This window comes from Thermotoga sp. 2812B, from assembly GCF_000789335.1.
In the GTDB taxonomy this organism is placed as follows: domain Bacteria; phylum Thermotogota; class Thermotogae; order Thermotogales; family Thermotogaceae; genus Thermotoga; species Thermotoga maritima.
Genome location: NZ_CP003408.1, coordinates 804,026 through 1,034,711, shown reverse-complemented (window position 1 = coordinate 1,034,711; position 230,686 = coordinate 804,026). Strand labels below are relative to the sequence as shown.

Genomic DNA, 230,686 nt, shown 5'->3' with positions numbered 1-230,686 from the left:
CATCTGAATGAGAAGAAGAGCCATGATTCCGTACTGCCTTCCCCAGAATCTCATTCTGCTGAACGGATAGGCCGCCAGGGCACAAACAGCCGTGGTGATGAGTGAAACAAGGCCTGCAACGATCACCGAGTTCATGACCCATCTGAGGAAGTAATGCTTTGTCTTCTGCTCCCATATCTGCGCGAGCCTGTAGAGATCTCCATCGATCTTTTTGAGATCGGACTTCAATTCCTTCAAAGGAATGGTGTCTATCAGAGTTCCCGCCTTTCTCGAAGCCACTGCTGTGTTCGTGAGAACTTCTTGAACGAAGTTCATCTTCACAAGGTCGTACAGCATTTCAAGGTGCTCAGAGGAGACATAAAGTCCTTTGAAGGAAAGATCAACAAGATTCGAATAACTTCCTTTGAAGTCATCGAGGATATTTTGAGCGTTTTCAACGATTTCCACAGCGTTTTTGTAGCCCGTTTCTACCCTTTTGTTCAGATCTCTGTAGTCTTCTATCCAGGAGAGCTTCGCTGCCAGTTTTCTTATCTTTCCGATGAAATCGTCTCCTCCGTATTCCGACACATAGCTACTCACAAAGTCCTTGAGAGTCTTGTATATCGAGAGAAGCTTTATCTGCGCAGCGCTGTTGAAAGATTTCATATCTTCGAGAGAATCAATTCTGCTTTGGATCTGATAGCTGAAGATCTTGAGATCCAGATACATCTTCGCCGAAGAAATTTCTTTCTCTTTCTCAGAGAGGGAGGATTTCACTCTGTTCATACTATTCTCCAGACCATCGAGTTTTGCTGTTAGTACCACGATTTCGTTTTCTATACTTTTCAAATCCTTTATCTTCTGAACGAAATCGTCAATTCCGTCGCTCACTTTCTCTACGATTCCTTCAACAATAGGAACCGTTTCTTCAAAGGATTGAACGAAGCTTCCATAGAGGGCTTTTTTGGAAATGTCACCATCTTCGCTTACCACATTCTCTATCTCTTCTAAAGAACTCTTCATGGCAAATATCTTTTCTGAGAGATCCGAAAGATCAGAAAAAGCAGAGATCTTGTCGTAGAGAGTGTTGAGTTCAGACAGAAGTTTTTCGAGTGAAGATTTCAATCTTGAGTCTTCATAAGGAAATGTAGCTTCCACTTTGCTGCTCCTGATACTGTGCACCATTTCCTTGAGTTTGAGGAGAACCTCGCTCACGGGATCGATATCGGGCTTCAAAACCTCGAGTACTTTTTGTTTTTCCAGGATTTCTTTCTCAAGGATTTCCTTCTGTTTCTCAAGAGTAGCTATTTCTCTCTGAAGAGTTTCAATTTCATCGTTAAGTTTTTCGATCTCTTTCACGAACGTTCCTACTTCTCTCTCATAAACCAGTCCAAGTTTGGAAAGGGCATCATTCAGAACATCCTGATTCTCAACGCTGTAACCCACTACTTTTTCTATTTCGGCCTTCATAGCCTGAAATTCAGCACTTCTAAAGTTTTTGCCTTTCAATTTTTCATAGAGTGCAACAGCGATCCTCTGTGAATCAGGCAATGGGATTTTCTCCATCTGTTCTTGAGTCAATTTCTTTGCCTCTTCCAGAACATCTTTCGTGTAAGACAAAACATCGGAAAAATTCTGAGAAAGAGTCTTTTCTATTTTCGAATTTCTCGCATTGACATCTTCCAAAAGTTTCTTCGTTTCGGCGAGGTAATTTTCGAATCTTCTAATTCGATCTTCAACGAGACGATCCGTTTTCTCTCTGGAAACGTTATCAAAAGGTTCTACCCTGGAAACAAGACTCTGCATCTCCTGTATGAGAACGGGAAGGTTTTTCTCAGGTGCCACCAGATCTTTGTAGTGCTGAAGGGTGAGACGAGACGAGAAGAGTTTCGGGGAGAAAGCCGCCTCATCCCTTCTGAAAGAAGTAGAAACAACCCAAACGATGGGAAAGAGAACCACAACAACGAGAAGTGTTAGAAGAACATATGTGAGCCATCTATTCTTTTTCCTCACCATCATTCGCTCACCTCTTCAAACGCCCCAGAGAGTTTGAAGTTCACAAAGCTGATTCCTCCAACGAGGAAGAATATGATGATGGATATAGCGCTGGCAAAACCGAAGTCCTGTCCTCTTCCTCCTTCGAACGCAAGTTTGTAAACGTAGGAGATCAGAATGTCTGTATGACCAACGGGAGTCGTGGTTCCGGCCATCGCAGGACCTCCACCGGTGAGCAGATATATGTTCACGAAGTTGTTGAAGTTGAAAGCGAAACTTCCGACCAATAATGGAGCCACAGTGGTCATCAGAAGCGGAAACGTGATAGTCCAGAACCTTCTCCACCTTCCAGCTCCATCGATCGCAGCGGCTTCGTAGAGCTCCTCTGGAATGCTCTGCAAAGCTCCGAGTGAGACGGCCATCATGTACGGAAATCCCAGCCACGTGTTGACGGTGAGAACTGCGACCTTCGCCCAGAACGGATCGTTGAACCACTTCACCGGATCCAATCCCAAGAACGGAAGAACAAATCGGTTGAGAATTCCATAAGTCTCGTTGAACATCCCGTTTCTCCAGACGAGAACGGAAATGAAAGCTGGCACAGCCCATGGAATAATGAGTAACGTCCTGTACACGTTCTTTCCCTTCAGTGTTTTATCGTTCAGAACAAGAGCGAGGGAAAGACCTATCGCGAACGTTAAAAGAACACTGAGAGCAGCCCAGGTGAACGTCCAGGTGAAAACCTTGAAAAAGGGACCTGTGATCTTCGGATCAGTAAATATCCTGGAGAAGTTCTTGAAACCAATGTATTCCATGTATCCAATCACGAAAAATTCTCTTCCATTTTCGTCGTAATCGTAGAAAGCACCTTCCCTTTCAACGAGATGCCTTCCAGTGAGATTGTTCTTCACCACAAGTTTCATTTTTATCTTTCCGTTTTCGATGGACTCTTCGAAAGCCAGAGAATAAAGCCTCTTCACCGGATAAAAATTCCACTCACCGTTTTCACCTATTCTGAACATGTAACTCTGATCCTCGAGCCAAAACTCTGCCCTGTTGAGATACTTCTGAACCACATTTACCTTGAAGAAAGGTTCGTACCTCTTCAGGGAAACCTCTTCAGGTGAGTAAAGCGGTTTGTAAATTTTACCGTCTGAATAGACGGCGTTCACCTCTTTTATGGAAGCGGGCCAGGGGACTATCTCATAAACCTTCCCATTCACTTCGGCGGTTCCATCCTTCACGGGAAAGAGAGTTGACTCTCTCAAAAGGACCTCTTTCCCACTCCTCTTTGTGACAACGGGGCGCTCCGCAATGTAGATGTTCCCATCTTTCTCGAAGAGAACAACAAAATCCTCGGTAGGATTCAAACCGTTGAACACGGAGAAAACCATGTATTCAACAGGTTCAGCGCTCTCTGGAACATAAGTGTAATTCGGGTCGAAAAGAATTCTCTCGATGGCCTCTTGTTTCGTCATGAGGTGTCCTGTTCCATAATTGGTGAACGCAACTTTCACCGTGAAGTATATGGGATAGAGAACGAGCACAAAAAGTAATATCAAAGCGGGAATGGTGTATCTGTAAGGATAAGCCTTCGGGTTGAAGATGAAGTAATCTATGAGTACGAGAAGCGTGAGAAGAACGATTCCAAGTTCATAATAAGAATTTTGAAGCAGGAAAATTCCTGCCCAGACCATTCCTGCGTTGAATACGGCAAGAAACAATATCAGAAAGATTTTGAGAAGCCCTTTCACAGCGATCAGACCTCCCTGAATTTTTAAAAGAGGGGGAAAAGTCCCCCTCTTCTTTGACTAATGATAGCACTTCGAATTATTTTTCTATCTGTGCCTTGATTTTTTCCACAGCCTCTTTGAGAGCATCTTCGACACTGGCCTGTCCGTTGATAATGATGCTGAGAGCGTCTCCCATGGCAGACCAGACAGGAGCCATTTCCGGCACGTTTGGCATCGGTGTTCCCATGGAAGCACTCTGGGTGAACGCAACAACATCGGGATTGTCTTTGACGAGTTCAAGAACATCTTTTCTCGCAGGAAGCCTTGGATCTGCGAGGTATATCTTGTACATGGTTTCTTTTCTCGCAATGAAGTTCGTGAGAAATTCCATAGCGATCACTTTGTTTGGAGACTTGGCATTGATCATGAATCCCTGAACACCAACAAACGGTTTGGCAGGAACACCCGGCTCGAGCTCAGGAATAGGAGCGACTCCGTAGTTTATACCTGCATCTTTGTAGGATTTTATAGCCCACGGTCCGTTGATGATCATAGCTGCGAGACCTTCTTTAAACATGGAATCCATAGTTCCGTAGTTGTCACCCGGGGTGAGAACACCTTCATCGATCATTCTCTTTATGAGTTTCGCACCTTTGACTGCTCCTTCGTTCGCGAGTCCAATGTCTGTCACGTCGAGTCCCTGGGGTGTTTCCTTGAAGACGTATCCTCCGTAACCCAGGATGAACGGCGCAGAGAAGTAGAAGTTAGCAACATCGTAGATGAAACCTCTGACTTCTCCTCCGTACTCCTCATCTATCTGTTTTGCTTTTTCTATGAGCTCGTCCATGGTCTTAGGAACAGAATCAACGTAGTCCTTGTTGTAGATGAGAGCAACCGCTTCCATGGCGTACGGTACTCCGTAGAGTTTCCCTCCGTAAGAGAAAGCCTTGAGAGCTGTGTCGTAGAAATTCTTTAAGTCAGAGAAGTTGGGGATGGGTTCGATCAAACCGTTAACGGCGAGTTCTCCTATCCAGTCGTGCGCTCCAACAATGATGTCTGCGCCCTGTCCCTGCGGAGCCGCCGTTAGGAATTTGGATTTGATGCTTCCAAAATCGACGTACTGAACTTCGACGGGAATTCCGTACTTAGCCTTGAATTCTTCCCCGAGTTTCTGGAGAATGTCAACCTGCTTTTCAGAACACCAGATAGTGAGCTTTGTCTGAGCTAACATTAGAGCAGAAACCACAACAAGCATTAAAACGAGCAGTCTCTTCACCATGGACACCTCCTTTAGATTACAAAGAGTTTCAAAGAGTTTACTGTCAGAAAATTCACAAAATGTTTCACTAAGGATTTTAACACCGATTTTTCGTGGTGTCAATCTGGATTCGAACTGGAGATTTTCAATTACTCATCAAATATTCCATTCAGAGATGTCGAAGTTCCGTTAACCATATTGACACGTTATGAATTGAGTGTTAATATAAACAGACGGATTTGTGTTAATTTATTGATCATGGAATGTTTTGAAAAGAGGAGGAAAGGTTGTGAAAAAGTCCTTTTTATTGATTGTTCTAGCTTTTTTATTCTTTGTCACCTCCTGCTTTCAAACGTCCGTGAGTCAATCTTCAGTTTCGAGTGATCCACATTCAAATAGCACAAACACAGGTGATTCAACTTCCGTTTCTAGTAACGTTGAAGAAGCAAAATACCCCGTTGTCTACGAAATATTCATTCGCTCTTTTTACGACAGCGGATGATTTTGCGGTCAGTGACAACTCAGGTGATGAATGGAGTGACTCTGATACATTCACTAGTCTCTATGTTCTCAACGTGAACTGAGGGGGTGAGTATCTTGAAGAAGTTGATCCTTTCTCTTTTGTTGATCATGATTCTCTCTGGATGTATGACGCTGCTCAACATAAAACTACCGGATGGTGTTTATGTGGTTGGAAATTTCTCAAATGGTGTGCCGAATCCAGAGTACAAAATGGCGCTTCAGGGTGACTTCTACACCCTGGAGCTCCCTTCTTCTGCTTTGAACTTTGAAAACGACATTGCCTGGTATCAGGTTGTGGTTGTTGAAAACGGAAAACCGGTGAAGAACACTTCCGGGATTCCTCTTTGGAAGCAGCTCGTTGGAACCACCGTCACTGTTTATGCAACACCGAACCTGATGGAAAACGACACAGCAAAAGGAGTGGGAGACTCTGAAAAAGAAACGCCTCCCTGGTACTGTGCGGGAGATTTCAATAACTGGCAGCACGAAGAGATGACCTATCAGGATGGAAAATTCGTTTTGAACACAGGCTACTCCGTCTCCTACGGTGAAACGATAAAATACAAAATCGCAAGAAACACCGACTGGACTCCTTACGAGGAGCAGTTCGATGGAACCAGCTACAACGCTAGAGAAAATCAGGACGCTGTCTTCACCGCGGACAAAGACGGAACTCTCGTCATAGAATTCGATCCGAAAACAAGCACACTTCAAGCCTATGTGGAGTGAGGTGAGGAATATGAAAAAACTCGCTGTTTTGATAATGTGTCTTCTTGCGTTTTCTTACGTGTTCTCCTTTTCGCCAACGGGTTCTTTCAAGGTGGGTTACTCCTACGATCTGGAAAACCAGAGCGGATCCAGCTACACTGAGCTGTACCTCTCGGGGAACAGTCTTTCCGGTGAGTTCACAACCAAAGATTTGAGACTCGACTCCGGATACATCGCCCTCGATACAGATCTGGTGGACCTCAAGGCTTACTACAACAGAATCTTTGGATCTACAGGTGACTGGCTCGGAATCTACAGCTTCGACGATTCCAGAAACGGACTTGAAATCGAGCTTTTCGGTTTCAGAGGTGTGACCACAGGAGATGTTTCTTATCTCCAGTACCGAGGAAATCTTTCGAACTTCTACTTCAGTGCGATGCTCGGGAAACGCTCCACAGTAAACGACATGTACTTCGATTTCAACTGGGAACCAGACCTCAGGTATTTTGGAGAATTCGGTGTGAGTTATGAGAACGAGGAAAAGATAGGATCAAACAATTTCTTCTACATGTTTGGAATTTCAACCACGGACTGGAAACACGGAGTGAAACTCACCGGAGTAGGTTCAGAAACACACCTTGACTACTGTGACTACGTGAACGACAACGATCTCGAAGGTGAGATACTCGCGAACCTCTGGACGACATTCGGCGACTTCAAGCTTTGGTTTGATTACAAGTTCACATCGAAGATTCCCAAATACGGTGTCGAGTACTCTTCCGGTGATGTCTGGTTCAAGGCCTGGAAAGAAGGAACGAAATTCGATTCTGACATTCTCAACTGGGATGACTTCGGAATGGAAGTTGGAAAGAACTTCAGCTTCATCGGCTTCAATGGAAAGATCTCTTACAAGTTCGGCAAACCAGCCCACGATTCCACAAGCGCGATGGGTGAGGTATTCTACGCGGAACTGTGGAGAAACTTCGGCAGTGTCAACTTCTTCGCGAAGTGGCAGTATCTGAACACTCTCTACACAGAGGCGTACACAGCCTACTACGAGCTGAAGTTCACGGATGAAAAGTCCGAGTTCAAACTCTCTCTTGGCGATGGCGATTTCTCCAGCCAGATAAACTTCGTCAAGAAAATCTCTCTTGAATATTCGACGTGGTGGTAAGGAGGTGTCTAAGGTATGAAAAAACTTCTCATTCTCTCTGTGCTTTTGCTGAGTGTTTTCGTATTTTCTGATGTCTTTGTAGAAAACGGAAAAGTGGTTTTCACCTTCGAGTGGAAAGGAGCCAAGGTGGTGTACCTCGCGGGAACCTTCAACAACTGGAGTCCAACAGCGCTTCCAATGGAAGAGGTGGAACCCGGTCTTTGGAGAGCGGAACTTGAACTCAAACCAGGAACGTATCAATACAAATACGTGATAGATGGAACTACGTGGAAAGAAGACCCCAACGCACCCGGATACGTGGACGATGGTTTCGGAGGCTACAACGGAATATTCACACTGGTAGAAAAAGACGGACAGCTCTTCATCGTTGGTCCTCAGAAGAAAGAAAAATCAAAGAAATACGAGCCCAACCCCGACAGGGAAGACACCATTTTCATCGAAGATGGTGTAGTAGTTTTCAGGTACTACAATCCCGAAGCAGAATTTTTAACCATAGCTGGAAGTTTCAACAACTGGAACGCAGAAGAAATAGAGATGTACCCACTTGGAGACGGATGGTGGGAAGGAGTACTGGAACTTGGTCCCGGAGTGTATGAATACAAGTTCGTTGTGAACGGTGAAGAGTGGGTAACCGACCCCAACGCCTTCGCCTTCGTCGATGACGGTTTTGGAGGAAAGAACGGTGTTTTCGAAGTTTACGAAGAAAACGGAGAACTGAAGGTAAAATCTCCCATCGAGGAAACTGTCCAAGAAGAGACTTCAGAAGAAGCACCCGAAGTCGCTCAGCAAGAAACCGCAGAAGCCGAACTAGAAGAAGCTGAAAAATCCGAGCTGAAAGAAGGACTCAGCGTGGAAGACGGTTTTGTCGTCTTCGTTGTTAGAAAGCCAGAAGCTTCCGAGGCTTACGTTGCGGGAAGCTTCAACAACTGGAGCACCACAGCGAATCCAATGGAAAGAGAAGGAGACCTCTGGGTGGCAAGAATCAAGCTCAATCCCGGCACTTATCAGTACAAATACGTCTTCACAATAGTGGGAAGTCAGGTCTGGCAGGAAGATCCCAACGCACCTTCCTACGTCCCGGATGGATTCGGCGGAAAAAACGGCGCTTTCATGCTCTCTGAAGAGGATGGAAAACTCGTCATAAAACCTCTGGAGCAGAGTTCCGAGAGTGAGACTCCGTTCTTCGGGAAATACTCCATCGATCTGACTTACAAATACGCAACGGATACCTTCCTCAAATCTCTCGAAAGCTCCCATGAACTCACTCTCGGTGTAAAAACCGACTTCTTGAAAGCAACCTTGAATTTCAAACCGGAAGGCTCTTTCTTGGACAGCGCGAACATAAAAGTGGAAAAGGACGGTTTCGAGGTTTTCGGACACTACAACGTGGCATCTCTGGTGGAAGGGAAGCCTTACGAAGAATGGTTCGCCGAAACAGGTTTTGGTCTCGGTATTTCTTTCCTTTCCTACAAGTTCACAGCTGATGTCGCTTTTGACACAAACGCGGAAAAGGAAAGATTTTTGATAGGAGTTTCGGGAGAAAGTTTCGGTACTTACTTTGGAAGTAATTACTTGCTTGGGGTAGAAAAAATAGACCTCGCAGGCTTCTTATCGTTTGACTTTCTTGGAGCAAAAACAACCGTCTGGACTGGCCTGATCTTCGCCAAGCCCGTTCTTTACTTTGTGAACCTCGAAGTCGATTCGGACAACTTCGATGTCAACTACCTGTACTATGAAAAAACATCTTCAGAAGACAAAGGATTCCTCAAAGCAAGTGTTGAACTCTTCAACCTGGAACTCTACGGAGACTACAACTTCAACAATAAAACGTATACGGTAAGCGCAGGGTACGTTTTCGATGATACTTACGTCCTCGGAGTGGCCTACAGATACGGAGACTACAACAACTTCGAAAACGACCCCGACAAAATAACCGTCTTTGGGGAGCTCAGAAACGAATTCGCAAGCGCAAAACTTGGAGTAACTTACGACGCATACAAGAACATCTATCTGGATTTCCAAGGTGAAGTCAACTTCTGATTGCGAGGTGATCCAAGGTGAAAACTAAACTTTGGTTGTTACTTGTTCTCCTCCTTTCCGCTTTGATATTCTCAGAAACCACCATCGTAGTCCACTATCACAGATACGACGGAAAGTACGATGGCTGGAATCTCTGGATATGGCCCGTGGAGCCTGTGTCTCAGGAAGGGAAAGCTTACCAGTTCACAGATGAGGACGATTTTGGTAAAGTAGCAGTAGTGAAATTACCAATGGATCTTACAAAGGTGGGGATCATAGTGAGGCTGAACGAGTGGCAGGCAAAAGACGTGGTCAAAGACAGATTCATAGAGATAAAAGACGGAAAGGCTGAAGTGTGGATACTCCAGGGAGTGGAAGAGATTTTCTACGAAAAACCAGACACATCTCCCAGAGTCTTCTTCACACAGGCAAGGTCGAACAAGGTGATCGAAGCGTTCTTGACCAATCCCGTGGATACGAAAAAGAAAGAACTCTTCAAAGTCACCGTTGACGGAAAAGAGATTCCCGTTTCAAAGGTGGAAAAGGCCGATCCCACGGATATAGACGTGACGAACTACGTGAGAATCGTCCTTTCTGAATCCCTGAAAGAAGAAGACCTCAGAAAAGACGTGGAACTGATCATAGAAGGCTACAAACCGGCAAGGGTCATCATGATGGAGATTCTGGACAACTACTATTACGATGGAGAGCTCGGAGCCATATATTCTCCAGAGAAAACAATATTCAGAGTCTGGTCTCCCGTTTCTAAGTGGGTAAAGGTGCTTCTCTTCAAGAATGGAGAAGACACAGAACCGTACCAGGTTGTGAACATGGAATACAAGGGAAACGGGGTCTGGGAAGCGGTTGTTGAAGGCGATCTCGACGGAGTGTTCTACCTCTATCAGCTGGAAAACTACGGAAAGATCAGAACAACCGTCGATCCTTATTCGAAAGCGGTTTACGCAAACAGCAAAAAGAGCGCCGTTGTGAATCTTGCCAGGACAAACCCAGAAGGATGGGAAAACGACAGGGGACCGAAAATCGAAGGATACGAAGACGCGATAATCTATGAAATACACATAGCGGACATCACAGGGCTCGAAAACTCCGGAGTCAAAAACAAAGGCCTCTACCTCGGACTCACCGAAGAAAACACAAAGGGACCAGGCGGTGTGACAACAGGCCTTTCACACCTCATAGAACTCGGTGTCACACACGTTCACATACTTCCTTTCTTTGATTTCTACACAGGCGACGAACTCGATAAAGATTTTGAAAAATACTACAACTGGGGTTACGATCCTTACCTGTTCATGGTTCCAGAGGGCAGATACTCAACCGATCCCAAAAATCCACACACGAGAATCAGAGAAGTCAAAGAAATGGTCAAAGCACTTCACAAACACGGTATAGGTGTGATCATGGACATGGTGTTCCCGCACACCTACGGTATAGGTGAACTCTCTGCGTTCGATCAGACGGTGCCATACTACTTCTACAGAATCGACAAGACAGGTGCCTATTTGAACGAAAGCGGATGTGGTAACGTCATTGCAAGCGAAAGACCCATGATGAGAAAATTCATAGTCGATACCGTCACCTACTGGGTAAAGGAGTATCACATAGACGGCTTCAGATTCGATCAAATGTGCCTCATCGACAAAAAGACAATGCTCGAAGTCGAAAGAGCTCTTCATAAAATCGATCCAACAATCATTCTCTACGGCGAACCGTGGGGTGGATGGGGAGCACCGATCAGGTTTGGAAAGAGCGATGTCGCCGGCACACACGTGGCAGCTTTCAACGATGAGTTCAGAGACGCAATAAGGGGTTCCGTGTTCAACCCGAGCGTCAAGGGATTCGTCATGGGAGGATACGGAAAGGAAACCAAGATCAAAAGTGGTGTTGTTGGAAGCATAAACTACGACGGAAAACTCATCAAAAGTTTCGCCCTTGATCCAGAAGAAACTATAAACTACGCAGCGTGTCACGACAACCACACACTGTGGGACAAGAACTACCTTGCCGCCAAAGCTGATAAGAAAAAGGAATGGACCGAAGAAGAACTGAAAAACGCCCAGAAACTGGCTGGTGCGATACTTCTCACTTCTCAAGGTGTTCCTTTCCTCCACGGAGGGCAGGACTTCTGCAGGACGAAGAATTTCAACGACAACTCCTACAACGCCCCTATCTCGATAAACGGCTTCGATTACGAAAGAAAACTTCAGTTCATAGACGTGTTCAATTACCACAAGGGTCTCATAAAACTCAGAAAAGAACACCCTGCTTTCAGGCTGAAAAACGCTGAAGAGATCAAAAAACACCTGGAATTTCTCCCGGGCGGGAGAAGAATAGTTGCGTTCATGCTTAAAGACCACGCAGGTGGTGATCCCTGGAAAGACATCGTGGTGATTTACAATGGAAACTTAGAGAAGACAACATACAAACTGCCAGAAGGAAAATGGAATGTGGTTGTGAACAGCCAGAAAGCCGGAACAGAAGTGATAGAAACCGTCGAAGGAACAATAGAACTCGATCCGCTTTCCGCGTACGTTCTGTACAGAGAGTGAAAAGTTGTAAAATCTCAATGGTCAAGCCCCAGCGTGAGCTGGGGCTTTGAAACCTAATTTCAGGAGGGTGAGCCGATGAAAAAATCACTGACACTGGTTTTAGTCGTTGTATCGATCCTGATTTTCTCTCAAACATTCAAACTCGAGAAGGTGCTGGGATTCAGCGACATTTCATCTTTAGCATTCAAAGATGGTTATCTCTTACTTGGAACGGGAAACGGTGAAATCATCGTTTACAAAGACGGATCCTATTACAGAGCTTTCAAAGTCCACGACAACAGAGTAAACGAAGTAACCTTTGAAAACGGGTTTATCGTGAGCGCTTCGGACGACAAAACAGTTGGTGTGACGAATCTGGAAACAGGTGAAATAAAACTCCTCAAAGGTCACATGAAAGGTGTTTCTTCCGTCGCAGTGGCGGGCAGTAAAATCCTGAGCGCCTCCTTTGATGGAACCGTGAGAGTATGGTCTTTCCCAGATGGAGGGGAAATCTCTTCTCAAAAGCTTGGACCATCGGTTGTTCAAATCGCCGCCCATGAGAACAGATACGTCGTGGGACTGGCCAACGGACTTGCTGTGATCAGGGATCTCTCGAATCAATCATTTTCCATTCCCCTCAAGGCCTATCCTGAAGGAATTAAAAAGATCGTGTTCTCAGAGAATGGACAGTTGATCGCAACCTGTGGGGGAAACACCGTAAAGGTATGGAACGCCTCGAATGGAAATCTCGTCCTCCAGTACGACCACGTCATAACGGTGAACGATGTGGCTTTTCTTGAAAATGACAGTCTCATTTTTGTAGCCGACGACTACAAAGCTGTGGTTTTGAACATTCAGAAAAACGAAGTGGTGAAATCAATCGACGCTCATAACAACTTTGTTCTTTTCGTCTCTTCAGATGACGGCAGCATAGCAACCTACGGAATGGACAAAACTGTCAAAGTGTGGAACGCCAACTTAGAGCTTCAATACTCTCTCTACGGTCACCAACTCTCGGTGAACACAGTAGCTTTATCAAGCGACAGGAAATTCATTGTGAGCGGCAGTGACGACAGAGAAATTCTGATATGGAACACTGAGAAGGGGATTGCTGAACACAGGATAAAGGCTTTATCAGGAGTCAGAAAGCTTTTGACAGTAGAAAACAACATCATTTCCTGTCTGGATAGCAATCAACTCAAGATTTATAACCTGGAAAATGGAAAGCTCGTGAAGAGAATCAAAGTTGGCACGACGAGCACAATGGACATCGCTCTTCAAAACGATAGAATGGCAATAGGATTCTACGATGGAAGTGTCGCTCTGTTCAGCTATCCATCCTTCGAAGAGATATGGAGAAAAGACACAGAACACGAAATGGTTCAGACGATTGATATGAACAATAAATTCGTCGCATTTGGAGTTTCTTATTCTGATCCAAAAGACAAGATGGGCTACGTAGAAGTTCTCTCCGCAGATACCGGAGAAAGAGTACTTCTGCTGGAAGGTCACAGAGGAAACGTGAATGCTGTGAAATTCGCTGGAGAATTTCTTGTCTCAGGCGGGGAAGATGGAAAGGTCATTCTCTGGAGTTTGGATACGGGTTCAAAAGTCAAAGAGATCTACCTGAACGAACCAGTGTCTTCTCTGTTCGTCGATGAAAAAGAACTCTTTGTTGGAACCTGGAATGGAAGTATCAAAATTTTTGCTTTTCCAGATCTGACTTTGAAGACTTCTTTGAAAGTCTCCGACCAAAAGATAGGACATTTCGTGAAAGTGGACAATCAAATCCTGATTCCATGCGGTGATGGAAAGATAAGAATCCTCGTAGAAAAGTGAGGGGGAGCCCCCCTCATTTTACACCAGTCTTTCACTTATCATCATGGAAGAAAGTATCGAAGTTCCCTCCAGAACCACCTCTTTGTTGGAGAGACTACCTTTTTCCACGGAAACTTCTTTATCCATCGGATGAACTTGTCTTCTCGTTTCTGACACGATCACCTCAAACACACTCTCAGGTAGAAACACACCTTCTCCGCCAACAATCACGATCTCCGGACTTAGAATGTTCACAAGATTTACGATACCATCTATGAGGATACCTGTGAACTCATCCAGTACTTCTTTAGCCAGTGGGTCTTCTTCATACATTCTGCAGAGCATTTCAAATTTTTCGTACATAGTGTTTCCTGGAAGAGTTTTTTTCTTTTCATACTGATGGACGCAGTGGGAAATGGAAGTGTTGGCCTCCCAGCATCCAACCCTTCCACAAAAGCACGGTCCCCTGTCGTACATTTTCATGTGACCGATCTCTCCAGCTGCGTTGAAAGAACCTTTGTAGAGTTTCCCTTCGATGATAATGCCTCCACCTATTCCTTCTCTGACGAGTATGTACACGATGTTCTTTCTATCTCCGAAATGCTTGTTCCTCATCATTTCTGCGAGAGCCGCAAGATTAGCGTCGTTCTCCAAATACACCTCAAACACTTTGAAGTACTTATCTACATCTATGTCACGCCATCTGTTGAGATTTGGAGCGAATGCCAATTTCTTGTGACTCTTGTCAACAGATCCTGGAACCCCTATCACAATCAATGGGAAGACACCTGGAAACTTGGAAACTTTTTCTGTCAAAACCCTGAAACATTCTTCAGGTGTGTCGGGCGTGTCAAATTCGTCAACCACTTCAACAGACCCATCGAAAAACGATATTCCAACGATGGAATGTGTTACCCCAAGGTCAACCACTATTGCCTTTGAAAAATCTTTGTTCACGTAAAGTCGCTTGGAGTGTCTCCCCAGCTTCGATGGGAGTATACCCCTTTCATAAATCATCTTTTTCTTCTTCATTTCGTTCACAAGCTTTGTAACGGTACTTGGATCGAGCCCGGTTTTTTCTGATATCATGTTTCGAGTAACTCCAGGCTCAAATCTTATCGTGTTTAGAACTCTCAATTTGTTGATGGTTCTTGCCTGTTTTAAGGAATAGATTTCCACAATTTTTCAGACCTCCCGGAAAGTTTCTTTTCACTTTCAAAGATTATATCCGAATTGTGGTTACAAAAACTTTACCAACATTAACCTTTCACAGCCCCAGCGCTCAAACCGGCTATGATTCTGTTCTGGAAAATCAAAACGAGTATCACAAGTGGAAGTGTGACAATAACAGCTGCGGCCATGAGCTGACCCCATGGTATCTCGTACTGAGACGCTCCTTTGAAGAGAGCGACTGCGACAGGAACCGTGTACAGGCTCGGCTTTTGCATGAACGTGAGAGCGAAGAGAAACTCGTTCCACGCGGCGATGAACGTCAAAAGCCCTGTTGCCACAAGACCAGGAGCAGACATGGGAAGCACGATAGACCAGAGAGTTCTGAGTTTAGAGGCTCCGTCGATGAACGCCGATTCCTCCACTTCTTTTGGAAGTTCCCTGAAGAAACTCTGGAGCACCCAGACAGTGAGAGGCAGATTCATAGCAGTGTAGGGTATGATGAGACCAGTGTAGGTGTTTATCAACTTCAATCCCCTCAAGATCAAAAATAGAGATCCCAAAATAGAAACCTGTGGAAACATGCTCACCGCAAGGATCAAAGACATTACAATAACTTTCCCTTTGAATTTGAGCCTCGCTATGGCGTAACCAGAAAGCGAGCCTATAGCGAGTGCAAGAAAAGTGGTGACTCCGGCTACTATAATGCTGTTTTTGATGTTTATATGAAACGGCCTTTCCTTGAAGACCTTCACATAGTTTTCAAAAGTCACCCTTTTTGGGAAAAGAGAAGGATTCTTTTCAAAAAGATCTCGATCAGGCTTTATTGACGAAATAAAAGCCCAATAAAGGGGAAAAACACACCATACAAGAATGAGGACAACAGCTATATAAAGAAGGATTCTCTGCGTTATCGATCTGCTCATCGGGTTCCCTCCTCAATCGAGTTTCAGTCTCAAGGACTTTATGTAAAGTATGGCAAAGATCGATATGAGAACGAATATGAAAACAGATATGGCTGAACCGTATCCGAACCACGCACCGGTGAAAGCCCTATCCATCAAAACGTGTCGGTTATAAACGGCCAGAGTTTCTGTGTTCACAGCGCCCCTCGTCATGATATAAACAACATCGAACACGCGCAGTGCGTCGAGTGTCCTGAAAATCAGTGCCACTCCTATCGTTGGCGTTATCAATGGGAGAGTGATTCTGAAGAATCTTTGAATTGTATTTGCTCCGTCGATTCTCGCCGCTTCGTAGATATCCTCCGGTATCACCTGAAGGCCTGCGAGAATCAAAAGAGCCATGAACGGAGTCGTTTTCCACACATCGACGAATATGATCGCCCACATGGCGAGCCCCGGTGTTCCGAGAATGGGGGTCCCCGGTTCTATTATTCCAAGTTTTTCCCAGAGTCTCGACATTATTCCAAATTGATCGTGGAACATCCATCGCCACATTTGAGAAGAAATGGCCGTTGGAATCGCCCATGGAACAAGCATAGCAGCCCTCACAACGCCTCTCAACGCGAATCTCTGATGAACAACTATGGCGATGAGAACACCAAGCACCGTCTCCAGAGAAACCGAAATCACTGTGAAAAAGACGGTGTTTTTCAAGGCCATTACGAAGCGGGTGTCTTCAAAGAGTCTGAAATAGTTCTGAAGCCCAACGAATCTTCTCTCTATACCGGGCCTCAAACCGAAACTGTAGAAACTGTCGTAGAACGTTTTGAACAGAGGAAAAAAGGCCACTATAGATATGACGAGAATAGTAGGAAGTATCATCCAGAACGCCGTCCAGCCACTTCTTTTTTCCATCTTTCTGTATCCTCCTTCAACAGAGTAAAAGAGGCGGGGGAGAACCCCTCGCCTCTGTTACTGTCCAAGCAGGAATTTGAGCTCTTTTGCGATGTTCTTTATTGCGTCTTCCGGTGTTGTCTGTCTTGTCAGAGCAGCGTGCACGTACCTCTGAATGACATCGGAAACTTCTGTGTAGTTAGCAACTCTCGGTCTTGGAAGAGCGTTGATGAAAACTCCGAGAAGTTCAACCATGAATGGAGCAGCTTCTTTGAGTTTTGGATCTTTGTAAACGGCTTTCCTCGTTGGATTCTGTCCGGCGTTGATCGCTTTGTAGAGCTGCTGGTCGTAACTTGTGAGGAATTTAATGAGCTTTTTCGCGGCTTCCTTTTCCTCAGGAGGAGAGAATTTGTTTATACCGAGGACCCATCCACCGAGTGTGGCAGCTCTTCTTCCACCAGGACCCATTGGAAGAGGAGCAACTCCGACTTTTCCTTTGATTGGAGATTCATCGCTGTTCACGAGGGACCAAGCGTACGGCCAGTTTCTCATGAAGACAGCTTCTCCGTTCTGGAAGATTCTTCTTGCGTCTTCTTCCATGTAGGTGGTAACTCCCTCAGGGGTGACTTTGTGCTTGTAGATGAGATCGACCATGAACTGAAGAGCCGCTACAGCTTCTGGAGAATCGATCACAACTTTTCCGCTCTCATCGAGCACATCCCCACCGAAAGACCAGAGGTATTCAAGGAAATCACAGACAAGGCCTTCGTATCTTGCACCCTGCCAGACGAATCCGTGGATGCCTTCAGCCTGAGAAATCTTCTTTGCCATTTCGACGAGTTCATCCCACGTTCTTGGAGCGTGATCGTAACCGTACTTTTCGAGGAGGTCCTTTCTGTAGTAAAGGAGACCCGCATCCGTGAACCATGGAACAGCAACGATTCTTCCATTGACCGTGACAGACATCACCGTTCCGGGAAGGAACTCACCGAGTTCGAAGTAGTCTTTGTCTGCTGTCAGATCTTCAAGGAATGGGGCAAACTCAGCAGGCCATATCACATCGAGCATGAGAACGTCTGGATCCGTCTCTCCAGCGGCAAAGTACGTGACATAGAGATCGTGTCTTTCAGTTGAACTGTCCGGCATCGGAATGATTTCCACTTCGATATCTGGGTACTGCTGGTGGAACATCTCCAGCTGCTTTTTCAGTACCTCGAGTTCCTTTCCAACCCCTCCGGATGTCATGGTGATTTTCACAGCGAAGAGTCCACCAACTAGAAGAACTGCTAGCAACAGGACAAAGTACTTCTTCATGGCAAAAGCACCTCCTTAAGTATCAGTTAAATGACGTTGTAATCAAATTAACCTATTTGATATTTTGCCAGACTTTTAAATTCTTTGCAAGTGAGTTATCAGGAGAAAACGGGAGATTTTTTTCGTTAAATGAAAATAATCGAGGATATTCACTCGAAATGAACAAATAGGAGGGAAAATAGTACATCAAAAAGAAAGGGCGGCCAGGCCGCCCTTTTCAATCTTCCAGACTGTTGTTTTTGACCACGTTCGAGTACCAGTAACCACTGTCTTTTATGATGCGTTTTTGAGTGCTGTAGTCCACGTACACAATACCAAATCTCTTAGAGTATCCCTCTGCCCATTCGAAATTGTCGAGGAGCGACCAGACGAAGTAACCTTTAAGCGGCACTCCCTCCTGTATGGCCTTCCATGCCTGACCAATGTGGGCCTTCAAATAATCGATTCTGTTTTGATCGTGAACTCTTCCATCTTCACTAACTACGTCGTCAAAAGCAGCCCCATTCTCTGTGATGTAAACCTCTGGTGGGTTGTATTCTTCTTTCACCTTCTTCAGGATCCAGTAGATTCCTTCTGGAACGATCTCCCATCCCATGGCTGTTTTTGGAAGATCCCTTTCAACGAAAGAGACCTTAGCTGGTGCATCTGGATCGAACTTCACCAAATGACCGGAGTAATAGTTCAATCCAACAAAGTCGATCTTTTCCTGTATCTCGGACATGTCATCTTTGTAATTCTCCGGTAGATACTCTCTGGCAAATTCCAGAACGAGCTCCGGATAATCTCCTCTGTAGATCGGATTGAGAAAGAGAGGATAGTTGTTGAACTGATGCATGAATCTCGCCGCTCTGATGTCCTCCTCTTTTTCACTCGCAGGTTCGAAATATCCATTGTTGAAAACTATTCCGATCTTTCCATCTTTCACAGTTTCCCTGAACACTTTCACCGCTTTGGCGTGTGCCCTCAAGAGATTGTGAACAGCTCGGAAAGCCACGTAAATATCTCTCATTCCAGGAGCGTGGACTCCGTACAGATGCCCCACTATGGCAACAACCCACGGTTCGTTCAAGGTGATCCAGTTCTTCACACGGTCGCCGAAATTTTCAAAGAGAACCCTTGAGTATTCTGCGAACCAATCCGCTATTTCTCTGTTCGCCCATCCTCCTTTCAACTGAAGAGCGAAGGGAAGATCCCAGTGATAGATGGTCACAAAGGGTGTGATACCTTTTTCCAGCAGGGTGTCTATGATCCTGTTGTAAAAATCCAGTCCTTTCTGATTCACCCTTCCTGTTCCTTCCGGAAGTATTCTTGGCCAGCTGATCGAAAATCTGTAGGCCTTCACTCCGAGTTTCTCTATGATTTCAATGTCCTCTTTCCACCTGTTGTAGTGATCGCAGGCCACGTCTCCCGTGTCACCGTTCTTTACATTTCCAGGGGTATGAGAGAAGGTGTGCCAGATAGACATACCCGCTCCGTCTGCAAGGGGAGAACCCTCGATCTGGTAGGAGGCTGTTGCAACGCCCCAGATAAAATCTTCAGGGAACTTTTTCATGTTCATCACCTCTCCTGTTATTTTGATTCGTGTGCCTAACTATTCTATCAAAACTCCCCACACAAAAAAAGAGGGGAATACCCCCTCGTCTGTACTATATCATCGGAGAACAAAAGGTCAGCCCATCACAACTTCAACCTTGTGCACCTTCCCATCCTCGAAAACCGGAAGTACTTGTCCTTCTATCTTTTTTCCATCAACAATGATCTCTTTGACTCCTTTGGAAACATGAGAGAGATTCTTCACCGTTATATCGTAGATGCTTCCTCTGAACTTTCTTGTGATCCTGAATCCTTCCCATTCTTTCGGGATGCAGGGATCCACCACCAGGCCGTCGTAAGTAGGCCTTATCCCGAGTATATGCTGAGTGATCGCTACAAAGCTCCAAGCAGCAGTCCCCGTGAGCCAGGAATTCTTTGCCTCTCCATGCCTCGGTGCATCTTTTCCGGCAACCATCTGAGCGTAGACGTACGGCTCAGTCCTGTGTATTTCGCTGATGTCTTCGAGATAAGCCGGTGTGATTTTTCTGTAGATCTCAAAGGCTCTGTCTCCCCTACCTATAACAGTCTCGGCTATCGCTACCCATGGGTTGTTGTGACAGAAGATCCCCGCGTTTTCTTTGTAGCCCGGTGGGTAACTCGAGATCTCACCAAGCTCGATGTAATATCTGCTGTACGCCGGCTGCTGAAGAACGAGTCCGTAGGGTGTGTCGAGATATTTTTTGACAGAATCGAGAGCTTTTTCCGCGTATCCGTTGTCCACACCGATACTTGCCATAACACACATTCCCTGTGGTTCTATGAAGATCTTACCTTCTTCACACTCTTTGCTTCCCACCTTTCTCCCAAAGGCATCGTACGCCCTGAGGAACCATTCACCATCCCAGCCGTATTTCAGAGTGGTCTCGATCATTTTGTTCACATGTTTTTCTGCTTCTCTCGCTTCTTCTTCAAGTCCTCGTCTTTTGCAGATCTCCACGAATTCTTTTCCAGCAAGAACGAAGAGCCCCGCTATGAAGACGGACTCCGCTACCCTTCCGTCGAGAGCGTTGACGGTTGTTTGGAAAGACTCATCGGGATCTTTCGAGAAACAATTGAGGTTGAGACAATCGTTCCAATCGGCCCTTCCTATCAAAGGAAGACCGTGGGGACCGAGGTTGTTCACAGTGAAGTAGAAAGATCTCTTCAGATGCTCGAAGAGTGATGCCTTTTTGTTCGGATCGTTGTCGAAGGGAACCTCTTCGTCCAGTATGCTCCAGTCACCTGTCTCTTTGATGTAAGCGCTCGTTGAGAAAATGAGCCAGAGCGGGTCGTCGTTGAAGCCTCCTCCTATTTCGTTGTTGCCCTTCTTGGTGAGCGGCTGGAACTGGTGGTAAGTGCTTCCATCCTCGAATTGGATAGAGGCCAAATCGAGTATTCTCTGCCTTGCCTTCTCCGGGATCATGTGAACAAAACCTAAGATATCCTGGTTCGAGTCCCTGAAACCTATTCCTCTACTGATACCAGACTCGAAGTACGAAGCGCTTCGAGAGATGTTGAATGTGACCATACACTGGTACTGATTCCAGATGTTCACCATTCTGTTGAGTTTTTCGTCATGGGTTTCTACCTGTATTCTTCCAAGAAGGTCGTCCCAGTATTCTTTGAGTTCCTTCAGGGCGTGCTCAACATCTTCACCTGTTTTGAATTTTTCTATCATCTCTTTTGCTCGCTTTTTGTTTATCACACCGGGTTTTTCCCATTTTTCTTCCTCTGGATTCTCTACGTACCCGAGAATGAAGATAAGTTCTTTCTTTTCGGATGGAGCGAGTTCTATCTCCAGGTAATGTGAAGCAATCGGTGCCCACCCGCTCGCGACGGAATTTCTGGGTTTTCCTTCTACCACCGCTTGAGGAGCTTCAAAACCGTTGTAGAGACCTATGAAGGATTCTCTGTCTGTGTCAAAACCATCAATTGGTTGATTAACAGAATAGAACGCGTAGTGGTTTCTTCTTTCTCTGTATTCCGTCTTGTGGTAAATCACGGAACCTTCTATTTCCACTTCACCCGTACTGTAGTTTCTCTGGAAGTTGGTCATATCATCGAGAGCGTTCCAGAGGCAGAACTCTATGAAGGAGAAGAGCTTTATTTTCCTTGGCTTCTCTGCTTTGTTCTCCAGAACGAGGTAATGAACTTCCCCTGTGAAATGTCTTGGCACAAAGTAGGTGATGGTGGCTCTCAGGCCGTTCCTTTCACCCGTGATCTTTGTGTACCCAAGACCATGGCGCGCTTCAAAGAAGGAAAGATCTTTTCTCACAGGCATCCACGTGGGTGTCCAGAAATCTCCGTTTTCTTCTCTGATGTAAAAGTACCTTCCTCCAGCATCCGTTGGAACGTTGTTGTATCTGAACCTCGTTATTCTTCTGAGTCTCGCGTCTTTGTAAAAACAGTAACCTCCTGCCATGTGAGATATGATGGAAAAGAAGTCCTCCGTTCCCAGATAATTTATCCATGGATACGGAGTTTGAGGAGTTGTGATCACGTATTCACGGTTGACGTCATCAAAATAACCGAATTTCACGTTATCACCCTCTCTTCACTTTTTCTGTCTCTGGTATTTTATTCTGAAAATGTTTTCATTCAAAATCTGAAGAGAAGGATGCAGAAACAAGTATCAGCGAATATTTTTCAAAAGAAACCATTTTCTTCCAAATTCATGTTTCTGTTTGCTGGTATTTGTTAGATGCGATCAAAAAAGATGATTTATTTGTGGACAAAAATCTCAGTTTTTAAGAATAATAACAGTCAGGATATCAATAGATAATTCGTTCACATATTTGCTATTGTTATGATAGTGAGTTGAGGTGAGAACATGAAATACGTGCTCTGAGCAGTTCTGATTCTGAGTTTGCTGACCGGATGTGTGCTTTTCACAACCGGAACCAACACCGTAAAAGTTCCTGTGTATCTCACGGACAACCCAACTTTCAACATCGAAAAATTACTGGTGAAAATTTCAAACGCCGAATACCACTACTCATTAGATGGAGAAGAGTACACTGCTACCGCTGCTCTGCTGGAGAATGAGTTCGATCTCCTCTCACTTGCTGGAACTAAAGTTCAGTTCTTCGAGATGGAATTGCCCGAGGGCGCTAATCTCGAGTGGATCAGACTCTACATCGATGCCGCCACTGCTGTTACAAACGGTTCAACAGAGACTGTTAGGGTTTCTTCCAGAAAGATCAAAATCATAAAGCCTGTTATAGTGCAGAACGGCGACTCGATCGTTCTCGACTTCGATGTGGCAAGATCTCTCAAAATCGCAACCACAGGAAATGGTGAATATCTGCTCAGGCCTGTTATAGTTCCCTATCACCATAGGGAAAGGAACGAGTACGGTCCTGGTGAGGGAGAAGAACACAGGTACGAAGTGGAAGGGAAACTCGGAGAAACACTCGAAGGAACACCATGCCTTGTGGCACTCTTTGAAGGAGAAACCTGCCCCGGTACACTCGTGAATCTTGAAATCACAGACGATGATTTTAATTTCGAAGAGCTGAAAAAAGCCACTTACACCGTTTGTGTGTACACCGATTTTGAACTTCCAGAGGAAAATGAAGTCGCTAACACTGATGAAGAATTGGAGATAGACGAAGACGATATGGAAAACGCAAATAATGAGATTTCAACCATACTGGCAGATCTCTCTCCATTCGCATCAGAAACGTTCTATCTCAACGACTCGACGATCACCTACATTTTCGATTCAAATCTGATAGAACTTGCACTCGGTGATTAAAAGTAGGGGAGGGATGCCTGGAAGACTCGAAGAAGGATATCTGGGAAGGCAGATCGTTAAAGATGGCGGGTAAATAATCTTTACACTTCGACTGTTTCTTTCTCTCTTCTCCTCCTTCTGGAGGAGACTTTCTTTTCTTCTTTCACTACCTTTTCAAGGAGTTCTTTTTTGAGTTCGATGGCTTTGAGATTTTCGAGAGCTTTCTTTACCCTCTCTTCGTGGATCTCTCTAACAACTTCCGGCGGCAAGAACATCATCATAGTTTCACCTCCTTTTTGTTGTCATGCCTTTTTATCATTTATTTCTTCTGTCCTGTTATTTTTATAACATAACAGTGATACAAATCAAGAACACATTTTAGAAGAATCGTTTAAGGCTTTATTTATGGGTGTTTACACAGGAAAAATTAGGTTGATCAAAGAGCGGGGTGCCATCCCCGCTCTCGAGTGACAAGTTTGAACCTTCAACCTTCTACAACAAAAGTGTAGATCTTGAACGGATGGTAAACCACTGGGAAGGTGACTTTCTGTTTTTTCTCTTCCAGAACGTTCGTCTGGTAGATTTCACCGTTCCACGGGGTCTTAATGGAAAGTTTTCCTGATGTTCCGAAGATCTCAACAAGCCTCAGAACAATTTTGCCATTCACCCTTCTCAGTGAAGTGAGACGGAAATTCTGGGGAGAGATCTCCAGTAAAGGAGAGGGGAGGTTCAACACCCCGCGATGAACGATGAAAGATCTGTTGAGATCTTCTGATTCTTTTACAACATCTCTCAAGCTGTCCCCAGGGTGCACGTAGACAGAATAGGTGAAACTGTGTTTACCCTCGTCACAGAGAAAATCGGGGAAAATACCCGCTTTTATCAGTGAAAGCGCCATAGTACCCTGATGAACACTGCCACCGTATTTTCCGTCGTTCATAATAGACACACCGAAGTCTGTCTGGGAGAGATCCATCCACCTGTGAAACGGCACCTCGAAACGTGCCTGTTCGAAACTGGTGTTTCTGTGTGTGGGCCTTTCGATGAAACCACCGGAGATATCGAACCTTGCCTTTCTCGACAGAACAGTTGTTGGGAAGTAAGCTCTGAGAAGAGCTCGTCTTGTGTGCCAGTCTACCTTCGTTTCTATATCGAGCCTTCTGGTCTTTTTGTAGAGAGTGTAGTGTTGTATAATCTTGCTTCCTTCCGCCTCGTATTCGACACGGATCACTTCTCGAACAGGGCCAGACTCTATTTTTTCTATGTTTTTCGCCCTCAGGGTATATCCTGTCTTTTCCACGTTTTCTGCGATATCCCAGTTGTCCCAGTAGGCAGGGATGTTTTTATGAAGTTTCAAGATGTTTCCCTTCTCTTCGAAAACGTACCTGTCCAGTTCTTTGTCGTAGATTTGAATTGTTCCGTCATCGTTGACGTGCACCCTGAGAAATTCGTTCTCCATGATGTTTGTTTCTCTCAACTCACTTGGAGTTTCCTCAAACGTGGCTTTGCGAAATTTCAGTTCTACTTTCGTGAACGGAGGAATCTCCCTGTCTATGAAGTACACATACCTTCCATCGTGAGTTCTCTGTTTCAAGAGCGCTTCTCCTTCAAAGGAAATCGCGAGATCTTCGTTGAGGAAGAAAAGACACTTCTTTGGAAAAGAGGAAACGTTCAAAAGGGTTAAAACCTCTTCGTTCTCAGAAGAAAAAACTTTGAGAGATTCGATAACGATGTCTTTTGATTTTTCTATCACATGTCTGAGCTCTTTTTCTGTATCTTTATAGACTTCCTTTATAGAAGAACCAGGTAGAATATCGTGAAATTCGTTTCTCAACAGAATCTTCCAGAGTTCGTCTATTTCGTCAGAAAAATCTTTATCCGTGAAAGCAGAAATCAATTCCGCAAGGTAAAGACTGTCTTCCGCTTCTTTGTGAAGTTTCTTTGTCCTGGACTGTGAAGTGTAGGTTCCCCTGTGAAGTTCAAGGTAAAGCTCTCCGTCCCACACAGGAAGTTCTCCGTCGATATCCATTTTTTTGAAGAATTCTTCCACAGTTCCCATCTCAAGGCGCGGCAGTCCAGGAAAATCCTTCAGAACTTCGTAATTTTCCAGCATCTCTTCGGTTGGACCGCCACCGCCATCACCGTGGCCGAACGAAAGAAGGACTCTGTTTGTGAAATCCTTCTGCCTGAAATTCTTCCAGGTTTTGTAGATCGTATCGGGATCTATCTTCCCGTTGTACCCCTCGTTGGGATTTTTGAAACTGAAATAGATCACTTCGGATCCATCTATTCCCCTCCAGCGGCACAGATCGTACGGAAACTCGTTCGTGTCGTTCCAGTTGAGTTTCGTGGTGACGAAGTATTTTATCCCGGCTTCTTTCAGAATTTGGGGAAGCACCCAGGAAAACCCAAACACGTCTGGAAGCCAGCACACCTTGCTCTTTTTCCCGAATTCTCTTTCGAAGAATTTTTGCCCATAGTAGAACTGTCTCACAAGCGACTCTATCGATGGAACGTTGCAGTCCGACTCCACCCACATGCCACCAACGGGTTCCCATCTTCCTTCCTTTACAAGTTTTCTGACTTCCTCGAAAAGTTCTGGTGAATTTTGCTTGAGATCCTCGTACATCTGAGCGGAAGACTGAGTGTAAACGAACTCTGAATAGAGTTTAGAAAGCAACACAGAGTTCGAAAAAGTGCGTAGGATCTTTCTCTTCGTCTCCTCAACTGGCCAGAGCCAGGCGTAGTCTATGTGCGCGTGCCCCACAAGGTGAATCGTTCCAAAACTCGGATGGTCTTTTCTTATTCTATCCAGCTTTTCTTTGAATTTTTCGAACTCTTCCAGAATCTGATTTCTCAACTCTTCAGAAAGCTTCACACCTGTGAACTCTTTGAACTCCGGTGTGTTCCAGGTGTTTTTGATCTCATCTTTTATTCCCGGATCTTCCGGTGCTGTCATCAGATAGGTATCTGTGTCTCTTGGGATCCACACTTTCGAGAGAAACTTCTCGGAGATGTCCAGCAGTTTCTTAGAAAGTGACTCATCTTCTATTACTTCTGCCGTTTTTATGGTGAGTTCGAGAGTTTTCACCACCTTCATCAGTGCTTCATCAACGACGATGAAGAAAGCTTCTGTAAACACCGGCTTTTCTGGTTTTCCAAAAAGACCTCTTGGCATCACCTGAGCTTCTATCGTGTGTGGTTTATCATCGGCAAGTGGAGTGATGTTCAGCATCCTGTGATACTCGTTGATCTCACCGTAAGGCTTCCCATCCACAAGAACAAGGGTCTCCCCACCGAACCAGAGTTTCAGGTAGGCCCTCTGCCCTCCAGCGACGGAGAAAGGCTCTATCTCTTTCCTGAACAAGACAGGGGCGGAGCTGAAGTCCCATTCAAAGGGAGGATCCACGATTCTCTCAACAGCACCATCGGAGAAAATCCAGCCTTCTATTTTTTCTCTTCTCAGAACAGTATACGGAACAATCTCTGAGAGCATCCTCCACAATCGGCCTTTCACAACTTTTTCCTCCTGTTATTCTCTACACCATTTCATAACCTTTTCCACGGGAATTGTGGCAAGAGCAATGCAGTTGTCCGCTGCTCCGTAATAGACGTAGTAGTAACCGTTGTACTCTATCATCGCGTCGCTGAAGACCACGTTCGGTACCCCTCCGAACTTTTCCCAGTCCTCTTCCGGTTCCAGAATGGGTTCCTGTGATCTCTTTATCACCTTCGTGGGATCTTCCAGATCGAGCAACATGAAACCGAGCCGGTATATAGGTCTGGAAGTACCCGTGTTCTGCACTCCGTGGTAGAGGACGAGCCAGCCGTACTCAGTCTTTATAGGAGGGGCACCCACACCGATCTTCAGGTCATCCCACATTCCAGGCCTTGGAGAAGCGATCTTTACAAAGTTGTCCCAGTGTATCAGATCGTCGGAGAAGGCGAGCCACATGTCGGGCGGTATTCTGTGGAACATAACGTACTTTCCATTTATCTTTTCGGGAAATAGAGCCGCGTCTTTGTTGTCCACTTCTGGTATCACAACACCATACCTCTTCCAGGTGATGAAATTCTTCGTGGAGGCCATAGCGATTCTGACACCACGTGGAGAATAGGCGGTGTAAACCATGTAGTACTCTTCTCCTATCTTCGTGATCCTGGGATCTTCCACTCCATAGAGTTCATCATCACTCTTGGGAGCAAAGACGGGCTTTTCAAATTTGTTGAAGTGGATACCGTCGGTGCTCACGGCGTATCCGATCCTTGAAACCATGTCCTCTCCCTGAGCTCTGTAGAGCATGTGAAAGAGCTCTCCGTCGTAGACCACAGCCGGGTTGAAAACAAACCTGCTCTCCCAGAGAAAGTACGGAGAAGGTTCCAGAATGGGATTTGCCGGATGTCTTTCGAGTTTAAGCTCCATGCTCTCCCTCCTCTACTTGAAAGACATAGAAATTCCCTGAAGGAATTGCTTTCTGAAAATCAAAAAGATGAGAACCATCGGAAGAGTTTGTATCACAGACCCTGCCATCAATGGCCCCACATAGGCTGCGTATTCGTGGTTAAAAGTGGCGAGCAAAACGGAGAGTGGCATCTTGTTGTAGTCCTTCACCACCATCAGAGGCCAGAGAAAATTGTCCCAGATTCCTATGAACGTGAAAAGACCTACAATAGAGAGTGTGCTTCTGGAGAGGGGTACCATCACCCTAAATATTATCCACAAAGTACTGGCTCCGTCAATTTTAGCGGCTTCTATGTAATCTTGAGGAATCGTTTTGTAGGATTGTGTTAACATAAAAAGGCTCCATGCACTCATGAGAAATGGAACGATCATGGCAGAGTAAGTGTTGTAGAGGCCGAGTTTTCTTATGAGAACGAACAACGGGATTATGAACATGAACCCAGGAAAGAGCATCTGGAAAATTATGAAGTTGAAGACAGCGTTGCTTCCCCTGAATTTCAACTTTGAAAGTCCATAGGCAATGATGGAAGAAGTGAAAACCACAGAGAAAGTAACTGTGAGAGTTATAAATAGGCTGTTAAAAAAAGCTCTCACAAACGGTCTTTCCATTTTCTCTGCCATTGTGAAGATGTACTTGTAGTGCTCCAGAGTGATTCTGGAGGGGAAAAATCGAGTGAATATCTCTTCAGGAGGCTTTATAGACGAAAGGGAAAGCCATACGTATGGGTATATCCAGATCAAGGCAAGAAGAATCATCACCCCGTGAAGTATGAACTCACCCAATTTTCTTCTCATACGATGGTCACCTCTTTTTCAATGACCTTTCTGATGAAGATCACAATGGAAAAGTTTATCAATGCTGTCATAATCGCTATTGTTGTCGCATAGCTTGGATTTATTCTCTGAAAGGCGGTGTTGTACATATAAAGCATGAAAGTGAGAGTTCTGTTCATCGGCCCGCCACCGGTGATCATGTATGGCTCCGTGAATATACCAAAGGAGAGATTCACAGCGAGTATCAAAACCGTCACAATTGCCGGGTTCAATAGAGGAAGTGTGATCTTCCAGAACTTCACCCAGGAAGTTGCACCATCCAGCTCCGCCGCTTCGAAGATGGATTTGGGAATAGCCTGAAGTCCTGAGTAGAGAATGAGACCGTAGTACCCGACGAATTTCCAAGTGACCATTATCGCTATAGTTAACATTGCAAGCTGTGGATCTGTGAACCACGGTATCGTGATTCCAAACGCGTTGTAAAGAAATCTGTTTATAGGGCCTGTTTCTGAGAATATTCTCTGGAACATGATTGAGTACGCAACACCAGATGATACGTAGGCAACCAAAAAACTCAGAGTCACAAACGTCTTGAAGTACTTCATACGGTTCAGAGCAATTGCAAACAGAATCGACGCGATGAAAACCATTGGTATGAAATAGGAAAGAAAGTTCATTGTGTTCAGAAAGACCCTCCAGAACATCCGGTCTTCGAAAATTCTAAAGAAATTCTGAAGTCCAACGAATCTAGGAGATCCCACGAATTTCCATCGCGAAAAGGCGAGTATCAGCATCCAGACAAACGGATATCCCCAGAAAATAGCGGTATATAGAAGATAAATAGAAACTAGACCCCACCCGAGCCTTGCTTCTCTTCTTTTGAGGCTCATTCTATCCCTCCTGAAAAATGAAGGTGAGGGGAACCCCCCTCACCACAGGAGTGCGTTGATTTCTTTAACAGCCTGTTTTAGAGCCTCTTCGGGTGTAGCTTTCAGATACATGAGAGGTTCTATCAGATACGTGGTCATGGCGTTCTGGACGTCTATCGTGTTCGTGATCAGCGCAGGTGGTACAGCGTAAGCCACAGCTTCCGCGATCTTTGCAAAGTAAGGATCCTTCATGTACTCGGCGAACACCGGATTCGTTCCAAGATCTTCTCTTGCGGGCGGCATTCTTGTGAGCTCGATCCAGCGTGCGTCGTTTTGTGCGTTGGAGAAGACCCATTTGATGAATTCAAAGGCTTCCTTCTTGTATTTGCAATGTTCGAACATAACGAGTCCTTTGGTATCCGCAAAGGTGTAGATAGGTTTGTCTTCAGGGTAATTATCTGGAACGGGAGGAGGTGTCATCACTATGTGCGGGTACACTTCGGGATAGTGTTCTTTTGTGTAGCTCAGGTGCCATGGTCCCATGAGCTGACCAAGGATCGTACCGTTTTCGAAAGGATCCTGGCCCAGATCCACAGCGGTCCATCCGTTCTTGAAGAGTGTGTAGATGAATTCAGCGACGGCTTTTCCGTACTCGTTATCGAAAACGGCTTTACCATTTTCGATGTAGGGTTTTCCACCGCTCGCCGCGTAGTAGAACGTGATGAAGTCGAACCATCTGTCCCACCAGTTTCTCCCAGCAACTGCTCTTATAACGTACTTTTCTTTCGGAACAACCCATTTCTTTGCCAGTTCGTAGATCTCAGAGTAAGTTCTTGGAGGTTTGTCGTATCCGAGTTCTTTCAGAAGATCTCCTCTCCACCAGAAGAGCATTGGATTGGAATAGATGGGTATGACGTAGTAATGTCCGTTGAGCTTCCAGCCCTCGAGTATCCCTCTCATTTTCCTTGCATCCACGAGTTTCCAGAACTCTTCTCCAAACTCCTCATCGAAAGCAACGAGAACGTCCAGTTCTTCTGCGAGCTGGGCAGCAAAGCCACTGAATATGTTGGTACAGATATCTGGTGCGTTCCCAGCTGCAATAGCGTTCAAAATGGCTTCTTCAGAACTTCCAGCAGCTGGGATAACCGACCACTCGATCTGAACATCCGGATGTTCTGCGTTCCACTTTTCAACGAGTTCTTTCCAGAAAGTTTCCTGATTAGGGTTTGGTGCTGTCCAGAACACTATTTTCTTGACCTCGGCGAATGCAAAGACAGAAAGAACAACAAGTGCAACAAGAAGTACTCTCTTCCACATACGTATCCCTCCTTTATGAAAGGTTGGTGTTATTTTGTGCTTTTTCTCTTTACGAACTGTGTGAAAACAAGAATGCGAACAGGGTGTGGATTAATTCCAGTCAGCAATTCATGTAAGCGCTTACACGCAAGACAACCCATTTCGTACTTGAAGACTCTCAGTGTCGTCAAAGGAGGATCGAAGTTTTCAGCATCAACAATATCGTCAAATCCTATTACAGAAACATCATCTGGCACTTTGATGTTATGCTCCTTGAGGCGTTTTATCGACCAGAATGCAATGCTGTCGTTGGAAGTGAAAATAGCTTCCGGTATACCATAAGAGTTCAACATGATGTCGATAACTTTTCTGGTTCCCTCTTCCGTGTCATCACATTCATAAAATCGAGGCATCAATCCCGCTTTTTCCATCGCGTCTTTGTAACCGTCGTATCTCATCTTGAAACCGTATGGATGCAGTGGACCGTGAACGTGGACGATCCGCTTAAAACCTTTAGAAATAAGATAATTTGTTGCATAAACCGCACCATCGTATCCGTCACTTATCACACAATCCACACGCTCTCCAGGAATGTAATGGTCCACCAGAACAAAGGGCTTCTTCCTCGATTTGATTTCCTTCAAAGTCTTTTCCGAGAGATCTCCCCCTATGAGTATGTAACCATCGGCTCCATTCGACTCAGAAAAGTTCTCGAGCATTTTCAGTTCTACATTCATTCCAAGTCTTCCACAACTTTCCTCAATGGCTTTTATTATCACTCCGTAGAACTCTCCCAAAATGCCATTGTTTTGAAGAGGCGACAGTATTCTTTTACTGGCAAACACGTGGATATTGAACAGTTTTCCTTTCGAAGCAAGGAGCTTCGCTGAAATCTCTGGTTTGTAACCCAATTTTTCAATAGCTTTCCAGACTTTGTATCTTGTCTTTTCCGAAACATAGCCCGAACCGTTTATCACTCTTGAAACAGTTGCGATGGAAACCCCGGCGAGTTTTGCGACATCTTCTATTGTTGGCACAGTTTGCACCTCCTGTAAGCGCTTACATATCGTTTATACAAAAAATTTCCGTGTTAAATCAAGATCTATTTCAAGCGAATACCTTCAACTATTTCCGATTAAGAGAAATTATTCAGGATTATGACGCAAAATCTCAATTTTAATCAAAACTCACAAAAAATAAAAGCCCCCTGATGGGGGCTTGAAGGTTTTCCATATCAAAACTCTTACTTCGCGTAAGCGACACTTCTTTTCTCTCTTATCACCACAACTTTCAGAACACCGGGATATTCGAGCTCTTCTTCTATCTTTTTAGAAATATCGTAGGCGAGTTTTTCAGCGAGAGCGTCATCCACTTTGTCGGGTTCCACGATTACCCTGATTTCTCTTCCAGCCTGAATGGCGTAGGCTTTTTCAACGTATTTGAAACTTTTTGCTATTTCCTCCAGCTTCATAAGACGCTTGATGTAGTTTTCCAGACTCTCTCTTCTCGCACCTGGTCTTGCCGCGGAGAGAGCATCAGCAGCTGCCACGAGTACTGCTTCAGGTGTCATGGGTTCTTCTTCTCCGTGATGGCTGAGAATCATGTTTATGATGTCTTCTTTTTCTCCGTATCTTCGGGCAAGCTCTGCACCTATGGTCGTGTGTGAACCTTCCAGCTCCTGATCAACAGCTTTTCCTATATCGTGGAGGAGTCCTCCTCTTCTCGCTTTGTCCGCGTTTAGCCCAAGTTCAGAAGCCATGTAACCGGCGAGCAGAGCCACTTCTATCGAATGGTTCAGAACGTTTTGGCCATAGCTCGTTCTGTATTTCAATTTTCCAAGGAGTTTCACAAGCTCCGGATGGAGCCCCATAACACCCGCTTTGAACGTCGCCTCCTGTCCAGCTTCTTTTATGGCTTTCTCCACTTCCTGCTTTGCTTTTTCGTACATTTCTTCGATCCTTGCAGGATGTATTCTTCCATCCGCCACCAGTTTTTCCAGTGTGATACGGGCTATCTCTCTTCTCAGAGGGTTAAAGCAGGAAAGAACCACCACTTCCGGGGTGTCGTCTATTATCAAGTCTACACCCGTGATCTTTTCAAATGTCCTGATGTTTCTTCCTTCTCTACCTATGATTCTTCCCTTCATGTCATCCGACGGTAGAGAAACGGTAGAAACGGTGATTTCTCCTACATAATCTGGTGCGTATCTCTGAACAGCGAATGCTATGACTTTCTTGGCTTCCTTCTCAGCTTCTTCTTCAACCTGTTCTTTCATCTCTTTGTAGAGTTTCGCAAGGTCGTGTTCGTACCTCTGCCTGGCTTCATCGAGGATGAGTTCTCTTGCCTCTTCTACAGTCATACCGGCAAGGCGTTTCAATTCTTCGTCGATTCTTTTTTCCTTTTCTTCGACCTCTCTCATTTTTTCTTCCAGATTTGCTTTGAGTTCTTCAACCTGCTGTTCCCTTTTCTCAAGGTTCTCTTCTTTTCTTGTCAGGAGCTCTTCTCTTTTCAAGAGTCTTTCTTCTAATGCTCTCAATTCCTCTTCTCTTCTGGATCGCTCTTTTTCAAATTCCTCTCTGAGCCTGTGAACTTCCTCTCTTCCTTCTATTATCGCTTTCTTTTTTATCTCGTTTGCTTCTTTTTCTGCTTTCTCGATGATGGTTTGAGCGTCTTCTTTCGCTTTTCTGAGCTTTTGATTTATCTGATAGTTTGCTATTAAATATCCAATCAGAAGACCACCGGCTCCTGCTACTATGTACCACAGCATCATTCTTCACCTCCATCTATTTTATTGAGAATTTCTTCGATGAGAGAAGAATCGAACCCTCTTCTGTAGAGATAATCTCTTAGCTCCCATCGATCTTTGAATCGCCCTTTCAATCTCTTCAATTCCTCGTGAAAATCGATCTCCTCCAGAGCCTTTTCGATTGCTCTTTCTATGATCTCTTCATCCACTCCAAGTGATTTGAGTTTCATTTTCACGACTCTCGGCCCAAAGAGCTTCAATCGCATCTCATCGAGTGCAAAGAGATAAGCCGCTTTTTCGTCGTCCAGATATCCCTGCTTCTTCAAGGTAGTAATGGTACTTTCCACTTCCTCATCTGCGAAGCCCTGTTTCTTCAATCGTTCGCGAAGCTCTCTTTCAAACCTTACCCGATATCTGAGGAGTCTAAGCGCGTACTTAAGAGGATTTTTCACTGGATGATTTCTTTTCTTTTTCCTGTTGTTTTTTCGCCGGTAATAATCCATACTTTTCTCTTATTCTCCTTTCGATTTCTTCTGCTATTTCCGGGTTATCTTTGAGAAACTGAACGGCGTTCGAGCCTCCCTGTCCAAGGGAAACTTCCTCACCTTTGAGAGTGGTATAGTAATACCAGCTACCTTTTCTGTCTACTATCCCTTCATTTACAGCGATATTGAACAGCTCGTACTCTCTATCGATTCCTTTTCCGTATATGATGTACGTCTGAGCGGTTTTGAATGGAGGAGCGACCTTGTTCTTCACGATCTTCACGTTTATCACGTTGCCTATCACGTCTTTTCCTTCCTTTATGGGTTCACCCCTTCTGACTTCCATCCTCATGGTTGCGTAGAACTTCAGGGCGAGTCCACCGGTCGTGGTTTCCGGGCTTCCAAACATAACGCCTATTTTCATTCTGATCTGGTTCGTGAATATCACTACCGCCTTTGATTTGTTCACACTTCCCGCGATCTTTCTCAGTGCCTGAGACATGAGACGTGCCTGAAGGCCCACCTGCATATCTCCCATGGCACCTTCTATTTCCGCTCTGGGAACGAGAGCCGCGACAGAATCAACGACGATGAGATCGACCACACCACTTCTTACGAGTTCATCCACTATTTCGAGTGCTTGCTCTCCATGATCAGGCTGAGAGATGAGAAGACTTTTCAGATCCACTCCAAGGTTTTTCGCGTAAACAGGATCCAGTGCGTGCTCTGCGTCTATGAAAGCAGCCACTCCTCCCATCTTCTGGGCCTCTGCTATGGCGTGGAGTGCAAGGGTAGTTTTTCCACTCGATTCCTGACCAAAGATTTCCACGATCCTTCCTCTCGGGTATCCTCCAACACCCGTTGCGATATCGATGGCGAGGGACCCTGTTGGTATCACCTCTACAGGCTGAACCTGGGTTTCATCACCCAGGATCATTATGGAACCCTTTCCAAAGTTTTCTTCTATTCTCTTCAACGCTTTCTCCAGGACACTCTTTTTCTGTTTTTCATCAGACATACCTGATCAATCCTCCTTCAAACTGGCATTCGTAAAGAACTTTGTAGATGGGACCTGTCGGTGTTAACGTGGACGAGTAAATCTTGAATCTGTCCACCGCAACTTCGATGGGCGGAAAATCGATATCTTCGATCAGTTTTTCCCACTTGTCCGGGTAGTACTTCACCCTTCCAATTGTAATGTGAGGAACGAACTTCTCTTCAAACGAGAAACCGTGGTGAGACAGCTCGTTTCTGAGCTCTTCGTAGAGTTTCATCAAGCGATCAGTGTTCTCCACTCCGAGCCAGAAGACGCGCGGAGACATCTTCCTTTTGAAGTACCCAAAACCCTTCACGGTGAACGAAAAAGAAGGAAAACCTCTCACTCTTCTACAGAGGTGTTCGGCTATTTCGGAGATTTTCTGCTCGTCAACCTCTCCCAGGAAAAAAAGCGTGAGGTGTATGTTTTCTTCAGAAACCCACGTTGCACCAAAGCCTCTTCTCATGAGTTTTTCTATGATTTCAGAAGCTTGCTTCTTGACTTCTTCGTTGACATCGATAGCAATGAAGGTTCTCATGAACTATCCCTCCAATTTTGTGATTCTTGCGATATCGATCGTGTACGTGATCCAGGAGATCACCGTTACTGCGAATGAGAGCACCACAAAGAACATAAGAAGTGCGCTACTCAAAAAGCCCATCTTGAAGAGATACACACCGATCAGCACCACAAATTGAGAAACAGTCTTCGCCTTCCCTATCCACCTCGCTGGCACGACGTTTCCTTTGCTGGCTGCGAGTATCCTGAGGCCGTTTATAAAGGTGTCCCTTGCAAAGACAACCAGAACGTACCACAGCGGAAGAACATCCAACATGGCCACTGCCGTGGATATCACGAGGATTTTGTCGGAAACCTGATCGAAGACCTTTCCAAAATCTGTTACCTGGTTTTTCTTCCTCGCAAAAAAACCATCGAGATAATCTGTGAAAGCCGCAAATACAAAAATCAGGAACGACAAAGAGATCCAACCTTCCATGTAAAACCAGACAACAGGAATTACCAGCGCCGCTCTCAACAAAGAAAAAAAGTTCGCAAGATTCATGTCACTGACCCCCACATGTCGTACTCGTCGTGCTCTTTTATCACCACTTCAAGAAAGTCTCCTATCTTCCCTTTTCCCCTTACAAAAACCACTCCGTCCACTTCAGGTGCTTCCGTCCAGGTCCTTCCCACAAGAAACTTCCCTTCTTTTCCCTCAACCAGGAACTTCAATTTTCTTCCAACAAATCTATCAAGCCTGCTGTTTGAGATCTCCGCCTGGAGAAGGAGCAGTTCTTCCTGTCTTCTTTTTGCCACTTCCGGGTCAACCTTCTCTTTGAGGTTGAAAGCAACCGTTCCCTCCTCATCCGAATAAACAAAAGCTCCAAGTTTGTCAAACTGGATTTCTTCCACGAAACGCTTGAGTTCTTCGAAGTCTTCTTCAGTTTCGCCCGGAAATCCCACGATTATACTCGTTCTGAGGACCGCGTCCGGAAACTTTTCTCTGATGCTCGAAAGCATTTTTTTCAACTCTTCTGAACTCTTCGTTCGTCCCATTAGTTTCAGTATTTTATCGCTTCCATGCTGCACCGGAACATCGAAATACTTCACAACCTTATCCAGTTCCAGCATTGCGCTTATTATTTCCTCTGTCATATGATCCGGATGAAGGTACATAACCCTGATCCAGAACTCTCCGTTTAGACTGTTCAGTCTCCTCAAAAGATCAGGCAGCGCTTGCTTTCTATAGAGATCGATGCCATAGGACGTTGTGTCCTGAGCGACGAGAATTATTTCTTTCTTTCCTTCTTTCAAAAGTTCTTCCACCTCGTGCGTTATGTCTTCTATGCTCCTGCTTCTCAGACTTCCCTTGAACGAAGGTATGGAACAGAAAGTGCATCCCCTGTCACATCCGTCGGATATCTTCACGTAAGCGCAGGGTCTCTCCTCCAGATCGATTCTTTTTCTGTATCTGTACACGGTCTCCGGTTGATCTGGAACAAGATCTGTACCATTTTCAAGGGCATTCGCTATCTCTTCAGGATCTGCAACACCTATCCACTGATCCACCTCGGGAATTTCTTTTTTCAGCTCTTCGTAATAACGCTGAACAAGACAACCTTTCACAACCAGTTTGTAACCGTACTGATCCTTTGCATCTACAAAAGAGAAGATTTCATCTATTGATTCCCTCTTTGCGTCCTCTATGAAAGCACAGGTGTCCAGCACAACCACATCCGCATCCTTCACATCGAAAACTATCTCGTGACCTCTTTCTCTCAACACACCTGCTAGAATCTCACAATCTGCCTCGTTTTTCGGACATCCCAGAACCTTTATACCAACCCTCACTTCATCATTTTCCTCCTCTTTTTGAGGTACAGCTCCCTGATCTTTTCAAGATGCTTTTTGTACTCTTCTTCTCTGTAATTTGGATAGGTGAACTCCATGTGCCTGAATTCTCCTCGCACGTAAACCAGTGTTACCTCTGCGTAGATCCCTTTGCCTATGTAGATGCGGTTTCCCCAGTGTTTGGTCGAAGCAAGAACAAATTGTGTGTGATGAATGTATCCCGGATCTATGTTGACTTTTCTCTTTCCTTCTATCGAGAACATCTTCTCTATCTCGTTGGTTTCGCGCTTTATATCCGCCAGCTGGAAAGGATGGACGAGTCTTTCAAAACTCACGAGTCTTCCCTTCAAACCCTGTCCCATCTCTTCCGAATAGTAAAGAGTGTACTTCTCAAAATCGAGAACATCCGAAACGTAATCCATGGGCCCAAAACGTTCTTCGAGAACGGGCCTCACTTCGTTGAACCAGTAATCTATGTGCGATGCGAATACGAACATCACAAGATTCACCATGTCAGGTACCTTCACTTCTCCCATGAAACACTCACCTCGAACTTTCTGATCTCCACTGTCCATTCCTCGGAAGCCGTTTTCAAAACCACATCGCTTCTGGATTCGACAATGTACTCTCCTTCTTGAAGAGGAATCTCTCCACTCACACTTTTACCGTTCACGATCGTTCCTTCTGGTGCAACAAGGTAAGCAGGTGGTGTCTGCCGCAGCTTCAAATTCTCCACCGCTGAAAACAGAAGAAGAACCAGTCCTGCTATCAGAAAAAAGAACATCACCAGGTCCCTTGTTTTCTCTTTCTCCTTCTTTTTTCTCGGCTTCTTCTCTTCAACTTCTTCAGCTGCTTCTTCCTTGCCTTCTTCGTACAGTTTGAGCATCTCATCTGGGGAGAGTTCGAGAAACTCCGAATATCGTTTTATGTAGCTTTTTATATAGACTTCTGCGTCAAGTCCCTTCAGATCCCCTTCCTCGATCCGCTTTAATTTCGACGGATTTATGTTCGTGAACAGAGAAGCGTCGAGAAGGGTTATTCTTCTTTCCTCCCTCTTTTTTCTGAAAGTCTCACCGAGTTCCTTCCATTTTTCGCTCAAAACAATCTCCTCCAGACCCCCGTGTCTGGTATCCTGAGGCTGAATTTATTTTATCACAGAAATTGTCTGCAAAAGCCCATCCCCTTCAAGGGATCGGGAGGAAGCAGACATGTGTACCTCCTCCAGATTCAATAGTGTTAATGTATGGACGAGGTGATTAAACAAATGACTGTGACTCTAACCTGTAGATTCAAACTCGAACTCAGCACGGCTTACACAAACGCTGTCAACTATGTGCTCGAACAAAACCTCAAGGACAAATCAACGAACGTCAAAAAACTCCACAAGCTTTACTACGACACAATTCGTGAGAAATTTTGCCTTCCCGCTCAAATAGCCATCAATGCCTACAGAGACGTTTCCGCAACATACAAGACTCTGTGGGCTCAGTTCAAAGAACTCAAGCGTCGAAAACCCGATTCAAAAGCAGTCAAGAAATTCTGGGATAAACCACCGAAGCGAAAGAGCCTGATCGTCAAATACACCTGCAACCGAACTGCAAGCTTCAAAAAGATCAACGGAGAGTGGCACGCTTCTTTGTCCACACTTCAAGGTCGAATCAAATGGATCCCGATGAAGGGCTGGTCCAGACACTTCAAGTACCTCGAGTCTTGCAAGATCGGCGATCCGATACTGACTTACGACAAATCCTCCAAAACCTTCTTCTTGCTTGTTCCTGTGACTCTTGAAGTTCAGGAACATCAACCAAAAGAAATCGTCGGTGTTGACATTGGAGAAAGACACATTGCAGCTGTTGCTTCAACCAGAGGCACCAGGTATCTGATAGACCTTCCTGAAGAGTTTCGACGACGCAAACAACACTATCAGCGTCTGCGCTCTGAGCTCATGTCAAAAGGCACTCGCTCTGCTAAGAGAAAACTTGCCAGGATCAGCAGGCGAGAGAAACGGTTCACTGAGAACGTACTGCACATCATTGCAAAAAAGCTCATCACAAGCCACCCTGGTGCCAGGTTTGTTCTCGAAGACCTGACTCAGATCAGAGCTAACAGAATCACCTACCGCGGCGAAGACAAAGAAGCAAGAAGACAGTCAGAACAATGGCCGTTTGCAAGTCTTCAATGTAGCCCTGAGAGTTCTTGTCAAAGACCAGCAGGTCAATCTTGAAAAGCTTTTAGGGGCCGATGTCAGCCGGCCTGATGCTCCCCGTTTGGGTTGAGCAAGCCCTCCTCCTTCAGGGGGGAGGGTAGCTGACAGCCGAAAAATCTTTCAGAAAAGGCCTTTTTTGAGCCGTTGTGTGTAGATGTGTGCCAGTCTGGTGGGTTCCGGTATCCTTCTCCCGGGTAAGGTAAAAGCCTTGATCAGCCTTTTCGAGCTTTCAACGTCCATGAGATGGCCCGGAGACACAAAGATAGGAGCACTTCCTTCCTTTGTTCTGATCACACAGCCTATTATCTCCTCGTCGTCGTAGAGATAACTCCAGGAACACCTTTTATCTTCAGGCATTTTGAACGTTCCATACAGTCTGGATTTTGCCACACCAATGGTCGGGATCTCTATGAAGAGTCCCATGTGGGAGGCTATCCCAAGTTTTCTGGGATGTGCCAGCCCCTGACCATCGAAGACCACAACATCGGGTTTCGTTCTCAGCTTTTCCCAGGCCTTCAAGAACAGAGGCCCTTCTCTGAAAGCAAGGAGCCCTGGGATGTAGGGAAAAGTTATTTCTCCCCTTTCAGAAACAATCTCCACTATTCTGAAAGAAGGATATTCGAGTACCACTATCACCGCGAGTCCTTCTTCTTTTCCCGGAAACGAAAGGTCTACTCCCGCCACGTACTCTGGATCTCCTTCGTATGGTACAAGCTTTATCTTCTTTCTGAGTTCGTTCTGCACTTTTATCGCTTCCTCCGGAGGAAGATCCCATCTGTGAAGCTGTCTGTAATCCATCGAATCACTCCTTGAAATCGTCTATCAGAATCAAAGCAGATACCGGAAAATCGGGATATATTCTGTTCTTTGCGAGACTTTCCAGTATCGTGTAGTACATCGTGTAATCTTCCGGTCTGTCGAACCTGTGCACCGTAAAATGCCTGGAAGGATGTGCTTTCTTCAGAATGCCCAAGATATAGTCCTCCTTTTCCGGTTCCCCTATGAAGACATGGTCTCCCTCGAATTTCTGCGATATTCCCACGTCTTCCCAGACAACACGGTCCGGTTCGAATCCAACCCTGTCCTTCCACACTCCCCTCAGGTTGGCTTCGAATACCCTCGAAACAAGCGATGAGATGTTCACAACGAGGAAATTCACGCGATACTTCTCCTGAACGCTGCTTCCAGTGAGATTCTCTTTGAAAGAACCGAGTCTTCTTTCATCCACAAAGATGCTTCCGTCGCTATCCACCTCGTACGGAAGGGTCGAAAAACTCACCCTGACACCGTTTTTCAGTTTAGAAAAGAGTGTTAGAATCTCTGGAAGACCGATATCCGTTTCGATGTAAGGACTTATCTTTTTGTAAAGTACGGAAATTTCGAGAGGATTTCTTGAAAGGGCCTTGCTGAGGAGTTTCTTCAGTACATCCTTCTGTCTTTCTATTCGGGCAAGATCTCCCATGGAGTCTTTCCTGTATCTTATGTATGCAAGAAGCTGTTCTCCATTCAATTTGTAAGGAACCCCAGGTTTGAAATCTATGACGAGATTCTGCGACAGATCTTCATAAAACATGACCTCGTTCGGTATCACCTCTATTGGTCCCAGTTCATCCCCGAGTATTTTGAAAGCCTCGTAGTTGAATATCACGTAAGAATCCGGCTTCAGTCTCAGAAGTGATTCGATGATCTGAAATAGTTTTTCCATCCCATAAGTGTTGTAAATCGCGTTGATCTTCTTTCCTTCTATCATCAAATCCCTGGGTATCGATACAAAAGAGAGATTTCCTTTTTCCCAGTCCAGCACACCAACGACTATCACATCGGTTCGAACGGTGTGTTCGATCTCTTTATCTTTTCCCAGAACGAGAAACACGTAAGGGTTTTTCACTTCACCCTTGAAGAGATAAGATACCATCTTATCCAGTAAAAAAAAGGATGATATAATTAAAAAGAAGGCTAAACTAATTGAAAGTGACAGAAAGATCTTCTTCAACACGGTATCACCCTGACTGTATTCTATCACCGGGGAGGTGATTCTGATGAAAATAGGTATCGTAGGACTCGGAAGGGTCGGTTCCAGTACGGCCTTTGCACTCCTGATGAAAGGTTTTGCAAGGGAAATGGTTCTGATAGACGTCGATAAGAAAAGAGCAGAAGGAGACGCTCTCGATCTCATTCACGGAACGCCTTTCACGAGAAGAGCGAACATCTACGCCGGAGATTACGTGGATCTGAAAGGATCAGACGTGGTGATCGTCGCTGCGGGAGTACCTCAGAAACCAGGAGAGACGAGGCTTCAGCTTCTTGGGAGAAACGCAAGAGTGATGAAAGAAATAGCGCGAAACGTCTCCAAATACGCTCCCGATTCGATTGTCATCGTGGTCACGAATCCCGTCGATGTCCTCACGTATTTCTTCCTCAAGGAGTCCGGAATGGATCCCAGGAAGGTGTTCGGTTCCGGAACGGTTCTCGACACAGCAAGGCTCAGAAGTTTGATAGCGCAACACTGCGGATTTTCTCCAAGAAGTGTGCACGTGTACGTGATAGGAGAACATGGAGATTCAGAGGTTCCTGTGTGGAGCGGTGCCATGATAGGAGGCATACCTATCCGAAACATGTGTCAGATCTGTCAGAAGTGCGATTCGAAGATACTGGAAAACTTCGCTGAAAAAACCAAAAGAGCCGCGTACGAGATCATAGAGAGAAAGGGAGCCACCCATTACGCCATAGCTCTCGCCGTGGCCGACATAGTGGAGAGCATCTTCTTCGACGAAAAGAGAGTGCTGACGCTTTCCGTTTACCTCGAAGATTACCTCGGTGTAAAAGATCTCTGTATCAGTGTTCCTGTGACCCTCGGAAAACACGGAGTGGAAAGAATCCTCGAACTGAACCTGAACGAAGAAGAGCTGGAGGCCTTCAGAAAGTCAGCCTCCATATTGAAAAACGCCATCAACGAAATAACGGCCGAAGAGAACAAGCACCAGAACACCGGCGGTTGAGAGGACGTAGAGTGTGTCCATCGGTTTCCACTTTATGTCTTTGAACCGTGTTTTTGGAGGCTCGCCCGTGTAGAGACGAGCCTCCATGGCCACAGCCAGCTCCTCAGCTTTTCTGAGGGCCGATATGAGAAGGGGCACTATTATCACCACAAGCGCTCTTATTCTGTCGAAAAATTTTCCTCTTTCGAAGTTTGCTCCCCTGGCAATCTGGGCCTTCAAGATTCTGTCCGCTTCGAGCGCCAGAATAGGAACGAATCTCATCGCAATGGTCATCACCATTCCTATTTCATGGCCGATTTTTCTGGCACCGAACGTCGAGAAAATACTTTCTATGGCCCTGGCAGAAAGCAAAGGAGGAGTGGTGGCAGAGAAATTCTCAGCAAGGAGGATTATGAGCACCAGCCTGAACATGATGTAAACGGCAGACCATATAGCTCTGTCGGTGATTATCCAGAAGATTTTTTCACCCTCTGATGAGGAAAGGAACTGAACCAGAACCGCAAACACAAGGAAAAACCAGAGACTCCTGAGTCCCGCAAGGTAAACCTTGAATCCTGTTCTGCTCAGAAACATCAAAAGGAAGACAGCCAGACCTGGCACAAGGTAAAGCAAAAGATCGGGTACGATCAGCACAGCGGAAATGAGAAGGATCATACCCAGGAGTTTCGCTCTTGGGTCGAGTCTGTGAACAATCGAATCAACCGGAATGTATCTTCCTATCAGAACCGTCGGCAATCTCATTTTTTACCCTTTTTCTTCTTTTTCTTTCCTTCTTCCGAGACCCCATCGAGGAGTTTTTTCATCTTCTTCAATTCTCGGTAAACCAGGTAATTCACGCTGTTCCTTTCGAATTTTCCGGTCTTTGTAACCTTTCCGGCCTTCATTCCCATGACGATCTCAATCGCGTCATCTATGGTTTCCACGGTCCATATATGGAAAAGGCCTTTCTTCATGGCCTGGACGATTTCATCCTTCAGCACCAGATTCTTCGCGTTGGCTTTGGGTATGATCACGCCCTGTTCCCCATCGAAACCGCGAGTTTTACAGGCTCTGTAGAAACCCTCCACTTTCTCCACGATTCCTCCAACGGGCTGCACCTCACCGTGCTGATTTATGGAACCCGTTACGGCTATTCCCTGCTTTATGGGCACCTTAGAAATGGCAGAAAGGAGAGCCAATGCCTCTGCAAGTGAAGCACTGTCCCCCTCCACTTCACTGTAAACCTGCTCGAAGCTGATAGACGCGCTGACGGAAAGTGGAAAGTCCTGAGCGTATCTGCTCCCCAGAAATCCTTCCAGTATGAGAACAGCCTTGCTGTGGATTTTCCCACTCAGATCCGCTTCGCGCTGAATGTCAACAACACCCGGTCTTCCAAGATAGACCTTCGCGGTGATTTTCACAGGAACACCAAAAGAATGATCTCCAAGATCGAGAACTGTAAGACCGTTTATCTGTCCCACTCTGGATCCGGTTACTTCGATCATGAGATCGAATGTTTTTATCATTTCGTCGTATTTCTCTTCGAGGAGATTCCTTCTGTTCTCCATTGCTTGATATGCCTTGAGAACGTGGTCAGAAGTGGTAACTTCTGCTCCTTCCAATCTTGCGAGTTCCCCCGATTCAACTATGAGATTCACTATGTCTCCAAAAACAGCGGAAAGTTTCGTACTGTTTCTGGCGTTTCTCATCGCGTACCATATGACTCTCTTCACAGCGCCTCTGTCGAAGTGAGGAAGATTCTTTTCTCGACAGACAGACGAGATAAAAGAAACGTACTTCTGGACGTTCAATTCGTTTCTGGGTATCTCCCAGTCGAACTCCGCTTTTATCCTGAACAGCTTTCTGAAGTCTGGATCGAGTTCGTAAAGAAGTTCGTACAAATAGGGTGTACCAATGATGACGACTTTCAAATCGAGGGGTATTTTTTCTGGCTTCAGAGTGATCGTGTTTGAAACTCCCAAGGTGTGCTCGAGATTTTCAACGGAAATCTGACTTTCCATGAGAATTCTTTTCAGGTTGTACCACGCGTAAGGCTGACTCAAAAGCCGCTCGGCCTCGACGATCAAAAAACCACCGTTCGCTTTGTGAACACTGCCCGGCCTTATCATACTGAAATCCGTGTGGAGGAAACCGCCTCTCACGTAGTACTCGATCTTTCCGAACAGATTGGAATAAGTGGGATTCGTTTCATAAATGACGGGGGCGCCTGTGAGATCCGAGTTGTCCACGATCAGATTCAGAGAGTACTTCCTCATGTATATCTCTTTTCTCTCCCGAGCGTCCATTCTCAAAAAGTCCAGGAGATTCTCCACAATATCCTTCTTTACAGACTCAAGGAATTCTTTCACACCTTCGTTTTCGAATTCACTCTCCACTTCAACAAAGAGTGGATCAATGGCGAAGAGTGCCGTTCTTTTGTGGAACTCTTCGAGGGATTTTCTGAACTCGATATCCAGCTTCCTGATTCTGTAGAGTGTCCCATCCACTAGATGCTTCAACTTCATCTGCCTTTCTTCGATTTCCCTTTTGGCCTGGTCTGGTAGGACATTCACCGCTTCTGGTGGAAGCGGTTTTCCATCTACCACAGGCAGCATAACGACACCGGCTGGAGTCAGCTGAACCACGAAACCGAGTTCCTTCGCCTTCGCCTCCAGACTCTCCCAGATCTGCTTTCTCATGAGAGCGTATTTTTCTTCCATTTCGGAAATCTTTCTTGCGAACTCCTCGCTCTCGAAGGATTTGTTCAAAGCTTCAACCACTTCGTTGATCAAATCTTCGAGCCTCTTTTTAAACCTCCTTCCCTGTCCCGCTTTGAAAGAAATGGCCTTTGGTTCATACGGATTCTCGAAATTGTAAACATACCCCCAGTCGTTCGGTGCGGGAAGTTTCTTCGCGACATCCTGGAGCATCATCTGAACGAAGGTCCTTCTTCCCGTTCCCGTCACTCCCGTGACGAAGATGTTGTAACCCTTTTCTTTGATTCTTATTCCCGTTTCGATAGCCTCTTTCGCCCTCTTTTGACCTATGAAACCTTCGTTTGGAGGGACCTCCTCCGTGGTCTGGAAATTCAAAAAATCAAGGTCGAAATTGTTTATCTCATCGGGCCTCAACTTTCTGATCATAATATCACTCCTTTTTTTTGTATGATCACATTTTATTGTACAATATTTTGGGAAGAAAACTGTTCAGGTGAACGAGAAAGGGTGGGATTGATGGGAAATGTCATAGTAGTGACTTCCGGAAAAGGAGGGGTGGGTAAAACCACCATAACGGCCAATCTCGGATGCGCCCTGGCCAAACTCGGGGAGAAGGTGTGTCTCATCGATGCCGACATAGGATTGAAAAATCTGGACATAGTTCTTGGGCTGGAAAACAGAATCGTTTACACCATGATCGATGTAGTGAACGGTAAGGTCTCTCCCCAAGAGGCTCTTGTCAAACACAAAATGTTGAAGAATCTGTATCTTCTTCCTGCTTCGCAGATAGCCACGAAAGAAATGATCTCGCCGAACGACATGAAGGCCATTGTGAAAGAACTGATACCACACTTCGACTACATCATAATCGATTCTCCGGCCGGTATCGAAAGGGGATTCAGAAACGCTGTTGCCCCTGCTGAGAGGGTGCTTGTTGTCACAACTCCAGAACTTCCTGCGATCTCTGATGCGGATCGTGTGATCGGTCTTCTGGAAAACTTCGGATTTTCCGATGAGAAGATAAACGTGATCATAAACAGATTCAAACCGCACATGGTGAAAAAGGGAGAGATGCTCACCACTGATGATATCAAACACACGCTGTCACTGGAGATCATAGCCGTTATACCGGACTCAGAAGATATCATAGTTGCTTCAAACACTGGAATCCCGGTTTCACTGAACGGAAATTCGAGGATTTCCAAAAACTTTGAAAACCTCGCAAGAAGAATTCGGGGAGAGGGTGTTCCTCTAGAGAACGATTTCGTCACCGTTTCAAAGGGTTTCCTCGACACGTTGAAAGACTTCTTCTCAAAACTCAAGAGGGGATGATATTATGAAGTTCCTGTTCTGGGAATTCGGAAAGAAAAAGAAAAGCAGAGAAACCGCTAAAAAAAGGCTGGAACAGATAGTTGGGACAACAAAAAGAAAACAGATGAACATAACAGAGATCATTCCAAAAGAAATGCTCGATAAAAATTCGGATAAGATAAAAGAAAGAATCGCCAGCTGGCTTTCTGAGACCTTTAACGTTGAAAAAGAAAAGATAAAGATAGATCTCGAAGAAAGAGAAGGCCACGTGGTGATAATCACAAACGTGTTTTTCAAATGAAGAGGGGGGGAAGTAGATGTTTAAGAGACTCACAGTTCGAACTTCTTCTCGAACACAGTTCGTGGATATCACTTCGGAGGTTGTGAAGGTCATAGAAGAATCTAAAGTGAGAAACGGTATCTGCGTGGTTTTCGTTCCGCACACCACCGCGGGTGTCACAATAAACGAAAACGCAGACCCGAGTGTGAGACAGGACATAATGAACACGTTGAACAAGCTGGTTCCACCGTCGGCTGGTTACACACATCTGGAAGGAAACGCCGATTCTCATATAAAAGCGTCTCTGGTGGGATCTTCTGTCACTCTCATAATAGAAAACGGACGCCCCCTCCTTGGAACCTGGCAGGGAATATATTTCTGCGAATTCGACGGCCCGAGGACAAGGAGCGTCTATGTAAAAGTCGTTGAGGGATGATTCAATCCAGCACCCGTGTTCTGATTTTCTCCTCTATTGAGATCTCCGTGAGCTCTTCGATGAAAACCATTTTCGGTGGTTCTATTCCGTTGAAACGGGTGTTGTACTCAACCGTGTAAGCTCCCGCGTTTATGAAGCACACAAGGTCGTTCAGGGTGATGCTCTTTGGAAGAAAGATCCTGTCGTATATCACATCGACGCTGTCGCAGGTGGGACCAGCCAGATGGTACTCTTCGAGCTCTTCTCTTTCTTTTCCGAGAACTCTGACTTCGTACTCGAAGTTCTGAATGGTTTCCGCGAGCCCATGAAACACTCCCGCGTCAATGTAGACCCATTTTTCACCGGATCTTTCGCTCTTCAAAAGCACCTTCGTGACAAGCCAGCCTGCTTCTCCAACCATGTACCTTCCAGGCTCGGCTATCACCTTCAAATTGTGGACAAACCAGAGGTTTTCGTCTATCGCCTCTTCGATTGCCTTTCCTATTTCTTCCATACTCGGAATTGGCTTTGTGTGCTGAACAGGAAAGCCTCCACCAACGTTCAAGAGGAAAAGATTCAAACCGGATCTCATGGCTTTTTTGAACACTCTTCCCGCGATCTCTATCGCCTTTTTCCAGCTTTCAGTATTAAGATTTTGAGATCCCACGTGAAAACTCAATCCTGCAGGTATCAGTTTCATCTTTGAGGCATAGAAGAGAAGCTGAAGAGCGTGTTCTGGATTGGTTCCGAATTTTCTGGAAAGAGGCCAGTCTGCGTCTGCACCATCCGTTTCCACTCTCACAAAAACGAAGCTTCCAGGAGCATTCATAGCAACTTTTTCCACTTCCATCTCACTATCTACCGCGAAAAGCCTTATACCATTCTTGTACGCGAACGCGATGTCTTCCTCTCTTTTTATGGTGTTACCAAAACTCATTCTCTTCCCATCTACACCGAGTGCGAGGAGCTTTTCTATCTCCCCCTTGGAAGCCACATCGAAATTACTTCCCAGCCTGGCAAGAAGGGAAATGATACGCGGGTGGGAGTTTGCCTTCACCGCGTAGTAAATATCTGCGTTTTTGAGAGCAGCTTTCATCTCCAGATACTTCTTTTCCACGATCGAAAGATCGAAAAGAAGAAAAGGTGTTTTCACCACTTCAAGGGCCCTTCTAACCCAGTATTCCATCATGGACTCCTCCTCAAGGGATATAGTTGTGCATATAAAGAATAGGAAAAAACTCTTTCATATAAAGACCCATTAAGTTAAATTAATATGTCTTTAGGATAACACTAAAATTTCGAAACACCGTAAATCCCTTCTGATGAAGAATACAGAGATTTTGACAAAGCCGTATTCGAGGTGTACACTTAAGAAGTGCCGCCTTGAGCGGAAAGATTTTTAAGAAGGAGTGATTTTTTCATGAGAGGTACGGTTAAGTGGTTCGACTCTAAGAAAGGCTACGGTTTCATCACCATGGAGAACGGAGAAGACATCTTCGTTCACTGGTCAGCGATCCAGATGGACGGTTTCAAGACCCTCAGGGAGAACGAATCAGTTGAGTTCGAAGTCCAGCAGGGTACCAAAGGACCTCAGGCTGTCAATGTGAGACCTGTTAGATAATAGAGGTCGAAACCGAATCCAGGCCCCGGTGTTCATCACCGGGGCTTTTTTTGATATATTAGAAGTCGGATCAAAAAAATCAGGAGGTGCTTTGAATTGGTGAGAGTCAGGTTCGCCCCGAGTCCAACGGGTCATCTCCACGTTGGTGGAGCGAGAACTGCTCTTTTCAACTGGATGTTCGCAAGAAAAGAGGGTGGAAAGTTCATCCTTCGAATAGAAGACACCGATACTGAGAGAAGCTCAAGAGAATACGAACAGCAGATTCTGGAATCTCTGAAGTGGTGCGGTCTCGATTGGGACGAGGGACCTGACATAGGGGGAGATTTCGGTCCCTATCGACAGAGTGAAAGACTCGAGATCTACCGAGAATACGCCGAGAAGCTGGTGGAAGATAAAAGGGCCTATTACGTGGTTTACGATAAGGAAGATCCCTCTAAAGAACTCTTCACAACTTACGACTATCCCCACGAATACAAGGAGAAAGGTCATCCCGTTACCATAAAATTCAAAGTTCTTCCCGGAAAGACCTCTTTCGAAGATCTTTTGAAAGGCTATATGGAATTCGACAACTCCACCTTGGAAGATTTCATCATCATGAAATCGAACGGATTTCCCACCTACAACTTCGCGGTCGTGGTGGACGATCATCTCATGAGAATCTCCCATGTGTTCCGCGGTGAAGATCACCTTTCTAACACCCCAAAACAGCTCATGATATACGAGGCCTTCGGATGGGAAGCACCTGTGTTCATGCACATTCCACTCATCCTTGGACCGGACAGAACACCTCTGAGCAAAAGACACGGCGCCACTTCCGTTGAACACTTCAGAAGGGAGGGCATTTTGAGCAGGGCATTGATGAACTATCTTGCGCTTCTCGGCTGGAGAGTGGAAGGAGACGAGATTTTCACCATAGAAGAGAAACTCCAGTCATTCGATCCAAGAGATATTTCAAACAAGGGAGTCATCTTCGACTACCAGAAACTCGAGTGGGTGAACGGAAAGCACATGAGAAGAATCGATCTCGAAGACCTGAAGAGGGAATTCATCGAATGGGCAAAGTACGTGGGAAGAGAAATTCCCTCCCTGAATGAAAGCTACTTCACGGAGGCCCTCCGCATATGTCGGGAGAAGGTGAACACACTCTCTCAGCTGTACGACATTATGTATCCGTTCATGAGTGACGATTACGAATACGAAAAGGACTATGTAGAGAAATTTTTGAAGAGAGAAGAAGCCGAAAGGGTGCTTGAAGAAGCAAAAAAAGCCTTTGAAGATCTCAACAGCTGGAACATGGAAGAGATAGAAAAAACATTGAGGGATCTGGCTGGAAGGGGTTTGGCATCGAAAAAGGTGGTCTTTCAGCTCATAAGAGGAGCGGTTACTGGAAAGTTGGTAACACCCGGTCTTTTTGAAACCATAGAGGTGCTGGGAAAAGAAAGAACACTGAAAAGACTTGAAAGAACTTTACAGTTCTTAAAGAAGACTTAAAAAATCGCGCTTTATAATAGCTAAGGGTGATAAAATGAGGCTTGCCTTCTTCGGAGATGTTCATGGAAATCTCGAAGCGCTGAAGGCCGTTCTGGAGGACATGGAGAACAAGGGTGTCGACGAAGCGTTCTGCCTTGGAGATCTGGTCGGATATGGACCCGATCCTGAAGCCGTTGTACAGACGATCATGGAAAAAAACATCAAAACGATTATGGGAAACTACGACGATGCCGTTGGCTATTCCAAAGAGAGCTGTGGCTGTTCCTACGCACCCGGAAGGGAAACAGAGGTTGGAGACATCTCCCTCAAGTGGTCGATCGAAAACACTTCTGAGAAAACCAGAGAATTTTTGAGAAATCTTCCCAAAAAGCTTAGCTTCGAAGTTGAAGGTGTCAGATTCTTGCTCGTTCATGGAAGTCCTCTAAACGAACTCCTCGAGTACGTGAAGCCCAACACTCCTCCAGACAGGTTGAAGAAGATCGTGGAATCGGTCGAAGAGGATGTTGTTGTGAACGGACACACTCACCTTCCCATGGTGAAATGGGTTATGGGAAAGCTCGTTCTGAACCCAGGAAGCGCCGGAAGACCGAAAGACGGTGATCCGAGAGCGTCTTACATGATCGTCGACGTTGAAAACGGTACGATCAGCTTTGAAATAGTGCGTGTCAAGTACGATGTGAAGACAACCGTAGAAAAGATCGCAAGAAACGGCCTCCCAGTTGAACTTGCGACCGTTCTGGCACTCGGACAAACGTTCGACATGGGACCAGGGAAAGTCACTTTCACCCTCGGCCGATGAAGGCACAGCATCCCTTGTACTCACCCGTCCCACCAACGGGCTTTGTGACGACATCCACGAGATCTTTCAACTCGTTTTGAAGCTTCTTTCTGTATTCCCCCCTCGGTTGCATACAGCCGAGGATTACTCTTTTGAACATTTTTCTTGCCTTCTCGAAGAGTTTCACAACCTCCTGGAGATCCGGTGGGGAAGATTTTCCGAATTTCGTTCCGGGAGTTGGAATGAACACGTTCAAAACAACGGTGTCTGTCTCCCGAGACAGGATCCCGAGCGCTTTTTCTTCGTGGGTGATCTTTCCACCCATTATTCCCACCGTGATGTGAAACACCACGTTCTCATAAAAGTGAGCGATATCTAAAATTTCCTGTGGAGTCAATGTGAGTCCGTATATGCTTTTCAAAACGGTTTTTTCACCGAAGAAATCCATGGAAACAACATCAGCCAGCTCCTTTGCAACCTTGGACTTTTGAAACCCCACGTGAAAGTTGTAAAGAAGACCGTGGGCTTCTTTCAGCTCCTTCAAACGTTCGTAATACTTTTCAAACGGAATGGAACCATCTGGAAGCATTCCGCCACTTATCAGAAAGCTTCTGTATCCTTTCTTCACAAAGGCTGGAATTTCATTCACAGAGATCATGTGTTTCAAATAGTGCGCTCCACAGTGAGGGCAGTTGAGCGAACAAAACGTCTCGGTCACGCTCACGGGAATCGTGTGAGATGGATCCACCGTCACGAGTGAAACCTCCTTAACAGAATCTCACAATATGTTAGCACATTAGAGTTAAAATCTTTAAAGGGGTGATATCATGAGAAAGTTCCTGGTGATCCTTCTGGCTTTATTGATAACCGCTCTGCTTCTTGGTGTGAGGCTCACCATTCTTCATGTCAACGACACACACGGTCACGCTTGGGCATTCGATGAGTATCGTAATCCCGGAATTGGGGGCCTTGCAGCCATCGCAACGATCGTAGAAGAGGTGAAAAGGGAAGTCGAGAGTCAGGGTGGGTACGTGATCTTTCTCCATGCGGGAGACCTGAACACCGGTGTTCCAGAGTCCGATCTTCAAGATGCCATACCAGACATCGTTGGATTCAACATGATAGGACTCAAAGCCATGGCCGTTGGAAACCACGAGTTCGACAATCCAAGGGAAGTTCTCGAAAAACAGATGAAATTCGCAGATTTTCCGTTCCTTTCAGCGAACATAGTGAAAGAAGATGGTGAACCGTTCTTCAATCCATACATCGTCGAAGATCTCGGTGAGCTGAAAGTCGCCATCATCGGCTTCACCACAGAAGAAACGGAGATCCTGGAACCCCTCTACCTCGAAGGTCTGAAGTTCGAAAACGCCCTGAAAGTGGCCCAGGAAATGGCACCCGAACTGAAAAAACAGGCAGATGTTGTGATCGCTCTTGCGCACCTTGACTGGGGAGAGCCAAAGAAGGAAGACATCACCACGACACACCAGCTGGCAGGAGTTGAGGGAATAGACGTTGTGATAGCGGGGCACAGCCACGTGCTTGGATCTGACGTTGTGGACGGAAAGATAATAGCCTCGGCCGGAGAATATGGAAAGTACGTCGGAAGACTCGATCTGGACATCGAAGACGGAAAGATCGTGGCGTGGCACTGGGAAGCGATACCCGTTAATTTGAAGGTGTACGAAAACGAAAAGTACAGGTACCTCGGGAAGCCGTACCTTGAAAACAGATACGTCGCAAAGGCTCTTGAATACTTCAAAAAAGTGGGAAATGAAAAACTCGATACCGTTATAGGAGAGACGAAGATCTACCTCGATGGTGAAAGAGAACACGTCAGATCGAGAAGCACGAATCTTGCCAACCTCATAGCGGACGCCATGAGATGGAAAGTGGGAGCGGATATCGCTTTCACAAACGGTGGAGGTATCAGAGCCTCTATAAAACCTGGAAAGATCACTGTGAGAGATATACTGACGGTTCTTCCGTTTGGAAACACTCTCTACGTACTGGAACTCACCGGTGAACAGATCATGAAAGTGCTCGAGTACGCCGCTACCATTCCGGAAGGTAAAGGTGCGTTCCTCCAGGTTTCCGGCCTCACTTGGAAGAGCAAAGACGGAAAAGTCGTGGAAGTCTTCGTGAACGGAGAGCCGCTCGATCCAGAGAAAAAGTACAAAGTGGTCACAAACAACTACATGGCAGGTGGTGGAGACGGTTATGTCATGTTCAAAGAGTGGGACGGATACGACACGGGATACCTCATGTCAGACGCCGTCATTGAGTACATCCAGAATGTTCTGAAGGGGAAAATAGAAGGGTACGACGATTCGCAGAGGTACGTGAGAGAGTAACTGGAACAGTTCGAAGAGTTCAGATTGAGGCGGGGCAATCCCGCCTCTTTAATTTTTTGATCTGAAAGTTTCAAAGTGAATAAGATGTTTGGCTATGATAATGATATTGTTATATACTTTACAAAAATGAACATGAAGATTTCAAGGGGGTGGCTTTATGAAGAAAGTGCTGGCTTATTTTGTAATACCTGTTTTTATTTTTATCTTCATAACTGCCTGTGGAATAAAGATCAACTCAAGCAATGCACCAGGATCAGCAGTACCCGCAGCCGGAGGAGAAGTGCTTCTCAAAGCCGATCTTTCTAACATTATTGGAAGTAAAAGCCTGTCTAAAGCCAATTCTGGAACAGGCTACCACGTCGCATATGTGAATTTAACAAGAAGTAGTAACAATTGGGATTTCTATCTAAGAGGTGAAACTAAAATAATGGAACATTTCGAACTTGAAGGAACTTCGCTTGAACTGAGTTTAGAGAAGGATTGCGTTTACGTGATAGGAATCTTCAAAGAGACTGACCAGGGAATAGAACTGGTGGGTTTGATTGGAGACCCGACATCCGATCTCAGCAGTCTTCCTATAAGCGGTGACGCGGTAGACGTTATAGATCTTGGAACTTTGCGTTTGGAAAACGGAATATTAGCTCCTGAGATATCGTTCAGTGATTTCGTTGAAAAGCTTGGTTTCGTTGACGAAGAAGCTATAAAACAGTTCGGAGAATACGATATAACTTTAAAAAACTTTTTAAACCCGGACATAAACAGAAACGGAATCTTCGATGATGAGGAAGGGATATACTGGAAAGAAGAAACATGGTATAGCTTTCTCATTCAAGATCCTTCAGACCTTGAAGACCCCAAACCACCAATTCATTATCATAACAACAGCACTGAAGGAGATTCGATAATAATCTGGATAAACTACAAAGGGCACGAGCTTGATTATGAACTTTACACATTAACACCATGTGCTACTCTGATATCCCCTGATGGGGAGCCTATATCCCCTCACAATAGTGGTGAGATAGTCGAGATAAGTAAAAGGATCTACCAATATTATTTCAATCCTCGACGTGTTGAAAAAAATACACCCATCGAATCAGGAGAATACACACTGATCCTACACGACAAAACTGAAAACAAAGACATCACTTTGAAATTCAACTGGGGATTCCTGGAACCAACAAATCAGTTAGGAGGGATGGTATATCCAATACCGGTTTTTGAAGCCTACTCAGATGGAACAATGAAAGATGTTAAGATCAAATGGTGCTTCTACTCATCACAAGACGAAAAAGTAGAACCCGCCTCAGATGAAATTGTCGATCTTATTTACAAATTGTTCTATGCGTATTTAGCGTGGGACATCGAAGGTGCGGTATGGTACGACATAGATCCGGAACCAATGGAAAAAGGAGACTACTATACTTATAGTTTCCCTTATACCTGTAAACAGCTAAGAACCCCTTATTATTTTGAATCCGGAAGAATGAACCTTTATTCCATAGGGAACAATGTTGTTTCAGTCGAAGGGCCTATTACACATACCGAATTACCATACGGTTATGAGACACTAACCGAATGGCATCCTATAACCTCCCCCGCTTCGCTCGTTGGCATCTGGTATAATCACGGATTTATAAGAGAAGAGGGTGAATACACTGTTTTAGTTTTTCAGCCGGATGGAACCCTAGAAGCTTTTGAAAATTGGAGAGGAATGATGTGGAATGTACCACTCAACCCAACGGTTACTTATGGTTGGAAACTAGAAGGTAATAATCTTTACATTAGCAAAGATGGAGAAAGCTGGTATGAAGGAACAGTTGAAGTGGCCTTCGCAGATGATGGAAGAGAGTTTATCAGACTAAACAAAGATGGAACAGAACTGGTGTACACCAATTTCTACAGTTACATAAGATCTGCTGGAAATGACCTGGAGGAGAGAGGTGTTCCATTTTTAAGGCTAAAAAAAGTTGTGATAGATAGTGTAACCGATGGAGAAGTTAAATGGCACATAGAATGGGACGGGAATTACAAATGGGGACTGGTGAATTTTGATGTGTACATCGGAACATCGCCTGATAATATGAGATTGGTTGCCTTCCTTTATGAGGATTATGAAAGTATGAAGGAAGGTATATTTTCAATTCAATCAAATTTGAGAGAATATCTAGAACCAGGAACATACTTTATAAAAATAGTTGCAAACACATGGAAGGAAATTGTGGAGAGCAATGTATATGAGTTCTCTATTTCGTACTAACAACTGGTCGGAGATTCCTTGTAGAAATAACACTTAACTTATTTAATGATTTTCACAAAGAGGCCGGTTCTGGCCTCTTTTTTGTTGAACGATGAAACAATGTGTGTTAGAATGGTTTATGGAAAAAGAGAATATGGAAGTTCAAAAAACATCTTGCTTCCAGAGTGTGTTTGTGGTATAATTTCTCTTGAACTCAACGGGTTTCAATACTTCCTTAGAGGTATGGAAACTATCTTCGGAGTAGGGTATCCTGCGTTCCTCTGCGAGTTTCAATACTTCCTTAGATGTACGAAAAAAATAACCCCCACATGAGTGGGGGAATGTTTTTGTTATAGACTCTCAGATCAAAAGATCACGTAAGTTCCCTTCTTTTTCACAAACTCTACAAATCTTCTGTAAGTTGGATGGACAGAGAGCGTGCTCGAATCTCCCGTTGCTATCAGTTTTCTTTTCGCCCGTGTGAGTGAGACGTTGAGTCTTCTCAGATCTTCGAGGAACCCTATTTCACCGTTTTTGTTCGAACGCACAAATGAGATGATGATGACCTCTTTTTCCCTTCCCTGAAAACCATCCACACTGTGTACTTCTACTTTCGCTTCGATCAACTCCCTTATGAGATTCACCTGATCATCGTAGGGAGTGATGATCCCGATCCAATCCTCCTTCACCCCCATAGAGAGAAGCTTTTCCACAACCTCTTTTACGATTTGTGCTTCTAATGGATTCTCTCTCGAGGGAGAGTCTTTCCTTTGCCTTTCAAATCTGTCAGGTCTGTTCTTTGTGTCTATGAAGACCAGAACGTTTTTTGGGGAGAGAACAACATCCCAGAACTTTCCAAAGTTCGGTATCTCCACTCCAAGGTCGAAGAGCGTTATGTTTTTGACTTCCTCGGCCGCTTTCAGTTTTCCGTCGTAAAATTCCTCACTCGGAAACTCCATCAAAAGTTCGTTCATTCTGTACTGGGTATCGAGAAGAGAAGACTTCTCGGGATATCGATTTATGAGTTCTTCAAACAGTGTTCTCGAAAGGTCCTTCGCGTCTTCCGAGAGTATCGTGGGTGGAAGCTGTTTGTGATCCCCAGCGAGGACGAACTTTTTGCCTTTCGATATGGGAATGAGGATGCTTGGGATAGTTGCCTGAGAAGCCTCGTCAACAACTACCACATCGAAGACTATTCCCGATATTATTTCCAGAGCTGCGGACGAATTGGTCGAAAGCACAACCTGCGCTTCCCGTACTATCCTGTTCGCTATTATTTCCTCTTTGCGTTCTATGAGTTCCCTGATATCTTGAATCTGATTGTTCAACTTTATCCACTCTGCCATCTCCTTTATCTTTTCCTTGGAAACTCCCCTGGCACTCCAGTTCTTCTCCGCGTACTCCAGGATCTTCTTATCGCTGAGCCCCCTTCTCCACTGCGGTGAAGGTTTTGTGAAACTGTCCCTTTTTTCGATCAACTTTGCGAGTTCTTCCTTCATCTTTTTTACTTTCTCGTACTCACTGCTTGTTTCGATTTGATGTGCGAGTGTGGACTCCTTCAGGTGAGAGGACACGCGCGAAGGATGGCCAATCCTCACCAGAGACACTTTCCCCCAGAGCCTCTCCACGAGGTTGTCCACAGCAAGGTTACTCTCCGCTGTGACCAGAATCTTCCTTCCACGTGCCGCTTCCTGTCTTACGTATTCCACGAGTGTTCTGGTCTTTCCCGTGCCGAAGGGGCCGTGTATGAGAAAGAAATCAGAACTTCCGAGGGCAAGGGAAACCGCTTCCCTCTGACTCTCGTTCAATCCTTCATCGAAGGGAGTGAACTCTTCTTCAAACGACTCTTCTGGCTTTCTCCTTCCAAGGAGAAATTCAAGGGCCTTTTTCCCTTCTGGAGAAAGCGTCATCAAGTTCTCTATCTGTCTTCTGAACGTGATGTCGCTCGCAAAGAGGTCTATCCTCACATTTTTGAGTTTCCACGATGGAAGCCTATCGACCGCTACCGTGATGAAACGCTCTCCTTTCTCCACAACCGTTCCCGTGTAATCACTCTTGAGGGGGTTTCCTTTGCTTATGAGAACAAGATCACCCACACCGATTTCCGTGTCTATCTTTTTTCTTCTTCCAAACCTCACAAGGAAATATCCAAGTTCTTCTCCTATAAATTTTCCTGTGAGACCCAGAACGGCACGACCCTTCTTCTCTCTTTCCTCCCCCGAGAGCCGCTTCATCTCATCGAACATTGCGTTTATTTCCGCATTCCTTTCAAGCTCTACGAGCCTCACAAGCTTCTTTATGAACTGCTGAACCGTCATTGATCTTTCACCCTCATTCTCGGACCATCCTGGATGAATTTTCCTCTGAAAACTTCTTCCTTCAGCATCAGGTGACTGTCGAGGTCATGAAACTCAAAAGCTCCCGTTCCAAGCGCAAAATGAACACTCTGATTTATTCCGAGCGAGGACTCTCCCATGCATCCGATCATGAGCTTCAAACCTGACGATTCTGCTATTTTCACTATGGCAAGAGCGTCGGAAATTCCCGACTTCATGAGTTTTATGTTCACGTAATCAACCGCTTCTTCCTTCACAAGCCTCATCACATCGAACTTCGTCCTCGCGGATTCGTCCGCCGCGACGGAAAACGGAGAGTGGAACCTCACGAACTTCAAGCCTTCTATGTCTTCCCTCCTCACAGGCTGTTCGTACACAGCGATGTCTATTCCTTTTTGATATACTGCTCTCGCGAACTCCACCGCCTCCTTCGGGGTGTATCCCATGTTCGCGTCAACTATGTACTTCGCTCCGCGGGTGACTTTCGCTATCTCTTCCACGGCTTCGATGTCTTCCTTCAAATTCTCTCCAACTTTGATCTTGATCACTCTGAAACCCTCTTCGAATATCTTCTTTGCCTCCTTCACACGGTTTTCGACGGTGTCTATCCCAACTGTTTTGTCCGTTTCTATCTCATCTCTTTTTCCTCCAAGGAGATAACAGACCTGTGTTCCAAGTTCTTGAGAGAGAGCGTCCAGTGTGGCAAATTGAACGGCTGCTTTCAAACTCGGAAACCCGAAGAGCCTGTCCGTGATCTCGAAGATCCTGGCATAGTTTCGCGCATCGATGCCTGTGATCATCTCCCTCACAGCGTTTTCTATTGCAAGAAGCGCTTCCACCCTTTCACCGTTCACTCTGAAGGAGGGAGATGCTTCTCCGTACCCTTTGACACCACTTTCCAAAACGATTTCAACCTCGACATTTCTGCTTTCGGAAGATATGCTTCCAGTTATGTGAAACGGCTTTTCGTATTCGTATCTCTTGAGAGAAAGCTTCACGTTCACGATCCTCGACATCTCTCACACCTCCTCGAAACTAATAACTTCTATGGTACTTTCGAACGGCAGACGTTTCTCTTCGCTTTCCGCCTCTCCAACCTGATTGTCTGTGGGATCGCTTCTCACAAAACGAGTTTTCGGATCGAAGTCTTTCATGAAGCCGTCGTTTGCCACCATTCTGAAGCCGTCCAGGTTTCCAAAGTAGAAGCTTCTGAAAGATTCATTATCTCTCCTCGCACCGCCAAAGGAAAGATCCGCAGGAAGCCACCCATAGGGCTCCACGTAGAAAAGTGCCCAGTCGTGAGGAGAACCGAAGATCGAATTTATGTACCATCCAGACTGCCATCTTGCAGGAACACCCGCGATCCTGCACATCGTGATGAAGAGAAGAGCCTGAAAACCACAGTCGCCTTTCAGGTTGTTCGCCACAAAATCCGCTATGTTCTCGTACAGGGCATACGGTTTCACGTAGGAGTACCTCACGTTGAGTGTGATCCAGTCGTATATCCTTTTCGCTTTGAGGTACGGGTTTACCTCGCTACCCACCACCGTTTGTGTTAACCACCTGAGTTTCGGAGTAAAAACGATGTGTGGAGGCTCTTCTTTCAGGAACTCTTCAAATCCCGCAACTTTCTCTGAAACTCTTTCAGGATCGACGTGGTTCACCCACTCTCTAACAATGTACTCGAATTCCACGAAAAAAGTGCTGTCTTCGCCTTCGAAGTAGATGGTCCTCTGTGGAACACCGTTCGGAGAAATGTAGTAACTTTCGTGACTTGTTCTCAGAAGTTTCACACTTTCGATCTGAAGGCCTTCCTTGGGAAACGGAAGCCATACGCGGTGCTTGGAGGATGTTTCCTTCAGTTTCAAAGTTATTTTCGCTCTTATTCTGTATCTTTTCGGATCCTCACCCTTTATGAGACGCTCCAGCCGTTCGTGGAGAATTTTTCGGGCTTTTTCAATTCTTTCATCTTTTCTGAGTCTTTCTCTGTACTCTGATCTGACGAAGGCGAGGTTGTGGAAGAAACGCCTTTCGAATCGTTTCTCACCCTCCACGACGATGTAGTCGAGTACTCCTTCGTTCATGAGATGTTGGAACTCTTCCTCTGAGAAACCCTCAAACATCTCCCTCATCTTTTCCATCGCTTCTTTTTCGGTGAAAGGATAATCCTCAAGGAGTCTTTCGATCCTCTCTTTTTCGTAGATGAGTCTTTCACGCTGAAGCAAAGGGAGGTCCTTTTTCAGAAAGTCATCGATCAGCTTCAAAGCTACAGAAAAGTTCCCCAGCATTTCTTCTCTGAGAACTTCCTCTGGTAAACTGTAGATGAGAAACTCCATGTTGATACCTCCTTCAGAAAGGGAGTGACAGACGTGTTCATAGAATTATCTTACCCTATAGAAGAGAAAATGCTGACCTACCCGGACAATCCACCGGACTATTTTGAACCGATGAGCAGAATAGAACAGGGAGACGCCGCCAACACGACGATGATTCATCATTTCTCGCACACGGGTACACACGTGGACGCCCCCTACCATTTTTGTGAAGAGGGCTGGACATTGGATCAGATACCTCTTGAATACTTCATTTTTGAAAAACCCCTGCTCGTGGACAGGGAGAAGAAACCAATGGAACTCTTCACCATCGAAGATATCGAAGAACTGGATCTGAATGGTGTGGATCTTCTCATGTTCAGATCGGGTTTTGCGAAGTTGAGAAGAACAGATCCTGTAACCTACAGGTACATGTTCCCCGGCATTTCAAAAGAGCTGGCTCGTTTTCTGAGGGAATCTGTCCCCTCTCTCAAAGCGGTCATGCTCGACTTTCTCAGCGCCGATCCCATCGTGCTGGGTGAAAAAGAGAACTACCCCGCACACAGATGGCTTTTGTCGAAGAAATTCAGCAGCAAAAGACCCATCATCATATTCGAAGATGTGAATTTAGAACTTGTCGCTGGAAAGAAGATAAAACGTGTGATCGCTCTTCCTTTGAGATTCAAGGGGCTGGACGGTGGACCCGTCAGCGTTCTGGCAGAGGTGGAATGATTTGAACAAAAACCCCGCCGTCCGGCGGGGTATCTTCACACTTCCAGTCTCAGAAGGTCCCTCAGATGCTTTTTCTCCTCATCGATGATCGCCTGAACGGGTTCTTTCTCCGGTACGTAGCTCAATATTTCGCTGTAAAAGACTATGGAATCTTTTTCCACTTCGATGGCCCTTCTCACGGCTTCTCTCAGATCATCAGGGGGAATTTCTTCGAGTTTGGGAAAGATAGAGATCTCTGCGAGAGCTTCGAGATAGCCGAGCACCTCATCGGATGGGTTAAGATCCTGCTCGTATTTTTCTAGGATCTCCTTGAACTTTCTGGAGTGGTCCCTCTCTTGTTCCGCCAGCCGTTCAAAGAGTGCCTTCGTTTCCCCCTCCGTTTTCTCCGCGAGATTCTTGTAATAAGAGTAACCGGTTGATTCGATCCTCAAAGCTATATTCAGAAGATCCCTTGGGCCTATCATTCTACCGCCTCCTCCACCGGCAGGGCTGGAGTAACCTTACTTATAGCTCCAAACCTACAGACTTCGATACAGCTACCACACCTGACACACTCCGCCTGATCTATCACGTGAGGCTGCCTCACCTGACCGCTTATACACTGAACAGGACAGACTCTCGCACACGCGGTACATCCAACACATTTTTCAGGATCAATCACATAGCTGATCAACGCTTTACACTTCTTGGATGGACACTTCTTCTCTCTGACATGCGCCAGATACTCGTCTCTGAAGTATCTGAGTGTGGAAAGAACAGGATTCGGTGCGGTTTGACCAAGTCCACAGAGGGAAGTGTCCTTTACCACATGCGCCAGCTTTTCGAGCTCTTCTATGTCCTCCTCTGTTCCCTCGCCGGAAGTGATCTTCTCCAGGATTTCGAGCATCTTCTTCGTTCCTTCTCTACAGGGCGTACATTTTCCACAGGATTCTTCCACGGTGAACTCGAGGAAGAACCTTGCGACGTCAACCATACAGTCGTCTTCGTCCATCACTATCATTCCACCAGAACCCATGATTGCACCGAGTTTCTGGAGGGATTCGAAATCAACAGGAGTGTTCACATACTCAGCGGGGATACATCCTCCACTCGGTCCCCCAGTCTGGATGGCTTTCAGCTTTTTGTCTCCGGCTATTCCTCCTCCAATCTCGTATATGAGCTCTCTGAGTGTGATTCCCATGGGAACTTCCACAAGACCTGTGTTCTTCACTTTACCAGCGAGAGCGAACACTTTCGTCCCCGGAGAGTTCTCCGTCCCGTATTTTCTGAACTCTTTCGCACCGTTTCTGATGATCCAGGGTACGTTCGCAAGTGTTTCAACGTTGTTGATCACTGTGGGGTATCCCCAGAGTCCCTTCTCAACGGGATAGGGAGGCTTCACCCTCGGCTGGCCTCTCTCACCCTCTATGGAGGCCATCAACGCGGTTTCCTCACCACAAACGAACGCACCCGCACCGATTCTGATCTCTATATCGAAGGAAAAATCCGTTCCCATTATGTTTTCTCCAAGAAAACCGTACTCTCTTGCCTGATTCAGTGCGATGTTGAGCCTTTCGATGGCGAGAGGATACTCCGCCCTGACATAAACGAACCCCTTCTGAGCACCTATCGCGTAGGCGGCTATTGCCATTCCCTCTATGACGGCGTGTGGATCTCCTTCAAGAACCGATCTGTCCATGAAAGCACCCGGATCTCCTTCGTCCGCGTTACAGACAACGAATTTCTTCTCGGCCTTTTGCTTTGCCGCGAGTTCCCACTTGAGCCCTGTTGGAAAACCCGCTCCTCCTCTTCCTCTGAGTCCGCTGTCCTTTATCTCCCTTATCACGTCTTCCGGTTTCATCTGAAGAGCCTTTGCAAGGGCAAAGTATCCGTCTCTTGCGATGTACTCCTCTATCTTCGTGGGATCTATGACACCGAGATTCCTTGTGACGATCCTGACCTGTTTCTTGAAGAAAGGCACTTCCTCATGGACCCTTGGAACAGGTTTTCCTTCGGGAGCTTTGTAAAGGTACTTCTCCACGATCCTTCCCTTCAAAATGTGTTCTTCAACGATCTCTCTTGCCGCATCTGGCGTGAGCTTCTGGTAAAACACACCTTCCGGGTAGATCACGGCGATCGGCCCCAGAGTACACGCTCCCATACAACCGGTCTCTATCACCCTGACAACTTCATCGAGGCCGTACTTTCTCAATTCTTCTTCGAAGGCATCTTTGACACTCTTTTCGCCGGCGGAAATACACGCTCCACCTGCACAGATAAGGATCGTGTTCGTTGTGAGCGGCACTTTCCTTCACCTCCAGAGTCAGGCTTCTCCTCTTTTGACCACCAGATCTTCGACGACCCTTCCTTCGAGTATGTGCATCTTCACGATTCTCTTTGCGTTTTCCGGAGTGACCCTTCCGTATATGACTGGCTCCTGACCTTCGAGCCTCACTTCAACGGTGGGTTCCACCTCGCAGAGTCCCATGCAACCCGACTGAACAACCGCTATATCGTTTATGTTGTATTCATTGAGGGCTTCAACGATCGCCTTCAGAGTCTCTTTGGCACCCGCCGCTATTCCACACGTACCCATCGCAACAGTTATCTTCCCTCTTTTACCTGTTTCGCCCCTCAGCTGGAGATCCTTCAGCGCCTGCTCCTTTATCTTCATGAGTTCTTCCAGACTCTTCACCTTGGCCATCCTCATCCCTCCCGCTTGTACTTACTGATGATCTGAGGCACCATATCGGGAGTTACTCTGCCGTAAAAATCGTCTTCATCCACCATGACAACCGGTGCCATACTGCACGCCCCGAGGCATCTCACACCGTGAACGGAGAACATACCATCGCTGGTGGGTTCATCCGGATTCACCTTGAGTTCTTCGAGGAATCTTTCGAAGATTCTGTCCGCACCCTTCACGTAACACGCGGTACCGAGACAAACCTTGATCTGATGTTTTCCCTTTGGCTTTGTGGAGAAGAAGTTGTAGAAGGTGACCACTCCATAAACTTTCGAGAGAGGAACGTCGAGTTTGTCTGAGATGTACTCGAGAACATCTGCGGGAAGATATCCGAAGAGTTCCTGTGCCTTGTGAAGCACCTGTATGAGTGCATCCTTCTTTCCCTCGTACCCATTTTCTTCTATGAAATTCTCCAGCTCTTTGAAGAGTTCTTCTTTCGACTTGACCAAAACCGCCACCTCCTGATCGGAATTTATCGGGAATTTTTTCACAATTTTTATCTGATATTTTTTTCACATTCACCATAGTCGATTATAACACCTCTCACTGTCATATGATGAAAAGAAAAGAAACAGTCACAAAGCGTTGTATGTAGTGATAAAATCAAATGGGGATTAATTCTTGAAATCTTTTGAATTAAGGAGGGAACAACATGTTTGAAAACGAAATCCTCTTCGACAACGGTCAGCACAAATTCCTGTTTCTGGGATGGGAAGAGAAAGAAGAAGAGATCGTTCAGACGAACCAGTATCTGATCCTCGATGGAAACGAAGGGATTCTCCTGGACCCGGGTGGAGCACACGTCTTTCCCAGGGTGATGTCGAATGTAGCGGAAGTGGTTGATCTTTCCAGCATAAAACACATATTCTACACGCATCAGGATCCCGATGTCACATCCGGAATTCTGCTCTGGCTTTCGATATGTGAGAACGCGAAGATATACATATCCTCTCTCTGGGTGAGGTTTCTCCCACACTTTGGAATCTACGATCAGAAAAGGATCGTTCCGATCCCTGACAAAGGAACAAAGATAAAACTCCTGAGCGGTAACGAACTCGAGATACTCCCGGCGCATTTCCTTCATTCTACTGGGAATTTCGTTCTCTACGATCCGGTGGCAAAGATCCTTTTCTCAGGAGATATAGGCGCCGCGGTGTTTGAAAAAGGAAAGAGGTACAGGTACGTCGATGATTTCGAAAGACATCTTCCGCTCATGGAGGCCTTCCACAAAAGGTACATGTCTTCCAATGCGGCCTGCAAGAAATGGGTGGATATGGTTTCAAAGAAGAAGATAGATATGATCGCACCTCAGCACGGCGCTGTGTTCAGAGGAGAGTCTGTGAAGAAATTCCTCGAGTGGTTCAGAAATCTCAAATGCGGTGTTGATCTGATAGACAATCTCTATTCTTTGTGAGGTGATTCTATGAGAGAAAAAGAAATCGTGGATAAACTCACTTCTGCGTTCTTTGCAGAGAACACGATCATATCCTTCACAAGCCAGCTGGACGAAGCACTGACCAGAAAGCTGAGAAGAATGCAGCGCAGAATAGAAGAAGTTAAAGAAAGGTTTGTGAATCTCAACAGACTGTTTCAGGAACTGGTGGGAGATTTTCAAGCGAAAAGTGATCAGCTCGTCTCTGTCATCCAAGACATGGAGAAGATCAGCGAAAACATCATGGAGGAGTTGAAAAAATCTGGAACAAATGTAGATCAGATCGTCGAAAGGGTGAAAGAAGCTTCATCCCAGATAGGAGAGACCCTTGAAAACATAAGATCGATCGAAAAGTTGATTCAGAACATTATGAGAATCGCCAGGGAAACCAACATCCTCGCCTTAAACGCCACCATAGAGGCTGCGAGGGCGGGAGAAGCGGGAAAAGGCTTCATGATCGTGGCAAACGAGGTTCAGAATCTGTCAAACGAAACAAATGAAGTGACAAAGCAGATCGTTGAGAAGACCAGAGAAATTCTCGGATCTTCACAAAGATCCCTCGAAAACCTCGAGTTCATGGCGAATCTGTTTGAAACAGTTGGAAAAACCCTCCAGAACATGATTCGTTTCATGGAAAACAACGTAAAGCTCCTTCAGGAGGTCAGAAACTCCCTCGATACATCGAAAGAGTCACTCTCAGAAAAGAGCGCGGAAATCGACAGTGCAACGAAGGTTCTGGAAGAGACTGCAGGAGGATTCACGACCATAAACAGAGTTATCAACTCAGTGATCACCGCTCAGAGAAAACTGAAGGATCTGAAGATTTAATTTATTGTTTAAGTATACCATTATGAAATGCATTATGTATCTGATACAATAACGTGGGTTAAATCCATGTTGTCGAGGAGGTGCAATCGGATGCCCGTTGCGAAGAAATACTTTGAAATACGATGGCACGGTAGAGCCGGGCAAGGTGCGAAGAGTGCTTCCCAGATGCTGGCAGAAGCCGCTCTGGAAGCCGGGAAATACGTTCAGGCTTTTCCAGAATACGGTGCAGAAAGAACAGGCGCTCCCATGAGGGCCTTCAACAGGATTGGTGATGAGTACATCAGAGTGAGATCCGCGGTGGAAAACCCGGACGTCGTTGTGGTGATCGATGAAACACTACTTTCTCCCGCCATTGTAGAAGGCCTGTCAGAAGATGGAATCCTCCTTGTGAACACCGTTAAGGATTTCGAATTCGTCAGAAAAAAGACAGGATTCAACGGGAAGATATGCGTGGTGGATGCTACAGACATCGCTCTCCAGGAGATAAAGAGAGGAATACCGAACACACCGATGCTTGGGGCGCTGGTCAGAGTGACTGGCATTGTGCCTCTTGAGGTGATAGAGAAGAGAATCGAGAAGATGTTCGGAAAGAAATTTCCCCAGGAAGTGGTTGAGGCGAACAAGAGAGCTTTGAGACGTGGATATGAGGAAGTAAAGTGCTCAGAGTGAGGAGGTGTGAGAATGTCTCTTAAAAGCTGGAAGGAAATTCCCATTGGAGGAGTCATCGACAAACCGGGGACAGCAAGAGAATACAAAACAGGTGCCTGGCGTGTGATGAGACCTATTCTCCACAAAGAGAAATGTATAGACTGTATGTTCTGCTGGCTCTACTGTCCGGATCAGGCGATCATTCAGGAAGGCGGAATAATGAAAGGTTTCAACTACGACTACTGTAAAGGATGCGGACTCTGTGCGAACGTATGTCCAAAGCAGGCCATAGAGATGAGACCTGAGACTGAGTTTCTGAGCGAGGAGGGATGAGGATGGAAAGGGTCGTCGAGAGAGTGGCCGTTACCGGTGCTGAGGCCGTTGCCAATGCGATGAGACAGATAGAACCCGATGTCGTTGCGGCGTACCCGATCACTCCACAGACACCTATTGTGGAGTACTTTGCCAGGTTCGTCGCAGACGGCGTTGTCAGGACAGAAATGATTCCCGTCGAAAGTGAACACAGTGCGATGAGTGCTGTTGTTGGAGCCGCTGCCGCGGGAGCAAGAGCGATGACGGCAACCAGTGCAAATGGACTCGCACTGATGCACGAAATAGTTTACATCGCTGCCTCCTACAGACTTCCTATCGTGATGCCCGTTGTGAACAGAGCGCTCAGTGGTCCTATAAACATTCACTGTGACCACAGCGACGCGATGGCAGAAAGGGATTCCGGGTGGATTCAGCTCTTTGCGGAAACCAATCAGGAGGCTTACGATTTCACCATTCTCGCTGTGAGACTGGCAGAACACGAAGATGTGAGACTTCCCGTCATGGTGAACCTCGATGGGTTCATCCTTTCTCACGGAGTGGAACCCGTTGAGTTCTATCCCGATGAACTCGTGAAAAAGTTCGTCGGAGAGCTCAAACCCATGTATCCTCTTCTGGATACCGAACACCCCGTAACCTGGGGTCCACTCGATCTTTACGATTACTACTTCGAACACAAAAGACAGCAGATTGAAGCCATGGAAAACGTAAAGAAGGTGTTCCCGGAAATCGCAAAAGAATTCGAAGAAACGTTTGGAAGGAAATACTGGTTCGTCGAACCGTACAGAATGGAAGACGCAGAGCACGTGATGGTAGCACTGGGCTCTACAAACAGCACGATAAAGTACGTGGTTGATGAACTGAGAGAAGAGGGCTACAAAGTCGGCTCTTTGAAGATCTGGATGTTCAGGCCGTTCCCGAAGGAACAGCTTCAGGAACTCCTCAATGGAAGAAAGAGTGTGGTTGTGCTCGACAGAGCGGTTTCCTTCGGAGCGGAAGCACCTCTCTACGAAGCAGTGAAATCTGCGCTCTACGAAGTAGCAGCGAGGCCGATGCTTGGATCCTATGTCTACGGTCTCGGTGGAAGGGACATCAAACCAGAGCACATCAGAAAAGCGTTCGAAGATGCCATAAACGGAAACCTCATAGCAGACGAACAGAGATACCTCGGGCTCAGAGAGTGAAGGAGGTGTGAAGAATGCCTGTTAACATAAAACAGCTGGCACAGGAGTTCGATAAGAAAGAAATCGGTATCACACAGGGTCACAGGCTCTGTCCAGGTTGTGGAGCACCCATCACAGTGAAGTTCGTGATGATGATCGCAAGACACCTCGGATACGAACCCGTTGTTGGACTCGCAACAGGCTGTCTGGAGGTTTCTACCTCCATCTATCCGTACACCGCCTGGAGCGTACCTTACATTCACAACGCCTTTGAAAATGTGGCAGCGACGATGAGCGGTGTAGAAACGGCCTACAAAGCACTGAAAAACAAAGGAAAAATCCCAGAAGATAAGAAATACGCCTTCATTGCCTTTGGTGGAGACGGTGGAACGTACGATATCGGTCTTCAGTCACTGTCCGGGATGCTCGAAAGAGGTCATAAGGTGCTCTACGTCCTCTACGACAACGAGGGATACATGAACACAGGAAACCAGAGATCCGGATCCACACCTCCGGGTTCGGATACCACGACAGCTCCAGTTGGAAAGAAGCTCCCCGGAAAGGTCCAGCTGAAAAAGAACATCGTCGAAATCGTAGCAGCCCACGAAAACGTCTACGCGGCAACTGCATCGCTCTCTGAACCCATGGACTTCTTTGCCAAGGTGGAAAAAGCGCTGAACTTCGATGGACCTTCTTTCCTTGCGGTCTTCTCTCCTTGCGTCAGGTTCTGGAGAGTGAACGACGACAAGACAGTCGAGATCTCGAAACTCGCCGTAGAAACGAAGTACTGGCCTTTGTACGAAGTGGAAAGAGGAGTTTACAGAGTCACAAGAAAACCGAGACAGTTCAAACCTGTGGAGGAATTCCTGAAGGTTCAGGGTAGGTTCAGAAAACTTCTTTCAAGACCGGATGCAAAAGAAATCATAGACGAACTCCAGGAATACGTCGACAGAAGATGGGAAAGACTACTCACACTGGAAGAGGTTACAAAGGACAAACCGATTAGATAAAACGGGCGGGGGTTACCCCGCCTTTTCTGTGGGGTGTTAGCATGCTCGAAGGCAAAGTGGCAGTCGTTACAGGTGGAGGTCAGGGAATCGGAGCCGCGATCGCTCAGCTTTTTGCGGAAAACGGCATGAAGGTAGTCATAGCAGAGATAGACGAAGAAGCGGGCGTTGAAAGAGAAGAGCTGTTGAGAGAAAGGGGACTGGATGTCGCATTTGTAAAAACGGACGTTGCAGATGAAAACTCCGTGAAGAACATGGTGAGAAAAACCGTCGAAATATACGGTGGGATAGACGTTCTGGTGAACAACGCAGCCATCATGTCCGTGAAAAGCATCTTCGAAAGACCTCTCGAAGAGTGGGAGAGAGTGATCAGGGTGAACCTCACGGGGCCTTACATCTGTTCTCGATACTGCGCGGAAGAAATGGTAAAACGCGGTGGCGGAGTGATCATAAACATAGCAAGCACAAGGGCATTTCAGTCAGAACCAGACACGGAACCCTACTCGGCTTCAAAGGGAGGCCTTGTAGCACTCACACATTCCTTGGCCGTGAGTCTTTCCAGATATCACATAAGAGTGGTGAGCATAAGCCCCGGCTGGATAGAAACATCGGAATGGAAGAAGAAGTCCCTGAGAAAAAAACCTGATCTGAGACCCATTGATCACGAACAGCACCCGGCTGGAAGAGTTGGAAATCCCTTAGATATTGCCCATCTCTGCGTCTTTCTCGCGGACGACGAAAAAGCTGGTTTCATAACAGGCACGAACTTCATCGTCGATGGTGGTATGACAGTGAAGATGATATACGAGGAGTGATCGCGCTGGATTACTTGACAATTGCATTCGGAGGAGCGATTGGAGCCGTTCTCAGATACCTTGTTTCCCGTACGATCAATTCACTCCTGCCGTTCTCTTACATACCACTTGGCACGATCATCGTGAACTCTGTGGGTTCTTTTTTTCTTTCGTTTTTGATGTTCGCCGCTATCGAGAAAGTTCCTCTCTCTGAGGAAGCCATCCTTTTCTTCGGAACGGGGCTCCTGGGAGCCTTCACCACTTTTTCCACATTTACTTACGAAACGCTCTCGCTCATCGAAGAGAGTCCCGCAAGGGGAGTCGCTTATGCGCTTGCCAATCTTCTCTTTGCTTTTACATGCGCCTACTTTGGAATGATTCTGGGGAGGGGGGAAGGTATGAAGCTTCTCAAGATCTACCTCGGAGAAAAGGACAGACACGGCGGAAAGCCTCTTTTCGAGTATCTTGTGAAGCGCGCTTACGAACTCGGTATGAAAGGAGTCACCGTCTACAGAGGTATCATGGGTTTCGGTCACAAGAGACACATGCACAGAGGTGATTTTTTCAGTCTTTCACCGGATCTTCCCATTGTTCTTGAGATCGTCGATGAAGAGGAGAGAATAAACCTTTTTTTGAAGGAAATCGACAACATAGACTTCGATGGCCTGGTTTTCATCGCTGACGTCAACGTGGTGAAAATGGGTTAACGCTCGAAAAATCGGTCCATGTCCTCATAGCTGATCTTGAAAGAAATCGGCCTTCCGTGAGGACATCTTTCAAACCGCTTCTTGAAAAAGACATCCAGCAGTTTCGATGCGATCTCTTCGTCGAATTCTCCGGATTTAGTGGCAAGTTTACAAGCGGCAAGGGCTATTCTTTCCTTCAGTTTTTCATCAACCGGGAAGTCCCTGAAAAATTCCTCCACAACGTCTTCTGTGAGAAACTCCGGGATTTCAATGACTTTCAAAGCTTTTTCTCCTTGAAAAGAGAATCCGTATTCTTCCAGTCTCTGTTTTTCTTCCTTTGATAGCACAACTGTTATGTTCCTTTTCACCCGTCTCTTCCCCCAGCTTTTTTTCGAAAGGATTTCTTCGTAAATCGTTCGTTCGTGGAGAGCGTGAAGATCCACAAAGAGCAAACCATCTTCCACTTCAACGACAGCGTACTTACCCTTGACCAGAAACCATCTGTAGGATGGTGCTTCTGCCACGCTCAGCGCACGGGAGGATATCTCTTCGTACGTAACCGACCTGTACCACTTCCGTGCCAGATTTCTTTTGAGGGTTTCTTCCAAACTCTTTTTCACCTTTTTTTCGTTGAGAAATTTCACCACGATTTTCGAAGGGTGTATGTTCACGTCGAGTTCTTCCGGATTTACCTCTATGAAAAGAACCGCGACGGGATAGCTTCTCTTTGGAAGATCGTAAACTTTCATGAGTACTTCGTGGAGTTCTTCGGAAACCACAAAACGACCGTTCACGTAGAAATACTCTCCCGTTCTGCTGGATCTTGTCACCTCACGGGATGAAACGATTCCCTTTATCCTCAGTCCGGATAATTCCTCTTCGAACGTGATGTAACCTTTTCTCAGATCTTCAAGGATCAGGAGAGCTCTTTCAAAGATGTTCTGTGTTCTTGGAAAGGAATGGACTATCTTTCCATCTGAGGCGAATACGAAATCAACGTCGTTTCGTACAAGGACGAATCTTTCAAACATCTCACGGCACATTCTCAACTCGATGGCAGAGGACTTCAGAGATTTTCTCCGGACGGGCAGATTGAAGAAGAGATCTCTCACCTCAACGGTGGTACCGGTATCCCTGTGGGTTTCCGAGATTTCTTCCACTTTCCCCCCAGCAATCACCAACTGCGTTGCGAGTGTATCTTTTTCCGTTTTCGTCACAATCCTGGTTCTGCTGACCTGCACAATCGAAGCGAGCGCTTCCCCTCTGAAACCGTAAGTTCTGATCCTGTGCAGATCTTCCTCGCTCTCTATCTTGCTCGTCGTGTAAGGTTCTATTGCCAGAAGTACCTCTTCTCTGGTCATCCCGATTCCATTGTCGGATACTCTTACCATGTTTTTTCCACCGTTTTCTATCTCAACAACTATCCTGGTGGCCTGCGCGTCCAGGCTGTTTTCCACAAGCTCTTTCAGAACGAAAGATGGATTGTGGATCACCTCACCCGCAGCAATTTTTCTGACGAGGCTCTCGGGAAGTCTTTTTATTCTCAAAACAGAACACCTCTCCACTCGATTTCCCTGAAAATTTTAACATCCAGAAAAAAAGGCGGGATAACCCCGCCTGGTTTTTCTGTCGATTTTCCTTCTCACACCTTGAACTTCTGAACGAGCGTTGAGAGCTGTTCAGAAAGCTCAGACAGTCTTTCAGCGGCCTCAGAGACCTTGGCAGCAGACTCGGTCTGGTTTTCTATGAGAGACTCCATTCTGTTTAGACTTTCCACAACTCCTTCGACGATCTTTGTAACGTTGTCCATAGCACTTGCCATTTCTTCAGCAGCCGCACCCTGTTCCTGCGCAGTGGCAGCCGTGTGTTCTCTATGCATGCTGTTGATCTCTTCTATCCTTCTAAGGATCTCTCTGAATCTCTTTGTGACTTCTTCTCCCATCACCGCTATCTCGTCCACTCCTTCGAACATCTCTTTCGAACCGTTCTCCACGTGTTCTATCGTTGTTCTCAGGCTGCTCAGCATCTTTGCTATGTCTTCTGTCGCCCTCTGGCTCTCTTCTGCGAGTTTCCTTATCTCGTCTGCCACCACCGCAAAGCCTCTTCCCGCTTCCCCAGCTCGAGCTGCTTCTATCGCTGCATTCAAGGCAAGTAGATTCGTCTGCTCTGCTATCGAGCTGATCGTGTCCACTATCTCTCCTATCGTCTTGGCCGAGTCAACGAGTTCTCTCAGGTAGTCCCTCTGTCTTTCTGCTGACCCTTTGAGTTTGTTTATGACTCCTCCCACCGCTTCTACTCTCTCTGTCCCTTCTCTTGCCGCTTTCGTCACCGCTTCTGACCTTTCTGTCAGCTCCTGGGTGATCTTTGAGATGTTCTGAGCGCTCGCTGCCACTTCTTCTACGCCGCTCGTCACTTCTGTCAGCGCACTGCTCATGTTGTTCGCCTCGTCCAGTATCTTCTTGGCTTCTTCGTGCAGGTTCTCTGACATCTTGTGGCTCTCTTCTGAGAGAACTTTTATCTCTTCCGATGCTCCGCTCAGCTCTCTTGCCGCTTCTATGATGCTCACTATCATCTCTTTGAGTGAGAGTGCCGCTTCTTTCAGGCTCTCTTCTATCTGGGTCAGCTCGTCTCTTCCTTTCGCTTCGAACTCTACTGTCAGATCCCCTTCTCCGAATCTCTTCACTTTCTCTACCTGCTGCCTCATTCTCTTCACTACCGGCATCATCGAGACAAACAGCACTGCAAAGATCACTCCGCCAAACACTACATACGTCACTATCGTCCCAAGGGTCGCTTTCCTTCCTTCTGCAAGAAGTTCATTCAGGTACCCCGTTGAGAAGATGTAGAAGTCGTATCCGGGCACTTTCTCCCATACGGTGTATTTCTTCTCTCCGTTGTATTCGTATTCTACGTATTTCTCTCCACCTTTCTTTGCTTCCTCGAATGCTTTCTCAAAGCTACCCAGCTCTTTCACGTCTTTCATGAAGTTTCCCATGTCTTTGTGGATCAGTACTTTCCCGTCGCCTGTGACAAGAAGCCCGTAGCCGTTCTTGCTCGCTTTCCCTTCTTCTACAACTGCCTTCCAGAGATCGGAGTTCTCAGAGAGGGATATGCCTAATGCTATCAGTCCAGATGGTTCTGAACCGAACGTTGTAACTCCCTCCACAAAAAGCAAAACAGGCTTTCCATCGATGGATTCGGCAAGGACAAGCGAAGTTTTGTTCTTTTCCTTCATAAGGCTGAGATACTTTTCGTACTCTGAATAGTTCTTCTCTTCTATTTTTTCTGGTAAAACCAAATAAGCGGATTCGCTCATCTCATCGACAACAACACCAACGGAGACTGTATCCGTAGCCCCCTGAAGAACAGACTGAAGGTTCGAAGCGATCGTGTACCCTCCTATGAGAGAGCTGCCAAGGAGGGTTTTTAGATTTCTCTGAACCTCGTTCAGCTTCTGGGAGATGTACTTTGAAAGAGAAGACACCGACTTCTCCATGTAATCTTTTGCGTTGCTGATGAGAAGAGACGAGGTACTTCTCTGAACCAGATAAGCACTGAGAACAAAAGAAACAAGAATCACAACCATTATGAATATGATTCTGAATCTTATGTTCATCTCGCATCTCTCCTTTTATGGTTCTGAAACATCCCCGGCGCAGAGCACCGGGGATGTGTCTCATTGAGGGCTCACCGTGACATCATCGAAATAGATCGTAGTTGCCGCTTCTTTTCCAAGTTCGAAGCTGATCTGAACGACTTCATCCGCATCGTCTGGATGCGTATAGGTGAACGTGAACGTCTGCCAGTCGGTTGTGAGATTCACCGTTTGAGCAAAATAGTTGGTCCAGGGATCGTGATTCTGCAGAATTTTCACATTTATAGGTCTTGGTGTATCCGCTTTTGCTTTGAAAGAAATGGTGTAGGTTTTTCCTCTGTAAAGACCTATCCACTGGTTGAACTGTATGTGCCAGGTGTCGGTTCCAGGATCGGCCACAACAATGTAAACATAGCCATCTCTGACACCGTAATCGGATACTCTCGCACCGCTGATTCCATAGTCACCAGCTTGCCATATGAACCACTCATCTGGATTGTTGGCCTGATCGTTCACTATCGGTTCATCGAATGTGCCGTTGTTTATCTGTTCATAGGTCACCTCGGGACCTGCCTGCTGCTGTGCTTGTTCATATTCGCAGTCATCCACTTCCCCGGTGATTGTTTCCGGATTCATATCTTTATAGACTCTGATGTAGTCGATGTACATTCTCTGCGGAAACTGGGTGGTTTCGTCGGGATAACCCGGCCAGTAGCCTCCCACGGCAACGTTCAGAATGAGGAAGAACGGATGGTCGAAAACCCATTCAAGACCGAGTTCGGCCAGTTCATCCTTGCTGAGAACGTGGTAGAGCTGTCCGTCCACGTACCACTCCACTTCGTCTTCGTCCCATTCGATGGAGAAGATGTGGAAGTCTTCGGAAAAGTCCGGTACTCCTTCTGGAAGATGATAGGCAATACCTTTACTCGCACTACCGGAATATCCCGGACCGTGTGCTGTTCCATAAACGGTTCTGGTGTCGTGGCCAAGCATCTCCATGATGTCGATCTCACCACAGTCGGGCCATCCGACCTCTCCTATGTTGTTTCCGAGCATCCAGAGAGCGGGCCAGATACCTTTTCCTTTTGGAAGTTTTGCCCTTATTTCGATTTTTCCGTACTTTATTTCGAATTTACCTTCTGTAGTCATCCTGGCTGAGGTGTAGTCGTAGGTTCCGTACTCATCAGAAACCTGCTCTTTTCTCGCTTCAATCACAAGACAGCCGTTTTCAACGAACGCGTTTCTGTCTGTGTAGTACTCGAGTTCTCCGTTACCCCAGCCTGGAATTCCTTTTGCATGACCGTTTCCTATCTCGAAGTTCCAGATGTTCGGATCGATAACACCGTCATCGAACTCCTGGCTCCAGACGAGCTGCCAGTCTTCCACCTTGTCTTCATCCTCCTCGGTGTAGATTTCGTTTTCCTCACCGCTCACCTCGAGAACACCGATGTCCTCCATCACCACGTCGTCTATCCAGACTGTACCAGTGTACTTTCCAAGCTGAAACTCGAAACGGGCATTTTCATCGGTCTCCTGTCTCATAACGAATTCGAACTCGTACGTCTGCCAGTCCGTTCCGAGCTCGAAGACCATGCCGCCGGATTCATCGGTACCGGGGTTGTACGCAGCCCAGCCCCTTCCGGCCGTTCCTCCTATTTTCACCCCGATGTTCCTCTGAGAGGAAGCCTTGGCTCGGAAAGAAACTCTGTACTTGTGGAGTTTCTCAACACGAACGGGAGCCTGTATGACCTGGATAGACCAGGTGTGATCTCCTCCGTTTGTTATCTCAACCACAAGAGCACCGTCTTCAACTCGAGCTGTTCCCTCGCCGTTTGAATTGGTGAAGAACACCCAGTTGCTCTGTGTGTCTATAGAACCATCTGCCGTAGGTGGTTCTACATCTACACCTGCGATGAGAATTGGTTCATCGAAAGAAGCGTTGCCAAGAATGTTTTGAGCCAAAATGAAAACAGGAAAGAGAAGAAGAGCGAAAATCAGTTTGCGCATCATATCCCCCCTTTCATGGTTCGAATCTCTTCTCTTTTTCAACCAAGAAAACACCTTTCAATCTTATATCCCTCGAAGATGCACCGACCCTGACCTCGTATTCTCCTGACTCGACAACCCATTCTTTCCCATCGAAACTCGCAAGATCTCTGAGAGGAATTTCCAAGGAGATTTCTTCTGATTCACCCGGGTTCAAAAGTTTTGTTTTGTGAAACGCTTTCAGCTCCTGGAAGGGTTTGTCTATTTTTCCTTTTGGAGCTTTGATGTAGACCTGTGAGACTTCCTTTCCAGCTCTGTCCCCAGTGTTTGTGATCGTGTACGACACTCTGAGCGTCTCACCGTCGATAGCGATTTTTAAATCTTTGTATTCAAACTTTGTGTAAGAGAGGCCGTAGCCGAATTCGTAGGCAGGTTCCACACCGAAGGTGTCGTAGTACCTGTATCCCACGTAGATGTCTTCCTCGTACACCACTCTTTGCGGATTGTCCTTTGGCTCTCCTGGGAACGTCCAGGATGGAACGTCCGAGTAATCCTTCGGGAAGGTCGTTGGAAGTTTTCCGGAGGGATTAATCTTTCCCACAAGAACATCGGCCACTATTCTTCCCATCTCCTGTCCCGCCTGCCAGACGAGAAGAATTCCATCCACAAGGTCTCTCCAGCTTGCGACTTCGATGGGACTTCCGATGTTCAGAAGAACCACAACTTTCTTACCCTGATCGTGGAATTCTTTCGAGACGGTTTTTATGAGTTCCAGCTCGTCATCGGAGAGGTAGAAGTCACCTTTCACCGGCTTTCTGTCGTATCCCTCACCGGAGATCCTACTGATCACAACAACTGCAACATCGTTTTTCTTTGCAGCTTTCTTTATCTCTTTTTCTGAGAGGAAATTCTCTGGGAGTTTCGGTTTTATGACCGTTCCCCAAGAGTCGGTTCTGGGTTTATATTCCTCTGTTTCTCTCATCTTTTTTATGTACTCCTCATAAGTGGAAGCGAGTTCTTCGTCGAACTTCATGTTTCTTTCTTTTATGCCTTCAAGGATAGAGATCGTGTATCTCGGATGGGTGTCTCCACTTCCCGTTCCTCCCTTTATTGTTTCGATTTGACCGGTGCCAAAGACGGCGACATGGGTATTTTCATCGAACGGAAGAACACCGTTGTTCTCAAGAAGGACAACACCCTCCGCACCTGCTTCGTAGGCGACTTCCGCGTGAGATTCGAGATCCGGCTTGTTTGAGTACCTGTACCCTTTGAAGGAAGGCGCGTTCACAAGAACTTTGAGAATGTTTCTCACACACTCATCGAGAACCTCCTCACTCAATTTTCCCTCCTTCAACGCCTCCATGATTTCTTCTATTTCATCTCTTCTTTCTGTGTTCACCTGATACGCTTTCCCAGGCATGATCATATCGTTTCCGGCCTTGAGCTGTTCTACAGGGTTGTCTCCCGCGTACCAGTCGCTCATCACGAAACCGTCAAATCCCCATTCTTCCCTGAGAACCTTCTTCAAAAGCCATTCGTTCTGTGAACAGTATTTTCCATTCAGTTTGTTGTAAGCGCTCATCACGGTCCAGGGTCTTGCTTTCTTGACAGCAATTTCAAAACCTTTCAGATATATTTCTCTGAGGGCTCGCTCGGACACGATCGTGTCCACTACCATCCTGTTCGTTTCCTGGTTGTTCGCGACAAAGTGTTTTATGCAGGCTCCCACCCCTTGAGATTGAACTCCCTTGACAAAGGCTGAAGCCATTTCACCGGAAAGGACAGGATCTTCTGAGTAGTACTCGAAATTCCTTCCACAAAGAGGGTTTCTGTGAATGTTCATCGCAGGTGCAAGAAGCACATCGACACCGTATTCCCTAACTTCTTCTCCCATGGCTTTTCCCACTTCTTCCAGAAGGTCTCTGTTCCAGGTAGAAGCGAGCATGATTTCAACGGGAAATGCCGTCGTGTAGTAAGTGTTTTCATCGTTTTCCCTTGTGGGATTTATTCTGAGTCCTGCGGGACCATCTGCCAGGACAAACGCAGGAATTCCAAGTCTTGGAACGGGATGTGTTTCTCCAGCCGCACCCGCCACTCTGGAATGTGGGTTCCCAAAAAGTCCTGGAAGACCAACCCCCACAACGAGCTTCACCTTTTCCTCTGTAGTTAACTGAGAGAGAATTTCATCGATCCTTTCCATCGTCTTCTTCCCTCCTCTTTTTCTTTTCTCTGACGACAAGAAACACAAGGAAAGGTACTGTGAGTCCGAGGAGTCCTAAATTTAGGTAGAACTCCACTGGCCTCAAGCCACGCCACAGGTAATAAAACAGAACTATCAATTCAAGAACCAGAGCCCAAGAAAAAATGGAGAGAACCGCTTTTGTAAACATCACAGATCCTCCAGTTTCCTGTAAAGCTTCGGGATGCTACCGACGAGGAGCTTGGTGTATTCGTGGGTCGGCTCGAGAACCACTTTGTCTGGGTGTCCCCTTTCCACGATTTCACCGTTCTTCATAACGAAAATGTTGTCGGAAACGTAATAGGCAAGCCCCAGATCGTGTGTGATGAATATGATGGACGTTCCTTGTTCCTCTCTGAGCTCTTCGAGGAGTTTTATGATACCTCCTCTGGAGGAAGCGTCTATCATGGATGTGGGTTCGTCCGCTACGATCAAAAGAGGCCTCAAGATCCAGCATCTTGCTATCATGATTCTTTGTTTCTGTCCACCAGAAATCTGGTGCGGGTACTTTCCAAGTACATCCTTTGGATCTATTCCCACTCTGAAAAGTGACTCCTTTATGAGTTCGAGCGCTTCTTTCTTGTTTGAAGGCTTGTTCTCGAGAAGACTTATGGCCTGCCAGAGAGTTCTCTCGACTGGATAGAAGGGATTGTAACTCGCAAAAGGATCCTGGAAAACCGCGTGGACCTTCCTTCTGAATTCAACCAGAGATTCCCTGTCCTTTATATCTTTCCAGATATCTTTACCTTCAAAGTAGATTTCACCGGAGGTAGGGGGAAGGAGCCTCAGTATCATCTTTGCGGTGGTTGTTTTTCCGGAACCGCTTTCTCCAACGAGTGAAACGATTTCTTTCTCCTTCACCTCAAAAGAAACATTCTTCACCGCCTCTATACGACGCTTGGAGAAGAATCCAAGTGAGAAGATCTTTGTAAGGTTCTTCACGACGAGCCTGCTCATGCTCTCTCCTCCATGTAAAGCCAGCATGCAACTCTTCTTCCTGGTTCTATCTCCGTTAGCGGTGGTTCTTTTTCTTTACAGACATCCATCGCGTGAGGGCATCTAGGATGGAATCTGCAGCCAGATGGAGGATTTATGAGATTGGGTGGAGCTCCAGGAATGGTGGTGATTCCTCTCTTTTTCACCTCTGGTTCTGGAGTGAGAACCGAATTGAAAAGCCCCTGGGTGTAAGGATGAAGCGGTTTTTCCAGGAGACTTTCCACAGGTGCGAACTCAACTATCTTTCCAGCGTACATGATGATCATTCTGTCTGCGATCTGCCTTACAGTCGCTATGTCATGGGTGATGAAGATTATGCTCTTCACGATTCCTTGGCGTTTCATCTGCATCAGGACTTTCAAAAGAACCTTTTGATTCACAACATCCAGAGCGGAAGTTGGCTCATCAGCTATGAGAAGGCTCGGATTCAATATAGTTGCGATCGCTATCACGGCTCTTTGTCTCATTCCACCACTTAGTTCAAAAGGATACCTTTTAATCCAAAGTGGATCGAGCCCTACCTCTTCAAATCTTCTTCTGGCTTTATCCAAAAGTTCCTCTTCGTCTATTCCGTGCGATTCCGCAAGATGCCTCACATACTTTTCCATCCTGATGGTGGGCATCAGTGCGTTCATCGCTGCCTGGGGTATTATCGTTATCTCTTTTCCCCAGAATTTTCTTTTCACTTCGTCTCTTGTCATGGACGACAGCTCCACAAACTCTCCGTTAACTCTCAGAAATATCTTTCCATCAACGAGTGTCAACGGCTTTACCATGTTCATGAAAATCACGTTCGAGAGAGTTGTCTTTCCACAACCAGATTCACCGACAACCCCTATAACTTCGTCTTCCAGTATTTCAAAAGACAAACCATCCACAGCTTTGACAGAAGCCTTTTCCAGTTTATAGTAGGCCCTCACATTTTCTGCTTTCAAAAGTATTTCTTTCATTCTTCACTCCTCCCTCAAGCGTGGATTGAAGACTTCATCCATTGCAGTACTGATGACCAGCAGAGAAGCAGTGACAGCCACAATGGCGAGTCCTGGTGGCACGAACCACCACCACAGACCTCTTCTCACTGCCTCCATGAGAACTGCCCACTGGAGCATGATTCCAAGGGAGATTCCCTGGGTGGGACCGAGCCCTATCAAGCTCAGACCTGCTTCTCCCATGATTCCTCCGTTTATGAAAAGAACAAAGGACATGAAGGCGTAAGTTGCGATCGTTGGGATGAGGTCTTCTATCACCAGCCTGAGATCGGAATAGCCGGCCATAACAGAAAGGTACACGTACTCCCTCGACATCACACTCATGAGCTGTGCTCTTATCGCTCTTGCGAACCAGGGCCACTGGAATAGACCCAAGATGACTGCGACCATTTCAACACTTCGTACCTTCAAATAACTCGCTATCAGAATAGCTATGAGTATCGAAGGAGTTGTAAGGACGATGTTTGTTATTCCCATCAATACATCATCCACAATACCCCTTTTCACGGCGGAGAAACTTCCTATGATCGTACCTATCACAAGCGAGATGATTGCAGCCAGAAAACCGATGTAAAGCGAAGAACGAATTCCATGAAGCAGTTGTGCAAGAACGTCTCTACCGTACGTATCCGTTCCGAGAGGATGCGCACTGGAAGGAGGTTGCTCGTAATCCCAGGTCATTTCAGTAGGATCCACTTTATAGAACACTGGCCCAAAAATTCCCAGGAAGAGAAAGAAGAGAAAAATCGAAAAGCCTATTATGAATTTTTTGTTTTTGAAAAGTGGTCTTATCATCGTTCGAAACATATTTTATGCCTCCTGTCCCAGTCTTATTCTTGGATCTATCAGAGCGTAAAGGAAATCCACAATGAAGTTAGCGAGATAGATAGAGGCAATAAGAATCACAAAGATTCCCTGAATCAATGGATAATCGAGTGTAGTCAAAGCCCTGAAGAGTAGATATCCCGTTCCAGGGTAATTGAACACGATCTCAGTGATGAGGGCTCCTCCCAGAACCCCTCCCAAGCTCAAAGCGAGTCCCGTAATTTGTGGAAGGAGGGAGTTTCTGAAGACATACTTGAAAATTCTCTTGTCTTTCATACCAAGATATTCAGAAAACATTGCGTAATCGCTTCCAAGCTCGTATATCACCATGAGTCTCATTCCTATCGCCCATCCACCCATCGCAGAAACGACGATGGATGCGAAGGGCATTATGTAGTGCTTCAAAACATCGACGAAGAACGACCAGCTCAGGTTCGGTATCGTTCCCTGAGAATAAGCCCCTTGAACAGGAAGCCAGCCGAGTTTAACTCCAAAAAGAAAGATGAATATCATTCCAAGCCAGTAATACGGGATCTGAGAAACTATCAGGGAAGTTGTAAGAACTCCCTTGTCAATCCATGTGTTTCTTTTGTAAGCTGCCAGAGCACCGAGGCTGTTACCTAGAATCCAGGCAACTATAGTTGCTGGAAGAAGAAGAATCAGTGTCCACGGAATGACTGGAATGATCAAGTCAATGACTTTCCTGGGGTAGAAAGTAATGGATGTTCCAAGATCTCCTCGAAGTGCCTTGGTGATGAATTCGAAATACTGAACGTACCAGGGTTTCCCGAGACCAAATTCTTCCATCAAAGTTCTTTCTGCAGCTCTTATAGCTTCTGGATTAGCCTGGGCGACTCTGGAAAGACCAGAGAGAATCTGAGATAAAGGATTCCCGGGAATCGCTCTTGGAAGTATAAACACAATAGTGGTTGCCACTATGTAGGTAACAAGCAGGAAGATGAAACGTCTCAAAAGGTACTTGAACATCGATTTCGATCCCATTCAATTCTCACTCCCCACTCTGTTTTTGTGGAACCCGGCCCCGAAGAGGGGCCAGGGAAAAATCACATGGCTGCCTTATGAAGGTCTTCGAAGATCTTCGCAGTGGGTATTTCGATACCTCCTTCATCGACCGTTCCAAGCCAGGATGGAATAGGTTGTGGATTGCTCTTCTTGGAGATAATGAAGAGAGTCGGCCAGGCGTCCGCGTGCCATGGAGAAGGTCTGAACCAGGCTGGATTGTCCTCGCTCGGCCAGTTGATCCAGTACTTCGTCGAGTATTCGTACCAGTGAGCCGTGTAGAACGCGGGTATGCTCGGCATGTCTCTGTAGATGATCTGCTGGATTCTGAAGTACGCCTGTTTCCTCACCTCAGGATCGAGTGTAGAAACTGCTTTGTCGAGGAGTTCGACTACTTCATCGTTGTCGTACCTTTCCCAGTCTCCGGCCCACGTGACTTCACCGACTGGTTTGGAAAGTCTCTTATCAAGAACGAATCTGTAGATGTTGAACGGATGATCGAAGCTTGGTCCAACACTCCAGGATATGATGAGGTCGAACGTTCCCTTCGTCATCCTGTCCGCCCACACGGAGAAGTCCGGAAATTCTGTTTTCACATCGATACCTATGCTTCTCAGATTCTTTGCGATCATTTCACACATCATCATCCAGTCGGTCCAGCCGTACGGAACAGATATCGTGTACGGACCAAGTTTTGTGCCATCGGGTCCCACTCTCACACCGTCAGGTCCTTTCTTGTATCCTGCCTCGTCCAAGATCTTGTTTGCCATATCGAGATCGAATGGGATTCTTCCATCTTCAGTTCCAAAGGTCTTCTTCGCAAGCTCGTAGTCGATATACTGTTTGTACGGTTCGAAGAGATCAATCACCATGGACGGATGAGCCTGGCTTCCATAACCGAAGTAAGCCTTTTTGAGCATTTCGTTGTACGGAATAGCGTAAGCAATCGCTTTTCTCACAGCTGGGTCGCTCAAACCAGGTTTGGTATTGTTTACGTACACGAATCCCACACCGTCGGGAATGAAGTAAGGTTCCTTTTTGTACCACGTTCCAACCGGAAGGCCTTTCTTCTCCCACAGTTCCCAGACACTCGGAATGAAGAGTCCGTTCCAGTCAATGTCGCCTCTTTCGAACGCGAGACTGGCACTCGGGTTGTCCTTGTAAATGACGTGAGCCAGATACTTGGGTCTTGGGAGTCCAAAGATGTCCTTGCCCCACCAGTCGTCAACTCTCTGATACACAACGATGTTCGGGTCGTAGTAGTAGAGTTTGTAAGGACCAGAAACAACCTGTTCTTCAGGTTTGTCGTTGATCCAGTCTTTTATGTTCATCTGTGCTCTGATCCTTTCGTAGACGTGTTTGGGCATCGGTTGTGCACCGAGGGAGTAGGAAAGGAACTGGAAGTAATTGAGATTCTCTTCTTTCGCCTTGAATTCAACCACTTTTGTGTCAACAGCTTTCACGTACTCGATGTAGGTATCCCATCCACCGCCGGGACCTATTCCGAGTTCTTTGGTGAGCTCCAGAGCGTAGACAAAATCATCTGCGGTGATAGGCACCCCATCGCTCCATCTTGCTTCAGGTCTGATGTAGATCCTCAGAGTTTTGTCGTCCACGAATTCGTATCTTTCTGCGATGACAGGAATCCAAGCGTCTCTTCCAAGGTCGTACTGGAACGCCGGGAGGTACATGAACTGATCAGTACCCCATGTGGACTGCGGTGCATAGAGATTCCAGGTGGTTGCAGGACCCCAGAGGGCTCCTCCGATGTAGACTGTGTCTTCACGTGGCAGAGACACCTGCGCCATCAAACTGGAAAGAACCAGAAGAGCCAGTAACAGTACAAGTGACTTTCTCATACCCACACCTCCTTTGTATATGGATAAAGGTTAAGTTATTTGTCTCAGAAACTCTTCTATCGCCAGAACATTTCCTCCAACAAGGGACGGTGAAATTTCCTTGAAAATGGTATCTCTTATGAGAACATTGGCAATTTCTCTGTCTGTTATCTTTTCAAGTTCTCTTTTTATAAAAGAACCAAATGTGTCCCAGAGATCGTTGACAACACCGCCGAGTACTATCACGCCGGGATTCAGAAAGTAGATGATGTTCTTCAAAACAACTGCTACATGCCGGAGGAATTCTTCCATTGTTTCTTTCACATTCTTTTCCCCTGAAAACCATAACCTTTTGATGTGTCGGAACTTTTCGTTTAAGGATTCTCCTTGAAGTTCTACAAATTTTTCTATCTTTTCTACGAGTTTTGATATGGAAAGAAACTCCTCCACTTCTTTTCCGTTTTTTACATCAAGGACAACATGACCTATTTCCCCAGCAGCGAAATTTTCTCCTCTAACAATTTTTCCGTTCACCGAAATCGCTCCACCGATTCCTTCGCCGAAATAGAGAAAGAAAGCAACATCACTTTCCTTCACATCTTGAGAAAAGAACTCTTCAGCTAACAGCGAAAGGTTGGAATCATTTTCCACCAGAACTTCCAGATCCAGATTTCCAAACTCTCTTCGAAAATCAATGTTTCTCCATCCAAGGTTCGGCGCGTGGATCAAAAACTTAATTTCCGTGTTCACAATACCCGGAAGAGAGAACACCACTTTCGATGCATTTTCATTCAAAACATGACTTTTGAGAATATTTTCATAAGAAGAGACAACCCTTTGCTTGAATTCATCGAAATTCTTTGGAGTAGGAAACCTTTCAATCACCCTCCATGCACCATCCAGAAAGCCAACTGCGACCAGCGTCTCAAGTACCTCCACGTTGTATATGATGGATGTGATGAAAGATCTTGTTGGACCATAAGTTACGGCTTTTCTGCGGCGACCTGTTGCTGTTCCTTTTTCTTCCACCAATCCCTCATTCACCAGCTCTTCAATGATTCTCCAAATTGCACTCTGGGCGAGTCCTGTTTTTCTGGCGATTTCCACCCTGCTGTGTGGCCCGCTCTCTATCAGATACCTCAGTATCATTTTTTTGTTCTCTCTTTTCATGGATTTCGGGTTCAGCTTTTTATGCACTCCATATTCCTCCTACTTTTTATCTATCTTCCTCAGAAAGAAATTATAATGATATGACTCAAAAAATACAAACATAAGTAATGCTTATTTTTCACGATTATGAATGAATAACAGGAATTATTTTAAATTATAGTTCAAATTCTAATATTTTCTTTGAGTTACAACTGATTTTATTCCCGATGCTTTTTCCAAAGAGTTCAAGGTTATCATTCTCAAAAATGTACGTAGTAAAAACTCCGTCGAAATCATAAGTTATTGACTCCATGCGATGATCGGTTACCGTTATTTTTTATGTTATTCACAATATATCATCCTGAGTGAATTCTGCATCAAAGAAGGTATGGAGGTATCGCACAGGAGGATGTTACCGTGAACAGTGTAACTCTTAATTACAAAAGTCTTCCCAGAGGGCGAAAAAGTCTGCACGGTCGTCATCAAATACTCCGTTGAAGTCGTTGGATGGAGACTCTCACCAGATCAGTTCTCGGTAAAGGTAAAATCGGGTGATACCTACTCTTCAAAAATGATCACAAGAGTTTACACAAACAACAGCGGAGATCTCTCTTTCAGTATTTTCAGCAATCGGGGAAGATTTGTGATTCTGGAACTCTCATCCGGAGATCCAAATACAGGTACTCTGGTGTTCAATCCAAAAATATTCCTCAACACCCGCGTGAAACTGGACTACATCGTTTCACAGCTTGTTCCCATCTTTGACGGGAACGAAGTGGAACCTTTTACTTCAAAGCAGACGAGTGAAAAACATCTTATTATCAATGACTTCCTTGCATTCACTTTCAAAGACCTAGAAACAGGTGTTGAGATACCCTACAGACTGTTCGTTCTGAAAGATTTGAATCCTGACGGAAAATACCCGTTGGTTGTCTTCCTGCATGGTGCGGGAGAAAGGGGAACAGACAACTATCTGCAAGTTGCTGGAAATCGTGGAGCGGTTGTCTGGGCCCAGCCGAGATACCAGGTGGTTCATCAATGTTCCGTTCTCGCACCGCAGTGTCCACTAAACAGCAGCTGGTTCACCTTGTTCACAGACAAGGCAAATCCTTTCAACCCGGAAAAACTTCTTCTTGCCGTTATAAAGATCATCAGGAAACTCCTCGATGAATACAACATAGATGAGAATCGAATCTACATCACGGGCCTTTCTATGGGAGGATACGGTACCTGGGGTACCATCATGAATTTTCCTGATCTCCTTGCAGCCGCGATACCGATATGTGGTGGAGGAGATGTCAGCAAAGTCGAGAGGATAAAGGACATACCCATCTGGGTCTTCCACGCAGAAGACGACCCCGTTGTCCCGGTGGAGAATTCACAAGTTCTTGTGAAAAAATTGGCAGAGATTGGAGGAAAAGTCAGATACACCGAGTACGAAAAAGGTTTCATGGAGAAACACGGGTGGGATCCACACGGATTATGGACACCTAAGCCAGGAAGTTGTAGAACAGCTCTTTAAACAAAGTAGATAGTTGTGGTAGAATTTAAGTGAAAAATCATACACCTCAAGAGAGCCCTGCTGGGCTCTCTTTTTAATTCTCAAAAAAGGAGGGATTCACATGCCAGCGAAGGTTTATTTCACAGACATGACAACCAACCCAAACATGAACATGCTTCAAAAGTTAGAACTTCTTTTGAAGAAAGTGGAACTGGAGAAAATCATCGAAAAAGACAAGTTCGTGGCTGTAAAACTCCATTTCGGTGAATACGGAAACCTCGCATTCATAAGACCCCAGTACGTGAAAATCATTGTGGACCAGATCAAGAAACTGGGTGGAAAACCTTTCCTCACCGACGCGAACACGCTCTACACCGGCCACAGATCGAACGCTGTGGATCATCTGATAAACGCCTACCTGAACGGCTTCACCTACGAGGTGACGGGAGCTCCTGTGATCATCGCGGATGGTCTCAGAGGTTCAGATGAGATAAAGGTGAAAATAGATGGAAACTACGTAAAAGAAGCGAAAATAGGTGCCGCAATAGCTCTTGCAGATGCGATAGTCGCTGTAACACATTTCAAAGGGCACGAAGCGACAGGTTTTGGTGGAACGATAAAAAACGTCGGAATGGGAAGTGCATCCAGAGCAGGAAAGATGGAACAACACTCCGAATCCAAACCGTACGTTGTGGAAGAAAAGTGTGTCGCCTGTGGAACATGTGCGAAGTTCTGCCCGGTTGGTGCGATTACTGTCACAAAAGTGGCAAAGATCGATTACGAGAAATGTATCGGTTGTGGACAGTGTATCGCCATGTGTTCCTACGGTGCCATGTCTCCAAAATGGGACAGCTCGACTGACTCTTTGAGTAAAAAGATGGCTGAATACGCAAAAGCGGTTCTCAAAGACAAGAAAGCGGTCTTCATTTCGTTCATCATGAACATCTCTCCAGACTGCGACTGCTGGAACATGAACAAACCTCCCGTGGCTCCCGATATCGGAATCGCGGTCAGTACAGATCCAGTTGCTCTGGATCAGGCCTGTATAGATCTCGTCCTTCAAAAAACGGGCAAAGACCCGTTCCTTGAGGTTCACCCAGATGTAACCTGGAAGACACAGCTCGAATACGCTGAGGAGATCGGTCTTGGAACGAGAGAATACGAACTCGTGAAGGTGGCTTGTGATTTGAAGTGAAAAGTGGTTTAATAGAAGTGGCAAACCTTATGAGGAGGTCTTATTGTGAAAAAACTTATTTTGATCAGTTTGGTTCTTTTAGCGGTCCTTGGAATCTCCCAGGAATGGGTCTCCCGATCTTTCGGTCCCATTAGCTGGCAGCAACCGTCAGACTGGCAGGAAACACCCCCACTGGCTTTCAATTCGACCGGAGTCTTCAAGGGAGTGGGTGATGGCCAGACACTCAATCAGGGAATCGGTGTGTTTTTCATCTACGACGCAGGTGTCGAAGAAGCGCTCGTCTATGGACTATCTCAAGATGCATCTCTCGTCGACCAGGGTGAGACAGAGTGGAAAGGATTCAAAGGAAGATACTACAAGTTTGAAGGAAACAACCTTTCTTTCAACGTTCAGGTCTTTCCACTCGGAATGAGAGATCTCGCTTTCTGGAATTTTGTGGCCGGAGAACCTGCAGACGAGGATTTAAAAACTCTGGAGAAAATCCTCTCAAGCATCGATCTGAACGATCGATTCAAATTCAGCAGATGGAACTCACAGGATGGAACGCTGAAAATATACCAGAACGGCAACCACTTCGAAGGATCTTTTGGAGAGAAAACCTTGGAAGGAATAGTGATCGAAAACAGTATCTTTGGATGGTGGAAAAAATCAGACTCGACCGGTAGCGTGGGACCATCTCGGTTCTGGGATGGTGCTTTCAGCGGAAAGTTCGTAGAAGGGAAACTGCAACTGTTATTCTCCAGCTCGGAAGATCCGTTCTACTCGCTGGAAGGAACCACCGTGACCTTTGAAAACGTTTCTGGAAAATTCGAAAGCTCTACGGTAGAAGAAGTGTCCGTTACAGAATCACTCCTTTGCAGAAGTGTTTACGAAAACACACCTTTCGCCACGGACACTGCGTTCACACCTTTTGACAAAAGAATCGTCATGTGGAGCGCGACAAAGCCATTTGAAAACTCTCATATATTCAAATGGGAATGGTACGATCCAGATGGAAATCTGAAGGAAACCGTTTATTACATCGTTGCTCCAACGATAGAAACGGGTTACGACTATTACGACAGCGTGTGGGGCTGGATGGCAACCGACAGATTCGGAAAAGATGCACTCGGCGAGTGGAAAGTAGTGGTTTACGCGGACGGAAAGAAACTCGATGAAAGTTCTTTTAAACTGGTTCAGGAACCAGAGATGAAAACCATCGAAACAGAAACCTTCAAATTGAACGTTCCCGCTTACACCTATTACCAGCTTTCTGAAGGAGTGCATTACTTCATATTGGACATTGCAAATCTGATCTTCGCAGAAGCACATTACGAGACAGAACCACTCAACGGTGAGGTTTACAAAACCCCGAATTACGAGGTTAACTTCATAGAAACATCCATGCCGGATTACCAGACGGGACAGAACTTCATTTACTGGGTCGTTCAATTTCCGGAGAAAGATGGACAGTACCTCTACATGAGCTTCTACGCTCCAGAAGATGACTTCAAGAGACTGGAAAGCCTGTTTGAAAGGATTTTGAACAGCGTTGAGTTAAAATGAAAATCCTTATCACCGGAAGGCCAGGTGTTGGGAAAACCACTTTAATCAAGAAACTATCACGCCTCCTGCAGAACGCAGGGGGCTTTTACACTGAAGAGATGAGAGAGGGCGAAAAAAGAATCGGTTTCAAGATCATCACCTTAGATGGTGAGGAAGGAATACTAGCAAGAACAGATCTCCCTTCTCCATACAGAGTGGGTAAATACTACGTGAATCTAAAAGACCTGGAAGAAATCGGTGTAAGATCGCTCGAAAGAGCCTTTCAGGAGAAAGATCTGATCATCGTAGACGAGATAGGGAAGATGGAACTCCTATCCAGGAAATTCCGGGAAGTAGTCGAAAAAATCTTCGACAGCGAGAAAGATGTGATAGCCACAATCAAAAAATCGAGCGATCCATTCGTAGAAAAGATCAAAAACAGAAATGATGTCGTCATCTTTGAGCTGAACGAGAAAAATCGTAACTCTCTGTTGAACGAAATTCTGTCTGTTTTAAAATTCAATCGAGGTGAAAAACAATGATACAGATGTTTATCAATTTACTGGAAACGATCCCTTCACTGGGAAGACACTCATTTCAGGTCGCTTTTCTTTCCGCTCAGATCGCAGAAAAAATGAATCTTGATCCCAACGTTTCATTCTTATCTGGATTGATCCACGATCTGGGACTGATTCTGCCATACGAAGGGAAAACGCTGCTGGATGAAATAGACGACACTTTCGTTATCGTGCGGGACACCCCGGGCAAACCCCTCCATCTTCACAGCATCCTTGGGAGTTTCATCACCGATTACGTCGAGAAACTGAAGCCCATATCCCCCATCGTTTTGAAACATCATTTCCCCGCCTCGTACCTGGACAAAACAGAAGAGAATCTGATCTCCAACATCGTCTTCATCTCGGACCAGGTTTCAAGATATACAATGATCAATTTAGACGTTTCACCCAGAGATATCCTCATAGCTCTTGAAGATATGAAGAGCTTCTTCTTTCCGGAGGTGTTCGAAGCATGCAGAGAGGTTCTGAACACGGAGTTTGTCCAGTGGCAACTTGAGAATATTCTTGCAGGATACGATGTTACAGACTTGCTGGATCACCACGTAAGAAATTGTCCGGACTGTGACAAGAAAGACCTGATTCAAATTGGGAAAATCGTATCGTTCATCGTGGATACCAAAAGTGAATTCACCACCAGTCACACCTGGAGAGTCGCTGTTTTCTCAGAGAAAATGGCAAAAAAAGCCGGCAGAAACAGTGAGGATCTCTTCATCGCTGGTCTGTACCACGATATTGGAAAAATTAGCGTGAGTTACAAAATTCTCGAAAAACCAGCAAAACTCAGCGATGAAGAATACGCTATTATGAAAAGGCACATCTATTTCTCCTATCTCATCCTTCTCCCCAAAAAAGGTGAAAACTGGTTTTTACCCGCGGTAAGGCACCATGAGAGACTCGACGGTTCCGGCTATCCTTTTAGGCTGAAAGAGGAAGAAATGACACTTGAGGATAAAATAATCCAGGTTGCCGACGTGTTCAGCGCGCTTTTAGAGGAAAGACCTTACAGACCTGCGAACACTGTGGAAAAAGCCCTGAGTATGGTACATGAAGAAGTGAAGAAAAAGAAGTTATCTCAAGAAGCCTTCGATTTACTTGAATCATCTCTGAAAGATTTCGATCTCAGCAGTATAGAGGTGGGAAGAGAGATTAGAAAAGAGATCAGAACGTTTGTAGATAAAGTGGTTGAAAGGTTCGGAGATTACGTTCTTTAGAGGTGAGAGTTATGATTCTGGTGAAGAAATTTTCTTTCGAAGCCGCGCACAACTTGACCAAATACCATGGAAAATGTGAGAGGCTCCACGGTCACACCTACAGACTCGTCGTTAAGATAGAAGGTCCTTTGAACGAAGAAGAGATGGTTATGGATTTTGCTGAGTTGAAAAAAATTGTCGAAGAGCTGGTTGTTTCTAAACTCGATCACTCGTATCTCAACGACATGTTCGACCAGCCCACCACGGAAAGAATAGCAATATGGATATGGGATCAACTCTCAAAAGAGATGGAAAAACGAGGTGTCAGACTCCACGAGATAGAACTGTGGGAGACAGAAACGAGCGGTGTTGTGTACAGGGGTGAGAGGGTTTGAAGGACGTTCAGAGCGAAAAAGACCCAAGGATGGTCCCTCTGAAAAAGGTAGGAATAAAGGATCTGCATTGGCCTCTCAAGGTGATTCTCAAGGAAGATGGATACCAGTCCACCGTTGCTCAGATAAGCTGTTCAGTGGATCTTCACCGTGAAAAAAGAGGAATACACATGAGCAGATTCATAGAAGTTTTAAACAAACTGGAAGTGATAACTCCTCAAATCTTCGAAGAGATCCTGGATGATCTCATAGAAATCATGGAAGCAAAGAGATCACACCTGGAGATCCACTTTCCTTACTTCATATGGAAGGAGTCTCCTGTTTCCAGAAAAAAATCGCCGTTGAAAGTGGACTGCTTCGTTGAAGCAGAAAAGGAGAAGAATTTTTCTTTCAAAATTGGAGTCAGAACACCCGTTCACACACTCTGCCCGTGTTCAAAAGAGATCAGCGATTACGGTGCTCACAACCAGAGGGCTTTCGTTGAAATAACGGTGAAAACCAGAAAGTTCATCTGGTTCGAAGATCTGGTAGAAATAGCGGAGAGAAACGCAAGCTCTCCCCTTTACACCCTGCTGAAGAGGCCGGACGAAAAGTTCGTCACGGAAAAGGCTTATGAGAATCCCAGGTTCGTGGAGGATGTGGCAAGAGACGTGGCACTGGAACTGGAGAAAGAGCCAAGGATCACCTGGTACAGAGTCTACGTGGAAAGTATGGAAAGCATACACAACCACAACGCGTTCGCTTGTGTAGAAAAAGGAGATTTCGTTCTGGAGGGATGAAACGTGGTTTACACAACTCCATGGAACAGAAAGATAGAATTTGGAAGAACGATGGTTATGGGAATAATAAACGTCACACCGGACTCCTTCTTCGCCGGTTCCAGAAAACAGAGCGTACTCGAAGCGGTGGAAACCGCAAAGAAGATGATAGAAGAGGGTGTTGACATAATAGACGTGGGAGGAATGTCCACCCGTCCCGGATCAGATCCCGTCGACGAGGAAGAAGAATTGAACAGAGTGATTCCCGTGATAAGAGCGATCAGATCGATAACCGACGTTCCGATTTCCGTAGATACGTACAGGTGGAGAGTGGCTTTGAAAGCTCTCGAAGTCGGAGCGGACATCGTAAACGATATCAGCGGCTATCAATTCGAACCGGATATTGTCAAAGTAGTTTCTGAAAACAACTCCCCTTACGTTCTCATGCACATAAAGGGAACACCGAAGACGATGCAGGAAAATCCTTATTACGAGGATGTGGTGGAAGAGATAAAAGAGTACTTCTCAGAAAAAATAGAACATTTAAAAGAAAAAGGTGTGAACCAGATCGTTCTGGACCCGGGTATCGGGTTTGGAAAAAGATACGAAGACAACCTCGAAATTCTTCGAAGGATCGACGAGTTCAAAGAGTTCAAACTACCTATCCTCATAGGTGCTTCAAGGAAATCTTTCATAGGAATCACCTTGGGAAACGTGCCTCCTGAAGAACGACTCGAAGGTACTCTTGCGGTCACCGCGTACTGCACGATGAAAGGAGTAGATATAATTCGGGTACACGATGTCCTCCCTAACAAGAGGGTGATAAGAATGATGGAGGCGATACTCTGGCAAAGGTTGTAATAGCGCTTGGAAGCAACCTCGGTGACAGGCAGAGAAACATAGAAAAAGCCCTTGAGGAAATGAACAAGAGAAATATAAAGGTGGAAAAAGTATCCTCCATAATCGAAACAGAACCATACGGCTACGAAGATCAACCGGGGTTCCTGAACGCGGTCTGTATTGCACAAACACTCCTTTCTCCTCGCGAACTGCTGAATACACTCCTTCAAATAGAGAAAAACATGGGAAGAGTGAGAACGATACGGTGGGGACCCAGAATCATCGATCTCGACATCGTATTCTATGAAGATCTTGTTCTCAGCGAAGAAGACCTCATAATACCTCACCCTGACGCTCACAACAGAACGTTTGTCCTGGAACCACTGTGCGAGATAGCTCCAGATTTAATCCATCCTGTGATGGGAAAGACAGTGAGAGAACTACTGGAAGATCTCAGACGACGAAGATAGATCTCGGCAGAGTAGTGAGTATTTCACAGCCCTGCTCTCTCAAGACCACGTCTTCTTCTATCCTTATGCCGAACTTTCCCTCAAGATAAATTCCGGGTTCCACGGTGAAAACAACGTTTTCTGGAAGTGGGGAATCGTTTCTGAAGCTGATAGCTGGTCCTTCGTGTACTTCGAGGCCTATCCCGTGTCCCAAACTGTGTCCGAAGAACTCACCGTAACCTTTCTCCCGTATAAAATTCCTGGCAACCGAATCGAGTAGTTTTCCCGTCACACCTGCCTTTGCAATTTTGAGAGCCCTTTCCTGTGCTTCGAGAACTATACTGTGAACTTCCTTTACTTCGTCGGATGGTTCTCCTATGGAAACAACACGGGTGATATCAGCACAGTAATTCTCATATGTGGCCCCGAAGTCTATCACAATCACGTCCCCTCTCTCGACTACTTTGTCTGAGGCTTTACCGTGTGGAAGTGCGGATCTACAGCCTGAGGCCACTATGGTGTCAAAAGCCACACCCTCCGCTCCTTCTTTTCTCATCGTGTATTCGAGAAAGGCGGCGATCTCTTTTTCTGTCATTCCCGCTCTGATCTGCTGTACCGTTTCGAGAAAAGCCCTTTCAGAGATCTCTATTGCCCGTTTTATCTTCTCGATCTCTTCTTCGTCTTTCACCATCCTCATCTGCTTGACTTCATCATCTATTCCTATGAACTTTCTATCTCCAAAGGCACTCGAAATCCTCCGGAAAAGTGAAAGAGAAATCCTCTCTTCTTCCAAAGCAATCGTTTTTATTTTCAGATCATTCACCGTTTTTTTGAGAACATCAATGAAATCTCCACCTTTTACTTCTCTTACCTCGAAATCCGTTTCCTGCTTGGCCTGAACGGTGTATCTGGAATCGGTTATGAGAAGCCTTGTGCTTTCGGAGATGAGAATGATGGAAAAAGATCCGGTGAATCCGGAAAAGTAAACTGAAGATGCCCTGGCAGAGTTTTCTATGTTCATTATCAGAAAAGCGTCTGCTTCTTTTTCGGAGATGAGTTGAATCAATCTTTCTGATCTGTCCATTGTTTTCCCTCCCTACGCATTTTCGAACTGTATCTTGTAAAGGTTGTAGTAAAATCCTCTCTTCTCTAACAGTTCATAGTGATTGCCTTTCTCTACAATCCTACCATTGTGGACTACCACTATCTCATCGACGTCTTTCACAGTAGAGAGTCTGTGTGCGATCATTATCACTGTCCTGTCTTTCGAAAGCTCTTCTAAAGCTTCCTGAATCTTTGTCTCTGTTATAACATCCACGTTGCTCGTCGCTTCATCAAGAATGAAGATCTTCGCGTCAAACAAAACGGCTCTTGCGAGCGCTATGAGTTGTCTTTCGCCTGCTGAGAGAGTGGTCCCTCTTTCGACTATTTCGTAATAAACACCTCCGGGTAACCTCTCTATTATATCCAGAGCATGAACTCTTTTCAGTGCTTCGAGAACCCGTTCTTCTGGTATGCTCTCATCGAAAAGCCTGATATTATCGAGGATCGTACCGCTAAACAGCAGCACATCTTGCGGGACAGCTGCTATCTGTTTTCTCACGAGTTTTAAATTGTACTCCAGAAGCGGAATCTCATCGATGAATATATTTCCTTTCTGCGGTATATAAAGACCGTTTATCAGGCTCATGAGAGTGGATTTCCCACCACCTGTTTCTCCCACTATCGCGTACAGTTTCCCTGGTTGAAAATCCAGGTTTATGTCCTTCAGCACCCAGTTCTTTCCGTCGTACGAAAACCACACGTTCTCAAAACGAACACGACCTTTTGAAATCTTATTCGGTCCATTTGGATTTCCTATGACCTCTGGTTCTTCTTTTAAGAGGTTCAAAATTTTCTCGGAGGATGCCATGGAGTTCTGGATTATATCGTACTTCTCAGAAAGGTCTCTGAGAGGCCTGAAGAACATATCGAGGTAAGATACAAAAGCGTACAGAGAACCGAATCCAAGGGTTTTATTCGCGATATACCTGGCACCGTACCACAAAACAAGACTCACTCCCAGAAAGTAAAGAAAATCCATGAGAGGACGAAAGACTGCGAAAACGTAGAGTTGTTCCATCAGAGATCTGTAATACTCTGTGGCCACTGTGGAAAACTCCTTTTCTTTGTGTTTTTCCAGATTCAAGATTTTTATCACGTTGATACCTGCTATGTGCTCTGCCAGGAAGGCGTTGAGGCGGGCGAGGTTGGTTCTGACCTTGCGATAAGCCCTCCTGTCGAAGTATCTGAACAGGAGGATCGAAATGACGATCAAAGGCAAAAGGTAATAGACGTGGCCAAAAAGCTCTCGACTGAGCTGAACGAGAGAAACAACGACCGTTCCCAAAAGGAGAACATCCATAATCACACTGGTCACAACAGAAGAGAAGAACTCCTGGATATTCTGTGTGTCGTTAACGATCCTGGTGGTAACTACTCCGGAAGGTATTCCTGTGAAAAAAGAATACGGAAGTGAAATAACATGGGAAAACACATCTTTTCTCATCAGAAGGACTATCCTTGAGCCTGCGTATCCTGTTACATAAGAACTCGCAAACCCCACCAGAAAGGAAAGGACGCGAATTCCTAAAATTATAAAAGCCGTTATTACAATACCGTTCAAACGCTCAAACGAAGATAAAGTACTTTCCACAAGAAACCTATCTATCGCCGTTTTCATCAAACGGGGTGGGAGGATTTCCATCACTGTGAGAATCAGAGATAGCACAGTTCCTGCAAGAAAAAGATACCAGTATTTTTTAGCGTACCTTAGCAGAAACTTCTCCGGACTCAAAATCACCACCTCTGCCTTGATATTTTACCACTTCTGTGTGTTATAATTGAACACGGAAAATTTCATTACAGGGAGGGAGTTTTCATGAAAAAGCTTCTTGTGATTCTTCTCGCGGTAGTGGCAGTGGGAGCTTTCGCTTTCTCGCTGGAGGATCTGAAAGTCAGCGTTTTTGGGAATTATAATTTTGTTGTTTCTGCGACATCTACAACTTCCGATGCTACGGCCGCTAATTACTTGGATTTTGGTCTCGATCTCACATATCCGGTAGCAGAAAATGTGGAGCTGGGTCTTGGGCTTGGTTTTGCTTATCTTCTTGGTACTGATGCTACTCCTCTTTTCTCTGTTGATGCTACTCCGAGTCAGAACGCACTCGATCTGTTTGCTGTTTTCAAATACTCCATTGAACTCGACAGAGAATCCAGAGTTGTCATAAGGGGATTCGGTGGACCCAGCTGGCCTATGGCCAAGTTCGATTTTGGTAAATTCGGTTGGGTCTTTGGTGTTGGTGCCAGCTACACAAGAGACTTTGAAGGACTCGTAGTTGGACTCGGTGCAGGTGTTGAAATGAGAATCTACGAGAAAAACAACGTGATCGCAATCCCCGTTGGAGGAAACTTTGAGATCAACTTCTGATGAAATCCATAGAAACAAAGGGGGCATATGCCCCCTTTTTGTTTTGAGGTGATGTGGATGGACAAGGAAAAATACGTGAAAGGAATAGAAAAAGCACTTCAGAAAATAGCGGTCCGTGAGTTAAAGACCGTAGACATTTCCGAAATATGGATCGAAACGGCTCTCCCAAAAGATCTCATAATCGAAATACTCAAAGAAGGAAAGCTCAATATCCCATCCGGTATCGAGACCATAAAAGACGGGAGGGATATCATCTGGAAAAGGTCTGGTTCCTGAAAGCCTCCAACTACGAGGAAGCCAGCACAAGACTCAGAGAACTCCTTGAACAGAACTTTTCTCACTTGTTTTCACCATCCGATAAGGTTCTTGTCAAACCCAACCTCATATCCGCTCGAAAACCAGAGGAGGCTGTTACCACTCATCCTGCCATTTTAAGAACTGTTCTCGAATTTCTGCTCGATCTCGGCACAAAACCTTTTGTGGCGGACAGTCCGGCTTTCAGCAGTTTCAAAAGGGTAGCGAAAGTCACAGGTGTTGAAGATGTTTGTGAAAGATTGGGCGTTCCGTGTGTTCCTTTGGACGATCCTGTGGAAGTCAATGGAGAGGTGTTTCAGAAGATAAAAATTTCCAGGAAGGTTCTTGAAGCGGACAAGGTGGTTAATTTTCCAAAGTTGAAGACCCACTCCCAAATGGTTATGACCCTCGGAGTGAAAAACACCTTCGGATGTGTGGTGGGTCTCGAAAAATCTTCCTGGCATATGAGAGCAAAGAATTACGACGATTTCGCGAATCTGTTGATAGACATTCATCGAATCGTGTCTCCAGTTCTCACGATTCTCGACGGTGTGGAGGGTATGGAAGGAAACGGACCCACAAACGGTAAAAAGAAACACTTTGGCCTTGTGGCTGTTTCAAAAAATGCTTTTGCTCTCGACGACGCTGTCTGCAAAGCTTTAGGAATAGATCATGTTGTTTACACGGTTCAGCATGCTCGAAAAAGAATGGTAGTTCCTGATTATGAAACTGTGGGAACGTTCCACGCTTCTATACAACTTCCTTCCACCGTCTCCACCCTCGATAGACTATCCAGAACCTTTTCAAGGCTCTTTGTGAAGTATCCAAAGATCGACACCAGAAAGTGCGTGAAGTGTCGACTCTGCGAGGAACGATGCCCCGCCTCGGCCATAGATATCTCCTCCCAGAAAATTGACTACCAGAAGTGCATAAGATGCTACGTCTGCCACGAGGTTTGCCCTCAGGATGCCATAAAGCTTGTCAGAAGACTCGTATAGACAATATATTAGAAATGTATATATTGAAAGCATCCACGTAATGATGATAGAATTAATCTGGAGTTTTTGAGAATCATTCTCAAAAAAGGAGGCAGGGCTGTGAAACTTTCAAGACTCGTACCAGGAGTTCGCGCAAGAATAAAAAGACTCGAAGTTTCCGGAGAACTGCATGAAAAACTTGTGGGAATGGGATTCGTTCCAGGTGAAGAAATAGAAATCGTTCAAGTCGCTCCCCTGGGAGATCCTTTCGTCTGCAAGATTGGGAATAGGAACATCACATTGAGAAGAAGAGAAGCGGATCTCATAGAAGTGGAAGTCGTGGGAGGAGAATTGCCTTTGATCCTTGCAGACGATGGAACTTACGAGATAACCAGAATAAATGGTGGTAGAAGATTTCTTTTCAGAATGAAGAACCTTGGAATCGAATCAGGTAAGAGAATACAGGTTTCAGGAAGGAGATACTACATAGAAGGAAGGGAAATAGATTTAGGATACGGCGAAGCAGCCAAGATATGGGTGAGGAGGGTCAGCGATGCCGGTGAAGAGTCTCACCCGCAGAAGTGAGATTTCTCAAAAAATCGTGAAAGTCGCTCTTGTGGGATGCCCAAACGTTGGAAAGACCAGTCTTTTCAATGCCCTGACCGGCACGAAACAGTACGTCGCCAACTGGCCCGGCGTGACGGTTGAGAAAAAGGAAGGTGTCTTCACATACAAAGGGTACACCATCAATCTGATAGACCTTCCTGGAACTTACTCGCTCGGATATTCCTCAATAGACGAAAAGATAGCCCGTGACTATCTATTGAAAGGTGACGCCGATCTTGTAATAGTCGTTGCAGACTCGGTCAATCCGGAGCAGAGTCTGTATCTCCTTCTTGAAATACTCGAAATGGAGAAAAAAGTTATCCTCGCCATGACAGCCATAGACGAAGCGAAAAAGATAGGAATAAAAATCGATCGTTATGAACTTCAGAAACATCTGGGAATCCCCGTGGTTTTCACCTCGTCCGTCACAGGAGAAGGTCTGGAGGAACTCAGGGAAAAAATCGTGGAGTACGCACAGAAAAACACGATTCTTCACAGAATGATACTGGATTACGGAGAAAAAGTAGAATCTGAGATAAAGAAGGTAGAAAATTTTCTCAGAGATAAAAAGTTGAGAATCAACCCGAGGTATTTCGCTTTGAAATACCTCTCGGGGGACCCGGAATTTTACTCAGAGGGCGTGAAACTTGGTCTTCCAGAGCTGAGCGAAGAAGAAAGGATCGGTTATCGCCTTCTCATAGCGAAAAGAAAGAGAGAATACGTTGAAAACGTTGTTAAAGAAGCCTTTGCGGATGCAGGGTCAAAATCTCTCTCTCTATCCGAAGCCATAGATCATGTCCTGACCCACAAGTTTCTTTCGTTTCCACTGTTCTTTGCCCTCATGTATCTCGTTTTCAAGTTCACATTCGACATCGCGCAGGTCTTTTCGGATTTGCTGGATCTGCTTTTCTCCCAGTTGGGATCCGCTGTTGTTAACACTTTCGGAGAGAACGCTTTCACATCGCTGATATCCGATGGAATCATTGGTGGAGTGGGAAGTGTTCTGGTGTTCACACCAAACATCTTCGCCATGTTCCTCGCACTCGGTTTTCTGGAAGAAAGCGGTTATCTCCCCAGAGCCGCGTTTGTGATGGACAGAATCATGGAAAAATTCAAGCTGAGCGGCAGGGCGTTCATGTCTCTCATACTCGGATTCGGATGTAATGTACCTTCTATCATGGCCACCCGTGCCATAGATGACCCGAGAGAAAGGCTCGTGACCGTTCTCATCACTCCCTTTATCAGTTGTAGCGCAAGACTTCCAGTGTACCTTCTCATTCTGAGAATTTTCTTCCCTGAGTCCTCTGCTGCTATGCTCTTTATGATCTACTCTCTCAGTATTCTGATAACCCTCCTTTCATCGGTTGTCATAAACTGGCTGTTCTACAGGGGAAGGACTTCACCACTCATTCTGGAACTGCCGAGGTACAGAATGCCCACATTCAAGAATCTGTACATCTACACCTGGAACAGGGGAAAGCACTTTCTGAAAAAAGCCGGAACGATCATATTCGTTTCTGCCATTCTTATCTGGGTTTTGAGTTATTTCCCATCAGGCGGAGACATTGAGAACAGCTTCTCCGCGATGATAGGAAAATCCTTGGAGTGGATCTTCAAGCCCTTCGGATACTCCTGGAAGATAGTGACATCGCTCTTCTACGGGGCTGTAGCGAAGGAAGTGGTCGTCTCGACTATGTCGATGCTCTATGGATTCGAGGAAGAAACATTCTTGGGTGCAAAGGAAGCTCTGTCTGCGGAAATGGACCCTGTGTCAGCCATAGCGTTTCTCATCTTCGTCATGGCGTACATACCGTGTTTCGCAACTATCGCAACCATATATTCTGAAACGGGAAGTTTGAAGTGGACCCTTTTCTCAATTGGATATTCCCTTTCAATTGCGTATGTGCTATCCCTGATCGTATTCTATGTTGGAAAACTGGTGGTGATGCTCATATGAACGTTTTGATGTTCATATTAACCCTGATTTCTGGTATCCTTTACATGAAGATCGATCTTCTGTTCGGCATCTTCCTGGGAGTCGTCTCGCTTGTTTTTCTTGCTGGACAATTCGAGATCTCTAAAGAAAAGTACCATGCGCACCTGTTCGTTGGAAGTATCATCGTTTTGTTCTTCGCTGGAATGAGTTTTCTTGAGTACCTGACAGGGTTTTTGAGACCCATTCTTGAAGAAGAAAGAATCACCTTGTCAGCGGGACATTACACCCTCTTTCTAACGGGATTGGTGGCACTTTTCATGATATTCAAGAAAAGGATGAGATCAGAATGAGGTTCTTTCTGGTTGCGATCGTTCTTCTTGGTGTATCAATGTTTGGCTTCAACATCATTCTGGAATCCACACCCACACTCTACGATGTGGTGGAGTACTACGCTGGAGACTGGTGTATATTCAGGATGGTGTACGACGGAACCGTTGATCCGTACAATCCTCCTCTCCTTGAAACCAACGCCACCGTTATTGGAAAAGTAATAAAATGGCAAAAACCAGAGGAAAAACTCGTTGAAATACACAAAGAAGGTTCTTCTCTCAATCTCGTAGTGATACACGGAATGGATCCGAGGGAATACACAGGCGAGATGACCGAGTACAAGAAAGAGATTGAGAAGGTGTTCGAGGAAATAGGAGAAAGACTGAGAGTAAACGTCTATCTGTTCATTTACCCAACTCTTCTTGCAGATCCGGAAAAGTCAGCCGAAAGATTCATCGATCTCACAAAAGACATGGAAAACATCATCATATTCGCACACAGCATGGGAGGAATAATAGCAGAGCATATCGCTGCTGAGCACCCTGGAAACTTGAAAGGGATAATCTTTTCGGGAACGCCCCACCTAGGAAGTCCGCTTGCCAACGTTCTGTTCACCGATCCAGATCGATACGAAGAGGAGTTTCTCATAGACAAAAAGACCGCAGAAAATCTCAGAGCGGCTCTTCTGATATCCTACGCGGGTTTCAGTGCAACGTACGCTCCAGGATACAGATATCTTCTCTGGCAAAGAAAACCACTGGATTTTTCAAATGTTCCGTTTGTGAACCTGGTCGGAACTATTTTCCTCAATAGCGTAGAAAGTATTCCAAGAATTCTGCTGAACATCATGACAACATCTGCGTGGGACACCCTGGGATTGATCGGCCTGAAACTTCTCGCAAGTAGTGTTTCCACAATGAAAGACGATTTTGAAGAAACAGACGGAATGGTACCGTACAAAAGTGCCTCTTACGGTGGAAATGTGCTCGTTTTCGACGCCGATCACGAAGATCTTTACAAAAGAAAAGATATAATCCTCGAGGGGCTTTCATATATTCTCTTTAGGGTACTGGAAAACAAGGTGATTTTAAAGAAGGGGGGATCGTAATGAAAGTTCTTTTGATTTCTGCTATTCTGTTCAGTTTCATTCTCGCGGGATGCATGTTGACCACGACTTTCCAAACACCACCAGGTACTGGAGAGATTTCAGAGGAGACATTAGTAAGTAGTATTGTCGAGGGTCAATCTCCAGAATCAACAATTACCACTGTAGTGGACAACAGTTTACCCGAATCCGATCAACACGGAACGGTTCTCTACGTTTCTCCAGCTTCAACAGATGTCACTGGTTTCATCAGCGTGTGGTTCGACCTCAAGGAGCTTTTGAAAGGGGAAGTCTTCAAAGGAGGCACCGTCAAGTTTTATATCGACATACTTCAAACCAGAGAAGACCAGGCGACTGTCACTATGAACATCTATGAAGAAACCAGCGACAGCACCTCACTCACACCGATAGCCACGGTTCCTTTGGAGGAAAACGAATGGAGAACTGCGGAAGGCACCACGACCGTCCCTGATCTTGACAATGTCGAAAAATACCTACTCGGTGTGCGTGCCTCGGAACCCGCCACACTCGACTTCTACATAGACAATTTCGAATGGGAGGTCATATATCAAGAAGAGGGAGGAGCAATCTGATCACGGATATATCTTTCTTCCCTTCTCATCAGGGATACCCGTTCTCCTGTAAAAGTATGTGTTGATTACATCACGCCACTCCTTCGCGTGCTCGAGTTGCATATGAAGACGCTCTTTCACTCTCTCAAAAATATCTGGTGATACCCTGTCTTTCAGCTCCTCCCATTTCTTTATGAATTCTTCTACTTCCTCCACCCCTTCAAAGTGGAGATCGTACATCGTCTGGAGGAGTGTCTTTCCGGATTTCAAACGATGATCGTATCGTACCCTGTGGAAGAAAAGAAGAAGATCCTCGGGACACGTGTTGATATCATCGTATATCTCTTTCCACGGTGAATGGTATTGAAGGGTGTAACCAGTGCCTCTGGAAGTTCTATCGACACCGATCGCTTCCCAGTTGGCTCTGTGGTAAGTGCCCCATTTCGAATATTCGTATCCCTCCGGATTTGGACCGTAGTGGTGACCAGGGTTCACCATCCATCCCAGCCCGAACGGAGTGGTGTATTTCTCATACGTTCTGTGGGATTTCATCAACATGTATGAAACATTTTCCAGAACCTTCTCGTCATCACCGAAAGTGAGTTTTATCCATTCTTCAACTATCCTTTCGATTTCTTCATCGGGATTCCACGCAAGTCTTCCGAACGCGTATAAATTCGCCTGAGCGAGATCGTGACCCGTCCAGTTCACACTGTCACCAACGTTTGATACTCCGGCAAAACCGTTGTTTTCACGGTCAAAGAGAGTTCCATCCACGATTCTCTTCACGTAAGAACCCTCACCCTTCGCAAACGTGTCGAATTCCAGTATCTCCTTCCAGAGGGTTCCTAAAAAACACAGATGAATCTGCTGACCTGTGTATTCCTGCGTGATTTGAAGCTCAAGAATTTGATTTGTCTTCTCCATTCCTCCGAAAAGCGGATTGACGGGTTCTCTCACCTGAAAATCCATAGGACCATACTTTATTTGAATGATCACGTTGTCGTCGAACTGCCCATCAAGAGGCTTGAAATTGTCATAAGCCGCCTTTGCTCTGTCCGTCTTGTAATCTCTCCAGTCCTGGAGGCAGTTGTAAACAAAAGCTCTCCATATTACTACTCCACCGAACGGTGCCAGAGCCCTTGCAAGCATGTTTGCCCCTTCTGCATGCGTTCTTCCAAACATGTGCGGTCCAGGATTGAACTCAGAATCGGCTTTGACAAGAAATCCTCCAAAATCTGGAATATAATCGTATATTTCCCTCGCTTTTTCTCTCCACCAGCGCGCCACTCTTTCGTCGAGGGGATCGGCCGTATCCAGCCCTCCCAGATAAACAGGAGAAGCGAAGTTTATACTTAGATAGATCTTAATTCCATACTCTCTGAAGATATCAGCCAACTTTTTCAATTTTTTAAGGTAGATAGAGTCTATCAAGTAAACTTCTCGCTTTTTGACGTTCACGTTGTTTATAACAACACCGTTTATACCTATTGAGGCTAAAAGTCTGGCGTAGTCTTTCGTTCTCTGATTTATGATAATTCTGTTGTCTTTGAAAAAAATGGAGTTCCCTGCGTATCCTCTCTCGATCGTTCCATCGAGGTTGTCCCAGTGGTTAAGCATACGAAATTTCGCTTTCGGCTTCGCCAGGACGTTCATCTTCTCGATATCTTCACCAAGTCTTATTCTCTTCATCAAATCAAAAATCCCGTAAACAAGCGCCTTCTTTGTTTCGCCAGTTACAAGCAGAATTTTCGAACCATTCCACTCAATCGTTCTCAGCATGAAACCTTCCTCACCAAGATTCACATCAAGCTTGATGGGAAGGGATTCCAAACGTCCCACCATGATGTATTTTTCTTTCTTCAAGGGTCTGGAATAAAATCTGGGAGTGATGCCAATCGATCTTTCAGAAAATCTTCTGATCTCGTCTTTCAAAACTGAAGAACCGGGTTCCAGAATGGAAACACTTGAAAACCAGTCTTTGAGTTTTCCGGCGACATCAGCTGGTAAACCTCTGTACTCCAGCCAGCACATCCTGTAGTCCACAGCATTTCCCTCCCTGAAAGTTCTGAAAACCCCCGGCGATTGCCGGGGGCTTAGATTCATTTCTGTTCGATGAAGAACTGCATCGGCATGGCATTCAGAGGAGTTCTCAACACATCGTCCGTTACGAGGAATTCCGGTACGTTTCTGAAGTTGTTCTTCGCTATGGCAGGCGAAAGGTCTTCTCCGACGGTTCCTATCATCCAGAGATTTTCTCTATGGATCTTCGTCGCTTCTGCCATGAGCTCTTTGATCTTATCAGGATCCGGCGTGGAGGCTATCTGGTAGTACAGATCGACAAGTCTGTAGACGACCTCTGGTGGTTCAGGCCCTTCGGGTACTTCTTCGGGCTCCACACCTCTTATGTTCTTGTCGATGTAGTATGAGATCCAGCCACTCCATCCGATGTACCAGAAGTCTGCTATGTTCTCGGAACCCGGGAAGATGACCATCGGTGAAGAGAGTGGTTGGGCAGCCCTATCCATGTTCCACACCATCGCGTCGAAGTCACCGGCATCGGCTCTTTCGTAGAAGAGAGATCTTTCAAGGTTCTCAATCTCCACCCAGACACCTATCTGTTTCCAGTATTCTTTTACCATCGTCCAGACGTCAACATGAAACTGCCCAGTCACAGTGATGGTGAATCGGAGTGGTCTGCCATCTGGTAAGAGTCTGTATTCGTGCTTGTCATCCCACTTCAATCCCATTTCATCGAGAAGCTTGTTCGCTCTGTCTGGATCGTACTCTGCATAAGCTTTTTCCCATTCGGGATCGAAGTATGGGGATCCACTCACGAGAGACGCCTGCCTTGGCTCAGCGAGACCGTTGAAGAGAATCTCGTTGATTTCTTCCCTGTTGATAGCGAGTGAGAGAGCCTGCCTGAACCTTACATCGTTGAAGACCTTCCTCAGCACCTCGTCGGAGTGAGCGTAGTTTAGTGAGATTCTGCTGGCAGAACCGTTCGCAGCGATCCATTTTAGCACTCTGTATCCTCCACTCTGGCTGTTCTCCATGAGCAGTGTGAAGTTTCCTGCTCCCGCTCCCAGTCCTCCGATATGTCTCCACTGCATATCGATTTCACCGGAGATCGCTTTCAGGAGTATGACTTCGTCGTTCTTGACGTATTCGTGCCTCACGTAATCGATGTATGGAAGCTGATTACCTTCGATATCAACCGCCCAGAAGTACGGGTTTCTCTCGAGTATGTAGAACTGTTCTGTTGGATCGGTGATAGGCTTCCACGGTGATAGTGTTGGAAGCTCGGTGTTTTCAAGGAAGTCGTTTTTATCGTTGAAGAGGTCCACCCAGGTGTTGTGCACACCTTCCACCATCTTCTTCTCTATTTCTTCCATCGGTGTGTACTTTGGATGGAACTGTTTCAGATAGTGTGCTGGTGCTCCGGTAAATCCACCGTATGGAACTTTCAGAAGGAACAATCCATAAGGCTTGCTGAATTCGAACTTCACCGTGTAATCGTCGAGCGCTTCGACTTTCACACCAATGTTGTACCAGTCAGGTTTCGAAGGTGTGATATCGTCGTTTCCTACGATGTCGTTAACCCAGAACACGATATCGTGGGCCGTGTACGGTGCTCCATCGGACCACTTCACACCCTTTCTCAGATGGAAGATGTAGACCCTTCCGTTCTCCAGAACCTCCCAGCTCTTCGCGAGCCCCGGAACGAGTTTTCCACCCTCTTTGTCCCAGAACGCGAGTTTCACTTCGATGAGCTTGGAAATACCCCACCTGTCAGAAGGCCCTTTCCAGACTCTTCTCCAGGTACCACCGAACTGTCCAACTTTTTCAACAGGCTGAACCACGAGCGGTTCCTCCGGGAGTCTCTGTTCGACGGGTGGAAGCTTTCCTTCTTCGACGAGCTTGGTCAGCATCGGCGATTCATGGTACTCGGTAATCTTCTTTCCTGTAGCCTTGTAGTACTCTTCCGGTGTTGCGTAGAAGACCCATGTGTCGTTGGCAGCAAGAGCTAAAACAACCATGAACACAAGCGACAGCAAAACAAACAACCTTCTCACAACTAACACCCCCTCACAAAGTGATTTTCACACCTCTCAATTTCAAACTTTCGGCGAAATGACAGGCCACGTAATGTGGATTGTCTTCCGTTCCAAGATTTCTGAACTCAGGATACTCTTCCTTACAGATACTTTTTGCATAAGGACATCTTGGATGGAAGTAGCATCCTGATGGTGGGTTTGCCGGGTTTGGAACCTCTCCTTCTATTGGAACGAGTTCTTCCCTCAGATCCGGATCAGGCTTTGGAACGGACCTCAAAAGCGTCTCCGTGTATGGATGCTTTGGATTTTCGAATATCTCCTCGGTGCTGGAAAGTTCCACAATCTTTCCTAAGTACATCACCGCAACTCTATCGGATATGTGTTCCACAACGCTCAGGTCGTGTGTGATAAAGAGATAGGTGAGGGCAAATTCTTCCTGAAGATCCATTAAAAGGTTGAGTATCTGTGCCCTTATGGAAACATCCAGTGCAGATGTCGGTTCATCACACACCACCAGTTTCGGTCTCAGGGCGATTGCCCTTGCTATAACGATTCTCTGTCTCTGACCACCTGAGAAGGCATGCGGATACCTTATCATGTACTCTGGTCTCAATCCGACCGCCTTCAAAAGTTCTGCCACTCGATCTTCCAGTTCTTTTCCCTTCGCTATACCGTTCACCAGAAGTGGTTCACCAACGATCTCCTTGACCTTCATTCTTGGGTTGAGAGAGGTATAAGGATTCTGAAAGATCATCTGCATATACCTTCTGTAGGGTTTCAGTTCATCTCTGGAGAGCTTTGCTATGTTCACGTCTTTTCCATCCAGATGAAGAATAACATCTCCATCTGTGGGATCTATCGCTCTGAGGATACTCTTGGCTGTTGTTGTTTTTCCACATCCACTCTCTCCCACCAATGCGAGAGTTTCACCCTGTTTTATATCGAAACTGACATCATCCACTGCTCTGACGTAACCTACTACCTTCTTGAAAAAACCCTTTGTCAGCGGGAAGTACTTTTTCAGTCCCTTCACTTCGAGTAGTTTCATTCTTTTTCCCCTCCATAAAGGAAGCACTTTACTTTGTGGCCGGGTTTTACCTCTACCTCGGGAGGCTCTTTCACATCACACAATCCTTTCATGAATTTCTCACATCTGTTGTGGAACCTGCAACCCGTTGGAAGATTGTACGGATCCGGTACCATGCCCTTTATGGTCTCGAGTCTCGTTTTCCTTATTCCAATCTTCGGAATGGATCTCAGCAGAGCCTGTGTGTAAGGATGGAGCGGATTCTTGAAGAGTTCGAAGACCTCCGCTGTCTCCACAATGTTTCCGAGGTACATCACAGCTACTCTGTCTGCCATCTGGGCTACAACTCCCATATCGTGCGTGATCAGAAGGATCGAAGAATGGTACTCCTTTTGAAGTTCCTTCATTAGATAAAGAATTTGTGCCTGTATAGTCACATCCAGAGCAGTTGTGGGTTCATCCGCTAAAAGCAACGTGGGATTCAGAGACATAGCCATTGCGATCATACATCTTTGAAGCATTCCACCGGAGAGTTCAAAAGGATACATATCCACTACCTTCTCGGCATTCGGAATCTTCACCTTTTTGAGCATTTCTACAACGCGCTTTCGTGCTTCTTCCTTGGAAACGTTCTCGTGAAGTAATATCGCTTCTATCATCTGCGCGCCAACTGTGTACACAGGAGAAAAAGAGGCCATCGGTTCCTGAAAAATCATCGATATATCCTTCCCTCTTATATCTCTTATTTCTTCACCTTCAGGATCGAGTCTCGTGAGATCTAACGTTTTCCCATTTCTGTGAAACACAATCTCTCCATTAACTATTCGAGCACTTTTTGGAAGGATCCTCAGTATGGACTGTGCCGTGACACTTTTGCCACAACCACTTTCACCAACGAGACCCAGTATTTCTCCCCTTCGAATATCGAACGAAACTCCATCAACCGCTTTTACTGTTCCTTCAGTGAGATCAAAATAAACTTTTAAATCTCTTATTTCGAGAACCTTTTCCATGACTCTCCTCCCTTCATGTCTTGTATGGGTCGGCGGCGTCTCTCAGACCATCACCGACGAAGTTGAAGCAAAGGACAGTGATGATCACAAAGAGACCAGGTATCAGAAGCCATGGATAGAGAGCGACAGTTCTTATGTTCTGTGCTTCCTGTAGAAGAACACCCCAGCTGATCGCAGGTGGTCTGAGTCCCAGTCCCAGAAAGCTGAGCCCAGTCTCACCGAGTATCATCCCGGGTATCGAAAGTGTGGCAGAAGCTATAAGGTGACTCGTCAGAGATGGAAGCATGTGTTTGAAAATGATCCTCCATTCCGAAGCTCCAGCAAGCCTTGCAGCTACAACGAAGTCTTCATCTTTGAGCGAGAGAAATTTACTTCTCACGACTCTCGCAAGCCCTGTCCAGCCTATCAATGAAAGGATCACGGTGATGGCAAAGTACACCTTTATCTGTGACCAGTACCTTGGAAGCGCCGCAGCCAGTGCCATCCAGAGAGGAATGGTTGGAATACTAATCAGAAACTCTATAGTTCTCTGAATGAAGTTATCGATCTTTCCTCCGTAGTATCCGGATATGCCCCCTATGATGATCCCAAGAACCATGCTGAGAAAGACTCCCACCAACCCTATTGTGGTGGAGATCCTGGCACCGTAAAGAATTCTGGAAAAGACATCTCTTCCGAGCCTGTCAGTTCCAAAAAGGAAGATAGTACCTTCTTCTACCCCAAAGAAATGAACGTCGGATTCCCACGTGTTCCAGAGTTTGTATTTGTCACCGTGAACAAAGAGCCTTATTTTATATATCTTCGTCTTGTCTTCCTTGTAGATTCTTCTGAACGTCTCCGGATCTCTTTCCATCTTGTATCCATAAACAAAGGGACCTATGAATTTTCCTTCGTGGAAGAAGTGAATCTTCTGTGGAGGAGCGTATACGTACCTTGCAAAGATCCTGTTTGGATCGTACGGTGAGAAGAATTCGCAGAAAATACCAAGAACGTAGAGTATTCCGAGAATCACCATTCCAATAACTGCGAGTTTGTTTTTCTTGAACCTCCACCACATCAACTTCCATTCTGAAGCAAGATACAGTTCTTCTGTTTTGTCCATCTTCTTCCTCTTCCACACACCTATCACCTCATTCGAATCTTATTCTGGGATCGAGCCAGGCAAGTAAGATGTCGGATATGAGAGTTCCTATGATCGTGAAGACACTCAGTATCAAAACGAGACTCCCTGCGAGGTACATATCCTGGGAAGTGAGTGCGTCAAGAAGAAGCGTACCAACCGTGGGAAGGTTCAAAACGATACCCGTCACAACTGCACCTGAGACTATCTGAGGAAGTGCCCACCCAGCAGTGGAAGCAAAAGGAATGACGGCAACTCTCAACGGGTACTTCCAGACGAGTTCTCTCTCAGGTACTCCTCTTGCTCTCGCTGCAACCACATAAGGCTTGTTTATTTCATCGAGGAGATTCGCTCTCAAAACCCTTATGAGACCGGCCATGCTTCCCGTTCCCAGGACAACTACTGGAATCCAGATGTGCTTCAAGAGATCAACAAATTTGGCCCACGACCAGGGAGCACCGGCATATTCCGGAGAAAATAGTCCACCTAAACTAACACCGGTCGTTACAAACATGAACCACAAAAGAATCAGTGCGAGGAGGAAGTTAGGTGTAGCGAGTCCTATATAACCAAGCACGGTAAAAACATAATCACCGATAGAATACTGATGCGTTCCAGAATAAACACCTATTAAAAATCCGAAAACCCACGCGAAAGCCGTTGAAAGAACGGATATCAGTATTGTCCACCAGACCCTCTGATTCAACAAATCACTGACAGGTTTTTCCCACATGAAAGAGTATCCGAAGTCACCTTTCGTAATGATGTTGCCGATCCAGTAAAAGTATCGGACTATCACTGGTTTGTCCAGACCATACCTTTTCTTCAGAACTTCCAGAGCCGCCTGATCGATGGTCTCTCCACTTTGCCTGAGCGTCATAACATATGTGGTGAGATAGTCTCCTGGAGGAAGTTCGATGATGATGAAAGAAACAATAGAGATAACGAACAACAAAGGAATGGCGTAGAGAACTCGTTTTGCTATATAAGCGAGCACCCAGTACACCTCCTCGAAAATTGTTTTCGAAATCAGAAGTTACAATCGCGGGTTACATCGTTCCTTCTTGGAATGAATTCTACACTATCACATCAAAAGAAATCAAGCACCATTAACGGCGATTACACCACATTAACTTCGAATAGCAGAAATTATTGCAGAATATCTTCGTTTTTCTAATTTGAAAGTTCCTTTCACAATAATGGTATAATTTCTTATCGAAGAAGCTCAATTTTTTCTTTACAAAAAATAACTTTAGGGTGATATAATTTCCCAAAAGAAGGTTGGTTAATTTTATGCAGGGAGGTGTGTGAATCTATGCAAGTCAGGAAGAGACGGGGTCTTCTGGATGTTTCAACCGCCGTACTGGTGGGGATTTTAGCGGGTTTTCTCGGTGTCGTACTGGCAGCATCGGGTGTTCTAAGTTTCGGGAAAGAAGCCTTCTCTAAGGGAGATTCTTCTCTCGAAACAGTTCTCGCTTTGAATTTTGAAGGAACGACGGAAGGTGTGGTCCCATTTGGAAAAGACGTTGTTCTCACAGCTTCTCAGGATGTAGCAGCAGATGGTGCGTACTCTCTAAAGGTCGAGAACAGAACCTCCCCATGGGATGGGGTAGAAATCGACCTGACCGAAAAGGTAAAATCCGGAGTAGATTACCTTCTTTCCTTCCAGGTCTATCAGTCTTCTGATGCCCCACAGCTGTTCAACGTAGTTGTGAGAACAGAAGACGAGAAAGGAGAGAGGTACGACGTCATACTCGACAAGGTTGTCGTATCAGATCACTGGAAAGAGATTTCAGTGCCGTTCTCACCTACGTTCGAAGGCACACCCGCAGAATACTCTCTCATCATCGTAGCGTCTAAAAACACGAATTTCACTTTCTACCTTGACAAGGTTCAGGTATTCGCTCCAAAAGAATCGGGTCCGAAGGCCATTTATGAAACATCCTTTGAAAATGGTGTTGGAGACTGGCAGCCCAGAGGAGACGTGAACATCGAAGTCTCATCTGAAATGGCACATTCTGGTGAGAGTTCGCTCTTTATCTCCAACCGGCAGAAAGGCTGGCAGGGCGCCCAGATCAACCTGAAAGGAATCCTGAAAACAGGAAAAACCTACGCCTTTGAAGCCTGGGTTTATCAAAACTCCGGTCAAGATCAGACGATCATCATGACGATGCAGAGAAAGTACTCATCCGACACGAGCACACAGTACGAATGGATAAAATCAGCCGCTGTACCATCTGGCCAGTGGGTCCAGCTTTCCGGAACGTACACAATCCCGGCCGGAGTTACCGTGGAAGATCTCACGCTTTACTTCGAATCTCAAAATCCAACTCTCGAGTTCTACGTAGACGACGTGAAGATAGTGGATACAACTTCCGCAGAGATAAAGATTGAAATGGAACCTGAAAAAGAGATACCTGCTCTGAAAGAAGTACTAAAAGACTACTTCAAAGTCGGAGTTGCACTGCCGTCCAAGGTCTTCCTCAACCCGAAGGACATAGAACTCATCACGAAACACTTCAACAGCATCACCGCAGAAAACGAGATGAAACCAGAGAGCCTGCTCGCGGGCATCGAAAACGGTAAGCTGAAGTTCAGGTTTGAAACAGCAGACAAATACATTCAGTTCGTCGAGGAAAACGGCATGGTTATAAGAGGTCACACACTGGTGTGGCACAACCAGACACCCGACTGGTTCTTCAAAGACGAAAACGGAAACCTCCTCTCCAAAGAAGCGATGACGGAAAGACTCAAAGAGTACATCCACACCGTTGTCGGACACTTCAAAGGAAAAGTCTACGCATGGGACGTGGTGAACGAAGCGGTCGATCCGAACCAGCCGGATGGACTGAGAAGATCCACCTGGTACCAGATCATGGGGCCTGACTACATAGAACTCGCCTTCAAGTTCGCAAGAGAAGCAGATCCAGATGCAAAACTCTTCTACAACGACTACAACACATTCGAGCCCAGAAAGAGAGATATCATCTACAACCTCGTGAAGGATCTCAAGGAGAAGGGACTCATCGATGGGATAGGCATGCAGTGTCACATCAGTCTTGCAACAGACATCAAACAGATCGAAGAGGCCATCAAAAAGTTCAGCACCATACCCGGTATAGAAATTCACATCACAGAACTCGATATGAGTGTCTACAGAGATTCCAGTTCCAACTACCCAGAGGCACCGAGGACGGCACTCATCGAACAGGCTCACAAAATGATGCAGCTCTTTGAGATTTTCAAGAAGTACAGCAACGTGATCACGAACGTCACATTCTGGGGTCTCAAAGACGATTACTCCTGGAGAGCAACAAGAAGAAACGACTGGCCGCTCATCTTCGACAAAGATCACCAGGCGAAACTCGCTTACTGGGCGATAGTGGCACCTGAGGTCCTTCCACCACTTCCAAAAGAAAGCAGGATCTCCGAAGGCGAGGCTGTGGTAGTGGGGATGATGGATGACTCGTACCTGATGTCGAAGCCGATAGAGATCCTTGACGAAGAAGGGAACGTGAAGGCAACGATCAGGGCGGTGTGGAAAGACAGCACGATCTACATCTACGGAGAGGTACAGGACAAGACGAAAAAACCAGCAGAAGACGGAGTGGCCATATTCATCAACCCGAACAACGAAAGAACACCCTATCTGCAGCCTGATGACACCTACGCTGTGCTGTGGACAAACTGGAAGACGGAGGTCAACAGAGAAGACGTACAGGTGAAGAAATTCGTTGGGCCTGGCTTTAGAAGATACAGCTTCGAGATGTCGATCACGATACCGGGTGTGGAGTTCAAGAAAGACAGCTACATAGGATTCGACGCTGCGGTGATAGACGACGGGAAGTGGTACAGCTGGAGCGACACGACGAACAGCCAGAAGACGAACACGATGAACTACGGAACGCTGAAACTCGAAGGAATAATGGTAGCGACAGCAAAATACGGAACACCGGTCATCGATGGAGAGATAGACGAGATCTGGAACACGACAGAGGAGATAGAGACGAAAGCGGTGGCCATGGGATCGCTTGACAAGAACGCGACAGCGAAAGTGAGGGTGCTGTGGGACGAGAACTACCTGTACGTACTTGCAATCGTGAAAGACCCCGTTCTGAACAAAGACAACAGCAACCCGTGGGAACAGGATTCCGTGGAGATCTTCATCGACGAGAACAACCACAAGACAGGATACTACGAAGACGACGACGCACAGTTCAGGGTGAACTACATGAACGAGCAGACGTTTGGAACGGGAGGAAGTCCAGCGAGGTTCAAGACAGCGGTGAAACTGATCGAAGGAGGATACATAGTTGAGGCAGCGATCAAGTGGAAGACGATCAAACCCACACCGAACACGGTGATAGGATTCAACATCCAGGTGAACGATGCGAACGAGAAAGGGCAGAGGGTCGGTATCATCTCCTGGAGCGATCCCACAAACAACAGCTGGAGAGATCCTTCAAAGTTCGGTAACCTCAGGCTCATCAAGTGAGGGGGGAGATTTCCCCCTCCTTATTTGATCATAATCTTAAGGGGGTAGATAGATCATGAAGAAATGGTTTTTGATGAGCGTGCTGGGAGTTTTCGCTTTTCTGATCATCCTTTCAGGATGTGTCTCTGCACCTGGTACGGGAGGAGCATTGAACAAGGTTCTAAAGGTAGAAACGGGTGATCAAGGCTGGAAAACGGCATGGTTCTATGGTATTGGGAACTACATCAACGCAGATGCAACCTACACCTACAGCGTCAGAATCTACCACGAAGAAGCCACATCTGTGAAGTTCAACCTCACGTTGAAGACAACAACAAATCAGTACAAATCCATATTCTGGGGAAGAGAAGTGCTACCCGCAACATGGGTGACGATCGAGGCAACCTACACGTTGAACTCCTCTGATGGAAATCCCTCGGACATCTACATCGAACCTCAGACCCCCGGTATCACCTTCTACCTCGACGACTTCGTGATCAAAGATGAGAGTGGCAAAGTTGTTTTGAAAACTGATTTCGAAGACGGTACAGAACAGGGCTGGTCAGGTAACAACGCCACTGTTTCGGTTGTGTACGATCCTGCTCAATCTCAATGAGCTGAGACATCAAAAAACAACCCCCGCTCGTGCGGGGGGTTATTCTTCATACACTGTGTAGATACTCATTTTTCAAATATCTGGAGGAAACGAAAATAAGAAGAGATCCACCGATGAGCTTCAGGAGGTAGATGATGATTTCCGGTAATCCCAACTTATAACCGACCGAGAAGAAAAATGGAGCCTGAAACCCTGCCCAAACAAACATGAGGATTCCTGAAACTGTGAGAACCGCCCTTAGAAGATCCTTCATACTGTTTTCTGCCATTTTTTTGAAGTAACTCTCACTGAATATGAAAAATCCAAGGAACGCGATGCCCAAAACTATCACAACGAATTTGTCCACAGCGTTTATGGTTTGTAAACGAGCACTTGTGAGTCCAAGCAAGGTGAAGAAGAATCTTCTACCTTCCATGAATATCACGTAAAATCCAAGAACACTCGTCACTGCAAGAAAGAGATAGGCCAAAACGTAATTGAAAATTTTTTTCATAATTTCCCCCTCATCCAAAGAAGAGAGCTTTCGGGCCATCGTAACTAACGTGCTTCACGAGTTCTCTTGCTTCCTTAATAGGAATCTGCCCCTTTTCAACCATCTCTCCCACCACATTCGAAAGAACCCTCCTGAACATCTCTGTTCTGGAACCGAAGGAGAGAAGTTTTCTGGAATCTGTGACCATTCCCGCAAGGTTGTACAGAAGATCGACTGAAGCGAGGTATTTCAGGTGCATCTCCATGCCAAATGGACTGTCGTTGAACCACCATGGAGCACCGACATAAACATTCGGAAAAGCACGTGCAATGGTGGATATCGTTGGAAGATGCGTGGGATCGAGTACATAGAGAACGATCTTGAGCTTTCCGTCGAACTCGTTCAGAAAGTACCTCAGCCCTTCTGCGATTCTCAGAAAGTTCGTCGAAATATCTCCTCCTGAGTCCGGTCCGAGCGTTTTGAAAAGGCTGTCTCTATAATCTCTCAAAGCACCGATGTGAAGCTGTGTCACCCAGTTCGTTTCCTGGTTCATTTTCCCAAACTGAACCATCATAAAGGCCTTGTAATCGTTTATTTCATCCTGAGTGAGTTTCTCCCCACTGAAGGCTTTTTCATGAACTGCCCTTGCTCTGTTTTCGTCCACATAGTATACCGATGGCTCCAGGAGAGCATGGTCACTCGCCACACAACCATGCTCTTTGAAATGTTCGTGTGACTTCCAGAGCGCGTTCAGAAAACCATCGAGTGTAGAGGTGTCTTCACCGTAACGCTCCCCCATCTTCTCCACGTACTCTCTCCATCCCTCTTTGTCTACGTTCATTGCTCTGTCTGGTCTCCAGGTGGGAAGGATGGTAACACCTTCCACCGCTTCTTTTGCCTTCCTGTGATGTTCCAGAGTGGAAACAGGATCATCTGTTGTGCAAAGGATCTCCACCTTCATGTCTCTGAGAAGTTTCTGAGGTGTCATCTCAGGAAGCTTCTTTTTCGTTTCTTCCCATATCTCTTCTGCCGTCTCTTCTGAAATTACCTTCTTTATGTTGAACCTTCTCCAGAGATCAAGGTGTATCCACTCGTAGGTTGGATTTCCCACAAATCTTGGAAACACCTTTGCGAGGGCAAGCCATTTTTCTTTGTTACTTCTCGATCCAGTTATGTACTCTTCCGAAACACCACAGCGTCTCATGAGTTCCCACACATAATGATCTGTCGCACCCTCTACTTCCCAGATATCGTTCCAGGGTTTGTTCTCAACGATGTCTTTCGCATCCAGATGGTTGTGTGGATCCACAATGGGAAGATCCTTGACCTCATTGAACAATCGCACAGCTGCTCTGTTTGTCAGAAGGTAATCCTCTCCAAGAAACATACATCCACCTCCATTTGAAAATGGTTTTCTCAAAAAGAAAATCTTCATGGTATTATTATAATTGATTGTAGACAAAGAAGAAAATCAGGGAGGCAGAGAATTTGAATACCCTCAAAAAAGCCTTCGAAATACTGGATTTCATCGTAAAGAATCCTGGCGATGTAAGCGTTTCTGAAATAGCCGAAAAGTTCAATATGAGCGTTTCAAACGCATACAAATACATGGTTGTTCTCGAAGAGAAAGGGTTTGTTCTCAGAAAAAAAGACAAGAGATACGTACCGGGGTACAAATTGATAGAGTACGGTTCATTCGTTCTGAGGCGCTTCAACATTAGGGATATAGCTCACGACCATCTCGTGGATATCATGAAAAGAACGGGGGAAACAGTACACCTGATTTTGAAAGATGGCTTCGAGGGAGTTTACATAGACAAGGTGGAGGGTGAGCAGAGCATTCCTATGGTCTCAAGACTTGGTATGAAAGTCGACCTTTACTCCACAGCCTCTGGTAAATCCATTCTCGCCTTCGTTCCCGAAAAAGAATTGAAGGAATACCTGAAAATTGTGGAACTAAAACCAAAAACCCCAAACACCATCACGAATCCCAGAGTACTGAAGAGAGAGCTTGAAAAAATTAGAAAGCGAGGATACGCCGTAGACAACGAAGAAAACGAAATAGGTATCATGTGTGTGGGAGTTCCTATATTTGATCACAACGGATATCCGGTGGCTGGAGTGAGTATTTCCGGGGTTGCACGAAAGTTCACAGAGGAAAAAATAGAAGAATACTCCGATGTACTCAAAGAAAAGGCAGAAGAAATATCCAGAAAACTTGGATATTGAAACCCGCAGATTTATGGTTTTTGTTTTTTTGAAATATGATTAAATATCACATATCAGGAGGGATGAAGATGGAAGAGCTCTTCAAAAAACACAAGATTGTAGCCGTGCTGAGGGCAAACAGTGTGGAAGAAGCGAAAGAAAAGGCGTTGGCTGTTTTTGAAGGAGGAGTTCACCTCATCGAAATCACCTTCACTGTTCCAGACGCTGACACAGTCATCAAAGAACTCTCGTTCCTCAAGGAAAAAGGTGCCATAATAGGTGCAGGTACAGTGACGAGTGTCGAACAGTGCAGAAAAGCTGTAGAAAGTGGAGCAGAGTTCATCGTCAGTCCACACCTTGACGAGGAAATCTCTCAATTCTGCAAAGAAAAAGGTGTCTTCTACATGCCCGGTGTGATGACACCCACCGAACTTGTAAAAGCCATGAAACTCGGTCACACGATTTTGAAACTCTTCCCTGGAGAAGTGGTGGGACCTCAGTTTGTAAAAGCGATGAAAGGACCGTTCCCCAATGTGAAATTCGTGCCCACTGGAGGCGTGAATCTGGACAACGTGTGTGAGTGGTTCAAAGCCGGAGTCCTCGCTGTTGGTGTTGGAAGTGCGCTTGTGAAAGGAACACCAGACGAGGTGAGAGAAAAAGCAAAAGCGTTCGTAGAAAAGATCAGGGGGTGCACAGAATGAAGGTGGTAACTTTTGGAGAGATCATGTTGAGACTCTCACCACCAGATCATAAGAGGATCTTCCAGACAGACAGCTTCGACGTCACCTACGGCGGAGCAGAAGCGAACGTAGCGGCTTTTCTTGCTCAGATGGGACTCGATGCGTACTTTGTGACAAAACTACCAAACAACCCGCTGGGGGACGCTGCAGCAGGACATCTCAGAAAGTTCGGTGTGAAGACAGACTACATAGCAAGAGGTGGAAATCGAATAGGTATTTACTTCCTTGAGATAGGGGCTTCTCAGAGACCGAGTAAAGTTGTCTACGACAGAGCACACTCTGCCATTTCTGAGGCAAAAAGGGAAGACTTCGACTGGGAGAAAATTTTGGATGGTGCGAGATGGTTCCACTTCTCAGGAATTACTCCTCCTCTTGGAAAAGAACTTCCTCTCATCCTTGAAGACGCTTTGAAAGTCGCTAATGAAAAAGGTGTGACGGTGAGCTGTGATCTAAATTACAGAGCAAGACTCTGGACAAAAGAAGAGGCACAGAAGGTGATGATTCCATTCATGGAATACGTGGATGTTCTGATCGCAAACGAAGAAGACATAGAAAAAGTTCTTGGCATCTCGGTTGAAGGTCTCGATCTTAAGACAGGAAAACTGAACAGAGAAGCGTACGCGAAGATAGCAGAAGAAGTCACTAGGAAATACAACTTCAAGACGGTTGGTATCACTCTCAGAGAAAGCATATCCGCAACTGTGAATTACTGGTCCGTCATGGTTTTTGAAAATGGTCAGCCCCATTTCTCGAACAGATATGAAATACATATCGTGGACAGAGTGGGAGCCGGAGACAGCTTTGCAGGAGCTCTCATCTACGGAAGTTTGATGGGATTTGACTCGCAGAAAAAGGCCGAATTCGCGGCAGCCGCTTCCTGTCTCAAGCACACAATACCCGGGGATTTTGTGGTGCTCAGCATAGAAGAGATAGAGAAACTCGCGTCCGGTGCTACCTCCGGTCGAGTGGAAAGATAAGGAGGTGAAAACGTGCGTCTCAACAGGGAAACGATAAAAGATAGAGCGGCTTGGGAAAAGATAGGTGTCAGGCCTCCGTATTTCGATCTCGACGAAGTAGAGAAAAATACAAAAGAACAACCGAAATGGGTTCATTTCGGTGGTGGAAACATATTCAGGGGATTCGTTGCGGCAGTGCTTCAGAATCTCCTCGAAGAGGGAAAGGAAGACACTGGTATAAATGTGATAGAACTCTTCGACTACGAAGTCATAGACAAAGTTTACAAACCGTACGACAATTTATCGATAGCGGTCACAATAAAACCCGACGGAGATTTTGAAAAGAGAATCATAGCGAGCGTGATGGAAGCTCTCAAGGGAGATCCTTCGCATCCAGACTGGGAAAGAGCAAAAGAAATCTTCAGAAATCCTTCTCTTCAGCTCGCTTCTCTCACCATCACAGAAAAAGGCTACAACATAGAAGATCAGGCCGGGAACCTCTTTCCTCAGGTGATGGAGGACATGAAAAACGGTCCTGTCTCACCCCAAACATCGATGGGAAAAGTGGCTGCACTTCTTTACGAAAGATTCAAAGCGGGAAGACTTCCTATCGCTCTTCTCAGCCTCGATAATTTCTCAAGAAATGGCGAAAAACTCTACAGCTCTGTGAAAAGAATTTCCGAGGAGTGGGTTAAAAGCGGTCTGGTGGAAAAAGATTTCATTGATTATCTGGAAAAAGACGTTGCTTTCCCATGGAGTATGATAGATAAGATTGTACCGGGTCCTTCAGAATTCATAAAAGAGCACTTAGAAAAACTTGGAATAGAGGGAATGGAAATCTTTGTGACATCCAAGAGGACCCACATCGCTCCTTTCGTAAACATGGAATGGGCTCAGTATCTGGTGATAGAAGACAGCTTTCCGAACGGCCGGCCAAAACTCGAAGGAGCAGATAGGAACGTTTTTCTGACAGACAGAGAAACTGTTGAGAAGGCAGAAAGAATGAAGGTGACAACCTGTCTCAATCCTCTTCACACAGCGCTGGCCATCTTCGGTTGCCTTCTGGGATACAAAAAGATCGCAGACGAAATGAAAGACCCCCTCCTGAAAAAACTTGTAGAAGGTGTGGGAGAAGAGGGAATAAAAGTTGTGGTAGATCCTGGTATCATAAATCCAAGAGAATTCTTGAACGAAGTGATAAACATCAGACTTCCCAATCCGTATCTGCCAGACACACCGCAGAGAATAGCAACGGATACCTCTCAAAAGATGCCTATCAGGTTCGGCGAAACTATAAAGGCATACCACGAAAGACCAGATCTGGATCCAAGGAATCTGAAATACATACCACTTGTGATAGCGGGATGGTGCAGATACCTCATGGGAATAGACGATGAAGGAAGAGAAATGCAGCTCAGTCCAGATCCCCTTCTTGAGAACCTGAGGTCTTACGTTTCAAAGATAAAATTCGGCGATCCCGAATCCACGGATGATCATCTGAAACCGATCCTTTCCAGCCAGCAGCTTTTCAGAGTGAACCTGTACGAAGTAGGACTTGGAGAAAAAATAGAAGAACTGTTCAAGAAGATGATCACAGGGCCACGAGCTGTGAGGAAAACACTCGAAGAAGTCGTTGGGAGGGAAGATGGATGAAGCTTGTCTTCAGATGGTATGGTGAAAAACACGATACCGTGACACTGGAACAAATACGTCAGATCCCAGGAGTAGAAGGAGTCGTAGGGGCTTTGTTTGACATACCTGTGGGAGAAGTCTGGCCATTTGAGGAAATAATGAAGCTGAAAGAAACCGTTGAAAAAGCGGGATTGAAACTCGAAGTTATCGAGAGTGTGAACGTCCACGAAGACATAAAACTGGGTCTTCCCACAAGGGACAGATATATAGAGAACTACAAGAAAACGATCAGAAATCTGGCAAAGGCCGGTGTGAAGGTAGTCTGCTACAACTTCATGCCCGTATTCGACTGGATGAGAACGGATCTACACAAAAAACTCCCGGATGGCTCTGAAACGATGGAGTACGATCACCGTCTCATCGAAGGAGTAACACCAGACGAACTCATAAAACGAGTGAAAGAGGGCTCTCAGGGTTTCGTCCTTCCAGGATGGGAATGGGACAGGTTGGAGAAACTGAGAGAAACCTTCGAACTCTACAAGAACGTAGATGAAGAAAAACTCTTCGAAAACCTGGTTTATTTTCTCGAAAGAGTCATTCCCGTTTGTGAAGAGTGCGATGTGAAACTCGCAATACACCCGGATGATCCACCATGGAGTATTTTTGGCCTGCCAAGGATTATAACAAACAAGGAAAACATAGAGAGAATGTTGAAAGCTGTTGACAGCCCCTACAACGGAATAACGTTCTGCATGGGATCACTTGGAGCAAATCCTGAGAATAACATACCTGAGATGATAAGATACTTCGGAAAGATGGGCAGGATCCACTTTGCACACGTGAGAAACCTGAAGTTCACCGGTGAGAAGAGTTTCTACGAAACTGCACATCCTTCCTTCTGCGGTTCTCACGATCTCTTTGAAGTGATGAAAGCGTTTCATGACATAGGCTACGAAGGGTACATACGTCCTGATCATGGAAGACTGATCTGGGGTGAAAAGGCACGACCTGGCTATGGACTCTACGACAGGGCACTCGGTGCAACCTACATTCTTGGCCTCTGGGAAGCCATCGACAAAATGAAAAAGAGATACTGCTGAAAATAAGGGGGCATCGCCCCCTCATTTTCTTTCTTCTATCTTTTTCTCCAGCACCTCTTTTATCGCGTAATAACAAGGCTTGGGGTTGTAATTCTCATCGAAGAGCAACGCTTTCCCGTACCCTTTGAAAAAGCCGGGAACCCAGGAGTATTTGTCTGTGAATCCCCAAAACTGGATCGCTTTAACTGCAGGGTTGTCCAAGCATATATCGAAGATCTTCGCACAAACTTCAGCCTGTTTTTTCAAATAATACTCCTCCGAACCACTGAGAGGAATTCTCACATCCATCTCTGTGATGTATATTTGAAGACCGAGTTTCGCAAATCTCTCCAAATTCCTTCTGAAACTGTCATAATTGAGCCCTCTGTAGTCTATGTGCATCTGAAATCCTATTCCATCTACAGGCACTCCCTTTTCTTTCAACTCTTTTATCATGTTGTAGACGAAGTTCGATTTTGCGTTGATTTCTTCTATGCTGTAGTCGTTGTAGATGAGAATCGCATCTGGATCGGCTTCTTTTGCCCATCTGAACGCTTTTTCAATGTATTCAGGACCGATCGTCTTGTACCACACGCTTTCCCTGTAGGTTCCAGAATCGCTCACCGCTTCGTTCACCACATCCCAGATCTTCACTCTACCTTTGAAATGAGACACCACCGTTTTTATGTGGTCTTCAAGAACGTTCAAAAGTTCTTCCTTTGTCCATTCTCTACCAGTGATCCATCCAGGAAGCTGGTTGTGCCAGACAAGAGTGTGTCCATGCACGATCATGTCGTTTTCTTCTGCAAACTCAACGTGTTTTTCAGCGGGAGTGAAATTGTATCTGTCTCTTTCTGGATGAATCGTATCCCACTTCATCTGGTTCTCAGGGGTCAGGATGTTGAATTCTCTTCTTGCAACTTCTATGTACTTTTCTGTGTCGGGAAGAGACCAGAAATTGTTGATTGCGGCAAAACCAATATAGATGTTCAGCTTTTCTGCGAGTTCTCTCAGAGATACATTCTGAGAGCTGAAAACTGGAACACATCCCAACAAAAGGATCAACACAGAAGGTAATATTTTCATAACATGAAACCTCCTTCTCTATGATTTAACGAAAATATGATACCAGAAAGGAAAAAAGAGAAAAAAGAAGAAAAACGACAATATTTTGAAATAATCTTTTACAAACGCAGATAACCTCCATTATCCCAGAAAAGCGCACCTTGATTTTCTCGGAGATTTACATTAAAATATTTCCCGAAAGGAAAAAATATAACATACAATCAAGGGAGGTGAGTTTTCATGAAGAAGTTTCTTGTAGTTTTGTTCGTCGTTTCCATGTTCAGTCTGTTCTTTGCACAGCAGTTGCCACCAGGTATTCCCAGAAACGAAACACTCATAGCTCAATATCTTACGGGAAGGGCAGCAAACGCTGGAAACTTCAACATCTGGGCCACTTGGGTTTGGAACGACAGGGGTATTCAAAACCTGCTCCTTGAACCTCTGTGGTGTGTTGAGTACGCTACAGGAGAAATTATCAATGCACTCGCCGCAGAACCTCCGAAGTACAACTCTGACTTCACAGAAGTTACCATCAAACTCAGGAAAGGTGTTTACTGGAGCGATGGTGTACCGTTCACAGCGGACGACCTCATCTACACTATTGAACTTGCAAAGAACACCGAAGGATTTGGTTACCATGCCCAAATGCAGCAAGTAAAAGAAATAGTGAAGGTTGATGACTACACAGTCCTGATAAAACTCGAAGAACCAAACTCCAGGTTCCACACTTATTTCCTCGACAGATGGGGCGCTCTGAGACCGCTTCCAAAGCACGTGTTTGAAAAGGTGGAAGATCCTCTCACATTCGATTTCAATCCACCTGTTGGAACAGGGCCCTACGTTCTTCACAGTTACGATCCAGGAGGATACTGGACGCTCTGGCAGAGAAGAGAAGACTGGGATAGAACACCAACTGGTATGCTTTACGGAATGCCGCAGCCAAAATATGTATTGATGATTTTCCATAGTGCTCCAGAAAAGAGAGTTCTTGCGATGGCACAGCATCAGCTTGACATTTCAGATATGTCACTTGAAGCTCTCAAAGCGGTTCTCAACAGGGTTAAGACAGCCAGAGCCTGGAGGAAAAACTTTCCGTGGACTGTCAACATCGACCCGTGTGTGACAGGTCTCCACTTCAACACTGCCAAAGAACCCTTCAACAATCCTGAAGTGAGATGGGCTCTTGTTCTTGCAATTGATATCGTTGAATACGCTGCTAACGCATTTGACGGAGCAGTAACGTTGAGCCCAATTCACATTCCTCTCACAACCGCATACTACAACTGGTACTTCACAAAACTTGAAGACTGGCTGAAGAACTTCGAGCTTGATCTTGGAAACGGCGAAAAGTTCAAGCCATACGATCCCGAGGCTGGATTCAGGCTGGCAGAGTACGCAAGAAAGAGAGGATACCCTGTCCCAGATAATCCCGAGCTGATCAAGAGGATCTTCGGACCTGGTTGGTGGAAGTATGCCCCCGATGTTGCAGAAAAGCTTCTGGAAAAGAACGGATTCTATAGAGACAAAGACGGAAAATGGCATCTACCAAATGGTGAACTCTGGAAGATCACTATCAATACAGGTATGAATCCTGCTGGACCTGCCGAAAGGAACGCTTTTGCAGCTTCTCAAGCCTGGAAAAAGTTTGGTATAGACGTAGTTGTTCAGCCGACAGAACTAGGTGGTACTCTCCATCCACAAGGAGAATTTGAAGTATCTACAGATTGGCCAGCAGCAGAGCCATGGGGAGGACATCCTGATCTGTTCAGAACGCTTGAGCCGTTCCATTCCAAATACCTTGTTCCTCTAGGTGAAGATGCGCCGTGGGGTAACTACGCAAGATGGACCAATCCCGAAATGGACAAGATCATAGACGAAATACAGAAGACGGCCTGGGGAGACACAAAGAAACTCATTGAACTCGGAGTGGAGGGCTTGAAACTTCTTGTCAAAGAAATGCCAACAATCCCGACGTTTAACTATCCTGGTGTGGTAGTATACGATGAATATTATTGGACAAATTATCCAACAGCGGAGAACATGTACGCACAACCGTATACACATTGGCCGAACTTCAAGTACATGCTTCCGTTCCTGAAACCAACCGGTAGAAAATGATGTAAAATACTTTCAAACAGGGGGCCGGGGGGACACCCCCCCGGTCCTTTAAAGAGAAAAGGAGGGCAGATACCTTGAGTTTTGTAAGAAGATACCTGCTTCCGAGATTGATAACTTATTTTCTTGTCATCTGGGTAGGAATTACTATGATTTTCTTCATTCCGAGATTCCTACCAACAGATCCAGTTCAACAGTTCATAAGTCGTCTTGTGACACAAGGAACGTACATGGATCCAAAGGCGATAGAAGAGATGACAGAAACCTTGAAAGAACTTTATGGGCTGAAAGGAAGCCTGTGGGATCAGTACGTCAACTTCTGGAAAAGACTTTTAAAAGGCGATTTTGGTCCTTCATACTTTCAGTTTCCAACTCCTGTGATGAAATTAATAAGACAATCACTGCCCTGGACTGCCTGGCTCTTGTTTGTAACGACTGTCATTTCCTGGATCATAGGAAACATTCTTGGAGGACTCGCAGGGTATTTTTCCAATAGAAAATGGGTGAAGATTCTCGATGGTATTGCGATGGTGATAAGACCGATGCCGTACTACATCCTCGCACTCGGACTTTTGATCCTCCTTGCGTATATACTTCCCATCTTTCCAATCGGCGGAGGTTTTGCAATAGGAATGAAATTCACCTTCAGCTGGGAAAACCTGCTGATACTCCTAAAACACGCTTTTCTTCCCGCGCTTTCTTTACTTTTAATAGGAATATTTGTTTGGTTCCAAGCCATGAAACTCGTGGTTCAGAGTGTGAAATCAGAGGACTATGTGAAATACGCAAAGATGGGAGGAATAGAAGAAAGAAGAATCGTTCGAAGATATGTCATAAGAAACGCTATGTTACCACAGATAACGGGTCTTGCTCTCTCTCTGGGACAGATCTTTGGAGGTGCTTTGATCACGGAGATCGTGTTCTCCTATCCTGGTATTGGAACACTTCTCTACAACGCCATTTTTACAGGTGACTACAACCTTTTGATGGGAGTGAGTACACTCTCCATTCTTTTGATCACAACCAGTATTCTTTTGATAGATCTTCTCTACCCACTATTCGATCCAAGGGTGAGATACAGATGAAAAAGGAGTGGAAAAAATGCAGGTGTTGAAAGATCTGTTGAGAGATACACGTTTCAGATTCGGCTTCATAGTTCTTCTGGTACTTTTGACACTCTCTATCCTGTCTTTCTTTTCACCGTACAACCCGTACCTGTGGAATCAGGTCCCGAGGGATCTTCCACCCCATTGGCCTCACATATTGGGAACCAATTCGATGGGACAGGACATTTTCTGGAAACTCACTTTCGCTGTGAGAAACTCACTTGTCATGTCACTGATCGCGGGGCTTGTATCGAGAGTTATAGCCATGATCGTCGGCATGATAGCCGGATACAAAGGAGGAGCCGCAGATAGAGTTTTGACATTTCTCAGCGACTCCTTCTTGGTTATACCACTTTTTATCATCATTGTTCTTATTGCTACAATAGTAAAAGGACGTTTAAATTTACCCACACTTGGGCTTCTCCTTGGAGTCTTTGGTTGGGCATGGGATGCGAGAGTGATCAGGTCTCAGGTTTTGAGTTTGAGGGAAAGAGATTTCACCTACACCGCTCTTCTCTCTGGATCAAAAGCCCTTTCGATCGTTTTCAAAGAGTATTTACCGTTTCTGATACCGCTCATATTCGCCACTCTCATAGGTAACATGTCCTGGGCAATTGGAATGGAGATCACACTCGCGATACTGGGTGTGTCGAACCTGGACATACCCACACTCGGTACCATGCTTCAGTGGTCGATAAACTACCAGGCCCTTCTACTGGGATACTGGTGGTGGGTGCTGACTCCTGTTGTAACGTCTATCTTTTTGTTCATAGCGCTGTATCTGATCTCAATCAGCATCAGTGAATACCTTGATCCGAGGATGAGGATACAGAGAATAGGACAGGCATGAGGTGATAGCGGTGGAAGTGTTGAGAACAGAAAATCTCAAGTCTTATTACATTCTGGACATATTCGGAAAAAAGCGAGTAGTGAAAGCGGTGGACGACGTGAACATTTCGATCATGGAGAACGAGATATACGGTATCGCAGGAGAGAGCGGTTGCGGAAAGAGCACTCTTTTGAGAGCTCTCTTTGCTGCAATAGAACCACCACAGAGAATAGTGGGAGGAAAAGTGCTCTACAGAGAAAACGGAAAAGAAGTGGATGTTTATTCCCTGAGTGATGAAGAGAGAAGAAGGCTCAGATGGAGTTTCATTTCTTACGTTCCACAGGGATCGATGAGCGTTCTCAATCCCGTGGTGAAGATAAAAGAGACCTTCAAGGATTTCATAGAAAGCCACACGACTGGAAAGACGAAAGAAGAAGCGTACGAGATGGCAAAAGAACACATAAGAGAGCTGGGGCTTCCAATAGAGATTCTGAACGCCTATCCACACCAGCTATCTGGTGGAATGAGACAGAGGGTGACGATCGCCCTTGCAACCGTTCTGTCACCGAAGGTGATCATAGCGGATGAACCAACGACCGCTCTCGACGTTGTAACTCAGAGAGGTGTGGTCCAACTTCTCAAGGAGATACAATCTTCAAGACAGAACACCATCATCCTTGTCACACACGATATGGGGGTTCATGCGAACGTGACAGACAGGATAGCGATCATGTACGCCGGGAAGATCATAGAAGAAGGAAAAACAGAAGAGATCTTTGAAAACCCCATGCATCCCTACACGAAGTATCTGATCTACTCGCTTCCAAAGTTTGGAGACAAAGGAAGGAGAGAAAGCGCTCCTGGAAGTCCTCCATCACTCGCCGATCTTCCACCAGGATGCAGTTTCCATCCAAGATGTCCACATGCGTTCGACAGGTGTAAAAAAGAAGTACCCCCTCTCAAGGAATACCTGCCGGGCCACAGAGTTGCATGCTGGTTAGTAGAGGAGGGAAAGAATGCCGCTTCTTGAGATAAAAAATCTGACGAAGATCTTCACCATAGGGAGCATCTTCTCCAGAACGAGAATAGTGGCTGTGGATAACGTGAACTTCGATATAAACGAAGCAGAGATCTTCACCCTCGCCGGAGAGAGCGGTGGTGGAAAAACACGACTGCCAGATCATCTCGGCCTTGAAGACCCACTCTGTGAGATCGTCTACAAATCATCCTCGGCTTTGAAGAACCCACCTCTGGTGAGATCGTCTACAAAGGAAGAAAAATCGATCGTGTGCATCAGAACGAAAAAGAAAGAAGAGAGCTTCTAAAAGAAATACAGGCTGTCTTCCAGAATCCGTTCTCCACGTTCAACCCCCTCAGGAAGGTGGACAGGTACTTCTATGAGACACTCTTCAACCTTGGCATAGCGGATACAAAAAAGAAGGCAGAAGAGATCATCAGGGAGAAGCTTTCCGCAGTCGGTATCTCCTTTGAAGAATTTTCCGAGAAGTACCCAAGTGAGTTCTCGGGAGGTCAGCTTCAAAGAATCTCCATCGCAAGGGCGCTTCTCACGAATCCTTCTCTTCTTGTCGCAGACGAACCCGTCTCGATGGTCGACGCTTCTTTGAGAATGTCGATCGTGAACCTCTTCAAGGATCTCAAAGAACAGTACGGTGTGAGCGTGCTCTACATCACCCACGATCTCACAACGGCTTACTACGTCTCTGACAGAATCGCCGTCATGTTCAGAGGAAATATAGTGGAACTGGGACCTGCAGAGAAAGTTCTCATGGAACCAAAGCATCCATACACCCAGCTTTTGAGGGAATCCGTCCCAGAGCCGGATCCGAAGAAAAAGTGGGACATCAGGATAAAACTGTCCGAGACAGAGCAGGCAGAGTATCTGAGACAGGGCTGCAAGTTCGCAGGAAGATGTCCAAAGGCCATGGATATATGCAGAAAGGAGCCTCCTCCATATTTTGAAGTTGATGGTGTGCAGGTGAAGTGCTGGTTGTACAGATGAGCTTTATGGTTTCAATAACGGATGAGGAGGGAAAAATATGGAACTGTACAGGGATCCTTCGCAACCCATCGAAGTGAGAGTGAGAGATCTTCTTTCCAGAATGACGCTGGAAGAGAAGGTGGCCCAGCTTGGGTCTGTCTGGGGTTACGAACTGATAGACGAGAGGGGAAAATTCAACAAGGAAAAAGCAAAAGAACTCCTCAAAAATGGTATAGGCCAGATCACAAGGCCTGGTGGATCAACGAACCTTGAACCTCAGGAAGCCGCGGAACTTGTGAACGAAATACAGAGATTTCTCGTGGAAGAAACACGTCTTGGAATTCCTGCGATGATACACGAGGAATGTCTCACCGGTTACATGGGACTTGGAGGAACCAACTTCCCTCAGGCGATAGCAATGGCGAGTACATGGGATCCAGATCTCATAGAGAAGATGACCACCGCCATCAGAGAGGATATGAGAAAGATAGGGGCACATCAGGGTCTCGCACCTGTTCTGGATGTCGCAAGAGACCCGAGGTGGGGGAGAACAGAAGAGACGTTCGGAGAATCTCCCTATCTGGTGGCGAGGATGGGAGTCTCTTACGTGAAAGGCCTCCAAGGTGAGGATATCAAAAAAGGTGTCGTTGCCACAGTGAAACACTTCGCCGGATACAGCGCTTCTGAAGGCGGAAAGAACTGGGCCCCAACGAACATTCCGGAGAGGGAATTCAAAGAGGTCTTTCTCTTTCCGTTCGAAGCGGCTGTTAAAGAAGCGAATGTGCTTTCTGTGATGAACTCCTACAGCGAGATAGACGGTGTCCCATGTGCAGCGAACAGGAAACTCCTCACAGACATTCTCAGAAAAGACTGGGGATTCGAAGGAATCGTCGTTTCTGACTATTTCGCTGTGAAAGTTCTGGAAGATTATCACAGAATAGCAAGGAATAAGTCAGAAGCCGCAAGACTCGCGCTCGAAGCGGGGATAGATGTTGAACTTCCGAAGACAGAATGTTATCAATATTTGAAAGACCTTGTTGAAAAAGGCATCATCTCCGAAGCTTTGATCGACGAGGCAGTCGCCAGGGTGCTGATGCTGAAGTTCATGCTCGGACTCTTCGAGAATCCCTACGTTGAGGTGGAAAAAGCGAAGATAGAAAACCACAGAGACATCGCGCTCGAGATAGCAAGGAAATCTATTATTCTCCTCAAAAACGATGGAATTCTGCCTCTTCAGAAAAACAAAAAAGTTGCCCTGATCGGACCGAACGCGGGTGAGGTGAGAAATCTCCTCGGAGATTACATGTACCTTGCACACATAAGGGCTCTCCTCGACAACATAGACGATGTCTTTGGAAATCCTCAGATCCCGAGAGAAAACTACGAAAGACTGAAGAAGAGCATAGAAGAACATATGAAGAGCATTCCGAGTGTTCTCGATGCCTTCAAAGAAGAAGGGATCGAATTCGAATATGCAAAGGGCTGTGAAGTGACAGGGGAAGACAGAAGCGGTTTCGAAGAGGCGATAGAAATTGCAAAGAAATCCGACGTTGCCATCGTTGTCGTAGGAGACAAATCTGGACTCACCCTTGACTGCACAACCGGTGAGTCCAGAGACATGGCAAACCTCAAGCTTCCAGGAGTCCAGGAAGAACTCGTCCTCGAAGTTGCAAAGACAGGAAAACCCGTCGTTCTTGTCCTCATCACGGGAAGACCCTACTCACTCAAAAACGTCGTCGACAAGGTGAACGCGATCCTTCAGGTGTGGCTTCCTGGAGAAGCGGGAGGAAGAGCGATCGTTGACATCATCTACGGAAAGGTGAATCCCTCTGGAAAACTTCCGATCAGCTTTCCAAGAAGCGCTGGCCAGATTCCTGTCTTCCACTACGTCAAACCATCCGGGGGAAGGTCTCACTGGCACGGAGACTACGTGGACGAGAGCACAAAGCCTCTCTTCCCGTTTGGGCACGGTTTGTCTTACACGAAGTTCGAGTACAGCAACCTCAGAATCGAGCCGAAGGAAGTGCCACCGGCCGGTGAGGTGGTGATAAAGGTGGACGTGGAAAACATTGGAGACAGAGACGGAGACGAGGTGGTTCAGCTTTACATCGGTCGTGAGTTTGCGAGCGTCACAAGGCCTGTGAAAGAGCTTAAGGGCTTCAAGAGGGTCTCTTTGAAGGCAAAAGAGAAGAAGACTGTTGTGTTCAGGCTCCACATGGATGTGCTCGCCTACTACGACAGAGACATGAAACTCGTGGTCGAACCCGGCGAGTTCAAAGTGATGGTGGGAAGCTCTTCTGAAGACATCAGACTCACTGGTTCCTTCACTGTGGTCGGTGAAAAAAGAGAAGTGGTGGGAATGAGGAAATTTTTCACGGAAGCCTGCGAGGAGTGAAAAAATGGCCTTCTTCGATTTACCACTCGAAGAACTGAAGAAATATCGTCCAGAGCGGTACGAAGAGAAAGACTTCGATGAGTTCTGGGAAGAGACACTCGCAGAGAGCGAAAAGTTCCCCTTAGACCCCGTCTTCGAGAGGATGGAGTCTCACCTCAAAACAGTCGAAGCGTACGATGTCACCTTCTCCGGATACAGGGGACAGAGGATCAAAGGGTGGCTCCTTGTTCCAAAACTGGAAGAAGAAAAACTTCCCTGCGTTGTGCAGTACATAGGATACAACGGTGGAAGAGGATTCCCTCACGACTGGTTGTTCTGGCCTTCTATGGGTTACATATGTTTTGTCATGGATACTCGAGGTCAGGGAAGTGGCTGGCTGAAAGGAGACACACCGGATTACCCTGAGAGTCCCGTTGACCCTCAGTATCCAGGATTCATGACAAGAGGAATACTGGATCCCAGAACTTACTACTACAGACGAGTCTTCACGGACGCTGTCAGAGCCGTTGAAGCTGCTGCTTCTTTTCCTCGGGTAGATCAAGAAAGAATCGTGATAGCTGGAGGCAGTCAGGGTGGCGGAATAGCCCTTGCGGTGAGCGCTCTCTCAAAGAAAGCAAAGGCTCTTCTGTGCGATGTGCCGTTTCTGTGTCACTTCAGAAGAGCAGTGCAGCTTGTGGATACGCATCCGTACGCGGAGATCACGAACTTTCTAAAGACCCACAGAGACAAGGAAGAAATCGTGTTCAGGACTCTTTCCTATTTCGATGGAGTGAACTTCGCAGCCAGAGCGAAGATCCCTGCGCTGTTTTCTGTGGGTCTCATGGACAACATCTGTCCTCCTTCAACGGTTTTTGCCGCCTACAATCACTACGCTGGGCCGAAGGAAATCAGAATCTACTCCGTACAACAACCACGAGGGAGGAGGTTCTTTCCAGGCGGTTGAACAGGTGAAATTCTTGAAAAAACTATTTGAGAAAGGCTAACGGTCTTCCTGTGACAGGATGTTCGAGTACCACGAATTCCGTTTCGAATGTATTCCGGAGCACCTCTTCGGTCACCACCTCTGGGGGTGCTCCGGTTTTTATCATCTCACCGTTTTTCATAACGCCTATTCGATCACACAGAGCGGATGCCACGTTTATATCGTGGAAAACGGAGATGATGGTTTTTCCCGATTCTTTCAACCTTTTCAAAACGTTTCCCACAAGACTCACGTTGTTGTAATCCAGATGGGCTGTGAGTTCATCGATGAGCAGGATTTCCGTGTCCTGCACAATCGCTTTCGATAGCACAACCTTCCTGCGCTCTCCAGAGCTCAATGTCCAGAAGTTTCTGTCGACAAATTTCAGTGTTCCGGTTAGCTTCAGGCTTTTCAGGACTATCTCCTCATCCTTTCTGGATGTTCCACTCAGAAGACTCAAGTGTGGAAGCCGTCCCATCTCGACTATCTCTTTTACAGAAAAGTCGTAGGAAGGAAAGAAATCCTGAGAAACGAGGGTTACTATCTTCGCCATCTCTTTTCTCGAAGTCTCCCACGGTATCCTACCGAGGAGCTGAACCGTTCCTTTCTGAGGACGAAAAATCCCCACAAGGATCTTTAAAAGAGTAGTCTTTCCGGAACCGTTCGGTCCGATGATACCGAAGAACTCCCCTTTTTTCACAGAAAGATTTATGTTTTTCAGAGAGAATCCTCCTTTGTATCGGAAGAACAAATTTTCAATCTTTACGACCTCCACTTCACACACCTCTTTTCATGAGGAAAGCAAGGAAAGGTGCTCCGATCAACGCTGTTACAACGCCGACTGGAAGCTCCGTGGGAGAAAAGAAGGTTCTGGCTGCCGTGTCGCAGAGTGTGAGAAGAACTCCTCCCATGATCAAACTCGAAAGGACGGACTTCAGAAAATTCGGACCAACGAGGTAGCGAGAGATGTGAGGAACTATGAGACCGACGAAACCGATAACACCACTTCTGGAGACCAGAAATGCCGTGATGAAATTTCCAAAAAGAAAAGTGACAACCTTCAATCTCTCAACGTTGACTCCGAGAACGAAGGCCTCTTCTTCTCCAAGCGCCATGGCGTTCAGATGTTTGGAGAAGATCAAAGAGTAAAGTAGAAACGGGATGACGACCATCAGATAGAAGAGAACATCCCCCCACGTGCTCCCTGAAAAGCTTCCAAAGAGCCACATAGAGATGGTGGTTACATTCCTTTTCAAAAGAACGATCGTCATGTAAGTGAGAGAGCTGAACAACGTACTTACCACCACTCCAGAAAGCACGATGGTTGTTACCGGAAAGCGGCCCTCTTTCCTTGCAATGAGAAGGGTCAAGAGTGACGCTATCATGGAAAAACCGAAGCTGAGAAGGGGAATTCTGTATATCCAGGAGATTCCGAGGGTTTCAGCGAGGTAAAACGACACAACAGTACCGAAAGATGCACCCGAGGAGATTCCAAGGAGATACGGATCAACAAGAGGATTCTTCAAAAGATTCTGAAACGAATTTCCCACGATCGAAAGACCGGCTCCAACCAGAAAACTTGCCAGAACCCTTGGAATTCTGAGAGAAAGAATCCTTTCGACCCCGGGGTTTTCTTTCAAACCAAAGAGGACCCCCAGCACTTCAAGGGGGTCCAGAGGCACACTTCCAAAGAAGATTCCAAGAAGAAAACTGAGTATCAGTATCGGAAAAACGAGTTTTCTCACTCACCTTTTCCTCCGTAGAAAAATTCATAGAACAAATCGAGGAGTTCAAACACATCGGGAGAAGGTTGAGAGGCCACGTTTCCGTCCACTGCGAAGACTCTTTTGTTCTTCACTGCGTTTATTTCTTTGAAAGGTTCAAAATTGAGTATCTTCTTTATCTCTTCGTTCTCCGTTCCAGGGATGTAAACTCCAACTATTATCACATCAGGATTTTGAGACACAACATACTCAAGAGAAAGCTGTGGCCAGCCGTTCGGCCCTGCGATTCCAGAAGCAATGTTCACTCCGCCCGCCAGAGAGATGATCTCGTTGAGATAGGATCCCATTCCACACGTCCAGATCTCCTTCACATCAGGACCGGGAGATGAGATCAGGTAGAGTACCTTGGGACGCTTCGATGGAGGAACGTTGTAGGTCTTCTTTCCTATCTCAAGCATTTTTTCTCTCAGCTTTTCCGATTTCTCCAGAGCAAGGTCTCGACGATCAAAGATTGTTCCAAGAAGGACCACGTCTCTAATGATGTCATTGAGAGAATTCGGATTCACAACAAAGACCTTTAAGCCTGCTTTCTCAAGTTTTGGAACTTCGGGAAGCTGGAATCCGCCGAACATCAGAACGAGATCGGGATTCAGACTCACCACCTTTTCGATGTTCACAGGGACCATCGCACCGACTTTTTCAGCTTCGTAGCTGTCGTAATCGGTGACTCCAACGATTTTGTTTTCCAGGCCGAGGAACACAAGAAACCTCGTTGCGGCGGGAGACAGACTGACCACCCTTTCGGGTGCGGATGTGATCTCCACCACTCTTCCAGCATCGTCCACAACCGTTACGGCGAGCGCAACAGCGGTGACAAAGAGAAGGATCAAAGAAACCAGTTTTCTGAACACTTCCATCCCTCCCTGAAAAAGAATATTCCCACCTTCCTGGTGCCGAGGAAGGTGGTTCCCCTTCACCGCGGGCGGGTTTCCCGGCTTCCGGATCATCCTACTCCCCGCGCCTTCCCAGGGTGATCGCCCCAGTGGCGTTCTGCGGGTTTCGTCCCCGGTCACGGTGGCGGCCCCGCGCCGGATTTTCACCGGCTTCCCCTTTGAACCCCGAAGGGTACCGCACGGTGAGGGAGGCTTCTATTTGAAAATCATACCACAGTCTTTGAACGCTCTATCTCTTCGGAAAGGAGGTGTCTCAACTGGTAATCTTCGTTCTCCAGTATCGTTTGAATTCCCTTCTTTTTCTTTTGATTCAAAATTATCGGTGCCCTGAGATTTATCGTGGTCTTTTCCGGTTTTCCTGGGGGAATCGTTAACACACAGAAGAAAAGGAGCGCTTCCTGATTTTCGGCTTCGATCTCCTCGAGATCTTCACTTGGCACTGCGGGATCGTAATCGGCTCTCACGAGCTTTGGATCCACAACGGGAAGTCCCACTTCCGAATCCTCGAGTGAAAGCAGCCATCCTATGGGAAAGGTTTCCTGAGGAAAAACGAGTGCGAACTTTCGCAGATGTTCGAATCCGGGGATTCCTTTTTCGAACGTGAAGATACTTTCATCCGAAATTTCTATCTCCCCGAGTTTGGTTTTGTAAACCACGTTATCACCTCACGAAGTCTACCAGGGTCGCCTGAAGCACTCGACTGGCCGATTTCAAAGCAGCTTCAAGAACCGACTGCTGCATAGCAAGATCCGTCACGAGTTCTGTGATGTCCGCGTCTCTCTCCTTTGAAAGGTACTCGGTGAAGAAGAAATCGAGATCCTGCACCCTTGAGTTCACCATATCGATGAACCTGCTCACACCACCGACCTTTCCTATCGTTTTGGTTATACGCTCCTCGAAGGAGGACAGTTCCTTCAAGAAAACGTTCGACACACGTTCAGATATCTGAGTTTCGTTGAGATTGGAACGAAGAGTGGCGGAAACCTCTTCAAGCATCTGGAACACATTCTTTCCGCTGTCCAGTTCAAAAACCTCACTGGCCGTGACACCGTAATCAATGGAATGTCCCAGCACTAGAATAGAGCGACTCTTATTTGAGGCCGGAAGTGTTGAAATCTTCCAGATACCGTTTTCGTTTTCGACCGGCTGGCTGAAAACATCGTATCCAGAAAAGATGTACTCGTTCCCTATTCTTGTGTTCGCTACTTCCACCAGATTCTCTTTGATTTTATCGATCTCCTCTGCTATAGCCTCCCTCTCTGCTTTCGAAAGAGTCCCATTCGCTGCTCTAACCAGCAGCTCTCTGAGTCTTTGAGTGATGGAGGAAACGGTTTGAAGGGCACTGTCGTACGCGTTCACGTAGGTTTGGACATGATCCACGCTTCTTTGAAACTGCTCGAGTTCCCTCTTTCTCGTCAGAATGTCACTGGCCCTCTTCGCAACAACGGCATCGTCACTTGGATACCTCACCTTGTATCCCGAAGAGAGTTGATCGTGGAGCTTCGCTATTCTTTTCAAACTCGTCTGTATGTTGAACAGCACTCTGTCACTGATCATTTTGTTCGTAACCCTCATTCAGATCACCCCACCATGTTGATCACGGTCTGTATCATCTGATCGACAGCGGTGATGACTTTGGCAGCAGCGCTGAACGCGTGCTGATACTCTATCATGTTCGCCATCTCCTCGTCGAGAGAGACTCCCTTCACCTCTTCACGGGCATTGTCGATCTCCTGTCTGAGGATTTCTGTGTTGTTCTTGAGATTGCTGGCAGTTTCCGCCTCCACACCGAGCTCCGAGACTACTCCCCCGAAGAACTCGTAGAAACTCTCCTTGCCGTTCGATAACATCTTTCTGGTGTAAAGATTCTGTATGGTTTCAAGAAGCTCTGGATTGGCTCCACCCGAAGGTTTGATACTCGTCGCGTTCCAGTCGGAATTTTCCAGAGCGTATCCCACATCGACCGCGAGGTTTGCAGGGTTCGTAGCGAGAGAAGAACTCACCTCGAACTGATTGACGATGTTCAAGGGTTCATCGTACGGTGCCCTGTCGAAAGTCAGAATATCCGCAACCTTGAAACGTTCGCTCAACGTGGTGAAATCGTCAGATTTTGAAACCAGGGTGAAAGAAGTGTTCCAGTCAAAAGTAGTGGGATCACCGTCTGGATCAACAAATCCGACGGCTTCGAAAAACCCCTGCGGACCTTTTATTTCCATCATTCTGAGATCGAAATCGTAGAGCGACGACGCCCTGAAGACGAGCGAATGATGGGGTGTCAAATCCGCGAGAACTCCCGTGTTCTTTTCGTTGATCTTTTCAACGAGTGTTTCCAGAGTGTCCACAGCTGGATCTATTTCTATATCCGTGGAGTTAATAGTGATCGTGAAAGGCCTTGTTGGGTCAAAACCGGTTTGACCGTAGAAAATGTTTTCCAGAGTGTCTTTGTATTTCAGCACTTCGTAATTTCTCACGAACGCGTTAGACTCCGTGAAGAAGTCATCGTCACTCAACACCTTGACAGCCGAAGGATCGAAATTGAGCTGCTCATCTGGAACGATCACAAGCATGTTTTCTCCAGTGGATGGATCCGCGTAAATCTGCGCCCTCAAATGCGAAGAAGAATTTATGGAAGCTTCTATATTCGAAAGGTTCACCCCGGAAGAAAGATCCACGCTGATTGTTTCTGTCTGTCTTGTGCCATCTTCAAGGATGTACTCCACGTTTATGTTGTAAACACCGGAAGACAACCCGGAAAGGTCGGATTCTTTTATGGTTATGTACCCTTTTGTCTCGGTGTCGAACCCCATCTGTGACAGAGAATCTCCCAGCGAGAGGAAAAGCCTGTTTCTCAGAGAACCGGTGCTGTCCTCCAGGTAAAGTCTGTATCCCCCTGCATGTGTACCCACTTTCAAAGAGGTACCGAGCAGGTTCCACGAACCAACGAGGTCACCAATGGTCGTTCCAGCCGAGATGTTCAAAACGTTCGATGAACCGCCATCGAAAGAGAGAACGACGTCATTAGAGTTGAAGCGCCTTCCTTCTATTTCAGCTTGGCTGTTTGCGGAATGAAGTCCCGTTACAGTGTGGTAGGGTCCCATCTCGAGCTTTCTGTTTCCTTTGATTCTGAAGATGGAAGGATCATCGCTGAAGGCCTCAATTTTCTTGAAGAAGTTGAGGTTCGTTGTCACTCCGTTCGACTCAAAACCATCCCTGTGAACAAGATTCAATGAGTCCGTTATAAAAAGCACGAATTCATCGAGTTTTCTCATGTACTTCACTATGCTGGAATCCCTCAGATCCATCAACGCCTTCAGCTTCCCATCCGAGAGAATCAACTGAGAGTTTCCAACGAAGAGCTCATGGTATCCTTTTCCGTAAGGTCTTTCCAGCGCCCTAAGCTCTCTATAAGTAGAACCGTTCAAAACGATCTGATTTCCTATCCTCAGGGTAATCTGTCCGTCCTCCGCTTCGGTGTAGTTGATATTCGCAAGATTGGAGAGCTCGTCAAGGATCCTGTCTCTTTCATCGAGAAGGTCGTTCGGTGGAGAGTTGAGCATCATGCTGGTTCTGATCTTGTTGTTGAGATCTGCCAGTCTTTTTATCATCTGGTTTATCTCGGACACTCTCTGAACGATCTCATCGTCTATATCTTCCCTAAGCTGCTCCAGTCTTCCGTAGAAATCTTTTATCTGAGAAACCATCTGCTGTGCCCTGGAAACAACCTCCGCCTTCGAGGCTGTGCTGCTGGGGTCGGACATGACTTCTTTGAAAGCGTTCCAGAAGTTGTCCACAAGGCTTCTTATACCATCTTCACCTGGCTCTGCCAGAAGCTGCTCTATGAAATGAAGGTTGGAAAGGACAGTGTCCCAGTAGTTGTATCTGTTGTTCACCTGCCTATACTGAACGTCGAGGAAGGCATCTCTCAACCTCACAATCGTTTTAACCCTTGCACCGGTTCCCATCTGCAAGGGAAAAGAAGGCTGTGTCAGGGTAGTGAGGGGGATGGGAGGATTCGCCTCTATGACTGGTCTCTGTCTCGAGTAACCGGGTGTGCTGGCATTTGCGATGTTGTGCCCCACAACGTTCATCGCCAACTTGTGCGCGTGTATTCCTGTGAGCGCTGTGTTGAGTATTCCAAACATGGACATATCAGGCATATTCAGGACCTCCCGTTGAACATCGAAGGACCATCTCTATCGAAGGATCCATTTCGATTGTAGGTGAGTTCATTCCTTTGAAGATTGAACACAAAATCTATGTAATTCAAATGAAAACCTATTGCCTGTTTTAACTTTTCTATCTCGAAGACCAACTTGTTCAGCGTTTCAAAGAAACTCTTTAGCTCTAAGAGCATTTCTTCATCGTCTTTGTAGATTTCCAGAAGATCGATGAGCTTTGTACCATTTCCGTGTGACTCCAGTGAAGATTTCAATATTTTGTTGCAGGTTTCCATCGAAACGGAAAGTTCCTCAATGCGCGGCAGGATGCTTTCAAGACGTTCGAAGTCCTTATTTACAATCGCTTCCAGTTCTTCTTCCAGAAGATTTCTCATATTCTCCATGAGTCTTATTTTCTCTGTGAGAACCCTCTTCAATTCCTCTCTCATTCGGACAGCTCCTCCAGAATTTTTCGGGCAAGCCTTTCGGTATCGATGAAGTAATTCCCACTTTCTATGGCTTTTTTCAGCTCCTCTACCAGCTGTTCGCGGACAGTTGAGATGTTTTTCGCCTCTTCAGCGAATTTTCTGACATCTTCAACATGTCGAAGTTCCACATTATCGGTGCTTTCCTTTTTCCTCTTCTCCTTTGATTTTTCTACAGAAGGCTTCTTTATTCCTTCGATGGGATTTGTGTCTCCCGGTCCGTTTATTCTGTCTATCATCATTCCACCTCCTTCCGTATAATATTATCGGGTACTTTTTTGCAAACTTGAATCAGGAGGAAGAAAAGTGTCCAGCATAAAGAAAACGCTCGCTTTCTCTCTGGGAACGCTTTTCTCGCGTATCACGGGTCTCGTTCGTGATATAATTCTCGCAAAAACCTTCGGTGCTTCCTCTACTCTCGATGCCTACTATGTTTCCATAGTCTTTCCGTTCTTCCTCAGGAGGACCTTCGCTGAGGGTGCGATGAGCTCAGCCTTCATGGCAATCTACAAAAAGTTGGAGAACGAGGAAGAAAAAGCACAATTCACTTCGGCCGCACTCACCTCTCTCGGGCTTGTTACTCTCGTCATTGTCTTTCTTTCCGAAGTTTTTCCTTACTTCATGGCCTCCATCTTCGCCACAGGTGCCGACGAAGAAGTGAAATCACTGGCAGCCGATCTCATACGCCTGACAGCTCCATTCATAACCATCGTTTTTGTGTGGGCAGTTTTTTATTCGGTACACAACGCCTCACACAGATATTTCCTTCCCGCGTTGACCCCGATGTTTTCGAACGTAGGTGTGATAGTGGGATGTCTATTCGGTGATGTAAGGTGGGCAGCCGCCGGATTCACGATAGGAGGTCTGGCTGCACTACTGGTTTTACTTCCCTTCGGAAAATTTCGATACAGACCAACATTCAAAGGCCTTGGAGAATTCTACAGACTCTTCTTTGGAACGTTTATGACAATGGCAGTCTCTCAAGTAACCACACTGATCGATGTGAACGTTGCCTCTTTTTTAGACCCAGGTTCTCTCTCTTTGATCCAGCTTTCCAGTCGTCTTTACCAGCTTCCACTCGGTATCTTTGGTGTTGCGGTATCCACCGTTGCACTGTCCACCCTCAGCGAAAGCGAAGGGGATTTTCACGAGAATCTGAAAGATTTCATAAGCAAAAGCCTCTTTCTGACGCTTCCTTCCTCGATTGGACTGATGGCTCTTTCCGAGAGAATCATTTCTCTACTTTTCGGATATGGAGCGTTCACCCATGAAGATGTGAAAAAATCGGCTCAGATACTCTTCATGTACGCAATTGGATTGTGTTTTGTGTCCCTGTTTAACCTTTTATCCCGAGCCTATCACGCTTCGAAAGAAGTGAAGACTCCCTTCTTTGCCACTCTGCTCGTTTCTGCTGTGAACATATCGCTCGACGTGATACTCGGTTTCACCATGGGAGCCTCGGGCATCGCACTTGCGACGAGTGTTTCATACATTGCAGGATTCGTTTTTCTCGCTTTAAGGATGAAACCTTCCTTCGACAAAAAGATTTTCAAAATCAGCCTGGCTTCTGCAGTCATGGGAACTGTGATTCTTCTGCTGAGAGGTTCATTCAAAGGGAATCTCGGAACGATCTTTCTGGTACTGATCGGTGTGTTCGTTTATGTGTTGTTTTCGAAACTTCTGAAAATAGAAGAACTCGAAGAGATTCTCAGAAGAGGATCGCACTGAGATATCCAACAACCTCCAGCGTATCGCCCGAAACGTCTCCGCTGGTCGCGTGTTTCAAAATCCTGACATTCTCAAAATCCATGTTCAAAAGGGTGGCCACTCCACCGTACCCACACATGCTGATATCTTCTCTCACGAGATATTCGTATAGAAGACTTGGATCCATACCTTCTATCGCTTCTATGATATAAGAATCTTTCCTCAGAGTTGTTCTCTGATCCTCGTAGTGATTCAGATCCGTTGAGGCTATTATCAGAACACCCGGAAACTCAGCCACGAGTTTTGCCAAAGCGCTCGCGAGATCTTCAGCAACCGCAGGACTTTGATCCATCAGACATATGGGAACTATGGGAACCTCTTCGAACACAAACTGAAGAAACGGAATTTGGACCTCAATAGAATGCTCTCTGATGTGAGACATGAAGTCTTTCTCAGCGTATCTAGAATTGCTCAAGACGATCTCCACTGCTCTTTCATTCACCGGAACAGTTCCAAGCGGGGTTTCCCACTCCCCCTCTGGCCACACACCCACAGGCCTTCCCAGACCCGTGTGGTTTGGTCCGATAATAACCACAACAGAAGGTTCGCCGAACTTAACTGCCTCGAGAAATCCCCACGCAGCAACAGGCCCACTGTAGATGTAACCAGCATGGGGAGAGACAAGGCCAATGGGATTTTGAAGCTTTGTCTCGACAGGGCCAGGCAACTTGCCCGGCCCAATCCTTTTGTCAAGAAAACACATCCTGATTTGTTCGATAAGTTCATCCTTCCTGGAAGGATAGAAGAGGCCGGCCACAGCCGGTTTTCTTTTCATGGTTCCACCACCCTCACGGTGAGGAATATGACAAGATCTCGTTTTTCTTTGTTTTCGGACTTTGTTCTGAAGAACTGACCTATCACCGGTAGATCGCCGAGGAAAGGTAGCTTACTTTCTGTTACGTTCGTTACTTCTCTGATCAGACCTCCTATCGTTATGGTACTTCCGTTCTTCACGATGAGGTGCGTTTGGGCTTCTCGCGTCCTTTCCCCCGGCACTTCATTTATGTAGTTTCCAGGCTCACTGGCCTTCACAAAGAGATCGAGCTCTATGGTGTCGTCGCTTCGTACGAACGGTGTGATACTGAGTTCTATACCGGTCTCGAGGAATTGCACTTCTGGAGTTCCGTCTCCGTTGGTATCTGTAACGTACGGTATTCTGTCACCTATCAATATTCTCGCCTCTTTTCCGCTGGTGGTGACGATTCTGGGGCTCGCAAGAATGTCATCGAGAGTGTTGGTCTTTTGATCTGAGAATTGAAGGGAAAGGGTATTGTTCAAAATCTCTCCGAAGATCTTTTCGAAATCAAGGTAGTCGGTCACGAAGAAAGATATCCCTGCACCAGAGGACCCTACATTCACATTTCCTCCAGTCAATTCGAGAACAGTTTCTTTGCTCAATCTGTCGATCAAAGATCTATCCACTATCTTTGCAGATATCTCTACCTGTTTCGTCGGTTTTTTCAATTTTTCTATGATATTATCCAGCTCTCTCTTTATCGTCTCAGAAATCCCTGTTACCACCATGAAGTTGTTCAGGGAATCCACATAGACCGTTCCTCCGTAGAATTCGATCAAAGCTTTTATTTGATCGAAATTGTGCGGCACATCGTAGATGTAGCGCCTTGCAAGATCCTGTTTGGGTTTTGAGACAACGTACACACCGTTTTTGTTGTCAAATAAATAACCATAGTTCTGAGAGATCAGATCAATAAACTTTTCCCATGCGACATTATCTGCCTTCATCGTGATCTTCTCCGAAGGGATGGAGACAAACATCACCGAAATTCCAAGTTCACCGGCGATCTCTTCGAGAAGATCGTAAAGCGGAGCATCCTCTGCGTTTATAGTCAGCTTACCATCAGAAACCTTTACGTAATCTTTCTTTTCCTTCAAAACGATCTTTTCTTTTTCCGTTTCTACGAGTTCTACAGCTTTTCTCACTTCGTTCTCTGGTCCCTCTACGATCATCTGCCCCATGTTCGGAAAGACCGTGATCTCGACATTTCTGAGGAGTTTCTTCAAGTAAGAAGAAAGTTCGTCAGGGTTCACACCGGAAGGTATGGTGACACTTTTCACCGCTTTCTTTTCTGATACAGCTTCTTCCTTTTTCAAGAACGTATCGAGGAGACTTTTCACTCTCTCTGACTGTGAAACAGGAACTTCCACCAGAAGCAGGTTCAACTTGTCAAGATAGACAACTTGTTTGACTTCTGGAACGAGAACTTCCAGGAAGGTCTTGAATTCCTCGAAAGAAAAACCGCTCGGAACTTCCAGCATGAGTCGATCGAACACGTTTTCTTTGACTATCTTTTGGTGCCTCTCGAAGAAAGAACGGTAAATGCTCGAAAGATCTTCCACCGCTTCTGAAGATCCCTTGAGAACCAGAAGGCCCAGTTGATCAAGACTGAAACAGGTAACATCCGGATACAGCTTGCTGGAGAGGTTTATAAATTCTTCAACAGGGAAGGAAGAATCCACTTCGAGGAATTCCACTGTTTCTTCCTTACGTACTTCTCCAAGTTTTTCCACTATGTCTGAGAAGAGTTCCTTTGCCTTTTCGACATTCTCCTTTGTCCCTTCAAAGTAAACTACTCCGTCCAGTATTTCGTAAGTGATCCCGGCGCTGTTTTTCACAACTTCGAGGAGTTTTTCCGGGTCATCAATCCAGCCGGGCAACTTCACAAAGTCACGCGAGATCTCTACTTCGGAAGAGAAGATTTTCTGAAGAAGATCAGCAGCCTTTTCGACTTCTTCTCTTTCACCGATGACGGCAAGTTCATTCCCTAACTCTTCTATTGATACACTGTACAGTTGCGAAACGACGTTTTTCGCTTTATCGATCGGTACATTCTCAGTTTTTTTCACGAACCTTATGATCCTCTCCTCCGAAGAAATTATCTGCAATTCCTCAGCGGCCTTTTGAACGTTTTCTTCTTCCTTCCCACTCAGCATTGCCATCTTCAGAGAAGAAAAGTACTCGAATTCAACACCGTACTTTTCCTTCATGAATCTGCTCAAATCTTCCACATTCTCAGTTTTTAAGGCGATTTTCAGAAATTGTGTGTGTTCAATCTGAAGTTTCTTCAGCTGCTCTTCAGCGTTTTCAACGGAACTCCTGGCTCCCTCTATGAAGAGGAAGTTCCCTATTTTTTCCATAGAAACCCCGTACATTCTCGTTATCGCGTCTATCATTTCCTGCTGAATCTCCTTTTTCAATTCCACACTTTTCACGATGAAGTTCTTTCTTCTGAGTGACAACAATTTTTCCAGAATGGGGGATACTTTCTCATAGACTGCTTTTGGAACTGAGATAGCGGCTTTTACATTCTCACCATCAATGTTGAGAAATCTCAGCCTTGAATCCGGTACTCCAAGAAATTGTGCCACTTCTCTGAGAAAGTCCTCTTCACCTTTTTTGATATCCAGATAGAACATCTCACCGAGTTCCAGATTGTTTTCCGCGATGAAATCAATCAGCTTCTGTTCTTCATCTATTGGCACCTGGCACACCACCAAGTTCATGTCCTTGAAAGGCTGGGCATCTATTCCGAGGAGCAAAGTGATAAGCGAAGCAGCGGATTCTGGGTCGTAGGCATAAAAAACGAATTTTTTAGCCGGAATCTGGACCTGTTCTTCTACAGACACCTGCTCACGAGTTTCCAAAATCCTGATATATCTTTCCACTTTCGAAATCGTCTCAGAATCTCCCACAAGAATCACTCTGGATACCGGCTTTAAGAGATGATACTCGAACTGATACACACTTTTGAGAGCGGTCAGGAGTTCTTCCACTCTCGCTGAATCTACCGAGAAGGAAACTTCTTTTTGCTGAAGGGGTGGAGAAACAGAAAGAAGGCTCGCCACGAGGTCATGTTCTTCCGAAGTTCCATAGACGAAGAGAACAGATTTTGACGGAAGGTAGTCTATCATGGCTTCCTGAGAAATGAGACTCTTTATCCTGTCGGCGACGGTCTGGTTCTCTACCCTGTATATACCCCAGAATCTCTGAAACCTTCCGGATACTTCTTCGTATTTTCCTATGAACATAGTTCCATCCGGGAAATAAGCGTAGGCAACCTCTCCGAACGTAACAAGAAGGTCTCTCAGCGCATCTTCGGGTGTGACATCGTTCAGTTTCAAACTCGTTGTTGCACTTTTGACACTATCTGAAACGATTACGTTGAGATTCAATCTCTCAGAGAGGTACTTTACCATATCTTCAAAAGGCATGTTTTCAAAGGACACATCGATTCTTTCCTTACTTCTTGGAAATTCCATCACTATCGTCTTGTCTTCTAAACGGTAGCTTCCTGGGAATGGAACCAGCAGACTCGCGGACACCATAACTCCATTGCCAACGTTCACCACTCGTACACCTTCAACAGGACCAACACCAACGGGAACCATGAATCTGCTGATCTTCATTTGAACCCCTTTCATGAAAATGGAGAACACAGTCTTTGAAGAATTCATTTCTGCTGAAACATCTTCAACCGGTGAAGAAATCTGGATCTCTATGATCACTCGATTATTCTCTATCTTAGGAAGTACCCCTACGAGCTCTGCAGAGAACAACACACTGAACATCAACATGACAAGAATAAGAAGTATTCTCCTCACAGATACCACCCCTCCTCATCTTATTGAAAAAAATCTACCATTTTCCACGTCGAGAACCAGAACACCGAGACTCGAAACGTAGGTGACCACATAATTTCCAAAAGATGGGCTCTCGCCCGACACCTCAAAGAGTTTTTCTCCATCGGAGAGAAATACTTTTAATCCATCACCTGTTCTTATGAAACCCAGGAATCGATACTTCAGAGGAGGAAGCGTCACGATCAGAGTGTCGGCTGCCTCTTTCCCAAAGCTGAGCGTCACGGGATTGAAAACCCTGTACGAGAATTCTGGAGGATTTTCCTGAGCCGTTTTCTTGAGCAAGGGGTTGATCTGTATTTTGTTCACCAGCGCCGTAAAATCCGTTGGCCTTTCCACCTGAAGAGTTCCGGACTCCCTGTTGCCAGCGAACAAATAGAAAAGAACAAATGACCACACAACCCCCATAATTACGAGAAGAATCACCGTTCTTCGGTTCATTGTTTCACCCTTTCTAATTCAAGGGTGATCTTCACACTGGGTTGAGATATTGGGGTACCGAAGAAATTGATCGGTATAACTCTTTTCGCATCAATGGTCAAGGTCTTCACTGTCACCCTTCGTGTCTCAGCAAGTTCCTTTAAGAGATCTTCAGCTTCTTCAATGCTGATTTCTTTTTCGGTGAGATTGTATTGAAACTCAGGTGTGTTCATGATCGTCTTTATTATTTCCTCGTATTCCCTTTGCTTCAAGGTGAAAACCTTGAAAGCAGGTGCCAGGTTTTGAAGTTTCTGTTCCAGTTTTTTGGTGTTGGACATGAAGATCACAAAATCTGGCACCACAAGTCCAAAGACCAGCACGAGGAGAGTCAAAACAGCGAACCAGATAGCGAACTTTCTGTTTATTCCCCTCACTTTCCCACCGCCTTGTACTCAAGCCTGTACTTTCTCAGATAAAAACCTTCCGGTAGTTTTTCTTCAAACAGGAGACTTGTACTCACATTCGAGTTTTGAAAAGTACTACTTACAACGTTTTTGGAAACTTCGTAAAACTCAACAATGGCTTTTTCTTGAGAGAAATCAAGATAGCACAGAGTTCGATTTTGATCTTCAAAAATGTTCAGCAAAACCTTCAAAAAATCTTCCCATTTCTTCCTTTTGTCAAGGAAAGCATTCAGTTGATTGATTCTCACTTCTAAGGACTTTATTTGGTTCATAAAGACACTTTCCACACGGGAGATTTCCTCCAGATTTTTGGAAGAATCTTTCGAAAGCTTCACAGAATACGCTCTCAAAACCTCGGAGTAATCACTTTGCAGTCTTTCTATCATTTGCTCTTTCGCATAACTAAAGTAGATATTAAAGGAAACAGGAGGAAGCAACATGACGACCAACAGTACCAGAAAAGTAGATAACTTTACCTTTCGCTTCTTAAACGGATAGATGTTTAACTTTTCCAATTTCCCTGCCCCCCCTTATCATCAAACCAAGGGTTCCTAAAGATATACCAGGTTTAAAAGAAGGAACGATTCCTTGCTTCAATGCTACTCCTTCGAACTTTTCCAGTGACTGAGAAAGAACTGGTGAAAAGATTGGGGGATCAACGATGTAGAAGAACTGATCGACCCTGCTCAGATTGACTTCATCCAAAGACACTTTGACTTCTCTGTCGAGTTCGATCAAAAAATCTCCAAAATATGGTTGCAAGAAACTAAGATCTACATTCACTGTTCCTTCCATCAATTCCTTGGGTTGAATTCCTGTGTTCTCCGTTACAATATCCATATAGTCCCAGAACATCGAAAAGAGCAGCCTGATGGAACAATAATGGTTGTTTTCGAGAACAACTATGGAGTAGTAGTCATTCAAGAATGAAATTACCGTAAGAACACTGGTTTCTTTCAAACGTTTCCCGAAATAAAACTCGAACACTTCAAGGTATTTAACGATATCGGGAATAACCACATCCGCTTCCGGAAATTCTTTTTTCATGAGATCTGCCACAAAACTCTTCACCTGATCAACCTTTGAAACAAAAAACAATCCTTCACCGCCACGAATATCCAACGGAGCAACAACAAGCTGTTCAGGGAGTATACCAAGATTTCTTGATATTTCCAACGTGGCATACTCTACTGCATTTTGCTTGTTCAACGTAGGAGGAACTTTTATATTCATTACTAAAACGTTCTCCATTGGCATATTTGCGACGACTATATCTTCAAGATCTTTTTTCACGCTTCTTGAGAGATTCAGTATAATTTCATTTGATTTCTCCTCATCTGCTATTTCCAGAAGAGATAATTTGTGATCTAACAGCTTCAATTTGGATCCTCTCATCCTCGCACGGGATATCTCCACACAATGTGAACACCAATTCAAAGAGAGAATATCATTGTAAAAAAGCTGCAAGCTATCTCCTCCCGTACAATCTCATTCTGCCGGTGACTGGTTCCACGGTGATCCACCACCCATCTCCATAGACAGTACCTGCTGTGGAGACAAATCCATTTTTGAAAGTGATGTCTTCTCCATCTACAGCTACTTTGGAGAGAAAGGAAAACGGAAACTGGTAAACGATTCTTTCAGGTTTATGAATGTCGACAATGATCATTCTTCCCTTATCTACAATTTTCAAAATACCATTTTGAAAGGTCCTCTTAACCATTCTAATCGCCATCACCTTAAAAGCAACAGCCTGATGGTCTTTTCCCAGCTTGAACATCAGAGTTGGTATGAAAAATCCCATTATCATCAATGAAATAGCGATGACGATGAGAACTTCGATAATGTTCATCCACCTATACTCCTCTGAAGCTGGAATACCGTGGTGTATATCGAATACGCGAGGAAAGCCACAAATCCACCAACACCTGCTATCAATAGAGGCTCTACCAGAGAAACGAGTTGCTTCACACTGTTTTTCACTATGTCTTCGTAGAAGTCGGCCACTCTTTCCATCACTTCGTCGACTTTTCCGGTCTCTTCTCCTGTTCCGATCATCTCATAAATCAATTGTGGGAAAACTCCACTTTCCGCAAAAGTATCTCGAAGGGTTTTACCTTCAGATATCTTCCGAACCATCTCTTCTGTTTTTCTGATAATGGAAGGTGAACTGGAAGCCTGAGCGGCCATCTTTATGGCATCGGTTATTCTGACACCGCTTCCCACAAGAATTCCCAGTGTTCTGGCGAATCGTTCGAGCCCCATGTTCTGTCTGAGCTTCCTGACAGGCGGAAAAATAAAGGATAGATATTCCTTTATGTAAACACCGTATTTTGACTTCATCAAAACGAAAATACCGGCTATGATACCCGTCACAAGCACCGAGAACCACGGCCAGTTTTCACTCAAAAATTCGTTGGCTTTCAGAAGAGATTGAATCGTGGGCGAGAGCGGAATAGAAGTCCCAAAAGCCCTGACGAGGTTGGGGAGTATGTAGAAACTGATCACAAGGACAATTACCACTGCAAAGAAGAGAACAAAGAGAGGATAAGCCATGGCAGATTTTACCTCATCCTGAAGTCTTTTCATACTTTCGTAAAAGTCCGCAGCCCTCTTCAGGGTTCTGTCAAGGACTCCACCTTCTTCTCCCGCTTCTAACATACTGATCAAAACGTTGTCGAAAACACCTGTTTTTCTGAAAGCTTCTGCTAAAGAGTCCCCCGTTTCAACGTTGAGAGCGATTTCCAGTATAACTTTTCTGAAACGTCTTGAAAAAACCGTTTGACGTGCCAGAATGTTCAACGCTTCTTTTATCCTTATACCGGCTGAAATCATTATGGAAAGCTGTCGGCAGAACGTAGCTATTTCGCTGATTGAGATTTGGAAAAACGTTGAACTTCTCTGCGCTTTTTTTCTCTCCTCCACACGAACAACCATCAATCCTCTCTCAGAAAGGATCGATATCGCTTTCAATTTGTTCTCTGCCTCTATGACCCCCGTTATTTTCTTGCCATTCCCCTCCACGGCCACGTATTTGTAGAAAGGCATATCAGGTGATCATCCCCTTTATCCTGAGGAGTTTTACCACGTGCTGTTTTTCCTGCTCTATAATACCTTTAACAAGAGATCTTGCTTTCTCATTCTTCAAGAGCTCTAAAATTTCGTAATAAAAGATGATGGTTTCCTTTTCAACCGATATAGAAAAATCTATTGCTTCCTCGACAGACTTTTCTTTCAGATATCTTTCCATAACTTCAGGAGATGGAAAGAATTTCCCCTCCACAAAGCTTTTGAGATATTCTTCGGTGTCTTCCATATCGAGGTAAGTCTCCTCTTCGGCTCCCACCTCTTCTCCGATCTTTTCAAAGGTTCTGGCATGTTCGGCTTCCTGTCTGGACATGTAAGAGAAAAATTCCTTTATGTCCGGCTGAGTGAAACGTTCGGCAATTTTTCTGTAAAACTCTTCTCCCTCTTTCTCTACTCTGACCGCTATGTTCAGCAATTCCTTTGCAGAAAACATGCTCACACCTCCTTGATGAAATTATAAAACATTTCTTTTAGATTTTGAACATCTTCTATTTTCATAATTTTCTCTCTGAATCTCCTTGCGCCTTTCAGATCTTTTGTATAACCTGCCAGAAACTTTCTCATTTCCACAACCGCTTTTCTTTCACCCTTCGTCTTTATCAACAGCTCGAGATGTCTTTCGAACGTTCTAAGAATCTCTTCCCGGGACGGTTCAGAGTACTTTCCGCTTCGGAGGAAATCCTTTATCTGTTTGAAAATCCAAGGTCTTCCTATAGCACCTCTCGCTACCAGAAGACCATCACATCCGCTTTCTTCCAGAGCCCTCTTGGCGTCTTCTGGAGTGAAGATATCACCACTCACAAAGGTAGGAATTCTCTTTTCCAGAACACTCAACGCCTTCCATTCAGCCCTCCCAGTGAAACTCTGAACCACCGTTCTCGTGTGAATGAATACCTCATCCACCCCTTCCTCAACGAGTATTCGATATATCTCCTCGACTTCATTTTTCTCCCATCCAAGGCGAGTTTTCACAGAAAATTTGCCAGAAACACTCTTTCTGAGCTCCCTCACAATGTATCGAAAATGTCTCAAATCTTTCAACAAAGCTCCGCCTGCTCCTTTTTTTACAACTTTTCTCACAGGGCAACCAGCGTTCAAATCTATCCACTTGTACTTTTCAGAGAGAATCCTCGCTGCCTCAGAAAGTTCGTTCGGTTCGCTTCCAAAGATCTGGACCGCCACGTTTCTTTCATGTGGTTGTGGTAAGAGTTCTTCTGTTTTTTGAGAGTTCATGAGAAAACCCTTTGCACTCACCATTTCAGAGAAAGCAAAATCCGCACCCCATTCGAAAGCCAGAGTGCGGAATGCTGAATCAGTGTATCCAGCCATCGGCGCAAGACCGACTTTAACCTCCATAGAAAACCTCCACTTCCTTCCTGATCTCCTCTGGTACAAACCCTTTCAAAGTCTTCCCGAGTCTGGCCCTTTCGCGGATCTCCGTAGAAGAAATTTGAACGATAGGCATATCCAGAAACACAATCTCGCTCAGATCTCCTAATACTCTCCTGGCGTGCTCATGATAAGGTTTCCCGCAGTACCTCGGATAAACAACCAGGGTGGATTTTTTTAGGATATCGCGGTATCTGTACCATTTCTCAAAGTAGGAGAGCGCATCTTCACCAACGATAAAGAACGGTTTTGTTTTGTAGATCTCTGAAAAATACTCTATCGTGAAGATAGAGTAAGAAACGCCCCCTCTCCTCTTCTCATAATCATTCACTTCCACCTTCTCCATCCCTTCGAAGACTTTTTTCAACCACTCGAATCTCTTTTCAAAGGGGGCGACTGTTTTCTTGTGTGGCGGATTGAAAACGGGTACAACGATCAACCGATCCAGATCGAGAATTTCAAGCGTATAGACACTCACAAGTACATGACCGGTATGAACGGGATCGAACGAGCCCCCAAATATGCCTATTCTATTCCCTGTATTCAAACTCGAAGTCTCCGATCCTGACAACATCCCCTTCCTTCACCCCGGCTTCTTTTAACTTATTGTTTAGACCGTTTTTCTCCAGAACCTGTAAAAGCATCAATCTCGCGTCCCTCTGATTCAGGTCGAATCTCTCTATCCAGACTCTAAGGTTCTCTCCTTCAACCACCCAGTATCCCTCATCTTCTTTGACGACCTCTAAATGGAATTTCTCAGGAAGCCTCCTCCAGACAGGTGAAGGCTTCACGAATCTTTCTTCTTTTCTTTCTGGTTTCTCTACCTTCATTTCCCTGACGATGGAGGCCAGCTTCGAAACAAGCAGATCTATTCCTTCACCTGTCACAGCAGAGACAGGGATCACCTCTCGGTCGGTAGCATCTCTCAGTCTCTTCAGAATTTTCTCCCGTTCTTCTTTGCCGAGAAGGTCTATCTTGTTTGCAACCACTATTTCGGGCTTCTCCAAAAGGAACGGGGAGTACTTCTTCATTTCTTCTCTTATGACGAAGTAATCTCTCACCGGATCTTCTCTCTCATAGCCACTCACATCGATCACATGGGCTATCAAGTAGCACCTTTCAACATGCCTCAAAAATACGTTTCCAAGACCTACTCCTTCACTTGCACCTTCGATGAGACCGGGAATGTCCGCCACCACAAAGCTGAAGTCATCGTATTTCACCACTCCCAGATTAGGTATGAGTGTTGTGAACGGATAATTCGCTATCTTGGGTCTTGCGTTGCTGATGCGCGATATGAGGGAAGACTTTCCCACGTTCGGGTATCCAACGAGTCCAACATCTGCCAGTATCTTCAGTTCAAGTTCGAGCCATCTGGACTCACCTTTTTCGCCGCGTTCTGCTATCAAAGGAGCCTGCTTTGTGGATGTTGCAAAATGGGCGTTCCCTCTCCCACCTCTTCCACCACGTGCCACACATACGATCTTTCCCGGTTCGTTCAAATCGGCGATGACTTCTCCAGTAACGGCGTCCTTGACCACAGTCCCTACCGGCACGTCTATGAAAAGATCCTTACCGTTTCTTCCTTTCATTTTCTTTCCCATGCCGTGCTTTCCGTTTTCTGCCACGAATTTCCTCTTATTCACAAACTCTATCAATGTGGAGACGGAAGGATTGGCCCTGAGGAAGACGAATCCTCCATCACCGCCGTCTCCACCATCAGGGCCACCCTTTGGAACGTATTTCTCTCTTCTGAAGCTCACACAACCGTTTCCTCCGTCACCGGCTTTCACGAAGATTTTCACTCTGTCAACAAAATCCGCTCTCTCTATGTTCAACTCGAGACCCTCCTGAACATCTTATCAATCGTGTCTATCTTTTTCAAAAGATCCAGATTTTCCAGTTCCTCCAGTGCATCTCTTATCAAGACCTTTTCTTTTTTGAAAATGTTCAGATTTATAAGGAGGTCAACCGTTCCTTCTGTTGTCTCCAATTGTTTAGCCAATGAGGCTTTGAATCTGTCCTTGTACTTAGAGATTTCATGAAATGGAGAAAGACGGAAGTTCTTTCCATAGTGTATTCTATCTCCAATCGCCGAAAGCTCCAGGAAGACCTCTCCCGCTGTTTCTCTTAGGAAACTGTAAAGAAATATTGTTTCTAACCTGCTCAGGTTAAACGTCTTGAAGAAATTTCTCGGTCTGATATGAACCTTTGGAGCTTTTGAAGGCTTGGGAAATTTCATTTTTTCCAATTCCTTCAACACTTCCGATTTCATGGCACCGGCTGCCACTGAAAAGATCAACCCACCACCAATTTCCAGGAAGATCTGTGGAGGGAGTGCCAGCAATTTGCGAACTGCCTCCAGAAGACTTTCCGCTTCGTCAGAAGTTCCCCAGACCTTGAGTTTAGAGAATTCCGCATCAATGTGCTTTGAAACATCGAAGTATTCGGGAAGTTCTTTCTTCAGAATTCCCACAAGGTCATCGAAGGTTCTCAACAGAGAACCTCGCAATTCAGGAGGTTCGTGTCTCCAGCCAATGTTGAAAACCATCGAAAAACAAAAGCTCTTCAGTGGTTTTCCCTCGAATATCAACTCCATTCCTTCCAACTCCTCATTATCTCGTCGAAGTTGTATCCCTTCAATTCTGCTCTTTTTCTGACAAACTCGAGGAATTCTTCCTCACTCATCATTTTTACTTTCAACATCTTCGCTCTTTCGTACTTGGAGCCGGGATTTTCACCCACTATGAGATAATCCGTGTTCCTGCTCACAGAGTTGACGACTTTTGCTCCCAGCTTCTCGAGGAACTCTATTATTTCTTCCCTTGTAAAGTTCTTCAAGGTACCTGTCACGGCGAAAGTCAATCCCCTCAGGATATCGAGTTTCACAACTTTCTCTTCGAGCTTCACTCCGGCTTTTTTGAGTTTTTCAATGATTTCCCTTGTTTTTGGATTTCGGAAGTACTCAACGATGCTCTTTGCGATTTCTGGACCGATTCCCGGTATGTCCTTTAGTGTTTCATAAGAAGCATCTGCAATTGCTTCCAGGGATTTGAAATGCTCCGCGAGAATCTTTGCCGTCTTCTGACCTACCATGGGAATTCCAAGACCCGTTATCAGTTTGTGAAGCGGTCTCTTCTTCGCCTCTTCTATCTCTTGGAGAATCTTCGCTATCGTTCGCTGACCGATCCCCGGTCCAAGCTGAGCGAGATCGAAAGGAGTAAGGTAGAAGATATCTGCTATATCCTTTACGAGACCAGCATCGACTAGTCTGTCTATCAGCTTCTCCCCGAGTCCTTCAATATCGAGAGCCTCTCTGGAAACCAGAGTCCTCAAAGCTCTCTTCAGTTTAGCAGGACAATGCGGGTTTAGACACCTGATAGCAACCTCGTCGGGATTCAACTTTCCTACTTTCCCACCACAGACAGGGCACTTATCGGGTGGTTTTATTTCCTTTTCGTTGCCAGTTCTCAATTCTGGTATCGATTTGACTATCTGAGGAATGATTCCACCGGCTTTTTCCACAAAGACGTAGTCTCCTATTCTGATATCTTTTTCTCTTATGTACTCGAAATTGTGCAGTGAAGCTCTCTTCACGATCGTTCCAGCGAGCTGAACGGGTTCGAGCTCGGCAACGGGTGTGAGAACACCTGTTCTTCCAACCTGGATGGTGACATCCAGCACCCTAGTTCTTGCCTGCTCAGCAGGAAACTTGAACGCGATAGCCCATCGTGGTGCTTTCGATGTCTCACCGAGAATTCTCTGGAAATCGAATCTGTTCACCTTCACCACAACGCCATCAACCCAATAATCCAACTCCCTTTTTCTTTCTTTCCATTCCTTCCAGTAATCGATCACTTCCTGAATGTTTTTGCACAGTCTGGAGTGTGGATTCACCTTGAAACCGAGTTCTTTCAGAAACTGAAGAGCTTCCCATTGTGTTTTCAGACCGTAGTTTTCAGGATGAACCACATAGTAAATGAACGAATCCAGACGCCTTGCCGCAACAAGAGCCGTGTTCAACTGCCGAAGCGTTCCTGCAGCGGCATTCCTTGGGTTGGCAAAGGGAGGAAGTCCTTCTTCTTCTCTTTCATCGTTCAATCTTTTGAATTCATCCACAGGCATGTATATTTCCCCTCTCACTTCTATGGTGACGGGCTTTCTCAGACGAAGTGGAATACTGCGTACGGTTTTCACATTCTCGGAGACGTCTTCTCCTTCTATTCCATCTCCTCGTGTCGCTCCCAGAACGAACCTTCCGTTCTCATATCTAAGAGCTATGGAAACGCCGTCTATCTTCAGCTCGGCAACGTACTCGACTTCTGCCTCCTGAAGAGCTTTTTTAACACGCCGATCGAATTCGAGAATCTCTTCTTCGTTGTACGTGTTATCCAGACTCAACATAGGAACGGAATGCTTTACCGTTTTAAAACCTTCGAGTACCTTTCCCCCTACCCTCTGAGTTGGCGAATCCGGTGTAACCAGTTCTGGATACATCCTTTCCAGTTCAATGAGCCTTCTCATGAGTCTATCGTACTCTTCGTCCGTAATAACTGGATCGTTCAAAACGTAGTATCTGTAGTTGTGATACTCGATCTCCTCTCTGAGCCTTTCCACTTCTTCAATTACTTCCTTTGGGATCTTTCTCTCACTCATTCTTGATCACCCCTTGTCTATAGTATAATCCCGAATGGGGAGTTGAGACGATGAAAAAATGGATTTTTCTGTTCTTGTTATTTCTGGTTGTACCCGTTCTTTCCTATGCCATCGATTTAGAAAATGTCACCGCACAGTTTCAAAAGCTGGTGGAAGATTACGAAAGTGGATTCCCCCAGGATCCATTCGTGAGTTATGTAAAAGAAAACATCCCTCAACTTCAAAAGTACAGAATCTTTCGAAGATTTCTTGCAGGAAGTGTGGAAAAAACTGAGTTTGCAAAGACTCCGGGTGACTACCTGTTCGTGCTCTATCAGAACTGGAAAGAAACCAACTGGGAAAGAAAACTCTCCAACGTTCTTTTCCTCTCTTACCTGCAGTCCATGATGTCCGGTTCAAAGCCTTCAGAGAGTGTCCTGAAAAATTCTCCTGCCTTCAATTCCTTCTTTGCCGAATACAGAATGTTCGTTCGCTCCAACGCGTTGAACCTTCTCAGATGGATTCTAGCCTATTACACAGGAGGAACAAACACCCCTCCACCTGTTGAATTTAACCTGGGTATCAGAAACACAGGGTTCTCTTTCAATGTGAATCATGATGTTCATCCAGATATTTTGAAAGTCCTACCTGAAGATCTGGAAGCGAAATTAAAAGAAGCGATCGAGGAAATCGCCTCTTCGAAAAACCAGGCCGAGTACACTCGAAACATAAACAGGCAGGCGAGTCTTCTGTGGAAAGAATTCGAAAGTAATATCTCTGCGCTTCAGAACGAAGTAGCGGACGTTTTTGAAAACACCTCGCCATCGATCTCCAACTTCTGGTGGATCCGGTTTGTCGTCTACGGAATTCTTCTGGTGATTTTCCTGAGAAAGTATCGAACGATACTGCAGTTCATCATCGCCGCAGAGATTCTGTTCATCTGGGTGACAAAATCGCTGTATCTCAACACCGTTGAAAATATGATCTTTTCGACAGTTGTCGTTTTCATGTTCATCTTTTTCAATTTTATCCTCCTTGTCAGAAGAAGGTATCTTTATCCACTGCTCTCACTGATATTTGTTTTCCTCCTTTTCATCCCGTCGTACATCTCAATCAGGGAGATGGGTATGGATAGTGCTTTTGAGAACTCACCGTATTACGATCAACTGAAATTTGAGGTGTTTGAAGGTTCTGACTCGCCTGTGAAAACGGCCATCAGAAGAATGAACACGATCGCTCTTTCAAGCAAAGAACACACAAAGCAAATAGTAGAAACCTTGGGGTCTCTACCAGAAGAACTGTTGAAAATTGGAGCTCTAAAATCGATAGAACCCACCAAGAACGGACTTTTCTTTCTGTTGAATGAACGTTCAAAATTCTTCACCACAGCCGGGTTCGAAGACAGATTGGATTTAACCGGTAAAATCGAAGGCGATCTGAGTGATTACCTCTCACAGGAAAAATCCAGGTACAGAAAATACAGAAGAGAAATCAATTCACTGGACCAGCTCATAAAAAAGATCACCTCGTACACTTCCGAAAAATTCTCACAGGATTTCGAAAGAGAACTGACAAACACCATTGAAAGGTACCCACTCATTGCAGGTGTTTCTTTCTCCTATTCAACGGAGAAAAGCTATCTTTCGCTGAAACCTTATCGCACTATGAATGGATTGATCGGCATCTTCACTTTCTTTTTGCTTTTCTTCTCCGCTGTTCTTGGAGGAAGATACTTGCTCTTTCCCGCAGCGGCGACTCTGTTCACTTCCATCCTTTCGATGATCAAATGGAAACACCTCGAAGTCTTCGTGGAAAGCGGTATTTTCCCTCTGATCATCGAAACTTCGTCCACTCACACCTTCCACATCGAGGTGTTCTTGATATTCGTTTCCCTGTTTCTTCTCTATAAAAACTTCATGAAAAGGAGGGTGAAAGCATGAGAAAGTTTCTCGTTATTTCTTTGATGATTTTCGCGGTTGCTCTGTTTGGTTTCAAAGTCATTATGGTGACGGACGTCGGGGGACTCGGTGACAAATCCTTCAACGACGGAACGTGGGCAGGAATAAAGCAGGCCGCAGAAGAACTCGGAATAGAAGCGAAAGTGATACAATCTTACGAGCAGTCCGACTACATACCGAACCTCAGCAAAGCAGCGGAAGAAGCTGATCTCGTGTTCGCTGTTGGTTTCATGATGACGAATGATCTCTTTAAAGTGGCAAAGCAATATCCGGACACGTACTTTGTGGGAATAGACATCACGCCTCCCGAGGGCCAGATTCTCCCGAACGTACTCACATTCACCTTCAAAGAACAGGAAGCCGCTTTCTTGGTGGGGTACGTGGCAGCCGCCATGACGAAGACCGGAATGGTTGGATTCGTCGGAGGAATCCCGATACCCCCCGTGGAAAGGTTCAGATACGGTTACGAGGCTGGTATAAAGACCTATTCGGTTCTCCACAAAAAGAACGTGAAAATCTTGAGAGGCTACACACAGGATTTCGAAGATCCGAAGAAGGGTAAAGACCTCGCCATGTCTCAGTTCGCGGAAGGAGCCGACATCGTGTTCCACGCCTCCGGTGCCTGTGGAAACGGAGTTATAGAAGCTGCCAGGGAGAAGTTCTCAGCACTGGCTGGTTCCGACAAACTCGTTGACCTTATAGATTACTACACAACGAACGGAAAGGGATTCTTCGCCATAGGAGTGGACATGGACCAGGATTACATGGCTCCCGGTGCTGTTCTGACAAGCGCGATGAAGAGAGTGGACGTAGCGTCTTACTACGGAGTTGTCTGGGCGTACGAAGGAACGTTCGAAGGTGGGCACAGGGTTCTTGGAATCTCCGAAGACGCAGTTGGAATAAGTCCGATGAAGTACACGAAAGGACTCGTTCCCAACAGAGTCATAGCCGAACTTCTTTACCTTGAAAAATTGATGAAAGAAGGCACTCTGAAAGTCCCAGAGACTCAGGAAGAGCTTGACGCTTTCGAAGTTCCACAAATCGAATTCCCATTCTGAGGGGGAGTCCTCCCCCTCTTTTCAGGGGTGATCCGGTGGAGTACGCAGTTGTGATGAAGGGAATCGTTAAAAGGTTTCCCGGAGTTCTGGCAAACGATCACGTGGATCTCTTCGTCGAAAAGGGCGAAATCCACGCTATCGTTGGTGAAAACGGCGCTGGAAAAACCACTCTCATGAAACAGCTCTACGGCCTTTTAAAGCCCGATGAGGGGGAAATTTACATAAACGGAAAAAGAGTAGAATTTTCCGGTCCCGCTGACGCGATAAAAAGCGGTATAGGTATGGTTCACCAGCATTTCATGCTCGTTGACAACCTGACGGCTTACGAGAACGTGATCATCGGGATGGAACCAAGGAAAGGAATTCTTCTGGATAGGAAAAAGGCGAGGAAAGAAGTTAAAAGACTCTCGGAAGAGTACGGATTAACAATAGACGTCGATATGAAAATAGAGGACATGCCCGTGGGGTTGCAGCAGAGAGTAGAGATCATCAAGACACTCTACAGAGGAGCAGAGATTCTCATCTTAGATGAACCCACCGCCGTCCTCACTCCACAGGAAACAGAGGAACTCTTCGAAGTCTTGAAACGATTGAAAAAGAGCGGGAAAACGATCATATTCATTTCGCATAAATTGAACGAAGTGATGGAGATCTCCGATAGAATCACCGTTATGAGGCAGGGAAGGGTCACAGGAAACCTCATCACTTCACAAACCACACCACAGGAAATAGCGAGATTGATGGTGGGAAGAGATGTTGTTCTCACGGTTGAGAAAAAACCAAAAGAAGCCGGTGAAACACTCCTCAAAATAGAAGATCTCTGGGTCAAGGACAACAGAAAACTGGACGCTGTAAAGGGAGTTTCTTTCGAGGTAAAGAGGGGAGAGATAGTAGGGATAGCCGGTGTTGCTGGAAACGGTCAGTCCGAACTGGTGGAAGCGATCACAGGACTTCGCGGAGCGGAACGAGGAAGAGTCTACTTCAAAGGTGAAGATATAACGGGATACGACCCAAAAAGATTGCGAGATCTCGGAATGTTCCACGTTCCAGAAGATCGACTCAAAAGAGGTTTGATAGTGGATTTTCCGGCATATTTCAACACCATTTTGGGAAGGCACATGATAGAGCCTTTCGTGAAGAGCGGTTTTCTCAACATGAAGGAAATAAAAAGATTTTCAAAACAACTTTTTGAAAAGTTCGATATCAGGCCGAGAAACATAGAACTCCTCGCGGGAAGTTTCTCCGGTGGGAATCAGCAGAAGATCATCGTTGCACGTGAAATGAGTTTCTCCCCCGAACTTCTCGTTGTGGCTCAACCGACACGTGGTCTGGACGTGGGTGCGATAGAATTCATTCACAAAACACTCGTATCGATGAGAGATGCAGGTGTCGGTGTTCTTCTCATATCCATGGAACTGGACGAAATCTTCTCGCTCAGCGACAGAATACTGGTTATGTACGAAGGACAGATAATGGGAGAAGTCAAACCGGAAGAAACCACTCCAGAGGAAGTAGGGCTCATGATGGCAGGTAAAAGACTGGAGGAGATCAGAAGATGAACAACAGGGTGTGGTCATTTCTTGTCCCGTTCTTTTCGGTCATCATAGCACTTCTTATAGCGGCCGTGGTGATCATTCTGATCGGGCAAAACCCCGTGATAGCGTACAAAGCCATGATCGAAGGGGCTTTTGGAAATATCCAGGCTCTGGCCGATACGGTGATAAAAACCACGCCGCTCATCCTAACAGGACTCGCCGTTGGATTTGGTTTCAGAGCAGGGCTATTCAACATAGGAGCGGAAGGACAGATGATCATGGGAGGGATTCTGGCAACTGTCGTTGGAATGCACATGAGAGGAATACCGCCAGCACTCGCTATCCCTCTTACGATGATTGCCGGCATGCTGGGAGGTGCCGCCTGGGCCTCTATAGCCGGTTATCTGAAGGCAAAAACGGGAGCACATGAAGTTGTGTCAACCATAATGCTGAACTGGATCGCAACCTACATATCCTCTTACCTCATCACGGGACCACTGGCAGTGGGATCGGGTACTCCCAAAAGTCCAGAAATCGCTCCTTCTGCCAAACTTCCTCCTATCGTTACAGTTGGCGCTTTAGAAATGACCTCCGGTATTCTGATTTCAATTCTTTCAGCGGTGGTTATATACATCGTTCTGGAGAAGACGAAAACTGGCTATGAGGTGAAAGCAGTTGGATTCAATCCGTACGCGGCAGAATATGGAGGAATAAACATCTCAAAGAACATCGTCATGTGTATGGCAATAAGTGGAGCGCTGGCGGGCCTTGCTGGAGCCCTAGAAGTGATGGGATTGCACCACAGGTTCCTAGGAACACTCTCCGGCGGGAAGGGCTTCGACGGAATCTCGATCGCGCTGATCGGACAAAACCATCCCATAGGCATCATCTTCGCCTCATTTCTCATAGCCGCTCTGAGGACTGGATCGAGCAATATGCAGTTCGTTGGGGTACCAAAACACATTGTCACAATCATACAGGGTATCGTCATATTCCTCGTTGCAGCCGACAGGATCGTTAAAACCCTTCTCAGGTTCAGGAAGGTGAAAAGATGAAAATACTGGAAGTGCTCTGGAACATTTTCTCGAATCCCCTCTTTTACAAGCTCACTCTCACAGCTTCCACTCCTCTTCTTTTCGCATCTCTTGGAGGTGTTTTCAGTGAAGTTACAGGGGTTGTGAACATCGCCCTTGAAGGAATAATGCTCCTTGGAGCGTTTTCTTCGGTGGTGATCACATATTACACCGGAAACGTGTGGCTCGGTTTCTTGCTTTCCATCCCCATAGGGATCGGGTTTTCCTGGTTCCACGCCTGGGCGAGTATCAAATGGAGAGGCAACCAGATAGTGAGCGCGACGGCGTTGATACTGGTGGCGCAGGGTCTGACAGGTTTTCTCATGGAACCGATATTCGGTCAGCCGGGGCAGACACCTTATGTGGGTCGAATCGAAGAGATCACACTACCTGGAATTTCCTCCATTCCTTTCATCGGAGAAGCCATCGGAACCATCAGTCCAATAGTTCTCATAGCCTTCGCAATGGTCTTTTTTGCGTGGTTTCTGATCTACAAGACCCCACTGGGTCTCAGAATGAGGGCAGTAGGTGAAAATCCCGAGGCTGCCGATACTCTCGGTGTTGACGTCTTCAAAATAAGGTACTTCGGAGTTCTCATGAGCGGTGCTCTGGCGTCCATGGGAGGAGCGTTCCTTTCCATAGGAGAGGTCGGTAACTTCAGGGAACTCATGACGGGAGGAAGGGGCTTCATTGCCCTTGCGGCCATGATCCTTGGAAACTGGAATCCCATAGGTGCCATGTGGGCCTGCCTCATGTTTGGTATGTCAGAAGCTCTGGCCAATCAACTTCAGAGTAGTCCCATTCTCAACGTACCTGCTACGGCAAAACCGTTGTTCAATCTCTTTCCGTTCGTTGTTACCCTCGTTGTCGTGGCTGGCCTGATAGGAAGAACAAGACCACCAGCAGCCGATGGTGTTCCCTACGAAAAAGAAGAGTAAGACCTCATGAAATCCAGGACCAGCTTCGTTGCTCTCACATCATCCTCGTTGTACAGGAGCATCTGCTTTAGAAGCTCCTCGTTTCTCGTTTTTTTCCATTTCTCATAAAGCCGCAGTATTTCATAACCATTCAGGGACGTTCTCCAATCGTACCCCAGATACTTAGCGATTCTTTTGAGCGAGTAGGACATAACAGGAAAAACGAAATGATTCCTCAGGATCGAGAACACATCGAGAAAATTCATCCTTTTGTTTCTGCCGATCAATGAAATCAGCTTTCTCTTCTCCGGTCCATGATAGTGATAGAAAACACTCTCATCGTCCAGAGAATTCAAAAATGCGATCAGATCTCCTTGATCCTCTTCCAGAAAATATCTGTACTCATCACCTATTAAAAACCCATAGAGAAAATCCCTCTCTTCTGACGGATGATACTCTATGTCAACTATTGTTCCTTCTGGAAGATCCTCCGGAGGGGTTATCATTATCACTCTATTCTCGAGAAACGCCCTCGCCGCCATAACGAATCTTTTTCCTTTCTCTTTTCCAAATACCTTTTCCAGGATTCTCTGGTCCGCCTCCGCGAGATCTTCCAGCGTTTCTATACCCATTCCATAGAGAACCCTGTACGTTTCTTCTCCTATCCCGTTCACCAGAAGCAAACTCTTCTCTTCAAAAAACTTCCCTTCGCAATCTTCGAGGAAATCACAGTATCTACAGTGTCTTCCCACTCTGGGGTGAGGATCATCATCTATTGTCAACATTTCTCTCAAAACATCTTCGACGATGGGTATCAGATTTTTCCAGTTTTCCATCTTTCTTGAGAAGCTGTCAGATACGATCTCCACGCCCGAAACTTCCAGGCCAGCCCTTGAGAAAACCAGGGCATGATAAGCGCTCTCAAGGATGTATTTGTCTTTAAACCTTTTTGCGCTCTTTCTCAGAATAATTCTCCATCCATCCCTGTCTTTCACAATCAGATCGGGATTTGAAACCAGTTCATGACCCTCAAACTCACACACGATCACAGGATTTTCGAGCGGGAATCCAGCCTCCATTAACTCCTCCGAAAAGTTCGGAGAAACCTCTTTTGAAATTTTTTTTGAAAGGTAATATCGCCTTGGGCACACCAAGAAATTTTCTACATCCTCGTAGCTTATTGTCATCGAATCCTCCCTCCACATTTTCAACGTGGTAGAATATTTCTGAAGTTTATTATACTGACAATTGGGGGTGCTCAACATGGATGAACGCACGGAACTTTTGAAAAGAATAGAGGAACTGGAAGAGAAACTGCGGCAGTGCCAGCAGAGAGAGCAGGAGCTCGAGGCTCTGATAGAAGAATACAACGAAGTCATGAAGAAACAATTCCAGGTGTTCGACGATTTCTTTGAAAAGCTGGGAACTACAAAAATGATCGATCCACTGACAAGAGTGTACGCGAAAGACCATTTCCTGAGACTCCTATCTTATCAACATCAGAGGGCCTTCGAAGAGAACACACCTTACACGATATTCTTTGTGAAAACAAAGGTATCTAAGAATGAAAGAGAAAAAGCGCTGATGAAGATAGGAAAAATTCTCAAAGAATGTGTGAGAGTACCCTTAGACAGTGTGGGCAGATACTCCGATGATACTTTTGCACTCTTCGTAATCGGTGTTGGAAAAGAAACGGCCCCGAATATAGAAGAGAGAATAAAAAATCACATCGAAAGTATAGGAGGCATCGAATACTCGATTGCATACAAAAGCTATCCTGAAGATTTCATGGATCTGGAAAAGGCGATCCTTGATCTTGAAAAGGCGGTGGCTTGATTGGGTAAACTGGTCGTTCAGGGTGGCGCCGTTCTCGAAGGAGAAGTGGAGATATCGGGTTCAAAAAACGCTGCTCTTCCAATAATGGCAGCAGCGATTTTGTGTGATGAGGAGGTAATTCTCAAAAACGTACCGAGACTCCAAGATGTCTTCGTCATGATAGACATCCTGAGATCCATTGGATTCAGAGTGGAATTCGAGGAGAACGAACTGAAGATCAAAAGAGAAAACGATATCTCACAGGAAGTGCCTTACGAACTTGTCAGGAAGATGAGGGCGTCCTTCAACGTGCTCGGTCCGATCGCTGTGAGAACTGGAAGGGCGAAGGTTGCTCTTCCAGGTGGGTGTTCCATAGGAGTCAGACCTGTGGACTTTCATCTTGAAGGCCTCAAAAAAATGGGATTCTCGATAAAAGTGGAACATGGCTTTGTTGAAGCCTGCTTTGAAAGAAGAATCGATTATGTGACGATTACCCTTCCTTTTCCAAGCGTTGGTGCCACGGAGCACCTGATGACCACAGCGGCTCTCTTAAAAGGTGCCCGTGTAGTGATTGAAAACGCCGCAATGGAACCTGAAATCGTAGACCTTCAAAATTTCATAAACAGAATGGGTGGACATATTGAAGGAGCCGGAACCAGCCGGATAGTGATTGAAGGCGTGGAGAAAATGCAGGGAGTTGAATACAGCATCATTCCCGATCGAATAGAAGCTGGAACGTACCTGGTAGCCATCGCAGCAAGTCGTGGAAAAGGTCTGGTGAAGAACGTAAACCCGGATCACCTCACAAACTTTTTTGAGAAACTGGAAGAAACAGGGGCGAAACTTAAAGTTCTTGGAAACGAAGTAGAGATCGAAATGAGAGAAAGACCAAAAGCGGTGGATGTTACAACGAATCCGTACCCTGGTTTTCCCACGGATCTTCAGCCTCAGATGATGGCGTATCTATCGACAGCGTCGGGAGTCTCGGTTATAACCGAAAACGTCTTCAAAACGAGGTTCTTACACGTGGACGAGTTGAAAAGAATGGGAGCGGACATAGAAGTTTCTGGAAACGTCGCCATAGTGAAAGGCGTTGAAAAACTCAGCGGTGCCCCCGTTGAGGGAACGGATCTCAGGGCAACCGCTGCCCTTCTCATAGCGGGAATCATAGCAGATGGAGTCACTGAGATAAGCAACGTCGAACACATATTCAGAGGTTACGAAGATGTCATAGACAAATTCAGTGAACTGGGAGCAAAAATCGAGTATGTTGAAAAAGAAAATTGAAAGAATAAAAGAGATCGAAACCACACTGTGGGGCAACCTTGAAAAATGCGAACTCTGTCCTCGAAAATGCGGTGTTGATAGATACAGAACCACCGGTATCTGTGGACTACCCGCCAGAGCGAAGATATCCAACGCGGTTCTTCACTTCGGTGAAGAACCTCCCATTTCTGGAAAGACGGGTGCGGGTACGGTGTTCTTCAGCGGTTGTAACATGAAATGTGTATACTGTCAAAACATGGGATTCAGTCAGAAAGGGATAGGAACAGAGGTTGAAGTGGAAGACCTTGCGGAGATATTCTTGATCCTACAAAAGCACGGTGCGAAGACCCTGAATCTTGTCACCCCCACACCACACCTTCCGTTCATAATCTCAGCCCTGAGAATCGCCATTGAAAACGGATTGAACCTCCCCATCGTCTACAACACCAGCGGATACGAAGATCCTGAGATTCTCAGACTTTTAGAAGGTGTCGTTGATATCTATCTTTCCGATGTGAGATATTCGGACAACGAAGCTTCTAAGAAGTACTCAAAAACCCCGGATTACTGGACAGTTGTTCAGAAGGCCATCGTTGAGATGTTCAGACAGGTGGGAATCTTCGATGAAGAAAAAATGAAAGGTCTCATTGTGAGAATTCTTGTTCTTCCTGGAAACGTGGTGGATTATTCTGAAATTTTTTCTTTCCTTTCAAGCTTGTCCACACGGATTCCTCTCTCCATAATGAATCAATACATCCCTCACTTTGACGCCCAGAAATTTCCCGAAATAAGCAGGAAACTGAACCAGAACGAATACGAAAAAATTTTAGAACTGGCTGAAAGATACGGTTTTACCGAAGGATGGTATCAATCTGAAGAAAAAGAGAGAGTAACCACCAGAGGCCTGAAGGAAATCTCCGAAAAATTGCAATTTTTAAGGTTAAAAACCCATAATTCCTATTAAACAGCCAAAAAAGGAGAAAATAACAGATATCCGACCTTGATTTTAAATTATTTCCTGCATATAATTAATGTGAACATAATATTGAGATCCAAAAGGAGGAATCGAAGTTGAAATACAACTCACCAAGAATAAAAATCCTCAACAAAAAGAGCATTCTCAAAGTGATTCACGAAAACCATCCCATTTCCAGATCGGACATATCGGAGGTCACAGGGCTCACGCCGAGCAGTGTAACAAGACTCACGAAAGAACTAATAGATGAAGGTTATATAAGAGAGATCGGTACAATGGGAAAAAATTCTCCTGGAAGAAGAAGAATTCTCCTCGATCTAAGAAAGAACGCCTTTCTGAGTTTAGTCTTCGATATAGGAGTGAATATAACGACCTACGGTATTGGATTTTTCGATGGAGAAGTGGAACCAAGGGGAACTTTCAACACACCAAAGGAACCAGTGGAATTCTTCAACATAGTCAAAGAAATCTACGAACGTATCTCAGGTGAATATAGAATTTCAAGAATCTCTCTTTCCGTTCCAGGAATGGTGGATATGGAAGAAAAGAAAATACTTCTTGCCCCAAACCTCGAGTGGGAGAACGTGAACATAAAAGAGCTCCTCAAAGTCGACGTTCCTGTTCTTGCAGACAACGAGGCGAATCTTTCCATGCTCGCAGAAAAGTACCACTCAGAAGATCTGAGAAACGTGAAAGAAGCCGTTTTTATCATCATTAGAGAAGGTGTTGGAACGGGATTGATGATCGATGGAAAGATCTTCAGAGGGCCTTCCTTCACAGCGGGTGAAGCAGGACACATGACAGTGAACATGTACTCCGACAGGCAGTGCCACTGCTCTAACTGGGGTTGCTGGGAGCTCGTTTCTTCGATCAACTGGACGATCGAGCAGTACGGGAAAGAACTACCTGGAAAAAACGCCATAGAGAAATTCCAGGCACTGAAGCAGAGAAACGATGCGAAAAGAATACTGATGAAATTTGCGGAAAACATAGCGGTCGGCATCGTGAACCTGGTGAACATATTGAATCCTGAACTCGTGATCCTTGGTGGGGAAGTCGTCGATCTTGGTGAAAATTTCCTCGACATTATAAAGGATTTCGTCCATCAAAGAGCTTTGAAGGCCGCTGTGAAAGATCTGAAAATCAGGACTACGGAATTCAGAAACATCAGTTCTAACCTCGTGGGTGCGGCCGTATTGGCTGTCGAGGACATAATAGAAGAAGTCAAATGAAGGAGGTGGCAGCATGTTCAAAATTTCGTTCTATCTTCCAACGGAGATCATTTTCAGGGTGGGAGCGGTGGACGAACTGGAAGAAAGGGCAAAAAAGCTCGGAAAAAAGGCATTGATTGTGACAGGACGATCCAGCACTAAGAAGACTGGCCTTTTGCAGAGGGTGGTAGATCTTCTCAAGAAAGCGGGAGTGGAAAGTTTCGTCTTCGACAAAATAGTTCCCAACCCGATATCGGATCACGTCGATGAGGCTGCAGAAATCGTGAGAAAAGAGAAGATAGATTTCATCATAGGACTTGGTGGAGGAAGTCCCATAGACAGCGCAAAAGCGATCTCTATCACCGCTCCGAACGAAGGAAAGTTCTGGGATTACGTTCCCGTAGGTGGTGGAAAGATTCCAGAAAAATCCATCCCCGTTGTTGCTATACCCACCACACACGGAACGGGAACCGAGGCAGACCCATTTGCGGTGATTACAAATCCTCAAACGAAAGAAAAAGTGGGAATAGGCTATAGAAACACCTTTCCCGTTCTCTCCCTTGTGGATCCTGAAGTGATGAAGACACTACCGAAAGACCAGACCGCGTACACCTCTATGGATGCGTTCTATCACGCTATAGAAGCCTTCCTCAACGTGAATGCGAATCCTTACTCGGATGTTCTTGCCCTGGACGCCATGAAAAGAATCGTGACTTACCTTCCCGTTGCTTACGAGAATGGAGAAGATATGGAAGCCAGAACGAATCTCGCCTGGGCCAGTACTGAAGCAGGAATTACAGAGACTCTGACTGGTGTGATCGCAAACCACGCGCTGGAGCATGGTCTCAGTGGTTTCTATCCAGAAATAACCCATGGTCTTGGTCTGTGCATCACAGGTCCGTACCTGTTCGAGTACATCTTCGATCACGCCTACGAGAGACTCGCCATCGTTGGAAGGGAAGTGTTTGGCGTTTACGAAACAGACGATAGAAAAGCTGGAAGGCTCGCTATCAAGAAACTGAGAGACTTCCAGGAGATGTTCGGTCTCAACAAGAGACTCAGTGAACTGGGTGTGAAAAAAGAGGATATTCCAAAGATGGCAGAAACCGGCTACAGGATACTGAATGGAGTGGTTGTCGTAACTCCCGGTAACCTAACCGCAAAGGATATGGAGGAGATATTCAACAGGTGTTACTGAGGGGGAGATAACTTGGCTTCGAAATTTAAGAAGAGAACTTTCAGAGAACTCGGTCCTTTAGTTGCTCTCGTCAGTCTGGCTGTTTTTACGGCTATCTTGAATCCTCGCTTTCTGACGGCATTCAATCTTCAGGCTCTCGGAAGGCAGATCGCGATCTTTGGCCTTTTAGCTATCGGGGAAACCTTTGTCATCATCTCCGGGGGAGGAGCCATCGACCTCTCCCCCGGTTCCATGGTGGCGCTCACAGGGGTAATGGTTGCATGGCTCATGACTCACGGTGTTCCCGTGTGGATCTCTGTAATTCTCATTCTGTTGTTCTCTATAGGAGCAGGTGCGTGGCATGGCTTGTTTGTCACAAAGCTCAGAGTTCCCGCTTTTATCATCACCCTTGGAACTCTGACGATCGCCCGAGGCATGGCAGCCGTGATCACAAAGGGATGGCCTATCATCGGACTCCCGTCTTCTTTCTTGAAAATCGGGCAGGGTGAATTTTTGAAGATACCGATCCCGGTGTGGATTCTCCTTGCAGTGGCTCTTGTGGCAGATTTCTTCCTCAGAAAGACCGTTTATGGAAAACACCTGAGGGCTTCCGGCGGTAACGAAGTCGCCGCAAGATTTTCCGGAGTGAACGTAGACAGAGTGCGAATGATAGCGTTCATGGTATCGGGATTCCTCGCCGGTGTGGTGGGGATAATCATTGCGGCAAGGCTTTCTCAAGGGCAACCAGGTGTCGGTAGTATGTACGAACTCTATGCCATAGCCTCCACTGTAATCGGTGGAACGAGTCTCACGGGAGGAGAAGGAAGTGTTTTAGGAGCAATCGTAGGCGCGAGTATCATAAGTCTTCTCTGGAACGCTCTCGTTCTTCTCAACGTTTCGACGTACTGGCACAACGTAGTCATCGGAATCGTCATAGTTGTGGCAGTAACTCTCGACATATTGAGAAGGAGACTTGCAAGCAAATAACAGGTGGGTGGGTCATGAAAAGACTTCTGGTTTTTCTTTCGATCTTTTTGACAACAGTTTTGCTTTTTTCAACTGATTCAAAAGTGAACTTCGGGGAGGAAAACGGAGTGAAACTGGTGGCGCTCACTTTCGATGACGGTCCTGATGTAAAACTCACCTCCGCAGTACTGGGTACTCTTGAAAAACACGGTGTTGTAGCTACCTTTTTCGTTGTGGGACAGAGGTTGAACGAAAGTACTCGAGCTATTCTTGAAAGAATGATATCTATGGGATGTGAAATAGGAAATCACTCGTGGAATTATGAACCACTTGACAAAAAAGATCCTGAGACGATAAAAGATTACATCGAACGTACGAAGGATCTCATCAAGAAATACACAGGAAAAGAGCCTCGATTCTTCAGACCACCCAATCTGGCGGTGAGCGATACCATGTTCGATGTGATAAACATGCCGTTCGTGAGCGGCATTCTCGGCTACGACTGGGCGGGATGTGATAGAGATCCCCAAAAGATCGTAAGCAACGTGTTGAAAGACATAAGAGATGGTGCAATAATTCTTCTTCACGACGTACAACCAGAGCCGCATCCGATCGTCGAAGTTCTAGAGATACTGATCCCGGAATTGAAAAAACGTGGATACGGATTCGTCACTCTGAGCGAGCTTTTCAAAAGAAAAGGAGTGAACCCTGAAGATCCGGTGTACAGAAAAAAGATGTGGGTGTATGTGGAATAAAACATCTTTACAAGGGGGTGTTATCATGAGGAAACTTCTGGTTTTTCTTTCGGTTCTCCTGGTTGCTGGTCTGTCGCTGGCTCTCACCATAGGTGTTATCGGAAAATCCGTCCATCCTTACTGGTCACAGGTAGAACAAGGTGTTAAAGCGGCGGGGAAGGCACTTGGAGTGGATACGAAGTTCTTCGTTCCACAAAAGGAAGATATCAACGCTCAGCTTCAGATGCTCGAATCTTTCATAGCCGAAGGTGTAAACGGTATTGCGATCGCGCCGTCCGATCCAACTGCAGTCATCCCCACCATCAAGAAAGCCCTTGAGATGGGTATTCCTGTTGTCACTCTCGATACAGACTCTCCGGACAGTGGAAGGTACGTCTACATCGGAACGGACAACTACCAGGCAGGTTACACAGCTGGTCTCATCATGAAAGAGCTCCTTGGAGGAAAGGGTAAAGTTGTCATAGGAACGGGTTCACTGACAGCTATGAACTCCCTTCAGAGAATCCAGGGATTCAAAGACGCCATCAAGGACTCGGAGATAGAAATAGTCGACATCCTCAACGATGAAGAAGACGGTGCGAGAGCAGTGTCTCTAGCGGAAGCCGCTCTCAATGCCCATCCAGATCTCGATGCATTTTTTGGTGTGTATGCCTACAACGGACCTGCCCAAGCACTCGTGGTGAAAAATGCTGGAAAAGTTGGAAAAGTGAAGATCGTCTGTTTCGATACAACACCTGATATTCTTCAGTACGTGAAAGAAGGAATTATCCAGGCAACGATGGGGCAGAGACCCTACATGATGGGATACCTGTCAGTCACAGTTCTTTATCTGATGAACAAGATAGGTGTTCAAAACACTTTGATGATGCTCCCGAAAGTCAAGGTTGATGGAAAGGTTGACTACGTGATCGACACAGGTGTTGATGTGGTCACACCAGAGAACCTCGATGAATATTTGAAGAAGATGGAAGAACTCGGAATTCCAATAAAATTCTGAAAAACACGAGGAGGGGTGTTTCCCCTCCTCGCTTTCCGGGGTGATCGAATGGAGATACTGAAAGCAAAGGGCATAGTGAAAAGATTCCCTGGAGTTGTGGCTGTGGACAACGTCGATTTTGAGGTTTACGAAAACGAGATTGTCTCTCTGATAGGTGAAAATGGTGCTGGTAAATCCACCCTCATAAAAATTCTGACGGGTGTCCTCAAACCTGATGCGGGAGAAATTCTGGTCAACGGCGAAAGGGTAGAATTTCACTCTCCGGTCGACGCGTTCAAAAAGGGCATAAGTGTTATCCATCAGGAGCTGAACCTGTGCGACAACATGACTGTGGCGGAAAACATCTTTCTCGCCTATGAAGCTGTCAGGGGACAGAAAAGAACCCTTTCCAGTAGAGTTGATGAGAACTATATGTACACAAGATCTAAAGAACTGCTCGATCTCATCGGCGCCAAGTTCTCTCCAGATGCTCTGGTGAGAAACCTCACCACCGCCCAGAGACAGATGGTGGAAATATGTAAGGCACTGGTTAAAGAACCCAGGATCATCTTCATGGATGAACCCACATCGTCGCTTACTGTCGAAGAGACAGAAAGACTCTTCGAAATCATAGAAATGTTGAAAAGTAGAGGTATTTCTGTTGTTTTCGTTTCACATAGACTGGACGAAGTTATGAGGATAAGTGACAGGATCGTTGTGATGAGAGACGGAAAAAGAATCGGCGTGTTGAAAAAAGGAGAATTCGATGTGGACACGATCATAAAAATGATGGTAGGACGTGAAGTGGAGTTTTTCCCACACGGAATAGAGACCAGACCCGGAGAAATTGCCCTTGAAGTCAGAAACCTGAAGTGGAAGGATAAAGTGAAGAATGTTTCTTTTGAAGTGAGAAAGGGAGAAGTTCTGGGATTCGCGGGACTTGTGGGGGCTGGAAGAACTGAAACGATGCTCTTGGTGTTCGGAGTGAATCAAAAGGAATCCGGAGACATATACGTTAACGGAAGGAAAGTTGAAATAAAAAATCCGGAAGATGCTATTAAGATGGGGATAGGACTCATTCCTGAGGACAGAAAACTTCAGGGGCTTGTTTTGAGAATGACTGTGAAGGACAATATCGTGCTCCCATCACTGAAAAAAATCAGCAGATGGGGGCTCGTGCTCGATGAAAGAAAAGAAGAAGAGATCTCAGAAGACTATGTAAAAAGACTCTCCATAAAAACGCCTTCCATTTATCAAATAACAGAAAATCTATCGGGTGGAAACCAGCAGAAAGTGGTCCTTGCCAAATGGCTCGCCACGAACGCGGATATTCTGATCTTCGACGAGCCAACACGCGGAATAGACGTTGGTGCAAAGGCAGAAATACACAGGATGATCAGAGAACTCGCCGCACAGGGCAAAGCTGTGATCATGATCTCTTCGGAACTCCCAGAAATACTGAATCTCAGCGATAGAATAGTCGTCATGTGGGAAGGTGAAATCACAGCCGTTCTGGACAACAGAGAGAAAAGAGTCACTCAGGAAGAAATAATGTACTACGCATCTGGACAGAAAAAACAGAACGGGAGGGTCGCATAATGAACCTGTACGTGGGACTCGATGTGGGAACGACCGGTGTCAAGGGAATTCTTGTGAACGAGAAGGGAGAGATTCTTGCAACAGCGAATGAAAGACTAACCATGTTCACTCCTCAGCCTGCCTGGGCGGAGCAGGATCCCCTCTCCTGGTGGGAGGCGGTGAGAAAAATACTGAAAAACCTCTCCGAAAGATCGAAAGAAATGGGTGGCAAAATAAGAGCGATCTCCACCAGCGGGCAGATGCACAGTCTTGTGGTTATCGATAACAACGGTAAAGTCCTGAGAAATGCCATCCTCTGGTGCGATCAGAGAACATACAAAGAGTGTGAAGAAGCCACCCAGATCCTCGGCGGAGAGGAAAACGTCCTCAAGCTCGTCGGAAATCCCATTTTGCCCGGTTTCACGCTCCCAAAGATACTCTGGATCCGAAAGCATGAACCTGAGATCTACGGAAAAATTTCAAAAATCATGCTGCCAAAAGATTTCATAAACTACATGCTCACCGGTGAGATGAAAACGGAGCATTCCGATGCCTCCGGAACGGTGATGTACAGTGTATCAAAGATGGAATGGAACAAGGACGTATTGAAAGAACTCAACATACCGGAAAGTGTTCTCCCAGAGATAATACCGTCGAACGGCGTGGTTGGAAATGTGAAACCCGAAGTAGCGTCGGATCTTGGTCTCTCCGAAGACACGCTTGTGATAGGCGGAGGAGCTGACAACGCCTGTGCGGCTCTTGGAATAGCCGTCGTAGAACCGGGTGATGTGATGGTGAGCCTCGGTACTTCGGGAACCGTTCTGGCACCCACAAAAGGGGATCAGCCCGATCCAAAGGGTAGAGTCCATTTCTTTGCACACACCGTTCCAGAAACAAGATACCATATGGGTGTGATGCTCTCCGCTACCTATTCACTGGAGTGGTTCAAGGAAAAATTCCTGAGCGAAGATTACGAAACAATCAACGAAGAGGTGGATAAGGTTCCCGTGGGATCAAACGGGATAATCTTCCTGCCGTATCTCAACGGTGAAAGGACACCACACAGAGATCCATTCGCGAGGGGTGTTTTCTTCGGTATATCCTCGTACAACACCAAGTGGGATATGGTGAGAGCCATATTCGAAGGCGTTGCCTTCGGTATCAAAGATTCGTTCGATATACTGAGAGAACTCAAGGTGGATCTCAACAATGTGAGAATCACAGGAGGAGGTTCAAAGAGCAGGGTATGGAACAAAATGCTCGCAGATATGACAGGATTGAGAATACAAAAACCAGCTGTGGATGAAGGGGCGTCTTACGGTGCAGCGATCCTCGCTGTGTCTGGCTCAATGGGAGAAAATCCAGCGAAAATTTCGAAAGAGTGGTTCCGCGTGAAGAGTTACACTGACCCTGTTGTTGAAAACACAGAAATCTACGAAAAACTACACGAGAAATTCAAAAAACTCTACGCATCTCTCAAAGAGATGTTCAGATCTTGAAAAGAGGGCGTTCTGCCCTCTCTATTCTTGAAAGAATGCAAGTAGTTCTTTTCGAGTTCTTTCGAAGTACTCATCCTCAAGTGCCCAGGAAAGTCCGAGTTTCCCATAAAAATCCTTTACGCGCCATCGATAGTGCATGTCGTCGATAAACACGCGATCCACGTGAGGTTTCAACATGCTTGCCAGTTTTTTCGGGTTCATTGGAAGCATGGGACTGATGAAAGCACAGGTCCTTATTCCATTTTCTTTCAGCACCTTCAAAGTTTCCACTCTCTCCTCTATGGAACTCGAGTTGGGCTCGAACATCTTTCGGATTTCGTCGTCATCAGTTGTGACGCTGAGTCCAACCGAGATTCTTCTCATCTTCTTAAACAGATCCAAGTCCCTTAAAACGAGTGTGGATTTTGTGAGAATCATCACCTCGATTTCCAGAAGCGGGAACTCCAGAAAGACTTCGAGACATCTTCGGGTGAGCTTGTACTCTTTCTCGATAGGTTGATACGGATCGCACATGGTGCTCATGAAAACGTGGTGTGGTTTCTTCTTGATGATATCTTTTCTGAGAACTTCGGCTATGTTTCGTTTCACAATGATTTCTAACTTCCAGTTCATCTCTCTGTATCGTCGCGCGTAATCACTTGCGTAACAGTACACACAGGCATTGGTGCAGCCCACGTAAGGGCTGAGGGTGTACCTTCTTTTCGATTCGGAATAAGTCAGCGCACTCCTGACACTCATCTTTTTTACTCTCATCTTCAAAAGGATACCATGGGAAATTCTTTAGAAATTTTCCGATACTGTTTCAGAATTTTCACCGGGATGGTGATGTATAATTTCTCGGGAAACCCTACCACATGTTGAATTACTGTGAAAAAACACACAATATGTTGTTTAAAAACAGGAGGGAGAACATGAAATTGTCCGATTTGATCTCAAGGTGGATCGACGTTGAACCTTCAAAAAATGCTCAGATAATTCTCAGAGACAGGTATTTCATGAAGGATCTGGATGGGAATTATCTGGAAACGAAATGGGAAGATGTGGCAAGAAGGGTGGCGAGAGTTGTAGCAACAGCAGAGCTTCTGAACCCATCGTACAAGAAGAACGAAAAACTCGACAGAATAAAGGAATGGGAAGACATCTTCTTCAGAGTTTTGAAGGCGAGACTCTTCATTCCAAACAGTCCCACCCTCTTCAACGCAGGACTCGGTGTGAAGCACGATCTCCTGTGGAAACCCATCGATCAGATGACACTAGAAGATTACGAAGAAATTTACAGATCGAGAAATCATCTTCATATGCTCTCCGCATGCTTCGTAGTACCCGTCGGCGATAGCATCGAAGAGATTTTCGAAGCGGTGAAAGAGTACGCGCTCATAACGAAAGTGGGAGGAGGAGTGGGAAGCAACTTTTCTGAGTTGAGGCCGAAGGGCAGCTTTGTGGCAGGCACACACGGAAAAGCGTCCGGTCCCGTTTCTTTCATGCACGTCTTCAACTCTGCTATCTCTGTTGTGAAACAGGGTTACAGAAGACGTGGAGCGCTGATGGGTATTTTGAACATAAACCACCCCGACATAGAAGAATTCATAGACGCAAAGAAAGAAAACACGGGAGAAGCGGTGCTGAACTTCTTCAACCTCTCTGTTGGATTTCCAATGGACAAGAAAGAGATTCTGAAACTCTACGAAGAAGATGGCGAACTCGAGCTTTCCCATCCAAGAAGCACGATCAGGAAGAAGGTTAAGATCAGAGAACTCTTCAGAAAGATCGCTACAAATGCTTGGAAGAGTGGAGACCCGGGACTTGCCTTCCTCGGAGAGATGAACAAATACTATCCACTTTACCCGCACAGAAAGATCAACTCGACCAACCCGTGCGGTGAAATCGGGCTTTCAGATTACGAAGCCTGCAACCTCGGTTCCATCGATGTTGCAAAGTTCTACAACAATGGTTTTGTGGATTTAGAAGCGCTTCAGGAACTCGTTCAGATAGCCGTTCGTTTCCTCGACAACGTCATCGACGTGAATGTGTTTCCAATAGACAAGATTACAAAAGCGGTCAAAGAGAGCAGAAGACTCGGTCTTGGTATAATGGGATTTGCCGATCTTCTCTACAAGCTCGAAATTCCTTACAATTCTCAGGAAGCTCGTGATTTCGCGGCCAATCTCATGGCTTTCATAGCGCTCCACGCGCACAGAACTTCCTATGAACTTGGAAAAGAAAAAGGAAACTTCCCACTCTTTGAGATCTCGAGGTACAGGACGGAAGACAACTTCGTGCCTTTCGCTATGGGTATGAGCAACTACGACGATGAGATAAGAGAAACCATGAAGATGACAAAAGAGTTTAGAAGAAACGTCGCTCTTCTGACGATCGCACCCACCGGTTCGATCTCGAACATAGCGGACACTTCGTCGGGACTGGAACCAAATTTCCTCCTCGCGTACACCAGATTCGTGACGAAGGAAGACGGGACGAAAGAGCCTCTTCTCTACGTGAACCAGGTGCTCAGAGAGAAGTTGAATCCGGAGATTCTCAAGAAGATAGAGAAAGAACTCATAGAAAAGGGAAGCTTGAAGGATATCCCGGATGTTCCGGAGAAGATAAAGAAAGTCTTTGTGGTCGCACTCGATATAGATCCGATGGATCACCTGCTCATGCAGGATGCTTTCCAGAGGTACGTTGATAACAACATCTCCAAAACAATCAACATGCCTCAGAGCGCAACCGTGGATGATGTTCTCAACGTATACCTTGAAGCTCTCAGAACAAACGTTAGGGGCATCACCGTGTACAGAGACGGTTCTTTACAAACACAGGTGCTGACGAAAGCCTTGAAAACACCGGAGGCTCCAAAGGTTCAGTTCTTCGTCGTCGATGAGAAGCTGAAGCTCCACCCAAGACCGAGAAAAGATACTCTCAGAAGCGTCACGAGAAAGTACAAGAGGCCCGATGGTACCACTTACATAACGATATCTTTCGACGACACGGGAGAAGCAGTGGAGATATTCATTTCCAACGGCAGTGAAATGGCCGAAGCGATAGGAAGACTCTCCTCAATAGCTCTCAGAGCGGGAGTTTCCATAGATGAAATAGTAGAACAGCTTTCGAAGGTGAAAGGAGAGTACTGCAAGGGTCTAGCTGAAGAAATCAAGAAAGCGCTTGAAGACTTCGCAAAACTGTGGCTCAGAACGGGTGAAGAAGCACCAGAGAGTGAGGAAGAACCGATCGAAAGAGAAAAATTCATAGTGGCGCACAACCTCAGATGGCAAAGCGGTTACTACGTGGATGACGAAGGAAACGTGTACTGTCCCGTTTGTCTCTCAAAGAATTCCCTGATAAAGCAAGAGGGATGCGTGAGCTGTAAGAACTGCGGCTGGTCAAAGTGTGAGTGAGGAGATGAGAGCATGAAGGTTGTGCCAGCCCAGAGGTGTGTATACTCGTTTTCAGCGAACATGGCACCCGTAGAAGAGGTATACCCTGGTGAACAGGTCGTGTTCGAAACACTCGACGCACTCGGTGGTAGTTACGATAAAATCGATTTTTCGAAGGTGAATCCAGCGACGGGACCTGTATTTGTCAACGGTGTAAAGCCCGGAGACACACTGAAGGTTCGGATAAAGAGGATAGAACTTCCTCGAAGAGGAGTGATCGTAACTGGCAAGGGGTTCGGAGTTCTCGGTGACGAAGTAGAGGGTTTTCACACAAAAGAACTGGAAATAGAGAAATGGGCCGTTCTGTTCGATGGTGTGAGGATTCCAATTCATCCGATGGTAGGAGTGATCGGGGTCGCACCTCAGGAAGGAGAGTACCCAACGGGAACGGCCCACAGACACGGAGGAAACATGGACACGAAAGAGATAACAGAAAACGTCACAGTGCACCTTCCAGTGTTCCAGGAAGGTGCACTTCTTGCTCTGGGAGACGTCCACGCGACAATGGGAGACGGAGAAGTGTGTGTCTCCGCGTGCGAAGTCCCTGCAAAAGTGGTCGTGGAGATCGATGTATCCAAAGAAGAAATCAAATGGCCCGTGGTTGAGACAAACGATGCCTACTACATCATCGTTTCTCTTCCAGATATCGAAGAGGCTCTGAAAGAAGTCACACGCGAAACAGTGTGGTTTATCCAGAGGCGGAAAACCGTTCCCTTCACAGATGCCTACATGCTCGCCAGCCTCTCCGTTGATGTGGGTATCTCCCAGCTCGTGAATCCCGCTAAGACTGCGAAGGCTCGCATTCCAAAATACATCTTCACGGGGGTATGAGGATGCTCTACGACCTTGCAAAACAGCGAAAGACCGTGAGAAAATTCAGAGAAGAAAAGCCTTCCATTGAGAAGTTGATGTACTGTCTGAAGGTGGCGAACGAGGCTCCTTCGGGAATGAATGCTCAACCCTGGAGATTTCTCGTCGTGGAAGATGAAGAAACGAAAAGACAAATCAGGGAAACCTGTGAAAAGGCCGAGAAAGACTTCTACGAAAACGTGAGAGGAAAACTTAAAGAATGGCTCAACGAAAACAGTTTCAACTGGAAAAAACCCTTTCTCGAAGAAGCACCATACCTTCTACTCGTGTTCTCAAAAAAAGACGCACCCTATTCGAGAGAATCTGTCTGGCTCGCGATCGGATATCTTCTCCTCGCACTGGAAGAGCAGGGACTTGGAACCGTCCCGTACACACCTCCGAATCCCGATGAACTGACAAAAATCGTGAACACACCATCAGATTTGAGATTTGAGGTGATACTCCCGGTTGGATATCCGGACGATCCGAAACCCAAGTATCCAAGAGAAGAAATGAAAGTGAGTTTCAACCACTTTTAATCCCCCGGCAGGGGGATTCACACGGTGTATTCTTCCAAAAGTTCACCGTAGTCGTCGAACCAGAGCGCCTGGGGATTCCTCTTGTACACCATGACTTTTCTTCTATTCTTCTCATCGTGTGCTCTATGGTATTTGAAAACGATGAAATCTTTCGTGAGGGCTGCGATTTCTATCTTCCCTGTTCTGTGAGACATAACGTATCTGACCCGCTTGGCGACACCAGATATGTTCGAAATCGCTTTCGTGAAGATCTCGTAACCCTCTTCAATCGGAACGGCGAATTTCCTGTTTCCAGAAACAGGCCTGTTCTGGAACACGTAGTAGGGAGTCACTCCAACAAAGGAAAGTCTGTCCAGAAGCTCACCGAGCACTTCAGGATCGTCGTTTATTCCCCTCAGAAGAGGAGTCTGATTGCAAAGCACCGCTCCTGCGTCTTTCAAAAGATTCACCGCTTCTATCGCTTCCCTGGTCAGTTCCCGGGGGTGGTTGAACTGTGTCATCACGTATATCTTCTTCTCTTTTGTGCTGTACTTTCTGATCATCTTCAACAGATCCGGATCGTCTATTATTCTGTAAGGGTTAAACGCTGGTATCTTACTACCTATTCTGATAATTTGAACGTGATCTATCTCTCTCAAGGAACTCACTATCTTTTCCAGCTTTTCTGTCGATAAAAGCAGCGGATCTCCTCCCGTGAGCAAAACGTTCGTTATCTCTTTGTGAGTGCGGATGTAATCGAGTTGAGGTGTGATGTCTCGTATGACTTCGGCTCCAACGTTTATGAAGAGTCTCTTCCTGAAACAAAATCTGCAAAATCCACCACAAACATCGTTCACAAGAAAGAGGGCCGTGTCCGGGTATTTGTGCTGAAGCCCCTTCGCAACGGTGTAAGATTTTTCGTTAGAAGCATCCAGCGTTCCCCATTCTTCTAGCTCGTCCTTCTCGGGTACTATGATCTTCCTGATAGGGTCATCAGGGTCTGACCAGTCTATGAGACTCAAGTAATAAGAGTTGGCTCTGAATCGGTACTTTTCCTCTACCCTCTTCAACCTCTCTCTTTCTTCAGGAGACAATTGTTCCACCTGTGTTATGCTGGTGTAGTATTTCACCTTCAATCGAATCACCTCCTGATTTTTGTTTTAACAAAGTTATATTTTCTAAAATAAACCCCTTAAAAAAATCGAAGAACTCAGCTTCGACGAATACGACATCTGCCATCCATTTTCATTATACCATAATACGGTATAATCGGAGAGCACGATGAATACTGAGAAATATATCATCAGTACAATGTTTGAATGATATCTTGAAATCAGCAACTGTGTGTAGTACAATATAACTTGCAAATGCTTTGCATTTGCAGGTGAGAGTATGAGGATGACAAAAAACAGGGAAGCCGTTCTTGAGATAATCGAATCTTCCAGAGTCCCTCTCACTGCCGAGGAGATACATCGAAAACTGGATGTGAACCTCTCCACGGTCTACAGGGCATTGAAGTTTTTAGAGGAAAGAAACCTCGTGGGTTCTTTCAGTGTGGGTGGCCCGAGATACTTCTTCAAGAAGAAAAGACACTATCACTTTTTGATCTGTGAGAAATGCGGGAAGCTCTTTCCTTTCGAAGAATGCGTGGATGAATTTCTTGAAAAACTCCAGAAAAAGTACGATTTCTCTGAAGAAAGTCATCTGTTTTTGATTCACGGAATCTGTAAGGAATGCAAAAAGGAGGTGGAAAAATGAAGAGGATTCTTCTCCTTCTAGTACTCATTGTCGCTGTTTTGAGTTTCGGCAAAACTATCGTGACCACGATAAACCCGTACTATCTCATCGTTTCTCAGCTACTCGGTGATACAGCGAGCGTAAAGCTCCTTGTTCCCCCTGGAGCAAATCCACACTTGTTTTCACTAAAGCCTTCCGACGCTAAGACTCTGGAAGAATCGGATCTGATCGTAGCGAACGGACTCGGATTGGAAACGTATTTGGAAAAATACAAAGAAAAGACAGTTTTCGTTTCAGACTTCATTCCAGCACTTCTTCTCATCGACGAGAACCCTCACATCTGGCTCGATCCTTTCTTCCTCAAATACTACATCGTTCCTGGACTGTACCAGGTTCTCATCGAAAAATTCCCAGAAAAAAAGAGCGAAATAAAACAGAAAGCAGAAGAGATCATAAGCGACCTAGACACCGTGATCAGAGATTCCTTCAAAACACTCCTCCCTTACACCGGAAAAACGGTAGTGATGGCTCATCCGAGTTTTACGTACTTCTTCAAGGAATTCGGCCTGGAATTGATACCACTCTCCAGCGGTCATGAACACAGCACGAGTTTTTCCACGATCAAAGAGATCCTCAGGAAAAAAGAACAGATTGCTGCCCTGTTCAGAGAACCGCAGCAGCCGGCAGAGATTCTTTCGAGCCTCGAAAAAGAACTGAGAATGAAAAGCTTCGTGCTCGATCCCCTCGGAGTGAACGGAGAAAAGACGATCGTGGAACTCCTGAGGAAGAATCTTTCTGTGATCCAGGAGGCGTTGAAATGAAAATCGTGGAAGTGAAGAATCTGACCTACAGAATAAACGATTTTGAGATCCTGAAGAATATAACCTTCTCCGTGGAAGAAGGTGAATTCGTTGGGATAATCGGCCCGAACGGAGCAGGAAAAACCACACTTGTGAGAATTCTGGTGGGGGAGATAAAGAATTATGAAGGCAAGGTAAAAGTCAGGGGGAAGATAGGTTACCTTCCACAGCTCCATCAGGTTCAGAGAGAGTTTCCCATCACCGTAAAAGAGTTCGCTGCGATGGGAATGTACGGCAGGTACAGAAAGATAGACTGGGGAAAGGTGAGATCGACCTTGAAAGATGTGGGGATCCTTCACAAAGAAAACGATCCGATAAAGAACCTCTCAGGTGGTGAATTCCAGAGACTCTCACTCGCAAGGGCCCTTCTTTCAGATCCGGATATTCTCGTATTGGATGAACCTGAGGCTGGAGTGGATGAAATGGGAAAGGCTTCCTTTTACGAGCTTCTGAACCGATTGAGGAAAGAAAAAAATATCACAGTCATCATGATCAGCCACGACATCGGAATGGTGTTCAAAGAATGCAGCACCATCATGTGTCTCAACAGGACCCTTCACTGCCATGGTCCAACTGAAACGATCAACCCTGAAGACCTCAAGAAAATCTTCACAGACTTCGACATATGGATCAGAGGAACAAGACACTACGAGATCTACCATGGGAGGGAGAGAGATTGAGCTTCTTTCACGATCTCGCTGAGTACAGTTTCTTAAGGACAGCTTTCGTTGGGGGAATCCTGGTCGCGTCTTTATCGGGCCTTGTTTCTCCAATAGTGGTTTTTAGAAGGATGGAGTTCATAGGAGACGGAACCGCACACGCAGTCTTTGCCGGGCTTGCCGCAGCCACTCTCATCGGAGCGGATCACAGATTGATCGCCTTTGCCACGGCTCTTCTTTTCGCTTTTGCGGTAAGTCTCTTTTCTCGCTCCAGGATCAGCGAAAGCAGTGCCATAGGTATCCTCCTTCCCTTCTTCATGGCCGTTGGAGTGGTTCTCTTCTCTGTTTCGGGAAGGTATCAGACAGATGTGATGGGATATCTGTTCGGTGACGTGCTTCTTGTGAACAGCACCGACGTCGCGATAACGGCCGTTGTCCTTGCCCTGAACGTGATCCTCACCGTGGTGTTCAGATGGGACATCAAGTATTTCATAGTGGATGAAAAAATGGCCAGGTTTTATGGCATAAAAACAGATCTCATCCGTTTTCTGATCACCTCGTTCATCGCTATCACCGTGGTGACGACCGTTAAAGTGGTTGGTGTGATCCTCACAGGTGCCCTTCTGATCCTTCCTGGTCTCGTTTCGAAAATATTTGGAAAGTCTTTTTGGTCACTCACAACAATATCCGTCATCTTCAGCACCGGCGTTTTCTTCGCGGGGTTTCTGACCGCCTACACTCTTGACCTGCCACCTGGTCCGGTCATTGTGATCATTGCTTTCGTTTCTTTCCTTCCAATGCTAAAATTCTCATGATGTGGAAGATAGCCGTTGTGGATGACGACAAGAATATTCTGAAAACGGTGAGTGAAAAACTCCAGCAGTTGGGACGGGTGAAGACCTTCCTCACAGGAGAGGATTTTTTGAACGACGAGGAAGTCTTTCATGTTGTGGTTCTGGACGTCATGCTTCCAGACTACAGTGGTTACGAGATCTGCAGGATGATAAAAGAAACCCGACCCGAAACCTGGGTGATACTCCTAACGCTCCTTTCCGATGATGAAAGCGTTCTGAAAGGATTCGAAGCGGGGGCGGACGACTACGTGACAAAACCGTTCAATCCAGAGATTCTCCTCGTGAGAGTGAAAAGATTTTTGGAGAGGGAAAAGAAGGGACTGTACGACTTCGGAGATCTGAAGATAGATGCCTCTGGTTTTACTGTGTTTTTGAAGGGGAAAAGAATACATCTTCCCAAAAAAGAATTCGAGATACTGCTCTTTCTCGCAGAAAACGCCGGGAAAGTCGTCACGCGTGAAAAACTCCTGGAAACCTTTTGGGAAGACCCTGTCTCACCAAGGGTTGTAGACACAGTCATAAAGAGAATCAGAAAAGCCATAGAGGACGACCCAAACCGTCCTCGATATATAAAGACTATCTGGGGTGTGGGTTACATGTTCACGGGGGGAGAAAGATGATATCTCTGAGAACCTTTCTCATCACCTTTCTTGTGAATATAGCCTTACTTGGAATCTTCTGGGGAAACAGAATGAACTTTGTGGATGTCGTTATTTTCTCTTTCTTTTCAGCGCTCTTTGTTAGTCTCGCTACTCATATTCTGGTGACCAGCAGACTGAGGAAGCTCAGAGAAGCTGTAGCCAGAAAAAATCGATTCGAAGATTTCCTGAACGATGAGATCACAAAACTCGCCGAAGAGGTGAATTCGGTAGTCGAAAATTCGCTGATTCAGGAAAAAGAAACGGAAAAATTGAAAGACATCGTCACAGGTTTTGTGCACGATGTGAAATCGCTCGTATGGAATGAGGTTGAGGACGAAAATTTACAGAAGATCATAGAAGAATTCTACGAATTCGCCAAGCTCGAAGCTGGTCTTGAAAGGTTGAGAAAAGAGCCGGTTAATCTCGTCGAGCTCGTGAACGACGTGGTGGAAAAATTCCCAGGAAAAGTCATTTTCAAGTACGATGACGTCGTGGAAGTCGAAGCTGATCCCATGAAGCTTTTCAGGGCCTTTTACAACGTGATAGAAAACGCTGTGAAGTATTCAGGACCGGTGGAGGTCCACGTGAAAAAAGACAGGATCATCGTGAAAGGTCCCGGGCCAGAGATCCCCTATGAGGTACGTGCAAATCTTTTTGAGAAAAAGAAAAAAAGCAAAGGCACAGGACTGGGCCTGTACCTCGCAAGGGAATTTTTCGAAATGCATGGCTTCAGAATCGCTTACAGGAGAGAAGGAAATCACAACGTTTTTGAGATTTACACTGGATACACCGGCATGTCATCGGTAAAGTCAGAGAGAGATTCGAGATAGTTGAAGTCCACGCCGATCTTCTCCTCGTACTTCTTCCTCAAAAATTTCTTGCCTACCTCTCCCAGGATCACAGCGATGAGAAGGTCTTCGTCCGTTTCAACAAGAATTCCCAATTCTTTCCTTGTTTTGTCCAGTTCGGGTTCCAAAAGATCAGCAGGTCTGCAATCTATGGGTTTCTCATCACCAAGAATCTTTCTCATCAGTTCTGGATCGATCGGTGCGGGTGGCCTACCATAGAGTCCTTTCACATAATTCCTCGTTTCGTTGGTTATCCGCTCGTATCTACCATAGACCACGTTGAGAAACGCCTGAACACCCACGATCTGACTCGTTGGTGTAACGAGTGGTGGATAACCGAGGTCTTTTTGGACCCTCGGAACCTCCTCGAGCACCTTATCAAGCAAGTGTTCCATCCTCTGCTCCTTCAGCTGCTTGAGAAGGTTGGAGTACATACCACCGGGAATCTGCGAGAATATGATCCTCGAATCTGGATACTTCATCCCCACATCGTACTCGATGTATTTCATTCTCACCTTCGTGAAATGATCCACCAGAAACTTCAGCGCTTCTCTGTCAAAATCCTCTTTTCCGTTTCCTCTGAAAGCGTAATACATGGTTTCAAAAGTTGGCTGAGACGTTCCCATGGAAAACGGAGAAATAGCCGTATCGAAGAAATCCGCCCCTGCTTCGTAAGCCGCTTGATACGCAAGGGGAGCAAAGCCCGTGGTACAGTGAGAATGGACCTCAACGGGAACACCGAATTTCTCCTTCAAAGCCCTGACGAGTTCGTAAGCCCTTTTTGGAGTGAGAAGCCCCGCCATGTCCTTTATACAAATCGAGTCCACTCCCATATCCAGAAGTTTTCTTGCGAAGTCAAGATAGTAATCGAGAGTGTGGACAGGACTCACCGTGTAACTGATCGCTACCTGAACATGAAGACCGTGCTTTTTTGACTCTTCAATAGATTTCTGCAGGTTTCTTTCATCGTTCAGCGCATCGAAGATACGTATGATATCCAGTCCATACTCCGCCACTTTCTTTATGAAAAGCTCCACAACATCGTCCGCGTAGTGCCTGTAGCCAACGAGATTCTGTCCTCTCAGAAGCATCTGAATCTTCGTGTTCTTCAAACCCTCTCTTATCTTTTTCAACCTCTCCCATGGATTTTCGTTCAGAAATCTAACGGCGACATCGAAGGTTGCTCCTCCCCAGACTTCCATGGAGTGAAAATTCATTCTGTCGAACGCTTCGAGAGCAGGCAGCATATCTTCCGTTCTCATCCTCGTCGCGATCAGAGATTGATGTCCATCTCTTAAGGTTGTATCAACGAACATTTTTTTCACCTCCAAGTTTTCTCAAAAGATGTACAACCAGATTCACTCTATCTTCAAATTGATCGAGTCTTGCGTATTCATCCTCGGAGTGCATCTTACCACCGGGAATACCCAGACCGTCTATGGAAGGAACGCCGTTCTGCGAGAAAAACGCCACGTCTCCTCCACCCGTTGCCCTCACAAAACTCACAGTCATTCCAATCTCTTCGGCAGACATCTTCACGATGTTCACAAAATCAGGATCTTCTTTCATGGGAAGCCTTCTGAGTTTCAAGGTGTAAGAAACGTTCGCTTCAGGATGTACAGCAGAGAGTCGTTTCAGTGTTTCTTCGAGAAACTCGTACTCTTTGTCGTCGTAGTACCTGACATCGAAATAAACCTCTGCTTTGTCCGGTGTCACGTTGCTTTCCGCACCACCCTTTACGATTGTTGGATTCAGAGTAAGGTTTGGAAATCTCCCGTTCAATGAAAAGAGTTCCACCGCTTTGAAAGCCAGTTCAACGATCGCGTTGGCTCCTTCGTCCAGTCTTGAAGCGTGTCCTTTTTTTCCGCGAGCGAACAACCACAGTGAGATGATTCCCTTCCTGGAGGATATGAATTCTCCGTTTTCTCTTCCCGGCTCGAAGGATAGACAGTGAGAACTCATACCGGAAACTTCTTTGAACACTTCTCCACTGAGCGGTGATCCCAGCTCTTCATCCACGTTCAGAACCACGCAGAGATCGGTGTCGTTCTGTTGGAGGAATCTTTTCAAAGACTCAAGGAGGATCACAACTCCTCCTTTCATGTCACAAACACCAGGACCCTTGGCGATGTTTCCTTCTATTGTGAAAGGTCTTCTCTTCGATTCACCTTCGGGAAAGACGGTGTCGAGATGTCCTATGAGGGTAACGTAAGGCGGTTTTCCGCGGAAGGCCACGTAAGCGGCTCCCCTTTTCTCCACTCTGAAACCAAGGTCTTCGAGAATCTCTGTCAGAAACGACGTTCGTCTCAGCTTCTCCTCGAATGGAAGATCGGGCCCTGTGTCGATGTTCACGAGTTTTTCGTAAATTTCGATCCACTTCATTTTTATCCCTCCAACTACATTATACTATTCTTTAAGAAAACCCCGGTGAGGAGGGATGTTATGTCCAGAAAAAAGGCCTTCCTATTCATCGTGCTTTTGGGGCTGGTCAGTCTTTTCGCGGACGTTACTTACGAAGGGGCAAGGAGCATCATCGGACCGTTCATGAAGACACTGGGAGCGAGCGCCGCCGCTCTTGGATTTGCCGTAGGGCTCGGTGAACTCACAGGATACGCCTTCAGATTGATTTCGGGAATTCTGAGCGATAAAACACGAAAGTACTGGCTTTTCACCATCCTGGGATACGCGATAAATCTCTTTGCGGTACCGGCTCTCGCGCTTGCAGGAAACTGGCAGACAGCGCTTGTTCTCATCATCGCCGAAAGATTTGGGAAGGCCCTGAGAACTCCCGCAAGGGATGTCTTGCTCTCTTTCGCTTCGGAAGAAGTTGGAATGGGCAAAGGCTTTGGCATTCATGAGGCGCTAGATCAGATCGGTGCCATCTTGGGACCTCTTGCGCTCACATTCGCCCTCGCATTTGGAAAAAGCTACAGGTTCTGCTTCTTCATTCTTCTCATACCGGCTCTCGTTGCAATGGTTCTTCTCCTCACAGCACGTATAACTTTCCCGGCTCCTCAGGAAATGAAAAAGAAGAAAGACAATCCAGTGGATCGAAATCTGGGAAAGACTTACTGGTTCTATCTTACCATCGTTTCTATGGTGGCCTTTGCTTTCGCTGATTTTCCCATCATCGCATACCACATGAAGAGTTTCGAAGTCGCAAAAGATTTCTTCGTTCCTGCGACTTACTCACTCGCGATGGCCGTGGATGCGGTGGCTGCGCTGGTTTTCGGTCATTTGTTCGATAAAAAGGGTTTCGTTGCCCTGGCCTACGCGGTTCTTCTCTCTTCTTTCTTTCCCGTGCTTTCCTTTTCAAACAGCTTTCCGCTCATCTTTGCCGGAGTGATTCTCTGGGGAATCGGTATGGGAGCGCAGGAATCGATCATGAGAGCGGTTGTAGCGAAGATCGTACCTGCAGAAAAGCGTGGATTCGCTTACGGAATGTTCTTCACCGTGTACGGTGTTTTCTGGTTCTCTGGATCGTGGATCATGGGAACACTCTATGATATCAACCGGTTCTATCTGATACTGTTCTCTTTCGTAATACAGTTTGCAGCGGCTCTGCTCCTTCTTAGAATGAAAAGATACGAATGGTGAACCATCCTGCCTCCTATGAGGTAGGGTTTTCTGCTTCAACCCGTGATGGCTCGTAGACCCTTTTTAGGTTCCGCCGCCAGAGCACGGTCAACGGGCATGAACTCGGACGGCTCCCGCCCTACTGATAGCATCAAGCCATACCTGGCTAGATTCTTTGCAGCGTCCCTATCATGATGCGCTCCACTCTTTGGCTTCTTTATTTATGTATCCACATTCACTGCATAGCTGACTTGAGGGATAGTATCTGCTTGCTTTTATCACTTTGATCCCACAGCGCTTTGCCTTAAATGTTGAGATCTTTCACCACGATCTTTCCAGTTTGGCTTTCGCTGACAAGATCGCGGATGATTTGTAAAGCCAGTCGTTCTTTACTATTCTTATCACGTAGTTTTCTTTGCACGTTCTGATAAAATTCATTATGGAAAGGGGGGATTTAGGATGAGGGTGAACGACGTAAGTCTGATGCGGTACATTCAGCAACTCAGCCTTGAAAGAAAAGCCCCCACACCGGGAAGTTTCCTCTTCAACACAGTATCTGAACTTGCCGTTCAGCAGAAATTGAGAGGACAGATAGAAGGATACAAAGCGACTCTCTCTCAGATATACAACGGAATGGGCCTTTTGAACACGACTGACGCGGGACTTGAAAGCATATCAACAGCGCTTCAGAGGGCAAGAGAACTCGCCGTTCAGGCTTCGAACGCTACTCTCACAGACGCAGAAAGATCCATGATACAGAAAGAATACGAGGAGATAATGCGCGGTGTGAAAAGGATTATCCAGCAGACAACTTACAACGAACAGAGGGTGCTCGCCGGAGACGTTCGAAACCTTGTGATCCAAACTGGACCCAATGAAGGACAGAACGTAACGGTGAACATACCAAACCTCGAAGAGACTCTCTCCGAACTGTTTGAAGTGGACCTTTCCACCTTCGAAGGAGCACAAAGATCTCTTGAAACCATAGATCAAGCTCTGGAAAACATCTCTCAGATCAGAGGAAACGTTGGATCCTGGATGAACAGGCTGGAGTCTTCAGCAAGAAGTGTGATGAACAGCTACACGGAGCTCTTCAAAACAGAAAGCCTTTTCGAACCGAGCGTGGCAGAACTTCTCCTCGAGTCAACGAAGGAAGACATTTTGAGACAGACGGCACTGACCGGAATTCTCTTCAGAATGGAAAATGCGGGAAACGTACTCAAACTCTTGATGTAGTATGTTTTATTTCCCAGAAAGAGAAAAGAAAAGATTCACTTTGAAAAGGCCGGCACTTCTCATCATCGATCTTCAAAATTATTTCACCTCTCCTGACTCCCCAGCATACCTTCGGGGAGTGGAGGTTGCTATCGAAAACATCAGAAAACTGAAGATCTCCTTCGAAAGAGCGAAACTTCCCGTGATAGCCACGGTCCACGTGGGAGCGTCTCCGATGATGAAGAAGTGGTGGGGAAACGAAGTGGATAAAAGGTGGGCCGTTCCCGTTTTTTCCGATGTTCTTCTTTTTGAAAAGAACACGTACGACGCGTTTTATTCAACGAAACTCGAAGAAGAGCTCAGAGCAAGAAACGTCAACCAGCTGATCATAACAGGTGTGATGACACATCTTTGCTGTGAAACTACAGCCCGAAGCGCTTTTGTGAGAAACTTCGAAGTGATAATGGTGGAAGACGCTCTGTGGGATAAAAACGAATGGTACCACTTCTCTTCACTGAAAAACCTGGCACATGGAGTTGCGTACATCGCTAAGACGGAGGAGATCCTGTGCGCGTTGGAATCGTTGGAGCAGGGCCAGCGGGAGTAGCAGCCGCTGTGTTTCTGAGGAGGTACAACGTTCACGTTACAGTGTTCGAAAAAAACAGGGTGGGAGGACTTTTGCGGAACGCCCATCTCGTTGAAAACATCCCGGTTTTGCCTCCAGCCTCCGGTGAAGAGATCTGCAAAACACTGGAGAAAAGATTATTTGAATCTGGTGCTGAACTCATATGGGAAGAAGTTGTAAAAGTGGAAAACGAAAAAATTCTGACAGAAAGAGAAATTCATTCGTTCGACTACGTGATCGTTGCAAGCGGCACGATTCCAAGGAGAATTCCAGAGTTCGAAGTATCTGAGAAGGTGGTCTATGAGTTCATCGATCTTCCAGAATTCGAAAAACTCGCAATCTATGGAGCAGGAGACGCTGCATTCGACAGTGCTTTGAACGCTCTTGTGAGAGGAAAAGAGGTACATCTTTTCAACAGAGGCAGCAGAATCAGAGCGCTTCCCCTTCTGGTCGAGAGAGCGAAAAAATACGAGAAATTCTATTATCATGAAAGATGCCCCATCCTCAAAGTGGAAGAAGAAAGCAAAATGGTTAAACTGAAAACAGAACACGGTGTTTTCACCTTCGACGCTCTCCTTTTGTCTGTAGGCAGGGTTCCAAACACTTCTTTCGTTGAACCTGGAGAAAGAAATTTCATCGTCGGAGATGCGAGAGGTGGCTTCAGGCAGGTATCGATAGCGATGGGCAGTGCCATCGAAACAGCGATGGAGATCCTGAGAAGAGAGGGAACAATATGAAAGTCGGTAGATACACAACTTCGCCGCCGTTCGATGTAAACACATACGTGTTTGAGATTGATGGTACTCTCTACGTGATAGATCCAGGAGAAGGGATCTCTCAATTCGTCAGCAAGCCAGTCGTTGTCCTCGTCACACACGGCCACTGTGACCACATATCGGGAATCCTGGAACTGGATGTAAGAGGTCTTTTCATCTCTCCCGAAGACGCCTTCATGCTGACAGATCCTGCCGCGAACCTTTCCAGTGATTTCATGGACCATCCGGTGATCGTTGATCTTCCATGGGAGAGCATTGATCTTCACTTCAGAACACTCAAGGTGCCAGGCCATACAAAAGGGTCTCGATTCATCATCTTCGACGGAGTGGTTTTCACCGGAGATACGGTCTTTGCCGACACGATCGGAAGGATAGACCTTGGAGGATCGGAAGAGGAAATGAGAACCACACTGAAAAAGGTGAAAGAGTTCTTCAAAAATCTTCCAGAGGACTGGCTCGTGTGTCCTGGCCACGGTGAGATCACGACTGTGGGAGATCTTCTGAAAAGGAACATATTCCTGGGGAGGTAAAAGCTGTGAAAATTCTCAAGAGAGTAGGAAAAGAAGAAGTCGCATACGTGTATCTTGGAGAAACTTCCAGGGGAAATCTGGTGGAATTCGTTGAATCGATTCAGCCCCCCGTTCCCCGCGAAAAGAAATGGGTTCTCATCGTTTCAACACTCGCTGGATGTCCCGTGGGATGTCTCATGTGCGACGCTGGAGGTTTCTACAGAGGTAAACTCTCCGCCGATGAAATCTTCGAACAGATCGATTTTCTGGTGAAGAGCAGGTACCCAAACGGAAGGATCCCTTCGGAGAAGTTCAAAATACAATTTGCAAGGATGGGAGAGCCCGCACTGAACGAAGCCGTTCTCGATGTTCTGAAGGAACTTCCAGCAAGGTACGAAGCACCGGGACTGATGCCTTCGATCTCCACAGTTGCCCCTTGCGGGACGGATTCTTTCTTCGAAGATCTTCTTAAAATAAAGGAAAAACACTACAGAGGTAAGTTCCAGCTTCAGTTTTCCATTCACTCTACAGACGAGAAAGAAAGAGACCAAATCATTCCCGTCAAAAAATGGTCTCTCGAAAAGATATCAGAGTTCGGAAAGCGGTTCGTGAAAGAAAACGACAGAAAAATCACCTTGAATTTCGCTGTGGCACAGGAGTACTCGCTGGACCCGAAAGTCATCATAAGAGTTTTCGATCCCGAGAAGTTCCTTGTGAAAATCACACCGGTGAACCCCACCTATCGTTCAAAGGAGAACAATCTGAATTCAGATGTTGACGTCGAAAGAAAAGAACTTCTGAAGCATCGGAACTTCATAGAGGAGCTCAAAAAAGCTGGTTTTGAAGTGATCCTGAGTATCGGTGAACTCGAGGAGAACAAGATCGGCAGTAACTGTGGTCAGTACGTCCAGAGACACTTGATGAGCGAAAGAAAGATCGTGGATGGTTACCAATACGTGTGAAAAACCCCGCGCGGGCGGGGTTTTCATTTTCCGAGGAGTTCTTTTACTTTCTCAACAACCTTCCTGGGAATCTCATCCTTCGGATTTTCTTCCATTATTCTCACAAGAGCACTTCCGACGATCACACCGTCGGCGATCTCCCACACCTTTTTCACCTGTTCGTGCCTGGAGATTCCAAAACCCACGAAGAGAGGAAGTTTTATTCTTTCTTTCACCCTCTTTATGTGATCCGCGAAAGGAAGGTCTTCCCTCTCACCTGTGACACCGTACCGGGATATGTAATAGACGAACGGAGCCTGAACGGAATTGATCAAATCTATTTCCTCGTCTTTGGTGTTCGGTGCAACGAAGGGAACTATGGGATACGCTATATCGACGTTCTTTACCTCCCTCAAGGGCAGGTCAGGTATGATCAAGCCCTTCACACCGAGTTTTTTCAATTCATCGAGGAGTTTTTCTTTTCCCTCTGGATAGTTCACTATCGGATTCAGATAACTCATCAGGTAGAGATCGTAATCAACAGATATTTCACTCAGCATCTCCAGAATCTTTTTTATAGTGACACCGTTTCTCAAAGCCACGCTGTGGGCAAGCTGAATAACAGGACCGTCTGCGACCGGATCGGAGAACGGAACTCCTATCTCCACACCTGTGATGCCGAGTTCGTTGAGAGCGATCAGTATTTTCCTTGTTGTTTCAAGATCGGGAAATCCAGCGGGGATGTATGCAATAAAGCCCTTCATCTTATCCTCTCCCTGACGTACGGATGGTTCAAAACTGATTCTAAATCCTTGTCGCCGCGCCCTGAAAGGTTCACAACGACGACCTTACCCTTTATATTGATCTTCTTCAGGTAAGCCAGTGCGTGAGAGCTTTCGAGTGCTGGAATGATCCCTTCCAGCCTTGAAAGTTCGATGAAGGCATCGAGAGCTTCTTCATCCGTCACCGCATCGTACAGAACTTTTCCAGTCTCCCTCCAATAAGCATGTTCAGGCCCCACACCGGAATAGTCCAGTCCCGCCGAAACCGAGTGTGTCACCTGAACCTGGCCCCAGTCATCTTGAAGAACGAAGGTCTTACTTCCGTGTAGGTATCCAATTTTCCCTTTGAGAAGAGAAGCTGCGTGCTTTCCGGTTTCGAGGCCTTCTCCACCGGCTTCCACTCCGATCAGCTTCACACCGGAATCTATGAACGGGTAGAATATACCGGCGGCGTTGCTTCCTCCTCCAACGCACGCAACGATGTAATCCGGCAATCTCCCTTCCTTCTCAAGGATCTGCTTTTTTGTTTCCTCACCAATCACCTTCTGAAAGTTTCTCACTATGATCGGATACGGGTGAGGTCCCACGACGGATCCAATGACGTAGTAGGTGGTCTGAAGGTTCGTGATCCAGTCCCGAAGAGCTTCGTTTATGGCGTCTTTCAGCGTTCTGCTTCCGCTCTTCACAGGGACCACTTTCGCACCGAGAAGTTTCATCCTCTCAACGTTAGGTTTCTGTCTGATCGTGTCTTCTTCGCCCATGTATATGACGCACTCCATTCCAAAGAGCGCGGCAGCCGTTGCAGTGGCAACACCGTGCTGTCCCGCTCCTGTTTCCGCTATTATTCTTGTTTTTCCCATCTTTTTTGCGAGAAGCACCTGACCTATGGCGTTGTTTATCTTGTGAGCGCCTGTGTGAAGAAGATCTTCGCGCTTCAAATAGATCCTGGCACCGTACTTTTCACTCAACCTTCTGGCAAAGTAAAGAGGAGTGGGGCGTCCAGCGTAATCCCTTAGAAGGTCGTTGAACTCTTTCCAGAACGATTCATCCTTCATGATTTCCTCGTAAGCCGCCTCAAGTTCCTCGAGTGCGGGCATGAGAATCTCGGGAACGTACTGACCTCCGTAAGGACCGAAGTAACCTTTCATTCTCACAACCCCTTTGCATTTTTAATGAACATCTTTATTGAATCGTGATCTTTCTTTCCCGGAAAGGCCTCAACACCGGAAGACACATCCACCGCGAAAGGTCTAACCACGTCTATCGCACTTCTGACGTTCTCAGGATTCAAACCTCCCGATAGCACGAGATACCTGAACCGGTCCCTGTACGGGAGGATCAGAGACCAGTCGAACGTTTTTCCGCTTCCTCCATACTCCGGTGTCTTCGTATCGAGAAGAATCGGAAATTCCCTGTAATTCAAAGCACGTTCCATATCCCTTTCGTTCGAAACTCCAACTGCTTTTATCACCAGGATTCTCTCCGCTATTTTTCTGCACAGTTCGATCGGTTCTTCTCCATGTAGCTGGACCGCGTTCAGCTGAACATAAGAGGCCACATCCAGAATCTTTTCTGGTTCTTCGTTCACAAAGACCCCCACACGAAAAACGAAAGGAGGTAATTCAACAGAAATCCTCCTGGCATCCTCAGGAGAGATGTACCTTTTGCTCTTAGGATAGAAAACGAATCCCACAGCGTCAGCACCACTCTCCACAGAAAACAGTGCATCTTCCAGGTTCGTTATCCCGCAGATTTTCACTCTGACCATGCTCTCATCTCTTCTAGAAATCTTCTTGGATTTTCGGCTTTCATGATGGATGTACCAACGAGAACAGCGTTCACTTTCCCCCGCAGATCCTTGAGTTCTCTGGGATCTTTTATGCCACTTTCAGCGACCACAACCGTATCATCCGGCACGAGTGGTAGAAGTTCCCACAGCACATTTTTCTTTATCTCGAAAGTGTCCAGATCTCTCGTGTTGATACCGATTATCTTCGGTCTGATCACCGAAAAGACCTTCTCCAGATCTTCTCTGGAGTGGACTTCTACGAGACTGTCCATTCCGAGCTCTTCCGCCGCTTCATAGATCTCTTTTATCTGCTCTGCAGTGAGTATTCGAGCAATTATAAGGATGGCGTCCGCTCCCACACTGGAAGCCAGTTTCACCTGGACCGTGTCTATATAGAAGTCCTTAGCGAGAATGGGTCTGCAGGTCAAGTTTCTCGCCGCTCTTACGAAGGCAGGATCTCCTTTGAAATAGTGCTTTTCCGTGAGGATGCTGATCGCATCCGCCAGCTCGTCGTACATCCTTATGAAATCTTCCAGAGAAGCATCAGCGTTTATATCTCCAGCAGATGGAGAAGCCTTCTTGAATTCCGCTATGATCTTCACTCTCTCTTTTCCCGACAGAACCTCCAGAAATCTGTGGTTTCTTCTTTGAACGATCAAGTTCTCGCCGTCTATCTCCAGAATATCTTTCTTTTTGGCTTCAACTATTTCCCAGAGTCTTCTGATAGTCCATTACCTCCCTCAATTTTTTGTAGGCCTCACCCGTTCTGATGAGATCGAGAGCCTTCCCGACACCGTCCTTTATGGTGTCACATTCACCCACCAGCCAGAAAACAACCCCTGCGTTCAGAGCCACCGTCTCCACCTGTGTTCTGCTGGCTTCTCCTTTCAGAACACTTTCCATCATCCGGTACGCCTCTTTGGGATCGGAAGGACCTTTCAGCTCCTCGGGGTCTCCACTCTTCAATCCGAGTTCTTCGGGATCCAGCACCATGGGGACGATCTCTTCCTGAGTAACGAGGAGTAGGTTGTTCTTACCACACGTGGTGAGTTCGTCTGTGAAACCTCCGTTGACCACTGCCGAGCGTTCCGTACCAAGACGTTGAAGGGCCGTTGCGAGTTTGGAAGCGAAAGAAAGATCGAAGACCCCCACCACCTGGTACTTCACCCTGGCAGGGTTCGTTATGGGACCAAGAAGGTTGAAAGCCGTCCTTATCTTCAGCTGTCTTCTCGCGGGCATCACGTGCTTCATCGCTGGATGAAGAAGCGGTGCGAAAAGGAAAGAAAAACCGGTTTCTTTGAGCTCTCTTTCCATCTCCTCCGGTGTCTTTTCAAGTTTGTACCCACCGGCTTCGAGAACGTCGGCACTCCCCACCTTGCTTGAGACAGATCGGTTACCGTGTTTTGCAACGGGAATACCAGCCGCAGCAACGACAAAGGCCGTTGTCGTTGAAATGTTGAACGTGCCAAAACCGTCTCCACCGGTTCCGCAGGTGTCGACCGTTCTTGGAGAAGGTGCTTTTATATGAATCGATTTTTCTCGCATGACGCTGGCCATTCCACCGAGTTCGTCTCCCGTTTCCTCTTTCATCCTGAGTGCCACAAGGAAACCTGCAATTTGAGCGTCCGTGGCATTCCCGGACATGATGAAGTTCATCACCTGACGGCTCTCTTCAAAAGTGAGATCTTCAAATTCTACGAGTTTCTTGAGAGCGGAAACGATGTCAATTTCCGTTTCTTCGGAAACTTTCTTTACCTGAATATCCTGGATGTTCAGGAAGTTCTTTATGATTCTCTTTCCTTCTTCGGTCAGCACGGATTCTGGATGAAACTGAACTCCAAAGGTTGGGTGTTCTTTGTGCTGGAGTCCCATGATCTCTCCATCGTCACTTTTGGCGGTGATTTCCAGAACTTCAGGAAGGGATGCCTCTTCAACAACGAGTGAATGGTACCGCGTAGCAACGAGTGGATTTTTCACACCAGAGAATACACCCTTTCCGTTGTGTACGATCTTCGATGTCTTTCCATGAAGAATCCTCTTTGCATGCACGATCTTTCCACCAAAAGCGTAGCCGATCACCTGGTGTCCAAGACACACACCGAGTATTGGAACCTTCCCGCTGAAGTGCCTCACAACATCAACGGAGATACCCGCTTCTTCGGGTCTTCCGGGGCCAGGAGATATAACTATGTGAGTGGGATTTTTTCTCTCTATCTCTTCGATCGTTATCTCGTCGTTTCTGAAGACTTCGATTTCACAGTCTGGTTCTACCTCACCGATGTACTGAACGATGTTGTAAACGAACGAATCGTAGTTGTCTATAACGATCACTCTTTTCAAAACAATCCCCCCTGGATCTTCTGCGCAACTTCCAGGCTCCTGAACAAAGCCCTGAGTTTGTTCAGAGTCTCCTGATATTCGCGCTCCGGAACGGAATCGTAAACGATACCCGCTCCTGCCTGGAGCCATCCCTGTTTACCTTTGAAGAAAAAGGACCTGATGGTGATAGCAGAATCCATGTTCATCCTTCCCTTATCATCGGGGAAAGAGAAATACCCAACGGCTCCAGCGTATGGCCCTCGCGGGGTGGGTTCGAGTTCTTCTATGATCTCCATTGCCCTCACTTTGGGTGCGCCAGAGACTGTCCCCGCAGGGAAAGTCGCTTCGAACACATCCACAGCATCTTTATCGTCCTTCAGTTCACCGCTCACCTGCGAGACTATGTGCATAACGTGGGAGTACCTCTCGATAACCATCTTCTTCTCCACTCGCACGGTTCCTTCTTTACAGACTCTTCCAAGATCGTTTCTTCCAAGGTCCACGAGCATAACGTGTTCTGCTATCTCTTTTTCGTCGTTCAAAAGTTCTCTCTCCAGCTTCAGATCTTCTTCAACAGTTCTTCCCCGCGGTCTGGTGCCGGCAATTGGCTTCACAGTGGCCTTGTCTCCTTCCACCTTCGCCATGGTTTCGGGAGAAGATCCCAAAACGACCGTGTCTCCGAACTTCAGATAAAACATGTAGGGAGAAGGATTGATCATTCTGAGCGCCCTGTAGATGTAGAACGGATCCAGCGTCGTTTTGAATGTGAAAGCCTGGGAGAGAACCACCTGGAATATGTCACCTTCTACAATGTACTTTTTGGCCTTTTCAACCACTTTGTAGAACTGCTCTCTTTCGAAGTTCGATTCCGGTTCTGTCACAAAAACGTTCTTCTCTGGTTTCTCCTCAAAAGGACTCAAGACCTTCGATGTGAGTTCCTCAGGGCTATCGCTGATGATGAAGACGTTGTTCTTCAGGTGATCGAATATTATGAGATGCTCGGGTACCACGAAATAAAACGTGGGAAACACAGAGGCTTTGACTTTGACTTTCTCTATGTAAGAAATGTAGTCATAACTGACGAAGCCAACGGCTCCTCCCCTGAACGAAGGGAGTTCGTCGTGTTTGACGCTGTATCTATAGACCTCAAGCCAATCTTTTATCGCCTTGAGAGGAGAGGAAGTGTAATCGAGCTGCTGATTCGAAGTTCTCAAGATTCCCTTTTCGAAAACGAGCACGTCTTTTTTACCTATACCTATGAAGGAATGCCTTCCGAAAGCGGAACCGAGCTCCACGCTTTCGAGCAGGAAAGCGAATTCTTCCCCTCTGGAAACCTTCATGAAGGTGGAAACCGGTGTTTCCAGATCCGAAACGAGCTTCAGCACGTGCATGCTATCACCCACTGTGATTTTTCAGTTATTATATCACGTAACGATCTTTCCCAGAACGCTTAGCTGTGTAAAGTTTTTTGTCTGCTTCCTCTATCAATTCCACTGGTGAGGACTCTTTCTTTGAAAACGCAACTCCTCCACTCAAAGTCACTTTCTTTTCACTTCCGAATATCTTCTGCCAGTCAAAATTTCTGATGTTCTCCATAATGTTGTCCATCGTTTTTACCACCGCGTCTCGCTCACCTGTTTCAAATACCACCATGAACTCCTCTCCACCGTATCTTCCCACTTTCCCAATCTTAACAGTTTCCCTCAGTATGTTTGCCACCACCCTCAACACTTCATCTCCCACCGGATGGCCGAACGTGTCGTTTATTTTCTTGAAATCGTCTATATCCATCATAGCTACCGCAATATTTTTTCCGTTTCGAAGAACTTCTTCCAGAAATCTCATGATTGCCCTCTTGTTAAACAAACCCGTCAATCCGTCTGTTTCTGAAGCTATCACGTAATCTCGAAAGTCGTTCAGATTTCTGAAAAGAACCATCAGACTCGAAAGAGAATCCTCTAAAACACTTCTCAATAGGAATGGATTTTCAACATCCTCAAACAATATAACCCCGAGTTCTGTTCCGTCATCCTTCACGACTGCAAAAACGTTATCATCCGAAATCGAGCCCTCACCAAAAACACCATAAAAGGACCAGAAGGATGGAGATGTTGGCTTTTCCAGTTTGGAGATCAGAAACTTCCTGAGAACTTCTTTATCAACCGATTTTCCAAAGGAGTAAATCCTTCCTTCACTTGTGGAAAGAAGAAGCACTCTGAAGCTTCCAAACAGGGAGAAATTTCTGAACAGCATAACAAGAAGAGAAATCACGTATCGCTCGTCGCGGGAGTACCTGAGATAAGAGAGAATTTCTTTCTCAAGAATCTCCCTCTTCAATCGCTTTTCAACGATATGAAAAACGTTTCCAGATTCGTTGCTCTCACGGTTTTTGAAAGACTCGTACGGAGTGTTCAGAAAAGCCTGAAGTTCTTTCTCGATTTCCTCTTTCTTTCCTTTGTTTATGAACAAGTTCGCTCCACTCTTTTTCGCCCAGAAGGGATTGACTGTGTCAGAAGATGCGGTCAATATGACTATTCCTGCGTCTTTGAAAACTCTCATTTCTCTCAAAACAACAGAAAGATAAAGTCCAGAGAAATCAGGCATGTTGTAATCGATGATGAAGTAGTCGGGTCTGTGATTCAAAGCTTTCTGTAACCCGTCCATTCCACCCTCTGCGAGGAGAATATCCACGTCCTTTTTGATATTTTTCACGATATCAGAAACGACAAGCCGCCAGAATTTGCTGTCGTCAACGATGAGAACTTTCTTCATCAATCTCCACCCTATCCCGAGTTTTTATAATAAATTATATATCAATGAAGAAAAAACGAGTTGAACTGACGACAGATTAATGGTATCATTTAAAAATGGATCGGGGCGTAGCGCAGGTGGCTAGCGCGCCTGCCTTGGGAGCAGGAGGTCGCTGGTTCAAGTCCAGTCGCCCCGACCATTTTTTTATCGAGGTAGACAAAGCACTATTGAAGGAGGTGAAAGACTTGCCAATCTATAGATATGTCTGCGAAGAATGCGGATACGAAACAACGGTCATGCATGGCATAAACGAATCACCAGAGGTTATCTGTGAAGAGTGTGGTGCCAGAATGAAGAGAACGATAGGAAGAGTGGGAATTATTTTCAAAGGAAGCGGTTTTTACATAACAGATTCGAGAAAGAGTGAGAAAAAGAAAGAAACAGCGTCCGCTTCAAGCGAAAAGAAAGACTAAACATTCAAGTTGGGATCGGCGTTCAAACTCAAGGGGGAGAACATCCCCCTTTTCGCTTTTTCGTAGCCCGCCTTTGCGACCATCAGAGCGTTGTCCGTGCAGAGTTCCAACGGTGGAAAGAAAACCTCGTAGTTCCATCTTTCCGCCCTTTTTTGTACCTCTTCTCTCAACATAGAATTCGCGGCAACACCACCGACGAACGCTATCTTTCTAATCCCAAGATTTCTTGCCAGTCGGAAGGTTTTTTCAACGAGAATATCAACAACCGCCTTCTGGAAAGAAGCCGCAACGTCTTCTACCTTGTAGTCTTTTTCCCTCTGGAGGAAATAGAGGACAGAAGTCTTCAAACCCGCAAAGCTGAAGTTGTAACTGTCATCATCCAGCATCGGACGAGGGAAGCTGTACTTTTCAGGATCTCCTTTCTTTGCCACTCTGTCGATCACGGGACCTCCGGGATATCCGAGTCCGAGGAGGCGAGCCACCTTATCGAATGCCTCCCCCGCCGAATCATCGAGCGTTTCACCCAGCACTTCCATGGAATAGTCTTCATTCACTTTCATCAGCTGTGTGTGTCCTCCTGAAACCATCAAAACAACGAGAGGCGGTTTCAGATCAGGGTTCGCCAGAAAAACCGCCTGCACATGAGCCTCTACGTGATTCACTCCAACGAAGGGTTTTTCAAGCGAAATGGCGAGTCCTTTTGCTGCGGACAGACCAACGAGGAGGGCACCGATTAGGCCAGGTCCATAGGTGGCCGCAACGACATCCACTGTCTCCGGTGGGACTTTTTCAAAAGCTTTCTTCAAAAGAATGGGTAAATTTTTGAGGTGGTGCCTGGCCGCCACTTCAGGCACCACCCCTCCAAACTTCTGGTGGACCTCTATCTGAGAAACTGTGAAATTCACAACAACGTTTTTACCATCGTCCAGAACAGCGACCGCCGTTTCATCGCAGGACGTTTCTATTCCAAGAACTCTCATGCCGATTCCCTCATAACAACGATGGGTTTTTCTTTTCCAAGAGCAACTTCTTCCGTGATAACGACCTTTTCCACGTTCTTCAAATTTGGAAGTTCAAACATCATATCTATCATCATTTCCTCAAACACGTTTTTCAGAGCGCGTGCACCTGTGCCTCTCTTGAGCGCCTTCCTCGCTATGATCCTGAGGGCTTCGTCCGTTACTTCCAGTTTCACACCGTCGATTTCGAACAGTTTTTGATACTGCCTCACAACGGCGTTCTTCGGTTCCTTCAGTATCCTGATGAGATCATCTTCCGACAGATCATCGAGCGTCGCTATCACAGGAAATCTTCCAACAAATTCTGGAATGAGACCGTACTGTACCAGATCGTCCGGTGTTACATGTTTCAGGATCTCTCCAAGTCTCATCTCCTTCTTGCTCTTTATCTCCGCACCAAATCCCATGGTGGTACTCTGAATACGTCTCTTTATGATTTCTTCAAGACCGTCGAACGCTCCTCCGGCTATGAAAAGGATGTTCCTCGTATCCACCTTTATGAACTCCTGGTACGGATGTTTCCTTCCACCCTGTGGTGGAACGTTCGCTATCGTTCCCTCCAGTATCTTGAGGAGAGCTTGCTGCACTCCTTCACCGGAGACATCTCTTGTTATCGAAGGATTTGGGGATTTCTTGGCTATCTTGTCGATTTCATCTATGTAGATGATTCCGTACTGGGCCCTTTCAACGTCGAAGTTCGCTGCCTCCAGCAGCCTGAGAACAACGTTTTCCACATCTTCTCCCACATATCCTGCCTCTGTGAGAGGTGTTGCATCGGCTATGGCGAATGGAACATTGAGGATTTTGGCGAGAATTCTCGCAAGATAGGTTTTCCCGGTGCCCGTGGGACCGATGAGAAGAACGTTCGATTTCTCTATCTCCACATCGTTAGAATCTAGGTTTGAGAACACCCGTTTGTAATGGTTGTAAACGGCCACGGAAAGGACTTTCTTCGCCCTTTCCTGTCCTATTATGTATTTGTCGAGTTCGGCCTTGATTTCCGCAGGTGTTGGAATTTCTTTTATTTCGTTTTTTATACGGACTTTTCTATCGCTTCTCAGAAGATCGTGAAACAGATCGATACACTCGTTACATATGTAAACGTTGTTGGGACCAGCAATCAGCCTTTCCACCTGCTGAATATCGCGTCCACAAAAACTACAGAACTTTCCTGCCATTCTCTCATCCTCCTCAAACACTTATCCTGTCCGCGTCTATCCAGAGTCCTTCAAGGTCGTAGAAATCTCTTCCTTTCTCCGTGAAGATGTGGATCACAACACTACCCGCATCTATGATCAACCATTCGTATTCTTCGCCTTTGTCATAGTAGATCAAGGGTAGCGACAATTCCTTTATCAGATCGATCAGTTCGTCCCTCATCGCCCTCATATGGGTGTAGGAATTCGCCGTAAAAATCACAAAGTAATCCGTTGGAACAGGTGTTTTTCTCATATCGAGCACAACTGGGTTCTCTCCGCCTTTCTCAGAGATCTTTTTCAGGATCTTCCTCAAAACATCTATCACCTGGTTTCACCTCCAGATCACTCCACAGTGACACTCTTCGCAAGATTTCTGGGCTTATCCGGATCCAGTCCTTTCAAATCCGCTATATGATAAGCAAACAGCTGTATAACCGGAGCCATCATGAGCGGATAGAGACTCTCATGGGTTGGGGGAACATGAATGATATCACCTGTGATCTCTTCGAGACTTCTGTTACCCTCCGTTCCCAGAACAATCACAGGTGCATTCCTCGATTTAGACTCGATCACGTTGCTCTTGGTTTTGAAGAACAGACTATCGTCCGGCATCACAGCGAAAACTGGAAAATCAACATCCAGAAGGGCTATGGGACCATGTTTGAGTTCGCCCGCCTGATAGGCTGTGGCATGTATGTACGTTATTTCCTTCAGTTTCAAAGCGCCTTCCAGTGCAGTGGGATAACCGTATCCTCTTCCTATGTACATGAAGTTCCTGTAATCTTTGTATTTTTCAGAAAGCTCCCTTATCTGAGGATCCTTTCTCAGCACGTTCTCCAGAAGTTCTGGCATACGAACGAGCTTGTCCAGAATCTCTTCTGCTTCCCTATCCCAGTAGCCGTTTATCTCCATTATCTTCAGCCCGAGGAGATACAACACCGCAAGTTCAGCCACGTAGGTTTTCGTCGCGGCAACTCCTATTTCGGGACCCGCGTTCATGAAGAGCGTCACATCGGATTCCCTATCGAGTGTGGAACCTACCACGTTCACAATTGAAACGATCTTTGCACCGTGTTTCTTGGCAAGTCTAACAGATTCAAGGGTATCTGCCGTTTCCCCAGATTGTGAGATGGCTATCAGAACATCTCCTTCCTTTATGTGAGGCCTCTTGTATCTGAATTCAGAAGAGACCTCGATTTCAACATCTATATCCGTGTGATTTTCCAGGAAATATTTGAACACCAACCCTGCATAGTAACTGGTTCCACACGACACCACACGGATTCTATCTGCATTCTTTAGAAGCTCTTCGTAGTACTCGAGCTCTTCAAAAAATGGTCGATCGTTCTTCACTCTTCCAACGAGTGCATTCACAAGAGCTTGCGGATCCTCCATTATTTCCTTGTACATGAAGTGTTTGTATCCACCCTTCTCTGCCGCTTTTTCATCCCAGTTAACGTGGTAAACTCTCCTCTGCTGCTTCACCCCGTCCGTGTTGTAAATCTCAAATCCATCCTTTCTCAAAACCATCACGTCGCCGTCTTCCAGAAAAACGACGTCTTTTGTAAACCTCAAAAGGGGAGTCACATCCGACGCGAGAATCCCCACACCGCTTCCAATCCCGGCAACAAGGGGACTGCCTTTCCTTGCAGCAACAATGGTGTCAGGAACATTTTTGTGAACAACCGCGATCGCGTAGGCTCCTTTCAACTTCTTGACGGCTTTCAGGACGGCATCAAGCAGATCGCCTTCGAACTCTTCTTCCACAAGATGAGCGATCACTTCGGTATCCGTTTCCGACGAAAAAACGTGTCCTCGTTGCTCCAGAAACTCCCTTATTTCTCTATAATTTTCAATTATGCCGTTGTGAACCACCGCAATTTCTTCCTTACAATCCATATGAGGATGGGCATTCATATCGTTCGGCTCACCATGTGTGGCCCATCTTGTGTGAGCGATCCCAACGAAGAATCTATCGTTCAGCTTTTGTTTGAGTCCGTTCTTTAGAACATCTATCCTTCCCTTCTTTTTGTACACTCCGAAACTATCACCCAAATAAGCGATACCCGCTGAATCGTAACCTCTGTATTCGAGCTTCTGAAGTGATGTCACAAGATCTTCGAGTTTCAAATTCTCACCGACCATCCCCACTATTCCGCACATGGGAGATCCCCCTCTCTATCTCCTGAACGATGTTCACTCTAATACCCTTCTCCGCAACTTTTATAGCATGCTTTATGGCCTTTGCATCTGAAGATCCATGCGCTTTCACAACGATTCCTTTCACTCCCAATATAAAAGTACCTCCATAGGACCTGGGGTCGAGCTTCTCTTTCATCTTGTCAAAACTTCTCTTCATGAGAAGCGCCCCAAGGAGGGAAAGAAATCCTCCATCCTTTATAGACTCCTTCAACACACTCGTGACCAACTTTGCAGTACCCTCCATGGTTTTCAACGCGACGTTCCCTGAGAAACCATCAGCCACCACAACATCAACGGTGCCAAGGTTTATATCGTGGCCTTCAACGTTTCCAAAAAACGTATCTCCGAGAAACTCCTTCAAAAGCTGATAGGCTCTTTTGATATCATCTGGTCCTTTGTTTTCTTCAGATCCCATATTCAGAAGACCAACTCTTGGGTTTTCTGCTCCCAGAACCTTGGAGTAAGCGATTCCCATGAAAGCAAAATCAACCAGATGCTCTGGTCTGACCTTGGCGTTCGCCCCCGCGTCGATGAGAACGGTAGCTCCCTTGAGCGAAGGTACGGCTACTCCAAGTGCGGGTCTTTCGATGCCTTCCAGTTTACCCACGATTGAAGTGGCACCAAGAAAGAGAGGACCAGTGGCACCAGCGCTCACAAACGCATCCACTTTTCCCTCGGAGAGCAACTTCAAGCCCATATGCATCGAAGAGTTCTTTTTTCTGAGAACTTCCAGAGGAGGATCGTCCATTTTAACGATTTCAGAGGCAGAAACAAAGGGAAGACCTTTGTTCTTCACTATTTCTTCGGGTCCGATGAGTACTATCTCTCCCTCAACTTCTTTTGAAGCCAAAAGAGCGCCCTTCAAAATTTCATCGGGCGCTCTGTCACCACCCATCACATCGATCGCTATTTTCACTCTATCACTCCGATATCTCAAGCACCTGTTTTCCTTTGTAGTAACCGCAGTGTAGACAGACCCTGTGTGGCATCTTGTATTCTCCACAGTTTGGGCACTTCTCAAGAGGCACGCTTATTGCTCTGTAGATCTTCGCTCTCTTGTGATGAGTTCTCGATCTGGACCTCTTTTGCTTTGGAACAGCCATCTTTTATACCTCCTCGTTTTTGAGTTTATTTTTTAACTCGGCAAGGATTTCGAATCTGCTGTCAACCACAGGAATTTTATCACATTTATGATCGGGCTCTTCATTCAAATTGGCACCGCAGTAGGGACACAACCCTTTGCAGTCCGGTTTGCACAGAACTTTTTCTGGAATGGCAACCACTATTGCTTCGATGATTCTTTCTGAAAGATCGAATTCCGTTTCATGATAGTATATGATGTTTTTCAAAGATTCAAGTTTCTCTTCTTTTACATTTTTTCTCATGCTTTCTGGTAGATAGAGAGCTTCTATGACTCCTCTTATCTCAACACGAGCGGGTTCAAGACATCTGGCACAGGGGTGTTCTACCGCCGTGTGAACGTATCCACCAACGGTGAAACCATCTTTTGTCTTTGCAACGACCATTTTCACCTGAACAGGTTCCAGGAATCTGCAAAAGCCAACATCGAGTTCTATACCGTCCTTATCAAAGATGCCTTCCAGAAAGAATCGCTTCTTTTTTTCTATTTCCGAGAGTTCTACTTTCCAGTTCATTTTCTATCACCTCTTTTCAGGATCAATTATACTGCTATTATTAGTAGTAGTAAATAATAGGGGACGCAGGTGGTAGGTTTCGAGTATTGAAATTTTTGAACAGGCTTCTGATGAGGCTTTTAATGATGTCTGCAACTTACCACCCGGGTGGTAGGTAAGTGGTAGGTAAGTGGTAGGTTTCTCTGAAATCGGCTTGGATACTGGATTTTAGGTGGTAGGTTTTCTGTAACGCTCATTAAAAGGACGTTGTAGAATCTTGAATCTGAACGGTAATATTGTTTGTAAAGACTAAAATAGTCTATTGATGAGAGATTCAGAAACCTACCACACTGAAGTTGTCCTAAAATGGTCAATACAGAGTTTGGTGGTAGGTTTGCTTTGCATATATTCAGTTTCATGCAATTGTTTGTCTATTTAATACAATATATGGTATGTATTTAAAACTCAGATACTACAAAATGTACACAAAACCTACCACTAAACCTACCATTTTAGTTTCAGTTAATAAGATTTTCTCTATAAATCACACAAATTCAACAAAAAGGAGGTATAGAGTTATGAGCTTGAGAGAGGAACTATGGCTATGGAAAAAAGAGAAACTCGCAGAGCACGTGGCTAACAACTTAAGAAAAAAGAAACATGAGGTATGGATTGCTCGTGATCGTGAAGAAATTCTTGAGAGAGTGAAAGAGCTTATCCCGGAGGGTGCAACGGTATCGGCTGGTGGTTCCCTCACCCTGGCAGATACAGGTGTGATCGAACTTTTGCGCAGTGGCAGGTACAACTTCCTCGACAGGGCAGCTGCCAAAACGAGGGAGGAAGTGGAGGAGATATACAGAAAGAGTTTCTGGGCCGACTATTACTTCACCAGTGCGAATGCCATAACGGAAGATGGAAAATTGGTCTTTCTCGATGGGAACGGTAACAGGGTAGCCGCCGTTGTTTTTGGACCAAAAAACGTGGTTGTGATAGCGAGTGTGAACAAGGTGGTGAAAGACGTAGAGGAGGCGAGAGAAAGGCTGAGATACATCTCTCCGATGAATTCGAAACGACTGAATCTGGAAACACCGTGTACAAAAACAGGATTCTGTGCAGACTGTTCTTCTCCTCAGAGGATCTGTGACTACTTTCTGGTAGTGGAATCTGGGGTGAGACAGCCGGGAAGGTTCAAGGTGATTCTGACGCTGGAAGACTTCGGACTTTAAAAAAGCGGGGAATCCTCCCCGCTTTAAAAATTCATCGGTATGATCTTGAGATAGTCATCGAGAGATCCGTCGTCGAGACAGCACTGGATGATTTCTCTTCCCACGGGATTCAGGTCTTCGGTCAGGAATTTTTTCAGTTCTCTCTTGAAGAAGTCTTTCAACTCTTGAGCACCCTTTTCGTAAGCTTCGTCACCTACTTCGGATTGCAAGTGTGGCTGCAGAAGTTCTTTCGGAATGGTGTTTCCTTCGATCTTCATCTCTTTGAGAGAAAAACCTAGGAGCGAACATTTCGATGGAACGAGCTGGTCTGGTCTGAATCTGACGCCGCCCCTCCTTGAGAGATACTCTCTTGCAATCCACTCCGGCATGAACCCTACTTTGTAAGCGCCGATGTACTGATTTGGTACGAGGATGTATCTTGTCTCTGGTGTGTCTATGATCTGTTCAAGAAGTATGTTGGCGAGTCTTACCATTTTTCCAGAAGAGAAGGGCCAGAAGGATCCTACTCCTTCGCTGGTCATACCTTTGGTGCTGACAATGCTTGGATTTGCGTGTCCTCTTGGTGCTACCAGTCTCCAGAGCCATGCCAGCGCAGGGGGCAGAATCTGCATCAAACCCACGATCCCGTACGTTGGTTTTTCTTTTGTGCAAGGAGGAGTTCTCACTCCAAAGCTTCTCACATCCACTTTCACGGGTTCGGAAACCGCGTTCTTCATAAAACGTTTCGGTATGATGACACGCGGGTTCGGACACGGTTTTCCTGGTTCATCTTCGATGTGTTCCCAGATCAATGCGGTTGAGTTTGGAACGGCGTAGATGTTGAGGAATATGAGCGGTTCAGGCGGATGTATGGTCAGCCTTTCCAGATCCGGAGCGCTTCCGTATTCTGTTATGTGGTCGACCCTTATGAACCATCCAGCTTCCGCGTCTTTGGCCACGAGTTTCTTTCCCGTCTGGAGCTTTGGATGGCACATAAACATATCATCTGCTACAGGCATGAGAACACAGGATTGTTTCAGTTCCATATAGAATTTTTCACCGGTCACAATGTTTTCGGCGAGCTTTATTCTCCCATCCGGTTCTCTGTGTATCTCCTCGAGAATTTCACTCTTTCCTCCTCCACTTGCCCCTTCGTGCATGATCACGAGTTCGTTTTCGTAGGGTGTGATAACCTTCACTGCAGATGCGTGCGCGGTGACCCATTTTTCTTTCTCGCCTACGTGGAGAAGAAATCCATAGACTCCTTTCTTGGCGCTGGGTCCAGGATATAGGTTGTAGGCGAAGATTTCATAATGAGAGTTGTGTCTGTAGTGGACGACCACCTGTTTGCCGTCGAAGTGTGTGTGTCTGAAAGGCGGGGCTAAGAACATGTAGAGTTTGGGTTTGAAATTCTCGGGAACTTCGCTGGCCGGTACGAAGAACTGGAGATCGGCAAGACCGCCAACGAAGAACCCGGCGTTTTTGGGGGCTATCAGAACGGCAGGATATCCGTAATCGTATCCACCGGCCATGAAAGGTAGCAGGATCAACTCCTGTTTTTTCAGCCACTCGAAGGTTTCCTGTCGAATAGGTTCGAATTCTTTTCCGAATCTTTCTCTGAAACGTGGCTTGTCCGTTTCCAGATCGTCACCAACTACGAGTGCGTTTGGGTCTCTTCGTCTCATGTACGGTTCGGGGTAATTGACCACGAGGCCATTTTTACAGCGAGTGACCGTTGCTTCGACCACGAATCCTTTTCCGGGAACTTCATAGCCTACTTCAAAAAGGTCTCTACCGGCTATGGCAAGGTCAAGTATTTCTTTCCTGCTCTCTGGTATTATTATCTCGGGGGCGTTTTCTATGATATCTCTAACTTCGTCAGAAAACACGAATCTGTCGAGAATAGCTGTTTTCACTTTATCACCCCTCCACGATATGGTGTTCAAGCCAGATTATACCACGCGTCATTATGTAATAATTATGTGTGAATTCAAATTTCCCTGTACGTAATTTGAAATTTCCTTTAAAAGAATGAACAAAAAAAACAGTTGATGATTAAAAATTCCGTGTTGTAGAATATTTTGGGAGATCGGAGTTCAAGGAGGTAGGATAATTTGAAAGTATATGTTTCCGGGAAAGGAACTCTTATGGATGCTTTGAGAAAGGAACTGGAAGATTCAGAGTGGCAGCTTTCCGAATCGATCGAAGACGCGGATCTCATCGTCTCGAGTGAGATTCTGAATGTACCATCTTCGGATCAGAGAGTAGTGGATCTCTATCCCATCAAGGAAAAATCAATTCCGTTTTACAAGGAGAAATCGATTCGCTTTGCAAGTATCTTTCCGGTCTTTCACGGAGAATTCGCTTACTCTGAGTTTTATGTTGTTGAGAAGGTCACCGATGAAGCAATCGAGAATTTTCTTGATTTTCTGAGAAAATTGGGTGTTGTGTTAAAGGACGTGTCATGGGATGATTATGTGAAACTTCTGGACAGGTCGTGTGCTGTTTTCTATCTTGGTTCAGCATTTCGGGATCCCTCTTTGATCGATCACGTTTCTTATCTTCTTTCCTGGAAGGAAGAGAAAGAATCGTTTCTGAGACGGGGGAAAGAAGTCGTATCAAATCTTGATGAAGGAATCGCTCCTGAAGAGACACCCAACATCGTCGCAAAAGTCCTCGCTGCTTTGAGAGATCCTTCCAATATCACTGAGATGAGACACAAAATCAGGTTGATAGATTTCATACTGCTCAGGTTTATCGAAGAGAGAATGGAAGTGGCAAGAGATGTCGCAAGAGAAAAGAAAAAGACAGACTCTCCCATCGATATAAGGGATATAGAAGAGCAGAAGATAAAGGAGATTCTGGACAGAACAGATCTCAATCCCGTTAGAATGAGACGCATATTCGAAGAAATAATGAAGCTTGCCAAAGAAGAAGAGTACAGATTACTTGGAATTTCCAAGACGGTGGCCGTGCTGGGGCCCATGGGAAGTTTCAGTGATGAGATGGCCATGAAACTGATAGGTTCAAGAATACCCCTGAAGTACTGTTCCACAACTGACGAGATCATAGAAATGGTGGAAAAAGGCGAGGTAGATTACGGGATCGTGCCTATTGAAAATTCCACCTACGGGACAGTCATCCCTGTGCTGGACGCCTTGCTCAACCATGAAGTGGAGGTGTTTGGTGAAGCGAAACTCGAAATACACCACTGTCTCGTGTCAAAGAAAAAACTGGATCTGAAGGAGATAAAAAGGATCTACTCTCATCCCCAGGCCATATCTCAGTCTCTTGGATTCATCAACACGTACCTTTCGCACGCTGAGATTCGGTACACTTCTTCGACGAGCGACGCTGTAAACCTCCTGGATGACGAATCCGCTGCCATCATGTCAGAGAGTGCTGCAAAGATGTATGGGTTACTCATATTGCGGAGGAGCATTCAGGACTTGAAAGAAAAGAATATAACGAGGTTCTACATCATAAGAAGGAAAACAGGAAAGATGGAAGGAAAATACACCTCACTTTTCTTTGGAGTTCAGGACAGACCGGGCTCCTTGAAGGCAGTTCTGGATGTCTTCGCAAGCAGAGGAATAAACCTCAGAAAGCTGGAGTCAAGGCCCGCAAGGACGTTCTTGGGAGATTACGTGTTCTTTGTGGAAGTTGAGGCACCTTTGAAAGAAGAGGATATCAGGGACCTGGAAAGGGTCACGGCGTTTTACAAGATCATAGGTGTGTTTGATGAGATAGAAGAGCTCGATGTGTTCAAATGAGGGGGCAGATCGCCCCTCATTTCGTTACGGGTTCTTTCAGAAGTGGATACTGAAGAGAGTATCCGGTGACTTTCATTATGATCCTTGGAATCTCGGTGTTGTCGAGAAATCCGGTGAAGTTTTCGGCACCCGGACCAAAAGCGAAGATAGGAACGGGAATTCCCGAATGTGTCGTGGTGGTCCACCCAATGCCAACCTTTTCTCCCAGTATCCTTCCAAGTTCGACCTTTGGATTTTGGGACATGGAAATCCTGTTCAGATCCTCATCAGAAAGAATCAAACCGAAATACTCTTCGATGGCCTTTTTGAATTTCTCCCGATCTTTTGGAGAGTAATTTGCCATGATCCAGTCCGTTGTCCTTTTGAAGTTTCTGATTTTGTCCACATCTACTCTGTAGTCACCCGAAGAAAGTCCCAATCCACCCGTTTCGTGGTCGGCGGTTACGATGACGAGGGTGTCTCCCCTCTTCAGGGCAAAATCGAGCGCTACCTGAACGGCTTTGTCGAATTCTACGACTTCTTTCCAGACCCCGTAGATGTCGTTATCGTGGGCTTCCCAGTCTATCTGAGAGCCTTCCACCATGAGGAAGAAGGGTTCATCATCTTTCGACAGTATCTCGAGCGCTTTTTCCACCATTTCATAGAGCATCGGCTGCTCCTTTCTGCTACTTGCAGGATCCAGGTGACTTGGTGCAAAGAGAGCGAGTATTTTATTCGAATCCGCGGAGATTTTTGAGAGTTCCTCTCTGGTTTTCACGTATATATACCCTTTTTCTTTTGCAAGTTCAATCAAGTTGAGGTTGTCATCTCGTTTTCCACCGAGATCCTTGGGAAGAAAGTTTGCCCAACCTCCACCCATCACCACATCGACTGTTTCATTCTCAACGAGTTGTCTTGCTATTTCGTTCTCTTCACCTCTACTTTTAACGTGTGCGTAGAAAGCAGCCGGCGTCGCATGTGTTACTCTGCAGGTAACAACGATACCCGTTCGAACTCCGTAGGTCTTTGCCACTTCGAAGATAGTGGGTACCACCGTTCCATCGGGGAGAATGTTGATCATGCCGTTGTTCGTTTTGAACCCCGATGCCAGCGCTGTGCCCGCTGCTGCGGAATCAGTCACCCAGCTGTTTGCGGAATGTGTCTTCACAAGTCCGATGTAAGGAGTCTTCATGAACGAGAGAGGTCTTCCTTCGAGCATGCTGGTGAGATAGACTTGAGAAAGACCCATACCGTCTCCAATGAAATAGATAACGTTCTTCACCTGAGAAAAAACGAGCGCGACCAGCAGGGAAATCAGTATCAGCGTAAAAAGCCTTTTCATCCTCGATCACCTCCCTACTTCAGTGTACGTGGACTTTTTTCGAGCTGTTTTAAGAAACGTGAAAAAATAAAGGCAGGGGCGAGCCCTGCCTTTCACAACAGTTCGTGTTCTCCGAATATGAGAGGAGGCTCATCTTTCAGTACTTTCTGCCTTCGCACAGTTCCGATGTAGACGATGTGATCTCCCGCTTCAAACTGTCCAGTCTTGTCGCACTCAATGTAAGCGATTGTTCCTTCTGGAATGGGAAGGTTCCCTTCGCTCATCGTGTAGGGATATTTTTTGAATTTGTCTGTGTTTCTGCCAGAAACAGTTCCGAAGTATTCAGCTATTTCTTTTGCGTCTTTTCCGAGAATGCACACAGCAAAGGAATCTGTCCTGTCCATGAGTTCTCTTGTGTATCTGGTTTTTCCTATCGAAACGGCCACCATGGGAGGTTGCCAGGAAACTCTCGTCACCCACGCTACAGTGATCCCGTTGAGTTTCCCTTCCACGTTCACGGTTACTATAGCGGTCGAGGTGTAAAGTTTTCCCAGAGCATCCATTATTTCACCCCCCTAAAAAATGGTATCATACTCACTGTGGAGGTGGAAAAGTGAGTTTTGTTTCCTTTGGAAGAAAGGTGTTTCTTCCAAGAGAAAGAGTGATAGCCGTTATGCCTATCAGTACTTCTGTGGAAAAGAGGCTCAAAAACGTGGATTTTTACGCGAACAAAATAATAAACGCGACGTTTGGAAAACAAGCAAGAACCGCGGTAGTTATGGATAGTGGACATGTTGTACTCATTCCTACCAGATACAAAATAGCACTGAGAGTTATCTGGGGGCGGAGAAGAAAATGAAGAAAATCCTCGCTTTTCTCTTAATTGCTGCTGGATCGACGCTTTTCTTCGTTTTTCTGTTTATTTTTCTATCAAAAGTTTTCAGTGGAGAAATTCTGCTCAGCAGGTACATATTTCGAATCGGAGGCTTTGAACTCAGATGGTATTCCACTTTGATTCTCATGGGCTTTTTGATCAGCTACTTTGTGGCAAGAAAGAGAGCGAAGAATGAAGGCATAAACTTGGAAGAATTCGATGAGCTCATTTTCTACGGAGTGATAGCCGGTATTGTTGGAGCGCGCCTTTATTATGTCTTGTTCAATTTGAAGTATTACAGAAGTTTGTGGGATGCTTTGAAGATCTGGGAAGGAGGACTTGCCATACATGGAGCTGTGATTGGTGCTCTTCTCACAGGCTTCTTGTATGTTCGATTGAAAAAGCCTTCCTTCACTTTTTTGCAAGCAACAGACTTGTTCACCTCCGTATTGCCGCTGGGGCAGGCGATAGGAAGATGGGGAAACTTCTTCAACTACGAGGCATTCGGTGTTCCCACGAACCTTCCGTGGAAAATGTTCGTGCCAGAGCCCTACAGACCCGTTGTGTACAAAGATTATTCCTTCTTTCATCCTACGTTTCTTTATGAGTCCATATGGGATCTGCTGGTGTTTTTCATGTTGAGTGTTTATTTCAAAAGGTACAGGAAAAGGCACGGCGAAGTAACGTGCCTCTATTTTGTCCTCTACTCACTTGGAAGAATCGTGATAGAGAGATTGAGGGTCGATAGCCTCATGATTGGAAACATAAAAGCTGCTCAGCTGCTGAGTGCCGTGCTGATTCTCCTGGGATTCACCGGTTTTCTGATTCTAAGATCTTCTCAAGAACCGAAAAGAGCTTTCTGAAGGCCTTTGATCTGTGACTGATTTTTTCTTTGAGATGAGGGATTTCGCCGAAGGTCTTATCGTATCCATCCGGTATGAAGAACGGATCGTATCCGAAACCGCCTGTCCCTCTTATTTCGTTGGCTATTCGGCCTTCTACTCTGTCTTCAACAGAAATAAGGGTGTTTTCCACAGGATCGAAAAAGGTAGCACTGCACACGAAAGCAGCTTTTCTATCTTTTCCTTCAAGCATCTTCAATATGGTTCTCATCTTCTCTTCGTAGGAGTGTTCCTCCATGAACCGGGCGGACATGACACCGGGGAATCCTCCCAGGGAATAGATGACCAGTCCGGAATCGTCCGCCATCACAGGATGTTTGAGTTTTTTCCCGTAGACCAAGGCCTTTTTCACGGAGTTTTCCAGAAACGTTTCACCGTCCTCGACTACTTCGATTTTTTCGGGAGAGGGCAGAATCTCCATCCATTTTGGAGCGATCATCTTTATTTCTTCAACTTTGTGTGGATTCGTCGTTGCAAGGTAGACGGTCAGTTTTTTCATGTTCTCTTCCCCCTTTCAAATAGGATTCTACAGGAACTGGTTGGTTCCTTTTTCGTATTGAAATTTAGTTGTAAAATAAAGTCTGGTGCGGAGTGTTTCAGAAAGGAGGGAACTGTCTTGAGGAAGGCATGGGTGAAGACTCTGGCGCTCGATAGAGTGAGTAACACGCCAGTAGTTATTCTCGGCATCGAAGGTACAAATAGAGTGCTTCCCATCTGGATAGGAGCGTGTGAAGGGCATGCTCTGGCCCTCGCGATGGAGAAGATGGAGTTTCCACGCCCTCTGACTCACGATCTCCTTTTGAGTGTTCTTGAATCTCTTGAAGCACGTGTGGATAAGGTGATCATTCACTCTTTGAAGGATAACACCTTCTACGCAACCCTCGTGATAAGAGATCTCACGTACACGGACGAGGAAGATGAAGAGGCTGCTTTGATAGATATCGATTCCAGACCTTCCGATGCGATCATACTCGCTGTGAAGACCGGGGCACCCATTTTCGTATCGGACAATCTGGTGGAGAAACACTCTATCGAGTTGGAAGTAAACGAAACACAGGATGAAGAAGAGGAGTTCAAGAAATTCGTTGAAAATCTGAACATAGATACGTTCAAACAGATGATAGAAAAGAAGAGGGAAGAAGATGAAGAAGGAGAAAGTTGAAGAAAGAATACGCGAGATCTTGAGGCCTGGATGGGGTCTTCTCACAGAAGAAGCCATGCTGTACTCTGCAACGGTTGGAGGAAAGAGGATCCGTCCTCTCCTCATCTTGACACTGGGTGAGGACTTGGGAGTGGAAGAGGAAAAACTTCTCGATGTAGCAGTAGCCGTTGAACTCTTTCACACGGCTTCTCTGATACACGATGATCTTCCCCCAATAGATAACGCGGATTTTCGAAGAGGGAAACCTTCTTGCCACAGGACCTATGGTGAAGATATCGCCCTTCTTGCGGGAGATGGTCTGTTCTTCCTCGCTTTTTCTCAGATATCTAAAATCGGAAATTCAAAGATTTTTGAAGAGTTTTCGGAAACGGCCTACAAACTTCTTTTGGGGGAAGCGATGGATGTGGAATTCGAAAGAAGAAAGATGGAAGTCTCGCAGGAGATGGTGGAAAGAATGTACGCTTTCAAAACGGGAGCGCTATTTGCCTTCTGTTTTTCAGCTCCATTTATCCTGAAAGAAAAGGATCACACCAGAATGAAACTCCTCGGGGAGAAGTTCGGAGTGGCTTTTCAGATATACGACGATCTGAAAGACATTCTTGGATCCTTCGAAAAGGTGGGAAAGGACCTCGGAAAAGACACAGAAAAAGTGACACTTGTGAAAAAGGTGGGGATTCAGAAAGCTCGTGAGATGGCCGATAAGTATTATGAAGAAGTTTTGAAAGGTATCGAATCAGAAGGTCTCTTTCGCACGCTGTCTCTTCTGAAAGAACTCAAACAGATGGTGGAGGAGAGATGAGTTTTTTAAAAAAACTCCTGGAAATTGTTTTGAAAAGAAAGATACTGTTTTTTACCTTGGTGTTTATAAGCATAACGGTGTTTTTCCTTCTGTTCTTTTTTCAAAAAGAAGGCTCCTTGAAGATTGGAAAAGAAGGAGCGGAGTCTGGTTTCATCAATTTGAGAGTGGAGATACCACCTGGAGCTTTTGGAAAACAAAAGGTTTTGAAGATCACGAGGGTTTCCGATGAAGAAAGAAAGCTTTATCCGGACGTGTTCGTGGGAGATCTTTACAGGGTGGAATTTGCGGATAGTGTAGACGAATTCGCTCTGAAACCGATACGTCTCAAATACTATTTCGACGCCAAATACCTCAGGGGGGAGAATTACAACAATCTTGCCCTTGCGTACGCGACGGAAGACGGTGGATACCGTATCATTCCCGGATCGATGATAGGAAAGGACGAAAGAGGATATTATGTGGAGGCCTTCACGTACCATCTTTCTGTTTTTGGAGTGGTTTTGAGATCGGCCGGTTTTCAAAAACATGGGATAAGGCTTCTGAGGGAAGCTGTGAACAGTTCCGGGCCGGCTGTTCTTCTGGTACCTGGAGAAGATCCTACCTTTGAAGGTGTCGTTAAGGACAACAACATATGGGAGACGATTTTCCCCGACAGAACGATCATGACGTACGAATACGCTCTTTATGAACCACGATCTCTGGCTTACAGTGAGATGTACAGAAGCTTCATAGAAAAGGAAGGAAGAAGAAGCTTCATTGACTTCGAAGCGAATTTTCTCTCCCAAGAGATCTTGAAGTACTCACAGTACGAGTTCGACATCCTTGCACATGGAACGGGTGGATTGATCGTCTTGAGGATGCTGCAACGTCATCCTGAGGTGAACAACATCAGAAAAGTCGTTTTTCTTTCAACGCCAGTTCAGGGTACCAACGTGGTGAATCCCCTCTACTTCTCTTCTATCTTCTACGGCAAAGACCCAGAGGTGTTGGAAGACATATTCGGAATAGAGTGGACAAAGCTGAAGATGTTGACATTGCACATCAGAAATCTCATAGACACCCTGGGTGAGGTGGTGCAGGAAATCCTTCCGGATTCTCAACTTGTGAAAGAACTCGGGGGGTTTTCAAGAAACGATGTGGAAATAGTATCCATCTGTGGAGACACCCCACCTTACGGTGTTGATGTGTCCGGAACGGAACTTGAGAGGTTCTATCCGGAGTTCGTAAAAGGAAGGGGAGATGGTTTCGTTTCCATTCAGTCCTGTCGGGTGGGTAAAGTTGAGCAGTTGAGCGGGAATTTTTACGATCTCTATTCCCGTGAGGAGAACGTAGCCTACATAAGAGAACTTTTGAAGTACGAGGTTCAGGTGTTTTCCGGTTTCAGGAGCGATGATTACGAGGAATACCTTCCATCGAAAAACCCGGAGCTCTCTGAGGAAAGTGCTCAGAAGGTTGTTGAAGTTAAAGAGACGGAAGGTACTGAATTTCCCGTGCTACCAGTTAACATTCTCTTTGAAAACTTTTTAGAACGGATCCGATCTCTGGAGCTTTCTTCCTATCTGTCTGGAGCCCTGGTGGGTAAGGAAGTCTACATCGCTACCGAGTCGGGAGTTTTTGCCTGGGACAAGAAGGTTCTCGACAAGAAAATAGAGTTTTTTAAAAAGATAGAAGATTACGCGTCGTTCGTAGGTGAAGGCGACATTTTCATAATAGACAACATAGGAATAAAGAAATACGCACCCTTTCCTCTTGTCGGTGACATCAGTGACGCTCTAATAACAAGGAACGCGATTATCTATGCCAGGGTGGTTCCGGGTGGTGTGAGGTACTATCTTTTCAGGAATGGAGCGGAAAAACTTATCGCTACCTCTCCCGGTACAACGGTTCGAATGAAATCAGAGAATGGAAACTACCTTCTCATAACGGATGGAGAGGTTGTTGCAATAGGTTCAGATTTCAAAGAAAAAGGAAGAGTGTTAAGTTCTCTGTTCGGAGAGAAGGTGAAGATAGTAGATGCTTCTTTCAAGGACGATGCATTCTATATTTTGCTCAACGATGGATCTATTGCCTTCGTTTCCAGCAGCAGATCGGAAACAAAAAATTACGGTCTCGCTGTTCCAAAAAAGGTCCTGAACTTTCAGGGCAGGATACTGGTTGTTTACGATGGCGTCATTCTGGATCTTTCTGCTGGAAAAGCTCAGCGGTTCGACAGGGGAATTATCGATGTGTTCCCGGGAAATGAGAGTCTTTTCATTGTGTTCGATGAGAAGGTGAGAGTATCGGTAGAAGAGTGGTGGTTGTCAAAGGACTGATTTTGATTTTCATCTTGCTTTCTCTGGTTTCTGTTGCCAACGATCTCTATTCTAGCGCTTTGAGTGCATACCTCGAAGGTGACTACAGAAGGGCACTCGAACTTTTTGAGAATGCGCTTCGAGAGGATCCAACCATTGAAGAAAGAGACCCCCTTGTGAAACTGAAAATGGGAATCTGTGCTTACGCAATAGGTGACTACGAGAAAGCCCGTGCTTACCTTTCGAATTTTCCGGATAACGTAGTGGCACAAGAAATTCTGAAAAGATTGAGTGTCCCGGAAGAGGTCTGGAAAAAGTATATAGAAACCGAGAAGGCAGGTTCTGAATCAAAAAAGGTTGAAGCTACAAAGAGTATCCCTTTCTGGCTGCCGATGGTTGTTTCTGCTGCCACCTTCTTATCAGTTTTCTTTCTTCAAAGGTTCTTGATGAAGCGCCTGGCGATACGCTCTGAGAAGAAATCCAGTATTGCCGAAGAAACTCCAGAAGTTGTTGAGGAACTGCCAGAGGGTACCGTCGAAGAGATTCCCGAGGAGAAACCAAGTGAAACCTTTGCGGAAAAACTCGATTTTCTGGAAGAGCTCCTCGGTAAAGTTCAGGAATCTAATCGTGAAGAATATGTAGATGTCGATGAGGTGAAAAACAGAGCCAGAGAAATTCTCGAAAATTCAGAGGAGATACCAGATGATCTCACGGCAGAAGAAGTGAACCTTGATGTGGAAGAGGTCATCAAAGAGTTGGAAGAGAAAGAAGCGTACGATGAAGAGGATGCAAGGAAGCTAGTTCTTGTGGCCAAGAATAAACTCAGGGAGGAATGAAGGTGTGGTTCTTCTTTTCAGGTGTTCTTATGGGAATAGCGAACGTGGTACCGGGTGTCAGCGGTGGGACAATCGCCGTTCTCATGGGTGTCTATGAGAAACTGATAGAATCCGTGAATTCTTTTTTTCATGGAAATTCGAGATCTCTGAAGGTGCTGATACCTGTGGGAGCTGGTGTTTTGGTGGGAGTATTTGGTATAGCACGCTTCTTAGAAATCTTTCTTTCGAAGTATCCAGTTCCGACACATTTCTTTTTTTTGGGACTCATCATCGTTAGCTTTGTAAAAACAAAGGAATATTTCTCGATCAAACCTGTGAACATATTTTTTGTCTTGCTTGGGATGTTTTTGATTTTTATGTTGCATTTTTCAGGTGAAACAACTGCGAAGGAGAGTATGTTCCTTCTTGTTCTGGGAGGTTTTGTAGCGGCTACGGCCATGGTAGTGCCCGGTATCAGTGGTTCGCTGATCCTTCTGATTTTCGGTGTTTACGATCACGTTCTTTATCTGGTTTCGCACCTGATAATTGGTGAACTTTTGATATTCTCCATCGGAGTTGTCGCCGGAATTCTTGTCTCCGTAAAGATCATGAACTTTCTTTTGAAAAGATTCCGGGAGGAAACTTACAGTTTCATCGGTGGGATGATTCTCGCGTCTCTCTACGAGGTTCTTCCGAAAAAGATGAATACAAACGTCGTTCTGCCATCTGTCTTGAGTCTTGTACTCTCACTAACTCTTGGATTCTTTCTGCTTTACATTGAAAAGAAACTATCTGTGACTCAGAAACTTTAAAGCTTCTTTTATCAACTCGGATGTTTTCATTCCCTCTCTGTACACCTGTTTCACCGCTTCTCTTGCCTGTTTCTCCGGGTATCCCAGTGATACCAGGGCTTCTAAGGATTCATGATAGATTCTCATGTCTTTTATTCCAGCACTTTCGAATTCATCTTTCAGTTCCATCACGATCCGTTCCGCTGTTTTCTTACTGATGCCGGGAAGTTTTGAAAGGCCTTCCACGTCCTGAGAGGCGATCATTGCTACCAGTGTTTCCGCATCTTCGTTCGAGATGATCTTCAGGGCCGTTTTTGGCCCAAGCCTGGAAACCTTTGTGAGAGAAAGGAAGAGTTCCTTCTTCATTTCGTTTGAAAACCCGTAGAGGGTGATGCCATCCTGTGAAACGCTCAAAAATGTGTGAAGAAAACATTCCCCGCCTTCTTTCACTTCCTCACTGGTTTGAACGTCGCAGACGATTTCGAAGACGACACCGGATTTTGTTTCTACGAGGAGAACGTTTCCACTCTTTTTCAGAACCCTTCCGGAGATTCCCGCGATCATAGTTTCCACTCCTCATTTATCTTTCCGGTAGTCAGGAACTCCCTCACGTATCCCACGAGAAACAGTGATCCTGTAACAACTGTGGTTCTTTCAGTGGATTCGATCGCTTCCAGGGGATCTTCTATGACTTCCACGTTTTTGAAGAATTTCTTTGCCATGTCAACAAGGCTGTTCATGTCTTTCATACGAGGTGAAGGAACACGGGTGACTATGACCCTTTCGAAGATTCCGGTGTACTTTCGAAGAATGTCCTCCCGGTTCTTGTCGTCCAGAATACCTATTACCAGGTTCAAGGGTTTGTCGTTGAAGTACAATTTCAGGCTTCTGACAAGGCTTTCCGCTCCGTGAGGGTTGTGCGCTCCATCGAGGATGTACGTCTTCCCGTTTTTCTCTAAGATTTCAAATCTTCCCAGATTCTTCGCATTTTTCAAGCCTTCGCGTATTGCTTTCTCACTCAACGGAAGTCCTGTTGCTTCAAGAGTCTTCAGGGCAACACCGGCGTTTTCTATCTGGTGAGGACCGTTCATTGTCAGGACGAGATCTTCGAAGGTGTTTTCCCCACAGTAATCGAATCTGTTTTCGTGAAGTTTCAGAGATTTAACCTTAACGGAGAAATCTCTGTCTATGACGTACATCCTTGAGCTCTTCTTTCGGGCAACCTCTTCCATCACTTTGAGGGCTTCTCTTTTTCTTTCCCCTGTCACAAGGGGAACTCTTTCTTTTATTATTCCAGATTTTTCCCACGCGATCTGTTCTATGGTGTATCCCAGCGTTTTTTCGTGATCTCTGTCCACCGTGACGATGGTGGAACAAAGAGGGAACACCACGTTCGTTGCGTCCATCCTGCCTCCAAGACCAACTTCCAGGACGGCGATGTCAACGTTTTTTTCCGCAAAGTAGAGGAAAGCCATCGCCGTTACAACTTCAAAAAAGCTTGGGGAGAATATTTCTTCTTTGTCGAGCTCGTTCAGAATCGGCTCCATTTTTTCGTAGATCTTCACCACGTCCTCTTCGGATATGTACTCTTCGTTTAACCTTATCCTTTCTCTGAATGTGCTCAGATGAGGGGAGTAATAGGATCCCACTCTGTACCCTTGAGATATCAAGATATGACTTATCATGTTCGTTACGGAACCTTTCCCATTCGTGCCACCTACGTGTATGGTTTTGTATTTCAGATGGGGATTTCCCAGCTTTGAAAGTAGCATTGAGATCCTCTCAAGACCTGGTTTCACCTTTCCCATAGGTCTTTTGTGGTAGAGATACCTGAGAACTTCGAGGTATGCCATGGTCTCATCTTTCACTCCCATATGAGGTTTTTGAAGGAGGTTCCGTTTTCAAGTGGGGGAACTCCGAAGATATCGGCGATGGTTTGGCCCAGGTCGGCAAAGGTTTCCCTGATGCCAACGTAAACGTCTTTTTTCAGTCTTCCTCCGTATCCAAGGAGGGGGACCATTTCCCGGGAGTGATCCGTTGAGGGAGTTGTGGGATCACATCCGTGATCTGCAGTGATGAAAAGAACGTCGTCCTCATTCAGATTATGCATGATCTCGGGTAATCTCGCGTCGAACTCCTCGAGGGCTTTGGCATAAGAAACGGGGTCGTTTCTGTGGCCGTATTTGGTGTCAAAATCCACAAGATTTGTGAAGATCAGACAGTCATGATTTTTCTCCTTCATGAGTGAGATCGTTTTGTCTATTCCATCGTTGTTGTCCTTCGTCTTGTAATTTTCCGTCACGCCCCTTCCGGCGAATATATCTGCGATCTTGCCAACACCGTAAACGGGTATTCCATTCTCTGTGAGGACATCGAGAAGTGTTTTACCTTCCGGTTCGAGCGAGAAGTCTTTCCTTTCGGGTGTTCGAACGTAGTTGGGCCACTCTCCCGTGAAGGGTCTTGCGATGACTCTGGCAACTTTGTATCCCATTTCGTTCAGAAGTTCCCTGGCGATTTCGCAGTACCTGTAAAGTTCCTCCAGGGGAACGATTTCTTTCTTTGCCGCTATCTGAAACACACTGTCCGCTGATGTGTACACGATCAGAGCACCGGTCTTCTCGTGGATCGGACCGAGTTCTTTTATGATTTCCGTACCGGATGCAGGTTTGTTACCTATGACTTTCCTCCCCGTTCTTCTCTCGAACTCTTCTATCAGTTCCTTGGGAAAGCCTTCCGGAAACAGATCGAACGGCTTCTTGAGGATGACACCCGCTATTTCCCAGTGTCCAGTCGTCGTGTCTTTACCGGGGCTTTTCTCCATCATTTTCCCGTAGATGCCTTCTGCGGGTTTCACAGGTTCAACCCCCGGTATGTCGTCGAGATTGCCGAGCCCCAGCTTTGCCATGTTTGGAAGGTGCAACCCACTTACCGCTTTTGCGGTGTTCACAATGGTGTTGCTCCCTTCATCGCCGTACAGATGAGCGTCGGGCATCTCACCTATTCCCACGCTGTCCAGGACTATCAGTACCACCCTCATCCTTCCAGCTCCTTTCCGAAAAATTCTATCACAAATGGCTGAAAAATCTGATATTATTAACTTTGAGAAGGAAATATCAGGAGGTGTAGACATGAAGGAATACAGACCACAGGAAATAGAGAAAAAATGGCAGGAAGTATGGGAAGAAAAGAAGGTCTTCTATACACCTCAGAGGTCTGAGAAACCCAAGTATTATGCCCTCGTGATGTTTCCGTATCCCTCTGGAACTCTCCACGTAGGGCACGTGAAAAACTACGTCATAGGTGACATAGTTGCAAGATACAAGAGGATGAGAGGATACAACGTCCTTCACCCGTTCGGATACGACGCATTCGGACTTCCCGCCGAGAACGCCGCGATCGAAAAGGGAATTCATCCTGAAGAGTGGACAAGGAAGAACATTGCCACCATTCGGCAGCAGGTGAAAAAACTCGGTATAAGCTACGACTGGAGCAGAGAAATAGCGACCTGCGACGAGGAGTACTACAAGTGGACCCAGTGGATATTTCTCCAGCTCTACAAGAATGGTTTGGCCTACAAGAAAAAGGCGGCTGTCAACTGGTGCCCCAAGTGTAAAACTGTTCTTGCGAACGAGCAGGTGAAAGACGGAAAATGTGAAAGATGTGGAACGAGCGTCACCATAAGGCACCTCGAACAGTGGTTTTTCAAGATCACGGATTACGCGGAAAGACTGCTGAACGACCTGGACAAGCTCACAGGATGGCCGGAGCACGTCAAGACCATGCAGAGAAACTGGATAGGAAAGAGCACCGGTGCGGAAATAGATTTTCCTGTCGAAGGATCGGATACAAAGATCAGGGTCTTCACAACCAGGCCCGACACACTCTGGGGTGTCACTTTCATGGCTCTTGCACCGGAGTCTCCCCTTGTTGAAGAGCTCGTTCCTGAGGAGAAGAAAGAAGAGCTTCAGGAATTCCTTGAACGTGTAAAGCAGCAGGATAGATTCAGAAGAACCTCTGTCGAAGCCGAGAAAGAAGGGTTCTTCCTGGGAAGGTACGCCATAAACCCCGTGACCGGCGAGAGGATACCGATCTACGTGGCAAACTACATCCTCATGGAGTATGGAACGGGTGCCATCATGGGAGTTCCTGCCCACGATCAGAGGGACTTCTCCTTCGCTAAAAAATACGGAATTCCGATAAAGGTTGTGATTAAACCAGCAGACAAAGATCTCGATCCGGAGAAGATGGAAGAAGCCTACGAAGGCGAGGGTATCATGGTGAACTCCGGACCGTTCGATGGAACACCGAGCAGCGAAGGAATAGAAAAAGTCATAAATTGGCTCGAGGAAAAAGGCATTGGAAAGAGGTCGGTCCAGTACAAGTTGAGAGACTGGCTCATATCGAGGCAGAGATACTGGGGCGCTCCAATCCCCATCATCTACTGTGAAAAATGCGGTGTTGTACCCGTTCCAGAAGAGGACCTTCCCGTGAGACTTCCAAAAGACGTGGAATTCCTTCCAACGGGTCAATCTCCTCTTTCTTTCCACGAAGGTTTCAAGAAGACAAAGTGCCCCGTCTGTGGCGGAGAAGCCCAGAGAGAAACGGACACCATGGACACTTTCGTTGATTCTTCCTGGTACTTCCTCAGATACGTGAATCCTCACCTGGAGGATAAGCCGTTCGAGCCTGATGACGTGAACTACTGGTTACCGGTGGATCAGTACATTGGAGGAGTGGAACACGCCGTACTGCATTTGCTGTACTCCAGATTCGTAACCAAGGTACTGCACGATCTGGGTTATCTCAATTTCGACGAACCATTCACCAACCTTTTCACACAGGGAATGATTTACAAAGACGGTGCCAAGATGTCCAAGTCGAAGGGGAACGTGGTGTCCCCGGATGAGATGATAGAGAAATACGGTGCGGATACCTTGAGAATGTACATACTCTTCATGGCACCTCCAGAGAAAGACGCCGAATGGAGTGACGCCGGTATCGAAGGTGTTCACAGATTCGTCAAAAGGCTCTGGAACACTTTCTACACGGTTCTTCCGTTTGTGAAAGAAGAAAACACGGAGAATCTTGTGTTGAAAAACTCCACAGAAAAGGAACTCAGAAGAAAGCTTCACAGTATTATCAAGAAGATAACGGAGGATATAGAAGGTGGATTCAAGTTCAACACCGCTATAAGTGGTCTGATGGAACTCGTGAACCACCTGAGCCAGTACTTGAACAGTGTACCGCAGGAGGAATGGAACAGGAAACTCCTGCGAGAGATAGTAGAGAAACTCACACTCGCTCTTTCACCTTTCGCACCGCACCTTGCAGAGGAGTTCTGGCACGATCTCGGAAACGATAGTCTTGTTGTCCAGCAGTCCTGGCCTTCCTACGATCCAAAAGCGCTCGAAGTGGAGGAAGTAGAAATTGCCATCCAGATAAATGGAAAGGTGAGAGACAAAGTGGTCGTACCAGTGGATATCTCTGAAGAGGATCTGAAAAAGGTCGTCCTCGAAAGAGAAAGGGTCAAGGAATACGTCGATGGCAAACCGATAAAGAAGTTCTTCTATGTAAGGGGAAGAATCGTAAATATCGTGGTATGAGGTGATAGAATGGCGGAAAAGATACCGAAGCCCGTTTCAAAAAGGTTGGTAAGTTACTACATGTGCCTTGAAAGGCTCCTCGATGAGGGTGTAGAGGTGGTATCCTCGGAAGAGCTCGCAAGAAGGCTCGATCTCAAAGCGAGTCAGATAAGAAAGGATCTGTCATATTTTGGAGAGTTTGGAAAGCGCGGGGTTGGTTACAACGTGGAACATCTTTACGATGCGATTGGCGAGATCCTCGGTGTAAAGAAAGAGTGGAAACTGGTCGTTGTGGGAGCTGGAAACATAGGAAGAGCTGTCTCAAACTATGCTGTTATGAGAGAGAAAGGTTTCAAAATAGTAGGAATTTTCGATAGCGATCCGTCAAAGATAGGAAAAGAAGCAGCTCCTGGCCTTACTGTGAGTGATGTGAGTGAACTCGAAAAATTTGTTGAAGAGCACGGTGTCGAAATAGGAGTGATAGCCGTTCCCGCTGAACACGCTCAGGAGATAGCTGAAAGATTGGAAAAAGCAGGCATCAAGGGGATTCTGAATTTCGCCCCCGTGAAGATAAAGGTATCTGTCCCGGTAGAGAACATAGACATAACCGCTTCTTTGAGAGTTCTTACCTTCGAGATTGTGAGGAGGAATTCTTGATATGGAATACGATGTTTACGTGAGGGTTTCAAAAGAGGATGTTCACCTTCTGAACTACCTTCTTGAGGTGGAAGAGCATATGTTCAACATCAGAAAATACGAAGATGGAGTTTTGAAAATTATCACTCCTTTTCCTGAGGAGGCTATAAAGCTCCTTGAAGGATGTAAAGAGATGGTGGATCTTGAAATCCTCGAGGTAAAGGAGAATCCCGGCGAGGCATGAAAGTCGAAAGAGTTGAAAGGGTCGAAGACATAGACTTCGAAGGTCTTTTGAAAGAAGGCTACACCTGTTTCTTTTTTGACTTCGATAACACTCTTGTTCCGTGGAAAGAGAGCAAACTTGAAGAGAGTAAGAGAAGGTTGTTAATCGAACTGGCAAAAAAAGCTCGTGTGGTAGTTGTTTCTAATGGAAAACCAAGAAAGGTCGATCTTCCAGTCATGTTCATCTGGAGGGCGGGGAAGCCTTTCAGTCTGAAGCTTTGGAGATTCCTGAAAAAGGAAAAAATCGATCCAAAGCGCTGTGTGATGATAGGAGATCAGATTTTTACAGATGTGCTCACTGGTAAGATTTTCGGATTTCGTGTGATAAAAGTAGAACCGATCAGTGCGAAAGAATTCTTTGGTACGAAGATTCTGAGGTTCTTCGAAAAAATACTGGAGGGAAAAGTACGATGAACACAGGTGAAATGAAGATAAACTGGGTTTCCAGATACATGCCCCTTCTGAACAAAATCGCCGAGGAGTATTCGAGAGAAAAGCCGCTGTCTGGTTTCACCGTTGGAATGAGCATACACCTTGAAGCAAAAACGGCCTATCTCGCGATTACTCTGTCAAAGCTTGGAGCGAAAGTGGTGATCACAGGAAGCAACCCACTTTCAACACAGGATGATGTGGCGGAAGCGCTCAGATCAAAGGGAATAACCGTTTATGCGAGAAGAACACACGACGAGAGCATCTACCGGGAAAATCTCATGAAAGTTCTCGATGAAAGGCCAGACTTCATAATAGACGACGGAGGAGATCTCACGGTGATTTCTCACACCGAAAGAGAAGAGGTTCTCGAAAATCTCAAAGGGGTATCCGAAGAAACCACGACGGGTGTTAGACGTTTAAAGGCATTGGAAGAGACAGGAAAATTGAGGGTGCCCGTTATCGCTGTGAATGATTCCAAGATGAAGTATCTCTTCGATAACAGATACGGGACGGGTCAGTCCACATGGGACGCCATCATGAGAAACACGAACCTTCTCGTTGCTGGAAAAAACGTTGTGGTGGCGGGATACGGTTGGTGTGGACGAGGGATCGCTCTCCGTGCAGCGGGACTAGGAGCCAGGGTGATCGTGACAGAAGTTGATCCTGTAAAGGCCGTCGAAGCGATCATGGACGGGTTCACAGTTATGCCTATGAAGGAGGCCGTGAAGATTGCCGACTTTGTGATAACGGCCTCAGGAAACACCGACGTTCTCTCAAAGGAAGATATCCTTTCACTCAAAGACGGGGCAGTTCTGGCAAACGCTGGGCATTTCAATGTGGAGATTCCGGTGAGGGTACTGGAAGAAATTGCGGTTGAAAAGTTCGAAGCACGGCCGAACGTGACAGGATACACTCTGGAGAACGGTAAAACAGTCTTTCTTCTTGCGGAGGGAAGGCTGGTCAACCTGGCAGCGGGAGATGGCCACCCAGTAGAAATAATGGATCTGTCCTTTGCACTTCAGATCTTCGCCGTGCTTTATCTTCTTGAAAATCACAGAAAGATGTCACCGAAGGTTTACATGCTCCCAGATGAAATAGACGAAAGAGTGGCCAGGATGAAACTGGATTCTCTGGGAGTAAAGATAGATGAGCTGACAGAGAAACAGAGGAGGTATCTGAGAAGTTGGCAGTGAATTCCAAATACCATCATTCCTGTATCAACTGTGGGGGATTGAACACCGATGAAAGAAACGAAAGGGGACTTCCTTGTGAAGTTTGTCTTCCCGAAGATTCCCCTTCTGACATTTATAGGGCCCTTCTTGAAAGAAAGACTCTGAAGGAGTATCGCTTCTATCATGAATTCTGGAACGAGTACGAAGATTTCAGGAGTTTCTTCAAGAAAAAATTCGGGAAGGATTTGACGGGTTATCAAAGGTTGTGGGCAAAGAGGATCGTTCAGGGAAAGAGTTTCACAATGGTTGCACCAACCGGTGTGGGGAAAACAACTTTTGGGATGATGACGGCCCTGTGGCTGGCAAGGAAAGGAAAAAAATCCGCTCTCGTTTTCCCAACGGTTACTCTGGTGAAGCAAACTCTCGAAAGGCTTCAAAAGCTTGCCGATGAAAAGGTGAAAATCTTCGGTTTTTATTCCTCAATGAAAAAAGAAGAAAAAGAAAAGTTCGAGAAAAGCTTTGAAGAAGACGATTACCATATCCTGGTTTTCTCCACTCAGTTCGTTTCGAAAAACAGAGAAAAGCTTTCCCAAAAAAGATTTGACTTTGTTTTCGTGGACGATGTGGATGCTGTTCTCAAGGCCTCCCGGAACATAGACACTTTGCTCATGATGGTTGGAATACCGGAAGAGATCATAAGAAAGGCTTTCTCGACTATAAAGCAGGGAAAGATTTACGAAAGGCCAAAGAACCTGAAGCCAGGTATTCTTGTGGTTTCTTCTGCCACCGCCAAACCGCGTGGTATAAGGCCCCTTCTCTTCAGAGACCTCCTCAATTTCACCGTCGGAAGGCTGGTTTCGGTAGCAAGAAACATCACCCATGTCAGGATCTCCTCCAGATCGAAAGAAAAACTGGTAGAGCTGCTGGAGATTTTCAGAGATGGGATATTGATCTTCGCACAAACTGAAGAGGAGGGTAAAGAGCTTTATGAGTACT

At 45.9% G+C, this 230,686-nt stretch carries 209 protein-coding genes, 1 tRNA gene, 3 pseudogenes and 1 riboswitch (2 of these 214 cut by a window edge); of the genes and pseudogenes, 105 read left to right on the top strand and 108 right to left on the bottom strand.

The window, feature by feature from the left end:
* The 3 genes from T2812B_RS05110 to malE all read right to left on the bottom strand — a co-directional run.
* A protein-coding gene (locus T2812B_RS05110) for an ABC transporter permease subunit (RefSeq protein WP_038050932.1) crosses the window boundary here: on the bottom strand, positions 1 to 1,998 show its 5' portion. The gene continues 504 nt to the left of window position 1, outside the view; the window shows 1,998 of its 2,502 coding nt (coding positions 1-1,998); the start codon lies at positions 1,996 to 1,998; its stop codon lies beyond the left edge, outside the window.
* Positions 1,995 to 3,728 (bottom strand): DUF4896 domain-containing protein, encoded by a 1,734-nt coding sequence (locus tag T2812B_RS05105; protein ID WP_008194346.1) that lies wholly within the window; start codon positions 3,726 to 3,728, stop codon positions 1,995 to 1,997. Before T2812B_RS05105 ends, T2812B_RS05110 begins: the two co-directional genes overlap by 4 nt.
* A gap of 76 nt (positions 3,729 to 3,804) precedes the next feature.
* Positions 3,805 to 4,983 carry a maltose/maltodextrin ABC transporter substrate-binding protein MalE gene (gene malE, locus T2812B_RS05100; RefSeq protein ID WP_008194343.1) on the bottom strand — a complete coding sequence of 393 codons (1,179 nt, stop codon included), beginning with the start codon at positions 4,981 to 4,983 and terminating at the stop codon, positions 3,805 to 3,807.
* A gap of 579 nt (positions 4,984 to 5,562) precedes the next feature.
* Between malE and T2812B_RS05095 the strand changes: the two genes are divergently transcribed.
* The 5 genes from T2812B_RS05095 (at position 5,563) to T2812B_RS05075 (ending at position 13,776) form a co-directional block, all read left to right on the top strand.
* On the top strand, positions 5,563 to 6,216 hold the full coding sequence (locus tag T2812B_RS05095; protein WP_008194341.1) for a hypothetical protein: 654 nt from the start codon (positions 5,563 to 5,565) through the stop codon (positions 6,214 to 6,216).
* 10 nt (positions 6,217 to 6,226) lie between these two features.
* Complete coding sequence (locus T2812B_RS05090) at positions 6,227 to 7,369, top strand: hypothetical protein (protein ID WP_008194339.1); 1,143 nt, start codon at positions 6,227 to 6,229, stop codon at positions 7,367 to 7,369.
* 15 nt (positions 7,370 to 7,384) lie between these two features.
* Positions 7,385 to 9,409: a glycogen-binding domain-containing protein gene (locus T2812B_RS05085; protein ID WP_008194338.1), complete on the top strand. Its 2,025-nt coding sequence runs from the start codon at positions 7,385 to 7,387 to the stop codon at positions 9,407 to 9,409.
* Positions 9,410 to 9,426: 17 nt separating this feature from the next.
* On the top strand, positions 9,427 to 11,958 hold the full coding sequence (pulA, locus tag T2812B_RS05080) for a type I pullulanase (protein WP_039454540.1): 2,532 nt from the start codon (positions 9,427 to 9,429) through the stop codon (positions 11,956 to 11,958).
* Between the two features lie 75 nt (positions 11,959 to 12,033).
* On the top strand, positions 12,034 to 13,776 hold the full coding sequence (locus T2812B_RS05075; protein WP_008194333.1) for a WD40 repeat domain-containing protein: 1,743 nt from the start codon (positions 12,034 to 12,036) through the stop codon (positions 13,774 to 13,776).
* A gap of 18 nt (positions 13,777 to 13,794) precedes the next feature.
* Here T2812B_RS05075 and T2812B_RS05070 read toward each other — a convergent pair whose 3' ends face one another.
* The 6 genes from T2812B_RS05070 to T2812B_RS05045 all read right to left on the bottom strand — a co-directional run bounded on the left by T2812B_RS05070 (position 13,795) and on the right by T2812B_RS05045 (position 22,149).
* Positions 13,795 to 14,934, bottom strand: a complete 1,140-nt coding sequence (locus T2812B_RS05070) for an ROK family transcriptional regulator (protein ID WP_008194332.1) — start codon at positions 14,932 to 14,934, stop codon at positions 13,795 to 13,797.
* 80 nt (positions 14,935 to 15,014) lie between these two features.
* Complete coding sequence (locus T2812B_RS05065) at positions 15,015 to 15,851, bottom strand: carbohydrate ABC transporter permease (RefSeq protein ID WP_008194330.1); 837 nt, start codon at positions 15,849 to 15,851, stop codon at positions 15,015 to 15,017.
* A 12-nt stretch (positions 15,852 to 15,863) separates the two neighbouring features.
* Entirely contained in the window at positions 15,864 to 16,745 is an 882-nt protein-coding gene (locus T2812B_RS05060; protein ID WP_008194328.1) for a carbohydrate ABC transporter permease, read from the bottom strand.
* 57 nt (positions 16,746 to 16,802) lie between these two features.
* Positions 16,803 to 18,038, bottom strand: a complete 1,236-nt coding sequence (locus T2812B_RS05055; protein ID WP_008194326.1) for an ABC transporter substrate-binding protein — start codon at positions 18,036 to 18,038, stop codon at positions 16,803 to 16,805.
* A gap of 217 nt (positions 18,039 to 18,255) precedes the next feature.
* Positions 18,256 to 19,596 carry a GH1 family beta-glucosidase gene (locus T2812B_RS05050; protein ID WP_038050927.1) on the bottom strand — a complete coding sequence of 447 codons (1,341 nt, stop codon included), beginning with the start codon at positions 19,594 to 19,596 and terminating at the stop codon, positions 18,256 to 18,258.
* Positions 19,597 to 19,707: 111 nt separating this feature from the next.
* Positions 19,708 to 22,149, bottom strand: coding sequence for a GH36-type glycosyl hydrolase domain-containing protein (locus T2812B_RS05045; RefSeq protein ID WP_008194321.1), 2,442 nt, complete (start codon positions 22,147 to 22,149; stop codon positions 19,708 to 19,710).
* A gap of 342 nt (positions 22,150 to 22,491) precedes the next feature.
* On the opposite strand from T2812B_RS05045, the gene T2812B_RS05040 reads away from it, so the two are divergent.
* The gene (locus tag T2812B_RS05040; protein WP_008194318.1) at positions 22,492 to 23,367 is read left to right on the top strand and encodes a DUF4382 domain-containing protein; all 876 of its coding nucleotides are present in this window, start codon (positions 22,492 to 22,494) and stop codon (positions 23,365 to 23,367) included.
* A gap of 80 nt (positions 23,368 to 23,447) precedes the next feature.
* On the opposite strand, the gene T2812B_RS05035 is transcribed toward T2812B_RS05040, so the two are convergent.
* From T2812B_RS05035 to T2812B_RS04965, 15 genes are all read right to left on the bottom strand, one after another.
* A complete protein-coding gene (locus T2812B_RS05035; protein ID WP_012310848.1) occupies positions 23,448 to 23,627 on the bottom strand; it encodes a hypothetical protein in 180 nt (59 codons plus the stop codon).
* A gap of 203 nt (positions 23,628 to 23,830) precedes the next feature.
* The gene (locus T2812B_RS05030) at positions 23,831 to 26,863 is read right to left on the bottom strand and encodes an alpha-mannosidase (protein ID WP_008194307.1); all 3,033 of its coding nucleotides are present in this window, start codon (positions 26,861 to 26,863) and stop codon (positions 23,831 to 23,833) included.
* 15 nt (positions 26,864 to 26,878) lie between these two features.
* Positions 26,879 to 27,769 (bottom strand): glycosidase, encoded by an 891-nt coding sequence (locus T2812B_RS05025; protein ID WP_008194305.1) that lies wholly within the window; start codon positions 27,767 to 27,769, stop codon positions 26,879 to 26,881.
* Between the two features lie 12 nt (positions 27,770 to 27,781).
* Positions 27,782 to 28,603, bottom strand: a complete 822-nt coding sequence (locus T2812B_RS05020; RefSeq protein WP_008194302.1) for a carbohydrate ABC transporter permease — start codon at positions 28,601 to 28,603, stop codon at positions 27,782 to 27,784.
* The gene (locus T2812B_RS05015; RefSeq protein WP_008194299.1) at positions 28,600 to 29,472 is read right to left on the bottom strand and encodes a carbohydrate ABC transporter permease; all 873 of its coding nucleotides are present in this window, start codon (positions 29,470 to 29,472) and stop codon (positions 28,600 to 28,602) included. Before T2812B_RS05015 ends, T2812B_RS05020 begins: the two co-directional genes overlap by 4 nt.
* Before the next feature lie 39 nt (positions 29,473 to 29,511).
* Positions 29,512 to 30,768: an extracellular solute-binding protein gene (locus tag T2812B_RS05010; RefSeq protein ID WP_008194297.1), complete on the bottom strand. Its 1,257-nt coding sequence runs from the start codon at positions 30,766 to 30,768 to the stop codon at positions 29,512 to 29,514.
* 29 nt (positions 30,769 to 30,797) lie between these two features.
* The gene (locus T2812B_RS05005) at positions 30,798 to 31,784 is read right to left on the bottom strand and encodes a LacI family DNA-binding transcriptional regulator (RefSeq protein ID WP_008194295.1); all 987 of its coding nucleotides are present in this window, start codon (positions 31,782 to 31,784) and stop codon (positions 30,798 to 30,800) included.
* A gap of 206 nt (positions 31,785 to 31,990) precedes the next feature.
* Positions 31,991 to 33,514, bottom strand: a complete 1,524-nt coding sequence (gene rny, locus T2812B_RS05000) for a ribonuclease Y (RefSeq protein WP_197049733.1) — start codon at positions 33,512 to 33,514, stop codon at positions 31,991 to 31,993.
* Positions 33,514 to 33,996, bottom strand: coding sequence for a regulatory protein RecX (locus T2812B_RS04995; protein WP_008194291.1), 483 nt, complete (start codon positions 33,994 to 33,996; stop codon positions 33,514 to 33,516). Before T2812B_RS04995 ends, rny begins: the two co-directional genes overlap by 1 nt.
* Entirely contained in the window at positions 33,929 to 34,996 is a 1,068-nt protein-coding gene (recA, locus tag T2812B_RS04990; RefSeq protein WP_008194289.1) for a recombinase RecA, read from the bottom strand. Before recA ends, T2812B_RS04995 begins: the two co-directional genes overlap by 68 nt.
* A complete protein-coding gene (thpR, locus tag T2812B_RS04985; protein WP_008194287.1) occupies positions 34,989 to 35,552 on the bottom strand; it encodes an RNA 2',3'-cyclic phosphodiesterase in 564 nt (187 codons plus the stop codon). Before thpR ends, recA begins: the two co-directional genes overlap by 8 nt.
* 3 nt (positions 35,553 to 35,555) lie before the next feature.
* Positions 35,556 to 36,077 (bottom strand): CDP-diacylglycerol--glycerol-3-phosphate 3-phosphatidyltransferase, encoded by a 522-nt coding sequence (gene pgsA, locus T2812B_RS04980; protein ID WP_008194285.1) that lies wholly within the window; start codon positions 36,075 to 36,077, stop codon positions 35,556 to 35,558.
* Positions 36,074 to 37,366, bottom strand: coding sequence for a 30S ribosomal protein S12 methylthiotransferase RimO (rimO, locus tag T2812B_RS04975; protein WP_008194282.1), 1,293 nt, complete (start codon positions 37,364 to 37,366; stop codon positions 36,074 to 36,076). The genes pgsA and rimO overlap by 4 nt, the downstream gene beginning before the upstream one ends.
* A complete protein-coding gene (locus T2812B_RS04970) occupies positions 37,363 to 37,902 on the bottom strand; it encodes a DUF4416 family protein (protein WP_008194281.1) in 540 nt (179 codons plus the stop codon). Before T2812B_RS04970 ends, rimO begins: the two co-directional genes overlap by 4 nt.
* Entirely contained in the window at positions 37,890 to 38,465 is a 576-nt protein-coding gene (locus T2812B_RS04965) for a RodZ family helix-turn-helix domain-containing protein (RefSeq protein ID WP_008194279.1), read from the bottom strand. Before T2812B_RS04965 ends, T2812B_RS04970 begins: the two co-directional genes overlap by 13 nt.
* A gap of 165 nt (positions 38,466 to 38,630) precedes the next feature.
* Between T2812B_RS04965 and T2812B_RS04960 the strand changes: the two genes are divergently transcribed.
* Positions 38,631 to 39,590 (top strand): transposase, encoded by a 960-nt coding sequence (locus T2812B_RS04960; protein ID WP_008194277.1) that lies wholly within the window; start codon positions 38,631 to 38,633, stop codon positions 39,588 to 39,590.
* Positions 39,591 to 39,692: 102 nt separating this feature from the next.
* Here the strand turns inward: T2812B_RS04960 and nfi are convergent, their stop codons facing one another.
* Complete coding sequence (nfi, locus tag T2812B_RS04955) at positions 39,693 to 40,370, bottom strand: endonuclease V (RefSeq protein WP_008194276.1); 678 nt, start codon at positions 40,368 to 40,370, stop codon at positions 39,693 to 39,695.
* 4 nt (positions 40,371 to 40,374) lie between these two features.
* Positions 40,375 to 41,568, bottom strand: coding sequence for an LCP family protein (locus T2812B_RS04950; RefSeq protein ID WP_039454532.1), 1,194 nt, complete (start codon positions 41,566 to 41,568; stop codon positions 40,375 to 40,377).
* Between the two features lie 43 nt (positions 41,569 to 41,611).
* On the opposite strand from T2812B_RS04950, the gene T2812B_RS04945 reads away from it, so the two are divergent.
* Positions 41,612 to 42,571 (top strand): L-lactate dehydrogenase, encoded by a 960-nt coding sequence (locus tag T2812B_RS04945; RefSeq protein WP_008194271.1) that lies wholly within the window; start codon positions 41,612 to 41,614, stop codon positions 42,569 to 42,571.
* Here the strand turns inward: T2812B_RS04945 and ecfT are convergent.
* Both ecfT and T2812B_RS04935 read right to left on the bottom strand, forming a co-directional pair.
* A complete protein-coding gene (ecfT, locus tag T2812B_RS04940; RefSeq protein WP_008194269.1) occupies positions 42,497 to 43,312 on the bottom strand; it encodes an energy-coupling factor transporter transmembrane protein EcfT in 816 nt (271 codons plus the stop codon). The genes T2812B_RS04945 and ecfT overlap by 75 nt on opposite strands.
* Entirely contained in the window at positions 43,309 to 45,693 is a 2,385-nt protein-coding gene (locus tag T2812B_RS04935) for a Lon protease family protein (protein ID WP_008194267.1), read from the bottom strand. The genes ecfT and T2812B_RS04935 overlap by 4 nt, the downstream gene beginning before the upstream one ends.
* 90 nt (positions 45,694 to 45,783) lie before the next feature.
* Here T2812B_RS04935 and minD point away from each other — a divergent pair, with 90 nt between their 5' ends.
* The 3 genes from minD to T2812B_RS04920 are packed head-to-tail and all read left to right on the top strand — an operon-like array spanning position 45,784 to position 47,294.
* The gene (gene minD / locus T2812B_RS04930; protein ID WP_008194265.1) at positions 45,784 to 46,599 is read left to right on the top strand and encodes a septum site-determining protein MinD; all 816 of its coding nucleotides are present in this window, start codon (positions 45,784 to 45,786) and stop codon (positions 46,597 to 46,599) included.
* A gap of 4 nt (positions 46,600 to 46,603) precedes the next feature.
* Positions 46,604 to 46,879, top strand: coding sequence for a hypothetical protein (locus T2812B_RS04925; RefSeq protein WP_008194262.1), 276 nt, complete (start codon positions 46,604 to 46,606; stop codon positions 46,877 to 46,879).
* Between the two features lie 16 nt (positions 46,880 to 46,895).
* Complete coding sequence (locus T2812B_RS04920) at positions 46,896 to 47,294, top strand: secondary thiamine-phosphate synthase enzyme YjbQ (RefSeq protein ID WP_008194260.1); 399 nt, start codon at positions 46,896 to 46,898, stop codon at positions 47,292 to 47,294.
* 1 nt (position 47,295) lies between these two features.
* Here the strand turns inward: T2812B_RS04920 and T2812B_RS04915 are convergent, their stop codons facing one another.
* Positions 47,296 to 48,462, bottom strand: coding sequence for a type III PLP-dependent enzyme (locus tag T2812B_RS04915; protein WP_038050925.1), 1,167 nt, complete (start codon positions 48,460 to 48,462; stop codon positions 47,296 to 47,298).
* Between the two features lie 231 nt (positions 48,463 to 48,693).
* On the opposite strand from T2812B_RS04915, the gene T2812B_RS04910 reads away from it, so the two are divergent.
* The 3 genes from T2812B_RS04910 to T2812B_RS04900 all read left to right on the top strand — a co-directional run bounded on the left by T2812B_RS04910 (position 48,694) and on the right by T2812B_RS04900 (position 51,184).
* Positions 48,694 to 48,894, top strand: coding sequence for a cold shock domain-containing protein (locus tag T2812B_RS04910; protein ID WP_008194257.1), 201 nt, complete (start codon positions 48,694 to 48,696; stop codon positions 48,892 to 48,894).
* Positions 48,895 to 48,990: 96 nt separating this feature from the next.
* Positions 48,991 to 50,385: a glutamate--tRNA ligase gene (gene gltX, locus T2812B_RS04905; RefSeq protein WP_008194255.1), complete on the top strand. Its 1,395-nt coding sequence runs from the start codon at positions 48,991 to 48,993 to the stop codon at positions 50,383 to 50,385.
* 34 nt (positions 50,386 to 50,419) lie between these two features.
* Entirely contained in the window at positions 50,420 to 51,184 is a 765-nt protein-coding gene (locus T2812B_RS04900) for a metallophosphoesterase (protein WP_008194253.1), read from the top strand.
* Here T2812B_RS04900 and T2812B_RS04895 read toward each other — a convergent pair.
* Positions 51,168 to 51,917, bottom strand: a complete 750-nt coding sequence (locus T2812B_RS04895) for a radical SAM protein (RefSeq protein ID WP_008194252.1) — start codon at positions 51,915 to 51,917, stop codon at positions 51,168 to 51,170. The genes T2812B_RS04900 and T2812B_RS04895 overlap by 17 nt on opposite strands.
* 73 nt (positions 51,918 to 51,990) lie before the next feature.
* Here T2812B_RS04895 and T2812B_RS04890 point away from each other — a divergent pair, with 73 nt between their 5' ends.
* On the top strand, positions 51,991 to 53,517 hold the full coding sequence (locus T2812B_RS04890) for a bifunctional UDP-sugar hydrolase/5'-nucleotidase (protein WP_008194250.1): 1,527 nt from the start codon (positions 51,991 to 51,993) through the stop codon (positions 53,515 to 53,517).
* A 157-nt stretch (positions 53,518 to 53,674) separates the two neighbouring features.
* Positions 53,675 to 55,777, top strand: a complete 2,103-nt coding sequence (locus T2812B_RS04885) for a hypothetical protein (protein WP_008194248.1) — start codon at positions 53,675 to 53,677, stop codon at positions 55,775 to 55,777.
* Between the two features lie 344 nt (positions 55,778 to 56,121).
* Here T2812B_RS04885 and T2812B_RS04875 read toward each other — a convergent pair whose 3' ends face one another.
* Genes T2812B_RS04875 through T2812B_RS04865 form a run of 3 tightly spaced genes read right to left on the bottom strand, consistent with a single transcriptional unit; the run spans position 56,122 to position 60,428 of the window.
* Positions 56,122 to 58,074 (bottom strand): IGHMBP2 family helicase, encoded by a 1,953-nt coding sequence (locus tag T2812B_RS04875; RefSeq protein ID WP_008194246.1) that lies wholly within the window; start codon positions 58,072 to 58,074, stop codon positions 56,122 to 56,124.
* Positions 58,071 to 59,108: an L-Ala-D/L-Glu epimerase gene (locus T2812B_RS04870; protein ID WP_008194244.1), complete on the bottom strand. Its 1,038-nt coding sequence runs from the start codon at positions 59,106 to 59,108 to the stop codon at positions 58,071 to 58,073. The genes T2812B_RS04875 and T2812B_RS04870 overlap by 4 nt, the downstream gene beginning before the upstream one ends.
* A gap of 3 nt (positions 59,109 to 59,111) precedes the next feature.
* The gene (locus T2812B_RS04865; protein WP_008194241.1) at positions 59,112 to 60,428 is read right to left on the bottom strand and encodes a transglutaminase-like domain-containing protein; all 1,317 of its coding nucleotides are present in this window, start codon (positions 60,426 to 60,428) and stop codon (positions 59,112 to 59,114) included.
* 33 nt (positions 60,429 to 60,461) lie between these two features.
* Here T2812B_RS04865 and T2812B_RS04860 point away from each other — a divergent pair, with 33 nt between their 5' ends.
* Positions 60,462 to 61,136 carry a cyclase family protein gene (locus tag T2812B_RS04860; RefSeq protein ID WP_008194239.1) on the top strand — a complete coding sequence of 225 codons (675 nt, stop codon included), beginning with the start codon at positions 60,462 to 60,464 and terminating at the stop codon, positions 61,134 to 61,136.
* A gap of 35 nt (positions 61,137 to 61,171) precedes the next feature.
* Here T2812B_RS04860 and T2812B_RS04855 read toward each other — a convergent pair whose 3' ends face one another.
* From T2812B_RS04855 to T2812B_RS04840, 4 genes are read right to left on the bottom strand one after another with little or no spacing between them, the layout of a single operon-like run.
* On the bottom strand, positions 61,172 to 61,600 hold the full coding sequence (locus tag T2812B_RS04855; RefSeq protein ID WP_008194237.1) for a ferritin family protein: 429 nt from the start codon (positions 61,598 to 61,600) through the stop codon (positions 61,172 to 61,174).
* Positions 61,597 to 63,420 carry an NADH-quinone oxidoreductase subunit NuoF gene (gene nuoF / locus T2812B_RS04850; RefSeq protein ID WP_008194235.1) on the bottom strand — a complete coding sequence of 608 codons (1,824 nt, stop codon included), beginning with the start codon at positions 63,418 to 63,420 and terminating at the stop codon, positions 61,597 to 61,599. Before nuoF ends, T2812B_RS04855 begins: the two co-directional genes overlap by 4 nt.
* Positions 63,421 to 63,438: 18 nt before the next feature.
* A complete protein-coding gene (locus tag T2812B_RS04845; protein ID WP_004082448.1) occupies positions 63,439 to 63,819 on the bottom strand; it encodes a ferredoxin in 381 nt (126 codons plus the stop codon).
* 2 nt (positions 63,820 to 63,821) lie between these two features.
* Entirely contained in the window at positions 63,822 to 64,310 is a 489-nt protein-coding gene (locus T2812B_RS04840; protein ID WP_004082449.1) for an NAD(P)H-dependent oxidoreductase subunit E, read from the bottom strand.
* Positions 64,311 to 64,513: 203 nt separating this feature from the next.
* On the opposite strand from T2812B_RS04840, the gene T2812B_RS04835 reads away from it, so the two are divergent.
* The 9 genes and pseudogenes from T2812B_RS04835 to T2812B_RS09765 all read left to right on the top strand — a co-directional run bounded on the left by T2812B_RS04835 (position 64,514) and on the right by T2812B_RS09765 (position 70,770).
* Positions 64,514 to 65,275, top strand: a complete 762-nt coding sequence (locus T2812B_RS04835; RefSeq protein WP_008194231.1) for an MBL fold metallo-hydrolase — start codon at positions 64,514 to 64,516, stop codon at positions 65,273 to 65,275.
* A gap of 9 nt (positions 65,276 to 65,284) precedes the next feature.
* A complete protein-coding gene (locus tag T2812B_RS04830) occupies positions 65,285 to 66,121 on the top strand; it encodes a methyl-accepting chemotaxis protein (protein ID WP_008194229.1) in 837 nt (278 codons plus the stop codon).
* A gap of 90 nt (positions 66,122 to 66,211) precedes the next feature.
* A complete protein-coding gene (gene porC, locus T2812B_RS04825; protein WP_008194227.1) occupies positions 66,212 to 66,790 on the top strand; it encodes a pyruvate synthase subunit PorC in 579 nt (192 codons plus the stop codon).
* A 12-nt stretch (positions 66,791 to 66,802) separates the two neighbouring features.
* Positions 66,803 to 67,102: a pyruvate synthase subunit PorD gene (porD, locus tag T2812B_RS04820; RefSeq protein WP_004082458.1), complete on the top strand. Its 300-nt coding sequence runs from the start codon at positions 66,803 to 66,805 to the stop codon at positions 67,100 to 67,102.
* Between the two features lie 2 nt (positions 67,103 to 67,104).
* Entirely contained in the window at positions 67,105 to 68,283 is a 1,179-nt protein-coding gene (gene porA, locus T2812B_RS04815; RefSeq protein WP_004082460.1) for a pyruvate synthase subunit PorA, read from the top strand.
* 14 nt (positions 68,284 to 68,297) lie between these two features.
* Positions 68,298 to 69,272 carry a thiamine pyrophosphate-dependent enzyme gene (locus tag T2812B_RS04810; RefSeq protein ID WP_008194222.1) on the top strand — a complete coding sequence of 325 codons (975 nt, stop codon included), beginning with the start codon at positions 68,298 to 68,300 and terminating at the stop codon, positions 69,270 to 69,272.
* Between the two features lie 41 nt (positions 69,273 to 69,313).
* The gene (locus T2812B_RS04805) at positions 69,314 to 70,084 is read left to right on the top strand and encodes a glucose 1-dehydrogenase (RefSeq protein WP_008194220.1); all 771 of its coding nucleotides are present in this window, start codon (positions 69,314 to 69,316) and stop codon (positions 70,082 to 70,084) included.
* Positions 70,081 to 70,458 (top strand): annotated as a pseudogene (gene crcB / locus T2812B_RS09770) (fluoride efflux transporter CrcB); the annotation flags it as partial. The gene T2812B_RS04805 and the pseudogene crcB, both read left to right, overlap by 4 nt.
* Positions 70,438 to 70,770, top strand: a complete 333-nt coding sequence (locus tag T2812B_RS09765; protein WP_327084763.1) for a DUF190 domain-containing protein — start codon at positions 70,438 to 70,440, stop codon at positions 70,768 to 70,770. The pseudogene crcB and the gene T2812B_RS09765, both read left to right, overlap by 21 nt.
* On the opposite strand, the gene mutL is transcribed toward T2812B_RS09765, so the two are convergent.
* From mutL to T2812B_RS04740, 11 genes are all read right to left on the bottom strand, one after another.
* Complete coding sequence (gene mutL, locus T2812B_RS04790) at positions 70,767 to 72,296, bottom strand: DNA mismatch repair endonuclease MutL (protein WP_008194216.1); 1,530 nt, start codon at positions 72,294 to 72,296, stop codon at positions 70,767 to 70,769. The two genes, T2812B_RS09765 and mutL, sit on opposite strands and share 4 nt — an antisense overlap.
* 95 nt (positions 72,297 to 72,391) lie before the next feature.
* Complete coding sequence (locus T2812B_RS04785; protein ID WP_039454520.1) at positions 72,392 to 74,365, bottom strand: methyl-accepting chemotaxis protein; 1,974 nt, start codon at positions 74,363 to 74,365, stop codon at positions 72,392 to 72,394.
* A gap of 60 nt (positions 74,366 to 74,425) precedes the next feature.
* Positions 74,426 to 76,354 carry a carbohydrate binding domain-containing protein gene (locus T2812B_RS04780; RefSeq protein ID WP_038050948.1) on the bottom strand — a complete coding sequence of 643 codons (1,929 nt, stop codon included), beginning with the start codon at positions 76,352 to 76,354 and terminating at the stop codon, positions 74,426 to 74,428.
* Positions 76,355 to 76,364: 10 nt separating this feature from the next.
* The gene (locus T2812B_RS04775) at positions 76,365 to 78,530 is read right to left on the bottom strand and encodes a beta-glucosidase (RefSeq protein ID WP_008194210.1); all 2,166 of its coding nucleotides are present in this window, start codon (positions 78,528 to 78,530) and stop codon (positions 76,365 to 76,367) included.
* Positions 78,514 to 78,720 carry a hypothetical protein gene (locus tag T2812B_RS04770; protein WP_004082479.1) on the bottom strand — a complete coding sequence of 69 codons (207 nt, stop codon included), beginning with the start codon at positions 78,718 to 78,720 and terminating at the stop codon, positions 78,514 to 78,516. The genes T2812B_RS04775 and T2812B_RS04770 overlap by 17 nt, the downstream gene beginning before the upstream one ends.
* The gene (locus tag T2812B_RS04765) at positions 78,720 to 79,526 is read right to left on the bottom strand and encodes an ABC transporter ATP-binding protein (RefSeq protein ID WP_004082480.1); all 807 of its coding nucleotides are present in this window, start codon (positions 79,524 to 79,526) and stop codon (positions 78,720 to 78,722) included. The genes T2812B_RS04770 and T2812B_RS04765 overlap by 1 nt, the downstream gene beginning before the upstream one ends.
* Entirely contained in the window at positions 79,523 to 80,515 is a 993-nt protein-coding gene (locus T2812B_RS04760; protein ID WP_008194206.1) for an ABC transporter ATP-binding protein, read from the bottom strand. Before T2812B_RS04760 ends, T2812B_RS04765 begins: the two co-directional genes overlap by 4 nt.
* Positions 80,516 to 80,518: 3 nt before the next feature.
* Positions 80,519 to 81,361, bottom strand: coding sequence for an ABC transporter permease (locus tag T2812B_RS04755; RefSeq protein ID WP_008194203.1), 843 nt, complete (start codon positions 81,359 to 81,361; stop codon positions 80,519 to 80,521).
* Between the two features lie 3 nt (positions 81,362 to 81,364).
* Positions 81,365 to 82,381, bottom strand: a complete 1,017-nt coding sequence (locus tag T2812B_RS04750; protein ID WP_004082485.1) for an ABC transporter permease — start codon at positions 82,379 to 82,381, stop codon at positions 81,365 to 81,367.
* A 62-nt stretch (positions 82,382 to 82,443) separates the two neighbouring features.
* Positions 82,444 to 84,258, bottom strand: a complete 1,815-nt coding sequence (locus tag T2812B_RS04745) for an ABC transporter substrate-binding protein (RefSeq protein ID WP_008194201.1) — start codon at positions 84,256 to 84,258, stop codon at positions 82,444 to 82,446.
* A 30-nt stretch (positions 84,259 to 84,288) separates the two neighbouring features.
* Complete coding sequence (locus T2812B_RS04740) at positions 84,289 to 85,434, bottom strand: ROK family transcriptional regulator (protein WP_008194200.1); 1,146 nt, start codon at positions 85,432 to 85,434, stop codon at positions 84,289 to 84,291.
* 388 nt (positions 85,435 to 85,822) lie between these two features.
* Between T2812B_RS04740 and T2812B_RS04735 the strand changes: the two genes are divergently transcribed.
* The 9 genes from T2812B_RS04735 (at position 85,823) to folK (ending at position 93,834) form a co-directional block, all read left to right on the top strand.
* Entirely contained in the window at positions 85,823 to 86,908 is a 1,086-nt protein-coding gene (locus T2812B_RS04735) for a prolyl oligopeptidase family serine peptidase (protein WP_327084762.1), read from the top strand.
* Positions 86,909 to 87,008: 100 nt separating this feature from the next.
* Positions 87,009 to 88,082 (top strand): DUF362 domain-containing protein, encoded by a 1,074-nt coding sequence (locus tag T2812B_RS04730; protein WP_004082494.1) that lies wholly within the window; start codon positions 87,009 to 87,011, stop codon positions 88,080 to 88,082.
* A 45-nt stretch (positions 88,083 to 88,127) separates the two neighbouring features.
* Positions 88,128 to 89,627: a hypothetical protein gene (locus tag T2812B_RS04725; RefSeq protein ID WP_008194190.1), complete on the top strand. Its 1,500-nt coding sequence runs from the start codon at positions 88,128 to 88,130 to the stop codon at positions 89,625 to 89,627.
* Positions 89,624 to 90,148 carry an NTPase gene (locus T2812B_RS04720; RefSeq protein ID WP_004082498.1) on the top strand — a complete coding sequence of 175 codons (525 nt, stop codon included), beginning with the start codon at positions 89,624 to 89,626 and terminating at the stop codon, positions 90,146 to 90,148. Before T2812B_RS04725 ends, T2812B_RS04720 begins: the two co-directional genes overlap by 4 nt.
* Positions 90,145 to 91,395 carry an HD domain-containing protein gene (locus tag T2812B_RS04715; protein ID WP_008194187.1) on the top strand — a complete coding sequence of 417 codons (1,251 nt, stop codon included), beginning with the start codon at positions 90,145 to 90,147 and terminating at the stop codon, positions 91,393 to 91,395. Before T2812B_RS04720 ends, T2812B_RS04715 begins: the two co-directional genes overlap by 4 nt.
* Positions 91,396 to 91,406: 11 nt before the next feature.
* On the top strand, positions 91,407 to 91,769 hold the full coding sequence (gene queD, locus T2812B_RS04710; RefSeq protein WP_008194185.1) for a 6-carboxytetrahydropterin synthase QueD: 363 nt from the start codon (positions 91,407 to 91,409) through the stop codon (positions 91,767 to 91,769).
* A complete protein-coding gene (gene folE2, locus T2812B_RS04705; protein ID WP_008194183.1) occupies positions 91,766 to 92,545 on the top strand; it encodes a GTP cyclohydrolase FolE2 in 780 nt (259 codons plus the stop codon). The genes queD and folE2 overlap by 4 nt, the downstream gene beginning before the upstream one ends.
* A 3-nt stretch (positions 92,546 to 92,548) precedes the next feature.
* Positions 92,549 to 93,385 (top strand): dihydropteroate synthase, encoded by an 837-nt coding sequence (gene folP / locus T2812B_RS04700; protein ID WP_008194181.1) that lies wholly within the window; start codon positions 92,549 to 92,551, stop codon positions 93,383 to 93,385.
* The gene (folK, locus tag T2812B_RS04695) at positions 93,370 to 93,834 is read left to right on the top strand and encodes a 2-amino-4-hydroxy-6-hydroxymethyldihydropteridine diphosphokinase (protein ID WP_038050921.1); all 465 of its coding nucleotides are present in this window, start codon (positions 93,370 to 93,372) and stop codon (positions 93,832 to 93,834) included. The genes folP and folK overlap by 16 nt, the downstream gene beginning before the upstream one ends.
* Here folK and T2812B_RS04690 read toward each other — a convergent pair.
* Both T2812B_RS04690 and T2812B_RS04685 read right to left on the bottom strand, forming a co-directional pair.
* Positions 93,818 to 94,897: a Xaa-Pro peptidase family protein gene (locus T2812B_RS04690; RefSeq protein WP_008194176.1), complete on the bottom strand. Its 1,080-nt coding sequence runs from the start codon at positions 94,895 to 94,897 to the stop codon at positions 93,818 to 93,820. The two genes, folK and T2812B_RS04690, sit on opposite strands and share 17 nt — an antisense overlap.
* A 12-nt stretch (positions 94,898 to 94,909) precedes the next feature.
* Positions 94,910 to 96,649, bottom strand: a complete 1,740-nt coding sequence (locus T2812B_RS04685) for an ABC transporter ATP-binding protein (protein ID WP_008194174.1) — start codon at positions 96,647 to 96,649, stop codon at positions 94,910 to 94,912.
* Between the two features lie 84 nt (positions 96,650 to 96,733).
* On the opposite strand from T2812B_RS04685, the gene T2812B_RS04680 reads away from it, so the two are divergent.
* The 8 genes from T2812B_RS04680 (at position 96,734) to T2812B_RS04645 (ending at position 103,123) form a co-directional block, all read left to right on the top strand.
* The gene (locus T2812B_RS04680; RefSeq protein WP_008194173.1) at positions 96,734 to 97,282 is read left to right on the top strand and encodes an outer membrane beta-barrel protein; all 549 of its coding nucleotides are present in this window, start codon (positions 96,734 to 96,736) and stop codon (positions 97,280 to 97,282) included.
* A 57-nt stretch (positions 97,283 to 97,339) separates the two neighbouring features.
* Positions 97,340 to 97,558: a hypothetical protein gene (locus tag T2812B_RS04675; RefSeq protein ID WP_008194171.1), complete on the top strand. Its 219-nt coding sequence runs from the start codon at positions 97,340 to 97,342 to the stop codon at positions 97,556 to 97,558.
* A gap of 65 nt (positions 97,559 to 97,623) precedes the next feature.
* Positions 97,624 to 98,574, top strand: coding sequence for a DUF362 domain-containing protein (locus tag T2812B_RS04670; protein WP_008194170.1), 951 nt, complete (start codon positions 97,624 to 97,626; stop codon positions 98,572 to 98,574).
* Positions 98,575 to 98,673: 99 nt separating this feature from the next.
* Positions 98,674 to 99,138 carry a FeoA domain-containing protein gene (locus T2812B_RS04665; RefSeq protein ID WP_008194168.1) on the top strand — a complete coding sequence of 155 codons (465 nt, stop codon included), beginning with the start codon at positions 98,674 to 98,676 and terminating at the stop codon, positions 99,136 to 99,138.
* Positions 99,107 to 101,116 carry a ferrous iron transport protein B gene (feoB, locus tag T2812B_RS04660; protein ID WP_008194166.1) on the top strand — a complete coding sequence of 670 codons (2,010 nt, stop codon included), beginning with the start codon at positions 99,107 to 99,109 and terminating at the stop codon, positions 101,114 to 101,116. Before T2812B_RS04665 ends, feoB begins: the two co-directional genes overlap by 32 nt.
* A complete protein-coding gene (locus tag T2812B_RS04655) occupies positions 101,113 to 101,445 on the top strand; it encodes a hypothetical protein (RefSeq protein WP_008194164.1) in 333 nt (110 codons plus the stop codon). Before feoB ends, T2812B_RS04655 begins: the two co-directional genes overlap by 4 nt.
* On the top strand, positions 101,442 to 102,533 hold the full coding sequence (locus tag T2812B_RS04650; protein WP_008194162.1) for an alpha/beta fold hydrolase: 1,092 nt from the start codon (positions 101,442 to 101,444) through the stop codon (positions 102,531 to 102,533). The genes T2812B_RS04655 and T2812B_RS04650 overlap by 4 nt, the downstream gene beginning before the upstream one ends.
* The gene (locus tag T2812B_RS04645) at positions 102,533 to 103,123 is read left to right on the top strand and encodes a hypothetical protein (protein WP_008194159.1); all 591 of its coding nucleotides are present in this window, start codon (positions 102,533 to 102,535) and stop codon (positions 103,121 to 103,123) included. Before T2812B_RS04650 ends, T2812B_RS04645 begins: the two co-directional genes overlap by 1 nt.
* Here T2812B_RS04645 and aguA read toward each other — a convergent pair whose 3' ends face one another.
* The 6 genes from aguA to T2812B_RS04615 are packed head-to-tail and all read right to left on the bottom strand — an operon-like array spanning position 103,124 to position 111,317.
* Positions 103,124 to 105,148: a xylan alpha-(1->2)-glucuronosidase gene (aguA, locus tag T2812B_RS04640; RefSeq protein ID WP_008194158.1), complete on the bottom strand. Its 2,025-nt coding sequence runs from the start codon at positions 105,146 to 105,148 to the stop codon at positions 103,124 to 103,126. It abuts the gene before it with no gap.
* A gap of 56 nt (positions 105,149 to 105,204) precedes the next feature.
* A complete protein-coding gene (locus T2812B_RS04635) occupies positions 105,205 to 107,178 on the bottom strand; it encodes an ABC transporter substrate-binding protein (protein ID WP_004082544.1) in 1,974 nt (657 codons plus the stop codon).
* A gap of 13 nt (positions 107,179 to 107,191) precedes the next feature.
* A complete protein-coding gene (locus T2812B_RS04630) occupies positions 107,192 to 108,208 on the bottom strand; it encodes an ABC transporter ATP-binding protein (protein ID WP_004082545.1) in 1,017 nt (338 codons plus the stop codon).
* A complete protein-coding gene (locus T2812B_RS04625; RefSeq protein ID WP_004082546.1) occupies positions 108,205 to 109,200 on the bottom strand; it encodes an ABC transporter ATP-binding protein in 996 nt (331 codons plus the stop codon). Before T2812B_RS04625 ends, T2812B_RS04630 begins: the two co-directional genes overlap by 4 nt.
* A 13-nt stretch (positions 109,201 to 109,213) precedes the next feature.
* Entirely contained in the window at positions 109,214 to 110,302 is a 1,089-nt protein-coding gene (locus tag T2812B_RS04620; protein WP_004082547.1) for an ABC transporter permease, read from the bottom strand.
* A 28-nt stretch (positions 110,303 to 110,330) separates the two neighbouring features.
* Positions 110,331 to 111,317, bottom strand: a complete 987-nt coding sequence (locus T2812B_RS04615; RefSeq protein ID WP_004082548.1) for an ABC transporter permease — start codon at positions 111,315 to 111,317, stop codon at positions 110,331 to 110,333.
* 318 nt (positions 111,318 to 111,635) lie between these two features.
* On the opposite strand from T2812B_RS04615, the gene xynA reads away from it, so the two are divergent.
* Positions 111,636 to 114,815: an endo-1,4-beta-xylanase XynA gene (gene xynA / locus T2812B_RS04610; protein ID WP_008194151.1), complete on the top strand. Its 3,180-nt coding sequence runs from the start codon at positions 111,636 to 111,638 to the stop codon at positions 114,813 to 114,815.
* Between the two features lie 55 nt (positions 114,816 to 114,870).
* Entirely contained in the window at positions 114,871 to 115,410 is a 540-nt protein-coding gene (locus tag T2812B_RS04605; protein WP_004082552.1) for a carbohydrate binding domain-containing protein, read from the top strand.
* A gap of 46 nt (positions 115,411 to 115,456) precedes the next feature.
* Here the strand turns inward: T2812B_RS04605 and T2812B_RS04600 are convergent, their stop codons facing one another.
* Both T2812B_RS04600 and uxaC read right to left on the bottom strand, forming a co-directional pair.
* Positions 115,457 to 115,903: a hypothetical protein gene (locus T2812B_RS04600; protein WP_008194149.1), complete on the bottom strand. Its 447-nt coding sequence runs from the start codon at positions 115,901 to 115,903 to the stop codon at positions 115,457 to 115,459.
* A gap of 10 nt (positions 115,904 to 115,913) precedes the next feature.
* Positions 115,914 to 117,269, bottom strand: a complete 1,356-nt coding sequence (uxaC, locus tag T2812B_RS04595; RefSeq protein ID WP_004082556.1) for a glucuronate isomerase — start codon at positions 117,267 to 117,269, stop codon at positions 115,914 to 115,916.
* 101 nt (positions 117,270 to 117,370) lie between these two features.
* Between uxaC and T2812B_RS04590 the strand changes: the two genes are divergently transcribed.
* The 5 genes from T2812B_RS04590 to uxuA all read left to right on the top strand — a co-directional run bounded on the left by T2812B_RS04590 (position 117,371) and on the right by uxuA (position 122,518).
* Positions 117,371 to 118,111 (top strand): IclR family transcriptional regulator, encoded by a 741-nt coding sequence (locus T2812B_RS04590; protein WP_004082558.1) that lies wholly within the window; start codon positions 117,371 to 117,373, stop codon positions 118,109 to 118,111.
* Positions 118,112 to 118,179: 68 nt separating this feature from the next.
* Entirely contained in the window at positions 118,180 to 118,791 is a 612-nt protein-coding gene (locus T2812B_RS04585; protein ID WP_004082560.1) for a bifunctional 4-hydroxy-2-oxoglutarate aldolase/2-dehydro-3-deoxy-phosphogluconate aldolase, read from the top strand.
* Positions 118,788 to 119,807: a sugar kinase gene (locus T2812B_RS04580; protein ID WP_004082562.1), complete on the top strand. Its 1,020-nt coding sequence runs from the start codon at positions 118,788 to 118,790 to the stop codon at positions 119,805 to 119,807. The genes T2812B_RS04585 and T2812B_RS04580 overlap by 4 nt, the downstream gene beginning before the upstream one ends.
* 12 nt (positions 119,808 to 119,819) lie before the next feature.
* Positions 119,820 to 121,439 carry a D-mannonate dehydrogenase UxuB gene (uxuB, locus tag T2812B_RS04575; protein ID WP_004082564.1) on the top strand — a complete coding sequence of 540 codons (1,620 nt, stop codon included), beginning with the start codon at positions 119,820 to 119,822 and terminating at the stop codon, positions 121,437 to 121,439.
* Positions 121,436 to 122,518: a mannonate dehydratase gene (gene uxuA / locus T2812B_RS04570; protein ID WP_004082566.1), complete on the top strand. Its 1,083-nt coding sequence runs from the start codon at positions 121,436 to 121,438 to the stop codon at positions 122,516 to 122,518. Before uxuB ends, uxuA begins: the two co-directional genes overlap by 4 nt.
* Positions 122,519 to 122,539: 21 nt before the next feature.
* On the opposite strand, the gene T2812B_RS04565 is transcribed toward uxuA, so the two are convergent.
* Complete coding sequence (locus T2812B_RS04565; protein WP_008194141.1) at positions 122,540 to 123,583, bottom strand: endo-1,4-beta-xylanase; 1,044 nt, start codon at positions 123,581 to 123,583, stop codon at positions 122,540 to 122,542.
* Between the two features lie 219 nt (positions 123,584 to 123,802).
* Here T2812B_RS04565 and T2812B_RS04560 point away from each other — a divergent pair, with 219 nt between their 5' ends.
* The 7 genes and pseudogenes from T2812B_RS04560 to axeA all read left to right on the top strand — a co-directional run bounded on the left by T2812B_RS04560 (position 123,803) and on the right by axeA (position 132,989).
* Positions 123,803 to 125,680 carry an ABC transporter substrate-binding protein gene (locus T2812B_RS04560; protein ID WP_008194140.1) on the top strand — a complete coding sequence of 626 codons (1,878 nt, stop codon included), beginning with the start codon at positions 123,803 to 123,805 and terminating at the stop codon, positions 125,678 to 125,680.
* A gap of 74 nt (positions 125,681 to 125,754) precedes the next feature.
* Positions 125,755 to 126,762 carry an ABC transporter permease gene (locus T2812B_RS04555; RefSeq protein WP_008194137.1) on the top strand — a complete coding sequence of 336 codons (1,008 nt, stop codon included), beginning with the start codon at positions 125,755 to 125,757 and terminating at the stop codon, positions 126,760 to 126,762.
* A gap of 16 nt (positions 126,763 to 126,778) precedes the next feature.
* Positions 126,779 to 127,633 carry an ABC transporter permease gene (locus T2812B_RS04550; protein ID WP_008194135.1) on the top strand — a complete coding sequence of 285 codons (855 nt, stop codon included), beginning with the start codon at positions 126,779 to 126,781 and terminating at the stop codon, positions 127,631 to 127,633.
* Between the two features lies 1 nt (position 127,634).
* Positions 127,635 to 128,642 (top strand): ABC transporter ATP-binding protein, encoded by a 1,008-nt coding sequence (locus tag T2812B_RS04545; protein ID WP_038051426.1) that lies wholly within the window; start codon positions 127,635 to 127,637, stop codon positions 128,640 to 128,642.
* Positions 128,629 to 129,632 (top strand): annotated as a pseudogene (locus tag T2812B_RS04540) (ABC transporter ATP-binding protein). The gene T2812B_RS04545 and the pseudogene T2812B_RS04540 overlap by 14 nt, the downstream one beginning before the upstream one ends.
* Before the next feature lie 37 nt (positions 129,633 to 129,669).
* Positions 129,670 to 132,006, top strand: coding sequence for a glycoside hydrolase family 3 N-terminal domain-containing protein (locus T2812B_RS04535; protein WP_008194121.1), 2,337 nt, complete (start codon positions 129,670 to 129,672; stop codon positions 132,004 to 132,006).
* Between the two features lie 4 nt (positions 132,007 to 132,010).
* Positions 132,011 to 132,989, top strand: a pseudogene (gene axeA, locus T2812B_RS04530) (cephalosporin-C deacetylase).
* On the opposite strand, the gene T2812B_RS04525 reads toward axeA, so the two are convergent.
* The 8 genes from T2812B_RS04525 to flgM all read right to left on the bottom strand — a co-directional run bounded on the left by T2812B_RS04525 (position 132,972) and on the right by flgM (position 140,525).
* Positions 132,972 to 133,742, bottom strand: a complete 771-nt coding sequence (locus tag T2812B_RS04525) for an ABC transporter ATP-binding protein (RefSeq protein ID WP_008194102.1) — start codon at positions 133,740 to 133,742, stop codon at positions 132,972 to 132,974. The pseudogene axeA and the gene T2812B_RS04525 overlap by 18 nt on opposite strands.
* A 1-nt stretch (position 133,743) precedes the next feature.
* Positions 133,744 to 134,712, bottom strand: a complete 969-nt coding sequence (locus T2812B_RS04520; protein ID WP_008194100.1) for an iron ABC transporter permease — start codon at positions 134,710 to 134,712, stop codon at positions 133,744 to 133,746.
* The gene (locus tag T2812B_RS04515; protein ID WP_065212801.1) at positions 134,709 to 135,602 is read right to left on the bottom strand and encodes a cobalamin-binding protein; all 894 of its coding nucleotides are present in this window, start codon (positions 135,600 to 135,602) and stop codon (positions 134,709 to 134,711) included. Before T2812B_RS04515 ends, T2812B_RS04520 begins: the two co-directional genes overlap by 4 nt.
* A gap of 52 nt (positions 135,603 to 135,654) precedes the next feature.
* Positions 135,655 to 135,855, bottom strand: a riboswitch (cobalamin riboswitch).
* Positions 135,851 to 136,300: a flagellar assembly protein FliW gene (gene fliW / locus T2812B_RS04510; protein ID WP_004082606.1), complete on the bottom strand. Its 450-nt coding sequence runs from the start codon at positions 136,298 to 136,300 to the stop codon at positions 135,851 to 135,853. (Overlaps the previous riboswitch by 5 nt.)
* 4 nt (positions 136,301 to 136,304) lie before the next feature.
* A complete protein-coding gene (flgL, locus tag T2812B_RS04505; RefSeq protein ID WP_004082608.1) occupies positions 136,305 to 137,219 on the bottom strand; it encodes a flagellar hook-associated protein FlgL in 915 nt (304 codons plus the stop codon).
* Between the two features lie 5 nt (positions 137,220 to 137,224).
* On the bottom strand, positions 137,225 to 139,801 hold the full coding sequence (gene flgK / locus T2812B_RS04500) for a flagellar hook-associated protein FlgK (RefSeq protein WP_008194094.1): 2,577 nt from the start codon (positions 139,799 to 139,801) through the stop codon (positions 137,225 to 137,227).
* A gap of 2 nt (positions 139,802 to 139,803) precedes the next feature.
* Positions 139,804 to 140,250, bottom strand: coding sequence for a flagellar export chaperone FlgN (gene flgN / locus T2812B_RS04495; RefSeq protein ID WP_008194091.1), 447 nt, complete (start codon positions 140,248 to 140,250; stop codon positions 139,804 to 139,806).
* Positions 140,247 to 140,525: a flagellar biosynthesis anti-sigma factor FlgM gene (flgM, locus tag T2812B_RS04490; RefSeq protein WP_008194089.1), complete on the bottom strand. Its 279-nt coding sequence runs from the start codon at positions 140,523 to 140,525 to the stop codon at positions 140,247 to 140,249. Before flgM ends, flgN begins: the two co-directional genes overlap by 4 nt.
* Positions 140,526 to 140,592: 67 nt before the next feature.
* Here flgM and murJ point away from each other — a divergent pair, with 67 nt between their 5' ends.
* A complete protein-coding gene (gene murJ / locus T2812B_RS04485; RefSeq protein ID WP_008194088.1) occupies positions 140,593 to 142,014 on the top strand; it encodes a murein biosynthesis integral membrane protein MurJ in 1,422 nt (473 codons plus the stop codon).
* Here murJ and amrB read toward each other — a convergent pair.
* The 14 genes from amrB to ligA are packed head-to-tail and all read right to left on the bottom strand — an operon-like array spanning position 141,995 to position 156,725.
* The gene (gene amrB, locus T2812B_RS04480) at positions 141,995 to 142,828 is read right to left on the bottom strand and encodes an AmmeMemoRadiSam system protein B (protein WP_008194086.1); all 834 of its coding nucleotides are present in this window, start codon (positions 142,826 to 142,828) and stop codon (positions 141,995 to 141,997) included. The genes murJ and amrB overlap by 20 nt on opposite strands.
* On the bottom strand, positions 142,825 to 146,673 hold the full coding sequence (locus T2812B_RS04475) for a type II secretion system protein GspD (protein WP_008194085.1): 3,849 nt from the start codon (positions 146,671 to 146,673) through the stop codon (positions 142,825 to 142,827). Before T2812B_RS04475 ends, amrB begins: the two co-directional genes overlap by 4 nt.
* A gap of 15 nt (positions 146,674 to 146,688) precedes the next feature.
* Positions 146,689 to 147,117 (bottom strand): hypothetical protein, encoded by a 429-nt coding sequence (locus tag T2812B_RS04470; RefSeq protein WP_231556614.1) that lies wholly within the window; start codon positions 147,115 to 147,117, stop codon positions 146,689 to 146,691.
* Between the two features lie 29 nt (positions 147,118 to 147,146).
* A complete protein-coding gene (locus T2812B_RS04465; RefSeq protein ID WP_008194080.1) occupies positions 147,147 to 147,563 on the bottom strand; it encodes a hypothetical protein in 417 nt (138 codons plus the stop codon).
* The gene (locus T2812B_RS04460; RefSeq protein WP_008194078.1) at positions 147,560 to 148,108 is read right to left on the bottom strand and encodes a hypothetical protein; all 549 of its coding nucleotides are present in this window, start codon (positions 148,106 to 148,108) and stop codon (positions 147,560 to 147,562) included. The genes T2812B_RS04465 and T2812B_RS04460 overlap by 4 nt, the downstream gene beginning before the upstream one ends.
* Positions 148,080 to 149,060 carry a hypothetical protein gene (locus tag T2812B_RS04455; protein WP_038050897.1) on the bottom strand — a complete coding sequence of 327 codons (981 nt, stop codon included), beginning with the start codon at positions 149,058 to 149,060 and terminating at the stop codon, positions 148,080 to 148,082. Before T2812B_RS04455 ends, T2812B_RS04460 begins: the two co-directional genes overlap by 29 nt.
* Before the next feature lies 1 nt (position 149,061).
* A complete protein-coding gene (locus T2812B_RS04450) occupies positions 149,062 to 149,445 on the bottom strand; it encodes a hypothetical protein (RefSeq protein WP_008194074.1) in 384 nt (127 codons plus the stop codon).
* Positions 149,442 to 150,641, bottom strand: a complete 1,200-nt coding sequence (locus T2812B_RS04445; RefSeq protein ID WP_008194072.1) for a type II secretion system F family protein — start codon at positions 150,639 to 150,641, stop codon at positions 149,442 to 149,444. Before T2812B_RS04445 ends, T2812B_RS04450 begins: the two co-directional genes overlap by 4 nt.
* 1 nt (position 150,642) lies before the next feature.
* Entirely contained in the window at positions 150,643 to 151,113 is a 471-nt protein-coding gene (locus tag T2812B_RS04440) for a ferritin family protein (RefSeq protein WP_008194070.1), read from the bottom strand.
* Between the two features lie 2 nt (positions 151,114 to 151,115).
* Entirely contained in the window at positions 151,116 to 152,036 is a 921-nt protein-coding gene (gene dusB, locus T2812B_RS04435) for a tRNA dihydrouridine synthase DusB (protein WP_008194067.1), read from the bottom strand.
* Positions 152,026 to 152,643: a nicotinate (nicotinamide) nucleotide adenylyltransferase gene (gene nadD, locus T2812B_RS04430; protein WP_038050894.1), complete on the bottom strand. Its 618-nt coding sequence runs from the start codon at positions 152,641 to 152,643 to the stop codon at positions 152,026 to 152,028. The genes dusB and nadD overlap by 11 nt, the downstream gene beginning before the upstream one ends.
* Positions 152,600 to 153,907, bottom strand: coding sequence for a GTPase ObgE (obgE, locus tag T2812B_RS04425; RefSeq protein ID WP_008194062.1), 1,308 nt, complete (start codon positions 153,905 to 153,907; stop codon positions 152,600 to 152,602). Before obgE ends, nadD begins: the two co-directional genes overlap by 44 nt.
* Positions 153,904 to 154,668, bottom strand: a complete 765-nt coding sequence (locus T2812B_RS04420) for a hypothetical protein (RefSeq protein ID WP_008194060.1) — start codon at positions 154,666 to 154,668, stop codon at positions 153,904 to 153,906. The genes obgE and T2812B_RS04420 overlap by 4 nt, the downstream gene beginning before the upstream one ends.
* Positions 154,659 to 156,725, bottom strand: a complete 2,067-nt coding sequence (gene ligA / locus T2812B_RS04415) for an NAD-dependent DNA ligase LigA (RefSeq protein WP_008194058.1) — start codon at positions 156,723 to 156,725, stop codon at positions 154,659 to 154,661. Before ligA ends, T2812B_RS04420 begins: the two co-directional genes overlap by 10 nt.
* Positions 156,726 to 156,775: 50 nt before the next feature.
* On the opposite strand from ligA, the gene T2812B_RS04410 reads away from it, so the two are divergent.
* The 5 genes from T2812B_RS04410 to T2812B_RS04390 are packed head-to-tail and all read left to right on the top strand — an operon-like array spanning position 156,776 to position 163,266.
* Positions 156,776 to 158,644 (top strand): hypothetical protein, encoded by a 1,869-nt coding sequence (locus tag T2812B_RS04410; protein ID WP_004082649.1) that lies wholly within the window; start codon positions 156,776 to 156,778, stop codon positions 158,642 to 158,644.
* Entirely contained in the window at positions 158,641 to 159,720 is a 1,080-nt protein-coding gene (locus tag T2812B_RS04405) for a BMP family protein (protein WP_004082657.1), read from the top strand. The genes T2812B_RS04410 and T2812B_RS04405 overlap by 4 nt, the downstream gene beginning before the upstream one ends.
* Positions 159,721 to 159,755: 35 nt before the next feature.
* Positions 159,756 to 161,279: an ABC transporter ATP-binding protein gene (locus tag T2812B_RS04400; protein ID WP_008194053.1), complete on the top strand. Its 1,524-nt coding sequence runs from the start codon at positions 159,756 to 159,758 to the stop codon at positions 161,277 to 161,279.
* The gene (locus tag T2812B_RS04395; protein ID WP_004082660.1) at positions 161,276 to 162,310 is read left to right on the top strand and encodes an ABC transporter permease; all 1,035 of its coding nucleotides are present in this window, start codon (positions 161,276 to 161,278) and stop codon (positions 162,308 to 162,310) included. Before T2812B_RS04400 ends, T2812B_RS04395 begins: the two co-directional genes overlap by 4 nt.
* A complete protein-coding gene (locus T2812B_RS04390; RefSeq protein ID WP_008194051.1) occupies positions 162,307 to 163,266 on the top strand; it encodes an ABC transporter permease in 960 nt (319 codons plus the stop codon). Before T2812B_RS04395 ends, T2812B_RS04390 begins: the two co-directional genes overlap by 4 nt.
* On the opposite strand, the gene T2812B_RS04385 is transcribed toward T2812B_RS04390, so the two are convergent.
* Positions 163,248 to 164,432 (bottom strand): TM0106 family RecB-like putative nuclease, encoded by a 1,185-nt coding sequence (locus T2812B_RS04385; protein WP_008194047.1) that lies wholly within the window; start codon positions 164,430 to 164,432, stop codon positions 163,248 to 163,250. The two genes, T2812B_RS04390 and T2812B_RS04385, sit on opposite strands and share 19 nt — an antisense overlap.
* Positions 164,433 to 164,508: 76 nt before the next feature.
* Here T2812B_RS04385 and T2812B_RS04380 point away from each other — a divergent pair, with 76 nt between their 5' ends.
* The 10 genes from T2812B_RS04380 to xylB all read left to right on the top strand — a co-directional run bounded on the left by T2812B_RS04380 (position 164,509) and on the right by xylB (position 175,464).
* The gene (locus T2812B_RS04380) at positions 164,509 to 165,081 is read left to right on the top strand and encodes a diguanylate cyclase domain-containing protein (protein WP_004082673.1); all 573 of its coding nucleotides are present in this window, start codon (positions 164,509 to 164,511) and stop codon (positions 165,079 to 165,081) included.
* Complete coding sequence (gene murA / locus T2812B_RS04375) at positions 165,082 to 166,347, top strand: UDP-N-acetylglucosamine 1-carboxyvinyltransferase (RefSeq protein ID WP_004082675.1); 1,266 nt, start codon at positions 165,082 to 165,084, stop codon at positions 166,345 to 166,347.
* A complete protein-coding gene (locus T2812B_RS04370; protein ID WP_004082677.1) occupies positions 166,328 to 167,290 on the top strand; it encodes a radical SAM protein in 963 nt (320 codons plus the stop codon). The genes murA and T2812B_RS04370 overlap by 20 nt, the downstream gene beginning before the upstream one ends.
* A 107-nt stretch (positions 167,291 to 167,397) precedes the next feature.
* Positions 167,398 to 168,534, top strand: coding sequence for an ROK family transcriptional regulator (locus T2812B_RS04365; protein ID WP_004082680.1), 1,137 nt, complete (start codon positions 167,398 to 167,400; stop codon positions 168,532 to 168,534).
* A 13-nt stretch (positions 168,535 to 168,547) separates the two neighbouring features.
* Positions 168,548 to 169,711 (top strand): iron-containing alcohol dehydrogenase, encoded by a 1,164-nt coding sequence (locus T2812B_RS04360; RefSeq protein ID WP_004082682.1) that lies wholly within the window; start codon positions 168,548 to 168,550, stop codon positions 169,709 to 169,711.
* 12 nt (positions 169,712 to 169,723) lie between these two features.
* A complete protein-coding gene (locus T2812B_RS04355) occupies positions 169,724 to 170,677 on the top strand; it encodes an ABC transporter permease (RefSeq protein WP_004082684.1) in 954 nt (317 codons plus the stop codon).
* A 14-nt stretch (positions 170,678 to 170,691) separates the two neighbouring features.
* Positions 170,692 to 171,411 carry a polysaccharide deacetylase family protein gene (locus tag T2812B_RS04350; RefSeq protein WP_004082686.1) on the top strand — a complete coding sequence of 240 codons (720 nt, stop codon included), beginning with the start codon at positions 170,692 to 170,694 and terminating at the stop codon, positions 171,409 to 171,411.
* Between the two features lie 25 nt (positions 171,412 to 171,436).
* Positions 171,437 to 172,408 (top strand): sugar-binding protein, encoded by a 972-nt coding sequence (locus T2812B_RS04345; protein WP_008194041.1) that lies wholly within the window; start codon positions 171,437 to 171,439, stop codon positions 172,406 to 172,408.
* A 15-nt stretch (positions 172,409 to 172,423) separates the two neighbouring features.
* Positions 172,424 to 173,986, top strand: a complete 1,563-nt coding sequence (locus T2812B_RS04340) for a sugar ABC transporter ATP-binding protein (RefSeq protein WP_081501941.1) — start codon at positions 172,424 to 172,426, stop codon at positions 173,984 to 173,986.
* A complete protein-coding gene (xylB, locus tag T2812B_RS04335; RefSeq protein WP_008194037.1) occupies positions 173,986 to 175,464 on the top strand; it encodes a xylulokinase in 1,479 nt (492 codons plus the stop codon). Before T2812B_RS04340 ends, xylB begins: the two co-directional genes overlap by 1 nt.
* 21 nt (positions 175,465 to 175,485) lie before the next feature.
* On the opposite strand, the gene T2812B_RS04330 is transcribed toward xylB, so the two are convergent.
* Complete coding sequence (locus tag T2812B_RS04330; protein ID WP_008194035.1) at positions 175,486 to 176,202, bottom strand: DUF5131 family protein; 717 nt, start codon at positions 176,200 to 176,202, stop codon at positions 175,486 to 175,488.
* 173 nt (positions 176,203 to 176,375) lie between these two features.
* Between T2812B_RS04330 and T2812B_RS04325 the strand changes: the two genes are divergently transcribed.
* The 3 genes from T2812B_RS04325 to T2812B_RS04315 are packed head-to-tail and all read left to right on the top strand — an operon-like array spanning position 176,376 to position 180,286.
* A complete protein-coding gene (locus T2812B_RS04325; protein WP_008194033.1) occupies positions 176,376 to 178,859 on the top strand; it encodes an adenosylcobalamin-dependent ribonucleoside-diphosphate reductase in 2,484 nt (827 codons plus the stop codon).
* A gap of 12 nt (positions 178,860 to 178,871) precedes the next feature.
* Positions 178,872 to 179,729, top strand: coding sequence for an acetamidase/formamidase family protein (locus tag T2812B_RS04320; protein WP_008194031.1), 858 nt, complete (start codon positions 178,872 to 178,874; stop codon positions 179,727 to 179,729).
* A gap of 2 nt (positions 179,730 to 179,731) precedes the next feature.
* A complete protein-coding gene (locus T2812B_RS04315; protein WP_008194029.1) occupies positions 179,732 to 180,286 on the top strand; it encodes a nitroreductase family protein in 555 nt (184 codons plus the stop codon).
* A gap of 17 nt (positions 180,287 to 180,303) precedes the next feature.
* Here the strand turns inward: T2812B_RS04315 and T2812B_RS04310 are convergent, their stop codons facing one another.
* Entirely contained in the window at positions 180,304 to 181,401 is a 1,098-nt protein-coding gene (locus T2812B_RS04310) for a KamA family radical SAM protein (protein WP_008194027.1), read from the bottom strand.
* A 256-nt stretch (positions 181,402 to 181,657) separates the two neighbouring features.
* On the opposite strand from T2812B_RS04310, the gene T2812B_RS04305 reads away from it, so the two are divergent.
* Genes T2812B_RS04305 through T2812B_RS04280 form a run of 6 tightly spaced genes read left to right on the top strand, consistent with a single transcriptional unit; the run spans position 181,658 to position 185,846 of the window.
* Positions 181,658 to 182,023 carry a Fur family transcriptional regulator gene (locus T2812B_RS04305; protein ID WP_008194026.1) on the top strand — a complete coding sequence of 122 codons (366 nt, stop codon included), beginning with the start codon at positions 181,658 to 181,660 and terminating at the stop codon, positions 182,021 to 182,023.
* Positions 182,020 to 182,823, top strand: coding sequence for a metal ABC transporter substrate-binding protein (locus tag T2812B_RS04300; RefSeq protein WP_008194023.1), 804 nt, complete (start codon positions 182,020 to 182,022; stop codon positions 182,821 to 182,823). The genes T2812B_RS04305 and T2812B_RS04300 overlap by 4 nt, the downstream gene beginning before the upstream one ends.
* Positions 182,820 to 183,542: a metal ABC transporter ATP-binding protein gene (locus T2812B_RS04295; protein WP_008194021.1), complete on the top strand. Its 723-nt coding sequence runs from the start codon at positions 182,820 to 182,822 to the stop codon at positions 183,540 to 183,542. Before T2812B_RS04300 ends, T2812B_RS04295 begins: the two co-directional genes overlap by 4 nt.
* Positions 183,539 to 184,336: a metal ABC transporter permease gene (locus T2812B_RS04290; RefSeq protein ID WP_008194019.1), complete on the top strand. Its 798-nt coding sequence runs from the start codon at positions 183,539 to 183,541 to the stop codon at positions 184,334 to 184,336. The genes T2812B_RS04295 and T2812B_RS04290 overlap by 4 nt, the downstream gene beginning before the upstream one ends.
* A complete protein-coding gene (locus T2812B_RS04285; RefSeq protein ID WP_008194017.1) occupies positions 184,333 to 184,995 on the top strand; it encodes a response regulator transcription factor in 663 nt (220 codons plus the stop codon). Before T2812B_RS04290 ends, T2812B_RS04285 begins: the two co-directional genes overlap by 4 nt.
* On the top strand, positions 184,992 to 185,846 hold the full coding sequence (locus tag T2812B_RS04280) for a sensor histidine kinase KdpD (RefSeq protein WP_008194015.1): 855 nt from the start codon (positions 184,992 to 184,994) through the stop codon (positions 185,844 to 185,846). Before T2812B_RS04285 ends, T2812B_RS04280 begins: the two co-directional genes overlap by 4 nt.
* On the opposite strand, the gene T2812B_RS04275 is transcribed toward T2812B_RS04280, so the two are convergent.
* Together T2812B_RS04275 and T2812B_RS04270 are read right to left on the bottom strand one after the other, a co-directional pair.
* Positions 185,792 to 187,180 (bottom strand): pyruvate carboxylase subunit B, encoded by a 1,389-nt coding sequence (locus tag T2812B_RS04275; RefSeq protein ID WP_004082715.1) that lies wholly within the window; start codon positions 187,178 to 187,180, stop codon positions 185,792 to 185,794. The genes T2812B_RS04280 and T2812B_RS04275 overlap by 55 nt on opposite strands.
* Positions 187,170 to 188,246, bottom strand: a complete 1,077-nt coding sequence (locus T2812B_RS04270) for a M20 family metallopeptidase (RefSeq protein WP_008194013.1) — start codon at positions 188,244 to 188,246, stop codon at positions 187,170 to 187,172. The genes T2812B_RS04275 and T2812B_RS04270 overlap by 11 nt, the downstream gene beginning before the upstream one ends.
* Before the next feature lie 60 nt (positions 188,247 to 188,306).
* Between T2812B_RS04270 and T2812B_RS04265 the strand changes: the two genes are divergently transcribed.
* Positions 188,307 to 189,461: an MFS transporter gene (locus T2812B_RS04265; RefSeq protein WP_008194012.1), complete on the top strand. Its 1,155-nt coding sequence runs from the start codon at positions 188,307 to 188,309 to the stop codon at positions 189,459 to 189,461.
* A gap of 168 nt (positions 189,462 to 189,629) precedes the next feature.
* Here the strand turns inward: T2812B_RS04265 and T2812B_RS09810 are convergent, their stop codons facing one another.
* Entirely contained in the window at positions 189,630 to 189,722 is a 93-nt protein-coding gene (locus T2812B_RS09810) for a transposase (RefSeq protein WP_231556600.1), read from the bottom strand.
* Between the two features lie 177 nt (positions 189,723 to 189,899).
* Here T2812B_RS09810 and T2812B_RS04260 point away from each other — a divergent pair, with 177 nt between their 5' ends.
* Genes T2812B_RS04260 through T2812B_RS04240 form a run of 5 tightly spaced genes read left to right on the top strand, consistent with a single transcriptional unit; the run spans position 189,900 to position 193,527 of the window.
* On the top strand, positions 189,900 to 190,676 hold the full coding sequence (locus T2812B_RS04260; protein ID WP_008194010.1) for a flagellin: 777 nt from the start codon (positions 189,900 to 189,902) through the stop codon (positions 190,674 to 190,676).
* Between the two features lies 1 nt (position 190,677).
* The gene (locus T2812B_RS04255) at positions 190,678 to 191,262 is read left to right on the top strand and encodes an isochorismatase family protein (protein WP_008194008.1); all 585 of its coding nucleotides are present in this window, start codon (positions 190,678 to 190,680) and stop codon (positions 191,260 to 191,262) included.
* Complete coding sequence (locus T2812B_RS04250) at positions 191,223 to 192,017, top strand: NAD(P)/FAD-dependent oxidoreductase (protein WP_008194007.1); 795 nt, start codon at positions 191,223 to 191,225, stop codon at positions 192,015 to 192,017. The genes T2812B_RS04255 and T2812B_RS04250 overlap by 40 nt, the downstream gene beginning before the upstream one ends.
* Entirely contained in the window at positions 192,014 to 192,586 is a 573-nt protein-coding gene (locus T2812B_RS04245) for an MBL fold metallo-hydrolase (RefSeq protein ID WP_008194005.1), read from the top strand. The genes T2812B_RS04250 and T2812B_RS04245 overlap by 4 nt, the downstream gene beginning before the upstream one ends.
* A gap of 5 nt (positions 192,587 to 192,591) precedes the next feature.
* Positions 192,592 to 193,527 carry a hypothetical protein gene (locus T2812B_RS04240; RefSeq protein ID WP_008194003.1) on the top strand — a complete coding sequence of 312 codons (936 nt, stop codon included), beginning with the start codon at positions 192,592 to 192,594 and terminating at the stop codon, positions 193,525 to 193,527.
* Positions 193,528 to 193,550: 23 nt separating this feature from the next.
* Here the strand turns inward: T2812B_RS04240 and trpA are convergent, their stop codons facing one another.
* From trpA to T2812B_RS04205, 7 genes are read right to left on the bottom strand one after another with little or no spacing between them, the layout of a single operon-like run.
* A complete protein-coding gene (trpA, locus tag T2812B_RS04235; RefSeq protein WP_004082732.1) occupies positions 193,551 to 194,270 on the bottom strand; it encodes a tryptophan synthase subunit alpha in 720 nt (239 codons plus the stop codon).
* Positions 194,267 to 195,436 (bottom strand): tryptophan synthase subunit beta, encoded by a 1,170-nt coding sequence (gene trpB / locus T2812B_RS04230; RefSeq protein WP_004082734.1) that lies wholly within the window; start codon positions 195,434 to 195,436, stop codon positions 194,267 to 194,269. The genes trpA and trpB overlap by 4 nt, the downstream gene beginning before the upstream one ends.
* A 2-nt stretch (positions 195,437 to 195,438) precedes the next feature.
* Entirely contained in the window at positions 195,439 to 196,056 is a 618-nt protein-coding gene (locus T2812B_RS04225) for a phosphoribosylanthranilate isomerase (protein WP_004082737.1), read from the bottom strand.
* Complete coding sequence (locus T2812B_RS04220) at positions 196,044 to 196,802, bottom strand: indole-3-glycerol-phosphate synthase (RefSeq protein WP_015646085.1); 759 nt, start codon at positions 196,800 to 196,802, stop codon at positions 196,044 to 196,046. The genes T2812B_RS04225 and T2812B_RS04220 overlap by 13 nt, the downstream gene beginning before the upstream one ends.
* Positions 196,777 to 198,408 carry a bifunctional anthranilate synthase component II/anthranilate phosphoribosyltransferase gene (locus T2812B_RS04215; RefSeq protein WP_024103750.1) on the bottom strand — a complete coding sequence of 544 codons (1,632 nt, stop codon included), beginning with the start codon at positions 198,406 to 198,408 and terminating at the stop codon, positions 196,777 to 196,779. The genes T2812B_RS04220 and T2812B_RS04215 overlap by 26 nt, the downstream gene beginning before the upstream one ends.
* 5 nt (positions 198,409 to 198,413) lie before the next feature.
* Positions 198,414 to 199,787 (bottom strand): anthranilate synthase component I family protein, encoded by a 1,374-nt coding sequence (locus T2812B_RS04210; protein WP_004082742.1) that lies wholly within the window; start codon positions 199,785 to 199,787, stop codon positions 198,414 to 198,416.
* A gap of 28 nt (positions 199,788 to 199,815) precedes the next feature.
* Positions 199,816 to 201,168 carry a PleD family two-component system response regulator gene (locus T2812B_RS04205; RefSeq protein ID WP_008193996.1) on the bottom strand — a complete coding sequence of 451 codons (1,353 nt, stop codon included), beginning with the start codon at positions 201,166 to 201,168 and terminating at the stop codon, positions 199,816 to 199,818.
* Between the two features lie 101 nt (positions 201,169 to 201,269).
* On the opposite strand from T2812B_RS04205, the gene T2812B_RS04200 reads away from it, so the two are divergent.
* Both T2812B_RS04200 and T2812B_RS04195 read left to right on the top strand, forming a co-directional pair.
* Positions 201,270 to 201,346, top strand: a tRNA-Pro gene (locus T2812B_RS04200).
* Positions 201,347 to 201,392: 46 nt separating this feature from the next.
* Positions 201,393 to 201,620 carry an FmdB family zinc ribbon protein gene (locus T2812B_RS04195; RefSeq protein ID WP_008193994.1) on the top strand — a complete coding sequence of 76 codons (228 nt, stop codon included), beginning with the start codon at positions 201,393 to 201,395 and terminating at the stop codon, positions 201,618 to 201,620.
* Here the strand turns inward: T2812B_RS04195 and tsaD are convergent.
* From tsaD to T2812B_RS04160, 7 genes are read right to left on the bottom strand one after another with little or no spacing between them, the layout of a single operon-like run.
* Positions 201,617 to 202,600 (bottom strand): tRNA (adenosine(37)-N6)-threonylcarbamoyltransferase complex transferase subunit TsaD, encoded by a 984-nt coding sequence (gene tsaD, locus T2812B_RS04190; protein ID WP_008193992.1) that lies wholly within the window; start codon positions 202,598 to 202,600, stop codon positions 201,617 to 201,619. The two genes, T2812B_RS04195 and tsaD, sit on opposite strands and share 4 nt — an antisense overlap.
* Positions 202,597 to 203,817, bottom strand: coding sequence for an ATP-dependent Clp protease ATP-binding subunit ClpX (clpX, locus tag T2812B_RS04185; RefSeq protein ID WP_008193990.1), 1,221 nt, complete (start codon positions 203,815 to 203,817; stop codon positions 202,597 to 202,599). Before clpX ends, tsaD begins: the two co-directional genes overlap by 4 nt.
* A gap of 13 nt (positions 203,818 to 203,830) precedes the next feature.
* Complete coding sequence (gene rsfS / locus T2812B_RS04180; RefSeq protein ID WP_004082754.1) at positions 203,831 to 204,163, bottom strand: ribosome silencing factor; 333 nt, start codon at positions 204,161 to 204,163, stop codon at positions 203,831 to 203,833.
* Positions 204,164 to 204,180: 17 nt separating this feature from the next.
* Complete coding sequence (gene glmS, locus T2812B_RS04175) at positions 204,181 to 206,001, bottom strand: glutamine--fructose-6-phosphate transaminase (isomerizing) (RefSeq protein WP_004082756.1); 1,821 nt, start codon at positions 205,999 to 206,001, stop codon at positions 204,181 to 204,183.
* Positions 205,973 to 206,956, bottom strand: coding sequence for a phosphate acyltransferase PlsX (gene plsX / locus T2812B_RS04170; RefSeq protein WP_004082759.1), 984 nt, complete (start codon positions 206,954 to 206,956; stop codon positions 205,973 to 205,975). Before plsX ends, glmS begins: the two co-directional genes overlap by 29 nt.
* 4 nt (positions 206,957 to 206,960) lie before the next feature.
* Entirely contained in the window at positions 206,961 to 207,143 is a 183-nt protein-coding gene (rpmF, locus tag T2812B_RS04165; RefSeq protein WP_004082761.1) for a 50S ribosomal protein L32, read from the bottom strand.
* Between the two features lie 3 nt (positions 207,144 to 207,146).
* Positions 207,147 to 207,695 (bottom strand): DUF177 domain-containing protein, encoded by a 549-nt coding sequence (locus tag T2812B_RS04160; protein WP_004082764.1) that lies wholly within the window; start codon positions 207,693 to 207,695, stop codon positions 207,147 to 207,149.
* Between the two features lie 557 nt (positions 207,696 to 208,252).
* On the opposite strand from T2812B_RS04160, the gene T2812B_RS04155 reads away from it, so the two are divergent.
* Complete coding sequence (locus T2812B_RS04155; RefSeq protein ID WP_008193985.1) at positions 208,253 to 208,900, top strand: lactate utilization protein; 648 nt, start codon at positions 208,253 to 208,255, stop codon at positions 208,898 to 208,900.
* Positions 208,901 to 208,923: 23 nt separating this feature from the next.
* Here T2812B_RS04155 and T2812B_RS04150 read toward each other — a convergent pair whose 3' ends face one another.
* Complete coding sequence (locus tag T2812B_RS04150) at positions 208,924 to 210,795, bottom strand: DUF4914 family protein (protein WP_008193983.1); 1,872 nt, start codon at positions 210,793 to 210,795, stop codon at positions 208,924 to 208,926.
* A gap of 198 nt (positions 210,796 to 210,993) precedes the next feature.
* On the opposite strand from T2812B_RS04150, the gene pheA reads away from it, so the two are divergent.
* Complete coding sequence (pheA, locus tag T2812B_RS04145) at positions 210,994 to 212,652, top strand: prephenate dehydratase (protein ID WP_008193980.1); 1,659 nt, start codon at positions 210,994 to 210,996, stop codon at positions 212,650 to 212,652.
* Positions 212,653 to 212,668: 16 nt separating this feature from the next.
* Here the strand turns inward: pheA and T2812B_RS04140 are convergent, their stop codons facing one another.
* Positions 212,669 to 213,973, bottom strand: coding sequence for an alkaline phosphatase (locus T2812B_RS04140; RefSeq protein WP_008193979.1), 1,305 nt, complete (start codon positions 213,971 to 213,973; stop codon positions 212,669 to 212,671).
* A gap of 92 nt (positions 213,974 to 214,065) precedes the next feature.
* On the bottom strand, positions 214,066 to 214,515 hold the full coding sequence (locus T2812B_RS04135; protein ID WP_004082774.1) for a flavin reductase family protein: 450 nt from the start codon (positions 214,513 to 214,515) through the stop codon (positions 214,066 to 214,068).
* A 50-nt stretch (positions 214,516 to 214,565) separates the two neighbouring features.
* On the opposite strand from T2812B_RS04135, the gene T2812B_RS04130 reads away from it, so the two are divergent.
* On the top strand, positions 214,566 to 214,811 hold the full coding sequence (locus tag T2812B_RS04130; RefSeq protein WP_004082776.1) for a DUF370 domain-containing protein: 246 nt from the start codon (positions 214,566 to 214,568) through the stop codon (positions 214,809 to 214,811).
* Positions 214,808 to 215,689, top strand: a complete 882-nt coding sequence (lgt, locus tag T2812B_RS04125; protein WP_004082778.1) for a prolipoprotein diacylglyceryl transferase — start codon at positions 214,808 to 214,810, stop codon at positions 215,687 to 215,689. The genes T2812B_RS04130 and lgt overlap by 4 nt, the downstream gene beginning before the upstream one ends.
* Here lgt and rdgB read toward each other — a convergent pair.
* Complete coding sequence (rdgB, locus tag T2812B_RS04120) at positions 215,637 to 216,227, bottom strand: RdgB/HAM1 family non-canonical purine NTP pyrophosphatase (protein WP_008193975.1); 591 nt, start codon at positions 216,225 to 216,227, stop codon at positions 215,637 to 215,639. The two genes, lgt and rdgB, sit on opposite strands and share 53 nt — an antisense overlap.
* Before the next feature lie 117 nt (positions 216,228 to 216,344).
* Here rdgB and T2812B_RS04115 point away from each other — a divergent pair, with 117 nt between their 5' ends.
* The 5 genes from T2812B_RS04115 to T2812B_RS04095 are packed head-to-tail and all read left to right on the top strand — an operon-like array spanning position 216,345 to position 221,607.
* Positions 216,345 to 216,890: a bifunctional nuclease family protein gene (locus tag T2812B_RS04115; protein WP_004082781.1), complete on the top strand. Its 546-nt coding sequence runs from the start codon at positions 216,345 to 216,347 to the stop codon at positions 216,888 to 216,890.
* Positions 216,871 to 217,689, top strand: coding sequence for a polyprenyl synthetase family protein (locus tag T2812B_RS04110; protein WP_008193971.1), 819 nt, complete (start codon positions 216,871 to 216,873; stop codon positions 217,687 to 217,689). Before T2812B_RS04115 ends, T2812B_RS04110 begins: the two co-directional genes overlap by 20 nt.
* Positions 217,686 to 220,001, top strand: a complete 2,316-nt coding sequence (locus tag T2812B_RS04105) for an alpha/beta hydrolase (RefSeq protein WP_008193970.1) — start codon at positions 217,686 to 217,688, stop codon at positions 219,999 to 220,001. The genes T2812B_RS04110 and T2812B_RS04105 overlap by 4 nt, the downstream gene beginning before the upstream one ends.
* Positions 219,980 to 220,816 carry a tol-pal system YbgF family protein gene (locus T2812B_RS04100; protein ID WP_004082787.1) on the top strand — a complete coding sequence of 279 codons (837 nt, stop codon included), beginning with the start codon at positions 219,980 to 219,982 and terminating at the stop codon, positions 220,814 to 220,816. The genes T2812B_RS04105 and T2812B_RS04100 overlap by 22 nt, the downstream gene beginning before the upstream one ends.
* 2 nt (positions 220,817 to 220,818) lie before the next feature.
* Positions 220,819 to 221,607 (top strand): DUF368 domain-containing protein, encoded by a 789-nt coding sequence (locus T2812B_RS04095; RefSeq protein WP_004082789.1) that lies wholly within the window; start codon positions 220,819 to 220,821, stop codon positions 221,605 to 221,607.
* Here T2812B_RS04095 and ruvA read toward each other — a convergent pair.
* Genes ruvA through T2812B_RS04080 form a run of 3 tightly spaced genes read right to left on the bottom strand, consistent with a single transcriptional unit; the run spans position 221,584 to position 224,623 of the window.
* Positions 221,584 to 222,150, bottom strand: coding sequence for a Holliday junction branch migration protein RuvA (gene ruvA / locus T2812B_RS04090; RefSeq protein WP_004082791.1), 567 nt, complete (start codon positions 222,148 to 222,150; stop codon positions 221,584 to 221,586). The genes T2812B_RS04095 and ruvA overlap by 24 nt on opposite strands.
* On the bottom strand, positions 222,147 to 223,439 hold the full coding sequence (locus T2812B_RS04085; RefSeq protein ID WP_008193964.1) for a folylpolyglutamate synthase/dihydrofolate synthase family protein: 1,293 nt from the start codon (positions 223,437 to 223,439) through the stop codon (positions 222,147 to 222,149). Before T2812B_RS04085 ends, ruvA begins: the two co-directional genes overlap by 4 nt.
* An 11-nt stretch (positions 223,440 to 223,450) precedes the next feature.
* Positions 223,451 to 224,623: a phosphopentomutase gene (locus tag T2812B_RS04080; protein ID WP_004082794.1), complete on the bottom strand. Its 1,173-nt coding sequence runs from the start codon at positions 224,621 to 224,623 to the stop codon at positions 223,451 to 223,453.
* Between the two features lie 91 nt (positions 224,624 to 224,714).
* On the opposite strand from T2812B_RS04080, the gene leuS reads away from it, so the two are divergent.
* The 6 genes in view from leuS to rgy are tightly spaced (at most 9 nt apart) and all read left to right on the top strand, a layout consistent with a single transcriptional unit that may run on beyond the window.
* A complete protein-coding gene (gene leuS / locus T2812B_RS04075) occupies positions 224,715 to 227,189 on the top strand; it encodes a leucine--tRNA ligase (protein WP_008193960.1) in 2,475 nt (824 codons plus the stop codon).
* 9 nt (positions 227,190 to 227,198) lie between these two features.
* Positions 227,199 to 227,825, top strand: a complete 627-nt coding sequence (locus tag T2812B_RS04070) for a redox-sensing transcriptional repressor Rex (protein WP_008193958.1) — start codon at positions 227,199 to 227,201, stop codon at positions 227,823 to 227,825.
* 1 nt (position 227,826) lies between these two features.
* On the top strand, positions 227,827 to 228,048 hold the full coding sequence (locus T2812B_RS04065) for a DUF4911 domain-containing protein (protein ID WP_004082801.1): 222 nt from the start codon (positions 227,827 to 227,829) through the stop codon (positions 228,046 to 228,048).
* Positions 228,045 to 228,500, top strand: a complete 456-nt coding sequence (locus tag T2812B_RS04060) for a YqeG family HAD IIIA-type phosphatase (RefSeq protein ID WP_004082803.1) — start codon at positions 228,045 to 228,047, stop codon at positions 228,498 to 228,500. Before T2812B_RS04065 ends, T2812B_RS04060 begins: the two co-directional genes overlap by 4 nt.
* Entirely contained in the window at positions 228,497 to 229,711 is a 1,215-nt protein-coding gene (locus T2812B_RS04055) for an adenosylhomocysteinase (RefSeq protein WP_004082805.1), read from the top strand. Before T2812B_RS04060 ends, T2812B_RS04055 begins: the two co-directional genes overlap by 4 nt.
* Positions 229,708 to 230,686, top strand: the beginning of a protein-coding gene (gene rgy, locus T2812B_RS04050) for a reverse gyrase (protein WP_231556612.1). It continues 2,330 nt past the right edge of the window; the window shows 979 of its 3,309 coding nt (coding positions 1-979); it begins with the start codon at positions 229,708 to 229,710; its stop codon lies off the right edge, out of view. Before T2812B_RS04055 ends, rgy begins: the two co-directional genes overlap by 4 nt.

Coding starts and splice junctions, on each gene's coding strand:
- T2812B_RS05090 (WP_008194339.1), top strand. CDS start 6,227: ATGAAAAAACTCGCTGTTTTGATAATGTGTCTTCTTGCGTTTTCTTAC.
- T2812B_RS05085 (WP_008194338.1), top strand. CDS start 7,385: ATGAAAAAACTTCTCATTCTCTCTGTGCTTTTGCTGAGTGTTTTCGTA.
- T2812B_RS05075 (WP_008194333.1), top strand. CDS start 12,034: ATGAAAAAATCACTGACACTGGTTTTAGTCGTTGTATCGATCCTGATT.
- T2812B_RS05065 (WP_008194330.1), bottom strand. CDS start 15,851: ATGAGCAGATCGATAACGCAGAGAATCCTTCTTTATATAGCTGTTGTC.
- T2812B_RS05060 (WP_008194328.1), bottom strand. CDS start 16,745: ATGGAAAAAAGAAGTGGCTGGACGGCGTTCTGGATGATACTTCCTACT.
- T2812B_RS05055 (WP_008194326.1), bottom strand. CDS start 18,038: ATGAAGAAGTACTTTGTCCTGTTGCTAGCAGTTCTTCTAGTTGGTGGA.
- T2812B_RS05050 (WP_038050927.1), bottom strand. CDS start 19,596: ATGAACATGAAAAAGTTCCCTGAAGATTTTATCTGGGGCGTTGCAACA.
- T2812B_RS05035 (WP_012310848.1), bottom strand. CDS start 23,627: ATGATGATGTTCTTGCCGCCGGAAGTTGTTAGAGAGATCCACGAAGAG.
- T2812B_RS05025 (WP_008194305.1), bottom strand. CDS start 27,769: ATGGAGCTTAAACTCGAAAGACATCCGGCAAATCCCATTCTGGAACCT.
- T2812B_RS05020 (WP_008194302.1), bottom strand. CDS start 28,603: ATGAGAAGAAAATTGGGTGAGTTCATACTTCACGGGGTGATGATTCTT.
- T2812B_RS05015 (WP_008194299.1), bottom strand. CDS start 29,472: ATGAGCCTCAAAAGAAGAGAAGCAAGGCTCGGGTGGGGTCTAGTTTCT.
- T2812B_RS05010 (WP_008194297.1), bottom strand. CDS start 30,768: ATGTGGAAGAGAGTACTTCTTGTTGCACTTGTTGTTCTTTCTGTCTTT.
- rny (WP_197049733.1), bottom strand. CDS start 33,514: ATGCTGTGGTACATAGTAGCAGGAGCCGGTGGTCTTCTGATTGGATAT.
- T2812B_RS04995 (WP_008194291.1), bottom strand. CDS start 33,996: ATGGATTATTACCGGCGAAAAAACAACAGGAAAAAGAAAAGAAATCAT.
- recA (WP_008194289.1), bottom strand. CDS start 34,996: ATGTCTGATGAAAAACAGAAAAAGAGTGTCCTGGAGAAAGCGTTGAAG.
- thpR (WP_008194287.1), bottom strand. CDS start 35,552: ATGAGAACCTTCATTGCTATCGATGTCAACGAAGAAGTCAAGAAGCAA.
- pgsA (WP_008194285.1), bottom strand. CDS start 36,077: ATGAATCTTGCGAACTTTTTTTCTTTGTTGAGAGCGGCGCTGGTAATT.
- T2812B_RS04970 (WP_008194281.1), bottom strand. CDS start 37,902: ATGGGAGAAGTGAAGGTACCTGACATGGTGAATCTTGTGATGTTCGTA.
- T2812B_RS04960 (WP_008194277.1), top strand. CDS start 38,631: ATGACTGTGACTCTAACCTGTAGATTCAAACTCGAACTCAGCACGGCT.
- nfi (WP_008194276.1), bottom strand. CDS start 40,370: ATGGATTACAGACAGCTTCACAGATGGGATCTTCCTCCGGAGGAAGCG.
- T2812B_RS04945 (WP_008194271.1), top strand. CDS start 41,612: ATGAAAATAGGTATCGTAGGACTCGGAAGGGTCGGTTCCAGTACGGCC.
- ecfT (WP_008194269.1), bottom strand. CDS start 43,312: ATGAGATTGCCGACGGTTCTGATAGGAAGATACATTCCGGTTGATTCG.
- T2812B_RS04935 (WP_008194267.1), bottom strand. CDS start 45,693: ATGATCAGAAAGTTGAGGCCCGATGAGATAAACAATTTCGACCTTGAT.
- minD (WP_008194265.1), top strand. CDS start 45,784: ATGGGAAATGTCATAGTAGTGACTTCCGGAAAAGGAGGGGTGGGTAAA.
- T2812B_RS04925 (WP_008194262.1), top strand. CDS start 46,604: ATGAAGTTCCTGTTCTGGGAATTCGGAAAGAAAAAGAAAAGCAGAGAA.
- T2812B_RS04920 (WP_008194260.1), top strand. CDS start 46,896: ATGTTTAAGAGACTCACAGTTCGAACTTCTTCTCGAACACAGTTCGTG.
- T2812B_RS04915 (WP_038050925.1), bottom strand. CDS start 48,462: ATGATGGAATACTGGGTTAGAAGGGCCCTTGAAGTGGTGAAAACACCT.
- T2812B_RS04910 (WP_008194257.1), top strand. CDS start 48,694: ATGAGAGGTACGGTTAAGTGGTTCGACTCTAAGAAAGGCTACGGTTTC.
- T2812B_RS04900 (WP_008194253.1), top strand. CDS start 50,420: ATGAGGCTTGCCTTCTTCGGAGATGTTCATGGAAATCTCGAAGCGCTG.
- T2812B_RS04890 (WP_008194250.1), top strand. CDS start 51,991: ATGAGAAAGTTCCTGGTGATCCTTCTGGCTTTATTGATAACCGCTCTG.
- T2812B_RS04885 (WP_008194248.1), top strand. CDS start 53,675: ATGAAGAAAGTGCTGGCTTATTTTGTAATACCTGTTTTTATTTTTATC.
- T2812B_RS04875 (WP_008194246.1), bottom strand. CDS start 58,074: ATGACGGTTCAGCAGTTCATAAAGAAGCTTGTGAGGCTCGTAGAGCTT.
- T2812B_RS04870 (WP_008194244.1), bottom strand. CDS start 59,108: ATGTCGAGGATCGTGAACGTGAAGCTTTCTCTCAAGAGATACGAATAC.
- T2812B_RS04865 (WP_008194241.1), bottom strand. CDS start 60,428: ATGGAGTTTCTCATCTACAGTTTACCAGAGGAAGTTCTCAGAGAAGAA.
- T2812B_RS04855 (WP_008194237.1), bottom strand. CDS start 61,600: ATGATAGGCCCAAGGGATCTTCTGAATATAGCTTTGAGGATCGAATCA.
- T2812B_RS04845 (WP_004082448.1), bottom strand. CDS start 63,819: ATGGCCAAGGTGAAGAGTCTGGAAGAACTCATGAAGATAAAGGAGCAG.
- T2812B_RS04835 (WP_008194231.1), top strand. CDS start 64,514: ATGTTTGAAAACGAAATCCTCTTCGACAACGGTCAGCACAAATTCCTG.
- T2812B_RS04830 (WP_008194229.1), top strand. CDS start 65,285: ATGAGAGAAAAAGAAATCGTGGATAAACTCACTTCTGCGTTCTTTGCA.
- porC (WP_008194227.1), top strand. CDS start 66,212: ATGCCCGTTGCGAAGAAATACTTTGAAATACGATGGCACGGTAGAGCC.
- porD (WP_004082458.1), top strand. CDS start 66,803: ATGTCTCTTAAAAGCTGGAAGGAAATTCCCATTGGAGGAGTCATCGAC.
- porA (WP_004082460.1), top strand. CDS start 67,105: ATGGAAAGGGTCGTCGAGAGAGTGGCCGTTACCGGTGCTGAGGCCGTT.
- T2812B_RS04810 (WP_008194222.1), top strand. CDS start 68,298: ATGCCTGTTAACATAAAACAGCTGGCACAGGAGTTCGATAAGAAAGAA.
- T2812B_RS04805 (WP_008194220.1), top strand. CDS start 69,314: ATGCTCGAAGGCAAAGTGGCAGTCGTTACAGGTGGAGGTCAGGGAATC.
- T2812B_RS09765 (WP_327084763.1), top strand. CDS start 70,438: ATGATTCTGGGGAGGGGGGAAGGTATGAAGCTTCTCAAGATCTACCTC.
- T2812B_RS04785 (WP_039454520.1), bottom strand. CDS start 74,365: ATGAACATAAGATTCAGAATCATATTCATAATGGTTGTGATTCTTGTT.
- T2812B_RS04780 (WP_038050948.1), bottom strand. CDS start 76,354: ATGATGCGCAAACTGATTTTCGCTCTTCTTCTCTTTCCTGTTTTCATT.
- T2812B_RS04775 (WP_008194210.1), bottom strand. CDS start 78,530: ATGGAAAGGATCGATGAAATTCTCTCTCAGTTAACTACAGAGGAAAAG.
- T2812B_RS04770 (WP_004082479.1), bottom strand. CDS start 78,720: ATGTTTACAAAAGCGGTTCTCTCCATTTTTTCTTGGGCTCTGGTTCTT.
- T2812B_RS04765 (WP_004082480.1), bottom strand. CDS start 79,526: ATGAGCAGGCTCGTCGTGAAGAACCTTACAAAGATCTTCTCACTTGGA.
- T2812B_RS04760 (WP_008194206.1), bottom strand. CDS start 80,515: ATGAAAGAAATACTTTTGAAAGCAGAAAATGTGAGGGCCTACTATAAA.
- T2812B_RS04755 (WP_008194203.1), bottom strand. CDS start 81,361: ATGTTTCGAACGATGATAAGACCACTTTTCAAAAACAAAAAATTCATA.
- T2812B_RS04750 (WP_004082485.1), bottom strand. CDS start 82,381: ATGGGATCGAAATCGATGTTCAAGTACCTTTTGAGACGTTTCATCTTC.
- T2812B_RS04745 (WP_008194201.1), bottom strand. CDS start 84,258: ATGAGAAAGTCACTTGTACTGTTACTGGCTCTTCTGGTTCTTTCCAGT.
- T2812B_RS04730 (WP_004082494.1), top strand. CDS start 87,009: ATGCCAGCGAAGGTTTATTTCACAGACATGACAACCAACCCAAACATG.
- T2812B_RS04720 (WP_004082498.1), top strand. CDS start 89,624: ATGAAAATCCTTATCACCGGAAGGCCAGGTGTTGGGAAAACCACTTTA.
- T2812B_RS04715 (WP_008194187.1), top strand. CDS start 90,145: ATGATACAGATGTTTATCAATTTACTGGAAACGATCCCTTCACTGGGA.
- queD (WP_008194185.1), top strand. CDS start 91,407: ATGATTCTGGTGAAGAAATTTTCTTTCGAAGCCGCGCACAACTTGACC.
- T2812B_RS04690 (WP_008194176.1), bottom strand. CDS start 94,897: ATGGACAGATCAGAAAGATTGATTCAACTCATCTCCGAAAAAGAAGCA.
- T2812B_RS04680 (WP_008194173.1), top strand. CDS start 96,734: ATGAAAAAGCTTCTTGTGATTCTTCTCGCGGTAGTGGCAGTGGGAGCT.
- T2812B_RS04675 (WP_008194171.1), top strand. CDS start 97,340: ATGGACAAGGAAAAATACGTGAAAGGAATAGAAAAAGCACTTCAGAAA.
- feoB (WP_008194166.1), top strand. CDS start 99,107: ATGCCGGTGAAGAGTCTCACCCGCAGAAGTGAGATTTCTCAAAAAATC.
- T2812B_RS04655 (WP_008194164.1), top strand. CDS start 101,113: ATGAACGTTTTGATGTTCATATTAACCCTGATTTCTGGTATCCTTTAC.
- T2812B_RS04650 (WP_008194162.1), top strand. CDS start 101,442: ATGAGGTTCTTTCTGGTTGCGATCGTTCTTCTTGGTGTATCAATGTTT.
- T2812B_RS04645 (WP_008194159.1), top strand. CDS start 102,533: ATGAAAGTTCTTTTGATTTCTGCTATTCTGTTCAGTTTCATTCTCGCG.
- T2812B_RS04630 (WP_004082545.1), bottom strand. CDS start 108,208: ATGAAACTACTCGAAGTGAAGGGACTGAAAAAGTACTTCCCGCTGACA.
- T2812B_RS04625 (WP_004082546.1), bottom strand. CDS start 109,200: ATGGAAAAGGTTCTCGAAATAAGAGATTTAAAAGTTTATTTTGATCTC.
- T2812B_RS04620 (WP_004082547.1), bottom strand. CDS start 110,302: ATGGACAAAACAGAAGAACTGTATCTTGCTTCAGAATGGAAGTTGATG.
- xynA (WP_008194151.1), top strand. CDS start 111,636: ATGCAAGTCAGGAAGAGACGGGGTCTTCTGGATGTTTCAACCGCCGTA.
- T2812B_RS04605 (WP_004082552.1), top strand. CDS start 114,871: ATGAAGAAATGGTTTTTGATGAGCGTGCTGGGAGTTTTCGCTTTTCTG.
- T2812B_RS04600 (WP_008194149.1), bottom strand. CDS start 115,903: ATGAAAAAAATTTTCAATTACGTTTTGGCCTATCTCTTTCTTGCAGTG.
- uxaC (WP_004082556.1), bottom strand. CDS start 117,269: ATGTTTCTTGGAGAGGATTACCTTCTGACAAACAGAGCAGCTGTGCGA.
- T2812B_RS04585 (WP_004082560.1), top strand. CDS start 118,180: ATGGAAGAGCTCTTCAAAAAACACAAGATTGTAGCCGTGCTGAGGGCA.
- T2812B_RS04580 (WP_004082562.1), top strand. CDS start 118,788: ATGAAGGTGGTAACTTTTGGAGAGATCATGTTGAGACTCTCACCACCA.
- uxuA (WP_004082566.1), top strand. CDS start 121,436: ATGAAGCTTGTCTTCAGATGGTATGGTGAAAAACACGATACCGTGACA.
- T2812B_RS04565 (WP_008194141.1), bottom strand. CDS start 123,583: ATGAAAATATTACCTTCTGTGTTGATCCTTTTGTTGGGATGTGTTCCA.
- T2812B_RS04560 (WP_008194140.1), top strand. CDS start 123,803: ATGAAGAAGTTTCTTGTAGTTTTGTTCGTCGTTTCCATGTTCAGTCTG.
- T2812B_RS04550 (WP_008194135.1), top strand. CDS start 126,779: ATGCAGGTGTTGAAAGATCTGTTGAGAGATACACGTTTCAGATTCGGC.
- T2812B_RS04535 (WP_008194121.1), top strand. CDS start 129,670: ATGGAACTGTACAGGGATCCTTCGCAACCCATCGAAGTGAGAGTGAGA.
- flgL (WP_004082608.1), bottom strand. CDS start 137,219: ATGAGGGTTACGAACAAAATGATCAGTGACAGAGTGCTGTTCAACATA.
- flgK (WP_008194094.1), bottom strand. CDS start 139,801: ATGCCTGATATGTCCATGTTTGGAATACTCAACACAGCGCTCACAGGA.
- flgN (WP_008194091.1), bottom strand. CDS start 140,250: ATGAGAGAGGAATTGAAGAGGGTTCTCACAGAGAAAATAAGACTCATG.
- flgM (WP_008194089.1), bottom strand. CDS start 140,525: ATGATAGACAGAATAAACGGACCGGGAGACACAAATCCCATCGAAGGA.
- amrB (WP_008194086.1), bottom strand. CDS start 142,828: ATGAAAAGAAAACCGGCTGTGGCCGGCCTCTTCTATCCTTCCAGGAAG.
- T2812B_RS04470 (WP_231556614.1), bottom strand. CDS start 147,117: ATGGGGGTTGTGTGGTCATTTGTTCTTTTCTATTTGTTCGCTGGCAAC.
- T2812B_RS04450 (WP_008194074.1), bottom strand. CDS start 149,445: ATGAACATTATCGAAGTTCTCATCGTCATCGCTATTTCATTGATGATA.
- T2812B_RS04445 (WP_008194072.1), bottom strand. CDS start 150,641: ATGCCTTTCTACAAATACGTGGCCGTGGAGGGGAATGGCAAGAAAATA.
- T2812B_RS04440 (WP_008194070.1), bottom strand. CDS start 151,113: ATGTTTTCTGCAAAGGAATTGCTGAACATAGCGGTCAGAGTAGAGAAA.
- dusB (WP_008194067.1), bottom strand. CDS start 152,036: ATGGAGGTTAAAGTCGGTCTTGCGCCGATGGCTGGATACACTGATTCA.
- nadD (WP_038050894.1), bottom strand. CDS start 152,643: ATGTTGTCAGGATCGGAGACTTCGAGTTTGAATACAGGGAATAGAATA.
- T2812B_RS04420 (WP_008194060.1), bottom strand. CDS start 154,668: ATGGAGTTGATATTCGAGGGAAAACCACTGAAGAGCTTTTGTTTTTCG.
- ligA (WP_008194058.1), bottom strand. CDS start 156,725: ATGAGTGAGAGAAAGATCCCAAAGGAAGTAATTGAAGAAGTGGAAAGG.
- T2812B_RS04410 (WP_004082649.1), top strand. CDS start 156,776: ATGAAAAAATGGATTTTTCTGTTCTTGTTATTTCTGGTTGTACCCGTT.
- T2812B_RS04405 (WP_004082657.1), top strand. CDS start 158,641: ATGAGAAAGTTTCTCGTTATTTCTTTGATGATTTTCGCGGTTGCTCTG.
- T2812B_RS04395 (WP_004082660.1), top strand. CDS start 161,276: ATGAACAACAGGGTGTGGTCATTTCTTGTCCCGTTCTTTTCGGTCATC.
- T2812B_RS04390 (WP_008194051.1), top strand. CDS start 162,307: ATGAAAATACTGGAAGTGCTCTGGAACATTTTCTCGAATCCCCTCTTT.
- T2812B_RS04385 (WP_008194047.1), bottom strand. CDS start 164,432: ATGACAATAAGCTACGAGGATGTAGAAAATTTCTTGGTGTGCCCAAGG.
- T2812B_RS04380 (WP_004082673.1), top strand. CDS start 164,509: ATGGATGAACGCACGGAACTTTTGAAAAGAATAGAGGAACTGGAAGAG.
- T2812B_RS04370 (WP_004082677.1), top strand. CDS start 166,328: ATGTTGAAAAAGAAAATTGAAAGAATAAAAGAGATCGAAACCACACTG.
- T2812B_RS04360 (WP_004082682.1), top strand. CDS start 168,548: ATGTTCAAAATTTCGTTCTATCTTCCAACGGAGATCATTTTCAGGGTG.
- T2812B_RS04350 (WP_004082686.1), top strand. CDS start 170,692: ATGAAAAGACTTCTGGTTTTTCTTTCGATCTTTTTGACAACAGTTTTG.
- T2812B_RS04345 (WP_008194041.1), top strand. CDS start 171,437: ATGAGGAAACTTCTGGTTTTTCTTTCGGTTCTCCTGGTTGCTGGTCTG.
- xylB (WP_008194037.1), top strand. CDS start 173,986: ATGAACCTGTACGTGGGACTCGATGTGGGAACGACCGGTGTCAAGGGA.
- T2812B_RS04330 (WP_008194035.1), bottom strand. CDS start 176,202: ATGAGTGTCAGGAGTGCGCTGACTTATTCCGAATCGAAAAGAAGGTAC.
- T2812B_RS04325 (WP_008194033.1), top strand. CDS start 176,376: ATGAAATTGTCCGATTTGATCTCAAGGTGGATCGACGTTGAACCTTCA.
- T2812B_RS04320 (WP_008194031.1), top strand. CDS start 178,872: ATGAAGGTTGTGCCAGCCCAGAGGTGTGTATACTCGTTTTCAGCGAAC.
- T2812B_RS04315 (WP_008194029.1), top strand. CDS start 179,732: ATGCTCTACGACCTTGCAAAACAGCGAAAGACCGTGAGAAAATTCAGA.
- T2812B_RS04305 (WP_008194026.1), top strand. CDS start 181,658: ATGAGGATGACAAAAAACAGGGAAGCCGTTCTTGAGATAATCGAATCT.
- T2812B_RS04300 (WP_008194023.1), top strand. CDS start 182,020: ATGAAGAGGATTCTTCTCCTTCTAGTACTCATTGTCGCTGTTTTGAGT.
- T2812B_RS04295 (WP_008194021.1), top strand. CDS start 182,820: ATGAAAATCGTGGAAGTGAAGAATCTGACCTACAGAATAAACGATTTT.
- T2812B_RS04285 (WP_008194017.1), top strand. CDS start 184,333: ATGATGTGGAAGATAGCCGTTGTGGATGACGACAAGAATATTCTGAAA.
- T2812B_RS04280 (WP_008194015.1), top strand. CDS start 184,992: ATGATATCTCTGAGAACCTTTCTCATCACCTTTCTTGTGAATATAGCC.
- T2812B_RS04275 (WP_004082715.1), bottom strand. CDS start 187,180: ATGTTCGTTGATACAACCTTAAGAGATGGACATCAATCTCTGATCGCG.
- T2812B_RS04270 (WP_008194013.1), bottom strand. CDS start 188,246: ATGAAGTGGATCGAAATTTACGAAAAACTCGTGAACATCGACACAGGG.
- T2812B_RS04265 (WP_008194012.1), top strand. CDS start 188,307: ATGTCCAGAAAAAAGGCCTTCCTATTCATCGTGCTTTTGGGGCTGGTC.
- T2812B_RS04260 (WP_008194010.1), top strand. CDS start 189,900: ATGAGGGTGAACGACGTAAGTCTGATGCGGTACATTCAGCAACTCAGC.
- T2812B_RS04255 (WP_008194008.1), top strand. CDS start 190,678: ATGTTTTATTTCCCAGAAAGAGAAAAGAAAAGATTCACTTTGAAAAGG.
- T2812B_RS04245 (WP_008194005.1), top strand. CDS start 192,014: ATGAAAGTCGGTAGATACACAACTTCGCCGCCGTTCGATGTAAACACA.
- trpA (WP_004082732.1), bottom strand. CDS start 194,270: ATGAAGGGCTTTATTGCATACATCCCCGCTGGATTTCCCGATCTTGAA.
- trpB (WP_004082734.1), bottom strand. CDS start 195,436: ATGAAAGGTTACTTCGGTCCTTACGGAGGTCAGTACGTTCCCGAGATT.
- T2812B_RS04225 (WP_004082737.1), bottom strand. CDS start 196,056: ATGGTCAGAGTGAAAATCTGCGGGATAACGAACCTGGAAGATGCACTG.
- T2812B_RS04210 (WP_004082742.1), bottom strand. CDS start 199,787: ATGCACGTGCTGAAGCTCGTTTCGGATCTGGAAACACCGGTTTCCACC.
- T2812B_RS04205 (WP_008193996.1), bottom strand. CDS start 201,168: ATGAAGAAAGTTCTCATCGTTGACGACAGCAAATTCTGGCGGCTTGTC.
- tsaD (WP_008193992.1), bottom strand. CDS start 202,600: ATGAGAGTTCTTGGAATAGAAACGTCCTGCGATGAAACGGCGGTCGCT.
- clpX (WP_008193990.1), bottom strand. CDS start 203,817: ATGGCAGGAAAGTTCTGTAGTTTTTGTGGACGCGATATTCAGCAGGTG.
- glmS (WP_004082756.1), bottom strand. CDS start 206,001: ATGTGCGGAATAGTGGGGATGGTCGGTGAGAATTTGAAACTCGAAGAT.
- rpmF (WP_004082761.1), bottom strand. CDS start 207,143: ATGGCTGTTCCAAAGCAAAAGAGGTCCAGATCGAGAACTCATCACAAG.
- T2812B_RS04160 (WP_004082764.1), bottom strand. CDS start 207,695: ATGAACTGGAAAGTAGAACTCTCGGAAATAGAAAAAAAGAAGCGATTC.
- T2812B_RS04155 (WP_008193985.1), top strand. CDS start 208,253: ATGAGCTTGAGAGAGGAACTATGGCTATGGAAAAAAGAGAAACTCGCA.
- T2812B_RS04140 (WP_008193979.1), bottom strand. CDS start 213,973: ATGAAAAGGCTTTTTACGCTGATACTGATTTCCCTGCTGGTCGCGCTC.
- T2812B_RS04135 (WP_004082774.1), bottom strand. CDS start 214,515: ATGGATGCTCTGGGAAAACTTTACACCTCGACCGCTATAGTAACCGTG.
- lgt (WP_004082778.1), top strand. CDS start 214,808: ATGAAGAAAATCCTCGCTTTTCTCTTAATTGCTGCTGGATCGACGCTT.
- rdgB (WP_008193975.1), bottom strand. CDS start 216,227: ATGAAAAAACTGACCGTCTACCTTGCAACGACGAATCCACACAAAGTT.
- T2812B_RS04110 (WP_008193971.1), top strand. CDS start 216,871: ATGAAGAAGGAGAAAGTTGAAGAAAGAATACGCGAGATCTTGAGGCCT.
- T2812B_RS04105 (WP_008193970.1), top strand. CDS start 217,686: ATGAGTTTTTTAAAAAAACTCCTGGAAATTGTTTTGAAAAGAAAGATA.
- ruvA (WP_004082791.1), bottom strand. CDS start 222,150: ATGATCGCGGGAATCTCCGGAAGGGTTCTGAAAAAGAGTGGAAACGTT.
- T2812B_RS04085 (WP_008193964.1), bottom strand. CDS start 223,439: ATGGCATACCTCGAAGTTCTCAGGTATCTCTACCACAAAAGACCTATG.
- T2812B_RS04080 (WP_004082794.1), bottom strand. CDS start 224,623: ATGAGGGTGGTACTGATAGTCCTGGACAGCGTGGGAATAGGTGAGATG.
- leuS (WP_008193960.1), top strand. CDS start 224,715: ATGAAGGAATACAGACCACAGGAAATAGAGAAAAAATGGCAGGAAGTA.
- T2812B_RS04070 (WP_008193958.1), top strand. CDS start 227,199: ATGGCGGAAAAGATACCGAAGCCCGTTTCAAAAAGGTTGGTAAGTTAC.
- T2812B_RS04065 (WP_004082801.1), top strand. CDS start 227,827: ATGGAATACGATGTTTACGTGAGGGTTTCAAAAGAGGATGTTCACCTT.
- T2812B_RS04060 (WP_004082803.1), top strand. CDS start 228,045: ATGAAAGTCGAAAGAGTTGAAAGGGTCGAAGACATAGACTTCGAAGGT.
- T2812B_RS04055 (WP_004082805.1), top strand. CDS start 228,497: ATGAACACAGGTGAAATGAAGATAAACTGGGTTTCCAGATACATGCCC.